We start from the raw sequence: 230,686 nt of genomic DNA, 5'->3' as shown, positions 1-230,686 counted from the left end.
GAACAGGAACTGACCCAGTTTCTCGACCGGCTCGTCTATTGCAAAGCCCGGTGCGTCGGTTGCAAATTCGAACAGCGTTCCACCCGGTTCGCGGACATAGAGCGACGTGAAATATTTGCGGTCGTGCACATTGACAGCGCTGGAATTAAGCTTCGAAAGCTCCTTCTCCGCCTTTTCCACGTCGCCAGTATCGGCAGCACGAAAAGCGACATGATCGGCAATGCCCGTGCCGGGGATGCCCGGCCAGAAGCCGCCGGCGTCACGCACATCGATGGCGTCGCCGGAATCCGACAGAAGACGATCTATCGTGCCTTCTTTCGCCGAAGGACTGAAACCGAAATAACGTTCGATGAAACCTGCCGTCTGTTCCGGCGCTTCGGACAGAATAGTCGCGGCACGCAAACGCCTGACGGCGAAAGCTGGCGGAATGCCTTCGCTTTCCCACGCATCATTGGCGGCAAGATCGCAACCGACAAGCTTGACGATCACACCGTCGGGATCGCGCAGGCGCAGAACAGGTTCGCCAAATTCCTGAACCGGTCCTTCGGAAGGCACATGAAAATGCAAGGCGCGTTCGAGCCAGAAACCGATGGCCGTGCGATCGATGGCAAGCGCGATTTCGCTGACCTGACCGTGGCCAACACGCCCCTTGGCACCATCTTCCCAGACCAGAAACGTAATCAACGATCCGGGCGTGCCCGAGCGGTCGCCATAGAACAGATGCAGCTGCTCGGCATCCTCGAACCCGCCTGTTTGCTTGACGATACGCAGCCCCAGAAAGCCGGCATAGAAATCGACATTCGCCTGCACTTTTCGGGTGATGAGGGTGATGTGGTGGATGCCGCTTGTCATGGACACTGTCTCCCCGATTCAAAACTTGAATCAGAGATAGAGCAGATGCTGCAGCTTGCCTATGGGGCTATGCAGTTACGCATTGTCAACGCACGGAGTTGAAAGCGAAGCAGGATGCAGGGGAGCTAAAAAAGAAAAAGGCCGCGCGGGAGGAGGATGCGCGGCCTGATCTTGAATACGGCTTGGGAGGAGGAGTGCCGCATTCCTTATCGAGTTCTGGGAGGAGGAGTGAACTCGATGAAGAGATATTTACCCGTCCCCCTTCCCTGCAGCAACGGTCATTAATGCATATCAGTTATGCAAAGACGTTGACGCTCAAGAAAAAGGCAGATTCGCTAATACAGAAAACGCCCGGAAACCGGGCGTTTTTAAAGAATTGTCTGTAAAACTAGGCTCTTACAAAAAGTGGGCAATCAGGGGAGCAGCAAGCACATTCACGAGACCAACAAGCACCATGACCAGCCCGGCAATCGAACCTTCTTCGCTGCCGATCTGGTGGGCCTTGGCCACACCGGCTCCGTGCGCACCCATACCGAAAAGGGCTCCGCGTGCCAGCGCGGAGCGGATCGGCAGCCAGTTGAGCATGACTTCACCGAGAGCTGCACCGAACACACCTGTCAGCACCACAAAGATCGCAGTCAGGTCAGGCGTGCCGCCAATATCGCCCGAGACGGTCATCGCAAACGGTGTGCTCATTGAACGTGGCATCAGGCTGAGGCTGATTGCTTCGTTGAGGCCCAGCAGATGCGCCAGACCCCATGCGGAAGCCATGGCAGACGAACTTCCGACGACCACACCGGCCAGAAGCACCGGCCAATAGCGGCGGATCGTTGCGCGCTGCTGGTAAATCGGGACCGCAAAAGCAACCGTTGCAGGTCCAAGCAGCGCAACCAGCCAGTGGGTAGCACCGAAATAGCCACGATAGTTCTGATTGAGCCCAATGACCAGCGCTATCAGCAACAATGGCGTAACAACGAGCGGCGTCAACCACCACATGGGAAAACGGCGATAGACGCGCTTGGCAGCTAGATAAAGCAGGATCGTCGCGGCAGACCAGAAAAGCGTCGCAACAAGCGGATTACTTAGCGACATAACGCAGGCTCCAGCGGTAGCAGAGATCAACCGTCAGTGCGGTGACACTCATGACCGTCAACGTGCCGAGCAAAATCACAGCCATGATTTTCAGACCGAGCAGACCGAGCAGTTCCTTATGCTCGAGAATTGCAAGCACTGCGGGAACGAAGAAGAGCAACATTTCTGCCAGAAACCATTCTGCGCCGCGCTTCATGCTGAACAGGCTAACACGACCGCTCAGGAGCAGCGCCAGCACCAGCGCCATACCGACAATGCCCCCCGGCAGAGGCAGACCGACGAGGCGGACGAAAAGCTCACCCGCCAGCCAGAAACCGACCAGCGTCGCAATCTGCATCAGACGGCTGTGATGCAGTGCGTAACGAAACCGGATCAAAAGGCTGTGGGCGTTCATGTGCTTTTCCAATGGGGACTGATGCATTTTCATGGGTGAATATAGGCGTTCTGGCGCTATTCTAGAAATGAATTGATTTCATTGCAGCTATTCCGTAATAGAATGGCTCATGAACTTGCGCAGCTTCCAGGCCTTTGTCGAAGTGGTGCGGCAAGGCGGTTTTTCCGCCGCCGCAAAAACCATCAATGCGACCCAGTCGACCGTCAGCAAGGCGGTCAGACAGCTTGAAGACGAATTGGGGCTGGTTCTGCTGGATCGTGAAATCTCTCCCTCCCGCCTCACGACAGCAGGTGAGATTGTCTTTCGTCGCGCGGTTGCCATGCTGGCGGAAAAAGACGACATGCTGGCCGAGCTGGGTGAGCTCCGCGGCCTCAAGCGCGGCCTGCTGAAACTCGGCCTGCCGCCCATCGGGTCCAGCGTGCTTTTCGCTCCCGTCTTTGCGGCCTATACGAAGCTTTATCCGGAGATCGACATTCAGCTGGTCGAGCACGGCAGCCGGAGGCTGGAGGAATTGCTGCTTGCCGGAGATGTGGAACTTGCGGCTTCGCTTCTGCCGGTTGAAGACAGCTTCGAGTGGCAGGATGTGCGATGCGAACCGGTTGTGGCGCTTCTCCCGACCGATCATGCGCTTGCACGCGGTGACGGCGTTTCGCTGCAGGACATTGCCAGCCTGCCGTTCATTCTTTTCGAGAGCGGCTTTGCCCTCAACCACATTATCCTTGATGCATGTCGTTCGCATGGATTCTCTCCAAACGTTGCGGTCCGCTCCAGTCAGATTGACTTCATCGTCGAGCTCGTAGCGGCAGGCATGGGCATCGGCTTTCTACCAAAAATGATCGCGGAACAGCGGCATCATCCCGGCGTGCTCATCCACAGGATCAAAGGCGCCGATGTGAACTGGAATCTGGCGCTGATCTGGCGAAAAGGCGCATTCCTGTCTCATGCCGCTCGTGCCTGGCTCGAACTGAGCAAGGCCGGAACCGGCACCGCATCATCTTGAAACGCCCGCCATATCGCCTATCTCAAATAGATATACCGACTGGATAAGTGCCCTTGGCACCTCTTCAGCCATAGGCCCGTGTGTAGAACATTGCTCTACCCACCCGTTTCAAAGCGCATGACGCCTGAAACCGCCGACGGATTTCTGCTCAGCGCTTCATCAGAAGGAGGCTATGATGGAAGGTCAGGTTATATTCTATAAGGACGACAGGATCCTCTACCGGCACCATATTGATGTGCAGGAAGACGATTATTCAAAGGGCGTCAACGACGCGCTCATTGCCTTTCAGCGCAATTATGCAGGCTTCGACCTCGCAGGCGACAACATTCACATCCGCTTCAAGAAGCCGGGTGACGTGTAGGTTTTGGAAGATTTTGCGGATCGAAACAGGCCGGTTCCCGAAACAGGGAAACGGCCTTGGTCCGCTGGTTCAAGCAAAAGCGGCTTCGCGGGCGACGCGATGAATATCGGTGCGTGAAAGGCCGAGATCGGAAAGCTCGCGATCCGTGCAGCCACTAAGTTCGCGAATATTTTCGCGATACTGCATCCAGCGATGGAAATGGGTGCGAAGATTCATGGTGGTATCCCCTTTTTTTATCTTCCTCCCGATAGTGAGCTTCCGCCTTTCTCTGTCTTTTGAGAAGTGCATATCCTGCATGGCTGCTGTGATTGCAGCGAAATCCTAGCATTTCACCCGGATTTCCCAACAACAAAGGAAATTGCCTCCTATTGTTGTAATCATTATGTAATTCTAATTTAGATATACCTACTGTTTCGACACAGGCACCGGTTCATTCTAATTAGAGTTGGAGTGCATGAAAAAGACATTGATCATCGTGGGCAATGCGCCTTTGCCGCGCGATCTTTCTGCCGAAGTGGATGCTGCCGATTTTGTGGTCCGTTTCAATGAGCCAAAAAAGTCCATCGGCATGAGCGGCACCCGGACAGATCTCCTGATGCTGGCAACCTCAAGCAAGCCGATGCAGCGGCGGCTACGCGATCCGGGCTTCGTGCAGACACCGACTTTCAAGGCGGCCAAGGAAGTGATGCTTGCCTATCATCCAAGCATCATCCGCAAATATCACCCTGGTCCGAATTTCCTCTCCCGTCTCAAGGGAAGGCGTGGCGACTGGACTATGCAGACCATCGAAGTTGTCGGCTCTGCGGGTAAGGAAATCCGGATCATGCCGCCCCAATTCTATCTGGCCGGATGCAAAGAGCTGGGTGTAACCGACGAGAATATAAGCAAAGCCTTTCCAAGCACCGGCTTTTTTGGCATCTGGTACATGCTCGGAAAATGTCCGGAGGAAAGCTGGGACGTTAAAATCTGCGGCTTCACCTGGGAAGGCTGGAAACGCCACACCTGGGGAGATGAGCGCAGTTGGGTTGAGCAGAAGGTCAAATCCGGACGCATCAGCCTCATCCAGTGACCCAGCGCCATCACTATAATTTCCGGCGGAAAACGTGGGGAACGATCACGACACAATCTCTTTAGAGGAGCCTATGAATGAGTGAACCGTTACGCATTTTCATCGGATGGGATTCTCGCGAGCCCATCGCATATGAAGTCGCCAAAGCATCCGCATTGAAGCATTCCTCTATTCCGCTGGAGATCGTGCCGATCAAGTTGCAGGACCTGGTCGATCGAGGGGTCTACACGCGGGAAGTCGATCCACTGGCATCGACAGAGTTTACCTATTCGCGGTTTTTCACGCCATGGCTTGCGGGCTACAAGGGGTGGGCGCTTTTCTGCGATTGTGACTTTCTTTTTCTGGGCGATATTGCTGGCCTCCAAGCTTACAATGACCCTTCAAAAGCCGTTTATTGCGTTCAGCACGATTATCAGCCCAAGGATAGTGTGAAGATGGATGGCAAGGTGCAGACCAGCTATCCACGCAAGAACTGGTCGTCCTGTATGCTGTTCAACTGCGAGCATCCGTCGACACGCCAGTTGACGCCGGAGCTGATCAACAGCGAAACCGGCGCTTACCTGCACCGCATGCAATGGGCTGCCGATGATGAAATTGGCGCTCTGCCGACGGATTACAACTGGCTGGAAGGCTGGAACGAGAAGCCGGAAACCGGCCTGCCGAAAGTGGTGCATTACACACGCGGCGGCCCGTGGTTCAAGGATTGGCAGAATGTCGACTACGCCGATTTGTGGCGAGCGGAAGCCGATAGTGTTGAGCCGGGCTGGAAGCCGGTCTGATCTGCAAAATACCTTGAGCTTTCTGTATGCTGCAAGGTAGATAAGGACCATGAACGAAACGCGTCCTGACATCACTGCGAATGACGGCCCCCAAAGGGCCGTCAAGGCTTTCATCATCCATCTGGAGCGCGCCACCGACCGGCGGCCGCAAGTCGAAGAACTCATTCGAAAGCTGCCGGTAGAGACGGACGTGGTGAACGCCATCGACGGGCGCACGCTCGATGCGCAAACGATCAGCCGTGTTTATCGGCGATCGGCACACAAGCCGCGCTATCCATTCCAGCTCAGCACCAACGAAATCGCGTGCTTTCTTTCGCACCGGAAGGCCTGGCAGGCGATTGTCGATCAGGAACTGGATGCAGGTCTCGTGCTGGAAGACGATGTGGAACTGACACCGGAATTTGCCGCTGCCTATTCCGCTGCGTGCCAGATTCTCAAGGCCGATAGCTTCATCCGCTTTCCGTTTCGCGAGCGTGAAAGCGGGCGCGTAGTGCTGAACACCGAAACACTGCGGATCATCGAACCTGTACCGGTCGGCCTTGGCATGGTGGCACAGCTTGTCGGGCGGGAAGCCGCGCAGCGCTTGCTCTCTGCAACCGAAGTGTTCGACCGTCCGGTCGATACCACGGCACAAATGAACTGGGTTACGGGACTCAAACCGCTATCCGTCCTTCCGGGCGGAGTGAAAGAAATCTCGGTACAGCTTGGCGGCAGCACGATCCAGAAATCGCGTTCCTTGCCCGACAAGCTGAAGCGTGAAATCTTGCGCCCGCTTTATCGCTGGAAGATAAAATCGCGCTCGCGCGCAGCTATCTGAGGTTTCCCGTGCCTGTTCCGATTTTCCTGTATCATCAGATTGACGTGCCACCGCAACACCGCACGCCCTATCGCAGTATGATCGTGCACCCGGATCGCTTTCGCCAGCAGATGGCCTGGCTGAAACGGCTGGGTTATCGCGGCCTGTCGGTGAGGGACGCAATTCCTTACATTTACGGCGGGAAACAGGGCAAAGTCGCCGTCATCACGTTTGACGACGGTTTCGAGAATGTGTTCCGTAATGCCCTGCCCGTGCTGCAGGAGTTTGGCTTCACCGCCACGAACTATTTCGTGGCCAACCAGATCGGCGGCTTCAATCTCTGGGACCAGAAGATTGGCGTTGCCCGCGCCAACTGCATGAGCGTTTCCGAATTGCGCGAATGGGCAGATCTTGGTCATGAAGTCGGTTCCCATACGCTCGACCATGTCCTCCTGCCGGAAATAAGCGAACAGGAAGCCATCACGCAAATCCAGCAATCACGCATGAAGATTGAAGACCTGCTCGGTCGTGAGGTCACGTCTTTCGCCTATCCTTACGGCGGAGAAAACGCAGTGACACGCAAGATCGTCGAAGCGGCAGGCTATACAAACGCGACGACGACGGAAAAACGCCGCGCACGGTCAAATGATGATCCGTTCGGCATTCCGCGTCTTACAATCAGGCGCAATGATATATTGCTGCAATTCCTGCGGAAAACGTTCACGCGCTAAGTCGGCTCCTCGGCTTGGCTCCACGCTCTATGTCGTGCAAATCAGCCATGAAGCCGCGCCTCACGAGACAATCCGGGCCTGTGTACTGGACCGAACCTTCATAGACGAGCGAAAGATCGTCTGAAAAACGCTCGTTCTCGACGATTGCGCGGTAGTGCTCTGCACCGCCAGCATGGCTCTTTTCGGAGGCAATACGTTTGAACTCGCCGACCGAAAGCGAAGAAAAGCGGTAATGGAGAAGAGCACCGGTTGCCGGAAGAAAATTCCGGAAACATGGACCCGGCCCATGAATGCTGCCCCGGCGATAATCCGTCTTTTCATCGACCCAAATCAGCGGAAATTTTGACAGTCGCATGCTGCGTCCGAACAAGCGCAAACGCGGTCCACCACGCACCGCTACCCCGAACTTCTCCCATGTCGCCGTGTAGCCGTCGCCGTCGAAATGCGACGAAACCTCGAACGGATATTTCGTCCCGTCATCGACGAAGACTCCTTCACGCAGCAGGCCGCCGGGATACATGTCGATCATCGGTGCCAGACACCGACGAATTCCATTCCCTTCCAGCTCCTCGATAAAAGAGCGGATATCCCGTTGCTCCATTCTCGGAAATACGAAGAACTCGTCAGCATCAACCGACAAATACCAGCGCCCGCGTCCGTAGAGATTGAACAGGGCATCGCGCCAGGCACGTCCGCGGTCAGCCTGTGCGTAGCCAACGTCCGAGGTGAACAAATCCACATCAGGAGCACTGGACAAGATTTCGGTCGTTCCGTCGTCCGATCGGTCATCTACAACGATGAAACGCGTAACACCCATCTCGCGATAATAGCGCAGAAACGACTTCATATAGGGCGCAGCATTGCGAACCACGCAAACAAGCGGCAGATCGCCTGGCCGTAAAGCCTCGAAGCTTCCGGATGCAGCAATCAGATTTGCCGATTTTTTTCGATGCGGAACCGAAAGCTGCACGTGCCTCCAACGCAAGCGCAGATATCGCATCGGTGAGGCGCGCCAATAGGCAGTCCAGTCGCCGGTCGCCGAGGCTGGATAGTTCATCACCGTTCGCGTTGGTTTCATAAAGGTGCCAGGTTTTCAATGAAGGTCACAAAAAGCTGGTATTTTGTTGCGCTTCATTCAAGCAACTCTTTGTTGAAGCCGATCACTCTGTAACAGCCTCCGACACGCTTCGTGATGAAAACTTCGTCGCCGGTATTTTGATCGTCGAGCTGATTTGCTTGATTTCAATCAATGCTGCTTCACACAAACGTGGCAAATTGCCCATCAATGCGCCATGGACGGCAAGTGCCAAAAGCGCTAGTTAGTGCACAGACTAAGGAGCGCATTATGGACTATCGCCGTTTTTTCGAAGAAGCGATCGACCAGTTGCACGCCGAGAAGCGTTACCGCGTTTTTGCCGATCTTGAACGTATTGTCGGACGTTTCCCCCGAGCTATCTGGCGCAACAATGGCACTGCCCGTGAAATCACCGTCTGGTGTTCCAATGATTATCTTGGCATGGGACACCACGCCGACGTAATCAAGGCAATGTGCGATACAGCTGGCAATGCTGGCTCAGGTTCCGGCGGCACGCGCAATATTTCCGGCAATAACCATCCGCTCGTTGAACTCGAAACCGAACTCGCCGATTTGCATGGCAAGGAAGCTGGTCTCGTTTTCACGTCGGGCTTCGTTTCCAATGAAGCTTCGATTTCCACGATTGCACGGCTGCTGCCGAACTGCCTCATCCTCTCCGACGAACTGAACCATGCCTCGATGATCGAAGGCGTGCGTCGTTCAGGCGCGGAAAAGAAGATTTTCCGTCACAATGACGTCGAGCATCTGGAACAGCTTTTGAAGGCCGCCGATCCGGCGCGCGCCAAGCTGATCGTGTTCGAATCCGTCTATTCGATGGATGGCGATATCGCGCCGATCGAGAAGATCGCCGACCTCGCCGACAAATATAATGCCATGACCTATATCGACGAAGTTCATGCTGTTGGCATGTACGGCGCGCGCGGCGGCGGCATTACCGAACGCGACGGTCTGGCACATCGCATCGATATTATCGAGGGCACGCTTGCCAAGGCTTTTGGCGCTCTCGGCGGTTATATTACCGGTTCGCGCGCGATTGTTGACGCCGTACGCTCCTATGCACCGGGCTTCATCTTTACGACCTCCTTGCCACCAGCAGTTGCCGCATCTGCGACGGCCGCCATCCGGCATTTGAAGAATTCGCAGGTGGAGCGTAACGGTCAGCAGCGTCAGGCACAGCGCGCAAAGGACGTGCTTTCGGCCGCAGGCTTCCCCGTGATGCCGTCCGAAACGCATATCGTGCCTATTCTGGTCGGCGATCCTGAACTTTGCAAAAAAGCCAGCGACCGTTTGCTGGAAGTGCACGGCATCTATATCCAGCCGATCAACTATCCGACCGTGCCACGCGGAACCGAAAGACTGCGTATCACGCCGTCGCCTCTGCATGACGACGCCCTGATCGACGGTCTCAAGGATGCCTTGCTGGAAGTCTGGAATGCACTCGGCATTCCTTATGCAGAGCCCACTGTTTCGCAGCCAGCCAGTTCCGAGCGGATCATTCCGCTGATGGTCTCCAAGGCTGGCGGCTGACAATTTCTGGAATTCTCCAATAAAAAGGCCGCTTCGAGCGGCCTTTATTTGTCAGAGCTTTTCGATCCAGCGCACGAGCCGCCGTGCGGCTTCGTCCACCTGTTCCGGATCGCGGCAGAAACAGAGACGGAAAAAACCTTCGCCGCCGAGGCCAAAAGCGCTGCCAGGTGCCAGACCGACATTGGCATTGTCCACCATATCGATGGCCGCCTTGACGGAATCCCCGACACCATCCACGCCGAAGAAAAGATAAAATGCCCCTTGAGGCGGCGTCAGGCGAACTTTGCCGGTCGATAACAGCGCTGCGCACAGGCTATCGCGCGTCGAACGCGCCCGTTCAACCTGCATCGAAATAAAGGCATCGCCTTCATCGAGAGCCGTAACGGCACCACGTTGCATGAATTGGGCAACACCCGAATTCGAATATTGGATCAGATTTTCAATGATCGGCCCCAGTGACGGGTGCACCGTCATCCAGCCGACACGCCAGCCCGTCATCGCCCAGTTCTTGGAGAACGAGTTGACGAAGATGATGCGATCATCCGGCTCCATAATATCCATGAAGGATGGAGCGCGACCGCCACCATAATAGAAATGGGTATAAATCTCGTCGGCGATGATCCAGAGACCATGCTTGCGGGCAAGATCGAGAATGAATTGCAATGTCTCACGGTCCGCTGTCCAGCCGGTGGGATTGGATGGCGTATTGATGAAGAGTGCTTTCGTGCGCGGCGTGATGGCGGCTGCGATCTTTTCTGGATCGAGCATCCAGCCATTGGCACCGAATTCCAGCTCGACCGGAACCGGAACAGCGCCTGCCAGACCAGCTGCGCCAACAAAATTTGGCCAGGCCGGGGAAAGATAAATCGCCTCTTCGCCCGCCCCAACAGTTGCTGTCAGCGCCATTTCGATGGCGTGCATACCGGAGCCGGTGACATAGAAGTTCTCCGGTTTCAGGGGCAGCGGGAAATGACGCGCGTGATAGCGAGCCAGCGCCTCCCGCAGTTCCGGGATGCCAGCCTGCCAGGTATAGAAGGTCTCGCCTTCAGAGATACCTTTTTGGGCCGCGGCGCGGATGAAATCGGGCGTCGAAAGATCTCCCTCGCCTACCCAAAGCGGGATAAGCCCCTCGCGCCCGCGTCCGTGATTGGCGACCGCCACAATCCCGCTTTCGGGTGATTGAGCTGCTTCCCGACGAAGATTGGCTATGAGCGTCATGATTTCCCCGCGTTGAACTTCGATTTTGATTTCGTGCTTATCAAGGCCCGTTAGCGAAATCACGCGGCTTTTTGTGATGGTCCGATCAAGCGTATTTATGGATCAAAAGAAAACGGGGCCACAAGGCCCCGCATTCGTTCGCCAGTTTTGGATGGGTCAGGCTTTCTGCTTTGCCAGAAGATCGCGAATTTCGGTCAGCAGGACCTCCTCGCGCGGTGCTTCCGGTTCCGGCTTTGCCTCTTCCTTCTTCTTCATGCGGTTCATCCCTTTCACCACAAGGAACAATACCCATGCGATGATCAGGAAGTTGATGAGAAGCGTGACGAAATTGCCGTAGGCAATGGTCGCACCGGCTTCACGGGCAGCTGCCAGCGTGGCCCTGGGTTCACCTGCCAGCTGTATGAACATATTCGAAAAATCGATACCGCCAGTGATCAGACCGATGATCGGCATGATGATATCGTTGACGATGGAATTGACGAGGCCGCCGAACGCCCCGCCAATAATGACACCGATGGCCAGATCGACCATATTGCCCTTCAGGGCGAATTCCTTGAATTCCTTTAGCATTACCTGTCTCCCTCACAAACGCGGACCGTTGGGGCCGTCCTGCCGCGGTGGCGTTCGCCAAATCAACCTGGGCACCAGATAAACTGGCAGTGGATGGCAGGGCCCATCTCAGAAGCGAAACTGAAAGGCGCCCTGCCATTTCAAATGCTATCCCGAAAAATGACGTGCACTTCTTCGGGATCACACTCCTAGTGTGTAGGCGAAAATTACCAAAGAAAAGATGAAACCGCTAAAACACACTGTTTTTCATCAATAATCTTGCACGAACGCACTGAAAGTGCTTGCGTCAAATCATGATCGAGGAGTGAGGGAACAGGCTGGCTATGCAGGGCTGGGGTATTATTGGCGCCGCCTTTTTGTATTTGCTGCTGCTTTTTGCAGTTGCCAGCATCGGCGACCGGCGCACGTCGCGCTGGAACAGCGCTCCGCGCCCCTATATCTATGCGCTCAGTCTGGCCGTTTACTGCACCTCCTGGACCTTCTTCGGCTCTGTCGGCTTATCGGCTCAGCGCGGCCTTGAGTTCCTTGGAATCTATATCGGCCCCATTCTCGTCTTTACGCTCGGCAACCGGCTGCTGCGGCATATCGTGCGACTGGCGAAATCCGAGCACATCACGTCAATTGCTGATTTTCTCGCTGCCCGCTACGGCAAGAGCTTCGGTGTAGCCTCTCTTGCAACCTGTATCGCAGCTGTCGGTTCAATCCCCTATATCGCACTTCAGCTCAAAGCCGTTTCCGGCAGTGTCGGTCTTGTCATGGAACATTACGGATCAGCCGTCGATCCGTCGGTATTCATATTCGGAGACATCTCCCTCCCCGTTGCCGCTGTGCTCGCTGTCTTTGCGATCCTCTTCGGCACCCGCCATACCGACGCCACGGAACATCAGAACGGCCTTATTCTGGCTGTGGCTCTGGAATCCGTCATCAAGCTTTGCGCCTTCCTGACCGTTGGCTTTGCCTGCACCTTCTTTCTGTTCGGCGCCCCATCGCAACTGATCAATCAGATATCCCAATCACCAGAAGCGCTGGAAGCGTTCCACTATCAGACATCCATCGGCACATGGATCGTACAAAGCGCACTTAGTGCCGCCGCCATCATCATGCTGCCGCGACAATTCCATGTGACCGTGGTGGAAAGCCGGAGTGAAAAGGAACTGCGAACAGCCTCCTGGCTCTTCCCGCTTTATCTGGTCCTCATCAATATCTTCGTCTTTCCCATCGCGCTGATTGGCGTGATGACGCTCGGAGGCAATGTCAGCGGAGATTTGTACGTTCTGGCTTTGCCGCTGGCGGCAGGCGCTCATTGGCTCGCACTGGTGGCTTTTCTCGGCGGATTGTCAGCGGCAACGGCGATGGTCATCGTCGCCTGCGTTGCGCTTTCGATCATGATCTCAAACCATCTGGTGTTGCCGCTCTTCATCCGGCGTCTCGCGAAGCAACATGCCGCCGAACAGCGAGACCTGACCAAAGTCATTCTGAACACACGTCGCCTCACCATTATCGGCATTCTGGCATTCGCATTCGCCTATTATCGGTTTACCTCCAACAACATCCATCTTGCTTCGATCGGCTTCGTTTCTTTTGCTGCAATTGCCCAGTTTGTTCCGGCTTTCATCGGCGGATTGTTCTGGCGCAATGCGAATGGGCGCGGTGCCATGCTGGGTCTGTCAGCGGGATTTCTAGTCTGGGCCTACACATTGCTGCTGCCAACGATGGCGCCGGAAAATGCTGCCATTCTGCGCGACGGCTTCCTTGGCTTTACGGCGCTACGTCCCGAAGCGCTTTTCGGAACCAACGCTCTCCCGCTGACCAATGGCGTGATGTGGAGCCTTGCAGCCAATACGCTCTTCTACATCCTTGGTTCCCTTTCACGAACCTCGACACCGCTCGAACGCATTCAGGCAAGCATCTTCCTGCCGCGTTATTTCATCGGCACGCCGACGCTCAAGCGCTTCCGCACAACCGTCACTGTTGCCGAACTGAAAGCCACCATGGCGCGCTATCTCGGTGCGGAACGTGTCGAGCGCGCCTTTCTGCGCTTTGAAGGAAGGGAACAGAGGCGGCTTGATCCGGGCATGACTGTCGACACACCGCTCATCCGTCATGCGGAGCAGCTGCTCGGCACAGCCGTCGGTTCTGCATCGGCGCGCCTTGTACTGTCACTGCTTTTGCAGAAGAGCGATGCATCAGGACGTGACGCGCGACAGCTCCTCGATGACGCTTCGACCGCCTTGCAGCAAAACCGCAATCTGCTGCAAACGGCCCTCGATCAGATGGAACAGGGTATTACCGTTCTCGACAAGGATCTGAGGCTGACTTTCTGGAACCGGCAGTTCCGCAAGCTTTTCGATCTTCCAGATGAAGTGATGCAGGTCGGGATACCCGTTTCGGAAATCGTGGAACAGCTGCACCGCCGCGGCGATATATCGTTCAACGCGCAGAACGGGGTCATCCGCTCGCTCGCAGCTGTGCGCCAGCCATGGCGCATCAACATGAAATCGACGGGCAAGGTGCTGGAAATTCAATCCAACCCGATGCCGGATGGCGGAATTGTCGCGACATATACCGATATCACGGCGGCAGTCGAAGCCGACGTCACGCGCCAGAAGGCAGCGGAAATGCTGGAGCAGCGCGTGGCGGATCGCACGGCAGAACTAACCCGCGTCAACCAGCAGCTCGCCAAGGCGCAGACGGCAGCAGAAGAGGCCAATCAGGGAAAGACACGCTTTCTGGCAGCAGCCGGCCACGACATTCTGCAACCTCTCAACGCAGCGCGATTGTACAGTACCGCGCTTGCCGAAAAACTCGGACGCTCCGAAACGAGCGAATTCGCACGTAATATCGATTCCTCGCTGGAGGCCGTGGAAGCCATTCTGGGTATGGTGCTGGATATTTCCCGACTGGACACCGGGTCACTCAAGCCTGACCTCTCGGTGTTTCACCTCGACAAGCTGATGAGCCAGATTGCTACCGATTTTACGCCTCTTGCAGCCGCCAAAGGGCTGAAGTTGCGCGTTGTGCCGTCGAGCATCGTTGTCAAAACGGACCGCAATATGCTTCGCCGCCTGATCCAGAACCTTGTTTCCAACTCGATCAAATATAGCCGCAAGGGTGGTATTCTGCTCGGCGTTCGGCGTCGTGGCTCCTTTGTGGAGTTGCAGGTGTTCGATACCGGCATCGGCATTCCATCGCAAAAGCTGAAACTTGTCTTCCGGGAGTTCACGCGACTGGATGAGGGGATGCGGGAAGCGGAAGGGCTTGGCCTCGGCCTTTCCATTGTCGACCGCATCGCAAGGCTGCTGTCGCTGCCGCTGTCCCTGACTTCGACGCCCGATAAGGGAACCATGTTCACCCTGCGCATTCCTGTCTCGCAGGAAAAAGTGCCCGCCGATGACGTGAAGAGCCGCCGCGGCCTGCAGAAAGCGCTGGAACTGACCGGGCTCGATGTTCTCTGCATCGATAATGACGCCAGCATCCTTTCCGGGATGGAAACGCTGCTTCGCGGGTGGGGATGCCATGTAACGACGTTGCGCAGTGGAGCAGCGTTGAAGAACTATTGTGCCGACCACTCCACGCCGCCAGATGTGATCGTCGCAGATTATCATCTTCTACACGAAAACGGCCTCGATATGATCGGCTTTGCGCGCGAGACGTTTCAGGTGGAAATACCCGCCATCCTGCTGACAGCCGATCGTTCCAAGGAAGTCCGCCAGCGCGCTGAAGACGAGAACGTCACGGTTTTGCACAAGCCACTTCGGCCCGCCGCATTGCGTTCCCTTTTATCGCATTTTTATCATGCGAGGCAGGATAATAGGTCAGCGCAGAACGCCGCTCAGTAGTTGACCGTCATTCAATCCGTGCTCAGGGCATCATTACCGATGCGTGACAGAAGAATGACCGCCTGCGTGCGGCTGTCGACCCCAAGTTTCTGCAGCACCGCCGAAACATGCGCCTTGACCGTGGCTTCCGACACGCCAAGCTCATAGGCAATCTGCTTGTTCAGAAGACCCTCGGCAAGCATGGTCAACACACGTGTCTGCTGCGGTGTCAATGTGCGCAGTCGCGCAATGAGAGCCTCAATTTCAGGGTCGTGCGGATGATCCAGCTCAATATCGGCAGGTGTCCAGATATCGCCAGCCAGAACGGCACGCACGGCCTCGCCAATGGTCTCCATGCTGGCGGATTTCGAGATGAAACCGGAAGCGCCGAGCTCGACAGCATGACGGATTGTGGCGGCATCGTCAGTCGCCGAGACGATGATAACCGGAAGCGCCGGTTGCAAGGCCTTCAACGTCACCAGACCGGAAAGCCCGGTTCCTCCCGGCATCGTCAAATCCAACAAGAGAAGATCTATATCTTCTCGTTCCCCAACCAGTTTCTTGACGGCGTCAAAATCGCCGACTTCGATGATTTCAACACTCTGCGACTGTCCCGAAAGGACCTGCCTGAGTGCGCCCCGGAAAAGCGGGTGATCGTCAGCAATGATGAAATGCATGTGCCTCGCGCGCCATTGTTTCAGGTCTCCTCCCCTCGCGGTGCAGGCCAATCAGCCAACCACTCCGTTTTATGCCGTTTTTTGGCTTGGGCAACCAAAATTCACGTTGCTAACCCGTTTTCACAATACGCATTGCCGCCATCTGGCCGCATTGTATGTTAGGCTGGTGTCGAAAATAACATAAGAGCGGCCCGACCAGCCTAATGGAAGGGAACCAAAAAGGCATTTCATGACGCGCAATACGCTTTATCCAGAAATCCAACCGTTCAAGGAAGAGATGCTTCAGGTTTCTCCGCTGCATCGAATCCATGTCGAGCAATGCGGTAACCCGGACGGCAAGCCGGTCATCATGATCCATGGCGGCCCCGGCGGCGGCATCACACCGACCATGCGCCGTCTGCACGACCCGGAGCGCTATCGCATCATCCTGTTCGACCAGCGCGGATGCGGCCGTTCGACCCCGCATGCGGAACTGCGTGAAAACACGACATGGGACCTTGTGGCGGATATGGAACATATTCGCGCGCATCTCGGCATCGAGAAGTGGCAGGTCTTCGGCGGCTCCTGGGGATCGACCCTTGGCCTTGCCTATGCGCAATCCCATCCGGATCGCGTGGCCGAGCTTGTTCTGCGCGGCATCTTCATGATCCGTCGTTTTGAAGTCGACTGGATGTATTCCAACGGCGCAAGCATTCTATTTCCGGACCATTTCGAGGCTTATCAGGAGCATATCCCGGAAGCCGAGCGCGGCGATATGATCGCCGCTTATTACAAGCGCCTGACTGATCGTGACCCGCAGGTGCAGCTTGAAGCAGCGCGACGTTGGGCGCGCTGGGAAGGCTCGGTCATTTCACTTATGCCCGACCCGGCCCGCGTCGATGCCTTCGGTGAAGACCAATACGCCATCGCTTTTGCGCGTATCGAATGCCACTATTTCCAGAACCGCGGCTTCCTCGATTCCGATGACCAGCTTCTGCGCAATGTCGATCGCATCCGGCATATTCCTGGTGTGATCGTGCATGGCCGCTATGATGTCTGCACGCCGTTTATCAATGCCTGGCAGTTGAAGAAGATGTGGCCCGAAGCTGATCTCAGAACCGTCGAGGATGCAGGGCACGCCGTCACCGAGCCCGGTATCACTCATGAACTGATCGAGGCGACAAAGCGTTTCTCTGCTTAACCTAGAGCATGTCTCCCGAAAGTGGGAACCGGTTTCGGGATAAAGACATGCATATAAACAAACAGATAGAGCATTTCCAATGATTCAATTAAAACAGGAAATGCTCTAGCGGCCCTGCAAGGGTCGCTATCATTTCAACTAAAAATCATATTGCTGCCCACATACAGGATGCATGATGAAAAAAATATTTGAGCCAAAAGAATACAAGACACACTGCATTTCATATTTAAATGTAAAATATTTATCTTTTGTATTTCTCGGCACGGCAACCGGATTTTTATATCTATACAAACCATTATTTGCAGACAAAATATCATATGAATTCATCGGAGAAATATTGATGATTAAATTATTAACTACATTTTTCTTAAAAGTATTAAGAGGCTACACAAATATGAGTAGTATATTTATTAAATACATAATCTCTAAATTGGTCGATCAAACAATAAAAAGTGCATTAACATCATCGCTATTTTTTCTTGGATTCGCCATTTTCTTATTTATTTATGACAGCGCTCCTCATGGAACACTCGCATTATATGGTTGCATCTATTTTTTTTGTTTTTCCGAAGTTCTTTCGACTCCCTTCACCGATCAAAAATCCGCAATACACTCGATATCAATGGGTGTAATCATTGCAATACCATTCAGCCCCCTTGACCGGTTGCTGTAGTAATCACTCATTCTCCTCCTCCGCCCGGCGCAGTTTCTTTGTTCGGACTTTCCGGCTCGCTGTCGAAACTTTTCGCAATATCCATGAAACGGCGCATGAAGCGTTCCATATAGCTCATGGACTGCTCGAATTCCTGTTCGGTCGGGAGGCCAGAAGCGGCGCTTCCGCCTTTTCCTTCAAGAGCGGACACCTTGTCTTCAAGCTTCTCTAGACGATCCTGCAAGTCGGCAATGTCGTTCTCATAAGCTTCGCGATCTTCGGTCGCCATCTTGCAGACGAGCTGTCCCTGCTGCTCCGTGCAGGTCGAGAGCGCCCCGGTTCGTGTGTCCAGACGGACATAACCGGTTTCCGTACCTTCCAGCCGATAACGCCCGTTTTCCTGCGCAAATGCAACACTTGGAGCAAGCGCTGAACCGAGAAGAGCAACAGCAGCCAGATTACGAACCATCAGTGTCTTTCTGTTCAACATAATGCAATTCCCTTCAGCTTCTCTTTGAGATGTCCCCATCATATGGGACGTTTACGACGAAAATCGAACATGCGGGACTTTGATTTCCGAAGAATTTCGGTCTAGAGAGCAGCCATGACCAATGAGATCATCTATAAGATCGCTCCGCGCGACCTTTGGGCACAAGCAGAACAGGCTGGTAGTTTTACCGGGGCTCCGGTTGATATTGCCGACGGCTATATCCATTTCTCTACTGCAACACAGGTGCGGGAAACGGCAGCCAAACATTTTGCAGGCCAACAGGAGTTGCTTCTGATCAGTGTGAACGCTTCCGCGCTTGGAGCAGCATTGAAATTTGAAGTTTCACGCGGCGGAGCCCTGTTTCCTCATCTTTACGGCGAGCTGCCGCTTGCAGCTGTTTTGAAGGTTGAACTCTTGCCACTGGGCGATGATGGTTTTCACATTTTTCCGGAGCTGGAAGATTAATGAGCGGGCTTTTTGAAACTCTCGGGCGACGTGCCCTCTTTGCCTTTGATGCGGAACAGGCACACGGCCTTTCCATCGCTGGCCTGAAGACAGGTCTTGTCACCTGCGGCGCGCCAAACGATCCGGCTCTTTCCGTCAAGGTTGCGGGCCTGCAGTTTCCAAATCCGCTCGGCATGGCGGCGGGTTATGACAAGAACGCCGAAGTCCCGGATGCATTGCTGAAACTGGGCTTCGGCTTCACCGAAATCGGCACCATCACACCGCGCCCTCAAAGCGGCAATCCACGCCCGCGCATTTTCCGCCTCGTTGAAGATAGAGCGGTTATCAATCGTCTTGGCTTCAACAATGAAGGCCATGATGCGGCGTTTAAACGCCTGTCGCAACGTGCAGGCAAGAGCGGTATCGTGGGCGTCAATATCGGCGCCAACAAGGATGCCGATGACCGCATCGCCGATTATGTTGCCGGTATTCGCCGCTTCTATCAGCTGGCACGTTATTTCACGGTCAACATCTCTTCGCCCAACACTCCGGGTCTGCGCAATCTTCAGGCTCGCGACAGCCTGCGTGAATTGTTGAGCCGGGTACTGGAAGCCCGAAACGAAGAAGGCAAGATGTGCACGCTGAAGCGTCCGGTTTTCCTCAAGATCGCGCCGGATCTGGCCAATGAAGAACTGGACGATATAGCCGCCGAGGCAACCGAACAGAAGCTGGACGGCATCATCATATCCAATACGACACTTTCACGCGCCGGACTTAAAAGCGCAGAAAATCGTGATGAAACAGGTGGGCTTTCCGGTGCCCCACTTTTCGACCGTTCCACCATCGTCCTTGCCCGGATGCGCGAGCGCGTCGGTCCTGACATGCCGCTGATCGGTGTCGGCGGTGTAGATAGCGCCGAGACAGCGCTGACGAAGATCAAGGCAGGCGCCGATCTCGTCCAGCTTTATACGGGCCTGATCTATCGCGGCCCGAACCTGCCTGCTGAAATCGTGCGCGGCCTATCCGCCGCTGTAAAACGTGAGGGCGTTACCAACATCGCCGCACTGCGCGACCGGGACACCAAAGACTGGGCCCGGCGCGAACTGTCTGCATGATTAAGCGATGAATTCTGTACGATAGCGTCGTGGCAAGATCGCCAGAAGCGTAACGCCGCGGATAGACAGAAACAGATTGAGAGCCAGCCAAAGCCCGTGATTGCCCATCACGGGCTTTGCCGCATAAAGAACAACCATAAAGAGTGCGAGCGACAGAAACATCATGTTGCGCATGTCGCGCGACCATGTGGCGCCGATATAGACCCCGTCCATATGGAAGGCCAGCAGCCCCGTAATGCCTGTCAGCGCCGCCCATGGCAGATATTTCAGAGCCTCGGCATGAACGTCTTCAGCCTTGGACAGAAGCCCAATGATCGCATCGCCGAACACCAGCAGGAAAAAGGCGATGATACTCGCCATGACCAGCCCCCACACGAAAGTGAGCTTGGCACCCCGCACAAAGGCCGGGCTGTAACGCGCCCCGATCGACCGGCCGACAATCTGTTCGGCAGCCGCCGCCATGCCGTCCAGAAAGAAACCGGCAACGAGAAAGAAGTTCAGCAAGACGGCATTGGCCGCAAGCGTGACCGTTCCAAGGTCGGATCCCGCCCGGGTAAAGAAGGCAAAGGCAGTCAGAAGCAGGAATGAACGGATCATGATGTCGCGATTGACCGCGAACATGCGCAAAATTCCTTGCTTCTGAAAGATGCGTGCCCGGTTCGGACGCAGGGATGCATCCTTGCGGAAATGCCTCAGCACGATGAACATGCCGACGAGAGCGGCAACCGTTTCACCAGTCACTGTCGCCCAGGCAACCCCCGTGACGCCCCAGCCCATTTCAAGACCGAGGATGATGCAGAGCACTATATTGATGCCGTTGAGCAGCACTTGAAGACCGAGACCGACAAGGCCCTGTCCGCGGCCAAGAACCAGCCCGAGGATCGAATAATTGATCAGCGCAACCGGTGCCGACAACATGCGGATCGACACATAGGTCGCCATGGCTTCCTGCGTGGCGGAGGTTGGATGCATGAAGGTGGACGAGACAGCAATGATGATCGGCAGGCACAGGATCATCAGACTGCCGGCTACCACCGCGATAATGATTGCGCGCCAGAAGATCGCCTGTTCTTCCACTGCATCTTCCGCACCCACGGCCTGCGCCACAAGTCCAGTCGTGCCGGAGCGGAGGAAGTTGAACATCGATAGCAGGAAGTCAAATACCAGCGCGCCGATCGCCAGACCGCCGATCAGCTCGGCCTGTCCCATCTGGCCGACAACGCCCATGTCCACAAGTCCGAGAAGCGGCGTCGTGATTGCAGCAAGCGTCATGGGAATGGCGATCAGCATCACCATCCGGTGCGTTACGTCGAACGGCCTTGTTACGCCACCAACACGTTGCAGCGACTGATCCATTATGTTTGTCCCGAATGCATTCCCTCTGATGAAGATCATCTACTCTGGAATCAATCGAAACTACAGATAATTCGGCCACCGCATTGTCGCAGTTCCTGACAGCGAACTGTCAGGAGAAACAACAATGTTAAAGACCCAGCATCATGGCCCAATATATGTAAGTGGGTTTGTTTTCAGGCGTAGCCCAGGCAAGGCCATAATGCTCGAATGTCGGATCGAGCATGTTCTTGCGATGGCCCGGCGATTTCATCCATGCGTCGAAGACGGCTTGGGTATCACGCTGTCCCGAGGCCACGTTTTCGGCCGCTGGTCCGCGGATACCCGCCTGGCGCAGTCGCGCGACGAAGCCATTGCCCCAACCGACGCTGTGGCCGATCTTTCCGTAACTCGCCATACGCCTTGCTTGATAAAGCGCGGCTTGCTCGAGCTTGGAATCGGTCGCCATCAAAGGCAGACCATTTGCCTTGCGAATAGCGTTGAAAATCGGGGTGGGATCATTGTCTCCGGCAGCCAGCGCCATGTTCAATGGCACGACCGACACCGCCAGCGCCCCACCGGCGAGGACCAGAAAGCCGCGCCGGTTAAGTGTTAATCCTTGTTTTTGCTGCATTGCCTGTCTGAGCTATCCAATTACCGAATTGAGTTCATTTCCGGTAGCTGAGGATACGGAGCAAAATAAAGGCAGGAATGACGACAGCCGCCCCAAGGATCAGATAATCGACAAAACCTGAGATTGCCGAAAAGCCCATATTCCACAGGCGCAGGAAGAAATCGCGAATGCCATAGAAAATATCATAAGGCGTCCAGTGAAACGCGCTCATGACCACGCCGACGACCAGCGAGATCAGCACCAGCTTGATCAGGACACGGGCGGGGGTATCGCCAAGAAAACGGTTCACACCATCCGACATGCAAATCTCCTGAGTGGTTATTGGTCAAAGCGACAGATTCATCGCGCAAGAAATAGGCTGTCCGTGCAGCCTTCGCAAGTTCCACACTCGCTTATCGCTGTTTGCGGTAATCTCGCGGAGCTTTCTGTTTTTGCCGCGAAAATGAACGGTTCATGCTGCGCGTATCGGTGAAACCGCTTGCAACAGCCACTTCCAGCAGGGACAGACCTGTTTCGGATAAAAGTTCCTTGGCCTTTTTAACCCGAAGTTCTTCGCGAACCTCGAATGCCGTTCGCTCAAGGGCAAGTTTGAAACCACGCTCCATCTGGCGGACAGAAATTCCCAATCGTCGCGCGACATCGATCATCGGCACCGGGTCTTCCAGCGTTTCCTCAAAAATACGGATCGCCTTGCGGATTATCGGCGAGCGTACACCGTTGAAACTCAGAGCGGGTTGTTCGGAACGTACAAGCTCATAAGGGATCATGAGGATGGATGCGCTCTTGCGCGCCAATTCCTCGGAAATCTCGTTCTGTATGATTGAAAGCGCCAGCGACGCCGTACCAAGCCCGCCAGCACAGGTGAAATGTCTTCCGCTGCGGTGAAACAGGCTGGTCGTATCGGCTGTATAACCGTCGAAAAGCTCCAGAAAATCGTCACGATGGAACCAGCTGACGCAGCAATTGCGGTCCGGCAGAAGATCGGCCTCCGCCAGCAGAAAGGCGGCAGTACAAAGACCAACTACGGTCTTGCCGCGCCGGTCCGCACGCTTGATGATATCGATCAGTGCCTGCTGCCTTGGCCGATACTGTGCAAGCAACCCGCCGACAACGGCAACATAATCACAATCGTCTAGTTCTCCCATGGGGGCCGTCGGCTCGATCACCATGCCGGAGCTGGAAGTTACAGGGTCTCCTGATAGCGTGCAGATTTTCCATGCGCAGCGTATCTGACGGCTCTTGTCGCGATCATCGGCAGCAAGGCGAAAAGGATCGAGGAAAAGGCTGAGCGCACTCAGCGTAAAGCCCGGTAGCGCAACAATGCCGACCGATAGCCTGCGCTGCGGGGCATCCGTTGTCGCTTGAAGCTTCCCGTCCTGATCCCGTTCGATTCCAGTTGTCACTTAGGTCGGTCTCCTCCACCCAGAACTATATCTGCTCGGAGGAGGCTAATACAGTCAACGAAAATGCTTGGAAAGCTTCAACTGCTGCGCTTGATAGTTGGAGCCGAGGTCGACACCGTAAAGCGCAGATGGGCGGTGCAGCATGTGTTCGTAAACCAGACGCCCGACGATCTGCCCGTGCTCCAGAATGAACGGAACCTCATGGCTGCGAACTTCCAGAACGGCGCGGCTGCCGGTTCCACCCGCAGCGCTGTGCCCGAAACCCGGATCGAAGAAGCCTGCATAGTGAACTCGGAATTCGCCAACCAGCGGATCAAACGGCGTCATTTCCGCCGCATAAAGCGGGGGAACATGCACGGCCTCGCGTGAGACGAGAATATAGAATTCATCCGGGTCGAGCACGAGTTCGCGCGCGCCGCGATCATAGATCGGTTCCCAAAAGTCGAGAACGTCGTGCGCCGCACGCTTGTCCACATCGACCACAGCCGTATGGTGCTTGCCGCGATAGCCGATCAGCCGATCAGGACCACCCGAAAGATCAACCGAAAGGGCGATGCCGCCGCCGGAAATATTCGGCATCTCGGCTGCAACCAGTGTTTCGGCATTATGCAGAGCAGCGAGTTCAGCTTCATCAAGCTGGGCCCGCCCCTTGCGGAAGCGTATCTGCGACAGGCGCGAACCCGTGCGCACGACGATCGGAAATGTGCGTGGGCTGACTTCCAGATAAAGCGGGCCATTATATCCCGCAGGCACCTTGTCGAATTCCTGTGCCCCGTCAGCAATGACGCGGGTAAAGATATCGAGGCGACCCGTTGAACTTTTTGGATTTGCCGATGCCGAAAGGTCTGGCGAAAGCGCCAAACCTTCAAGGAGCGGCACAATATAAACGCAACCCGTTTCCAGAACTGCTCCCGCAGTCAGGTCGATCTCGTGCAGTTTCAGTCGTTCCAGCTTATCAATAACCGGTGTGCCTGGCCCCGGCATGAAGGAGGCGCGGACACGATAGGCCTTTGCGCCAAGCCTCAGATCGAGGCTTGCAGGCTGTATCTGATCGGGATCAAGAGGGCGTGGAGACGCCAGCAAACCGCTTTCAAACAGCGCGGAAATATCCGCATCCGCCAGAATTCCAGCATCTTTCTGCATCATTACCCCGATACTCCGTAGCCTAAAGCACGTCGTGCTTTATCGTGTTCAAGCGACATGCTTTAATCTCTTGTTTTCACGCATGTCTTTATCCCGAAACCGGTTCCCACTTTCGGGAGACATGCTGTAAGCATTGCTTGACAAAGACCATTGACTGCTCGCGGCGTCAATGCCAACCCTTCCAGCAGCTAGAAACCGGGTTTTCCGCAGGAATCCAAGCATTATCACGGCATGCGGGATGCGCTTTTCCCGAAAAGGGGCGGTTTCGGCATTGACGGCTCTACTCAACAGGCATAATGAAAATGTGTTCCGTGGTGATTTGGCCGGCCGGCTTGCAGCCACGTTAAAGAATTCGCTAAAAAAGGCCGCGGTTCGTTACCGGCCTTTTGCGTGTTCGCAAGGCCGGTTTTTTATTGGCCGCCGAGGCTCGACTATCCTGCCCCGGCCGACCAGCTTTCGACAGGTTGGAAAAATGACGACTGAGAATACCCGCAAGTTTCGCCCTGCAACTGAGCTCGTGCATGCCGGATCGTTGCGTTCCGGATTTGCCGAAATGTCAGAAGCAATGTTCCTGACACAGGGCTTCCTCTATCCGAATGCCGAAGCCGCCGAAGCGCGCTTCAAGGGCGAGGATCCGGGTTTCATCTATTCGCGTTATGCCAACCCGACCACCGACATGTTCGAAAAACGCATGTGCGCGCTGGAAGGCGCCGAAGAAGCTCGTGCAACCGCATCCGGCATGGCGGCGGTCGCAGCTGCGATCCTGTGTCAGGTGCAGGCGGGCGATCACGTGATTTCTGCCCGCGCCGTTTTCGGCTCCTGTCGCTACATCGTAGAGACCATCTTGCCGAAATATGGCGTCGAAATCTCGATTATCGACGGCTCCGATATCGAAAACTGGAAAGCAGCTGTTCGCCCGAACACCAAGGTCATGTTCCTTGAAAGTCCGTCCAATCCGACGCTCGAAATCATCGACATTGCTGCCGTTGCACAGGTCGCCAATGAAGCGGGCGCCAAACTGATCGTCGACAACGTTTTTGCCACACCGCTTTTCCAGAAGCCCCTGGAGCTGGGCGCGCATATCGTCGTTTACTCTGCGACCAAGCATATCGATGGTCAGGGACGCTGCCTTGGTGGTGTAGTCCTCTCCGACCGCGAATGGATTGAGAACACCCTGCAGGATTATTTCCGTCACACCGGTCCGGGGCTCAGCCCATTCAACGCGTGGATCATGTTGAAAGGCCTTGAAACACTGGCCGTTCGCGTGCGCCAGCAGACGCTATCGGCGACTGCGGTTGCCGACTTCCTCGCAAACAAGCCGGGCGTGAAGCGCGTGATCTATCCGGGACGGGCAGACCATCCGCAGGCCGACATCATCGCCAAGCAGATGACCGGCGGCTCGACCCTCATTGCTTTGGAACTTGACGGTGGCAAGGAAGCAGCCTTCAAGTTCCAGAACGCGTTGCAGGTTTTCAGCATCTCCAACAATCTGGGTGACGCAAAAAGCCTGATTACTCACCCGGCAACCACGACGCACAAGAACCTCAGCGACGAGGCGAAAGCTGAACTCGCTATCTCGGACGGTCTCCTGCGTATCTCGGTTGGCCTCGAAGATACGGATGATCTCGTCGAGGATGTAGAAGAAGCGCTGAAGGCCGCACGCTAAGCAAACACATAGAGCTATATTGTGGCATTTAGGCTGCAAACAAAGGCTAAAACTGAGCATTTGCCGGAACATTTCGGCAAATGCCGTTCATTTGACATGCCGAATTGTTGACCTCCCCCGCAACTTTAGCGATAGGTGGGGCGAACAACGGTGCCCATGAAAAGAATCGGCAAACCGTTCAATGCAAAGCATCTTTGCGATCCGGTTTCATCTGATCCCAAGGGTGCCAAGGCCGATGTGAATGTAGGGCGGGTGCGCATGTACAGAGCGGTAACGCGGGGGATCGAAGTTTCGGTCGAACCTTTCTATTTGGAAGACCAGTCCGAGCCCGAAGAAAACCGTTATGTCTGGGGCTATCGTATAACGATTGCCAACAACTCCACGGAAACCGTACAGCTTCGTTCGCGTTACTGGCAGATTACCGATGCGAACGGGTATGTCGAGGAAGTGCGCGGGCCGGGCGTGGTCGGCGAACAACCAACACTCGAACCAGGCGACTCTTTTCAATACTCATCGGGCTGCCCGTTGACCACTACATCGGGCGTCATGGTCGGGCGCTATCAGATGCAGGGCAACGGCGGCAGTTTGTTCGAAGTCGATATACCCGCTTTCTCGCTGGATATTCCGGAACAAAGGCGAACTTTAAATTAGGTTGGTCATAAAAAATGGCTCGCCACCAGTGGTAACAAGCCATTTTCTCAGCTGTAATAAAGCCTAGGACTTTGGCGCGAATTCCGCCGGATCGAACTCATAGCGTTTCGAGCAGAACTCACAGGTCACGGAAATCTTGCCGTTGTCCGCACTCTCTGCAATTTCCTCGGCTGTAAAACCTGACAGCACACCGGAAATTTTGTCCCGCGAGCACGAACACTCGTCCAGCACAGGCACAGAGTCGAAGACGCGCACGCCGCGTTCATGGAACAGACGATAAAGCAGCCGCTCGGAGCCGACCTGCGGGTCCGTCAGTTCAGAACTTTCGATCGTTCCAACCAGCGAACGGGCTTCGTCCCATGCGTCGTCTTCGGGATGAAAGGCGACTTCGGCTTCATCCTCATCACCGCCTGGCAGGTCGGGGATGCGTGCACGCAGTTCGGATTCCGGCAGGAACTGAATGATCAGCCCGCCAGCACGCCACTGTTCCACTGGCTTACCATCGGCACCGCGTTCGACAAGCTTGGCAACGCTCAGTTTCAGATCAGTCGGAATCTGTTCCGACTGACGGAAATAGGTCGTGGCGATTTCTTCCAGCGTCGAGCCATCAAGCGCAACAATGCCCTGATAGCGCTGAGTATAAGCGCCCTGATCCACCGTGAAGGCGAGTGTGCCCCGTCCAAGCAGTTCCTCGGGCTTCGTCTTGTGGGCGGCAACCGCCTCCTTTAACCGTTCCTCGTCGAAACGTGCATAGGCGCGCACCGAACGCGGCGTGCGGAAGTCGACCACCAGCATGTCGACGGGACCGTCGGACTGCGTCTGGAAGATGAACTTGCCTTCAAATTTGAGCGACGTGCCAAGCAATACGGTCAGCACCGTCGCTTCCGCCAGCAGGCGGGCCACTTCTTCCGGATAGTTATGGCGTTTCAGAATGCCGTCGATACTCGCGCCAAGCTGAACCGCGCGACCACGCACGTCGAGTCCTTCCACCTGAAAGGGCACAACGGCGTCATCGCCTGCGAAGTCGAAATCGCCCAGATTGACCTGGATGTTCTCGACTTCGGTATGCTCATTGCTGGTCTTGTCAGCCAAATTATGCTCCCAGATCGCGGCTTTGCAGACACCAGGCCAGAATGGCTTTCTGGGCATGGAGCCTGTTTTCCGCTTCATCGAATACGACCGATTGTGGTCCATCGATCACTTCATCCGTCACTTCCTCGCCGCGATGTGCAGGCAGGCAGTGCATGAAAAGCGCCTTCGGATCAGCTTTTGCCATCAGTCGCGCATTGACCTGATAGGGCATGAAAACGTTGTGGCCGCGGGCATGATCTTCCTGCCCCATCGAAACCCACGTATCGGTCACGATGCAATCTGCGCCGTTCGCCGCTCTTTCCGGATCGATGGTAGACATGATGCTCGCGCCATTCGCTTTTGCCCAATCGACATATTGCGACTTGGGTTCACTGCCTTCCGGCGTTGCGATATTGACGTTGAAATCAAAACGCGCCGCAGCTTCAACCAGCGAGTGGAGGACGTTGTTACCGTCCCCCATCCAGGCAAAAGTCTTGCCTTTGATCGGGCCGCGATGTTCCTCATATGTAAGAACGTCAGCCATGATTTGACAAGGGTGCGTATCGTCCGTCAGTGCATTGATAACCGGAACAGTTGCATATTCGGCAAGTTCCAGCATGCGTTCATGCGATGTGGTGCGGATCATGATCGCATCAACATAGCGCGACAGAACTTTCGCCGTATCGGCGATGGTTTCACTGCGCCCGAGCTGCATTTCCGAACCGGTCAGCATGATCGTCTCGCCGCCAAGCTGGCGCATGCCGACATCGAACGACACACGCGTGCGCGTGGAAGGCTTTTCGAAGATCATCGCAAGCACCTTGCCTGCGAACGGTCGTTCGATTTCTCCCGCCTTCAGGCGCGCCTTGCGCGCCTTGGCGTCTTCCATGATAGCGCGAAGTTCCGATGCCGGAACAGCAGAGAGGTCGATAAAGTGTTTGATCCCGTTATCGCTAGCCATGATATCACGCCGTCTTGCTGATCGGATTTGCAGTTGCGAGCCGTTCGACCGCCGTTTCAATGCGCTTCAGCGCTTCACGCGCTTCTTCCGGCGTCGTAACCAGCGGCGGAAGTAGACGAACGACATTGTCGCCAGCGCCGACGCTCAGGAAATGCTCGTCACGAAGGGCCTGAATGAGACTGGTATTCGGCACAACGCACTTGATGCCGATCAGCAGGCCGCGGCCACGGATTTCGGAAACAACACTTGGGTAGCGGTCAACGATGGAAGCAAGCCCCTGTTTCATGACCAGAGCGGTTGCCTGAACACTTTCGAGGAAACCGTCAGCCAGAACAACATCGAGCACGGCATTGCCGACGGCCATGGCCAGCGGGTTGCCGCCATAGGTCGTGCCGTGAACACCAGCCGTCATGCCCTTGGCCGCTTCTGCGGTCGCGAGACAAGCACCCATCGGGAAACCGCCGCCGATGCCCTTGGCCACAGCCATGATGTCCGGCTTGATACCAGCCCACTCATGCGCAAACAGCTTGCCCGTGCGGCCAACGCCGGTCTGCACTTCGTCGAGGATCAGCAGAAGACCCTTTTCATCACAGATCTGGCGCAGCATGCGCATGAATTCTTCAGGGAAACCGCGCAAACCGCCTTCGCCCTGCACGGGTTCAAGCAGGATCCCTGCAGTCTCATCGGTGATAGCGGCACGCAATGCCGCTTCATCACCGAACGGAACCTGATCAAAACCGTCGACCTTCGGACCAAAGCCTTCGAGATATTTGGCCTGACCGCCAGCGGCAATCGTGGCCAGTGTGCGGCCATGGAAGGCGCCTTCAAAGGTCACAATGCGGTAGCGTTCCGGGTGACCGCTTACATATTGATAGCGGCGCGCGGTCTTGATCGCGCATTCAAGGGCTTCAGCGCCGGAGTTGGTGAAGAAGACCTTGTCGGCGAAAGTGCTCTCGACAAGACGCCGTCCTAGCTTCTCCTGCGCCGGAATTTCGTAGACATTCGACAGATGCCACAGCTTTTCCGCCTGGGTCTTCAGCGTTTCCACCAGATGTGGATGCGAATGGCCAAGCGAGTTCACAGCAATGCCGGCAGCAAAGTCGAGGTAACGTTCGCCGCTTTCGGTAATCAGCCAGATGCCCTCACCTCGCTCGAAGCGCAGCGCCGCACGATTATAGGTGTCGTAAAGCGGTTGCACGGTCGTAGCGTCGGTCATAGCGTCAGGCCTCCAAAGCCTTTTTTGCAGCTTGCACGGTCGCACCGGCAAAGCTGTGTTTCCCATAAACAGTCCTCAGGCACTCGAAACGGTTCCCACCTTTCGAAAAGCGCCCAATATTCCATCCCAGCTGCCGCGAAAATATAATGAGACATGAGGGAATGGCCCAGATAGCTCATGCTCCTCGCCTGAGCTTCCGGCAGAAATAAAAAACCGCCCTCAGGGCGGCATATTTATCTCGCGCGTATATTGGCGTTCACAAAAAAAATGTCAATCAAAGCAAGCAAGGTTTGCAGGCCATCTTTCGGCATGAGTTCATGCATTTTCTCGTTCTTGTAACATTCGCCGGTCGAAGGTGACTTTACGCGAGCGTCCACACTCTATAGAGAAAGGCCTCTCCTCGGCTGAGGCTGCCAGACGGCATATCCGCTTCGCAAGTTCGCGATGTTCCATCCTGAAACAATCCGGGTTTTCAGTTCAGGACCAATTGCGTGCAAAATTTCGGCGCTGGATCAAAGAAAAACCGTCTTTGGCACCCAAGTTGGGGAAAACCATAAAAATGGAATCTGCCTGACAGGGCTATCCCTTGTCATGGAGTCGTTGGATATTGTAGTTTCTTTTTAGAGATTAAAGCTACATTTCGTGCGGCGGACCTAGTCACCCGGATAGATATGGTGTTTGCGCTTGGAGCAATCCGAGAACACTGGCGGATTCCGGATAACGAAAATGATTGGAGCCCAGGGCGATGAACTGGACAGACGAACGCGTCGAACTACTGAAGAAACTGTGGAGCGAAGGCTTGAGCGCAAGCCAGATCGCAGCACAGCTTGGCGGCGTGAGCCGTAATGCAGTGATCGGCAAAGTGCACCGTTTGAAGCTTTCGGGCCGTGGCAAAACCACGACCGCTGCTCCACGCAGCAAGAAGGTCAACACGGTTGCCGCAGCGCCACGTCCTGCAGCACAACATTCAACCGGCGTGCATACGACGACGATGCGCACGGCTACGGTCACCAAGACGGTTGGCGCTACTGCACTTCAGATGGACTACGCCGTAGACGTCGTTGCGGAAAGAGTGGTCAAGCCGGCTTCAGATGTGGTGGTGCCTATTTCGCGCCGTCTCTCACTGCTGCAGCTGAGCGAACGTACCTGTAAGTGGCCGATTGGCGACCCGCTGAACGAAGACTTTCATTTCTGCGGCCATGAATCCGGTGAATCGAGCCCATATTGCAGCTATCATTCGCGTCTGGCTTTCCAGCCGACTGCGGAACGCCGTCGGGCTCGTTAAGACGAATACGAGAATGAGATTATCGGGCCCCGGAGCGAAAGCTTCCGGGGCCTTTATTTTGGTCCGCACACGCCTTGTCCCGAAAGCCACCCCACAATTTTCGGGGTGCGTTCTATTTCAAAGTGGACTTGTAAACTTCCAGCGTGCGGTCAGCGATCCCGCTCCAGCTGTAATCCCGCGCGATCCAGTCGATCATTTCTTGCGACTGCTTGCTGGTCAACGGGCTATCGATCTTCCGCCGCAGCGCATCCTTCAATGCATCGACATTGCCAAGCGGAAAGTAACTCTCCTCTGAAAGCCCCACTTCGACATTGGCAGTAATATCGCTTGCGAGTACGTTCAAGCCATACCCCATCGCCTCCAGCAGAGCGATCGGCATGCCCTCGTGGCTGGATGGCAGAACGAACAATGCCGCCTGACTGAACAAGGCTGACAGCTCTTCTCCCTGAAGTGCGCCCGTCAGCACGACACCTGGCACAGCATCAGCCCTTGCGCGGACGGCCCCAGCATATTCGGCGGTATATTCCGCCGAACCAATCAGAGCCAGTTTCAAGGAAGGATCGGAAAGTTTTGCAAAAGCCTCGATGAGATCGAGTTGACGTTTCTCTGGAACGATCCGTGCCACAAGAGCGATATACCGCTCCGGTAACAGGCCGTGCTTCTCCAACCACGTCTTGTCTCGGCAGGCTGGACGCAGCGTGACGCCGTTCGGGATAAATGTGATCGGCACGCGGTAATGCTGTTGCATGGTTTGCGCGATGTCGTTGGACACTGCAATACGTGCATTTGCAAAACGCATCCCGCACCATTCGCCAAGCTTCAGCATCGTGCGCGCGAGACGCCCCCACTTCTGACGATTATAGTCAAATCCGTGGTGCGTCACGACCGTGCGCAACCCCAGCAGACGCGCCAGCGGAACAGCCAGAGCCGGACCGATTGCGTGAATGTGCAGAACATCCGGACGTTTGAACCCTGCCCGCAGCACGCCCAGAACCGTATGGACAATCGCCTCGAATTTCATGGAAGTCGGTGCCCAGATCGGCGCTACCCGCACACCCTCCCATACATAAGGCTGTTTCTTTTCAAGGTATGGGCGACGTCCGATGACCTCGACATCCCAGCCCTTTGTCACATAGAGCCGGGCGAGCTCCTCGACATGTTTTTCCACTCCGCCTTGTACGTTTGGAACACCGCGTAGACCCAGCATCATGACGCGAGGTCGTCTGTCGTTTCGGACCATCAAAGCGCCCCTAACTCGGCATAAAGTTCCAGCGTGCGATTTCTGTATGCCTGTGGCGAGAATTCATTACCGGCCCAGACCCGGCCTACATTCCCCATCTTGCGCCGCGCCTGCAGAGATAATCCCGCAAACTCGCCAAGAACCCGGGCGAGATCATCGATATCGCCTGCACGGGAAACCATTCCGGTCTCACCTTCGATGATCATTTCGGGAATTCCACCAATGTCTGCGCCAATCACCGGCACCCCAAGCGCATAGGCTTCCAGAATACTGATCGGGGCATTTTCATACCATTCAGACGGAAGAACGAGCGCCTTTGCTTCTCCGATCAGCCTATGCAGTCGTTCACCCGAGACATAGCCTGCGAATGTGACATCGCCGCCCGCCTCAGTGGCAATCGCTTTCAGTGATTGTTCTTCAGGCCCGGTGCCTGCAATAACAAGTTTCTGCCTCGCAATCGCCGCTGCACGAATGAGGGTACCGATCCCCTTTTCCGGCGCCAGTCTTCCGACATAGGCGAAGTAATCGCTCTCATCTGCGTAAGGTTTCAGATCGTCCGTATGGGCGAAGTTGGGAATATAGACCAGCTTTTCTTCAGGCCAGCCCCATTCGGCAAGCTTGGCAATATAGAAGCGGCTCGGCACAACGATGCGGTCAAGCGTATTGCGGTAAAGACCAAGCATGCGATGAATGGCTGTTTCAACGAAAACCAGCCCGCTCAGCGCCGTGGAATCCTTGATGCATTTATGAAGCGCCACATTATAAATGCGCCCGCCCTTGCAGCGCTCGCAAATCTGGTTGTGTGACAGCATTTTATAGGCCGGACAGGCCAGCTTCAGGTCGTGGGCTGTCATGACCGTCGGGATACCCGCGTCCTTCAGAACCGGGAAAATCGACGGTGACAAATGATGATAGATATTATGTGCATGCGCGACATTCGGACGAAAACGTTCGATCAGCGCCTTGATCCGGTCGCGCGCTTCCCATGAATAGATGATCTTGCCCGCTTGCACGAACTTTGTGAGCGGGCTGCTTTCCCGGCCATACTCAATTTCCGAGACGAAATAGGAAGACCAGTCGGATGGGAAATTATCCGGATGCTGCATGGCAAAAGGTGCCGTTTGCCAGCCGATTTCAGAAAATAGTTTGATGTGGTCGAGAAAAACAGTTTCGGCGCCACCGCGCCGATAAAAGTAATTGTTGATCGCCAACAGGCGATGTTCTTTATCATTTAAATGCGTCAAGCAGCACCTCGTTGAGCACCAAGGCGCGCCAATGCTTCGCGGACAGAAAGAACAGCCGCCCCGCTTTTCACCGCATGAGATACGAGGCGCTCAAAGGTTTCAGGCTTGCACCCGAACTCGGTCGGCGTATCGCTGACATCATGCGTATAGAAGACAAGCCAGCCGGGATTTGCATTCAGATCATCGATCCAGCGAGTCTGGCGCGCAGCGTCATCGTCAGGCTGCCTGATCTCCACCGCCTGCAGAAAGGCAAGGTCGATCATGCCGCGATTGATGCGGTTGCCACCTCCGCGGCACGTAGAGAAACGATCAGCAAAGAGCCGCCGCGACATCATGGAAGATGCGCAGTAGGGATAAGCGAAATTGCGCGCCTCGACACGATCAGGCTCGAACACATCGAGATAGGCGGTGTTGCGATCTAAATCGGCCACTATGTTCTGCGCCCCGACATAAGGAACCTTGAGATGATCATAGGTATGGCAACCCAATTCATGCCCGCGCTCGACCAGTTTCCGGCAGCCTTCCTGTGTGATCAGGTTCCTTTTGGCTTCTTTCGTACCAACCAGGTTGCCTGCAATATAGAAAGTGCCATGAACCCCATGCTTGTCGAGAATGGCAGCCCCGGCGCTTTCAGCCGTATCAGGCACATCGTCAAATGTGAAAGTGATGATCCGTTCATTCTTCGGCAGGCAGAATGGGCGCAATGGAAACCGACGGCTGATGCTGTCGTTCAGCCGTATAGCATACCATTCCAGACGGCTGCGCGCCTTGTCGAGACTATCCATTTCCATCATTGCCCCAGCCCCCAAAAGCTGTTTCAGACGAGCTTTGCCTTTGCCTGCAAGCGCAATCCGAAGACAGCAACCATAATGCAGAACCACACCGCCCCACCGTTCTGAAAGAACGTGCTCTCCATACAAGACATATATAATCCGTAAAGCCAAAGGCGAATATAGAGGAGCGTTAATATAGGGTCGTTATCTGTGCTTTCCGCTTCCTTAATATACCGAAGCGGTAAGACCATTATCCAGATAAGCGTCAGAATTAAACCAATAATCCCAGCATTGATCATCATATCCAGAAAAGAATTATGTGCATTGAAGGCTGCAACGGCCCAGCTTGCGCCACCGCCACCTGCATAGACCATTTCCGGCGTTTTCCAGAATGAGTCCAGACCGTAGCCGAAAATCGGCTTTGCCGAGATTGCGGCGAATGCGAGTTTCCAGATGTCAGATCGATTTGTAAAGCTGGCGTCAACGCCCAGGCTTTGGACAAGCTCGCGCAAGGGATCGAAAACGGCCGCCCCGACAGCAATAATATTGAAAGCAGCGATCCCGCCGATAGCAATGAAAACACGTGTCCATTTCAGTCGCACAAACACCAGCGACATCACGACGATAAACGGCAACATGGCCGTCGATGTCTTGCCGCCCGTGTTAAGAACAAAGAACACGCAAAGGGCGACGATAAGCATACCCGTCTTCGGCAAGCCGGTTTTCCAGATATAGAGGCCGAAAAAGCTCATCAGCACCAGAGAGGCGGCGGCGGCATTCTTGTGTGGATAGTGGCCGCGCCATGCACCGGCCAGCATAGGTTCAATAACTTCAGTACCCTGATGAATAGCCCGTTGCGGCATAAAGATTACGCCGAAATAGGCAAACGCCAGTGTTATCAATGAACCGGCTGCCAGCAACCGTGCCATCTGGCGTTCGGATTGCGGCAACATGAGAAAGATGCTCGCATTCAACGCGGTCAGGATAGACAAGACCACTTTCTTGCTGGCGATCATCGGGTGAGCCGACAAAAGGGCCGTCATAAAGAGCCAGAAGAAAACCAGGCCAATCAGAACGCGCGGTTGCAGAATGGCACTGCGCATGGAGCTGCTCAGCGCGCAAACCAGAAAGCTGCCCGTCAGAAACAAGGTGACCAGCTGGTTGAGCGAGCTGGAATCTGCAGCTTTGGCTGTGACGCCGGTCACGGCACCAAGATCCGGATAGGGATTGGTGCCTATCCAGATGAATAAGAACATGCAGAGAAAGAGAGCGGCCCCGATAGCTGACGAGACTCGCGGTTGTATCTCCTCACGGTAATGAACCGATAGTTCAGCCAAGTCAGACCAGACCCTCACGGTTTCGACGCCATGCACCAAGATAGCCCAAACTGAGCGCGAGAACCACACCAAGGCCCATCCCGGCAATGCCACCCCCAGCACCAAGCACGACGGTCTTGGGTGGCCAGCTGCGACCAATCGGAGGAATGGCAGTCGAAATGATCCGGATATTGGTCGCATCGAGTTGCTGGCGCTGGCTCGTCTCCGATGAGCGGGTCAGGAACGTGTTGTAGATAGAGACCTTGGCGGCCATGTCGCGTTCGAGGTCCGACAGCTGGACTTGCGCGTCATTGTCGAGCGCAACAGCCGAACGTGCTGAAGCTGCCTGTGCGTTGAGAGCCGCTACAACGGCATTTGCCTGATCGAGGTCAACCTTGGCCGATTGCAGGATACGCGCCCGTTCCTGCGCCAGCTGCTGTTCCAGACCGGCAAGCTGGCGTTCCGTATTCATCAGTTCCGGATATCGCGGACCGTAGGTCATGGCGAGAGCATCGTAGCGCTGTTTCAGCGACGCATATTGTCCACGCAGATTCGTCATCGTGGGCGATTGCAAGGTGCTTGCCGGACTAACGGCGCTGCCGGTATCCTTTGTCAGCTCCTGATAGCGGGTGCTTGCATCGGCAACGCGCGCTTTGGCATCGACCAATTTAGAATTGATCTGCGTCATCGACTGGGTGCTGACGAGTTCGCCACCTGATGTTTGCAGGCCGTGCGCCCGGCGAAACGCCGAGACTTTTTCTTCCGCCTCAGTTGCCGCCTTCTGCAGAGAGGACAGACGTTCGGATAGGGCAGCGGCAGCACGTCCTGCGCCATCAGCATCTGCTTGCGCAACTTCCTCCTGGAAGGCGTTCGCCAGAGAATCTGCGACCTTTACCGATTTTTCGGGATTTTCCGTCCAGACCGCAATCGTAACCAGATAGGATCGTTCAGGACGCGTAACGTTGATCCGCTGCGACAGTGCACGTACAGCAGTCAGTGTATCATCTTTCGGACCCGCCGGTTTGCTGAGGCCAAGCATAGCCCTAACATCGAACGCTGGCGGAGGAGGCACAAACTCCTCATCCTCATTCAGCTTCAAGTCCGTCACGACCCGCCGGAGTACGTTGCCGGAAGTCAAGATGCGCATTTTGCTTTCGATGTCGAGAATCTGGCTGTCAGCCTGCAGGCTCTGGGCATAAACATCGTTGGGCAACAACTGGAGTCCAGACGGCGGAACCAGCAAATCCGTATAGGCTGTATAACGAGGCTTTGCCGTCATGCCGTAGGCGAGACCCGCCAAACCACCTATTATTGCGAGCGCTGCGATCAAAATCCACCGGGCACGCATCCAGGCGAGCGCCTCGAACAGGTCGAGTTCCGGCAGCATCAGTCCCTTGTTTGCAGGCGCAATGGTTTCAGTAACCTTTTCTTCTTCACGGACAACATACGTCTCGCGTCTGACTGCACGCAGCCGGTCATCGACGGATTCCAGATTTTCACTGGCAGTCTCTGTTACCCGTGCTTTCGAAGCGAGGTCGCGCAAGGTGTACATTAGTCGTCCCTAAGGTTCACTCAATAGCGCAAACATGGCGCTACTATTTTCCTTAGACTTAAAGATTAAAAAATTCGGTTAATGAAAGGCAATCATCTGCACGAGTGTCACCAAAATGCAAATGACGGTCATTTAGTCCTGCAGTTTGTGATAAATTTCGGTCGACATGCTTGGCACCTCATGTTCTTCGGGACTAAGAGAAAACAGTGCATATGCCTCATCATCAGAAGCTTTACGAAAAAGAAGCCTCTTCGCTGTCATAACCTTATCTTGAAGTTCCAAGCGCGCCTTTGATCCTCCAGAAGCACGCTGAGCCATAGCGGCCCGAAAACTCGGTATGAAAATTTGAAACGCCATTGGTCGACATTACTGTCCTACGCAGCTTCTAGCGGCAGCCTTTTTGCGGCAAACATCGCACAGCTTTTTACATTCGCTATTCTGGCACGCTATCTTGGCTCTCACGAGTTCGGTTTGTTCGTGACGGTGATGGCCGTTACCAGCATCGCCACCTTCATTTGCGGCCTGGGCGGAGCGGAATGCCTCGTACGTCGCGTGGCGCAGGATCGAGCGATCTATCCGGCAATGCTTGGCCACAATCTCATTTTGATCGCAGTTACAGGCGTTGTCCTCGTCGCCGCCGGAATGGTGATATTGCCGTTCTGGCTGAGTGGCTCTCCAGAATTTACAAACAACCTGTTTGGGCTTTTTCTGCTACTTGTCACCAATATTGTGTTGGTGCGCCTTATCCTGCTGGTCGAGCAAATTTACATTGCGCATACTGACTTCGTATCGGCCAATCTCTCCGTCGTCGGATTTGCCATTGCCCGCACCATTGGCGCGACAATCGCCTGCCTTGTGTTTGGCGTATCCACTGTTGTCGGATGGGCTTATTGGCAGTTCGGGGTTCATGTGCTGGTCGCCGTGGTTTATGCCTTGTTCCTGCGCAGACTCGGTCTTCCGCAATACACAATCGTGCGCGATGAACTGCGGCTCGGAGTGATGTTCGCATCACAGTTCATCTTCAAGGCGGTCCGCCAGAATGCCGACCTTCTGCTTCTCGGAACATTGGTAACTCCCAGCATTGTTGGCAGCTACGGCGTCACTCGTCGCATCATCGACAGCAGCACATTGACCGTCGAGGCGATGAACCGTCTCGTCTACCCGCATCTGGCCCGCGCCAGCGCAAACGGCATCCATCATGCGCTACCGATTACAATGCGCCTGCTCGGCGCCGCGATTGCAATCGGCATATTCACATCGCTGGCCGTCTTTATCATTGCGCCCTATCTGCCCTATCTCTTCGGCAGCGAATACGACACGCTGGTTTCCTTCTGCCGCACGCTTTGCTGGATCACGGTGTTTGTTGCTCTATGGTCGATAGCGGTGGATCTTCTGGGTGCAGCCAGCCAGCACAGCTATCGCACGGCGGTCCTGAACACAGGCAACATTCTTGGTGCACCGCTTCTGGCACTGGCCACCTGGTATGCGCCAATCACAGGAACTTTCGCAGCTATTTACGTAATCGAAATCAGTATTGTGTTGGCATCGTGGGGATGCGTTATCTACCTCGTTCGCCGGAGTCGTGACGCAGAAGAGAAAAAAGGCGGTTTCAAGCAGGCGGGGGCTTAGATGACGCGCATCTCTACACCAGCAAATGACATCAAGTCGCGACGTGTTCGCGCGATGCATATTGATGATATTCCTGCCGTCCGCACGCTGTTCCAGCGAGTTTTTCGTCCACACTCAAAGTCATGCAACAAGACTTTCGATCAGTATTTTCAGAAGTTCTTTTTTGAAAGCCCCTACTACGACCCTGCAATTGGCAGCGTGGTCCATGAGGACGAGCACGGTGAGATCGATAGCGCGATCTCGGTTCTGCCCATTCCCTATAGGGTCAATGGTCAATCGATCATGGGGCGATTGCTTTGCGCTTTCATGATGAAACCGGAAATGTCGCCACGCGGCGCCGCCGAATTGACACTCACTTTGCGTCCAAGTGAAAAGATACTCAACTTCACCGACAGTGCTGCGCCAGTAAGCCTCAAACATTCCGAAGCAATTGGGGGGATTACACTCGGCACACATGGACTCGGATGGACACGCATATTCCGGGCTGCCAGCTATGTGGCCAGTTACGTTGCAGAACGGCGTCCAATCCTCGGCGGATGGGCAACAAGCTCAGTAGGCAGAATGCTCAACCCGCTTTTTCCGATTCCTGCGATCATGAGAGCTGCCAAGCCCCGGGCGAATGTGAAGGAAATTGCGCAAGACGAAGCCATATCTCTTGTTCCAGGTTACCTGCAAAGCTATTTGGCACATCCAGCCTGGACAGAAAGCGACATCAACTGGCTGTTCCTGATGGCGTCCGACAATCAGGCTGCCGGTACCTTGCGTTTTTGTGCGATCAACGACCGCACCGGCAGTCCGAGCGGCTTTTTTTGTTACTACGTCCGCTCCAATGGCATTGCAGAAGTTCTGAACATCCTCGCCAAGGCCGGAATGGAAAAACATGCCGTCGATGCGATGCTGCTCCATCTGCAGGATGAAGGGCATGTCGCAGCGCAAGGCCGGGTCGATCCGCGTTATCTCAATGCGCTCTCACAACAGTCGATCATGTTCTTTCGTCTGAAAGCCAACGTTTGTGTAGCCACAGCAAACGCGGATATGCTGAACGCCGTTCAGCGTAATGATATCTTTATTGGCGGGCTCGCTGGCGAAAGCTGGAGCAGGCTGTCGACGGATTTCTATTGAGCTGCAAGCTTCCGTTCCAGCAAGAAGAACGTCGTCGGCCCTGCTTTGCCAGCTCCATTGTCCAGCCGGAAGGCAATGGGGCCAGACCCGACAGCTATCTTGTCATGAATCTTCCCATCAAGACCGACTGGCGAGAGTGTCCATGAAACAGTATTTCCTGCCAGTGTCACATCCACCCGGTTACGCAGCAGAGTGACTGGCAACCGTCCCCAATCCTCTATGATTTTCTCCGCCTTGTCGCGGAAGCGCATGTCGGTATTACGGGCATCACTGGCGAAAATTATCAGCAGCTTTTCACTGTCCTTCAATGGCTTCTCATCAATAGCCGAAACAGCAAACAAGCCCCTCTCCTCGGCATTGCCGAGGGATAGCTCACGCAAAGTCAGGCGGTCTTTCAGTTCAGCAAAGGCAATGGCCTCGGTCTTAGGCGTGACAACCTGCATCCGCAGCTTGTTACGGTCGAGCCGGATTTGACCAGTGGCGCTTTCAAACAGGCCTTGCGAGGGATTGGTCGCGTTGTCATCTGCAAGGAGACCCGCCGTTTTCAGACGCTGCAACACGTTATCGAGTGATACATTTCGATAATCGACCGCGACTTTTTTTTGTAGGCCTTGCGGCCAGGCCAGTTCTTTCGTGGCAAGACCGATCCCGCCAACAAGTGCCAGCGGTTTCAGTCGCGCCGATTCTCGAAACTCAAGCGATTCACCAAGGCTCGCCTCACCCTGCATCATGAACGGTAGATTGAAATCTGCAGTTTCAATGTCGCCTCGACGAAACAGGAGTGACGCCAGCGTTTCGCCCGCACGCGCGACAGGATCGACGGCAAAAGTGTAGGGAACGATACGTTGGCGGAATGGCGCGGCCTCATCAAATGCAAGCGTTAGCGGCCCCTGCCCATGGCGACAGATACCGTCCCAGCCCTGCAATGCGGCATAGGCCGGAAACACCAAACCCGCTTCATATCGATAGCGGTTCCAGAACAGATGCTCGTACTCGGTCACAAGAAAAGGCCGCCCGAGCCAGCGCCCGACAGCGATTTCACTGACATAGGAAGCAGCGTCGGCAATCGAACTCGTGTGCTTGATTTCCGTTCCTGGGCTGAGGGTTCCGATCCAGTCATGATAGGTATTGGCAACCAACGCTTTCTGGCTCTGTCTTGAAAGAGCCGTCTGGACGGTGAACCAGTTGTTATAGGGGGCGACAAGACCGCGATAGCCAAGACCGCGTAGGCCTTGTTCCATCCGTTGCGCCAGTAAACGTTCACTTTCAACGAGGAAAGCCTGAAAATCCCGAAGCCGTCTCCCGCCGCCGCTACGGCTTTCAGGCAATTGGATGGTTTGTTGCTCCAGATTTTCGTTGGGAGCCAAACCACCCCATGCTCGTGACAAGGCAGCGGTATTCGCATAGCGCTTTTTCAGAAATGCATTGAACGCGGGACGATAGCCGGGCCAAAATGTGGTCCCGTCGTCATGCTCGTGCACAAAGCTTGTGAATTCGATACCATTTTCATTGAACGGAATGATGAGGGCGAGTGCGGGGTCTTCTAGAGGTGTGAGGCCTGTATAAGGATTGATCGTGGCGTAGACTTCTTTCTGGAAGCGCAGCCAGTGATCAAATGCTGCATCGTCCACATAGGTTCGGCGTTTCAGATTGCCTTCAAGTCCCCAACGATCAGTGTCCTTCCCGCCCAAAGCGCCGCTTTCGGAGGTAAGCCCGTCGATGATCCAGTAAATGCCTTCGCGTTTGAGCGCCGCCATCAGGTAACGCATCCGGTCGAGAGCTTCCGGACGAAAATCGAAATCGCGCTCCTGTCCAAGCATCAAGTCGGCATCAACAAAATGAAGTCGAGCTATATTGTAGCCGTGCAGGCGAAGCTGTCGCACATATCGATCAATGAAGGCATGATCTACCACGCCAGATGAGGGTGGCCCCCAGGCAATCGCGGCACACTGCAGCCGCATCGTTTGGTCAGGCTTATCGGCTGTTGCGAAACGCCCGGCGGCATTTGCGATCAAACGATTTTTCTCTTCAATCGGGATGTTTGTCAGAAACCCCGAAAAATCGAGCGGGCTTCCATCGGAAATTTCGAGATTGTTTTCTGTGACCGGAAGCCATTCCTCAGCACCAGCGTTGGACATCGCGAGGCCTATAAGTGAAACGGATATGGCCAGTCGCAGGATTTTCATCAAGGCTCCCTTATAACCTTACTTTCGATCCAGTCGGTTGGTTTGCGGCGCGGCTGAAAAAAGCCAAGCGGTAGTGCAGCTGCATGAAATATCCATGCTACCACCGCGTAGACGCCAAGCTCGATACTACGCGAACGAATGGACATTGCCGCGAACGGGATCGCCGCAATCACGGCTGCCGCCAGAATTGCCAGCGGCCATCCCGGCACGAAAACGAGAGCCGCCAAGATCACCAGCCACCATAGATAAACCGCGCCCCAAAGCCGTAATTCCGGCAGTTCACGGAACAAATTCTTCTGGTGTGCCTGCCCCATTGCAGCACGCAAAACCTCGCCGGTTCCACGCAGATATTTGCTTTTCCACCGGCGAACCAGAAGCTTATAGGCATTCATGGTATAGCCAAAATGCTGCACAAAAGGGCGATCCAGACGATAGAGTTTCCAGCCTTTACTACGCAGCCGAACACCCGCATCAAACTCTTCATGGCCATGAAGATTGCGATCGGAAAAATATCCCGCCTGCTCGATCGCGCTGCGCCTGTAAAGTCCACCGCCATTCATACGGTCGATGTCACCTGTTCGCGCTTCCGGCGAATGCCGCTTCGCACGACGCTGGAACTCCAGACTTTCCAGAATCTGGTCCACGACATGGCCGGTCACGCCACCGACATCCGGGTGCTTGTCGAGATAATCAAGAGCTGCCGGCAGAAAATCTGGCTCGATTGTCATGTCGCCATCGATCAGGCAGATATAGGGCTGCGTCGAATACTGAAAGCCCAGTTGTGGACCGAGACCGCAGCTGGCCCGCGCGGGAGGCTCGATCTGCACAATCTTGATCGGATAAGACTGTGCTATCTCTATTGTGCGATCCGTGGACCCGCTATCTGCTACGATTACTTCCACTTTTCCGCCAGGCAAAGCCTTCAGAGCGCTCTCTACAGCCTCGGCGATGCGCTTTTCTTCGTTCAAAGTTTTGATGATAATCGAAACAGACATCGTTGACCTATTTGGGAGAAAGCACGCGCCTAGCAATCTATTGGCAGAACCAATCAAGCCAGCATTTCATAGTTTCCTTTGGTTTCAAATCCACTAAACACTTCAACTATAAAATGAGATTCGGCGTACTCAAATAATTGAGGTTTCCTAATTTAGGAAATCCTGAAAGACATTTATGCTGACCAAAGATTTTGACATTCGGGTCTATAGCAGCGCGGAACAGCTATCCAGCGACTGGCCAGATGCCGATGACAAAACCGGCAGCGCATTTTTTGTGTTCCAGACCAAATCTTTCGTAAGAGCATGGGACGCAACTTACGGGCGCAGACCCGGCACACAGCTATGTTTGACCGAGGTTCGCCAGCACGACGGCACCCCGCTTCTTTTTCTGCCGCTCTCAATCACACGTATTTACGGATCCCGTGTGCTGGGATTTATCGATGACGGTGTGAGCGACTACAACGTGCCTATCGTGTTTCCAGCTGCAGCGAAACTTTCTCCTGACACTACCGCACGCGTTCTCGAAGCTGTTGTCGCAGCGGTTCCCTCGCATGATGTGATTGCATTCTGCAAAATGCCGGAGCGAGTGGAAGGCTTCGCAAATCCACTGTGGCAACTGGCAAACAAGCTTTCTAACGCATCGACACATGCGATTTCTCTGATGCGCCCGATGGATGAGATAGAGCGATCCATACAGAGTATCAGCAATATCAAGAAGCGTGATCGCACGCTTCAGAAGATGGAAGGATGTCGGTTCTTTATAGCGCAAACCCAAGCGGAACGACGATCTGTTCTGCAGGTCATGCTACGCCAGAAACAGCGCCGTTTTGAAGAAACCATGGTCCCTGGCTTCGATGCGCATCCTGAAAAGCGCCGCTTCTTCGAAGAAGCAACCGAGCAGCTAGCTCAACACAATGGCCTGCATCTTTCAGCACTTGCCGTTGGGGAAACAATATTGGCCACCATGTGGAGCGTCGTTCGCAATGACCATTACTGTGCGATGATCACAACCTTCGAGGCCGGAACATGGAGCAAATTTTCACCCGGCAAAGTGATAATTCTACGCCTTTTGCACAGGCTGAAAGCAGATGGCTACGCCTGCTTCGATCTTGGCTTTGGCGACGAGGGGTGGAAAATCGGCTTGTGCGACTGGACAATACCCCTGCGCGACTATATTCGCCCCGCCACTCTTCGGGGACGCACCTCACTCATTCTTGCCCGTTCACTGGAATGGATACGTTCAACCTTGCTTTACAAAAAGCTGCGCCCGTTGAAATGGCGGGTGCTGCGCAAGTTTGGTTAGAAAGCCTACACAGTACGTTTCGGCATCCGCACCGTGAAAGTTGATCCTTCGCCCAATTGCGAGCGAACAACCAGACGACCGCGATGGCGTGCAAGGATATGTTTGACGATGGCAAGCCCAAGGCCCGTACCCTTTTGAGCCCGGCTTGTTTCGACGTCAATCCGATAGAAACGTTCCGTCAGGCGCGGCAAATGCTCCGCTGCAATGCCCGGACCAAAATCCTGAACTGATGCCACCACCTCAGCAGAACTGCCGCTATTGTCTTCGTCCAGTTTTACGATGACGCGCTTGCCTGCCTGCCCGTATTTGCAGGCATTTTCGACGAGGTTCTGAAATACCTGGATAAGCTCGTCACGCGCGCCAGTGACTGTAACGGGATGATCCGGCAGTTGACGCTCGATACTGATATCGAGACCGGCTGCCAAGGGCGTCAGTGTGTCGGCAACATGATTGAGGATGGATGTCATGTCCACACATTCATTGACCGCCAGATGTGCCCGCATTTCAAGACGAGACAAGGACAAAAGATCGTCGATCAGGCGCGACATGCGTTCGGCCTGTTTCTGCATGATATCCAGAAAGCGGTCGCGCGCAGCTGCGTCGTTTCGAGCTGGTCCCTGCAACGTCTCGATGAACCCGCGAAGCGAGGCGAGCGGCGTGCGCAGTTCGTGACTTGCATTCGCAATGAAGTCTGAACGCATACGATCAATGCGACGCGTTTCGCTCTGATCGCGGAACAGCAGGACGAAAAGTTCAGGCCTGCCATCCTTACCCGGCAAGGCCTTGACCATCGCCTTGAACCAGCGATCAATCGGGACGCGCTCAAAATATTCAATACTACGCGCTTCGCCGTCTGCAATCACGCCCTGAATGAGAGCATGCATTTCCGGCGCTCGAAACCGCAAGTAGAGCGCTGTGCCGGTTTCCAGCGACTGGAACGCCTCCAGAGCCGCAGAATTGTTGAATAGAACAGTTCCGCTATGATCGAAGACGACCATCGGATCGGTCAGAAGATCGGCCAGACGCTCGCCGGACACTCCCGCCATTTCGTTGGGTGCCGCTGTCTTCACCGGCTCTTCGTCTGGCTCGCTGCTCGCAACTTCGCTTGCGAGCCACACAGCGCCGAGTACAACAACGGCCAGGAGGCCAGCTCGAAACCAGAAGGGGAGATCAAGAGCCAGCACGCAGACCGCGAGAACCATGCTGGCAATCAAGACACCCTTGACCCGAAGAAGCGGTTCGAAAATCGACTTCTCCGCCTGTGGTTCTGGATCGGTGCGGTTGCCTGCCTCGCTCATGCTGCTTCCTTCTGCGGTTGGGGCATAGACTTTATCCGGAAATGCTCGAACGTCCTTTACGCGGCTTCCAAACAGCCCATATCATGCTTTGATATAAACGAAAGGGAATTGCCGTGGGTGACAGTTCGAAGACAGCTAACAAAAAGAAAGACAAAAAAGACGAAGCGAAGCCGACCGACAAGCCAATCAAGCTGAAAATTGACGGTGTAGCGCGTTCGTTTGACATAAATGATCCGAAACTACCGAAATGGATCGATGATAATGCGCTGCAGTCAGGTGGATATCCCTACCCATCCAAGATGAAGTCGGACGAATATGAAGAAACGCTGGAGCGGCTTCAGATCGAACTCGTCAAACTTCAATACTGGCTTCAGGATACTGGAGGCCGTGTTATCAGCGTTTTCGAAGGCCGCGACGCGGCTGGTAAAGGCGGGACAATCTTTACTATCCGTGAGTTCATGAACCCCAGAACCGCGCGGAACGTTGCTTTGCCGAAGCCCACCGAAACCGAACAGGGTCAATGGTATTTCCAGCGTTATGTCGCGCATTTTCCAACTGCCGGCGAGTTCGTTACGTTTGACCGATCATGGTACAACCGGGCTGGTGTGGAACGGGTGATGGGTTTTTGTACCCCGGCGCAGCTTGAAACCTTCCTGACTGAAACACCCGATTTCGAGCGCATGATCGTTACGGACGGTATTCATCTCTTCAAATTCTGGCTGGATATCGGTCAGGAAATGCAGCTCAAGCGCTTTCATGAACGTCGCCATAGTCCGCTCAAGAACTGGAAGTTCTCGCCGATGGATGTGGCGGGAATCTCCCGCTGGAATGATTACTCCGACGCGCTACACACCATGCTTGAACGGACCGATACAGGTTACGCACCCTGGACGATCATTCGGTCGAATGACAAGCGACGCGCCAGATTGGCTGCAATCCGGCGCATCCTTTTGACGCTGCCCTATGAAGGAAGAGACCTTCAGGCAATTGGAGCCGAGGATCAATCGATCATCGGACGCGGCTCTACATTCCTCACCTCGTCATCTGCGGAAATGTAGAACAGGCTCGGCTGGTGCGGTGTCTTTTCCCACAGATGAGGCACACGCATCAGCTGCCATAAGGCGCGCCACGCTGAGATTGAAATCAACACCCAGTATACCGGGATTGAGAACAGATAGGCATATCCTCCCAGCTCCGTTGGTTCCATTGTTCTTGCACCCAGAAGATAGAAGCTAAGATAGGCCAGCAGAATATTCGTTACATCAATCCCCAACAGCCAGACGCCATGGGTTGTCAAAGGCCCGAATAACATGCTGATCAGCAAGATCGCGAACATGGCCAACATGAGCGGATGCAGAAGCGCTGAACTGATTATACCTAGCGTGTAGATCTGATTGACGGAAAAACGGAACCAGCCAAGTTCACGCCATGTGTTGTGCGGCTGGCGTCCATGAACGAGCCATGTCTGCATCCAGCCCTTGAGCCAGCGTGTTCGCTGTTTACGCCAGATATCATAGTTCACGGGTGCGTCCTCAATCGTTCCGCGCGTGATGACGCCGATGTGATAACCGAACCGGGCGAGCCTCACCCCGAGATCGGCATCCTCCGTGACATTGTAGGCATCCCAGCCGCCAACTTCTTCCAGACAAGATCGCCGAAAATGATTGGAAGTACCTCCGAGAGGAATGACAAGACCCCGCGAAGCGAGCCACGGCAACAAACCGCGGAAAAGCGCTGCATATTCAAATGCGAACATTCGTGTCAGCAGGTTGTGGCGGAAGTTCCCGATAATCAGCGGTGCCTGCACACAGGCCAGCTTGTCGCCTTCAGCCTGAAAAGTCTGCCATGCTTCCAGCAGCTGGTCAGGGTGTGGACGGTCTTCAGCATCGAAGACCGCTACAATCTCGCCTCGCGCAAATTGCAATGCATAATTCAGCGCCTTCGGCTTCGTCTTGGGTCCGCCAGACGGCACGAGAACCAATTCGAAATTCAACGGCAGCCGTTCACGGCGTATTGCCGATACTGTATCGAAATCATCCTTCTCGCAAACAAGCTTGATATCGAGTTTGCTGGCGGGCCAATTCAGCCGTTTCAAGCTCGTAATAAGCTGACCGATCACTTCCTGCTCCCGATATAACGGGACCAGGACTGAATAGTTCGGTAAGTCACGCGGATTGCATTTCCTGATTTCGAGAAACTTCAACCGGCGTCCCGAAACAGCCGCGAACAAACGGATCATCACGCATCCGAAGAAGAATACCGACAACGCCACATGAAGCACCAGAAGCGTCATCGTCGGCCAGTTAAACACGCAGGCAAAGAACGCATAGATTGCCATGGCAATGATAAATGCCTGTGGCGTATCCAGAACGCGCGCTGCTGAAAACGACTGCGGCGTCATTTCATGAGCCCGCGCAATCAGATCCTTCTGATGTCGTTGCCGCATGATCTGTTTCAAAAGTGTCGGCGTACAGATCCGAATTCGGCTCTTCAATTGCGGTGTCGCAAGAATATGATCTCGAAGTTTTCGGATACGATTTTCGGACGGAGCAATGTAGAGATAACTACTTCCGTCTGCGCCGAGCACCATAACCTGTCCGACATCGATGAAAGCCGATGGCTTTTCCTCCCCCGATACGAAAATGCGCGACGGTAAAGCCTCGTTTGTGAATTCCAATCCCAGAAGATCAGCGATAGCTGCATAAATGGCCGATTCCGCAACATCTCCTCGCTGAATCAATTCCACACAAAAAGATGTTCCATGGTGAGTAGCCGTACTATACGCCCCCAACAACGCATCTCTAGACACGCCACATTGTTCCAATCTGGCTGATATGGCACTGCATATCTCCAGATCGAACGCAATCGATCCATTACTCATAGCACCCCCGCACTACTGAATACCTATATTTACTTATTTTATGCTTTAATAATTCAATTCTTTACTATTTTACCATTTACTTCATTAGGTATTTATTTCGGTAAAATTTGCAATCGGAAGGTAATATACTGAAAAGGAATTGCAACCTTTATTTTTATTGAACCTTCGTTGAATATTGCTCGTCACTCGATAACTCAGTTAACGCGAAATTATAGAGAAAAAGGCAAAAGCGGATCATGAAACGCTACCTTCCAAGACTGCTCGTCGCGTTGGCATTCACGTGTGGCGCCCATAGCGCCTGGGCCTCAGACGCACAGCCAGAGGCCCCATCTTTCATCAACCAGAAAGAACGCCTGCCGTTACCGTCCTTGCAGGCGCTCAATCGGTTGAGGTTCATCACAACCGTTGACTTTCCCCCGTTCAACATGCTTGGCGATCAGGGACAGCTTTCCGGCTACAATGTCGACCTAGCCAAAGCCCTTTGTCGTCAATTGGGTGTTGACGACGTCTGTCAGATTGAAGCTGTGCCGTGGAATGAGCTTGAGGAGCGACTGCTTAGCGGACAAGCAGAAGCCATCATAGCCGGATGGAAACCAACCGATGAAAATCGCGATCAATTCGCTTTCTCGCGGTCCTATATGCGATTGCCTGCGCGATTTGCGACGACCAATGCGGGTACATTTAATGACGATGCAGTTACGGCCACAAAAGGCAAAGGCGTTGGTGTGGTTGCAGGATCAGCCCACGAGCAACTGTTAAAAAGCTATTTTCCTCAGGCGATCGCCAAACCGTACCCTGATGCATCTCTCATGCTCGCTGATCTCAAGAGTGGCAAGGTCAGCGCTGTGTTCCACGACGGCATGTCACTTTCAATGTGGTTGAATAGTCCTGAAGGCCATACTTGCTGCAGCTTTACAGCCGGCGCTTACCTCGCACCGCAATATCTTGGCTCCGGTCTCAGCATTGCGGTCGCACAGAAGAACGCTCCCCTTGCCAGTGCCTTCAACAATGCTCTTCAGGCCTTGCAGCAGAAAGGCACGCTAACGGAGCTTTATCTGCGCTATTTCCCCAACAGCTTTTATTGAGCCTAACTCAAGACGGATGGAATCGATAAAACTGAGATGCCCTTTGCGTGCCATTTTGACGCAGAGAAGGGCCGTCACTAAACGAATTTTCAGATATTCTTGAAATTTCCGATATAACGATACTTACAGTAAAAAAGTAAAAATATTTCATATCAAATATATAGCTCAACAAAATCGCGTCCGAAGCGTGATAACTATACAATTTGCACCGCGAATTGCGCCGCTTATAGCAGAATAAGATCAATAAATACATGCATTTATTTTGACTTGAACAAATCACCCTCTCATCAATAATCAAGTTGAGGGAGAAGGAGGATTTATACAATGTTCGATGGCGTTCCTGCCCAATGGCACAAGACTCCGGAACAAACAAAGCGCTCGCCCAATGAGGCCGCCTATGTGTTTCTCGGCATCATGCTAGCAGCGCTCAGCGTACCAGCAACTTTTCTGGGCTGGGCAATCGTTCAGAGTATCGCATCGCTGTTTTAGAACATGCGCACCCTTTGGTTCGAGGGATATGTCGCAACGAAATGCGAGTACAGCCTGATAAGCATGAGCATTAACTGATGTAAAAAAGCCCCGCCTATCGGCGGGGCTTTTGTTTGAAGTTCGAAACGGGCTAGATATCTGTCTGCCCATTCGGGCCAGTCGTTTCATTCACATCTTCATCCTCTGGCCGCTTCGGCGGCTTGCGCGCTATCAGACTATAGAACATCGGAATGAAGAACGTTGCGATGAACGTTGCAGCCAACATACCGCCGATAACGCCCGTACCGATCGAGTGACGGCTTGCCGAACCGGCACCCGTACTGATCGCAAGCGGCACAACACCGAGAATGAAGGCCAGCGAGGTCATCACAATCGGGCGGAAGCGCAAGCGGGCCGCCGACGCTGCCGCCTCTATCGCGGACTTGCCTGTCTCTCGCTCGAGTACCGCGAATTCCACGATCAGAATCGCGTTCTTCGCCGCCAGACCTATGAGTGTCACCAGACCAATCTGGAAATACACGTCATTGGTCAACCCGCGCAGATCGGTCGCCAGCAGCGCACCGAAGATAGCAAACGGCACTGCGGTAATGACGGCGAGCGGCAGGCTCCAGCGCTCGTATTGCGCCGCAAGGATCAGGAACACCATGACGAGACCGAAGATCATCGCCTGCGTGCCTGTGCCGCTTGTGGTTACTTCCTGATAGGCCGAGCCCGTCCATGCAATCTGGTAGCCCTGCGGAAGAACCTCCGCAGCCACTTCCTGCATTGCCTTGATGGAATCGCCAGAGGTGAAACCTGGTGCCGGATTACCGGTGATCTTCGCTGCATTGAAGGCGTTGAAGCGTTCAAGCTGATCCGGGCCAACAATACGTTTGACAGTCACAAGAGCATCAAGCGGAATCATGCTGCCGGAATTGGCCCGCACGAAGACATGCTTGAGATCGCTTGGATCACGACGGAACTCAGCCTCCGACTGCAGGTTGACCTGATAGTTGCGGCCAAACAGCGTAAAGTCGTTGACATAGAGACTACCGAACGTTGCCTGCATTGCAGTGAATACAGAGTTGATCGGCACACCCATAGCCTTCGCCTTTTCGCGATCAAGCTGAATGTCATATTGCGGAACATTCGGATCGAACGTCGTGCGCACGCCCTGCAGTTCCGGTCGCTTGGCCGCAGCCTCGGTGATGAGTTTGGTTGCACGCGTCAGCGATTCGACACCACCGCCGGTACGATCCTGAACATAGAGTTCAAAGCCACCGGTCGTGCTGAGGCCCATGATCGGAGGCGGGTTGAATGCCAGCACAAGCCCGTCCTTGATGCCCGAATTCATGGCCATGATGGCACCGGGAAGATTGCGGGCATCGGTTTCAGGTGTCGTGCGTTCCTTCCAGTCCTTGAGCATGATGAACATCGTGCCCGCACTGGTTTTCAGACCGCCCGACAGAAGATCGAAGCCGGATACCGCGAAGACGCTTTCCACAGCCGGGCTTTTCCGGATATTCGCGCTCGCCTGATCAAGAACCGCCGTTGTGCGCTCCAACGAGGCCGCAGGAGGCAGGACAGCAACGCTGAACAGGTAGCCCTGATCTTCGTCAGGTAACAGCGATCCCGGAACCCGTTCAAAAAGATAGTATGTAGCACCAAGAAGGCCTGCAAAAATGATCAGACCGATTGCAGCGCGCTTCAAAAAGAAGCGAACGCCACGAGAGTAACCGTCCGTCACCCGCTCGAAGAAGCGGTTGAAGATGCGGAACGGCAGCATCGGCTCGTGATGACCCGGCTTGAGGATCAACGCGCAGAGCGCCGGTGTCAGTGTCAATGCCACAAGACCAGACAACGTCACCGAAATCGCGATAGTGACGGCGAACTGCTTGTACATTTCACCGACAAGACCGCCCATGAAGGCAACCGGAATGAACACGGCGCAAAGCACGAGAACAATCGCAACAACCGGCCCCGTCACTTCACCCATGGCCTTGATGGCGGCCTTGCGCGGCGACAGCTTATCGGTCGTCATGATACGTTCGACGTTTTCCAGAACCACGATAGCGTCGTCGACCACGATACCGATTGCCAGCACCAGACCGAACAGCGTCAGGAGGTTGATGGAGAAGCCGAGCACATACATGCCCGCAAAAGTGCCAATGATCGAGATCGGCACTGCGATGATTGGAATGAGCGTCGCGCGCCAGTTCTGCAGGAAGATGAACACCACCAGCACGACGAGAATGATCGCCTCGATGAAGGTGTGTATCACTTCCTCGATGGAGACCTTGATGAACTTCGTCGTATCGAACGGGATCGAGTAATCGATACCCGCCGGGAAGCTCGCCTTCAACTCGTTCATACGGTTCTGAATGAGTTCCATCGTGTTGAGCGCATTCGCGCCCGGCTGCAGATAGATTGCAATCGGAACTGCAGACGTACCATTAAGATTACTGTCGACGAGATAACTTTCCGTGCCTAGCTCGACGCGCGCAACGTCCTTCAGACGCAGCGTTGCGGCGTTAGAGCTGGAACGAAGGATAATGTTCTCGAATGCAGCGGCATCCGGCAGACGCCCCTGCGTGGTCGCCGTATAGGTGAACGGCCCGGCCTGCGGATCGGGCTGATCGCCGAAACGACCGGCTGCGAACTGTGCGTTCTGTTCCTGGATAGCCGTCGAGACATCGCTAGGGGTCAGATTATACTGCGCCAGCTTGTCTGGACGCAGCCAGATACGCATCGAATAGTCAATATTGCCGAGCAGCTGCACGTCGCCCACGCCCGACAGACGCTTGAGATCGTCGACCACGTTCAGCAGCGCGTAGTTACCGACGTAGGTGCGGTCATAACGATCGCTGTCGGAGAACATGGCGACCATGCCCAGAATCGTGGTGGAACGCTTGTCCACCGTGACGCCGAGACGCTGAACTTCCTGCGGAAGCGACGAGGTTGCACGCTGTACGCGGTTGTTGACGTTGATGGTGGCCTGATCGGGGTCGGTGCCCAGAGCGAAGGTCACGGTCAACTGCATCGTACCGCTACCAAGGCTCGAGGACTGCATATAGAGCATGTTCTCGACGCCATTGATCTGCTGTTCCAATGGCGCAGCAACAGTCTGCGCCACCGTTTCGGCACTTGCGCCGGGATAGGTTGCACTGACGACCACCTGTGGCGGCGTCAGTTCGGGGTACTGCGCAATCGGCAGGATCCGGATGCAGATCAGGCCAGCCAGCACGAGCACAATGGAAATGACCGCCGCGAAAACGGGGCGGTCGACGAAAAATCTATTCATTGCTTGTCTGCCGCCTGTTCTTTGCCAGCTTCAGCACCCGCCTTGTCAGGCGATGTCTGATTGCTTGCTTCAGTAGCTGCGTCGACCGGATTCACGGGCTTACCCGGGGCTGCCTTGACGAGACCTTCGCTTATAACCCGTTCGCCTGCATTGAGACCTTCGGAAACAAGCCACGCGTCACTCAGTTCACGCGACACCGTGATCGGTCGCACTTCGACAACATTGTCCTTGTTGACCACGTACACAAACTGCGTTTGCGGACCCTGGAGCAATGCGGCCTTCGGGATCGTGATTGCATCCTTGACCTGAATACCGAGGATCACCGCACGGACGAACTGACCAGGGATCAGGCGGCGATTAGGGTTCTCAACGACTGCACGGGCGCCAAGAGTGCCTGTTTCCGTATCGAGCGACGATGAGGTGAAGTCGATCGTACCTTCATGATCATAAGCCTGTCCGTCACCAAACAGGACCTTGATCTTGAGGCGATCGGCATCTTCACCCGTTGCACCGCGTTCTGCGCGCAAACGGTCGATTTCGGCAGCTTCCGTATCGGTGAAGGAGAAATTCACGTACACCGGATCGAGCTGGGTAATCGAAGTCAGAAGACTGGAGGATGCATCAGTACCGATGAGGCTGCCCTCATTGACCTGTTCCTGACTGGTAATGCCGCTGATGGGCGCGGTGACCTTGGTATAGCTCAGATTGAGTTCTGCGGTGCGAAGCTGTGCCTTGGCTGCAGCAACCGCCGCCTTGTTCAGGTCGCGCGTCGCAAAAGCGGAATCACGAACTGCCGTGCTCTGCACCTTCTGCTGGACGAGTTGTTCTGCGCGCTCGGCATCCCGAATGGATTGCTGATACTGCGCTTCGGCCTGCGCTACCTGAGCCTGAGCCTTTTCAAGCTCGGCCTCATACGGTGCAGGGTCTATTTCGAACAACACGTCGCCCGCTTTGACTTCCGTACCTTCGATGAAATTGCGGTGAAGCAATATTCCGCCCACGCGCGCTCGGACCTGAACATCGCGATAGGCGCTGATACGCGCCGCATATTCATAGGTAACAGGTACATCATGCGGCTTGACCACCGTAACGGATACCTGTGGCGGAGGCGGTGTAGCCCCCCCGGGTGCCTGCGCCAGAACGGGTTGCCCCGCAAAGACAAGAAATGCGGCCCCTGCCGCAAAAAGCCGAATGGAACGGTTCAAAGTCATGATGGGAGTGCCCTTGCTGTCGCGCGGTGCTGCCAATTTAACATACACGAGTGTTTGTAAATACGGACTACCGTGTTATAGTCAATCACCTAATATTACAGATCACGAATGAGTTATCCAGATTCAGTGGCAAACTGGGCCACTAGCCTGCATCTACCTGAGAGAAGTCATGCGAAGAACGAAAGCCGAGGCAGCCGAGACCCGGGAAGCCATTCTGGTGGCCGCCGAGCAGGTTTTCCTCGAACGTGGTGTCAACCAATCTACACTGATGGAAATCGCATGTCATGCCGGAGTAACGCGTGGTGCGATTTATTTCCACTTCCACGACAAGCTTGAAATCGCGCGCACAATCATAGGTAATGTCCGCTTCCCGCAAGAAGAAATCATGTTGCAGGCAGCGGCCGTTAATCACCCCAATCCAATGCATGTTCTGGAACAATCGATTATCCAGGCGCTGCATCTTTTTTCGAACGATGTACGCCAGCAGAACATTTTCATTATCATCAACCAGCGATGCGAATTCGTCGGCGAGATGGCCCCACTGGAAGACAGACTCAGGGAAGCGCGATCTAATGTCCTCTCATTGCTCGCAGGATTGCTCGACGTGGCGGCAAGACGCGGGGAGCTTTCAAAGGAATGGACTGCTGATACGGCAGCACTGATCCTGCTTTCCATGTTGAGCGGGCTCCTCAATGAATGGTTGCGCGGCGACCGAAACTACGATCTCGTCACCTATGGCGGCAAGGCAATCTCGATACTCATTCGATCTCTGCGAAATCAGGAATTCGAAGCTCATCAGACGCAAGATTACACATAATTGCGATATGCCCCACCCATTGGACCTGCTATTTTCTCCCGTGGTTTCTTTCAACCTATTGTGATTGCTGAACTTAAAAATTGGGGAAGACGCTCGACTCCTTTATAATTTACGCTTACGTCAATGTAACTCTTGCGAAGAGAGTAAAACTCGACCACATTTATGGTGAGGAGGCTGTCCGGGCGGGCAGCTTGGGAGACGGCGGGCGCACAGGCTGCCCAACTTAGGACGGAGCAATCCGGGGAGAAGACATGGCGAAAAAAACGACTGGGCAAAGTGCATCCGTAGTTGAATCCGTCGCAGCAGATACAGCCAAGAAAGGCGCGTTGAAGCAGGAAAAAATCTGGCTCAAATCGTATCCGGTCGGCGTTCCGCACGAAATCGATCTGAGCAATACCTCGTCTATTGGCGATATGATTCTGGCGTCCTGTCGGCAGTTCCCCGACAATCCCGCCTTTACCTGCATGGGTAAGGATCTCTCTTTCAAGAAGCTGGACGAATACTCTCGCGCCCTCGCAGCATTTCTCCAATCGCGTGGCCTCGTCAAAGGTGATCGCGTCGCAGTGATGATGCCAAACATCCTGCATTATCCAATTGCGTTTACGGCTATTCTCCGCGCCGGTTTCGTGGTGGTGAACGTCAATCCGCTTTATACGCCGCGCGAGCTGGAACACCAGCTGAACGACTCCGGCGCCAAAGCATTGATTGTTCTGGAGAACTTCGCATCGACGGTGGAGAAGACCCTTAACTCCGTCAATGTTCCCAATATCATTGTCGCTTCAATGGGCGACATGCATGGCTTCAAGGGCCACATCATCAATTTCGTCGTGCGCCGCGTGAAGAAAATGGTCCCTGTGTGGAACATCCCGGGGCATATCCGTTTCAAGGATGCATTGGCTCAAGGCCGTGCCCAATCCTTCAACCCCATTCCGGTTCAAGGTTCTGACCTTGCTTTCCTGCAATATACAGGCGGTACGACGGGCGTCTCGAAAGGCGCCATGCTCACCCATAGCAATATTCTTGCGAATGTGGAGCAGATGCATGTCTGGATGGAGGTTGCTTTCCGCAACAAAGGCAAGCCCAAGGCCCTGAATTTCGTATGCGCCCTGCCGCTTTACCATATTTTCGCGCTCACCGTGAATGCGATGATCGGCATCAAGCTTGGTGCACGAAATATCCTCATTCCCAATCCACGCGATATTTCCGGCTTTGTCAAAGAGCTGAAGAAATACCCGTTCCATATCTTCCCGGGCCTCAACACCTTGTTCAACGGCCTCATGAACAACCCTGATTTCCAGACGCTGGATTTCAAACCTCTTATTCTCACTCTCGGCGGCGGAATGGCTGTGCAACGTCCTGTTGCCGAACGCTGGCAGAAAATGACTGGTTGCCACGTCACTGAAGGGTATGGCCTTTCGGAGACCTCGCCCGTCGCATGCGCCAACGCGCTTGATGCGACCGAGTTCTCCGGCACTATCGGCCTGCCCATGCCATCGACTGATGTGGCAATCCGTGACGATGACGGAAATGACCTGGCACTCGGAGAGGTCGGGGAAATCTGCGTGCGCGGACCACAGGTGATGTCGGGTTATTGGGAACGTCCCGATGAAACCAAACGCGCGATCATGCCGGATGGTTTCTTCCGCACGGGCGACATGGGTTTCATGGACGAACGCGGTTACACCAAGATCGTCGACCGCAAGAAGGACATGATCCTGGTTTCCGGCTTCAATGTCTATCCAAACGAAATTGAAGAAGTTGCCGCCGGTCATCCCGGCATCGTGGAAACGGCAGCCGTTGGCATACCGAACGAACATTCGGGCGAAGTCGTCAAATTGTTCGTTGTCCGTAGCGACCTCAACCTGACCGAAGACGAAGTCAAAGCCTATTGTGCCGAACGTCTCACCAACTACAAGCGTCCGCGCGAAGTCGAGTTCCGCGAAAGCCTGCCAAAGAGCAATGTCGGCAAGATTTTGCGTCGCGAACTTCGCGACTGAGAACGTTGAAGTTTACAAACAAATACGGCCGGACATTTCGTCCGGCCGTATTTGTTTCAGACTGAATCATGCAGAGGGCGGCACCAGAGGCTGAACGATCTTCTGGAAAGGTGTCAGCGCTTCGCATCGAGCTGCCAGACCAGCCAATGCCGGATATTTCTGCTCATTAAAGAGGCTTGGATGCGCCTCGCGCAGAAAGCGAAGCGCACAAGCCGCCGCGATATCGGCATGTCCGATATCATCTCCAAACCAGTATGATGATTTCCGTTCCGCAAGATCACTTTCCAGAACATCCAGCACCCGCGCGATCTGTGTCTCGCAGCGTTCCACCCAAACGCTTGATTTTTCGCTTCGCAGCAAACCTTCATAGAGAAGGCTCACGGCCTTATCGGCAAGACCGGTAGAAAGCGCGCATATCTTCAAAGCCTGACGGCGCTCGATACCTTTTTGCGCCACCAACGGAGGCTTGCCGACTGCGATCTCATCGAGATAATCGAGTATAGCCGCGCTTTCGATCACGACGTCGCCATCGTCGAGGACAAGCGTCGGCACGCGGCTCAGCGGATTGAACTCCGCAATCCTGTCACGGTCACCGAATGTCGACCACGGTTCATGCTCGAATGGCAGGCCGTAAAGCCGCATGGCGATAGCGACACGCCGCACAAAAGGGGAATCATACTGGCCGATCAGGATCATGGACATAGCTCGGGAACGTTGAACGTTCCGTCATGCTACTCCACACCGATCACACCGCAAGAGCATTGAAGATGAATTGTCATGATGCTTCCATTCAACGAATTGAATGGAAGCCAGCACTCATCACTTCAATAATTCAGGCAATCCAGCAACGCTATCCAGCACCACATCGGCATGAGGCTCCAGCGCCTCACGAGGAGAGTTGCCCGATAGAACACCGACCGCAAGCCCTGCCCCGGCAGCATGGGCTGTTTCCAAATCATGCAGATTGTCGCCGACCATGGCGATCTCGTGGGGTGCCAATCCCAGCTTTTCTGCAAAATAGAGCAGCGGGTCGGGATAAGGTTTTGGGCGCGCCGCCGTGTTGTAGCCAATCACGACTTCGAAGAGCCCGTGGATACCCAGAGCTTTGGCGGTAGCGTGGGCACCAGCCTCGGAATCGTTGGTGGCGATACCAAGGCGAAGCCCCATCTCCCGCAGCGTTTCCAGCGTTTCGCGAACGGCTTCGATCGCAACCGCCGAACGCGCACCTTCGGTGACGCAGTAAGCGTCATATTCTTCGACCAGTTTGCGCACCTGCTCTGATGCGACGTCTGGATGCCAAAGCGAAACGATATCTTCGACTGTACCGGCAGCGATGACCGAATTGGCCCGGAAACGCTCGGTCAGCCAGTCATAACCTCCCGCATCGAGCAACGCGCGAGCCCGCACCTCGTCGCCTTTTGCTGCACGCTGCGCCAGTTGCCACGAGATTGAAAACCAGGTGCGGTCGAAATCGATCAGGGTGCCGTCCTTGTCGAACAGGACGGCACGGATTGATTTCATACGCTCTGCGGAAAGCTTGTCGCTCATGCTTCCAGCGCACCGGCACGCTTCTTGACGGTTGAAGGCTGTGCTCCAAGCAGCTTGAGAAGATCATCCCCACGACGCACATAACGCAGCGAACGACGGGTCAGGATGCGCCCGTCCTGCGGTGCTGTCAGCGTGATGTCGCCCTCCGGTTCACCCGGCTTCGTAACCACTGTAACCAGCTTCGTTCCCGCCTTTACTTCATCGCCCGGCGCTACATGAAAGAGCACCATACCGCCTTCCGGCGCGCGCAACATCTCAACATGTGAGAGCGGCGTGACAAGACCCTTATATTCCGTCTCTAGCTTCACATTGTCGTCGCGAACAACGCCCCGATGCACGAGGAATTTGTACAGACCTTCGGCATCGCCTTTGCCCATATCGGCATAAACATCGCTCAAGCCACGGAATTCAACCGTTGTAACAGCCCGGCGCTTCATGTTGCGCTTGTCCGCCGGCAATTGCAGGACAGGATGGGCGCAGGCTTCTTCAAAAGCTGCGTCGGCTGTCGTGTCCCATGCGAGGATTGCCGTCGAATTGAGCGCGATGGCCAGATCCTTCATGTCCTCGGCAAATTCTTCCGCGATGTAGACGTAATTTTCGCTCTCGTCGTCGCAATGCAGGTCGAGCACGATGTCGTTCGGCAGGGCCAGCTTCAAAAGCGTCGCCTTCAGGCGCTGAGCCAGTGAGATCGGCGCATCCGGCTCCGGCAGTTCAGAGGTGTCAAAATCCGGCAGTAGCGGGAAAGCGCGATTGAAATTGGTCAGCGAAAACGTCTCGAAACGACCGAGATGCTGATGTGCCAGCCACTGATTGGAGCCGATCGGGTTGGCTTGCGGAACAATGGTGATATTGCCAAGAATGCGCCCTTCCTCAGTCGCTTTCTTCAACATCGGAACCAGGAAATGAAGAGCCGCCTGCCCCGGAAGTTCGGCACCGTGAAGCGAAGATTGCAAATAGGCGGAAGGCGCATCGCTGTCCTTGCCTGCAAAGCGCAGCACGCGCAACTCGATGGCATTTCCCGGTACATCGCCGGCAAATTTTACGATCTCGGTTTTCATTTCATTTCCCATTTATTTCTCATGAAGAGAGCCGGGTTACAAACCCGGCTCTCCTTTATTTCTAGCTGTGCAGAGAATGCCGTCAAGCTTTCCTTCGCGCATGCAGATGCGCGACAAGCCCTTGTGTGGAAGCGTCGCGACCGTCGCTGCTCTCCTCACCCGAAACCACCGGCAGAAGTTCGGTGGCAAGTTCCTTGCCAAGCTCCACGCCCCATTGATCGAAAGCATTGATGCCGAAAATCTGTGCTTCGACGAACACGCGGTGTTCATACAGCGCTACCAGACGTCCGAGAGCAAACGGATCAAGCTTGTCATGAACCAGCGTCAACGACGGGCGATTGCCTGAGAAAACGCGATGCGGAGCAATGCGTTCAACTTCGCTCTCCGGCAGGTTCTTCGCCTTCAACTGCGCTCGCGCTTCATCAAGGGTACGCCCCTTCATCAAGGCCTCGGACTGTGCAAGGCAATTCGCCAGCAACATTTCATGTTGATGGTCGAGGTGCTTTTCATGGCCCTTTGCTGCAACGATGAACTCGAGCGGAATGGTGTCGGTGCCCTGATGCAGAAGCTGGAAGAAAGCGTGCTGGCCGTTCGTGCCAGGTTCACCCCAAACAACCGGGCCTGTCGGACCGGAAACCGGCTTGCCATCGACCGTGACGCTCTTGCCATTCGACTCCATGTCCAGCTGCTGCAGATAGGCTGGAAGACGGGCGAGACGCTGGTCGTATGGAATGATCGCACGGCTGCCATAACCACAGATCGCACGATGCCAGTAACCGATGAGACCCAGCCAGACGGCTAAGTTCTTTTCCAGCGGCGCATCTCGGAAATGCACATCCATTGAATGCGCACCTGCCAGAAACTTGCGGAAATCCTCCGGTCCAATCGCAATCATCACAGGCAGGCCGATGGCCGACCATACGGAATAACGTCCACCGACCCAGTCCCAGAAACCAAAGACCCGGTCTTCAGCAATGCCGAAGGCAGCAACCTTGTCCAATGCGGTTGAGACAGCCGCGAAATGGGCGCCCACAGCCGCTTCTCCAAGTGCATCTGCTACCCATTTACGCGCGGTCTGCGCGTTGGTCATTGTTTCGATGGTCGTGAACGTCTTGGAAGCGATGATGACAAGCGTCGTCGCAGGATCGAGAATGCCAAGCGTATCCGCAATATGAGCGCCGTCGATATTGGAGACGAAATGCGCACGCGGGCCATCATGATATGGGGAAAGAGCCAGAGTTGCCATGACCGGTCCGAGGTCGGACCCGCCAATGCCAATATTGACGATATCGGTGATCTTCTTTCCGGTCGCTCCCTTGATCGCGCCCGACCGAATGCCATCCGCAAATGCCGCCATACGGTCGAGCACTTCCTTTACATCCGGCAGCACATTGTGTCCGTCAACAAGCACTTCCTTCGAGGACGTGTCGCGCAGCGCGACATGGAGAACGGCACGGTCCTCCGTGTTGTTGATGTGCTCACCCGCAAACATCGCCGCACGACGACCTTCGACATCGGCAGCAATAGCGAGTTCCTTGAGGAGCCCGATCGTCTCGTCATTGACCCGGCATTTTGACCAGTCGAACAGAAGGTCATCCAGGGATAGCGAATACCGCTCGAACCGGCCCGGGTCTGATTTGAACGCCGCGCGCATATCGTGCGGGGCCGAATCTGCCCAGTGCTTTTTAAGCTTTGCGACCGTTGCTTCAAGCTTCGTCGCGTCTCTTGCCATGATGCTACTCCCGAATCAAATCGATTTAATTGCGGACATTAAGCGTTTTAGAGAGGATTTGCGGCAAATAAATTACCGAACTTCCAATTTGGACAGAGTGTCATATACACCATATTGATCAATTTAGGGTGATCCACCTCGGAGTGAAGCATGGACCTGACCGGAGAAGAGCGGATTGCGGCACCACGCCAAGCAGTCTGGGATGCGTTGAACGACATTGAAACGCTGAAATCCTGCATTCCCGGTTGCGAAGATATCGAGCGCATTTCGGAAACAGAGATACGTGCCGCCCTCAAAGTGAGTTTCGGAATCCTGAAAGTCCGCTTTCACGGCATTCTGGAATTGTCGAATATGAAACCGCCTGTCTCCTATACGATTTCCGGCCACGGGGAAGGCTCCATAGCAGGGTTTGCTCACGGTGCGACCGATGTGCGTCTGGACGAAGACGGTACCGACACGATTTTATCCTACGCCATACGTGGCGATGCCGGTGGCAAGGTGGCACAGATCGGCACGAAATTGCTCGGCTCAGTCGCACGAAAAATCGCAGACCGCTTCTTTGCCAATATCGCAGAAGCGGCGTCGAACGCCGCCGCAAAAACGACCTGATCCAGCTTCACTCTTATAAAGCTGCAACGGTGTTCCTTAACAATCCGGTATTCGATAATTCGCAATACTTCTTGAAAGCCCGCTGGCATGAAACCCAGAGACGTCGCGACCTATATTTTCCTTGCCGTAGCATGGGGACTTTCGTTCCTTGTGGTGCTGCGCGTGGTCGAAGCCTTTGGCTGGGCCGGTGCGGTTGCCTTCCGCTCTTTCATTGCCGCCGGAACACTTTTTGCAATCGCGAAACTCTCCGGACGCAATCTTGATTTTCAGGCGGGCTGGAAACCCTTCGCCGTGGTTGGTGCAACCACCGTTGCGGGCCAGCTTATTGGCCTTTCCTACGGAACGCCGCTGATTGGCACCGCTATGGCCGCGATCTGCGTCGCATCCATTCCGCTTTTCTCGATGGTTATCAGCCAGCTCTGGGGTCTCGAACGCATCACGGCGCGCGGCCTCATCGGCCTGCTCCTCGGCGTAACCGGCATTGTGCTTCTGGTCGGCTTCCCGGCTGTTGCGGTTACGCCTGAATTTATCATGGGCTGTATTGCTGTGCTTTTCTCCTGCTTCTCGGCAGCATTCGGCAGCAACTATGCAAGCCGTCGTCTTTCTACCACCGGCTCATGGGAAACCACCATCGGCGCATTCGTGTTTGGCGGCATATTAAGTTTGCCACTGATCTTGGCCGTTCCTGTGCCAGCCATGCCGGGGATGATTGATTTTGTATATCTGCTGATCTCGGCATGTGTGATGAGTGCGCTTACCTATGTGCTTTACTTCAAACTGGTTGGAAATGTCGGCCCGACCAAAGCCATCAGCGTTGAATTCGTCGTGACTGTCATCGCGGTTCTCGTCGGTGCGGTGTTCCTCAAAGAACAGCTTTCCTTGATCCAGTTTGTCGGCGCTGCTGTCATCATCAGTGGCTGTGCTCTGGTGCTAAGCTCACGCCCGGCACTACCCAAAGAATCCCAAACTTTCCCTACCTCGGAAGCGACACCGGACGGCCTCAAGTCCGATCCGCTTTGATTTCACACTCTGATCAACTGTCAAAGGCCCGCGCTTCCAAAGCCGGGCCTTTCTCTATTTCTAGTGCCTAACTCTCATAAATTGACCAGATGATAAAAAATTTGACCTTCCGTAAAAATCTGTCATCCTGTCATTAACGGGCATCACGCGACGGCAAAGATCGCAGCCCGGAACAACGTTTAAGGTGCGCAAAGGGAACCCGCGCCTGAACAAGCAAAAATGGGAGATGCGATCGATGAGATCAGCAGACAATTCGCCTATTGATGCAGTCGATAATCCGGGACATACGAACGGGCCTGATATTCACGGCTCGCGGCTTGAGAAGGCCGACTATGCGCATGTTTTTGATGATCTGCATCCGCCGCTGAACAAGCATGAAGCCCTCGTTGAATCCGACCGCTGCTATTATTGCTATGACGCACCTTGCATGAATGCATGTCCTACCAGCATCGATATTCCGCGTTTCATTCGCCAGATTAACACCGGCAATGCCATCGGTGCAGCCAAGACCATTCTCTCAGAAAATATTCTGGGCGGCATGTGCGCCCGCGTTTGCCCGACAGAAACGCTCTGCGAAGAAGTGTGTGTTCGCGAAACCTCCGAAGGCAAACCGGTCAAGATCGGTGAATTGCAGCGCTATGCCACAGATGTTCTGATGGAAACCGGCAATCATCCATTCAAGCGCGCACCCGATACTGGCAAGCACATCGCAATCGTTGGCGCGGGCCCGGCAGGTATCTCCGCAGCACATCGCCTTGCGATGTATGGGCATCAGGTGACGATTTTTGAAGCGCGACCCAAGGGCGGCGGTCTTAATGAATATGGTATTGCCGCCTATAAGACGGTCAATAATTTCGCCCAGCGCGAACTGGAATTCGTGCTGAAAATCGGCGCGATCAATATCGAATATAACCAGACGCTCGGTCAGGACATCACCATTGAAACGCTGAAGGCTGGCTATGATGCAGTTTTCCTCGGCATGGGCATGCCAGGCGTCAACGATCTGGCGCTTGTCGGCGAAGATGCGCCCAACGTGATCGATGCGGTGGATTACATCGCCAATCTGCGTCAGGCAAAAGACCTCTCATCCCTCCCCGTTGGCCGCAATGTGGTAGTGATCGGCGGCGGCATGACGGCGGTAGACGTTGCGATCCAGACCAAGAAGCTTGGCGCTGAAAACGTGACAATCGTTTATCGTCGCGGTCAGGAAAGCATGAATGCCAGCGCCTATGAGCAGGAACTGGCACAGATTCATGGCGTGGTGATCCGTCACTGGTTGCAACCGCATGCCCTTGAGCGGAACGAAGACGGCACGGTCAATGCCGTGGTCTTTGAATATACCAATGCCGATAGCGGCAAACTTTCCGGCACCGGCGAATATCTCATTCTTGAAGCCGATCAGGTGTTCAAGGCTATCGGCCAGAAGTTTGAACCAGAGCCAATTGCCGGGTCTGGCATCGGACTTTCCAAAGGGCGCATCAGCGTCGATGAAGATCGTCGCACATCCGTTGAGGGCATATGGGCAGGAGGCGACTGCGTTGCAGGTGGTCAGGATCTGACCGTTGCATCGGTGGAAGACGGCAAGGTTGCAGCAGAATCCATCCATGCGACGCTGACAAAACGTCCCGAAGCGATTGAAGGTTTTGCCGATGCGGTGTTGTCGGGCGGCGCACTTCATGCGCCCTCCCCGTCTGCTTCGCGTGACCGCAGTGTGCCATTGGGCCAGGAACAGGGCTGAGGAGAGTAAAAATGGCTGATCTTTCAACGAACTTCCTCGGCATCAAGTCTCCAAACCCGTTCTGGCTGGCTTCGGCCCCACCGACGGACAAAGCTTACAATGTCGAACGGGCTTTCAAGGCTGGCTGGGGTGGCGTGGTCTGGAAAACGCTGGGGGCTGAAGGCCCGCCGGTCGTAAACGTCAATGGTCCGCGCTATGGCGCTATCCATGGTGCTGACCGGCGCCTGCTGGGTCTCAACAATATCGAGCTGATCACCGACCGGCCACTGGAAGTGAACCTGCGCGAAATGAAAGAAGTGAAAATGCGCTGGCCCGACCGCGCATTGATCGCTTCGATCATGGTGCCATGCGAAGAAGAAGCGTGGAAAGCAATCCTGCCCCTGGTGGAAGAAACCGGTGCCGACGGCATCGAGCTGAACTTTGGCTGTCCGCACGGCATGAGCGAACGCGGCATGGGTGCGGCTGTCGGTCAGGTGCCGGAATATGTCGGGATGGTCGTGAAATGGTGCAAGCAATATAGCCGTATGCCGGTGATCACCAAGCTGACGCCGAACATCACCGATATTCGCAAGCCAGCGCGTGGCGCGAAAGAAAACGGCACCGATGCGGTATCGCTGATCAACACGATCAATTCGATTGTTTCGGTTGATTTGGACAGCATGTCGCCGGTGCCATCCATTGACGGTCGCGGCAGCCATGGCGGCTATTGCGGACCAGCGGTCAAGCCGATTGCACTGAACATGGTGGCGGAAATTGCACGCGATCCTGAAACCTATGGCCTGCCGATTTCAGGCATTGGCGGCATCACCACTTGGCGCGATGCAGCCGAATTTATCGCGCTCGGCTGCGGCACGGTTCAGGTCTGTACCGCTGCTATGACCTATGGCTTCAAGGTCGTTGAAGAAATGATCGACGGTCTTTCCGACTGGATGGATAGTAAAGGCTATCAGACGCTGGACGATTTCCGCGGCATGGCTGTGGGGCATGTCAGCGACTGGCAGTATCTCAACCTCAATTATGTCACCAAGGCACGGATCGATCAGGATTCCTGCATCAAGTGCGGCCGTTGCCATATTGCCTGCGAAGATACTTCGCATCAGGCGATTACCAGTCTCGTGAACGGTGCGCGGCACTTTGAGGTGATCGATGAGGAATGCGTTGGCTGCAATCTTTGCGTCAATGTCTGCCCGGTCGAGGATTGCATTACCATGGAGCAGATCGGTGATTTCGATCCGCGCACCAAGGCACCGATCCCGGCGCAATATGCCAACTGGACGACTCATCCGAACAATCCGATGGCGGTGAAAGAGGCTGCGGAATAAAACAAAACGCCGGGCAAAAGCCCGGCGTTTTCATTTTGATATTTGGTTTTTAGCTGCTGACGCGCATACCCTTTTCCGGCTCGAACACATGGCTCGTTGCTGGGGCAACCGCAATGGTCAGCACATCGCCGGGACGCACCGTCAGGCGCTCGCGGAACAGACAGGTAACCGGCTGATCGCCGAGCTTACCCATAACCATGATTTCCGAACCGGTCGGCTCAACGATTTCGACTGTGACCGGCACGCCGTTATCAGCAATCTTCATGTGCTCAGGGCGCATACCATAAACGGCCTTGCCCGAAAGACCTGCATAATCGCCTTCCGGAAGCGGCAGACGGAAGCCGCCATCAGCCACAAACGAACCTTCTTCGATCTTGCCGTTGACGAAGTTCATGGATGGCGAACCAATGAAGCCCGCGACAAACATATTGGCCGGACGATCATAAAGATCGAGCGGCGCACCGATCTGCTCCACCAGACCATCGCGCATGACAACGATCTTGTCCGCCATGGTCATGGCTTCGATCTGATCGTGGGTCACGTAAATCGTGGTGGTCTTGAGACGCTGATGCAGGCCCTTGATCTCGCCGCGCATCTGCACGCGCAGCTTGGCGTCAAGGTTGGAGAGCGGCTCGTCGAACAGGAAGACCTGCGGATCGCGAACAATCGCACGGCCCATGGCCACACGCTGGCGCTGACCGCCGGAAAGCTGGCGCGGAAAGCGGTCGAGCAGCTTGTTGAGGCCGAGGATTTCTGCTGCACGACTGACACGGCTGTCGCGCTCTTCCTTCGGCGCGTTTTTCAGCATGAGCGCGAAGCCCATATTGTCGGCCACCGTCATATGCGGATAGAGCGCATAGTTCTGGAACACCATGGCGATATCGCGTTCCTTGGCGCGCAGATCATTGACCACACGCGGACCAATGGCGATTTCGCCGTCACTGATTTCCTCAAGCCCTGCGATCATGCGCAGAAGCGTGGATTTTCCGCAGCCCGACGGGCCGACCAACACGACAAATTCGCCGTCCTGAATATCCACGGACACGCCGTGCAACACGCCGACATTGCCATATTTCTTGATTGCATTTCGGATGGATACAGATGCCATCTTGAACCTCAACTCTTATTTGACGGCGCCTGCTGTCAGACCTGCAACGATCTGGCGCTGTGCGAAAACGGTTAGCAACAGGACCGGCAATGTGACCACAAGGGCTGCGGCGGCAAGCGGACCCCAGCTGACCTGTTCAAAGGACAGCATGTTGTAAACTGCGACCGGCAGGGTGCGTGTCTCGCGGCTTGCAAGCACGATGCCGAAAACGAAATTGTTCCACGAGAAGATCACCGCAAGGATGAGCGACACCACAACGCCCGGCTTGGCGATTGGAAGTGCCACCTTCATGAACACCTGCCACGAGGATGCGCCATCGATAATGGCGGCTTCTTCAAGCTCCAACGGCGTTGTCTCGAAGTAGCCGATCATGATCCAGATCACGATTGGAACAGTCACAACCAGATGGATGATGATCTGCGGCCAGAGGGTGCCGAGCAGTCCGAGCGTCTGAAACAGCAGAAACAGCGGGATCAGGTAGGACAGACCCGGCGTCATACGCGCAATCATGATGACGATTGCCGACTTGTTGGCGCGCAGTCGTGCAATGCCGTAGCCTGCCGGAACCCCGACCAGCAATGCCAGCAAAGTCGCTGTTCCGGTCACGAGAATACTGTTCCAGAAATAGAGCAGAAAATCGTTGGTCTCGAAAATTCCGCTATAGTTCGACCACGCGATGCGGTCGGGGATCAGGATCGGTGGATAGGCGCCGTTGTCGATTTCATATTTCAAGGAAAGCGACAGCATCCAGACGAAGAAGAAGATTGCAGGCGACACGATGATGAAAACCATGAGTGCCGTGCCAAGCTTTGAAAGAATTGACTTGCGTGCCATGGTCGGTCCTCACGAGTTCCATTTGGTTCGCTGGCGCAGGGCCAGAAGGATCATCGACATGGCGATAATGACAATGAAGAACACCACGGCAATCGCCGATCCATAGCCAATGTCATAATAGGAAAACGCCACGTTATAGAGATAGATATTGATGGTTTCCGATGCCGTTCCGGGACCGCCCTGCGTCATCGCATAGATAATGTCGAAGCTTTTCAGCGCATCGATCGAGCGGATGATGACGGCCACCATGATAAAGGGCAGGATCATCGGAAGCGTGATATAGCGGAACTTCTGCCAGCCATTGGCACCATCGATTTCCGCACTTTCAAACGGATCGCGCGGCATGGAGGCCAAGCCGCCGAGCACAATCAGCATGACCAGCGGCGTCCACTGCCAGGTTTCAACCAGCACCAGCGACGGGATAACCGTGCTCTGATTAAATATCCACTCCTGCGGCGCAATGCCGATCAGCGAGAGAAGATAGTTCAGCACACCGAGCTGCGGGTGATACATCATCGTCCAGACAAGGGCGACGGCAACCGGCGTCGCCATCATCGGCATGACGAAAATACCGCGCAACAGCCCGCGCATTGGCAGCTTGCTGTCAAAGACCAGCGCCGCAATCGTGCCCAGAATCATCGGCGCCACGACCGAGAGAACTGTATAGACAAGCGTATGCCACATGGATTCCCAGAAGCGCATATCGGCTGCAAGACGCAGATAATTGTCGAAGCCGACAAAGCTCTGCTCCCCGCCGAGCTGCCACTGGTTTGCACTCATCCAGAGCGTAAACACCCATGGGAAGACGATCACCGCCCCGACGGTAATCAAGGCTGGAAGAACGAATGGCCAGTAACTTGGCCGCAAGCGGCTCTTGCCAGTCTTGGTGGAGGAAGCTGCATTGGCAGCAGCTTCCGTTTTTGCACCTATCGGGGCGGCAGATGTCATTTTCCTTCGCTCCGTGCGAGGACCGGACGGAATTCTTCCGTCGCGCGTTTCATTTCAGTTTCTGCGTCAGCACCATTCAGAAGATTGGTGAGGCCGACACCGATAATGTCGCGGAATTCCGTGACGGGCACGATGACCGGCAGGCAGAGCTGGCTGATCGGGGCAGACTTCGAGAGAGCTTCCACCCAGCCTTCCGGCATAGTGACGCCCTTGCGCACGGCTTCATCATCGATGACCGACTTGCGGAATGGAACGCCCGATCCCGACTGCAACAGGCGAGCGCCCATTTCCTTGGAAATGGCCCACTGGCAATAGAGATATGCAGCTTCCTTGTTCTTGGAAGCTTCGGTCACGCCGATACCGTCGCCGGTGGTTGGTGCTGCCTGCGCATTCGGGCCTGCTGGCATGACGCCATAGCCAACCTTGCCGACAACACGCGACTTGTTCGGGTCTTCGAGCGGCGGCGCAAAGCCGATACCGTCGAGCCACATGCCGACACGGCCCTGCAGGAAGTTCGACTGGCATTCAGCCCAGTTAAAGCCTGCAACACCGGGAGGTGCCGATTTGGTCATCAGGCGCTGATAGAGCTTGGCGGCTTCAATCCCTTCAGCCGAATCCGTCTGCAGATTACCGTCTGCGTCAACCGACTGCTTGCCATAGCCGAGCAGGAGGCTGGTATAGACCGGCGCATTGGCATTCTTCATGCCGCGAGCGACAAAACCATAGGTTCTGGTTGATGGATCGGTGAGCGCTTCTGCAGCGGCAACCAATTCTTCAAAAGTCTTCGGGAATTCGATGCCCTTGGCGGCAAAGAGTTCCTTGTTCCAGTAGATGATCCAGTAATCGACCGAGAAAGGCAGCGCGCCGAAGCGGCCATTGGCATCCTTGGCGAAGGTCAGACCGGCGCTTGCAAAATCATCTTCTGTGAGTGATGCATCGGTCAGCGTCGGGTCTTTCAGAAACGGATTGAGGTCGGCAAGCCAGCCACCCTTTTCAAATTGACGCTTCTGAACGTGATAGCTGATGTGAATAACGTCGAAGCTTGGACGACCGGACGTCAGCTCGATCACCGCTTTCTGGCGCTGCTGCTGTTCCGGCATCTGCTCGGAATTGACCTTGATGCCGGTGAGCTCTTCGAATTCCTTCTGATATTTCTGAAGGATTTCGCCGCGCGGGCTCTTGATAAGATTTACTTCAAGCGTGGTGCCAGCATACTTCTTCCAGTCAACTGTCGACTGCGCGAAAGATGGGCTGATGCCCGTGACACCCGAGGCGGCGATGGCCGCTGTTCCCGCCAGAAACTGACGACGTGTTGGACGTAATAGATTCATTACATGCTCCTCCCCTATGGCTTCTTGGCCTATCATTCTTCTGGCCCGGCAACTCCTCTTGCGCGGCCCTGGTTGTTAAATCTGCAAAGCCAGCTTCCGTGCATTGTTGATGTGAACGGCGATGGCATCCATGGCTGTCTGCGGATCGCGTGTTTCGATTGCAGCAAGGACAGCGAGATGCTCCTGCATGACCGGGATAACACGCCCGGTGATGCGGAAGCGCTCCTGATTGATCAGGCGCATCTTGATCGTATTGGTCTGGTAAGCACGCCAGATGATCTCATTATCGAGCGAGCCGACAATTGTGTCGTGCAGGCTCCAGTCGATATTCTGCGCCCGTTCTTCAAGCTCCGGCGTTTCACCTTCGCTCATTGCGCGATTGAGAGTGTCTTCATGCTCGGCACGCAGCGAACGCAACAGCTCGTCGGAAGCCGACTGACAGAAAATCGCAATCGACTCCTTTTCGATGAAAAGGCGGAACTGAAACGCTTCGCGGATCAGATTGAGGTCGATATGAGCGATCTGAAGCCCGCGCTGCGGCACGGTCTTGATAAGACCTTCCGCCTCAAGGCGCGGGATCAGTTCGCGGATCGCACCCAGTGGCAAGCCCGTCATGGTGACGAGCTGGCGCTGCGAAACGAACTGGCCCGGATGAAAATCACGCGCCAGCAAATGCTGGGTGAAGCTTTGATAAGCCTTATCCCGCAATTTTACTGGTTCGTTGTGATCGTCTGCCAAAGCCTGTCCCCTCTTAGTCCCGTTTGCTTATGCCGCCCTTAAGCTGCTTTTGCCATATGCAAACGGTCGAATACACTGCCGATTGCATCGAAATCCGCATCATTCAGTGAAATCAGCGGTGCGCGTACGCGACGCCACTCCTTGTCACCCGTATGACGCGCCACCATGGCCTTGACCGCAGGCGTTACCGGATAGTTCAGCAATTGCTGTACTGCGCCGACCAGTTCGGCATCGTCCTGACCGTCGTTGATCATGCGCAGCAGGCGATCCGGGAACAGATTGGCCATGCCGGAAATCGCACCCTGCCCGCCGAGACGCACACCGGCCGCAAGGTCGCGTTCATCGCCGATCAGGATCGCAATGTCTTTGTGCGCAGCAAGCAACTTTTCCGTATAGGCCCAGTTACCGGACGAATCCTTCACGCCGATGATGATTTCACCGAAAGTTGCGCGCAGGCGACCGATGAGATCGACCGACAGTTCAACTGCAGTCACCGATGGAATATTGTAGAGAATGATGCTGCGGGCATCGCTGCCCAGACCTTTGAAGACTGCCGAGAACCAGTTGAACAGACCTTCGTCGGAGAGATTCTTGAAATAGGAAGGCGGTGCCAGAAGAATAGCCTTGCAGCCGCGACGCAGCGCATCGGCCGACTGCAGGACCGCATCGGCAATCGAATTTTCCATGACGCCGACAACGATGTTCGAAGCCGGGAAACCCTGCGCAATGAAGGCGTCGAGAAGTGCTGCACGCTCAGCATCGGCAATCGATGACCCTTCGCCAGTGGTGCCAAACAAGGTTACGCTTGAGCAGCCGCTGTCGAGGCGTGCGCGTGCGTGCTTCAGCGCACGGCTGACATCGATTTTGCCATCTACATCGAATGGCGTCGTAAGCGCTGCAGAGAGCCCAAAGCGCTCCTGCCCTGAATGATTATGCGCCAAAACTGGCTCCTCCCAAATTTGAACTTTAAGCTTGCACATACTAACATGTTAGTAAAGAGTCAATTCGGGTTCAGTGTGTAATCTCATGATTTTGGAAGAACCTGGGAGAAAGTAGAATTCGGGCGCTGACCTCTCCTTCCCTCATCCTGAGGAGCTGTTGAAAACAGCGTCTCGAAGGACGAGGGATGGGACGACAGGAGACGTTCAATTTATCGGACTGGAACAACGCCGGTTTCGATGAAGGAAAGAACTTCTGTTTTGCTTGGCGAACCGGCACGTCCGCCGAAGCGTGCGCATTTGATAGCTGCAGCGGCATTGGCAAAGCGGATGATGTCGGTCATCGGCTTCCCTTCCACCAGACCATGCGCGAAAGCGCCATGGAAGACGTCGCCCGCAGCCAGCGTATCCACAGCATCGACGGTGAAACCAGCGACATGGGAAACAGGCTGATTAGCGCCTTCCGTCCAATAGCAGCCATCTGCGCCAGCCGTGACAGATGTGAAAACATCATAACGGTTGCTAAGAATACGGACGCATTCGTGCAGATCCGCCGTGCCCGTGACGCTGATTGCAGCAGGTTCTGATGCAACGATATGGGTTGCAAGCGGTAGCAGCGTTTCCAGCAATTCGACAGGCGCGGTATCGGCATCAAGTATCGCCGGAATGCCTGCATCGCGTGCCGCACGCAGCGCCGTCTCCGCAGCCCATGGCCAGCGCACATCGGTCATAACAGCCGCATAGGCTCCCGCCACAATCGGCGGCACCAGACCAGACGGGCTTGCAAGCTTGCGATCATAAAAGGGCACAATGATGCGTTCGCCATTTGCATCGACAAGGATTGAAGAGAAGGCCGTGCGTGCGCCTTCCAGCCGTCGGATATAGGAACAATCAATGCCTTCGGCTTCCAGTTCTGCGACGGCGCGGTCGCCCACCGGATCAACCCCGGCGGAAGCCCAGAGCGCCACATCACCACCAAGTCGGGCAATCGCGGCAGCGGCGCTTGAGGCCATGCCAGCAGCAATCTCGACCGCTTCGCGCGGCAGATATTTGCCTGCCTGTTCGGGAAGCGTGTCGAGGCGGAAAATAGTGTCCATTGTGAGGGCACCGACGCAGAGAATCTTGGACGTCATGATTACGAAATAAGACCGTCAGAGTGCAAGGTCTGCCAGAATTCATCCGGGATAGACTGCTCGAACCAGACCACATTTTGCCTGATCTGTTCCGGCGAACGGACACCGATCAGAATGGAGCTGACGGCCTCATGCCTCAACGGAAACTGCATGGCGGCAGCGGCAAGCGGCACATTAAACTGATCGCAAATATCATGCAGACGATTGGTGCGCGCAATGATGTCGGCAGGTGCATCGGCATAGTCGAACTTCTGTTCGCCGCCGCGCGGTGCCGCGAGAATTCCTGAATTGAACACACCGGCGATTACCAGTGCCATGCCGCGCTTTTGTGCCAGCGGCAGGAATTCTTTTTCAGAAACCTGATCGAGCAGCGAATAGCGCCCAGCCAGAAGCGAGCAATCAAGATCAGCTTCTTCCAGCGCATCGCGAATGATCTGCCATTCGTTCACACCAAGACCAAAGCCCTTGATATTACCTGCCGCGCGCAACTCGGTCAGCGCACGGAAGCCGCCCCCCTTGGTCAGCGCATTCCAGTGAAGCTCGTGTCTGTCGCCATGGGTCACACGGCCAATATCGTGGACATAAAGCAGATCGATTTCAGGAAAGCCGAGGCGCTGTTGGCTGTCATCGAAGCTGCGCATGACGCCATCATAGCTGTAATCGAAAACCTCACGGAAATTGAGGCCATTATGCCAGCCCGAATCGAGCGGATTCTTTGGCGGCGATGGTGGCAGCGTGCGACCAGCACGCTCATTGGTCATCAGACGCCCGACTTTGGTGGAAATGACGGCGCGCTCGGGTTTTTCACGCAGCATATCGCCAAGAAGGTGCTCGCATCGGCCATAGCCATACATCGGCGCACTGTCGAAATAACGGATACCGCTGCCCCAACCAGCTTCCAGCAAAGCGTCCGCATCAGCACGCGAAACCGGCGCATACAGTCCGCCCAAAGGCGCGGTTCCCAGACCAAGCGCGGTTACAGTCAAACCAGTTCGGCCAAGCGTCCGCTTTTCGGATGCCTTCAATTGCATGGGTATCTCCTCGATCGCGGCATGCAGCATGCCGCACTCCTTTTTCAGCGCGTCTTATCCAAAAACCGCTTCACACTTTTTGGGACGCGCCGCCTCTTCCAGCGATTGATAGGAGCAAGCTTGCCGAAGCGCAATCGGAAAAGCATGCGCATGCAAACAGTCTATTCACTCGCAAATAAACCGCGCTTGACAGTCTCGAATTCCTGTCGATATTACTATGATGTCAGACCAATTTAAGAACCAATAAGGGAACCGGCTCTGACCTGATTGCGCGTTGAGACTCTGGGCTGATCTCTGGGCCAATCTGTGAAATGGAGGCAGAATGAAAGATCGCAGGCTGCTGCAGATTGCACCACTACCGCCGATGGATCGCGCCCGGCAGGTAACAGACGCGCTCGCCAACTACATCGCGACAGCGCAGCTTCAGGCCGGAGATCGCCTTCCCGCCGAACGTGAATTGATGACAGCACTCGCTGTCGGCCGCTCCACCATTCGCGAAGCAATCCGTCATTTTCAGGCATTGGGTGTGATCGAAGCCCGCAAAGGCAGCGGCACCTATCTGCTCAAGCCGATTTCGGCGGCAACTATTCACATGCCGCTTTCATTCGACCCCGCACAATTGCGTGATGCTTTGCTGCAATCGCTTGAAGTGCGCCGTGGCATCGAAGCTGAGGCCAGCATGGTCGCCGCCCGCAAACGCACCGCTGAAGACCTCATCATCATCGAACGCAATCTCAATGAGATGGAACGCGTTCATATCGCGGAAGGCACGTCAGGCCCGGAAGATCTGGCGTTTCACCTCGCCATTTACGACGCGACCCATAACCCGCTTTTCAGACAATTGCTCGAACAGATGCGCGAAGCCTTCTTGCATTTCTGGGATCATCCCTTCGAGCGGGTCGATTTCGCGCGGCGGACCTTTCCGTTCCACCGCACGCTCTTTAACGCCATCGTGGCCCAGGACCCTGAAGCCGCGCGGCAGGAAACACTCAAAATCCTCGACATTGTCGAGGAAGACATCAAGGAAATGTCCAAATGACCGACGGGATGGATCCGCTGGATTTTGCAGCACTTACGGTTGCCCATGATGAAGGCAATGCCTACGACGCCGTGGTTCCACCCATCGTGCAGACCTCGCTTTTCACCTTCCCAAGCTATGACGACATGGTCGCCTCCTATCGCGGCGAAAAGGTTCGTCCGATCTACACACGCGGCCTCAACCCGACCGTACGGGCATTTGAAGAAATGCTGGCAAAACTTGAAGGCGGCGAAGACGCGCTGGGCTTTGCCAGCGGCATGGCTGCGATCTCTTCAAGTGTGCTGGCCTTCGTCAATCCGGGTGATCGCATTGTTGCCGTGCGCCATGTCTATCCAGATGCGTTCCGGCTTTTTGGCACCATTCTGAAGCGAATGCAGGTGCAGGTCGATTATGTCGACGGACGTGACGAGGAAGCGGTTGCAAAAGCCCTGCCCGGTGCAAAGCTCTTCTACATGGAAAGCCCGACGAGCTGGGTCATGGAAGCCCATGATGTCGGTGCCCTGGCAGCGATTGCCAAGCAGCATGGCGTGTTGAGCATTATCGATAACAGCTGGGCCAGCCCGATCTTCCAGCGCCCACTGTCGCTTGGCGTTGATCTCGTCGTGCATTCGGCATCGAAATATCTTGGCGGTCATAGCGATGTCGTGGCCGGTGTCGTGACCGGCTCGAAAGCCCTGATCAATACAATCCGTGCGGAAACCTATCCATATCTCGGCGGCAAGCTTTCACCGTTTGATGCGTGGCTTCTGGTGCGCGGTATGCGCACTTTGCCGACGCGCATGAAGGCGCATGAGGCTTCGGCACTGGAAATTGCGAAGCGTCTTCAGGCGCTGGATCTGGTTGAGACCGTCTGCCACCCGGCACTCGCCAATCGTCTGCCTGCGGGGCTCAAGGGCACGTCCGGCCTGTTCTCTGTCATCTTCCGGGAAGGCGTGAACATTCGCGAATTCTGCAATCATCTCGATCTGTTCAAGCTCGGCGTGAGCTGGGGTGGACATGAAAGCCTGATCGTGCCGGGCGAAGTCGTGCTGCAGCAGAAAGCACAGCCAAATTCGGCACATACGTTCGGCATCGACCCGCGCTCCGTGCGCCTGCATGTCGGACTGGAAGGAACGGAAGCGCTGTGGCGAGATATCGAAGGAGCGCTCGCAGCATCGACCGAATAGCGAAAATCTAGTGAGGAGCAATAAGGGGAACTGCAATGAAAAAACTAATAGCAGCCGCATTCGCAACCATGCTTTTGAGCGGCACGGCACTCGCCGATACCACTCTAAAGCTTGTTGAAGTCATCACCAGCCCGGAACGCACCAAGACGCTTGAATCCATCGTTGCCAAGTTTGAGGCAGCCAATCCGGGTACCAAGGTCGAAATCATCTCGCTGCCATGGGGCGAATCCTTCCAGAAATTCGCAACCATGGTTTCGGCTGGTGAAATTCCCGATGTCATGGAAATGCCGGACACCTGGGTTTCGCTCTATGCCAACAATGGCATGCTGGAAAACCTCGAGCCATATCTCGAAAAGTGGGAAACCACGCCAGACCTGACCGAGCGCGCACTTGAGCTTGGCCGCAGTGTCAACAACACAGCCTATACGCTGCCTTACGGCTTCTATCTGAACGCCATGTTCTACAACAAGAAGCTGCTGTCTGAGGCTGGTGTGTCCGAGCCGCCAAAGACGATGGACGAATTTGTCGAAGCCTCCAAAAAGATCGCAGCCCTTCCCGGCAAGTCCGGCTTCTGTATGCGTGGTGGCCCCGGTGGTCTCAATGGCTGGGTGATTTTTGCCGCATCCATGGCCGGTGACAATAAGTTCTTCAACGAAGACGGCACCTCGACCATGAACAGCGAAGGCTGGAAAAAGGGCATCACCTGGATGGTCGATCTCTACAAGAACGGCCTTGCACCGAAGGACAGCGTCAACTGGGGCTTCAACGAAACCGTCGCCGGTTTCTATAGCGGCACCTGCGCCTTCCTCAACCAAGATCCAGATGCGCTGATCGCCATTGCCGAACGCATGAAGCCGGAAGATTTCGGCGTCACCATCATGCCAAAGGGCCCGGATGGCAAAACCTTCCCGACCATCGGTTTTGCCGGCTGGTCGATGATGAGCGGTAGCCAGAACAAGGACCTCTCCTGGAAGCTGATCTCGATGCTTGAAGGTCCGGAAGGCAATATCGAATGGAACAAGCGCACCGGTGCATTGCCGGTTCTTAAATCTGCTCAGAACGATCCGTTCTATAGCGGCGAGCAGTTCAAGGGCTGGTTCGATGAACTGGCTGACAAGAACGTCGTTCCAACCGTCATGCCGACCTATCTGGAAGAATTTGCCTTCTTCAAGGATTCGCTCGTCATCAAGACCTCGCAGGAAGCGCTTCTCGGCGACATCACGCCAGATCAGCTGGCCGACCAATGGGCAGAATATCTGACCAAGGCACAGCAGAAGCACCTTTCAAAGCAATAGCACCATGAACAGCTTGCAGGCGTGGAAGACCGCGCCTGCAAAGCGAATGATGCAGCCCCGCGAAGGGAAAAATGATGAACAACACCGCTTCCATAAAGGCCCCGGTGCACAACGACGTGCCAAGACAGGATCGCCGCAGTTTTCTGCAGCGACTTGCGCACGCCTCCGAACCTTATCTCTACAGCGCCCCCGCACTGATCCTCATCGGCGCCATCATGCTGGTTCCGCTGGTCCTCGGCGTCTCCTATGCCTTTCGCGACATTCAGTTGCTTAACCCGTTTTCGGGTGGCTATGTAGGGCTTGATCATTTCCGCGAACTTGCGACGGATCAGGCTTTCTATCGTTCTTTGAAGAACACACTCTGGTGGACCGGCTGTTCGGTGCTGCTGCAATTCGTGTTCGGGCTTATTCTTGCCCTGCTGCTCGACAAGCCATTCGCCGGACGCGGCATTGCGCAGGCATTGATCTTTCTGCCATGGGCTGTACCGACATTCCTCACCGGCCTTAACTGGGCGTGGCTGTTCAATCCGGTGATCGGTCCGCTGCCGCACTGGCTACATGCAATCGGCATTCTGAGCGCACCAGACAACATCCTGTCCGACCCCAATCTGGCCATGTGGGGCATCATTACCGCCGGTGTATGGTGGGGTATTCCGTTCTTTGCCATCACCATGCTGGCCGCTTTGCAGGCCATCCCCCGCGATCTTTATGAAGCAGCAGCGATTGATGGCGCTGGCCCCGTGCAGCGTTTTCTCTCGATCACGCTTCCATATCTCGCGCCAACCATGGCTATCACCATTTTGCTGCGCACCGTCTGGATTGCCAACAGTGCCGATCTGATTGTCGTGATGACCGGTGGCGGCCCTGCCGACCGGACACAGATCGTCGCCAGCTACATCTTCACGCAGGCCTTCAAACGGCTCGATTTCGGCTATGCCTCGGCAATTGCGATGGTCCTGCTTGTCCTGCTGATGGTCTATTCAATGCTCATCGTGCTGTTGCGCCAGACGCTGCTGAACAAGGATTGAGGCCATGACAAACCGTAAACTCCTCCTTGTCGGCGCGCATCGCATTGCCATTCTGCTGTTCGTCCTGTTCGCGCTGTTTCCGATCTTCTGGCTGGTGAAGGTTTCCGTCACGCCCAATGATCTGCTTTACAGCGAAGGCGTACGGCTCTGGCCATCGCGCATGACGTTCGATCACTTCAGCCATGTTTTGAATAACAGCTCATTTCCGCTGTTCTTCCGCAACAGCCTGATCGTATCCGGCTCAACCGCCATCATCGTTACGCTACTGGCATCGCTCTCCGGCTATGCGCTGTCACGTTTCAATTTCCGTGCAAAATACTGGATTGTGGCGCTGATGCTGCTGACGCAGATGTTCCCGCTCGTGATGCTGATCGCGCCGATCTACAAGATCATGGCACCGCTCGGTCTCACCAACAGCCTGATCGGCCTCATCATCGTCTATTCGGCATTCAATGTGCCTTTTGCAACCTTCCTGATGCAATCGTTCTTCGACGGCATTCCGAAGGATCTCGAAGAAGCCGCCAAGATCGACGGCGCAACGCAGTTCATGGCTTTCCGCCAGATCATTCTGCCGCTGACCCTGCCCGGTATTGCTGCAACGCTCGGCTTTGTTTTCACCGCAGCGTGGAGCGAGCTTCTGTTCGCGCTGATGCTGATTTCCGGCAATGATTCAGCCACGTTCCCGGTCGGGCTTTTGAGCTTCGTCTCAAAGTTCTCGGTCGATTTCGGACAGATGATGGCAGCGGGCGTGCTCGCGCTGATCCCGGCCTGTCTCTTCTTCTTCCTCATTCAACGATATCTCGTGCAGGGCCTCACGGCTGGCGCGGTCAAAGGCTAGAGCATGTCTCCCAAAAGTGGGAACCGGTTTTGGGATAAAGACATGCGTTAAAACAGATAGATAGAGCATTTCTAACGATTGATCTTAGACAAGAAATGCTCTGAAAGGATCTTCCCTATGGCTTCCATCGATATTCAGTCAGTCCGCAAAAGCTATGGCGAACATGCTGTTCTGCACGGCGTTGACCTTGAGATCAAAGATGGCGAATTCATCGTGCTGGTCGGCCCGTCAGGCTGTGGCAAATCCACATTGCTGCGCATGATTGCAGGCCTTGAAGACATCACTGCCGGTCAGGTGCAGATCAGTGGCAAGCGCGTCAATGAGCTGGCACCCAAAGATCGCGATATTGCGATGGTGTTTCAGTCCTATGCGCTCTATCCGCATATGAGTGTCGCCGACAATATGAGCTACAGCATGCGACTGCGCAAAACGCCGAAAGAAAAGATCGCAAGCGCCATCAAATCGACCGCCGCCAAGCTCGGCCTTGATCCTTTGCTGGAGCGTCGTCCGAAAGCACTTTCCGGCGGCCAACGTCAGCGTGTTGCCATGGGCCGCGCCATTGTGCGTCAGCCCAAGGCCTTCCTCTTTGACGAGCCGCTTTCCAACCTCGACGCACGGCTGCGCGAGCAGATGCGTGCTGAAATCAAGAAGCTGCATGGCGAGCTGAAAGCCACGTCGATCTATGTAACGCATGACCAGATCGAAGCCATGACTCTGGCTGACCGTATTGTCGCCATGCATGGTGGCGTGGTGCAACAGGTCGGCTCTCCACTGGAGCTTTATGACCACCCGGCCAATCTCTTCGTGGCAGGTTTCATCGGCTCACCCGCCATGAACTTCCTCGATGTGACCTATCTTGAACAGGATGGTGGTCCGCGTCTGAAACTCAAGGACGGCACGCTCATCGCATTGCCGCAGCCCGTAAAACTCAAGGATGGCGCGAACGCCACACTCGGCGTTCGTCCAGAGCATGTGCATATCGAGAATTCAGCAGGCCTGACGGCTGATGTCGATCTGGTCGAGCCGACTGGCTTCGGCATTATCCTGCATCTCAGCCTGCACGGATTGCCGTTCAAGATTTTCACGCTGGATCGCGATGCGCTTCATGCGCAGGGTTCCATTCAGGTGAGCTTCCCAGCACAGCATCTCCATCTGTTCGATCGCGAAGGAAATCGCGTCGAGAGTGCTTAAACTGCATCCGAAAACCGCGCCTGAATGCTCTGTGAAAGCAGGGCAACAGGGCGGCTCTGATCACCAGCCTTGAGCCAGATCAGTTCTTCAATTTCACTGGAAGCGGCAGGAACCTGCCCTTCTTTCAGGGTGAGATGAAACAGCTCGGCTTCAACTGTGGAATCAAGTTCATTGGCTGCAGGCGCTGACATTTTTGCTGCATAGCGCAACTGGCTCTCATCAATGAGAATGCCGAGTTCTTCCTCGATCTCACGGATGAGTGCGATTTGAGGCTGCTCGCCCGCATCGATCTTGCCGCCGGGCTGGAAGAAAATCTCGCTACCCCGCTTGCGTACAAGGAGGAAACGGCCCGCTTCATCGCGGACAATGGCTGCTGCAATATGAATCGTTTTCATGATGACGAATTCTCGTTGCGTGGGCGGATGCCGTCAAGAATGATGGCGCTCACCGCTTTGGCCGTTTCATCATAGAACCCGGCCTCCTCGGAACGCTGCCCGAGAACGGCGCCGACCTGCACGGAAAAATCCGAATAATGCTGCGTTACCGCCCATATGGTGAAAATCAGATGATAAGGATCGACCGGAGCTAAGCGCTTTTCAGCAATCCATCGATGAATGACAGCCGCCTTTTCATCGACCAACTGCTTCAGGTGCCCTTTGAGAAAGTCAGAAATCGCCGGAGCGCCATGCAGAATTTCATTGGCGAAAAGGCGCGAAGCCTCCGGTTTCTTCGCCGACATTTCAAGCTTCACAGCAATGTAGCGCCGCAATTCTTCCAGCGGATCACCGTCCGGATTAATGTGTTCGAAAGGCTCCAGCCAGGTGGCAAGCGTATCTTCCAGCACGGTCACATAAATATTCTGCTTGCGCGGGAAATAATAAAGCAGGTTTGGCTTCGACATGCCTGCCTTCTCGGCGATCTGGTCGACCGTCGAACCTCGAAAGCCATAAGCGGAAAAAACCTCCAGCGCTGCATCGAGGATAAGCCTGCGATTTATACCCTGAATGCGCGTCGCGCCTTCCGACTTGTCGTTCGACATTTTCTCGTTTTCAACCGTGTCGGTCCGTGAGTCTGAAGGAGCTGTGGCCATTTGACACCTTTCAGCAGTGTAGAATTTTTCAAAAGCGCTTGACCATATTCAAACGCTCTTCTAGCCTGCAATTTGACCAACTAGTCAAGTTTTTGCCGGCAAGGCAAGAATATTGTGGCCAAAGAGCCGGGTCGTGGGAACATATATTGGCGGGTGGATACGGGCTAGAAGTATAATGGCCCGAATTTAAACGCACATACATAATGCGGAGGCAGAGCGCATGGTGCTCACCAGCAATCTTAGAGTCAATGGCGATCGTCTTTGGGACAGTCTGATGGACATGGCCCAGATCGGTCCCGGTGTGCGCGGTGGCAATAACCGCCAGACCTTGACCGATGAGGACGGCAAAGGCCGCAAACTGTTTCAGAGCTGGTGCGAAAAATCTGGGCTTTCCATGGGTGTGGACACGATGGGGAACATGTTCTTCCTCCGCCCCGGCGAAGATGCCGACGCCGATCCGGTCTATATGGGCAGCCATCTCGACACGCAGCCGACGGGCGGTAAATTCGATGGCGTGCTGGGCGTGCTCGGCGGCCTCGAAGTCATGCGCACGCTCAACGATATGAATATCAAGACAAAGCGGCCAATCGTCGTCGTCAACTGGACGAATGAGGAAGGCACGCGATTTGCCCCAGCGATGCTCTCATCCGGTGTTTTTGCCGGTGTCCACGAGCAGGACTGGGCCTATCAGCGCACCGACGCCAAAGGCAAGAAATTCGGAGACGAACTGGAGCGCATCGGCTGGAAAGGCGATGAACCGGTCGGGCAGCGCAAAATCCATGCGATGTTCGAGCTTCATATCGAACAGGGACCAATCCTTGAAGTTGAGCACAAGGATATCGGTGTTGTCACGCACGGTCAGGGGCTGTGGTGGCTGCAGGTGACCTTGACCGGCAAGGAGGCGCATACCGGCTCTACGCCTATGAAGATGCGCAAGAATGCGAGCCTTGGCCTCGGCAAGATGCTGCAACTCGTCAACGAAATCGCCATGTCCCACCAGCCGGATGCAGTTGGCGGTGTCGGCCATATCGACGTTTCACCCAATTCACGCAATGTGCTTCCGGGCCAGATCGTTTTCACTGTGGATTTCCGTTCGCCCAACCAGGATGTGCTGGATGACATGAAAACGCGGTTTGAAAAGGAAGCGCCGAAGATTGCCGCAGAACTGGACATCGGCATCGAGATTGAGGTGGCCGGACATTTCGACCCGGTGACCTTTGATGATGGTTGTGTGGTGGCGATCCGCAATGCGGCAGAGCGACTTGGCTACAGCCATCGCAACATCGTTTCCGGCGCAGGCCACGATGCCTGCTGGGTCAATCGCGTCGCACCAACGGCCATGGTCATGTGCCCATGCGTGGACGGGCTCAGCCACAATGAAGACGAGGATATTTCGAAGGAATGGGCGTCGGCGGGAACCGACGTGCTTCTGCATGCGGTATTGGAGACTGCTGAAATTGTAAGCTGATTTCACAACCATCCACTACTGCTACTGTTCGCAACAAAACCAAAAAGGGGAACGACGAACAATGGCAAAGGTCATCAAAGGCGGAACCGTCATCACGGCTGACCGCACCTTTAAAGCCGATGTTCTCATCGAAGGCGAAAAGATTGTTGCTGTCGGCGACAATCTCTCCGGCGATGAAGTCATAGATGCATCCGGCTGTTATATCATGCCGGGTGGCATCGACCCGCACACCCATCTGCAAATGCCCTTCATGGGGACCTATTCTTCCGACGATTTCGATACTGGAACAGCGGCTGCCCTTTCTGGCGGGACGACGATGGTGGTCGATTTCGTGCTGCCGGATTCCGAAGGTAACCTGCTCGACGCGCTTCAGGAGTGGTTCCAGAAGGCTGGCAAGGCGCGCACCGATTATTCGTTCCACATGGCGATTACCGGCTGGAACGAGCGCACGTTCAACGAAATGGCCGAGGTGGTGAAGCGCGGCATCAACACCTTCAAACACTTCATGGCCTATAAGGGCGCGTTGATGGTGAATGATGACGAGATGTTCGCGTCGTTCCAGCGTTGTGCTGAACTGGGCGCCATGCCGCTCGTCCATGCTGAAAACGGCGATATCGTTGCGCAGCTGCAGGCTAAACTGATGGCCGAAGGCAATGACGGACCGGAAGCCCATGCCTATTCGCGTCCGCCGGAAGTGGAGGGTGAAGCAACCAATCGCGCGATCATGATTGCCGATCAGGCAGGCGTTCCGCTCTATGTCGTGCATGTTTCCTGCGAACAGAGCCATGAAGCGATCCGCCGCGCCCGGCAAAAGGGTATGCGCGTGTTCGGCGAGCCGCTGATCCAGCATCTGACGCTGGACGAAAGCGAATATCATAACAAGGATTGGGATTATGCGGCACGCCGGGTAATGTCGCCGCCATTCCGTGACAAGGTCAATCAGGATAGTCTCTGGGCCGGTCTTGCGGCTGGAAGCCTGCAATGCGTTGCAACCGACCATTGCGCATTCACTACTGAACAGAAGCGTTACGGCATCGGCAATTTCACCAAGATTCCGAATGGAACGGGTGGTCTGGAAGAACGTATGCCAGTGTTGTGGTCGCGCGGCGTGCGCACTGGTCGCCTGACGCCAAATGAATTTGTTGCTGTCACCTCGACAAACATTGCCAAGATCTTGAACATCTATCCGCAGAAAGGCGCAGTGCTGCCGGGTGCTGACGCTGATCTTGTCATCTGGGATCCGGAGGCAACCAAGAAGGTTTCTGCAAAAACACAGCTTTCCTCGATTGATTACAACGTGTTCGAAGGTTTTGAGCTCAAGGGCCTGCCGAGGACGACGCTTTCACGCGGACGTATCGCTTTCGACAAGGGACACGTCAAGGCAGAGCCAGGCGACGGGCGCTTCGTCGAGCGCGAGCCGAACGGTGCCGTCAATCGGGCGCTGTCACAATGGAAGGAAATCGTTGCGCCGCGCAAGGTGGAACGCAGCGCCGAACATATGCCGATAGGGGTCTGAGACATGGCCATCGTCCAGCTTCGGGAACCGCGCATGAACTTGAATGACAGCATGGCCACCCGATCCAGGGATAATGGGAGGGGCGAGGCAAATGCGCAGACAGTGATCGACATCAAAGACTTGTCGCTCGTCTTCGAGACGAATGACGGACCTGTCCATGCGCTGTCCAATATTGATCTTGCCGTCAAGCGCGGCGAGTTCGTTTCCTTCATCGGACCTTCGGGATGCGGCAAGACTACCTTGATGCGCGTCGTGGCCGATCTGGAGCAACCGACATCAGGTTCTGTCACGGTCAACGGCAAAACACCGGAGCAAGCCCGTCTGGACCGGTCCTATGGTTACGTATTTCAGGCGGCCGCTCTGTTTCCGTGGCGCACCATCGAAGACAATATCAGCCTGCCGCTGGAGATTATGGGGTTCTCCAAGGCAGAAAGGCGCGAGCGGATCGAAAAGAACCTCGCGCTCGTCAATCTCTCAGGCTTTGACAAAAAATATCCCTGGCAGCTTTCCGGCGGCATGCAACAGCGCGCATCGATAGCCCGCGCATTATCATTCGATCCTGATATGCTGCTGATGGACGAGCCCTTCGGCGCTCTGGACGAAATCGTGCGCGATCATCTCAACGAACAGCTACTCAAGCTTTGGGCAGCAACCCGCAAAACAGTGATTTTCGTCACACACTCGATCCCGGAAGCGGTGTTTCTCTCAACCAAGATCGTTGTCATGAGCCCGCGCCCAGGCCGCATTCATGAAATCATCGATTGCGATCTTGGCCCGGACAGACCACTTGAAATCAGGGAGTCCGAAGCGTTCCTGAAAATTGCCCACCGCGTCCGTGAGGGTTTGCGTTTGGGGCACATCCATGAATAAGGGCACTTTTCAACGGCATCGTGCTGGAGATCGTCCATGAAAGGCTTCCTGCACGACAGATTCATCCCCGTGGCGACTATACTCGCCGTCATTATTGCGCTTTGGTACGGCCTGGCGGCGGTACTCAACGCCCCGTTTGAGCGTGATCAGGCGACACGCGCAGGGACAGAAATCACCTTCTCGACGCTTGTTGCCAATACAATGCATCAGGACCGTCCGGTCCTGCCTGCACCGCATCAGGTAGCTGAAGAAATCTGGAAAACCGTCTTCGGAGTCAAACCGAGTTCCAAGCGCAGCCTGATCTATCACGGATGGGTCACACTATCGTCCACCCTGCTCGGTTTTGTGCTTGGGTCGGCACTGGGGGTTCTTCTCGCTGTGGGAATTGTTCATTCCCGCACACTCGACAAGAGCCTGATGCCATGGATCATCACCTCACAAACGATCCCGATCCTCGCCATCGCGCCGATGATTATCGTGGTCCTGAATGCCATTGGCATATCGGGCTTGCTGCCCAAAGCTATCATCTCCACCTATCTCTCTTTCTTTCCCGTAGCGGTGGGAATGGTGAAGGGACTGAGATCGCCTGATGTGATGCATCTCGACCTCATGCGCACCTATAATGCATCAAGATCGCAGGTGTTCTGGAAACTGCGCTGGCCTGCGGCCATGCCATTCCTGTTCACATCGATGCAGATCGCCGTCGCGATCAGCCTCGTTGGCGCGATTGTCGGTGAATTGCCAACCGGTGCAGTTGCCGGTCTTGGTGCTCGGCTGCTTGCAGGCTCGTACTATGGCCAGACCGTGCAGATTTGGGCAGCACTCGTTGCCGCTGCTCTGATGGCTGCGGTGCTGGTTGCGCTGATTGGCGTCGCGGCACAGCTTGTGAACCGACGCATGGGTGTAAAGCCGGAAAGGGCAGCCACATGATGACAGGCATCCTATCCGTCATAGCGCTAATAGCTGTTTCATGGCTGGTTGTGGGTTGGGTCGCAAGTCTCAAGACCCGTAACCCTTTGGGCCAAAAGCTTCTGGATATCGCAGTGCCAGCGCTCTTTGGCATCGCGATGTTATTGCTCTGGGAAGTAACCGTCCGGCTTTTCGCTATTCCTCAGGTTCTCCTTCCAGCACCATCAGCAATCTGGGCACGCATAACGGCGTCCGTACCAATTCTCTGGGCGGATTTCCGACAGACCTTTCTGAAGGCCGTCATCATCGGCTATGTGGCGGGATGCGGTCTCGGTTTCATAACCGCCATCATCGCCGACAGGATTCCATTCCTGCGTAAAGGCCTGTTGCCGCTCGGCAATCTGGCTGCAGCACTTCCAATCGTGGGCGTCGCACCGATCATGGTGATGTGGTTTGGCTTCGACTGGCAATCGAAGGCAGCGGTGGTCATCATCATGACCTTCTTCCCTATGCTGGTGAACACGGTTGCGGGCCTTGCCAGTACCGGGGCAATGGAACGGGACATGATGGAAACCTACGGCTCAAGCTACTGGCAGACATTGTTCAAGCTGCGTCTCCCAGCGGCCATGCCGTTCATATTCAACGCTCTCAAGATCAATTCCACCCTCGCACTTATCGGAGCGATCGTGGCGGAGTTTTTTGGCACGCCGATTGTCGGCATGGGGTTCCGCATCTCTGCGGAAATCGGGCGCATGAATGTGGATATGGTTTGGGCTGAAATCTTTGTAGCTGCTCTTGCGGGATCGCTCTCTTATGGGCTGATCGCGCTGATCGAGCGCAGAATGACATTCTGGCACCCTTCATACAGGAGGGCATAAGCCTGAATAATTGGCATCTGCAAAAATAAGGCAGACCAAAGTGCATTCCGAAAAGTGGGAACCGGTTTTCGGGCAAAATGCGCGGCAATAAAAAGAACCAGAGGAGAACTGAAATGAAAAAGGCAATTTCTTTATGCCTTGGAACAGCCGGACTGGCGCTCGCGCTTATGAGCAGTTCGGCAATGGCAGCCGACAAGCTGACCTTGCAGCTCAAATGGGTGACGCAGGGGCAATTTGCCGGTTACTATGTAGCCAAGGACAAAGGCTTCTATGAGGAAGAAAATCTCGATGTCGATATCAAGCCGGGCGGACCGGACGTCGCTCCGCCGCAGGTGATTGCCGGTGGTGGCGCGGATGTTGTGGTTGACTGGATGCCGTCGGCGCTCGCGACCCGCGAAAAAGGCGTCCCGCTCGTCAACATCGCCCAGCCCTTCAAGAAGTCCGGCATGATGCTGACCTGCCGCAAGGATACTAACATCACCAAGCCGGAAGACTTCAAGGGTCGCACGCTCGGTGTCTGGTTCGGCGGCAATGAATACCCGTTCCTGTCATGGATGAGCCATCTGAAAATTCCGACCGAAGGCGGCAAGGATGGCGTGACCGTGCTCAAGCAGGGTTTCAACGTCGACCCGCTGATCCAGAAGCAGGCCGACTGCATTTCTACAATGACCTATAATGAATATTGGCAGGTGATTGATGCAGGCATTCCAGCCGATCAGCTTGTGGTCTTCCCATATGAAGAGCAAGGCGTCGCCACGCTGGAAGACGGTCTCTATGTGCTGGAAAAGAGCCTAGATGATCCGGCAATGGTCGACAAGCTCGCCCGTTTTGTCCGTGCCTCAATGAAGGGCTGGAAATACGCATCCGAGAACCCTGGAGAAGCAGCTGATATCATACTCGACAACGATGCTTCCGGTGCTCAGACCAAGGAAGTTCAGGAACGTATGGTCAAGGAAATCGGCAAGCTGGTTGACGGCTCCGATGGCACCCTTGATGTGGCGGCTGCCGACCGCACCGTGGAAACGCTTCTGGGCGGTGGCTCCGACCCCGTCATCACCAAGAAACCGGAAGGCGCGTGGACAGCCAAGATAACCGACGCCATGAAGAAGTGATCCCGTTCAAAACAGCAAAAAACCGGCCCCAAAAGGCCGGTTTCTTTTTGTTTATTCCGCCGGTTCAGCGGTGCCACCCTTTTGTGACTTCCCTTTAAGGGCGTAGTTCAGCTCTCTTTCGAGCCGTGCTTCCTCTTCGGCTTTGGGCTGCGTAAAGCGTCCCAGCAGCAGATAGGCGACCGGCGTTACATAAAGCGTAGCAATCGTTGCTAATCCAAGACCACCCACAATGACCCAGCCCAGAGCCACACGGGCTTCTGCGCCAGCGCCACTTGCCAAAACCAGCGGCACACCGCCAAGCACGGCGCAGATCATCGTCATGCAGACCGGGCGAAGACGAATGTTGGATGCTTCCTCGATTGCTTCTCGAACGCTCAAGCCCTTGTCACGCAATTGATCTGCGAATTCGACAATCAGGATACCATTCTTGGCCATGATGCCGACCAGAAGCACGAGACCGATCTGGCTGTAGACGTTCAGGCTCGTACCTGTGAGCAGCATCGCAAAAACCGCACAACCAAGCCCGAGAGGAACCGTCGCCATCACGATCAGCGCACTGACAAAGCTTTCAAACTGCGCTGCCAGCACCAGAAGAATGATGATGATGGCAAAACCGAACACCATTGCCAGGCCGCTTGATGTTTCGCTGAGCGTCGAAGCTTCCGCCAGCGGAATGATATGGCTTCCCGGAGGCAGCAAAGGTGCCGCGATTTCCTGTGCGACCTTATAGGCGTCCCCCAAAGCGAAATCGTCGCGCAGATTTGTCGTTATGGACACCGAGCGCTGGCGCGTCTCGCGATCAAGCTGCGGCGGAACCGCTTTCTCAACGACCGTAGCAATAGACGACATCGGCACATAACGACCGTCCGTCGTCTTCATGAATATGTTTTCAAGATCGGTCGGATCGTTGATCGGGTTGGTGGTGGCAACGAGTTTCACATCGAAACTGCGATCTCCGACATAAACCGATCCGATCTTGCGACCGTCGAGTACCGACTGCACAGCATTCGCAAGCCCTGTGATGTCGATACCAAGATCGGATGCTCGTTCGCGATTGATCTCGACGGAAAGCTGCGGCTGGGTCGGCTCGACGGACAGTCGCGGCTGCACGAACCGTGGATCCTTTTCCAGCGCGGCAACGACCGCCTGCGCGGCAGGCTGTAGCTTGGCATAATCGCTACCGACTATGGCAAACTGCAAACCGTTGCCCGCACCACGAATACCAAGGCTGTTCGGTTGGGTGGTGAAAATACGCACCGCCGTTATGCCTTTGATGCGCTGGGTAATGTCAGCCATGATTTCCTGCTGGCTGCGCGCGCGTTCCTTCCACGGTGCCAGCGTCAGGACAACAAAGCCGTTATTGGACGACCCGCCGGAACCTGCGATGGCATAAGTAGTAATGATTTCACCGCTATCGCGCAGAGGCTGGACGGCCTCCTCAATCTTGTCGAGCTGAGACTGGAGGAACTCCACACTGATGCCCTGCGGCCCATTGATACGCAGCAGTGCAACGGCACGATCTTCCGAGGGCGTCAGTTCCTGACGGATCAGACCGTAGCCGACAAAGGATGCGCCTGCGAAAAGCATTGCCACCAGCACAACAACGAATGGCGCCGACAGACAGATGTGCAGCGTCTTTTTATAGAAGGTCGCGAGCCCGCCGCCAATACGACGCAGGAAAAGCGGGCCATGGCCGCCGTCTTCGCCATTCCCTTCCTTGAGGAAGCGAGAGGCAAGCATGGGGCAAAGCGTCAACGCAACAACAGATGACAGAAGAACAGCAATTGCCAGCACGAAGCCGAATTCACGGAACAGACCACCCGCCTGCCCCGGCAGAAACGAAATTGGAACGAAGACTGCCGCCAAAGTCAGCGTCGTGGCAATAACGGCGAAGAAGACTTCCTGCGTGCCGAGGACTGCCGCAGCACGCGGCCCCATGCCCTGATTGCGTCGCCGGACAACGTTTTCCAACACAACAATGGCGTCATCAACCACGAGACCTGTGGCGAGTACCAGTGCGAGAAGAGTAAGAATATTGACCGAGAAACCTGCCAGATAGATGGCCGCAATCGTGCCGATCAAAGCGACAGGCATGGACAAGGCCGGGATGAGCGTTGCGCGTATATCCCAGAGGAACACGAAGATAATCGCCACAACGATGATCACTGACGCGATCAGTGCGATTTCCACCTCGTGGATAGCGCCGTTGATGAAATTCGCATCGTCACTGGTAACGGCGATATTCACGCCCGCGGGCAAGGTTTTCTGCAAATTGGCGACCGCTGCGCGAATGCCCTCCGAGATGTCTAGCGTATTCGACTGTGCCTGACGGACGATGCCGAGACCAATTGCCGTCTTGCCGTTGGACCGGACCGCCGAGCTTTCGATATCCGGCCCAAGCGTGACGGTAGCAACATCGCGGATCTGCGTGCGTCCGTTGATGTAGACGTTCTCGAAATCCTCAGGCTTTTCCAGATTGGCCGTGGCACGGACAACGATGGACTGATCGGCGCTACGCAAAGAACCGGCAGGGGCGTCCAGCCCCATGGAAGAAAGCGCCGTAGAAATATCCGCAATGGTCAGACCATAGCTCGCAAGGCGCGCCTGATTGATATCGATGCGGAATATCTTGTCGCGGTCACCGTTGATCTGGACGTCAGCCACGCCCGGAACCGCGGAGAGGATATCCTGTATCTGGTCTTCGACCAGCACCGTCATGTCATCGACAGACATGGTGTCGGACGTAACCGCCAGACGCATCACGGGATCAGCGTTGGAATCGGCCTTGATGATGCGCGACGGGTCCGCTTCTTCCGGCACGTCATTGGCGACACGGGAAATCGCATCGCGCATGTCGGCGGCGGCAACGTTGAGGTCTACACCATCGTTGAACTCCACCGTGACGCGGCTGCGTTCAAACGACGATGTTGAAGAAATAGATTTTACGCCCGAAACGCGCGCGACAGCGTTTTCCAGAACCTGTGTCAACTGACGGTCAATAGTTTCAGCGGATGCACCACTGAAATCCGTGCTTATTGTCACCACAGGCCGGTCAACGTCCGGCAGTTCGCGAATATCGACGCCTGTGAAAGCAGCAAGACCCGCGACGACAATCAGAACGTTGATAACGAAAGCAAAAACTGGACGACGGATGAAAAGCGCCGTCGATCCGCCGCTACTGGATGAGGAATTGTGACCGGTCACGCGTTTACCCTCATCCTGCAGTACGTGTTATCGAAACAGGATCAGCCAGTGCCGTACCCTGTTCGTCCTTTACACGTACCGGCGCATCATCGCGCACGGTTTGAACACCTTGCGTAACGATCATGTCGCCCTGCTTCACCGGACCATCGATGAGAATGTTGGTTGAATTGCGCTGAACGATACGCGCGACAATTCTCTTGGCGACACCGTCCTCAACACGCCACACATAGGAACCGTCAGCCCCCCATTGAATGGCCAGCGGGTCGACCGAAGGATAGCGATCACCCGGAAAGAGAACCGTGACGGAGAACGACATGCCCGCGCGCAGACGATCCTGCGTGTTCGGCACTTCTGCGCGAACATGCAGCGTACGGCTGGCTTCATCCAGCATATTGTCAACCGCGTTGATCTCGCCGCTATAGGTCTCACCCGGGAAAGCGGTCGATTCCGCTGTCAACGGCTGGCCAACCTTGATTTGCGGTGCGAAGCGTTCTGGCACCCATATATCGATCAGCACTTTCGACCGGTCATCGATACGACCGATGGAAGTCTGTGCGGTAATGTAGTTACCCACATTGACAGGAAGAATACCAACAATACCGGAGATTGGCGCACGAACCGTGCGACGGCTCAAGGCGAGCTGCGCGTCCTGCAAAGCAAGCTGCGCATTGGCGACCGCCAGCTCAGTCTCAACCACCTGAACTTCAGTTGCGGTGTTCGTCGCTCGCAATTTTGCAATGCGCTGGCGTGTCGTCTGCGCATCCTTCAACGCCGTCTCGGCCTTAGCGACAGCGATCTTTTCCGTCTCGGCGTCAAGTTCGGCAATCGAGTCGCCTTCCTTCACGCTATCGCCCGCCTTGACGTAAAGCTTCGTCATGTAACCGCTGGAGTACGGGGTTATCGACACAGTGCTGAGAGCCCGTGCCGAACCGATAGCCGTCAAACGGTTGTTGATGGTCTCTTCGCCAGCAGCCTCGACAACAACGAGTGGTGCGGATCGCCCGCCTTCGCCTTTCGGCGCTTCCTCGCCCGTTGCTGCGGCCTTCACCACATCATTCTTGTTCTTATAGGCATACCAGCCGCCAATAGCAGCCGCAGCTATGAGCAGGCACAAGGCAATCTGCTTCCAGGATTTCATTCAGCTCTCCGGCAAGGCCTACCGTCACCTGACGGCCCTCGTTTTCGAAACCAATTTGTCGGGCGCGGAAAATGCCAGCAAATAATATCAGAATGATGATTGCCTTCACATTGCGCAAATCATGCAACCCATCAGGATGCATGGATTTTTCCAACCAAGACTTTGCACGCACGATCTCAAGGCGTCGAGTTAAATTTCGGTAATACTGCTTGCAGAGATCCCGGGAGCGGGTGCGTTCTTAACCGATTGAACAAAGGCTGTTGGATTTATCGATCGGCTCCATATATAGGAGGCTACCTTTATGTATTGCGTTTCGATGGCACACAGGTTGAGGCACTGCGGCGATTAGGCCGGTTCACCTCGCGTTGGAAGCACAGGCTATGGCGGTTGTTGAAAAGACCACAGATACGGGCACGCCCTCCCCTGAAGCGGCCTCCCAAACTGCGACCACGGAACGGCTCTCGTCAACCCAGTTCACACGTTTACCCTGGCGAAACCGGCTTTCGAGCAAACTATTGCTCTTGACCGCACTTGCCGTGCTGATCACCGAAGTTCTGATCTTCGTCCCGTCTGTTGCCAATATGCGCGTGCGCTGGATGAGTTCGAGACTTGATACGGTGGGCGCGGTCAGCGAGGTTCTCGCCGCAGGCGGCGATATGGATGTGCCGCGTGACATTCAGGACAAGGTACTTCTGGCAACCGGTACGAAAGCTATAGCCATGCGTGAAGCCGGTGCTTCGCGTCTGCTCGCCATGTCGGAAGTACCCGGCAAGATTGACCAGGTCATTGATCTCAACAATATCAGCGAAGCAGCTGCCATATGGGACGCATTCGGAACCTTGTTCAACGGCGGAGACAGAACACTACGAATCTATGGTTCGGTTTCGCCATCCAGTTCTCCGGGACGTATTATTGAAATCGTGACCTCGGATGCACCCCTCCGACACGCCATGCTCGTCTATGCGCGCAACGTGACTTTTATCTCGCTCATCATTTCAGTGATTGCGGCGAGCCTGATCTACCTGATCATTCACGAAATGCTGTTGCGGCCGGTGCGCATCATGCATCGCAACATGATCGATTTCGCCTCATCCCCTGACAATCCTGCGCTGATCCTTGTGCCAGAAAACCGCAAGGACGAATTCGGCGTGGCACAGCGTCAGATATCGCATATTCAGAGCGACCTTCAGAGAACGCTCAAAGAACAGAAACATCTCGCCGATCTTGGCCTCGCCGTCTCCAAAATCAACCACGACATGCGCAATATTCTGGCCTCAGCGCAGTTGATGTCTGACCGGCTTGCCGATACCGAAGACCCAATGGTGCAGCGGTTTGCACCCAAACTTATCCGCACTCTCAGCCGCGCGATCAGCTATTCCGAAAGCGTCATGGCCTATGGTCGCTCGCAAGAAGCACCACCGCGCCCGCGTCGCGTTCTGCTGCACACAATTATCGCTGACGTTCAGGAAACCCTGAGCCCCAGGTCAGAAAGCAGCGTTGAGTTCGAGAATCTTGTCCCGGAGGATTTCGAACTCAATGTCGATTCGGAACAGTTGTTCCGTGTACTGAGCAATCTTTGCCGGAATTCGGTGCAAGCCATGGAGCGTGATCAGAGCATTGATGACGCGACCGTCAAGCGACTCACAATTTCTGCCGGAAGAATCGGGACGACAGCAATCATCGGTGTCGAGGACACCGGCCCCGGTTTGCCACAAAAAGCACGCGACAATCTTTTCACGGCTTTCAAGGGATCGACACGCAGTGACGGCACTGGTCTTGGGCTTGCCATCGCGCAAGAACTGATCCGCGCGCATGGCGGGACAATCGAGCTTCGAGAAGACCGCCCGGTTGGGGCACATTTCGAGATTCGCATCCCCGATTTGCCGATGCAACGCGGAGACCGGAGCCCCCAACGGGCAGAGGAAAGTGTTTAGGCAATCTACCGTTGTGCCAACTTTGAACGAAAAGCCCGGAAATGTGGGGCCTGACAAGAAATCTTCACAGAACCACATTTTTTTCTAAGAAGACGCTTGCATTTAGCGATCCGTCCGATTATCAACCGCCCATCGCCGCAGCGAGCGGCACACAGGCAAGCACCCGTAGCTCAGCTGGATAGAGCACCAGACTACGAATCTGGGGGTCAGAGGTTCGAATCCTTTCGGGTGCGCCATTTTTCTCGATACTATCAACTGTCACGTAATTTAGCCTTTTGACAGAAATAACCTATTGTCAATTGTCACTTAACTTGGGTTCGTTGATCACTAGCTGCCTTTAAGCTGGGGTTGCTGATTTTTCTCACGATTTCAACTGCGCGCGTCCAAAACTGTGACCAAGCGTGGGTGCTAAGGTTTCGTCAACACTCGTGTTAGCTTCCGACCTCGTTCCAGACACCAGCGCCAGTCGCTGGGAATATCCGCTTCACTGCAGGCTAGTTGGGGCCGAACGGGGACAGGAAGGCGCTACACCGTGGCTGCCCTCGAAGGGCGCTACCCGCCAGTAAGCGGCTACTTCCTCGAGGCCGTGCGAGCGTACCTTGTGAACCATAAAAGGCTCTTTCGATTCTATCGGGAGGAGAAGCTGACAGTACGGAAGCGTGGCGGTCGGAAGCGAGCGATAGGCACACGTGCACCGACCACATTCTGTTCTCGGCTGGCTGACACCTGCCAAGTTCGCTCAGACTATCGACCCGCGACGCGATGCGGTACTGCGCAGCCGAAATGGGTCCGCACCGCAACCCGCCGCTACCGCCCAAATACAGCAACCCAAAACCGCTGGAGCGAACTCAAAACTGGATAAAACCTGGGGGCAGGTCAAAGGTCACAATGAACATCTGTTCACCAGCGATCAACACGCTCGCCAAATCATCGAAGAATGGGGAAGCTACTACAACCGTAGTTGTCCGCATACGAGCCGTGGCGGCTTGCCCCTTATGAGTTTGCAACCCGGTCCACAAACGACCAAAACCTGAACAGAACTAATTTCTAATCGCGGACATCAAGGGGAGCAGGTCATCTGGGGCGCAGCATTCTCCATGTCAACGGAAATAAGCCGGTCCTTTTCCTGACGTGAGAAGATGTAGATAAACTTCCAGAAAAGCCGGGTGATTGAGCGCGGTTTCGCGTCCAAATATTTCTGGCCTGAGAAATGTTCTACTTCCGACATCTCGGCAATATCGCGCATGGATTCTGACGTAGGGACCATTATTCTCTCGTTCATGATCTTGCCATTTTTTAGGTTTCCCTAATATATAACTTGATCATCTATCTAACAACGGCACAGGCAGCTTGCTATTAAAGCTAGCCCAGCATGCTCGTTGGTTTGGGAAGGAGAAATATGTCGAATAGGAAATTGGAGACCGACAGAACGTCACCTCTAGGTGCTGAACGCGACATATCAACTGACGTCCAGGCAGAAAATGCCACACTGAACGCAACCGTCGATCTGCTTTTAAACAAGCTTTCGAAAATCGAAGCGGCCTACCGCGACGAGCTTACTCGGGCTATCGACCGGGCAGACACGCAAGAGCGACGCGCTAACCAGGCGATTGCGCGCTTGCAACAGTTTGAACTCAGCGAAGCATGGCGCATTGTGTCAGCACTGAACACTAGGTTGAACCGATTCCCGAAACTGCGCATCACACTTTTGAGGGCGGCGAAGGTAGCTCATTGGACTACAACTGGTCAGCTTCGGGCGAAATATCGACAGTACAAGCTGGTGCGTCAGTTTGAAAAGAGCACTACAGATATCGCCGAACCTGATGGGGGTAAATTAGGGTTCGCCTATCCTGTAAATCAAAGTGGATTACCCGCACCGCTCTTGGACGAAATACTCACGTTCATGAAATCGAACGGGTCTATTGACCTCCTGATGGCTATAAACTTCTATGCCGGTGGTGGTGCAGAGTCTGCCGCGCTGGAATATGCCAAAGCCTATGCCTCCAAAAATGTCGACAAGTCTGCGTTGATCGTGCTCACGGATGGTGGTCCAAAGCGGCCACTTCCAGAAATGCCGAGTAACATATTAATAGTTGATTTAAATGATTGGGATGTAATTGATGCCATCCATAGAGAAGAGTTGCTCTATCTGATATTCCGGGCAATTCCATTACACGTTTTTCATATAATAAATTCTGTGACTGCCTACAATTTTCTGAAAAAACTTCCATCAAGATTCTTGAGCGATATAGATATTATTGCCAGCGTCTTTGCATTGCAGTTTGATCCAGACGATAATACAAAAATAATAGGTTACGCTCAAGATTTTCTACCGCCAAATATAGATAAAATCGATACTGTCGTTACAGACAATTTGCGGTTTTCCATTGAGGGGCCGTTGAAAATAGGCGTAACTGAACATTCAAAAAAATTTATTACTGTTTACAACAAGTCAAAACTCGACGGCATTTTTACCGTCAAGGATTCAATAGCACTATCATCCAAACGGAAATTCAATTCATCCGGCGGTGAAAAGCTAAAAGTTATTTGGGCTGGGCGTCTAGATAAAGAAAAGCGCGTAGATTTGCTCATTGAAGTAGCAAAAATGACTGAAGAATTTTGCGATTTCTACGTGTTCGGTGGAGCTGTCGTTGACGGTGGGTATGAAGCGGAACTCAATAAACTGAAAAATTTGGTTCTGTCTGGACCATATGAGAATCCCGTTGAATGGGACCAGAAAGTTTTGGGCAATGTATTCTTGTTTACTTCCGTCTGGGAGGGGATGCCGAATACCGTAATCGAAGCTTCGTATCTTGGATATCCGATAGTAGCATCAGATGTCGGTGGCGTTTCGGAATTAATAACGCCCTCGACGGGGTGGGCAGTGGATCGGTTCGCGTCAGCAAAGTTTTACGCTGAGGCGCTAAGAGAAATATACGCTGACCATGCTGAGGTGGAGAACCGAACCAAAAGGTTGATCGATTTAGTTCATAGCCGCCACAATGAGAAAGCTTATTTGAAATCTCTTTGTCAGATACCAGGTTATACAAAATTGAACCAATGAGAGCAGAGACTGACAATTAGTTAGCCGCCCTCTGAGGCGGCTTTTTCTTTGCCCAAGGTGTGCTTTGCACCGGTCGCGCGATCCTGTGATTTTCGGAAACCGCCAGAAGCATTTGCCGAAGCCTATCACCCAGATGACGCTCGGTAATCTGATCGACGTGCAGAAAAACTGGTTAAGCAAAGCTGGGTCAAAAAGAGCTGGAGCTATTCCACCGCATCGTCGGCGACAGGCGCAGCACAGTTCATGCGGGCAACATTGCAAGATTTGTAGAGTGAACTTGGACTTCGCGACACTCAACTGTCTGATAAAAATCTACAAAATCGACTCGACTTTCACTTATTAAAGCGGCGCGGTTATGAGAACTTTGTGGCCGGAAAGATAGGTCGCTCTGAATAGCCCCGAGTTTTGTAGACCCCTCGGGCTAGATTTTCTGCTGTTTCTCCAAACCTTTCGGGTGTGCCATTCGTTTCAACAACTTAGCAGTAAGGACGTGCCTACGCATTGCTTTGCATATTTCCCAAATTGACTGCCCCCGACCTCGTGACGTTTTTGCTCGCTCCGCTATATGTGGCTCGACATATCGGCATCACATTTCTGCAGTGGAATTTTTCTCATGAAGCATCACGCACTCGTCTGGCTGCGTAACGATCTTCGAATCAACGACAACCCCGCACTGGATGCAGCCGCCGAAACAGGCGGCCATATAACAGCAGTTTACGTTCATGAGACCGTTGCCGAGATTCGGGCGCCCGGCGGCGCGGCGCGGTGGTGGCTCGATCAGAGCCTTGAAGCGATAAGAAAACAGCTGGCTGATCGTGGTATCGAACTTCTCATCGAGACCGGTGATCCGAGGGATATCCTCCCTCAGTTGATCGCGAAACTGGCCGTCACCGAACTGTTCTGGAACCGTCGCTACGCACCGGCGGAACGTGAATTCGATGCAAAACTGAAGTCACAACTCAAGGAGAGTGGAACCGGTGTAACCTCATTTCCTGGTAATCTTCTTCTTGAGCCCTGGGAGCTCAAGACGGCCAGCGATACGCCCTATCAGGTCTTCACCCCTTTCGCCAAAGCGTTGCGCCTCCACAACGTTCCCCGCCCGCTTTCGCGCAGGCAATGGGATATCAAACCAACACAGGAAACCTGCTATTCGCCCAACGTTCCTGCCTGGGCGGAAAAGTTCGATGGGCTTTGGAATATTGGAGAAGACGCGGCGCGCGACTGCCTGACACGTTTTCTGGAGAACACGCTTTCGACCTATACCGAGGATCGCGACGTTCCCGGCATCGACGGAACTTCAAGACTTTCACCTCATTTGCGGTTCGGTGAAATCAGCGCGCGTCAGGCGTGGTATGCCACACTGGCGTTTATGGACGAGCATCACTCGGCACGCGCTGGCGGTGAAAAGTTTCTGTCAGAGCTGATCTGGCGCGATTTTAATTATCACCAGCTCTATCACCGCCGCGACATCAGTCGACACGATATGCGTGACACACTGTCCGGCATCGCATGGCGCGATGATCGAGCTGCATTCGAAGCATGGCGTCGCGGACAGACGGGCTTTCCCATCATCGATGCCGGTATGCGTCAGCTTTGGGCCACCGGATGGATGCACAATCGCGTGCGAATGCTTGTGGCATCTTTTCTCACCAAGAATCTGCTCATCGACTGGCGAAAGGGTGAAGAATGGTTCTGGGATACGCTCGTGGACGGCGATATCGCCAGCAATCCGGGAAGCTGGCAGTGGGTGGCAGGCTGCGGCATGGACGCTGCGCCCTATTTCCGGGTGTTCAATCCGATCTTGCAGGGTGAAAAATTCGATGCCGAAGGACAATATGTCCGGCATTGGGTGCCAGAACTATCAGGCCTGTCCAACAAATGGCTGCACAAGCCGTTTGAGGCCCCCAAGGATGTGCTGACCAGCGCTGGAATTGCGTTGGGCAGTACCTATCCCAAACCAATCATTGATTTGCAGGCCTCACAACGGGAGGCCCGCAAACGGCTCAACAGCCAGCCGTAATCAACGCGCTTCCAGTCCGCCATTCTCAACGATAAAGTCGATGATTTCCGGCACGCCCTTGCCGCGATGGAGGTCGGTGAAACCGAATGGACGCTTGCCGCGCATGCGAGCTGCATCGCCTTGCATAATATCGAGATCGACGTGCACATGAGGAGCAAGATCGCTCTTGTTGATCACAAGAAAATCTGACCGTGTGATACCCGGACCGCCTTTGCGCGGAATTTCCTCACCCTGACAAACAGAGATGACATAAAGCGTCAGGTCCGCCAGATCCGGTGAGAAGGTAGCAGCGAGATTGTCACCACCGGATTCGATGAAGACGATCTCCAGATCGGGAAATCGCCGGTTCATTTCGGCAATTGCCTGCAGATTGATGGAGGCATCCTCGCGGATTGCCGTATGCGGGCATCCGCCCGTTTCGACGCCCATGATCCGATCTTCGGACAAAGCCTGAGAACGTGCCAGAATGAGGGCGTCTTCCTGCGTGTAGATATCGTTGGTAATCACGGCGACCGAGTATTTATCACGCAGCGCTTTGCAAAGCTTTTCGGTCAGCGTCGTCTTTCCCGATCCCACCGGGCCGCCGATGCCGATACGCAAGGGTCCGTTTTTCTGTGTCATGTGCGAAAAAGCCTCGAATGTTGGGTTTCGTGTTTCATGGCCATGATGTCGCTAATGTAAGTCGCGGAACCAAGGTCACTCAATGAAGTTTTTTCTATTCGCGCCGCTGTTTCGGCGAGAACCGGCTCCAAATCCGACATTGTTGCAGTCACGCCGTTCTGCCCCATGACCGAAAGACGGATCGATGCCTGCAAAAGATTGATACAGAAGGCTTGCAGAAAGGCGGCGAGTGTCAATCCAAGCGATACTTTGTTAGCGCCTGCTACAGCACCGACTGCCACCGGATAGGGGCAATCGGCTGGCAGGCGATCGAATACAGAACTGGGCCAGCTTCTGGTTGCAGCCAGAAACGCCTCGCCCTGCAGCATCGTCTCCATATGACGTTCACGCGAACCGGCCAGTGCTTCGGCCAATTCTGCAACTTCAACAAGATCGCCTTTGGCAACCGCACGCCGCCAGCTTTCCGCGCAAAGCACGGCATCATTCCAGCCGGAGCCACGTGTTACAAGCCAGCGCAGCCAATCGCCCATCGTGGCGGTGTCTGCGACATAGCCATCATGGACGGCCCGCTCCAGTCCATGGCTATAGCTGAACGACCCGACCGGAAAGACGGGCGACAGCCAGGCCATCAGCCGCAGCAAAGCGGTGGTGGTATCAGTCGTGGTGGTGGTGATGATGCTCATGATCGTGTTCGTGATGACCATGATGATGATCATGGTCATCATGCGAATGGCCGCCAGAATAAGCACCGCGCAGCGGGCTGAAAATTGCAGTTACATCCGTAACCGTCGCACCAAGCCCCTCAAGCATAGCTTTTATGACATGGTCGCGAAGAATGAAGATGCGATCACTCTCGATCTGAGCCGCGAGGTGACGGTTGCCGATATGCCAGGTGAGTTCGGCAATATGCAGCGGATCACGCCCGCGGATTTCGTAAAGTTCCTCGCTTGCGGCGCGGATTTCAATCTCGCGTCCGTCATCGAGGACGAGCCGGTCGCCGTGCTCGAGCACAATTGGCTCTGCAAAATCGACGAGCACCTTCTCGCCACCTTCCAGAACGATGGCCTTGCGCCGCAAATGACGTTCATCGCGTTCGAGAACGGCGTGGCCCGCAGGCACGGCATCGATCACCTTATCTGCACGAATAATGGCAGTGGCACGAAACATTTGTTTGCCTTTCAAGATCAGAACATGAAGTAGCGTTGCGCCATTGGCACGACGTCGACGGGCTCGCAGGTCAGAAGTTCGCCATCTGCGCGCACCTCATAGGTTTCCGGGTCAACTTCCATTTGCGGCATCGCATTGTTGAGGATCATGGAATGTTTGCCGATACCGTCTCTGGTATTGGCCACGGCAATCATCTGCTTGTCCACCCCAATCTTCTCTCGAAGCCCTTCATCCATTGCGGCCTGCGAAACGAAGGTAATGGACGTATTGGTGCGGGCTTTCCCGAATGAGCCGAACATCGGACGATAATGCATCGGTTGCGGCGTTGGAATTGAGCCATTCGGGTCCCCCATCGGCGCGGTTGCGATCCAGCCACCAAGCAGAACCATCTCCGGCTTGATTCCGAAGAAAGCAGGATTCCACAAAACGAGATCGGCCCGTTTGCCCACTTCCACCGAACCGATTTCATGCGCCATGCCATGGGCGATAGCAGGGTTGATGGTGTATTTCGCGATGTAGCGACGCGCCCGATAATTGTCATTTCCGGGCTTGTCGTCGGGAAGACTGCCGCGCTGCTTCTTCATCTTGTCTGCAGTCTGCCAGCAGCGAATGATCATTTCGCCGACACGGCCCATCGCCTGACTGTCGGAGGAAATGATGGAGAACGCTCCCATATCGTGGAGGATGTCTTCTGCAGCGATGGTTTCCTTGCGGATACGGCTTTCTGCAAAGGCAATATCTTCCGGGATCGCCGGAGACAGATGATGGCACACCATCAGCATGTCGAGATGCTCTGCAATCGTATTGACCGTGTAGGGCCGGGTCGGATTTGTCGAAGCCGGCAACACGTTCGGATACTGACACACGCGAATAATATCCGGAGCGTGTCCGCCACCAGCGCCCTCCGTATGGAAGGAATGGATCGTGCGCCCCTTGAAGGCGTTGAGCGTATCTTCGACGAAGCCACCTTCGTTCAGCGTATCGGTATGGATCGCAACCTGAATATCGAACCGGTCTGCGACCGAAAGGCAATTATCGATCGCAGCCGGTGTCGAGCCCCAGTCCTCATGCAGCTTCAAACCGCAGGCGCCGGCGCGGATCATTTCTTCCAATGCACCGGGCAGTGAAGCGTTTCCTTTGCCGAACACACCGATATTCATCGGCAGGCCGTCGAACGACTGGATCAGCCGGGCTATATGCCACGGCCCCGGCGTGCATGTGGTTGCAAGCGTGCCATGGGCAGGTCCGGTGCCGCCACCCACCATGCAGGTGATGCCTGCATTAAGTGCTTCATCCACCTGTTGCGGTGAGATGAAATGGATATGCGTGTCGATACCGCCCGCCGTGAGGATCTTGCCTTCACCCGCGATAATCTCCGTACCGGGGCCGATGATGATCGAAACGCCGGGCTGCGTATCCGGATTTCCGGCCTTTCCGATCACCGCGATACGCCCGTCGCGAAGCCCCACATCGGCTTTATAAATGCCGGTATGATCGAGGATCAGAGCATTGGTAATGACTGTATCCATCGCACCGTCGGCGCGCGACATCTGGCTTTGTCCCATACCGTCGCGGATAACCTTCCCTCCGCCAAACTTCACCTCTTCGCCATAGGTGGTGAGGTCCCGTTCGACTTCGATAAACAGTTCCGTATCGGCGAGACGCACCTTATCGCCAACAGTAGGGCCGAACATTTGCGCATAGGTGGCGCGACTAATTCTGGCTGGCATGAAATGTCTCCGTCACCTGTTCTAAAGCTTTCCCATGACCATCTGGCGAAATCCGTAGATCTCGCGCTTGCCGCTCACGGGAACCAATGTCACGTCGCGTTCCTGACCGGGCTCGAAGCGCACGGCAGTTCCGGCTGCAATATCCAGCCGCTGTCCGAGCGCCTTGTCGCGTTCGAAAGAAAGGGCCGCATTCACTTCGTAAAAATGAAAATGACTACCGACCTGTATGGGGCGGTCGCCGGTATTGGCGACCTTGATCGTGATGGTGGATTGCCCCTGATTGAGTTCTATATCGCCGTCCTGCGTAATAATTTCGCCGGGGATCATGTCACACCTCACCCAGCCATCAGCATCAGGCCGCCAAGTGCGGTAGCGCCACCGGCCAGACGCAAAGCAATTTTGCCATTCCTGCCCGCCATAAGCCGTCCTGCGGCAAGGCCGACACCCATGCCAGCGGCGTGTAGCAGTGCGGTCGCAAGCGCAAATCCAGCCGCATAGGAGAGGAATGTCGCGCCTCCGATTTCCCCGCCGTGTGCATGACCGTGAAAGAAGGCGAAGAAGCCGGCAATAAGTGCGCCAACAACCGGAGTGACAGGGAAGGCAAGCGCCACCATAAGACCAAGCACGACCACCGAAGCCAGAATGACCGGCTCAACGAAGGGCAGCGGCATGCCCAGAAGTGCCGCCACAAAACCAAGCAGCATCACGCCGACAAATGCCGCTGGCACGACGAAGAGTGCCCGTCCACCGAGCATGGCGGCCCAAAGTCCTACCGCAACCATCGCCAGGATATGGTCCGCGCCGGAGAGCGGATGCGTGAAGCCCGCCGCAAACGAGCCATGTTCGGCCGGATTGAGATGGGCAAAGGCAGGGCTTGCGGTGAGTGCCATTGCCACCGCGGCAAGGACCGTAGTCTTCTTCATTATCGTACCTTTCAAAAAACAGGTTCGCCTCGGCGAAACCTGAAAATCAGCGGATCGGCTCGTGAACGGTGACGAGCTTTGTGCCATCGGGAAATGTGGCTTCGACCTGAATGTCGTGGATCATTTCGGGCACACCATCCATCACCTGTTCACGGGTGATGACGTGCGCGCCTGCTTCCATAAGATCGGCAACCGTGCGCCCATCACGGGCACCTTCAACGACAAAATCGCTGATCAGTGCGATCGTTTCCGGATGATTGAGTTTTACACCGCGCTCCAGACGGCGGCGGGCAACCATGGCGGCCATGGCGATCAAAAGCTTGTCTTTTTCCCTGGGCGTCAAATTCATGACTTCGTTCCAAACTTCATACTTTCAAAGCGGTATGCATTCCGCTGGCGTTAAAAGCGGCGGGATTGCCGCGAACTCAAAATGTCCAAACTTTGGGCAGTTCTGCCTTACCGTTAAGCAGGGCAAGCAATGGCCCCAGACGTTTGCGCAAGGTGTAACTATCCGGCGCGTGAAGTCGCATCATCAGTTTGGTTGCAGGACCAACCTGCCAGAGGCTGGCACCGCCCTCCTCTCCAATGATCTGCCGGGCTGCTTCCAGATGTTTCCCGGCCTCCCCTGAAATCAGAAGCACGGTGGCCACGGCAAAAGCCCCATCGGTCACTGGACGCGCTTGCAATTCGGCCCCAACATCTGGTCCCAGCCGAAACTCTTCGGCATGCACAAGCCTCCCATCGGGCCGCCCACCCAACCGCACACGCCAACGGTCACTGAACATCGCTTCATCAACCCGCTCACCCATGGCAAGGCGCCCGAATATAGTCGCCTCCACCACCAGGATTTCCGCCTCTTCCTCCAGCTCGACATCCAGCGTTCGTGACAACACGGATTGATTGAACAGAATGGTTTCCTGCGGAAGCCAAGCAAGACGCGTGCCTTTTGCCGCCTTCAAACGCGTGGCAATGCGTGCCTCGCCGCCCCCTGAGCGATAGATACGCTCACAGGCCTGCGTGGTAATGACAGCCGAAGCGTTTTCGCCAAGCTCCACATCCCATTGCAGTCGGTCACCGCCCGTCAGCCCTCCTGATGTGTTGATCAGGATTGCTTCCAGCGGATCGCCTCCGACTTGCGGCATGCGGATCTTGGCTGCGCCTTCCTGGTAAAGCCTGGAAATGCGCGAACGCCCGTCCTTGAAATGTATCGAAAGCCCACCCAGCCCGTTGACGCGCTGCGAGGAGAGCTCCGCTAACTTATTGTTATTTATTATCATCTGCGCGAATCTCGTCTTGCTCTTCTAAAGCAGAACTGACCGCATAATAAAGGGGGGTGGGGGTGCGGCAGGACGCCGCCACATATTGGAAAGCTTGAAAATGTTTCATCAAAAGCCACGGCAATCCCACCCGAAGCAATGTTTCGGATGGGATTTATCGATCAGTTCCTCGGTCAAATACGCATTGCCGCCGGGTGCGTGACCGTCTTTCGATAGAGATGCCAGGTCGCATGCCCAAGGATGGGTATCACTACCGCCAGCCCGGCAAACATCGTGGCAAAACCGACGACCAGCATCGCAGTTACGATTGCAGCCCAGAGCAGCGATTCCATGGGGTTGCGCATGACAACACGCAACGATGTCGCAACCGCTGCCGCAGCGCCGCAATCCTGATCAAGCAGCATCGGGAAAGTCACAATCGTCGAGCACAGGACAACGATTGCAAAAAGCAAACCAATGCCACAACCGGCAAAAATCAGACTGCGTCCCTCTTCCGTTGACGACACCTGATTCATCAACATGGAGAAGCTCTCGGGCGGCATCGGCCCGAAATAGTGAACATAGAGATTTTGCGCCACCAGCAGCCAGACAATAAAGATTGCGAACAGAAAAGCACCGACAGCCACGATGGACGGCAATGCCGGGGAATGGCTCACATCGAGCGCACGTTTCCAGGATGTATCCAACCCTTCTTCACGGCGGCGGCTCATCTCATAAAGCGGCAGCGCAGCAATTGGCCCGATCAGGGCAAAGCCGGACATCAGGGGAAACAAGAGCGGTAACGCGTTTGCGTTCGTGCTCCAGTAAGTGATGAACAACCCCGCCAGCGGGTATATGAGGCAAAGGAAAACGTAATGCGATGGCTTTGCCCAGAAGTCGTTGAAGCCCAGACGCAGGGCATCAAATACATCTGCCATGCGAATGCGCTTAACTTCAGGATAAAAGGCTGATTGGTCTCGACCTGCAACAACATGAAACTGTGCCATGACGCTCCTCCTGCGGATTAAGCAGTCCTGACGGCAAGGAAACGGTCAGGACATGGCCTGCACGCAATTTCTGGCTTTCAACCGGTCACCGGACAAATCCGATTTCGTGACGCCAATTCGTCAGACCAGAGCCTGACGGTCTGGCGAACAGTATACATCGAAAAGACTGGTGGCGAAAGAAAAGCGGCTCAATGAGATTGAACCCCTGCGTGAACTGATCTCAAATCAGCAACCACACGCACTTTCCATTAGAGCGCATCCCGAAAAGTGTGAAACGGTTTTCGGAAAAGATGCGCGTAACAACAAATGATTAGAGCGCCGATTTGATCCAATCAGATCGAAACGCGCTTTAATGAAAGCACGGCAAAGCCAGTTTCTGGATTTTATTGGAAAATAATGGTGCTGCGAGAGAGGATTGAACTCTCGACCTCTCCCTTACCAAGGGAGTGCTCTACCACTGAGCTACCGCAGCAATCTCTTGAGTGCGGCGGACTTCTGCCACATCATTACGCAAATCGCAAGCAAGCAATTGCATTTCTTTTCACATAATGTGGAAATCTGCCGGACACGCATTTGAAAGCAGCTTTTCCGGCCCTTTTTCCCGTAGTAGAAGACCGCCATGAGCGAAAATACGACCAACAAAGAGAAACAAACCCAATCGGACCAGCGCAAAAAACGCCGGGCCGAGGAGTTGCGCGCGAATCTGATGCGCCGCAAAGCGCAATCCAGATCGCGTCGCGCGGGCGAAGCGGATGAACGAAACGACGGCATCACCGCCGCCAGCGACGACACAGACTGAGAATCGCACCATCAAAGCCTTCCTTGAAGATAGGGGGGCTCTGCGGTAAAAGCTCATTTCTGTTCTTCGCAGCGATGTCGTCCTATTGTGATTCGTATTTGACGTAATTTGGCCGCAAGACTCGTAATTTCATGACGCAACGCCACCGCGCCTTAAGGGCTGCCGGATTTGGTGAAAATTTATCGGGCAAGGTATCGGCCCAGAAGGTGACACAGCATGGATCGCATCAAAATCGTTGGTGGCAACAAGCTCAACGGCATCATTCCAATCTCCGGCGCAAAAAATGCCGCTCTGCCGTTGATGATCGCCTCGCTTCTGACCGACGATACGCTGACGCTCGAAAATGTGCCGCATCTGGCTGACGTCGAACAGTTGATCCGCATCCTCAGCAATCACGGCGTGGATTATTCGGTTAACGGACGTCGCGAGCATCAGGATGGAGCCTATTCACGTACGATCCATTTTACTGCCCGTAATATCGTCACCACCACTGCACCCTATGAACTCGTATCCAAGATGCGTGCGAGTTTCTGGGTTATTGCGCCGCTTCTCGCCCGCATGGGCGAAGCAAATGTTTCCCTGCCGGGCGGCTGCGCTATCGGGACACGCCCGGTCGACCTTCTCCTCGAAGCCTTATTAGCTCTTGGAGCCGACATCGAAATCGAAAACGGCTACGCCAAGGCGAAAGCCAGGAACGGTCTCGTCGGCGCACGCTATAAGTTTCCGAAGGTCTCCGTCGGCGCGACCCATGTCATGCTGATGGCAGCAGCCCTCGCCAAGGGCGAAACCGTCATCGAAAATGCCGCCCGCGAACCGGAAGTCGTCAATCTCGCCGACTGCCTTAATGCAATGGGCGCCAAGATCACCGGCGCCGGAACCAGCACTATCCATATCGATGGGGTCACCAACCTGTCGGGTGCGCGCGTTCGTGTTATTCCAGACCGTATCGAAGCCGGCACCTATGCCATGGCCGTCGCCATGACCGGCGGCGATGTGCTTCTGGAAGGTGCTCAGGAAAGCCAGCTTTCCGCCGCTCTCGAAACGCTGCGACAGGCCGGAGCTGAAATCACCGAGACCAACAGCGGCCTCCGCGTTGTCCGTAACGGTCATGGTATCCATCCCGTTGACGTTACTACCGACCCTTTCCCCGGTTTCCCGACCGACTTGCAGGCGCAGTTCATGGGCCTGATGACCAAGGCCAAGGGAACGTCGCGCATCACGGAAACCATTTTTGAAAATCGCTTCATGCACGTGCAGGAGCTGGCACGTCTTGGCGCAAAGATTTCTCTGTCCGGCCAGACTGCAACCGTCGAAGGCGTGGAACGCCTCAAAGGCGCGCAGGTAATGGCAACGGATCTTCGGGCTTCGGTTTCGCTTGTGATCGCTGGCCTTGCTGCTGAGGGCGAAACCATGGTCAACCGCGTGTATCATCTGGATCGCGGCTTTGAGCGTCTGGAAGAAAAACTGTCACGCTGCGGCGCGACAGTAGAACGTATCAGTGGCTGATCTGACCAAGCCGGAGTGACATTCATCGCTCCGGCTTTTTCTTGCGCTAGGCTAAAGATTCCAATCGAAGGGCGACAGGCTTGAAAAGCCTGTCGATTTTTTTGTTTTGACATGCCAAGTTGATAATTGGCCGAGCGGGTGATTTATTTTCTGCCTGTTGGGAGCAGTTATTAACCGACAACGGAAAGTGGTGCTGGAGTATGGAGATGTTGAAGCTTGTGGCGCTGGATGAGGAGGATTTGCAGGTCCTGTCCGCTCATCTTCAGGACGCAGTTTTGAAAGTATCCGACCTTCAGTATCTCGGGAACGAGAAGCGCTTCGTTCTCACGGCAAACCGCTTTGTCTGGGAAGAAAGCAAGCCGAAGTTCCTGCGCAAGCCGCAATATCAACGCAGGCGTACCGCTCTGCACTTCAACCGTGTGATCGCAGCCAAGGCAGTCGGCATTGACCGCCAGAAACCGGATGAAGTGCTTTCCCTGATGGCCATTCAGTTCACGGCCGGTGAAACACCTGCCGGAACAATAGAACTGACTTTCTCGGCAAATGCGGCTATCCGTCTTGAAGTGGAATGTATCGAAGCGCAAATGACGGACCTTGGCGCGGCATGGGAAACAGAATCACTTCCTCGCCATAACGTCTAATACCCAACCTTGATGAGTTGAATCATCGAGATTTGGAAAGCCCGTGTGGCGATTGAGCATTTTCAGGGCTTGGATAGCGTCAGCATCTTAGCGCCCTGGCATAAGAGAGGGTTATACAAAACCGTCTTTCGTCAGCCAGACGCCAGTCTGGCAAAGCATATTTGAAGGAACAGAAGCGTGGTCAAGACGCTCAGACAAACCGATCCCGATTTCGAGAATAATTTCGCGACATTTCTGGCCAGCAAACGCGAGGCGTCCGAGGATGTCGATCGTGCGGCCCGCGAGATCGTTGAACGGGTGCGTCGTGAAGGTGACAGTGCGCTCATCGACTATTCCCGGCGCTTTGACCGGATCGATCTCGAAAAAACCGGAATTGCGGTCACTGAAGCTGAAATCGATGCCGCATTCGACATAGCCCCGGCATCGACGATCGAAGCGCTGAAGCTTGCTCACGAGCGCATCGAGAAACACCACGCGCGGCAGTTGCCGAAAGATGATCGTTATACGGATGCGCTTGGCGTTGAGCTCGGTTCGCGCTGGACCGCTATCGAAGCTGTGGGGCTCTATGTTCCGGGCGGCACGGCAAGCTACCCAAGTTCCGTATTGATGAACGCTGTTCCAGCCAAGGTGGCAGGTGTAGAGCGCATTGTCATGGTGGTTCCAGCACCTGACGGCATTCTCAATCCATTGGTTCTGGTGGCAGCACGTCTGGCTGGCGTTTCCGAGATTTATCGTGTCGGCGGCGCACAGGCTATCGCAGCCCTCGCCTATGGCACCGAAACAATTAGTCCGGTTGCCAAGATCGTCGGCCCCGGCAACGCCTATGTTGCGGCGGCCAAACGTATCGTCTTCGGCACGGTCGGCATCGACATGATCGCCGGGCCATCGGAAGTGCTGGTCATCGCCGACAAGGACAACAATCCTGACTGGATCGCCGCTGACCTCCTTGCTCAAGCGGAGCACGATACCGCTGCGCAATCGATCCTTATGACCAATGATGAAGCTCTTGCTCTGGCTGTCGAAGAAGCTGTCGAACGACAGCTCCGCAACCTCCCGCGCGCGCAAACTGCCGCCGCGAGCTGGCGTGATTTCGGCGCGGTTATTCTGGTCGAGGATTTCGAGGCAGCCATTCCGCTTGCCAATCGCATTGCAGCCGAGCATCTGGAAATCGCTACAGCCGATCCGGAAGCGTTGCTGCCAAAAATCCGCAATGCAGGATCGATCTTCATCGGCGGCTATACGCCGGAAGTGATCGGCGATTATGTCGGCGGCTGCAACCACGTTCTGCCAACGGCGCGCTCAGCACGTTTTTCATCCGGCTTGTCGGTTCTCGACTACATGAAACGCACGTCGCTTCTCAAACTCGGCCCTGATCAACTGCGCGTGCTCGGACCTGCGGCAATCGAGATTGCCCGCGCCGAAGGCCTTGACGCACACGCGCAGTCTGTCGCTATCCGGCTGAATCTATGAGGTGACATGACCGCCGCTGTTCCAAATGCGCGCCTTGTTGACGTCGAGCTCGATGAATCCATCGGGCGCTCGACGCCTGACGTCGAGCATGAACGTGCGGTGGCCATTTTTGACCTCATCGAAGAGAATTCCTTCCACCCGATCGGAGACGACACGGGAGGGCCGTACCGTCTCAAGCTTTCGCTGATGGAATCGCGACTGATCTTCGCCATCACCCGGGAAGCCGGTGAAGACGTCGCGACCCATATTCTCTCACTCACGCCCTTACGGCGTGTCGTGCGGGATTATTTCATGATTTGTGAAAGCTATTATCAGGCGATCCGGTCGGCCACGCCAAGCAAGATCGAAGCAATCGACATGGGACGGCGCGGCCTGCACAATGAAGGATCGCAGACGCTCCAGAACAGGCTGCAGGGCAAGATCGAAGTTGATTTCAACACGGCACGGCGGCTTTTCACACTTGTCTGCGTCCTGCACTGGAGAGGCTGATCATTGATGGTCATCACCGATGCCCCTCCCGTGAATTTCAGCGCCGACGGCGACGAAGATCATAAATCGAGCCTGCCCAAGTCCCTGCTTTTTGTCTGCGGCAAGAATGCAATTCGTTCACCCATGGCGGAGTTACTTGCAAGACAGGCCCTGCCACCCAATATTTATGTAGCTTCTGCAGGTGTGAAGCGGGGCGAACGTGATCCGTTTGTCGATGCTGTACTTCAAGAGGAAGGCTTGTCGCTTGATAACCGGCAACCGCGTGGCCTCGAAGAACTTGCGGATGGCTATTTCGACCTGATTGTAACGCTGACGCCACTCGCTCATCATACTGTGTTGGAGCGAATGCGGGGTTTCTCGGTTGATGTCGAATATTGGCCAACGCCGGACCCGACCTTGGTAACCGGCAGCCGAAGTCAGATCATGGCGGCTTATCGCGATGTACGGGACCGCCTGAAGCGGCAAATCATGCAGCGTTTTGACAAGAACGGTTCCGGCTAATACGGAATCGGCGGAACCGCTCTAACTGTTTGTTTTGTCGCATTATCCGACGTAAAACGGCTTCGCACTTTTGCTGGAAATGCTCCAGCATCAAGTTCACGGAATTCCGTTGTTCACAAATGCCGCCTAATCATATAGGTTCCGCGCAAATTCCGACCTAAAGACCGCTCGAGAGCGGCATTTTATCAAAGAAAGACACAGGTATCGCATGGCGAAAGAAGAAGTCCTAGAATTTCCGGGTGTTGTTACGGAACTGCTTCCGAATGCAATGTTCCGCGTAAAGCTCGAAAACGAACACGAAATCATCGCCCATACGGCAGGCCGTATGCGCAAGAATCGCATCCGCGTTCTGGCCGGCGACAAGGTTCTGGTTGAGATGACCCCTTACGATCTGACCAAGGGCCGCATCACCTACCGCTTCAAGTAAGCAATCCGTTCCCGTTCCAGGAAATGTCTATTCGATGAGCGCGCAACACAAGCTGGTTCTTGCCTCCGGTTCTCCACGCAGGATCGAGCTTCTGGGGCAGACAGGCATCGAACCGGACCACATTCATCCGGCCGATATAGATGAAACGCCGCAGCGCGCGGAACACCCGCGCTCGCTGGCGCGGCGTCTGTCGCGGGAGAAGGCGCGCAAGGCACAAGAGCAGCTGAAGGACGATGCGAATTTCGCCGGTGCCTTCATTCTTGCTGCCGATACTGTTGTGGCCGTGGGCCGGCGCATTCTCCCCAAAACGGAGATTGCCGACGAGGCAAGAGAATGTCTGCGGCTGCTTTCCGGGCGTACGCACAAGGTTTTCACAGGAGTGAGCCTTGTCTTGCCGAACGGGAATTTGCGCCAGACACTGGTTGAAACACGATTGCGTTTTGAACGGTTATCCCGCCAGCAGATGGATGCCTATCTCTCGTCTGGTGAATGGCGAGGGAAAGCGGGCGGCTATGCAATCCAGGGGCTGGCCGGTAGTTTCGTTGTGAAGCTGGTTGGCTCCTATACAAACGTCGTGGGATTGCCGCTGCAGGAAACTATCAGCCTGCTGAACGACGTCGACTACCCGGTTTACACTAACTGGAACAGCGGGAAAGTCTGAGAGCAGGTATGAGCGACAAGAAGGACATATCGACCGCAGCAGGTGCACGAGTGACGCCATTGCGTCCGACGCGCCCCTGCCCGGAATGCGGAAAGCCTTCATCGCGCGAATCCTATCCGTTCTGTTCGCCACGCTGTAAAAGCATCGATCTCAATCGCTGGCTGTCGGGCAGCTATGTATTGCCGGGAAAGCCGATCGATGAAGAGGAAGAAGAAGGAAACTAGGCCTCTCCCAAAGCGGCTTCCTCCAATAAAATCAGTTATTTATCAAAGATGTGAGAAAAGCTGATAAAAATTGCGATACGGTGCTGGACAGCGCGAAATTTAATGCTATAACCCACCCACTTCCGGCGGGAACCAACACCGCCTCGAACGAGCTAACTGCTTGTTACGGATGCCCGGATAGCTCAGTTGGTAGAGCAGCGGATTGAAAATCCGCGTGTCGGTGGTTCGAATCCGCCTCCGGGCACCACTTTAAGCCCTTCAATAGTCGTCGCAAAAATATTTGTTCAATCAGGCCTCTGTATTCGGCGTGATCATACTCGAAATATTGACCTGACGATTATCCTCTGCAAGGACTAATCATTCCATTTGTTCCTTCCAGGTTCTTCACCAAGCGAGGAAATCTCCATGCTCTGGACGTTGTTCGGCATCCTTTCCGGTGCCTGTATTGCTATTCAGGCGCCAATCAATGCAGCCTTGGCTCGTGGATTGGGGTCGCCGGTGACGGCTGCTGCGATTTCGTTTCTTTCCGGTGCCGTCATCCTTGCCGTTATCGCCGGAATTACCGCGCGCGCGACGGGTGCAATGCCAGCGTTCAACGTGCCTGCGGGCTGGCTTTTCGTGGCTGGCGGTGCGCTTGGCTGTATCTATGTGACCGCATCGGTGTTGCTGACGCCGCGCATCGGGGCTGCTGCCGTGATGGGGCTTGCTGTTGCTGGACAATTGATGGCCGGACTGGCTGCTGACCGCATCGGCTTCATGGGCGTTGCGGTGCGTGAAATCACCGCCGGGCGCATTGTTGGTGCGGTTCTGTTGCTTTCCGGCGCATTGATGATCCGCTTTCTCTAAAAGCAAAGCCGCGCTTTTCAGCGCGGCTTTTTATTTTACGATAAGCCGAAAACTGGCTCTCAACCCTTGAACGTATATTCCGTAATCGACTGCGGCTTCATTTCAATCGAGAAGCCCGGCAGCGATGGCGGCATATAGGCCGCATCCTTGATGATGCATGGCTCGATGAAGTGTTCGTGCAGGTGATCGACATATTCGATCACACGACCGTCCATGGTGCCGGAAACGGCCACATAGTCGATCATGGAAAGGTGCTGCACATATTCACACAGGCCAACGCCGCCCGCATGTGGCCAGACCGGCTTGTTGTATTTTGCAGCGATCAGCAGCACGGCCAGAACTTCATTCAGGCCACCCATACGGCATGAATCGATCTGAACGATGTCGATAGCGCCTTCCGCGATGAACTGCTTGAACATGATGCGGTTCTGGCACATTTCACCAGTCGCAACTTTCACATCGCCAATGGCTTCGCGAATCTTGCGATGGCCTGCAACATCATCCGGGCTGGTCGGTTCTTCGATGAAGAAGGGCCTGGAGAAGGCAAGCTTGTTGACCCACTCGATTGCCTGATCGACTTCCCAGACCTGATTGGCGTCGATCATCAGATAACGATCCGGGCCGATCACTTCGCGCGCGATAGTCAGGCGGCGAATATCATCTTCGAGATCGCGGCCAACCTTCATCTTCACATGATTGAAGCCTTCATCAATCGCTTCCTGGCAAAGACGACGCAGCTTGTCGTCATCATAGCCGAGCCAGCCAGCCGAGGTCGTGTAGCAAGGATAACCCTTGGCTTCGAGCTTCGCGATACGCTCGGCCTTGCCGGCTTCCGCTTTACGCAGAATTTCGACAGCTTCGTCGCGGGTCAGCGCATCGGTGAGGTAGCGATAATCGACGATATCGGCGATCTCTTCCGGCGACATGTCGGCGACAAGCCGCCATACCGGCTTGCCAGCCTGCTTTGCAGCCAAATCCCAGAAGGCGTTGACGACAGCGCCGGTGGCAAGGTGCATCGCGCCCTTGTCCGGGCCGATCCAGCGCAGCTGGCTGTCACCGGTCAGGTAGCGCCAGAACTTGCCGGGGGCCGCGAGGAAATCATCCATCGAGGCACCCACGACCAGATGACGCATGGCGAGAATCGCCTGACAGCAAATGTCGTTGCCGCGTCCAATGGTGAAGGTCAGGCCATGGCCCTTCAGCGCCTCGTCATCCGTATCGAGGATGACATAGGCTGCCGAATAGTCCGGGTCCGGGTTCATCGCGTCAGAGCCGTCCAGACTTTGCGAAGTCGGGAAGCGGAGATCGAAGACGCGCAGATCAGTGATTTTCGTCATGATTTATCCGTGATCAGAGCATGCTCAAAAAAGTTAAACGTCAGCGCGCACGTTCTGCTTCTGCGTGCCGAGACCTTCGATGCCGAGTTCGACAACGTCGCCAGCCTTGAGATAGCGCGGTGGCTTCATGCCCATGCCAACGCCAGGAGGCGTGCCGGTGGAGATGATATCGCCCGGCTGCAAAGACATGAACTGCGAGAGATAGGAAACCAGGTGGCGTACGCCATAGACCATGGTCTTGGTCGAGCCGTCCTGCATGGTTTCGCCATTGACCTTGAGCCACATGCCAAGGTTCTGCGGATCGGCAACCTCGTCCTTCGTCACCAGCCATGGGCCGGTCGGGCCGAACGTGTCGCAGGATTTGCCCTTGGTCCACTGACCGGCGCGCTCGATCTGGAAAGCGCGTTCCGAGACGTCGTGCAGCGTGCAGTAGCCCGCGACATAATCAAGCGCATCATCTTCCGAAACATATTTCGCGGTCTTGCCGATAACGATGCCGAGTTCGACTTCCCAGTCGGTCTTTTCCGAACCGCGCGGGATGAGCAGATCGTCGTTCGGGCCAACGATGGCCGAGGTGGCCTTCATGAAGATAACGGGTTCTGGCGGAACGGCCATGCCGGATTCGGCTGCGTGATCAGCATAGTTGAGGCCGATGCAGATGAACTTGCCGGTGCCTGCAACGCATGGACCGAGGCGCGGGTTGCCTTCGACCTTCGGCAACGAATTGATATCGATCGCACCGAGCTTGGCCAGTGCATCCGGGGCCAGAGCCGCGCCGGAAAGATCGCTGACATGGGCGGAAAGATCACGGATATTGCCGTCCGCATCGAGAAGGCCCGGCTTTTCCTGACCGGTTTCGCCATAGCGAAGAAATTTCATGAGTTTACTCCTTGAGGGGATAAAATTGGGGGCGGTGGAGATGCCTAGAGCTGTCGAAATTCAGGTTATGGCGTGCCGAAAATGGTGTTTTTCGAGAACCGGAGCGGAATGTACTTAAAGGTACATGAGCACCGGAAGCGCAGAAGAATACCGTTTGCAGGCCGCCAGAGCCTGAATAGCGATAGCTCTAGATCGTCCAGCCACCATCGATGTTATAAGCCTGACCGGTGGTGTACGTGGCACCTGCGAGATAGACCGCGAGATCGGCGATTTCTTCCGGCTGACCGATACGGCCAATTGGCTGACGCGCGATGAAGGCTGCGCGCTGTTCTTCATAATCGCCCTGCGCACGCAGACGGTCCTGAAGCGACGGGCTTTCAACCGTACCGGGGCAGATGGCGTTGCAGCGGATGCCTTTGGCAACATAGTCGGCAGCGACAGCCTTGGTGAGGCCTATGACCGCTGCCTTGGTGACGCCATAGGCAAAGCGGTTCGGCACGCCCTTCACGCTCGAAGCGACCGACGCCATGTTGACGATAGCGCCGTCCTTGCGTTCCAGCATTCCCGGCAGCACGGCGCGAATGGTGCGGATCATGGCCTTGACGTTGAGATTGACGGCAAAGTCGAGATCTTCGTCCTTCATCTCAAGGATTGAGCCGCCATGGACGACGCCCGCGCAGTTGAACAGGATATCGACCTGACCGATCTCGGCGACCGCTGCCTTCACTTCCGCCTCGTCAAGCACGTTGAGCTTGCGGGTGATAATGCCCGAAACGCCTTCGATTTCCTTGAGTGCGGCCTCGTTGATGTCGGTCGCATAGACCTTGGCGCCAGCTTCCGCAAAAGCCAGCGCACTTGCACGGCCAATGCCCTGAGCGGCGGCTGTCACCAGTGCGGTTTTTCCATCAAATCGTATCGTCATTTTCAAGCCTTCCGTTCGACAAGCAGGATGTGGTCGCAAGCCAGCACCACTTCATCCCGCTGATTAAGCACTTCGCACCGCTCGGTAACGCGGCCCATATTGGCCCTCTTCGGGTCATCTTCCTTGGCGCTGATTGTCACGCGCGTGCGGATCGTATCTCCGATATGAACCGGACGAATAAAGCGCAGACGATCATAACCATAGGAAAATGCAACCGGATTGATCAGCGTTGCGGTCAATCCGACACCAATTGCAAAGATCATTGTGCCGTGGGCAATGCGCTGACCGCCCGGCAGGGTCTTGGCGAATTCCGCATCCATATGATGCGGAAAGAAATCGCCCGTATGCCCGGCGTGAACCACGAAATCCGTTTCGGTGATGGTGCGGCCCGTGGTGAGGCGCACATGGTTCATTTCATAGTCTTCGTAGTAGATTTTCTGTTCGGCCATGATCAGAACTCCGGTTTTGCGGCAAGCGGCGTGGCAGGCGCAGCGCTCGACTGATAGGCGGCCTCGACCAGCGCCATGGTGTGCCACGCATCTTCGACCGAGCCGACAAGTTCAGCGTCTTCGCCAGTCGCGAAGCGCTGCAACTGCGCCATGCGGTTTAAGAAAGCATCAGGGAACCACGCGCCTTCAAGCGGCACGGAAACCCAGTCGTCCCCGCCCTTTGGCTTGATCCAGAGCTCGTCCGGTTCTCCACGCGGATAATCGAGATTGACGCCGAGTTTCACATAGGCAGCACCTTCGGTGCCGCAGATGCGGAACTCGCAAGCCTGAAACTTGCGGCCGAAATCATGGTCGTGATTGACCGACAGCGCGCAGCGGACCCGGTCGCCATAATCAAGAATCGCGGCGGTTCGGGTCTGAGCCACATCGTGGTTTGGATGCCCGATGGTCTTGGCGTGAACACCTTGCGGATTGCCGAGCAGACCGCGCACGAAATCGAGATAATGGATCGAATGCATGGCAATCTCGATGCGTGGCAGACCTTTCAGGAACGGCCAAAGGCCCCAAGGCGTGGCAAGCGCGAGCCATGCGTCGAAATCCACGACTTCACCGAGCAAGCCCTTATCGACGGCATCGTAAAGTGCCAACATCATTGGCGCAAAGCGTAGCTGGAAATTGACCGCAGCTTTGAGATTGCGCGCACGGCAAACTTTCAGAATTTCCGTTGCCGCGGCTAGATCGCTGCCCATCGGCTTTTGGATCAGAACAGCCGCACCTTCCGGCAATTGCGCGAGGATCGAAGCATGAGCAGAAGGCGGCGTTGCCAGATCGAAGATCGCGCCTTCAACCGCAAGCGCCTCTTCAAGACTTCCAAAAACCTTCACGCCCCATTGGTCGGCAAGTGCCGATGCCTTGTCCAGATTGGGATCGAAAATACCAGCAACCGCAAAGCCGCCCTTTTGATAAGCGGGCAGATGCGCGTCACAGACGATACTGCCTGCACCGAAAATCACGATAGGCTTTGGCTGTGTGGGTTTGGCCCACCACTGACGCAGGGTTTTCGGATCAAAGGCCTCAGTCATGATGGAAAACCTCCTCCATCATGGCCCACCACTCACCCTCTTTACGGGTTTCAAGCGGTTTCTGGCATGGCATACAGACGGACCACCATTCCTGATTTTTCGGGTTATCGGCCATCTTCTTCATGTCGGCTTCAAAGTCGGCGCCTACATAGTCCCATGTGCCAAAAAGCAGGTTTTCCGGCTCTTTGAGAAAGATCGTATAATTGGTGATGTTGCACTGCGAAATGAGTGCCAGAATTTCCGGCCACACGCTCGCGTGCAGCTTTTTATATTCTGCGATCTTTTCAGGCTTCAGCCCGATCACCATGCCCATTCTCTGAACCATTACGATCTCACGATCTCGCGGGTGAATTCGGAAACGGAGCGCGCGCGCACGGCATCCCAATCCCACGAAATACCAATGCCGGGTTCTGATGGTGCAATGGCGTGGCCATCACGAATTTCCATGCCCTTGGTGGTCAGGTCATCAAGCTGCGGGATATATTCGACATAGCGCCCGTTCTGAACGGCACAGGTGAGGCTGACATGCAGTTCCATCAAGAAGTGCGGGCAGACGGGAATATCAAAAGCTTCTGCGGCATGTGCCACTTTCAGCCATGGCGTGATGCCGCCGATACGCGCCACATCCACCTGCACGATGGAGCAAGCGCCCTTCTGCATATATTCGCGGAAATGGCGGATCGAATAGATCGATTCACCCACTGCAATCGGCGTCGGGGTGGAACGGGTCAGGCGGATATGGCCATCAAGATCATCCGCCGGAAGCGGCTCTTCAATCCAAGCGAGATCAAGTTCTTTCAGGCGTTCGGCGCGGCGAATGGCTTCGTCCACCGTAAAGCCCTGATTGCAGTCGGTCATGATCTCAAAGCCGTCTCCCACCGCTGCGCGAACAGCCGAAAGACGCGCATAATCTTCCGAACCATGCGGCTTGCCGATCTTGACCTTGGAGCCGGAGAACCCCTTGGCTTTGGCGGCTAGAGCATCCTCGACCAGAGCTTCTTTCTCGATATGCAGCCAGCCACCTTCGGTCGTGTAAAGCGGGCAGCTTTCCTTGGCGCCGCCTGCCAGCTTCCACAGCGGCAGGTTCTGCTTCTTCGCACGCAAATCCCAGAGTGCCGTATCAATCGCAGCAAGCGCCAAAGCGGTAATCGGACCGATAGTTGTGGCGTGGGTTGCAAATTCGAGCTTACGCCAGATCGCCTCGATGCAATCCGCATCCTCACCGATGATCAGCGGCACCAGATGATCGCTCAACAGGCGCATGACGGACGAGCCGCCGGTGCCGATGGTGTAGCTGTAGCCCGTACCCACCGCACCATCACTGTCGGTGATGGTGACGATTGGCGTTTCCTGACTGACAAAGCTCTGGATCGCATCGGTGCGCTTGACCTTCGGTGGAAGGTCGACCATGCGCAGTTCGACTTTTTCAATCCGTGCCATAACTACACCGCCAAGCTCTTGCCACTTGCTGCATCAAACAGATGCGCCTGCGACAGATCAAAATGCATGGAGATCGCTTCACCGGAATTGAGGTGACGTGGGTTCAGCATACGCGCCACCCATTCCTTGCCAGCAAATTCGACAAAGACCAGCGTTTCATTGCCAAGTGGCTCGGTGATCGAAACGCGCAATTCGCCCTCATGAACGGCGTCTCCCGATGAAAGCCCATGGCCTTTCGGAAACAGATCATCCGGGCGCAGGCCGAACGTGACCTTGGAGCCATCCGTGACCTTGGCCTTGAACTGTGCAGGCACTGGCAGACGGTCACCACTGGCAAAAACCAGTTCCGAACCCTGCACGGTTGCCTCGGCCATATTCATGGGCGGCGAGCCGATAAAGCCTGCAACAAACTGCGTTGCAGGACGCTTGAACACTTCATCCGGTGTGCCAACCTGCTCGATATGGCCATCGCGCATGATGACGATACGGTCAGCCAGCGTCATGGCTTCGACCTGATCGTGCGTTACGTAAACGACGGTGGACTGCACTTTGGCATGAAGCTTTTTGATCTCTGTGCGCATCTGTGTGCGCAGTTTCGCATCAAGATTGGAAAGCGGTTCGTCGAACAGAAACACTTCCGGATTGCGCACAATGGCGCGGCCCATGGCAACGCGCTGGCGCTGACCGCCTGAAAGCTGTGCCGGACGGCGCTCCATCAAGGCTTCAAGGCCAAGAATGGCTGACGCTTCATTGACGCGTCGGTCGATTTCCGCCTGTGGCTGCTTGGCGATCTTGAGCGAGAAGCCCATGTTCTCGCGCACCGACATATGCGGATAAAGCGCATAGGACTGGAACACCATCGAGATATTGCGATCACGCGGCGGCAGATCGTTGACCACCTTGCCGCCGATTTCGAGCGCACCGTCGGAAATGCTTTCAAGACCTGCGATCATGCGCAGCGTCGTGGACTTGCCACAGCCGGACGGACCGACCAGCGCTACAAATTCCTTGTCGGCGATTTCGAGATTGATACCATGCACCACGCCGACATTGCCGTAACGCTTGACGAGATTTTTGATGGAAAGCTGAGCCATTTTATATCAACCTTTAACCGCGCCGAACGTCAGACCAGCAACAAGATGCTTCTGGACGATGAATGTGAGGGTCAGCGCCGGAATAATCATCACGACCGCCAGCGCACACATGCCGCGCCAGTCGATGGTGAATTCAGCGGTGTAATCAAGAAGACCAACAGGAAGGGTCTTGGAATTGACCGAGCGGGTGAGCTGGGAAGCCAGCGCATATTCGTTCCATGAAGTGAGGAAGGCAAAGATGCCTGCGGTCGCAATGCCGGGACCAGCGAGTGGAAACTCCACCTGCCAGAAGGCCTGCCAGCGTGTGCAGCCGTCAATCTGGGCTGCTTCCGCCAGATCCTTCGGCACCTGACGGAAAAAACCGTCGATCAGCCAGATCGTGAATGGCACATTGAGCGCCACATAGGTGACGATGAGACCAAAATGCGTGTCGATGATGCCGATGCGCGAATAGAGCATGAAGAGCGGCAGCGACAGGGCAATGCCCGGCACCGAGCGCGTCAGCATGAGGCCGAGGAAGGTTGTCGACTTGCCCCAGAAGCGAAAGCGCGCGAAGGCATAGCCACCCGAAACGCCGACAATCAGTGCGATGATGGTGGATGTGACCGAGATAATCAGCGAGTTGCGGAAATAATCCCAGACAGGAATACCGCCGCCGCCTGCGCCTGAGAACATGGCGCGATAGGCTTCCAGCGTGATTTCCTGCGGAATCCAGACCGGCGGCTTTGCCATGATTTCAACCGGCGGACGCAGCGAGGACAGCACGATCCACAGACCGGGCAGGCAAATGATCGCCATCGCGAGAAACAGGCCGATAAGATAGGCGACTTTCTTGACGCGACGCAGCAGACGATGCTGGTTATTGGAGAGCGTTGTTGATGCCATGATTACCACTCCGCTCCAATTTGCGCGCGTGCGGCTGCAAGCTTGCGGAAGAACATTACGGTGAAGAGGATCGAGAGCAGGATCGCGACATAGGCCATGGCATTGGCCAAGCCCATCTGCGCATCCGAATAGGCGGTGCGTCCAACCAGCGTCCAGATCAGCTCGGTTCGGCGTGCCGGGCCACCATCGGTCATGATTTTCACGATGTCATAGGCACGGGCCACATCCAGCGAACGGATAGTCATTGCGATGAAAGCAAACGGCATCAGATAAGGCCAGATGACATAGCGGAATGTCTGCCATGGCGTGCAGCCATCGACGCGCGCGGCTTCGACCGGGTCCTGCGGCATGGACAGAAGACCGCCCAGAATAAGGATCGCGAACACCGAGGTCGACATCCAGACTTCTGCCAGCAAAATCGCAAACAGCGCCAGATTGCCGTCGATCAGCCATGGAATAGCCTGGCTGGTGATGCCCAGAGATTGCAGCGCATTGTTCACGAGACCGATATTGTCGTTGAACATGAACTTGAACTGGAAGCCGACGAGAACCGGCGAAAACATCATCGGGAACATCATCAGCGTGCGCAAAACACGCTGACCGTGGGTGGCCTTATTGATGAGCAGCGCCAAGCCAAGGCCGAGCAGCATTTCCAGATTGAGCGCGATGGTGAGGAAAATCACCGTGCGGATGAATGCAGCCCAGAACACCCAATCACTCATGATGCGCTGATAGTTGCGCAAGCCGATGAAGTTGAACAGGCTGTCAGGGCGCGTCAGCCGGAATGGCGTGAAGCTTGAATAAAGCGAAAGCGCGAGGGGAAACAGAACCACCGCTGCGAGGATGATAATGGCCGGAAGCAAAAGCAGAACCGGCGGGGAAATTCGTTTAAACATTGTTCTTCCGAAGCGGTGGATCAGCCAGAAAACCTGTCAAAACGGCCCGCCAATTGGTTTCCCAAAGGCGGGCCATGAAGTCACAAAGCGAGACTAGAGTTCGCCAGCATCCTCAAGGATCTGCGTTGCCTTCTTGGCTGCATCGTCAAGCGCCTGCTGTGAGGTCTTGTCGCCAAGGATCGCCGCCTGAAGCTCAGGATAAACAGCGTTGGAAATCTCGATCCAGGAAGGGGTCTGCGGAACCGGGAAAGCGGTCTTTGCCGTTTCCTGGAACACGGAGAGCACTTCCTTCTTGTATGGATCGGAAGCAGCCTGTTCGATGACATAATCCCAGACAGCCGTACGGGTTGGCAGCGTGCCAGCAGCCGATTCCTGCTTCTGCGAATCTTCGTTGGTCAGGAACCAGACGAGCGAAGCAGCAGCTTCCTTGGTGGCGCAGGATTCGGTGACCGAGAAGCCGTGATGGCCCGACCAGCCGGTGCGTTTGCCGGAAGAACCTGTCGGAGGCGGAACGATACCGACATTGCCTGCGACCTTCGACGACTTTGGATCGTTGAGATAGGTCGCCCAGCCCGGCCAATCCAGATTGATTGCGATGGTACCGGATGCAAAGCCTGCGCCGAGTTCATCCCACAGATAGTTGGTGGTGCCTGCAGGAACGGCCTTGGCCTTGTAGAGATTAACGAACCAGTCGAGCGCACGGACACCGGCTTCAGAATTGAAAGCTGGCTTGCCGTCCTTGAGATATTCGCCGCCTTCTGCGACCAGCATTTCATAGAAGCGGCCATTAATGGCTTCTTCCTTGCCCGCAAACTGCGTGCCGTAGAAATTCGGTGGATCGGCAAAGAACACAGCCTGATCGGAAACTTCTTTCCAGGTCTTTGGCGGTGCCAGATCGTAGCCGTATTTTTCCTTGAACGCGGTCTTCTTGGCGTCGTCTTCGTAAAGGCTCTTCTGATAGTAGAGCGCCGAGACGTCGAACTGCGCGCGCGGCAGCATGACCAGCTTGTCGTTAAGCGTCGAAGCCTTGATCACCGATGGCACGAAACCTTCGATTTCGCCCGATGGAAGCAAACCATTCAGGTCGGCATAGAGATCAGGATATTGCGGCGCAAAGGACGAATGGTTGGAGCCGACGCACCAGTTGATCGAACCAGAAGCGATGTCCGACTTGATTTCCTTGTCCAGTTCGAAGTGGTTCTTCTTGGACAGGATGTTGACCTTGGCACCGGTCGCTTTTTCCCATTCGGCAATGCGCGAATACAGCGCTTCATACTGCTGACCGCCGATCAGCTTGGCGTTTACCGTCACGCCTTCAAATTTACCCGGCAAATCGGCCGCACCAGCGGAACCCACTGCCAATGCCAATAGAGCCGTTCCCGCCAGGCAGGACATTTTGAAACTCATCATGCTTCTCCTCCTCACGACGGACTTTTCCCCGGTCCGCCCCCAATTGTGAATTTGGTATTTATATGCAAACATATTATTCAAAACCGGTCAAGGCGAGTTTCCGCACATTTGCGACTTTCGCATTCCGGGTTGTTCGTATATGAAGAGGGATATTCATGAGGGGAGCTAACTTGGAAACACACGATCGCTACCGCGCGCCCGCGCTGGACAAGGGACTGGATATTCTGGAACTGCTTGCGAGCGTGGATGGTGGGCTGACACAGGCAGAAATTGCCAAACACCTCGACCGCAGCCCCAACGAGTTTTACCGGATGCTGGATCGCCTGGTGAAGCGCGGTTACGTGACCAAGCTCGAGGGCGACCGCTATTCACTGACGCTCAAGCTGTTCGGTCTTGCACACCTTCATGCACCGGTGCGCAGACTTGCTTCCTTTGCCACGCCTTTCATGCGTGAACTTGCCGACCGCTCAAAGCAGGCCAACCAGCTTGCCGTGTTTGACCGGGGATCTGTCGTTGTCATTGCACAGCAGGAGGCTCCGGATTACTGGGGCATCTCAATCCGCGTCGGTTCGCATATCAGCCTGTTCGATACCGGTTCCGGCCATGTGCTTCTCGCCTTCCGGTCACCGGAAGAACGCAAGATGATGATTGCCGAATATGCGAAAGACGGTGAAAGCGTGAAGCTCGATGAGAGTTTCTACGAGCGCCTCGACCAGATTCGCGAACGTGGCTATGAAATGATGCCCAGCGCTCAGGTGGCAGGCGTCTACAATCTCTCGGCCCCGATTCTCGGCCCGGATGGTACTTGCATTGCCTCACTGACCTGTCCCTATGTGACACTCGTCAATTCGGCTTCAGCACCCGACATTACGCAGACCATCAGCCTGCTCCAAAAGACCGTCAAAGACCTGTCGAAACTGGTCGGCTCCGACATAGGGACAGCCGACTAAGCAATGCCGGTAATTCTTATTTGAAAACTCTCTTCTTTTTTGAAAGTATGTCAATGGAGGAGAGTTTTCATGATTATCGATACCCATCTGCATCTGATAGACAAAAGCGCACTGACTTACCCATGGCTGGGGGATGTCCCGGCGCTCAACCACGACTTTCTGTTCGAGACCTATCGGAAGCAGGCTGAGCGCTGCGGCATTACAGCAGCACTGCATATGGAAGTGGATGTGGCAGCCGATGCCATTCAGGCTGAAACGGACCACGTTCAGGAGATTTCCAGAAGATCGGGCGGTTTCATCAAGGGTGCAATCGCCTCGTGCCGCCCGGAAGAGCCGGGATTTGCGGAATATCTCGAATTGCAGCTTGGCAATCCTTTCGTCAAAGGCTTTCGTCGTGTGCTGCATGTCGTACCTGATGACGTTTCCGAGGGTGTTCTTTTCCGCGAGAATATCAAGCGGCTGGAAGGCACTGGCCTGACCTTCGATCTCTGCACACTCCCACATCAGATCGACAAGGTACTTGCGCTGGCCGATCTTGCCCCGGACGTGCAATTCGTGCTCGATCACTGCGGCGTTCCGGACATCAAGTCAGGTGCGCTGGACGGCTGGAAAAAGGGCATTACCGAGGTTGCGCAGCGCGACAATGTGACGGCAAAGATTTCCGGCGTAGTGGCCTATGCCGAGCAGACAAGCTGGACCGTCGACACGGTACGTCCCTATGTGGAGCATGTCATTGAGGCCTTCGGCTGGGAGCGGATTGTGTGGGGCAGCGACTGGCCTGTCTGCACACTGGCAAGCAATGTCGATGCCGGACTTTCGACATGGGTGGCCACAACCCATGCGCTTCTTGAAGGATGCAGCGAAGACGAAAAAGCGCTGCTTCTCTCCGAGAATGCAACGCGCCTCTGGAAACTATAAAACCAATCAGGCTGGCGGCAAGCCGCCAGCCTTTCCATATAAATCAGAAGCTTTCGCGGAAAAGCCGGTTGAGATCGGCGATGACGACCTCCGCCTTCTCATTGTCCAGCAAGCCTTTGTTGATGCGTTCCGACGCCGCTTCCTGAAACGGCATATAGCCATCGTGACGCGGACGTACCCATGCGCCTTCCAGTGTCGCGCGCGTGTCGCGATAAAAGTCAGACGTCGCCGCATTCACAGTGTCGTCTTCCCATGCTTCCGCATGTCCCGGCTGACCATTGGAGGCCGCATAAAGCCCCTTCTGTACGTCACCGCTTGCAATCCAATAGGCAAAATCGATAGCAGCCTCCGGATGCTTGCTGAAGGCTGAAACGGCAATGCCCGTACCGCCCAGAGCCGAACCTGCAACACCTGCCGCGCCCGCTGGAATATCGGCAAAACGGATCAGACGCTCGCGGAAGCCCCGCATGGCATAATTCACATAGCCGTAGATCAGCGGTGAGCACGCGATTTCGGATTCCGGCTCTGCCATTTCCTCAAACACGGTAATCGGGTCCATGCCGAAGCATTCCGGCTTTACCAGCGAAGCGATCTCGCGCAGTTGCTCGAAAGCTTTGACACCATCCTCAACAGAGATCAGTTCGCCTTCGACCGCGCAAGGCGTTCCGGCATTGGCAACGAGTGTATAAAAGCACATCAGCGAATGCGGCGAGCGCAGTGGCAGCAGAACTTTCCCGGCGCGCGCCAGACGCAGCACCTCACCCCATGAGGTGGCTGGCTTGTCCATCAGGTCCGGACGCCATGCCTGAACCTGTGTGGCGGCATCAAGCGGAAATGCCCATTGCCGCCCTTGCCAGTTATAGCTTGGGAAGGACTGGCCCACAGAACCATCGGCAAGCGCCTTCAGTTCCGCCTCGCGACCCGCCACATCAAGCGGCACAAGGCAGCCTTCCTTGGTGATCTGGCCCACATGTGGATGGTCGATTACGATCATATCGAAATTGAGTGCCAGTTCCTCAACCGGAAAGGTCTCGAAATCCTGTAGCGACCGCTTTTCCCACTCGATTTCGACGCCCTTGTCAGCAAGCCATTGTTCGGCGCCTGCAACCATCGGATCATAGCCGCGCGGGTGGCTCCAGGTCATGCTTTTCAGCTTGATCGTACTCATAGACCGAACTCCTCGCGAATTTCTTTGCTGTTTTCGCCAATGCGCGGTGCAGCACGTGCCACCTTTGGGCGTTGTCCGTTGATACGCAGCGGCGAACGTGTCGTGGTGATGGAAACATCATCTTCACGCGTGACGGTCTGAAGCATGTCGAGAGTTGAAAAGCCTTCGCTTGCAAGCAGTTCTTCCCAGTTGAGAACGCGGGCGCACCAGATATCAGCTGGTTCCAGAATGGCGAGCCATTCATCTACCGTCTTCGTGGTAACACAATCAGCGATCAGCCGCTTGATTTCATCGCGCTTGGCAAAAGCCAGTTTGGCATCCTCAATGAAAGGCGCAAGCGTATCTGTTTCAAGCAGTGGTGCGAGTTTCGCAATCGGCATCATGGCAATTGCGAGATAACCGTCCGCTGCTGGATAGACACCGTAAGGTGCTGCAAGATAGGCATGCGCGCTGCGGAAATCGGAACGTTTTGGCAGGCGACGACCATCGTTAAGGTGGGTGGTCAGCACTTCAAACTGGAAATCAACCAGCGCTTCGAGAAGGCTGGTTTCGACATGCGAGCCTTTATTGGTGATGCCGCGCCGTACCAGCGCTGCGAGAATTCCCTGTGCCGCAGCAGCCCCAGCCAGCATATCGGCAACCGCCAGACCGAATGGCACCGGTCCTTGGCCCTCATCACCATTGAGCCACATGAGGCCCGAGCGCGCCTGCGCCAGCAAATCCTGCCCGGGCCGCCCGACCCATGGCCCTTCTTCGCCATAGCCGCTGATCGATGCATAGACGAGACGCGGATTAATTTCTTTGACTGCCTCGTAATCAAGGCCAAGACGCTTGATGACACCGGGGCGGAAGTTCTGGATCAGCACATCGGCCTGTGTGAGAAGCTTTTTCAATGCTGCCAGATCGTCAGGATTTTTGAGGTCGATCGCAAGGCTGTCCTTGCCGCGATTGATCGCATGAAAAATCGTGGAATCACCGCCGATCTCCGTGTCGCTCAGATAAAGCCTGCGCGAGAGATCGCCGCCATCGGGCCGTTCAATCTTGATGACGCGTGCGCCCAAATCCATCAGACGCAACGAGCAATAAGGCCCCGACAGAAACTGGCTCATATCGACAACGACAAGCCCGCTTAGCGGCAGTTCGCTTTCCGACATCGGGAAATTCCCTCCTCATGAATTTCTTATGTAAATATAGTCTTCACATATGGATTTATAGAAGGCAAGGCGGAAATTGGGGTAACAATGCAAAAACGCCGCCCGGTTGGGCGGCGTTTTCAGTCCCGATTTGATGAATTGGACTGCGTGTTAAACCTCGTTGCTGGCCAGTTCCAGCAAGGTCCAGACGTGATCCGCGAATGAGTTCCACACTTCGATCCGGTAATGATCGGCATCCCACTTCAACAGAATGATCTGGGCGTGATCGAAGATCGTGCGGGCAGCACCCGGAAAGCTCATCTGCGAAAGCTCAAGTGGGGAAGCGGCATTCAACAGCCATTCGGCTTTGGGTCCGGAAATATCGATGCCGGTTTCCCGATGGCTTACTTCCGTCAGGCTGTGCGGCTCTGTTTCATAAAGCTTGGCGAAAGCCTGTGTGATGGCTGCGCCCTTGGCTTCCTCGGCCCAGATATACCATTCATCCGGTCCGAGACAGGCGACCGCAATATCGTTTGTGCGGATCAAACCGCCGATCTTGGTCGGGATTTTTGCACCCAGCGCCTTTTCGGCCAAGGCCAGCTTTGCCGGGGCAATGCGCAGGATGAAACGGGCGGCATCTTCTGCCGCGTGGATTTCCAGACGACCGGGAATGACGACCTTGCGGTTCGAATAAGGTTTTGTCTCAACAAGCATGGTTCAATCCTTATCACTACAGTTGCAAATTCGTCAGGCCGTGGCGAAAAGAGTGATTTTCGAGTACCGGAGCGGAGCGTACTTAAAGGTACGCGAGCACCGGAACGCAGACAAATTGCTCTTTGCAGCCCGGCATCACGAAGAATGCAGCTGTAGTGTTATCCGTTCAGTTTCTTTCCTTCGGGGTCATAGAAGACCATGCCCGAAACTACAGCCTCATGCACTGTGCCATCCGGCATCGGCATATAAAGCGTTTCACCCATCCGATCCTTGCCGCCTGATACCACGGCCATGGCGATAGACCGGCCAAGCGTCTCGCTCCAATAGGACGAGGTGACATGGCCAAGCATGGTCATTGGCAGCGCCTGCTTTGGATCGGCGACAATCTGCGCACCTTCTTCCAGCACCAGCTTTGGATCGTTGGTGAGCAGGCCCACGAGATGCTTGCGATCTGATTTCAGCATATCCGGACGCGCCAGCGAACGCTTGCCGACGAAATCCGGCTTCTGCTTGCCAATCGCCCAGCCAAGGCTTGCATCATCCGGCGTAATTGTGCCGTCAGTATCCTGACCGACAATGATATAGCCCTTTTCAGCGCGCAGAACGTGCATGGTTTCGGTGCCGTAAGGCGTGATGTCGTATTGCTGGCCGGCCTCATAAAGCGCCTTCCAGAGTGACAGGCCGTAACGGGCAGGCACGTTGATTTCATAGCCCAGCTCGCCGGTGAAGCTCATGCGGAACAGACGCGCTGACACGCCAAGGAATGTGCATTCCGCCACCGACATATGCGGGAAGGCTTCGTCCGAAATATCCAGACCTTCAACCATTGGCTCAATGAGCTTGCGCGCATTCGGACCATTGATTGCCACCACTGCCCACTGTTCGGTGGTCGAGGTCAATGAGACTTTCAGGTCAGGCCATTCAGTCTGGAGATAGTCTTCCATCATGTTGAGAACACGCGCGGCACCGCCGGTTGTGGTCGTCACATGGAAGCGATCCTGCGTCAGGCGACCGACAACACCGTCATCGCGGATGAAGCCGTCTTCGCCAAGCAGCAGACCATAACGGCAGCGCCCAATGCCAAGCTTCGTCCATGGGTTGGTGTACATGCGGTTCATGAATTCCGCGGCATCCGGGCCAACCACTTCGATCTTGCCAAGGGTGGAAGCGTCGAACATGCCGAGCGACTGGCGGGTCGCCTTGCATTCACGCGCCACGGCCTGATGCATGTCTTCGCCGGTTTTCGGGAAGTACCATGCGCGACGCCACAGTGAGACCGGCTCAAAAGCTGCGCCATGCTGTTCAGCCCAGCTATCGATCGGTGTCTTGCGCGTGACATCGAACAGCTTGCCGCGATTGTAACCGCAGAAAGCGCCAAAGGTCGTCGGCGTGTAAGGCGGGCGGAAGGTTGTAAGACCTACCTGCGGCGTTGGGCGCTTGAGCGCATCGGCTGCAACCGCCAGACCGTTAATGTTCGAGGTCTTGCCCTGATCGGTCGCCATGCCGTTGGTGGTATAGCGCTTGACGTGCTCGATGGAATGGAAACCCTCGCGCACGGCCAGACGAATATCCTTGGCAGTCACATCGTTCTGGAAATCGATGAAAGCTTTGGCCTTGCCCGGATCCCGATCCGTCGGCAGTTCACGACAGCTTACGCCGTCGCAGACAAAATCACCGGCGACCGCATATTCAGACGCCTTGGCTTTGTGTCCGGAATCATTGGCAGCAGCGGCACCCGCTTCCGCACCCTCGTGCAATGCAGCCTGCAGGTCGAAATTGCCATTGCCTGCACCGGCACAGCGGCTTTCCTCGGTGCGTTCGCCCGGCAGATAAATCTGGCGTGCCTCATCCCAGACGAGAGAGCCTTTCGTGTGCGAGAACAGATGCACGCTCGGATTCCAGCCGCCAGACATCAGCAGCACATCGCAGGCAATCGTGCGCGCAGCACCGACCGAGCCATTGGAAACCGGATTAGCCCGCACAGACGACACGCGATGGCGTCCGCCGGTATCCGTCACAGTCCAGCCGGTCAGTGTTTCAATGCCAAGCATTTTGGCGCGGTTGACGAGGCTGTCGGCAACGCTTGAACGCACATCGATGATGGCCGGAACCTTCACACCTGCGACCGCGAGATCGAAAGCCGCAAGCCATGCGCTGTCATGCGAGGTGACGACGACTGCCTGATTGCCGACCTTGACGCCATAGCGATTGAGATAGGTGCGTGCGCTCGATGCCAGCATCACGCCGGGGCGGTCATTGCCTGCAAAGACCAGCGGCTTTTCAATCGCGCCCTGCGCCAGCACCACCTGTTTTGCGCGCACACGCCACATACGCTCACGCGGCGCATTGGAGGCAGGCTTGGCCTGATGATCAGTCAGGCGTTCGCAAAGACCAACCATGTTCTGATGGTAATAGCCGATGGCCGTCGTGCGCGGCAAAAGCGTGACATTCGGATTGGCTTTAAGGGCCGCTATGGTTTCGTTCAGCCAGTCCCAGCTTGCGCGGCCATTGATGACCGGCTCCGGTTCCGACAGAAGCGAGCCGCCAAATTCAGCCTGCTCGTCGACGAGGATGACCTTCGCGCCACTCTTTGCGGCTTCAAGGGCGGCGGCCAGACCGGCAGGTCCACCACCGGCAACCAGCACATCGCAGAAAGCATAGCGGCTGGCATAGGTGTCCGGATCGGGCTCGGACGGCGATTTGCCAAGACCGGCAGCGCCACGGATGAAAGGCTCATAGACCTTGTTCCAGAAGCTTTTCGGCCACATGAAGGTCTTGTAGTAAAAGCCTGCCGAGAAGAACATGTAGAACGCATCATTGATCGCGCCGACATCGTGCTTCAGCGACGGCCAGTGGTTCTGGGTTTCGGCCTTGAGACCATCATAGAGTTCCAGCACCGTTGCGCGGGTGTTTGGCTCAAACCGGCCGGGTCCTCTTGAGACACCCATCAGCGCATTCGGCTCTTCGGAACCGGCAGAAAGAATGCCGCGCGGGCGGTGATATTTGAACGAGCGACCGGCCAGATGCTCGCCATTGGCAAGCATGGCGGATGCCAGCGTATCACCTTCAAAGCCGGAATAGGTCTTGCCATTGAGGGTGAACCGAACGGACTTGGCCTTGTTGACACGGCCTTTGTTATGAATGCGCATATCGGTCATTATTTCGTCTCCGCAGCCGGAGTTTCTGCCAAAGCAGGACGTGGTTCGCCTGCCTTGTAGGTCACCGCAAACTTGTCGCTCACCGTATCGCGCACCGCATTGAAAAAGCGGCCGCAGCCATTGATATGCCGCCAGCGTTCATAATGGGTGCCGCGTGGGTTGGAGCGCGTGAACAGGAAGTCGCGCCATTCATCATCGGTCAGTGTCGATGGGTCGGCTGGACGCGCGATATGCGCTTCGCCCGCATAGGCGAATTCCAGCTCTGGGCGTTCCATCTCGCAATAAGGGCAACGGATAAGAAGCATTAGTGTTTCCCCTATTTCCTTAGTGAGCCACGGCGGCAGCAGCCGCTTCATCGATCAGGCGACCGGTGGTGAAGCGTTCAAGCGTGAAGGGTGCGTTGATCCAGTGTGGTTCGTCGCGGGCAATTGTATGCGCAAAGACGTGCGCCGAACCTGGCGTCGCCTTGAAACCGCCCGTGCCCCAGCCGCAATTCACGAAGAGGCCCGGCACCGGCGTCTTGCCGATAATCGGCGAACGATCCGGCGTGACATCAACAATACCGCCCCATTTGCGCAGCATCCGCATACGGGTGAAGATCGGGAAGACTTCGCAGATGGCCGCAAGCGTATGCTCGATCAGCGGCAGGCCGCCGCGCTGGCTGTAGGACACATATTGGTCAGTGCCGGAACCGATCACCAGCTCGCCCTTGTCGGACTGGCTGATATAGGCATGAACCGTGTTGGACATGACCACACATGGGAAGATCGGCTTGACCGGCTCGGACACGAGCGCCTGTAGCGGGAAGCTTTCAAGCGGCATACGCACGCCTGCCGTATCCATGACAATGGAAGTGCTGCCAGCAGCGGAGACCGCCACTTTCTTGGCCTTGATGAAACCGCGTGGCGTATCAACGCCGGTCACACGGCCCGATGCATCGCGACGGATGGCCGTAACCGGGCAGTTCTGGATGATATCAACGCCGCGCTCCGTCGCACCACGCGCATAGCCCCATGCAACCGCATCGTGACGGGCCACGCCGCCGCGCCGCTGCAAGGTGGCACCGACGACCGGATAGCGCGCATTGGCTGAAATATCGAGCGGCGGACAATATTCCTTCGCCTGCTCCTTGGTCAGCCATTCATTGTCGATGCCGTTGAGACGATTGGCATGGATGTGACGCTTGAAGCTCTGCACATCATGCACCGTATGGGCCAGCATCATCACGCCGCGCTGCGAGAACATGACGTTGTAGTTGAGGTCCTGGCTCAAGCCTTCCCACAGCTTCATCGCATGTTCGTAAAGATGCGCGCTCTCATCATAGAGATAGTTGGAGCGGATAATCGTGGTGTTGCGCCCGGTATTGCCGCCACCAAGCCAGCCTTTTTCGATGACCGCGACATTGGTGATGCCATGTTCCTTGGCCAGATAATAGGCCGCACCCAGACCATGCCCGCCAGCGCCGACGATGATCACGTCATATTCGGCCTTGGGTTCGGCATTCGGCCATTGCGGCTTCCAGTTCTTGTTGCCGGAAAGCGCATTTTTAATAATAGAAGCTGCAGAAAAACGGGACATAGACAACCACCAGTTTCGCGACCGCAAGCGCCCTGTCGGCACAAGCGAAGCCTTTGATGATATTTCTATTGTTTCCGTTTCAAACCCGACAGCAGGCTTGCGTCAAAAGACGCCACAAATACGACATGCCTACCATTTCGCGACATCTGGTCCACCTCATACAAGTGGGCCCGCGTCTGCAACCTGACGGCAAAGCAGTTTCAAAAATCGCCCCTGTAAAATAGGACAACATTATTGTCCTTTTCTCTTTTCTTTTATTGCGCAAAGGACTACGCATTCTTTCGTAAAATCGCGTCCAAAATAAAAGAAACGCAAGAAAGGTGATTCCGTGACTAAGGAGAATCTACTCGAAAGTGCACTTGTCCGTCTGGACGAGGCTGCAGGCCACATCAACATCGATGCGGACGTCATCGAGAAGCTGAAATATGCACGTGAGACCATGAAAGTGCGACTGATGATCCGCATGGATGATGGTTCGCGCAAATCCTTTCTTGCATGGCGCTGCCGCTACGACGACACGCGCGGACCGACGAAGGGCGGCATCCGCTATCATCCGGAATCGACCGCGGAAGAGGTTGAAACGCTGGCCTTCTGGATGACTTTCAAATGCGCCGTCATGAACCTGCCTTATGGCGGCGGAAAGGGTGCAATTCAGGTCGATCCACGTCAACTTTCAAAGGCTGAGCTGGAGCGTCTTTCGCGCGCCTATATCCAGGCTTTCTCCGGCATTATCGGGCCGGATCGCGACATTCCGGCACCGGATGTCTATACCAATTCCATGATCATGGGCTGGATGGCAGACGAATATTCCCAGATCGTCGGACAATCCTCGCCTGCCGTCATCACCGGCAAGCCGCTGGCACTTGGCGGTTCGCTTGGACGCAATGATGCCACGGCGCGCGGCGGCTTCTATCTCGTGCGCCATCTGTCGCACGATCTGGGCCTTGCTGCGCAGCTTCGCGTCACGGTTCAGGGCTTCGGCAATGCCGGTCAGTTCATCGTCAAGCTGATGGCAAGCGATGGTCACAAGATCGTTGCCGTATCGGATTCGTCCGGTGCTGTTTATTGCGCCAACGGCCTTGATCTCGATGCTCTTCTGGAAGCGAAAGCACAGAACAAGTCGGTTGTCTCGACAGCTGGCAAGAACGGCCATGAAGCCATCACTCCCGATGAGTTGCTTGCAGCCGACTGCGATGTTCTGGTGCCGAGCGCCATGGAAAACATGATCCATGCCGACAACGCAGCTTCCATCAAGGCCAAGCTTATTGTCGAGCTTGCAAATGGTCCAGTGACACCGGAAGCAGACGAAATCCTTGCGAAAAATGGCGTCATCGTTCTGCCGGATATTCTGGCCAATGCCGGTGGCGTGACGGTTTCCTATTTCGAATGGGTGCAGAACCGTCAGGGCTATTACTGGACGCTTGAAGAAATCCATGAGCGCCTGAAAACCATCATGGAACGTGAAGGCCGCGCCATCTGGAACCATGCCAAGCAGCACAATGTGACGGTTCGCTCGGCAGCTTATGTCCATGCGCTGCAGCGTCTTGCACAGGCTATTGAAGCACACGGCACGCAAAACGATTTTGCTGCCTGACCCAGCCTTTTGACATTACCCCTCCTGCCAGCCTGCTGTCAGGAGGGGTGTCGAACGGCGGTTTCCTTTTCCCGTTGGCGCTATAGTTTACCTTCACAAGGAAAAACCAGCGCGATGGGATGATGAGCATGTCGTACAGAAACCTATTCAAGGGAAGTGCCATCGCACTTGCCCTCTTTGCAGGCGCAGTTCAGTTTTCCAGCCTCGCGCAGGCACAGGTGGTCGTGTCTTCCAAGATCGACACTGAGGGCGGCGTCCTTGGCAACATCATTCTGGCCATTCTCAATGCAAATGGTATCCAGACCACTGATCGTATCCAGCTCGGCGCCACGCCGGTCGTCCGCAAGGCGATCACCGCTGGCGAAATCGACATCTATCCCGAATATACGGGCAATGCCGCCTTCTTCTTCAACAAGGCTGACGATCCGCTCTGGAAAGACCCAGCCAAAGCTTATGGGACTGCAAAGCAGCTCGATTACGATGCCAACAAGATCGTCTGGCTGGCGCCCTCACCGGCAAACAACACCTGGGGCATTGCGGTGCGCAAGGATGTCGCCGACGAAAACAAGCTTACGAACCTGAGCGAATTCGGAAAGTACATTTCAGGCGGCGGAAAGGTCATTCTGGCCGCATCCTCGGAATTCGTGAACTCGGCAGCAGCCCTGCCCGCTTTCCAGACCGCCTATAGCTTCACCCTGAAACCCGACCAGCTCATCACACTTTCCGGCGGAGACACGGCTGCAACCATTGCTGCTGCTGCCAACCAGACCAGCGGCGCCAACGCGGCCATGGTCTACGGCACCGATGGGGGTATCGCGCCTTCCGGACTTGTCGTTCTTGAAGACGACAAGCATGTGCAGCCGGTTTACCAGCCCGCCCCGATCATCCGTGAGGAAGTCTTGAAGAAAAATCCGAAGATCGAGGAACTTCTGAAACCCGTCTTCGAGAAACTCGACCTGACCACCCTTCAGGAACTCAACGGTCGCGTGCAACTGGGTGGCGAACCGGCAAAGGCGGTTGCCGAGGATTTTCTTAAAGCCAACGGATTTCTCAAGTAGAGAGCGCGATAACGGATAATTGCCGGGCATGAGTGCAACACACCAGACGATCCAGGCAAATGGCACGAGGGGCTTGTTTGCATATATCGACAAGCTCGGACTGGTCATTGCGGCAATCGCCTTATCGGGATTGCTTCTGCCATTCGCAAACTTTCGGGCAAACCGCATTGTTCAAGGCGAGCCTCGTTATCTTTTGGATGCCCTGCCACCCTCATTGGCGCTGCTGTTCGCCGCTGTCGTAGCGGCAGGACTGCTGATCGGCTTTGTCCGCAGCAACAATTTGTTGCGACTGTTCGCGGCTCTGTTCTGCCTCGCATCCGTCATGGTGGCAATCGGCCTGGCCGCGTCATATCTGTCGCCCGAAGGAAACAGATATGCGCGCGTTTCTCCGGCTTCCGGCTTTTGGCTGTTGTTTTTTGCGAGCGCACTTTATGTCGCGGATGGGCTGGTCCGGCTGCGTGCCGGTCCGTTTTTACGGGTCGGACTGCTGGTCATTGCAGGATTACTTCTGGCCGCGCTGCTTTCCTCAGGCCTCTGGGACAGCATCTCATTCATGAAGGAATATCAAAGCCGCGCGGACAGCTTCTGGAACGAAGCGGAGCGGCATATATCGTTGGCATTGGGATCGCTTGCAGCGGCGACCGCAGTGGGTATTCCGCTGGGGCTTGTCTGCCATCGCTTGGCCGGGTTGCGGGCTTTCGTTCTTAACAGCCTCAATATCGTGCAGACCATTCCGTCAATGGCCCTGTTCGGTATTTTGATTGCGCCACTCGGCTGGGTCGCCACGCAGTTTCCCTGGGCGGGTGCTATCGGTATTCGTGGTATCGGCGCTGCACCGGCATTCGTTGCGCTTTTCCTCTATTCGCTGCTGCCTATCGTGGCGAATACCGTCGCAGGGCTGGCACAGGTGCCGGAGCCGGTAACGGACGCAGCCCGCGGCATGGGCATGACGCGCCTGCAACGCCTCTTCAAAACGGAATTTCCGCTCGCTTTTCCCGTTATTCTCACCGGCATACGTATCGTCATGGTGCAGAATATCGGCCTGACGACCATCGCGGCATTGATTGGTGGCGGCGGCTTCGGAACATTCGTCTTTCAGGGCATTGGGCAAACGGCCATGGATCTTGTTCTGCTGGGTGCCTTGCCTACCGTTCTCCTCGCCTTTGCGGCTGCTGTCATTCTCGATGCAGCGATAGAAATCACCGGGAAAGGCAGCTCCCAATGATCGAATTCGACCATATCACGAAGCGCTATAACGGACGCGCAGCGGTGGACGCGGTGAGCTTCACCATCGAACCCCACAGTATTGCTGCCATTGTCGGGACGTCAGGTTCCGGCAAGACGACCCTCCTGCGGATGGTCAATCGTCTGGTCGAGCCGACCGACGGAGAAATCCGCATCGATGGCCGCAGCATCATGGACGAACCCGGTCATGTTCTGCGGCGGCGGATCGGTTACGTCATCCAGCAGAACGGACTGTTTCCGCATCGCACTGTCGCAGAAAACATAGCGACGGTTCCCCTTCTGCTTGGATGGCAGAAACAGCGCATCGATGCTCGCGTGGATGAACTGCTTGACCTCTTCCAGCTTGAACCGGCAGACTATCGCGACCGCTACCCGCATGAACTTTCCGGCGGGCAACAGCAACGCGTCGGTGTGGCACGCGCACTCGCTGCCGGGCCGAACATCCTTCTCATGGACGAGCCATTCGGGGCACTCGATCCGGTAATCCGAGCCAAGGCGCAGGAAGATCTGAAGGCGATCCAGAAGCGGCTCGGCACGACCATAATCCTTGTCACGCACGACATGGAGGAAGCCATATCGCTGGGTGATCGTATCGCCGTCATGGATGACGGAAAATTGCTGCAATATGGTCCACCGGCAGAAATTCTTGCCCGTCCGGCAACCGATTTCGTCGAACGTCTTGTCGGTACGGGCGAACGGCCTTTCCGCCTCCTCTCTCTCATGGACCTTAAAACCGTGCTCCAGCCCGGTGATGCAAGCGGTGCAACAATGCCGGTAACAGCGTCGCAACGCGATGCCCTTGCCGAGCTTCTGTGGTCAGGGCGCAAAGCCCTTCCCGTTCTTGACCATGATGGAAGGCCACTTGGACAAGTCACGCTCGACAGGCTTCTGCATCAGGCAGAGCGTCCGGCATGAAATTGTTCCTGTCCCTTGTTCCGCGTGCGCTGCTTCTGGGCGTTCTGCTGCTGTTTCTGTGGCGGCCCCATCTTTTCGAGCCGTTGTTTCGACCGCTTGTCGATGAGGGCGTCCCGGTCATTTATGATCGTGCAAACTTCGTGACACTGACTTTGCAGCATCTCGGCCTGGTCGCTCTGGCCGCACTTGCATCCACGATTGTAGCCGTCTCGATGGCAATCTTTGTTACCAGAAAGCAGGGCGCGGAGTTTCTGCCACTCTCACGCAGCCTTGTGAATATCGGCCAGACCTTTCCTCCAGTTGCAGTGCTGGCACTTGCAGTGCCGGTCTTCGGTTTCGGAGACAAGCCGACCCTGATTGCACTCTTCCTCTATGGTCTGCTTCCGATTTTTGAAAATACGCTGACAGGACTAACGACTCTGCCGCCTCCGGTTGTCGAAGCTGCACGCGGCATGGGGATGACCAGCGCGCAACGGCTTGTCAAAGTCGAGGTTCCCCTTGCCATGCCGGTTATTCTAGCGGGTATCAGACTTTCCGTTGTGATCGGCCTTGCAACGGCTACCATTGGCTCGACTGTCGCTGCCAGAACACTTGGAGAAGTCATCATCGCCGGGCTCATTTCCAACAATCTTGCTTTTGTTTTGCAAGGAGGGCTCGTCGTGGCCGCACTTGCCATACTCATCTTTGATGGGTTTCAGGCAATTGAACATTACCTCATGAAACGTTCCGGACGAGCCATCTGACAGCATAAGCCTCTTTGAAAGACGTCTCTGCATTCCTATATCCTTGCAAATAACCACAGCGAGGAACGGGATGAATATAGGGCAGGCAGCTGCAGCATCTGGCATATCGGCGAAGATGATCCGCCATTATGAAACAATCGGACTCATTGAAGCTGCCGAGAGAACCGGTTCGGGCTATCGCGTCTATACGCAGAAAGACGTTGAGACGCTGCGCTTCATCCGCCGCAGCCGCGATCTCGGTTTTCAGGTTGAACAGATCAAGGAACTGCTGACGCTCTGGCGCGATCGCAACCGCGCATCGGCTGACGTCAAGAAGGTAGCGCTTGGCCATGTCGAGGAGCTGGAAGCCAAGATGCGTCAGTTGCAGGAAATGGCTGATACGCTGCGCTACCTCGCGAAAAACTGCCACGGGGACAACCGCCCCGATTGCCCGATCATTCACCAGCTCGCAGAAAACAGCGTGGAAAGCCGCAAGCGCCCGGCTCCGCGAAAAGGTGAGTTGCTGCACGGCAAAATCTGAGATTTTCAAATGAAAGCGCCGGGATCACTCCCGGCGTTTTCGTTTCACATCACCAGCTCAGCCTTTCGGCAGAGTATAGGCGATCACGTAATCGCCGGGCTTGGTGCCAACAGAACCATGCCCGCCGGCAACCATCAGAACGAATTGCTGATCGCCGACCGTATAGCTCATTGGCGTCGACTGCCCGCCAGCAGGAAGCCGTGCTTCCCAGAGCTGCTTGCCCGAAGTCAGGTCATAGGCGCGCAGATAATCATCCACGGCTGCACCAAGGAAGGCAACGCCGCCTGCGGTGATCATCGGTCCGCCAATGCCCGGGACGCCGACCTTCAGCGGAAGTGGAACCGGTGACATATCGCGGATCGTTCCATTCCGATGTTTGTAGGCAATCTTACCGGTTCGCAAGTCAACACCAGCGACATAACCCCATGGCGGCGTCTGGCAGGGAATACCGAGCGGACCCAGGAATGGTCCCATGAAGACGCCATAAGGCGCGCCGTCGTTGCGGTTCAAGCCCTGCTCGCTTCCCTTTTCATCCTGTCCTTTCGGCGGAATGTCCGCGCGTGGAACGAGGCGCGAGGTGAAGGCGAGATAGGTCGGCATACCGAACATGACTTGCCGCACCGGATCGACGGCCACGCTGCCCCAGTTGAACACACCGAAATTGCCCGGATAGACAATCGTTCCGCGCAGCGAAGGCGGGGTATATCGGCCTTCATAGAACAGCTCGTGGAACTTGATACGACAAGCGAGCTGATCGAACATCGTCACACCCCACATGTCGCTTTCGCGCAAGGGTGGCGGACTGAAAGTAAGATCGGAGATCGGCTGCGTCGGCGCAGTATGGTCCTCGGGTATCGCGCCTGTCGGAGCTGGAATTTCCCTGACTGGAATGATCGGCTCGCCAGTGCGTCGATCCAGAACATAGAGATCGCCCTGCTTCGTCGGTCCGACCAGTGCCGGAACCCCGTTGATTTCCAGCAGGACCGGCTGGGCTGGAACGTCCATATCCCATAGATCATGGTGAACAGTCTGGCGCACCCAGCGAAGCTGTCCAGTGTTCACATCGAGAGCGACGATGGACGAGGAAAACTTCTCCACATTCTCGCTGCGGTCCATACCAAGCTGGTCGGGCACCTTGTTGCCGAGCGGAACAAAGATCAGCCCGAGCTTCTCATCGACGCTTGAAACGGACCAGCTATTGGGTGAGTTGGTCGTGTAGTGCTCGCCCTCCGGCAGCGGCGTGGTGACATCCGGATTGCCCGAATCCCAGTTCCACAGCAGTTGGCCAGTGCGGATATCGAATGCGCGAATGACGCCGGACTGTTCTTCCGTCGAATAATTATCGTTGACGGCACCGCCAACGATGATCTTGTCGCCGACGACCGCAGGGGGCGAAGTGGAGTAGTAATACCCTGCCGGATTGTATTTCATGCCGTGGCTCAGATCGAGAGTTCCACCATTGGCGAAATCCGTGCAGATTTCTCCGGTGGCCGTATCCAGTGCAATCAATCGTGCATCAGATGTCGGTAGATAGACACGCTCGGCGCATTTCGCTCCAGCTGTTGCGGTCGCATCTTTCCAGTAGCTCACACCACGGCAGGTCTGGTGCTGGCGGTCTGTATTGAAACCGACCTTGGGATCGAATTTCCACTTTTCCTTGCCGGTCGCCGCATCCAGCGCAATAGCCCAGTTATGCGGCGTGCAGAGATAAAGGGAATCGCCGATCTTGAGCGGCGTGACCTGATAGGTCGTTTCGCCCACATCCTGCGGCTGCTTCACATCGCCGGTCTGATACTGCCAGGCAACCTGAAGCTTGGAGACATTCTCCGGCGTTATCTGCGCCAGTGGCGAATAGCGCTGACCGTAAGGCGTTCGACCATATTGATGCCATTCACCATCGGGCATGTTGCCGCCAAGATCGGGCGTTGCAGCGACCTTCTCCGTCGGCAGGTCTCCGGCAATATTGTAGGTATCCTGTGTTATCGCATAGCCTGCGACCACGACTGCGATCACCGAGGCTGCGGCCAGCGGCAGACCACTATCGCCTGCTCCGTTATTCAATGGTTTCCTGATCCAGGGCGTCAGCATCCAGAAGCCGAGCAGCACGATGATGCCGCCGCGTGCGCCAAGCTGCCACCAATCGAAGCCGACTTCATAAACGGCCCAGCCGAGCGATCCAAGAATGACAAGCGCATAGACCCATAATGCTGAAGCGCTGCGCCGGGAAAGCAAAACGGCGGTCAGCAGAAAGCCGATCGCTGCGAGTATGTAATACCAGCTACCGCCGAGTGCGGCGAGCCAGATGCCTCCCGCGCCGAGCGCAAGCCCGATCAGGAAAAGAACAATAGAAGTTAACCAGATAAGCAAGACATTACCCCCTTCTAGCACAACCGGCATCCCGTCATATGGGCAGGGAAGCCGGGCGGATTAACCGCTCACCAATTTCGAGGCATTCCAGATATGGCCAGATATGGTCAGATATAGGTTGCAAGTCTTGCAGCAATCCGTGTGCCGCACAACTCCCTGCTGCCTACATATCCACATAGGCGAGCATGGAAAAAATCTAGGGAGCGGCAGAGTAATTCTTTCGCCGGAAAGGTCGGGAGGGACTGGTTTCAGTCCAAACGGCATCCTTAATTAAGGCAGAGTGCCGAAAAGAAGCTTTGAGCCGTCAGAAGACGCGAAACGTTGCGCGAATAGGCGTATTTTCGCCCATCAATTGCGGCGAACGCATGGCAAAACTGTGTATATTCCGGCTTTCAGGAGGCTTTTCGGTGACATCACGCAGAGCCGCGCATGATGAGGTGGCTATCGAGACGGCGAATTTCCTTCTCGACGGCTGCCCCGCTTTCCTGCGCATTGATCCGCGAGAAAAGCATATCGAGACCCAGTTGCGCGATTTGCCGATAATCCTGCGCAACCGTCGTCAGCGGCGGACAGGTGAAGCGGCTGAGAGGATGGTCGTCATGACCGGCGACACGAAGATCGCAGCCCTCCTCGCGCCCGACATGGCGCCGACGCTCGAATGCCGCGGAAATAACGCCAAAAGCCAGACGATCATTGGCACACAGAACCGTGCGCGTCGGAAACCCGCCGCGATCAAAAATCCGGCCTGCCTCCTGATAGCCCAGTTCCTCGAAATTCCAGTTCTTTGCTTCTATGGGAAGGACGATCGGTTCAACGCCAAGCCTTTCCATGGTTTCGATATAGGCCGAACGCCGTTCCAGCGCATTCTGGTTTACGGCCGGCATTTCGAGGAAGCAGGGGTGTTCCCCCGTTCGATAGAGATACTCAGTGATATTCCCGATGCTCTGACGATTATCCGTGCCGACGAACGGCTGATCGTCGCTGATACGGCTGTCCAGGAAAACTGCAGGCGTCGAGTTCGACAGACTGGAAAGAAGCTTCTCATCCGTATCGAAACCGAGCGGAGCCATCAGAACACCCGCAATCTTGAGAGACATCAAGGTGCGCATCGCCCGCGCTTCGAGTTTTCTCTCACCATGAGATGACAGCACGATGGTCCAGTAGCCCTCCGCCAGACAGCGCATCTCGATCTGGCGAATGATTTCCGCGTAGAATGGATCGGATATATGCGGGACGATAACGCCGATGTTCTTCGGCTTCTTGCGATTGAGGCTGACTGCAAAAATGTTGGGCTGATAATTATAGTCTTTCAACGCCTTTTCGATACGAGCCCGCGTGGAAGGCTTTACGCTTTCAGGATTGTCGAAATATTTCGAGACCGTAGGACGAGACAATCCGCTTGCCGCCGCGAACTCTTCCATCGTCCTGATCTTCTGTTCGGTCATGCCCTGCTTTTCCCATTGGGGTATCGAAGCGATTTTTCGGCGCCACCCACTTTTCTTTTCATGCGTAAATTTATTTCCGCCCAGAAGCAACAAATTTCAACACAACAGTGCTCAGTAGTCCACGCCTTCACGTGCTTGATGCAGTTCACGCCTATGTAACCTGCCCAAATTCAATCGTTATAATTTTTACACGTGAAAAATTTTATATTGACACACTGAACAAGCTCTAGCATGTCTAGGGGAGCTCAATCACGAGCTGAAGGCCCTGCCCTTCGGGAGGTTTGAAGTTGGCGACAACTGACGGACCAGCAGGAAAACCGTTGTTCATGTCCCATAGAAGGACGCCCCGGCGAGCGCCGGTCATTCGGAGGAAATCATGTTTCGCAAATCGCTCAGCCGTATTCTCTTTTCCGGCGTAGCTCTGGCCATGATGGCAGGTGCTGCATCTGCCGAAGGCATCGGCGCATCGCTTCTGACCCAGCAGCATCCGTTCTACATCGCGCTCGCAGATGCGATGAAGAAGGAAGCGCAGGCAGAAAATGTACCGCTGGAAGTCTCCATCGCCAATCAGGACCTGAGCAAGCAGCTCGCCGATGTGGAAGATTTCATCACCAAGGGCGTTGACGTCATCATCATCTCGCCGGTTGACAGCAAGGGCGTTCGCTCGGCCATCAACAAGGCTGAAAAGGCTGGCATCAAGGTCATTACCGTCGACGTACCGGCCAACAATGTTGATGTGACCTCCTTTGTGGGCACGGACAACTTCGCAGGCGGCGAAAAGGCTGCCGAACTGATGGCCAAAACCATTGGTGAAAAGGGCAATGTCGCCGTGATCGATTACCCGACGGTTCAGTCGGTCGTGGACCGTATTGAAGGCTTCAAGAAGGGCATTGCCAAATATCCCGACATCAAGATCGTGGCGATCCAGCCGGGCATCACCCGTCCGGAAGCTCTTTCGGCTGCCCAGAACATCCTTCAGGCCAATCCGGATATTGTCGGCATCTTCGGTTTCGGTGACGATGCTGCGCTGGCTGCTGCCTCGGCAGTAAAGTCGGCCAAGCTTGAAAACCAGGTCAAGGTGATCGGCTTCGATGGCATGGAAGAAGCCCGCAATGCCGTCAAAAACGACCCGGTCATGGTCGGCGTTATCGCCCAGTACCCGGACCAGATGGGCAAGGTTGCAGTTGAAACCGCTGCCAAGGTCATCAAGGGCGAGGAAGTTCCAGCCAAGCAGCCAATCGTTCCGGGCGTCGTCACCAAGGACGGCGAAACCAAGTAACACCGCGTGAAACAGCGGCACTCCTCCCAGTCGCTGTTTCCTATCTGCGTGCGGCGGCCCGGCGAACACCACACGCCTTGCCGCCGCCGCAACCCTTTTGAATTGCAGACTTCGCTCGGGATCGATCTTAAAATCCACTGCGAAACTGAATAACGGAGAGTGGAGGCCCCCAAAGTGACAGATACCGAGACAGCCACCAGATCCGAACGAAACGCCCTGCCGGATACGGTGCTTGAAATTCGCGATGTGGCGAAATCCTTCGGCCCGGTCATCGCGCTCAAGCGCATGAACCTGACCGTGCGTCGCGGCCGCGTGCATACACTTCTTGGCGAAAACGGCGCCGGAAAATCCACCCTAATGAAGATTCTGGCTGGCGTTTTCAAGCCAACCTCCGGCACCATTTTGCTCAAGGGCGCGGCCTATACGCCGAAAGACCCGCGCGATGCCCGTGCAAATGGCATCGCCATCGTCTTTCAGGAATTGAGCCTGTCGCGCAATCTCAGCGTGGCCGAAAACATCTTCGCCAATCATGAGCCAAGCCGCTTCGGTTTTGTGCGGGAGCGCGAACTGAACGCCGCTGCCGACAAGCTCATCGATGAGCTTGGTCTGCCTGTCGATGCACGCGCAAAGGTTGGCGACCTGTCGATTGCCCAGCGCCAGCTCGTCGAAATCGCCAAGGGCCTGAGCCAGCCTGCTGACGTCGTCATTCTGGATGAGCCGACCTCATCGCTCTCCGACAGCGAAGCGGAAATCCTGTTTTCGATTATCGAGCGCCTGAAAGCCAGGGGCACAGCCGTTATTTATATTTCGCATCGCATGGAAGAAATCATGCGGCTTTCCGACGACATTACGGTCGTTCGCGATGGCGAATATGTAACGACCACCGAGAAGAGTGAGACCACGATCGAGCGACTGATCGCCCTGATGGTCGGCCGTGAGATGAACGACATCTATCCGCCGCGCGAAGCGCCGAGACCATCGGCAAGCGTGCCGCCCATACTTGAAACGAAGAACCTCTCGGTTGCGGGCAAATTCAACGATGTTTCCATCGACGTGAAACCCGGCGAAGTTCTGGGGCTTTTCGGACTGGTCGGTTCTGGCCGTTCGGACGTGATGAAGGCATTGTTCGGTATGCTGCGGCCCACGGGCGAAATCAGGCTCGACGGCAAAGCCATCACCCTCTCCTCACCGACCGACGCCATCCGCAACGGCATTGCTTTCGTGACCGAGAACCGCAAGGAAGAAGGTCTCGTTCTTCCGCATAGCGTTGAGCGCAACATCAACATGGTTGGGCTCGGACAGCTTGCAGGGCCTTTCGGCCTGATGCGTTCCAGAGCAGAGCGCTCCGCCGCCAAGGCGGAAGTTCTGCGTCTTGCCATCAAGACCGCATCCATCGACACGGTTGCCGGGTCGCTCAGCGGCGGCAACCAGCAGAAGATCGTGCTGGCAAAGTGGCTGCAGACAAAGCCGCGCATCCTCATTCTCGATGAGCCGACACGCGGCGTCGATGTCGGCGCGAAATTCGAAATCTATCGCATCATCCGTGAACTTGCCGCCAATGGCGCGGCGATCCTGATGGTTTCCTCCGAACTGCCGGAAGTGCTGGGCCTGAGCGACCGCGTGGCCGTCATGCATAACAAGCATGTCGCCGCCATTGTCGATGCCGATGGCCTCACGCCAGAAACCGTCATGAGCTACGCAGCAGGAATGCACCTATGAGCAACGCACAAAATATTCAGAAGAAAGCCGTGGACGCGGAAGTCCGCCGTTCGCTTTTCAGCTCCCCGCTGGTTCGCCAGTATGGCGGTATCATCATCTCGCTGGCCGTGCTCTGCGTGGTCTTTGCGGTGCTGAACCCGCGCTTTCTCGCCTTCAACAACTTCATGAACATCATGCAGCAGGTGGCGGTGATTGCCGTTGCCGCCTATGGCATGACCTATGTGATCCTGCTTGGTGAAATCGACCTGTCCATCGGTTCGATCATCGCAGTTTCCGGCATGGTGGCAGCGCAAGCCTTCGCCATGGGCTTCGGCTTCGTGCCGACCGTCGTTTTCACCCTTGCGGCGGGCGCCATCATGGGCGGGCTGAACGGTGTGCTTTCGGCAAAGCTGATGCTGCCATCCTTCATCGTGACCGTTGCGACAATGGGCATCTATCGCGGCATGGTCAGTCTGCCGACCAATGGCGCGCCTGAAATCATCGAAAACGATACCTGGCTTGCCATCGGCTCGGAAAACTGGCTCGGCCTGCCGATCATCATCTGGATCGTCGGCATCCTGTTCATCTTCAATTATATCCTGCTGTCGAAGACCGTTTTCGGCCGCCGCATCTATCTGTCGGGCGGCAACAAGGAAGCAGCGATCTATTCGGGCATCCGCGTCGACCGCATCAAGATCATCGTCTTCATGCTCTCCGGCGTCATGGCAGCCATCAGCGGCATTCTCCTCTCCTCGCGCCTGTCCTCAGCACAGACCAATGCAGGCATGGGCTATGAACTCGACGCCATTGCGGCGGTCGTGCTTGGGGGCACCTCGCTTGCCGGCGGCGTCGGCACCATGGTCGGCACCATTCTGGGCGCGCTCATCATCGGTGTCATCAACAACGGCATGAACATGCTGTCGGTGCCCTATTTCTATCAGCTCATCGTCAAGGGCGTGGTCATTCTGGTTGCCGTCTGGCTGGACGTGCGCTCGAAATCCATGCGTACGTAATCGCGGTGCACCTTATGAAAAAGATCATCACCATCGGCGAGATCGTCGTCGAAATCATGGCCGTGGAAACCGGCAACGGTTTCAAGACCGCCATCCCATTGATCGGGCCGTTCGCCTCCGGCGCGCCCGCAATCTTCATCGATCAGGCCGCCAAGATGGGCCAGTCTTGCGGCATGGTCAGCGCGGTCGGCAATGATGACTTCGGCGCGCTCAATATCGAGCGCTTGCAGAAGGACGGCGTGGATATTTCGGCCATCGGCGTACATCCGACAGCCGCCACCGGCAGCGCTTTCGTGCGTTATCGCCCGGATGGCAATCGCGATTTCATCTTCAACATCAAGCACAGCGCATGCAGCGCCATCGGCCTGACGCCGGAAGCTGAAATGCTGATCGAGACCGCCGATCACCTGCATATCATGGGCTCCGCCCTGTTCTCCGAAGGCATTGTTTCTGCAATCCACGAGGCGACGATCCGTATCAAGGCGAAGGGTGGCACCGTGTCCTTCGACCCGAATATCCGCAAGGAAATGCTGGAATTGCCGGGCATGCGCCAGGCACTGGCCCATGCGCTGGAAAACACCGACCTGTTCATGCCGAGCGGCCCGGAAATTTTCCTCTTCACCAAGGCGACCGAGGAAAAGGCAGCCGTGGAAGAACTGCTGGCGCGGGGCGTGAAGGCCGTCGTGGTCAAGCGCGGCGCGGAAGGCGCAAGCTATTTCGATCAGTCCGGCGAAGTTTTCGCGCCTGCTTTCAAGGTCGATGAGATCGACCCGACCGGAGCGGGCGATAGTTTTGGCGCGGCATTCGTCACCTGCTGGCTGCGCGACATGGCACCGAAAGAAGCCCTCGTCATCGCCAACGCCACCGGCGCACGCGCCGTCGGCGTCAAGGGACCGATGGAAGGCACCTCGACCATGGCCGAAATTGAAGCCTTCCTTCAGAAAAACGGAGTTCCAGCATGAGCAGCACGAAGGTTCTGAGCGCACTTCCCGCCCGTTACGCCAGCGGCATTCGCGGCGGCATTACGTCGATCTGCTCTGCGCATCCGCTGGTGATTGAAGCAGCCCTTCTTGAAGGCATCGCGACCGAGACCGACGTGCTGATCGAGGCCACCTGCAATCAGGTCAATCAGGACGGCGGCTATACAGGCATGACGCCCGCCGACTTCCGCCGTTTTGTGGAAGACATCGCCGCCCGTGTCGGCTTCGACACCAAGCGGCTTATTCTGGGCGGCGACCATCTCGGCCCCAACCCGTGGAAGCATCTGCCCGCCGAAGAAGCCCTTGCGAAGTCGGATGTGATGATCGACGCCTTCGTGCGCGCAGGCTTCACCAAAATCCATCTCGATACGTCGATGGGTTGCGCTGGCGAACCGGTCGCGCTGCCTGATGCCGTGACCGCCGGGCGCGCTGCGCGTCTGGCCAAGGTTTCGGAAGCAGCGGCCCGTGAAGCCGGATACGACCTGCCTGTCTATATCATCGGAACGGAAGTCCCGATTCCTGGCGGCGCGATGGAAGAAATCGAAGAGCTGGAGCTGACCAAGCCGGGTGCGGCGGTCGAAACCGTCGCCATTCACCGCAAGGCTTTTGCAGCACTCGGACTGGAAGACGCTTTTGCCCGCGCCATCGGTGTCGTGGTGCAGCCGGGCGTCGAGTTCGGCAACGAAAATGTCGTCTTTTATAACAGCGAGAAGGCGACAGCTCTCAGCGGCGTTCTCAGCGAAATGGCGCAATTCGTCTTTGAAGCCCACTCCACCGACTATCAGCCGGTGGAAGCGCTTTCCGATCTGGTTGATGACGGTTTCACCATTCTGAAAGTCGGCCCCGGCCTGACTTTTGCACTGCGCGAAGCACTCTATGGCCTCGACCAGATTGCAGCTTTCCTCGACAAACTGCCGGAAGAAGAAACCCTGCGCGGCAAGATGGAAGCGCTGCTTCTCGCAGAGCCGAAGAACTGGGAAAAATATTACCACGGTGATGCGGAAGAACTGCGCCTGCAACGCCATTTCTCCTATAGCGACCGCATTCGCTATTACTGGCCGCATCCGGTCGCAACTGCTGCCGTCGATGCGCTTTTGAACCGTCTGGAAGGGCGCAAGATACCGGAAACGCTGATCAGTCAGTATCTGGGCACGCTTTATCCAGCAGTCGCCTCGGGTGAGATTGAAGCGACGCCCCACGCCTTGATGGTGGAGGCCGTCCGCAATGTGGTCCGGACATACGGCAAGGCTGTCGGAACCCACTGAAATCGAAAGGCGCGGTCAACACCGCGCCTTTCTTTTGCTCAGGCCTCTATCGGGCTTTTAAAAGCCTTGAGCCGCAAGGCATTGCTCAGCACGAAGATGCTGGAGAAAGCCATGGCGCCTGCCGCCAGAACCGGTGACAACAACGTGCCAGTGAACGGATAGAGGACACCCGCCGCGACAGGGATCAGCGCGACGTTATAGGCAAAGGCCCAGAACAGGTTTTCGCTGATATTACGGATCGTCGCCTTCGATATGGCAATGGCATTGACCACGCCGCGAAGATCGCCCGACATCAACACCACATCTGCGCTTTCGATCGCAATATCCGTGCCGGTTCCAATCGCAATACCGACATCGGCAGCAGCCAGTGCAGGCGCATCGTTGATACCGTCCCCGACAAAAGCAATCCGCTTGCCACCTGCCGAAAGCCGCTTCAACGCTTCAACCTTGCCGTCCGGCAGCACTTCTGCAACGACTTCATCGATGCCGAGACGTTTTGCGATGGCTTCCGCCGTGCGGCGGTTATCGCCGGTGATCATGGCGACCTTCAGCCCCTGCTCGTGCAGGGCAGCAATCGCCGCTGGCGTGGTTTCCTTCATCGGGTCGGCAACAGTCAGGATTGCTGCCAGCTTACCATCGACAGCTGCATAGAGCGGAGACTGCCCCTCATCGCCGAGACGCTTCGCGTCATTGGCAAAGACAGCAACGTCATGACCAAGCTTTGCCATGTAACGATCAGCGCCGATGGCAATCTCATGGCCGGACACATGAGCCTTCAGTCCAAATCCAGGAACGGCTTCGAAAGCCGATACATCCGCAAGCTTCAATCCCTTCTCTTTCGCTGCTTCCACAATCGCGTCGGCAATCGGGTGTTCGGAACGTGCCTCCACAGCCGCGACAAGCGCCAGAAGTTCGTCCTTCTCAAAGCCTTCGACGGTCGCGAAATGAGCCAAAGCGGGCTTTCCCTGTGTCAGTGTCCCCGTTTTGTCCACGGCAATAACGGAAGCATCGCGCAAGGTCTGCAATGCGTCACCGCGGCGAAACAGGACGCCGAACTCGGCTGCACGACCGGTACCGACCATGATGGACGTTGGTGTGGCCAGGCCCATGGCACACGGGCAGGCGATGATGAGAACCGCAATGGCGTTCACCAGCGCGTAACCCAGCATGCCCGTGCCGCCGATCACAAGCCACAATGCAAAAGTCAAAGCGGCAGCCGCCATCACAGCGGGTACGAACCAGCCGGTCACCTTGTCGACCTTTGCCTGAATTGGCAGCTTGTCGGCCTGAGCGTCCTCGACCATGCGGATGATCTGCGAGATCACCATATCGCGGCCAACCTTGGTGGCACGGAAGGTGAAAGCACCGGTTTTGTTGATCGTACCGCCGACCACTTCCGCGCCTTTTTCCTTGGCAACAGGCACAGGCTCGCCGGTAATCATCGATTCATCCACATAGGACGAACCTTCGATCACCTCGCCGTCGACCGGCACTTTCTCGCCGGGGCGGACTTGCACGACGTCACCAGCGCGAACATCTTCCAGCGGCACATCGATCGTCTCGCCATTACGCACCACACGCGCCGATTTCGCCTGCAGGCCAACCAGCCGGCTGATAGCCGCACTGGTGCGTCCCTTGGCACGCGCCTCCAGATAACGCCCGATCAGGATCAATGTGACGATGACGGCGGCAGCCTCGAAATAAACATTCACCGTGCCTTCCGGCAGCACGCCGGGAAGGAAAGTCGCGACCACCGAATAGCCCCATGCGGCAAGCGTGCCAACCACAACCAGCGAATTCATGTCAGGCGTGCCGCGCAACAGCGCCGGAATGCCTTTCTTGAAAAAGCGCAATCCCGGACCGAACAGAACCAGCGTGGTGAGCACAAGCTGCAGATACCAGCTGTTCTGCATGCCGATCCTGTCCATGACGAACATATGAACCGCAGGGATCAGATGCGAACCCATTTCCATAACGAAAACAGGCAAGGTCAAAACGGCAGAGAGAATGACGCTTTTCTTCAGTTCTGCCGCTTCAGCATCCCGCTTCTCGGACTGGGTTTCCTGCTTGACGTCGCTCTGCGCGTCACCCAGCGAACGCGCCTCATAACCTGCCTGTTCAACCGCCTTGATGAGTTCGGAGGGCTGTACCGGCCCGGCCAGTTCCACATGGGCACGTTCAGTTGCGAGATTAACACTGGCGCGTGTTACGCCCGGCACAGCATTCAGCGCCTTCTCAACCTTGCTAACGCAGGAAGCGCAAGTCATGCCTTCAATAGCGAGATCAATGTTCCCTGCCGGGACATCATAACCCGCCTTGCGAATGGCATCGATCACCGACGGCAAATCCGGTTCGCCCTTGAAAGTCACGTCGGCGCGTTCCGTTGCAAGATTGACGGAAACCTTGTCGACGCCCGGAACTTTGGACACGGCTTTTTCAACGGATGACACGCAAGACGCGCAACTCATCCCTTCGACGGGCACTGGAAAACTGATGGTTTCGTGATTAACAGGCTTGTTCATGGCAATCCCTTTCATCGCCCGGAAAGGGCATAATTCGAGAGTTGCTCCTTAGATAGGCCTTCCCACCGTTGGAAGGTCAAGCCCTTTTTAAGGCGAGGTTCGATTTGGACTTTTCGTTTGGTGTTATGGCTTTTCGAGCGCCGCTCAATAACAAGTGGGCGATGCCCTAAATCGGCAATCTGTTGTGTGCCGCAGGCATTTCCAGACCGACATTGCTGCGATTCTGGATAAAGGAATGCACGTCTCCGGCAGGCATTGGCCGCCCGGTCAGGAAACCCTGCACCTCACCAAAACGCTCGGTCTTCAAACGTTCCAGCTGTTGTGCGGTTTCCACGCCCTCGGCCGTCGTGACAATATTGAAGCCCGCACCGAGCGTTGCCACAGCCTGAATGATGGCCAGATCGCGCGTATCGACTTCGATCCCGGAAACGAAACTGCGATCAATCTTGATCTTATCAAATGGGAATGATCGCAAATAGCTCAAAGAGGAATAGCCGGTCCCGAAATCATCCATCGCGATACGAACACCCAATCGGCGAAGTTCGAACAGCAACTCGATATTGTTCTTGCTGTTCGACAGGAAGACCGACTCCGTGATTTCAAGCTCGAGCCTGTCGGGTGAAAGACGCGCTGCTTCCAACGCATCCGTGACGGAATTCAAGAGCGTGGTTTGACTGAACTGGACCGGTGAAAGATTGACCGAGACTTTTATGTCCTCCGGCCAGAGCACAGCTTCCCGACATGCAGTCCTTAGAACCCAGTCGCCGATCGGTCCGATGAGCCCGGTTTCTTCTGCCAGTGGAATGAATTCCGCCGGTGAAACCATACCGCGATCAGGATGACGCCAGCGGATCAGCGCTTCAAAGCCGGAAATCTTGCCGCTCTCAAGATTGAAAATCGGTTGATAATGCAGTTCAAACTGTTCATCCAGCAGAGCCTGACGAAGTTCGCCGGTCATGACATAACGCTTCTCCGCCGCCAGACGCAGGGAGTGCTGATAGAACCGGAATGTACGGCGTCCACCTGATTTTGAAGCATAAAGCGCGAGATCGGCATTGCGCATCAGCACGTCGGGGTTGTCTCCATGCAATGGCGCCTGGGCGATGCCCATGCTGCAGGCGACGAATTCTGAATTGCGCACCAGTTCGAACGGATCCTGAAAAGCAGAAAGGATACGGTCAGCGAACATTGCAATTTGTGCCAGCGTCCCGCTCCGGTAGACAATGGCAAATTCGTCGCCTCCCAGCCGGGCAATGAATTCGTCCGAAGTCGTGATCTGCTTCAGTCGACGCGCCACTTCCTGCAAAAGCTGGTCGCCAGCCTGATGCCCTATATTGTCGTTGATGTTCTTGAAATGATCGATATCAAGGTAGAACAAGGCAAAAGGCTCGGAATCCCCGCCCTTTTTCAACAAACTCTCTACATGGTGAGCAAAATAGGCGCGGTTCGGCAAGCCTGTCAGACTGTCATGCATGGCAATATGTGCCATACGTTCCTCAATCTCACGCCGTTCGGTTATATCCTCAACGAGCCCGATCAAATAGCGGGGCTCGTTGCCCTCGACCGGTGGGATCGAACATTTTATGATCCGCATCGTTCGCGACGTTCCGTCCTTGCGCTCGATCTTGCGTTCGACGTTCAACACGCCCCGACGCCGCATCGCTGTGCGATCTTGCTGGATGATGACGGTTGCCTCGCGTTCAGGGAAAAGATCGAGGTCGGTCGAGCCGATGGCTTCGTCTACCGGCTGTCCGCTCGCCGCTGATGCGGCCTGATTGTAGAGCACATACCGACCGTCATCGTGCATATCCTTGACGAAGACACCAAGCGGCAGATTGTTGACGAGGCTGTCCAGCAGGGTTTGGGCGTGGTTTGCCTGACGATTGGCTTCTGCCAACTCTGTCCTGTCCTGAACAATGGCGAGAATCGCTTCCTTGCCGTCGAAAAGAACCTGGCGTCCATAAGTCAGAACATCAATAATTTCACCATTCGCGCGCAGATGCTGCCAGCGCTCCGGTCGTTCAAGGTCGCTGCGATCACGAATGGCAGCCAGCATTCGATCCCGTTCTGTCTGGGGTCGAATATCGAGCACTGTCATGCCCGGAATTTCATCAGCAGTGTATCCATAGAGCCGATAGGCAGCGTCATTCATCACGATGAAATGCAGCGTCTCCGGGTCATAAACCCACATCGGTGTCGGATGGGTTGTGAAAAGGATGCGGAAGTCCTGCTCGGACGTGCGCGCCATCGTGCCTTCCGTCGAAGCTGAAGCGCCCCTCCGCTTCCTCATCGTAAATCCCTCATCCAACTGATCCTACTGGATAATCTCGATCCACCCTACAAGTGGACCGTCAAGTTTCATGGCACCATGAGTAACACGCGGAAGATGCACCCCGAACATAGATTAAAGCCGAGAATTTTAATAAACCATATACAAATTGAGGGTCGATTTAAGGATTTTCTTTAAAACTGCATTTTTCCATCGCTTGACCGGCTTCAACTTCCAGCCTATGCCTAAAGACGCAAAATTCGTTGGGGTGCCTTCGAAGCAATATCAGGAAAAGTGCCAAGCGGTTTTCCGTCCGATATTGCGACACAAAAGGCTGAGAGACGCTGATCGCGTTAACCCATTGAACCTGATCCGGGTAATACCTGCGTAGGGAACGGAGTTTGACGCGTCGCAGCCGAGGGGTTCCCTCATCGGAGTTCAAGCTCCAAACAGGTTCATGACGTCTCATTTTTCCGTTCGGAATGAGAGACGTGATGATGGACCAAAAAAACAGTTTCTCCCGAACCACATCAAACGGCAGTGCGGCATTCGTGCCCATATGCGTGACTATTGCCGGTTCCGATAGTGGTGGCGGAGCTGGCATTCAGGCCGACCTCAAGACATTCTCGGCGCTCGGCGTCTATGGTGCGAGCGTCATTGCCGCTGTGACCGTGCAGAACACCTGCACGGTGAGCGCGGTGCACGATATCCCGCCCGCCATCGTCGCAGGGCAGATCGATGCCGTCTTCAGCGATCTCGATGTAGCGGCGGTGAAGATCGGCATGGTTTCCGTGCCCGAAACCATCGAGGCCATAGCGCGGGGCCTTGCGCATTTCTCCGGCCCTGTCGTACTCGACCCGGTGATGGTTGCAAAATCCGGCGACCGGCTTTTGAGCGAAAACGCCATTGCGCTTTTGCGCCAGAAACTGGTTCCGCTGGCCACGCTGCTGACGCCCAACCGGCCTGAAGCGGCCTGCCTGCTCGACAGCGATCTGGCTCGCGACGATGTAGACGCCGAAGAACAGGGGCGTGCCTTGCTCGAACTCGGCGCGAAAGCTGTTTTGATGAAGGGCGGCCATGCGGAAGGCGAAATCTGCGTCGACCTGCTGGTTCGCCGCGATCAGCCCACGTTGCGTGTTGAGGCACCGCGTATCCGGACCGCCAACACCCATGGCACGGGCTGCACGCTCTCCTCAGCCATTGCTGCAGAGCTTGCCAAGAACCTGCCGCTCGAAAAAGCAGTCATCGCAGCCCATGCCTATCTGCAAGGGGCAATCCGCGCCGCCGATGCGTTGAAGATCGGACACGGCCATGGGCCTGTTCATCACTTCCATAATCTCTGGAAAGTTCCCTCAGAGGAGGCCGTGTGATGCGCGTCACCATCATCGGAGCAGGTGTCGCCGGTCTAGTGTGCGCGGCAGAATTTCACGATCAGGGACATGCAGTCACTGTCATTGCCAAAAGCACTGAGATCGGTTCCGACAGCTGCTCATGGTTTGCAGGCGGAATGCTGGCACCATGGTGCGAAGGCGAGAGCGCGGAAGAGCCGGTCGTTCGTTTGGGACAGGAAGCGATCGGCTGGTGGGAGCGGCACGTTTCGACAGTCCATCGCAAGGGTACGCTTGTGCTCTCGCACACACGCGATGCGACCGAACTGCGCCGCTTTGCCCGCCGGACGGAAGCATTTGACACCATTGATCAAGACCAGATCGATGCGCTGGAACCAGACCTTGCCGGCCGTTTTCGGCAGGGACTTTTCTTCGCGGCAGAAGGCCATCTCAACCCGCGCCAGACACTGATCGAGCTCGCCGAAAAACTGCAGAAGAAAGGCGTCGTCTTTCATCTGGGGCAAGATGCGAAAGACGTCAAAGTCGAGGCCGACATTACCGTCGATGCACGTGGTCTTGCAGCGCGTGATCAGTTGCAGGACCTGCGCGGCGTCAAGGGTGAAATGCTGGTTGTGCGCTCGCGCGATATTAATCTCAAGCGACCCATACGCCTCCTGCATCCGCGGATTCCGCTCTACATCGTGCCACGCGGCGACGGCGTGCACATGATCGGCGCAACCATGATCGAAAGCGATGAGCGGGGTGGCATCAGCGTGCGCTCGACGCTGGAACTCTTGAGCGCCGCTTATGCCTTGCATCCGGCCTTCGGCGAGGCGGAAATCCTCGAAACCGGCGTCGATGCGCGTCCGGCCTTTCCCGACAATCTGCCCCGCGTCCGACGGCGCGGCAAAACCGTCTATGTCAACGGGCTTTACCGCCACGGCTTCCTGCTCTCGCCGGCGATAGCGCGCATGGCGGTTGCGAGCGCGACCATGCCGGAGGATGCGCCAGAGCCCAAACCAGAATTTGTGGAGGACTATGCATGACGATCGTGCTGAACGGTGAGGTCATCACCACGGCAGCCGCCAATCTGGCGGCGCTGCTCGCCGAAATCGAACTGGATGAAGCGGTTGTTGCAACCGCGCTGAACGGCGAATTCGTGGCCAGCGACGAGCGCGCAGCCGCGACCCTGTCGGCTGGCGACCGCATCGAAGTTCTGGCCCCGATGCAGGGAGGCTGAGATGCTGGAATTCTACGGACAAAAATTTGAAAGCCGCCTGCTGCTCGGCACGGCGCAATATCCATCGCCTGCCATATTAGCCGATGCGGTGCGCGCTTCGCAAAGCGATATCGTCACCGTCTCGCTGCGTCGTGAGAGTGGCGAGGCTCGCGCCGGACAGGATTTCTGGGCGCTTATCCGGGAGCTGGGCGTAGCCGTTCTGCCCAACACGGCAGGCTGCCACACACCGCGCGAAGCGGTGACCACGGCAAAAATGGCGCGCGAAATCTTCGGCACCAACTGGATCAAGCTGGAAGTGATCGGTGATACCGACACATTGCAGCCAGACCCGTTCGGACTGGTCGAGGCAGCGCGCGCACTCTGCGACGACGGCTTCGAGGTCTTTCCCTATATGAATGACGATCTGGTCGTCGCGGAAAGGCTCATTGAAGCCGGTTGCAAGGTGCTGATGCCCTGGGGGGCGCCCATCGGCTCAGGCCGTGGCCTCAACAACCCTTATGCGCTGAAAACTATGCGGGCGCATTTCCCCGATATTCCATTGGTCGTCGATGCAGGCATCGGGGTGCCGTCCCATGCGGCGGCGGCGATGGAGTTGGGCTATGACGCCGTACTCATCAACACCGCCGTCGCCAAGGCTGGTGATCCCGTCGCCATGGCACGCGGTTTCGCGCTTGCAGTCGAAGCCGGGCGGCTTGCCTTTGAAGCCGACGCCATCGAGGCGCGTGACATGGCCGCGCCATCCACCCCTCTTCTCGGAAAGGCATTTTTGTGATGGCCCTCGATCCGTTCTACCCGATCTTCGACAGCGCAAAATGGCTGGAGCGCATGGTGCCGCTCGGCGTCAAGCTGGTGCAACTGCGCGTCAAGGATAAGAGCGAGCCGGAGCTGCGCAGTGAAATCCGCGTCGCACGGGAAATCTGCCTTGCACATGGCTGCCAATTGATCGTCAACGACTATTGGAAGCTCGCGCTGGAGGAAGGCTGCGACTTCATCCATCTCGGGCAGGAAGACCTCGACGATGCCGATCTCAGTGCCATTCGCGACGGTGGCTTGAAACTGGGTGTTTCAAGCCATGACGAGGCCGAACTGGACCGTGCCTTGTCGGTGAAGCCTGACTATATCGCACTCGGCCCCATCTATCCGACCATTTTGAAAAAGATGAAGTGGCACGAGCAGGGCCTGCCGCGCCTTGGACAATGGAAAGCGCGCATCGGCGACATTCCGCTGGTGGGCATCGGTGGCATGAGCGTTGAACGCGCGCCCGGTGTTTTCGAAGCAGGCGCCGATATCGTTTCCGTCGTCACCGACATCACCCTCAATGCCGACCCCGAAAGCCGCCTGCGCCAATGGATCGAAACCACGCGCGCTTATGCAGGCCATGCTCTGGAGCAGACCACATGAAAAAGACCGCCTTCGCCGCCCTGTTCGGCCTCGCCCTCACGGCTGCCACTTCGGCTCACGCTGACGACAAGCTGAAGCTCATTCTCGACTGGTATGTGAACCCCGATCACGGCCCCATCATCGTCGCCGACAAGCTCGGCTATTTCAAGGATGCAGGGCTGGACGTGGATATCGTCGCACCTGCTGACGCCTCGACGCCCACCAAGATGGTGGCGGCAGGACAGGCGGATCTCGCCATTTCCTATCAGCAGCAGGTGCATCTTCAGGTGCATGAAGGCCTGCCGCTTATCCGCGTCGGCACGTTGATCGACTCGCCGCTCAACTGCCTGATGACCAGAGACGATGGATCGGTGAATTCCATCGCCGATCTCAAGGGCAAGAAGATCGGCTATTCGGTCGCCGGAACCGAGGAAACATTGCTCGGCACCATTCTCGGCCAGCACGGCGTCAAACTCTCGGATGTCGAGCTCATCAATGTGAATTTCTCGCTCGCGCCATCGCTGATGTCGAAGCAGGTCGATGCGGTAATGGGTGCCTATCGCAATGTCGAACTGAACCAGATGGCTGTCGAAGGCGTGCCCGGAAAATGCTTCTTCGTCGAGGAAGAAGGCGTGCCGGTTTATGACGAGCTCGTCTATGTCGCAGCTTCCGACAAATTGGACGCGGCGGAAAAGGACAAGATCGCACGCTTCCTCTCGGCTACCGAGAAGGCCGCGCAGTATATCGTCAATCACCCGGAGAAGAGCTACGACGTCTTCGCATCCTATAGTTCCGAACTCAAGGACGAGCTGAACCAGCGCGCCTGGAAAGACACGGTCGCCCGTTTCTCCCGCTCGCCTGCAAGTCTCGATTACGGACGCTGGAGCCGCTACGAAACCTATCTCAAGGAAAACGGTCTCGTGCCTTCGGTCCTTCCGGTCGAAAAATTCGCCATCGACGTCAACGCGGAAGGGAGCAAGTCATGAGCCAGCCGCAACCGCATTATTCATCCGAACTGTTCACGCGCCTGCGCGCCGCGACGCTTGATGACTGGAAGCCCTACATCGATCATGAATTCGTGCGCGGATTGGGTGACGGCACGTTACCCAAGGCGGCCTTCCTGCATTATCTCCGTCAGGATTATGTCTATCTGCACCACTATGCCCGCGCCTTTGCGCTCGGCGTCGTCAAGGCCAACACACTGCAGGAAACACGGCTCTGCGCCCAAATCATGCATGGTCTGGCCGTCACGGAACTGCCGCTCCATGTCGGCATTTGTGCCCGCGAAGGGATCAGCGAGGACGAGCTTTACGCCACGCGGGAGGAGCCGGAAAACCTCGCTTATACGCGCTATGTGCTCGACTGCGGACAGGCGGGCGATTTCCTCGACCTGCTGACGGCGCTCGTGCCCTGCGCACACGGCTACGGCGAGATCGGCCTCAACCTTGCCGTGACCGCCCTGCCCGGTACGCCTTATCAAGAATGGATCGACACCTATGCGGGGCCTGACTATCAGGACATGTGCCACACGGTCGGCAAGCTGTTCGATCAAGCCGCAAAGGACCGCATCGGCGACGACTTTGAGAAAAGCCCGCGCTGGCCAAGGCTCTGCCAGATTTTCGCGACGGCAAGCAGGCTCGAAGCCGATTTCTGGTCTATGGGCTTGAAGGCCGGATAGTGAACGAAGCACTCCCGAACCGAAGTCGAAAAAAGCGTGCTGCCGACGGTTTACTGTCGGCAGCCATAGCGCTTGCCATCTGGCAGGCGGTGGTGAGCATCGGCCAGATGCCGCGCTTCATCCTGCCCGGCCCGCTGGATGTGGTGCGGTCACTGATCGGCAATGCCGGGCTGATTGCCGAAAACGCTGCCGCCACTATCGGCGAAGTTCTGGGCGGTCTGGCGCTCGGCTGCGCGGTTGGGATCGCAACCGCCATTTGCCTGATGATGTCACCGCTAGCACAGCGGCTCGTCATGCCCGCCATGGTGTTCAGTCAGGCGATCCCAATCTTCGCGCTCGCCCCCATTTTGACTTTGTGGCTTGGCTACGGTCCCGCATCGAAGATTGCAGTCACAGTGCTGATGATCTTCTTTCCCGTCGTGTCGACATTCTTCGACGGCATGCGGCGGACCGACAGCAGCCTTATCGACGCAGCGGAAATTCTCGGTGCCGGACGCATGGCGATCCTGTTTCGCATCCGCATCCCATCCGCCTTTCCTTCGCTGGCGTCGGGTCTGAGCCTCGCCGCAGTCTATGCGCCCATCGGCGCTGTAGTCGGCGAATGGGTGGGCGCATCGAAAGGTCTCGGCTATCTGATGCTGCTCGCCAATGGACGCGCCAAGGTGGATCTGATGTTCGCCTGCCTGTTCGTGCTGGCGGCATTCACCATGCTGCTGCACGGCACCGTGTCGCATTTCGCCCGCAAGCTTGCTGCCTGGCCTAAAAAAGCCGCATAAAAAACCGGCGGTTTCCCGCCGGTTTTTGCATCCACTCACATTGCTATCAGGCCAGCGTATAGGCTGTCTTGACCGTCGTGTAGAACTCGGCGGCATAGCGGCCCTGCTCGCGCGGACCGTAGCTCGAACCCTTGCGCCCGCCGAATGGCACGTGGAAATCGACACCGGCGGTCGGCAGATTGACCATCACCATGCCCGCTTCCGAATTGCGTTTGAAATGCGTGGCGTATTTCAGGCTCGTCGTGCAGATGCCAGACGACAGGCCGAAGCTCGTATCGTTGGCGGTAGCAAGCGCTTCTTCATAATTCTTGACGCGGATGACCGAAGCGACCGGGCCAAAGATTTCCTCGCGGCTGATCCGCATCTGGTTGGTGGCTTCAGTGAAAAGCGCAGGCTGGAGGTAGAAGCCCGGCGTTTCGCGGTTCAGACGTTCGCCGCCAAAAGCAAGCTTTGCGCCTTCCTTGCGGCCGATCTCGATATAATCCATGTCCTGCTGAAGCTGGCTTTCATCAACAACCGGGCCGATATGCGTGCCCTGCTTCAGGGCATTGTCGACCACAACGCTTTTCAGCTTTTCGATTGCAGCAGCGACAAACTTGTCATGGATACCTTCCGTCACGATGATACGCGACGACGCCGTGCAGCGCTGGCCGGTCGAGAAGAAGGACGAATTGACCACGGACTCGACAGCGACATCGAGATCGGCGTCATCCAGGACGACAACCGGGTTCTTACCGCCCATTTCGAGCTGGAAGCGGCGGTTGTGCTCGATGGATGCCGCCGCAACGCGCTTGCCCGTACCGGTCGAGCCGGTGAAGGTGACGGCCTGAACGTCCGCACTGTCCAGAATGGTCTGACCGACAACCGAACCCTTGCCCATGACGAGATTGAGAACGCCCTTTGGCAATCCCGCACGGTGCAGGATATCGACAATCGCCCACGAGCAGCCCGGCACGAGATCAGCCGGTTTGAACACAATCGTGTTGCCGTAGCAAAGTGCCGGCGCAATCTTCCAGGCCGGAATCGCGATCGGGAAATTCCATGGGGTAATGATGCCCACGACACCGATCGGCTCACGGGTGATTTCCACACCGATACCCGGACGTGCAGAAGGCAGAACTTCGCCAGCCAAACGCAGGGCTTCGCCTGCGAAGAAATCAAAAATCTGGCTGGCGCGAATGGTTTCGCCGATGCCTTCAGCCAGCGTCTTGCCTTCTTCGCGCGACAGGAGACGGCCAAGCTCGTCCTTGCGCGCCAGAATTTCATCGGCAGTTTTGCGCAGGATGGCGTGGCGTTCCAGAATGCCGGAACGCGACCAGGCCGGGAAAGCGGCTTTCGCGGCGGCAATGGCTGCCTTGGTGTCTTCGGCAGTTGCCCGCGCATAGGTCCCAACGACATCATTCGTATCCGAAGGATTGATGTTGGCGATCCCGTCACCGCCGACCCATTCGCCCGCGATCAGATTTTGATGGACTGTCATGAACTCTCCCTGTGCGCCGCACGGCTCTGATATATCTCAGGACGACCCTTCACCCATGAGCGGCAGAATTGCAAGGCCGGAGCCGTCCTGTAACGGAAAAAGTGAAAATATCCGTTCAGCAAAGGGCTGAAAGCTGGATCAGCACTCCTTAAAACAAGGCTTGCAAATTTGTCACAGTCAAATGGTTGGATAGAAAATTCGTCATTTTGCGCCTTGGCAAAAATTTTTGCTCATTTATTGTGCACCCATCTGCAACACTGGCAAGAGGTATGAGATGCGTGTCTATTACCCATTCCCCATGGTGCCCAGTGTTTGCGCGGGCGCTTCCAAGCTTTAAGTCTTTGGCCCGCATTGCAGGCTGAGGCCTGAACGCCCTCCCTAAAAGGGCAGATTCCAAAACTTCCAAATTTGCCGCAGCCCTCACCGGCTGCTTGTTTTGTCTTCTTTAAAGGAACCAGAATCCGTTTAAACACGGCCTGGTATTATAGATATGACTCGGTTTCGCATAGATTTCCGGGGACCTGCCTTCCGCAATGTCCTCGGCTACACTTTCGGCCATTGGCGAAGTCAGCCCTTGCGGCTGACGCTGATGATAATCGGCATGCTGCTTGCAACAGCCGCAGATGTTCTGACACCACTCTATTCCGGTCGGTTGGTCGACGCATTGTCGCTTGGCGGCGACAGTGGATGGGATGCTGCCATCCACGCCCTGATCGTCCTGCTTGCGCTGGGTGCGCTGGCGCTGATTACGCGTCAGTTGACCTTCTATGTCATCACGGACTTCACCTTGAAGATCATGAGCGATATGGCAGCAAGCTCGTTCCGTAAGCTGCAGCGGTTTTCGACAGACTGGCACGCCAATGCCTTTGCCGGATCGACGGTGCGTAAGGTATCGCGCGCCATGTGGGCGCTCGACCTGCTCAACGATACGCTGATCGTGGCACTGTTGCCGTCAATCCTGATGCTGGTTGGTTCGGTGGTACTTCTATCGTGGTACTGGCCGCTGATGGGGTTGCTGGTTGCAATCGGTTCGGTGCTGTTCATCGTCTGCACGATCGTGATTTCGCTTGGCTTTGTTGCGCCTGCGGCAACGCTTGCCAATAGCTGGGACACGCGCATGGGCGGCGCTTTGGCCGATGCCATTTCGTGCAACGCCGTTGTCAAGGCATTTGGCGCGGAAAGCCGTGAAGATGCGCGTCTTGCAAAGGTCGTTTCCAAGTGGCGCGGTCGCACACGCCGCACATGGCTGATCGGTACGCTGAATGGCTTCATTCAGGGCGCGAACCTGCTGGTGATGCGCGGCGTGGTCATCGCCTTTGCGCTCTATCTGTGGAGCCAGGGCAAGGCAACGGCGGGTGATATCACCTTCGTCCTGACAGCCTTCTTCATGCTGCAAGGTTATCTGCGCGATGTAGGAATGCATATCCGCAACCTGCAGCGTTCTGTCAACGACATGGAAGAACTGGTCGACATCGAGGCACAGCCTTACGGCATTGCCGACAAGCCAGGTGCACCGGCGATCAAGATTGGAAATGGCGAGATCACCTTCGATCACGTCACTTTCCACTATGGCAACCACGAAGCAGCCCTCTATCGCGACTTTTCAGTCAAGATCGAGGCAGGCGAGCGGGTTGGTCTGGTCGGTCATTCGGGCTCGGGCAAGACGACATTCGTCAAGCTGATCCAGCGTCTCTACGATGTCAGTGGCGGCGCCATCAAGATTGACGGACAGAACATTGCCGAAGTCACACAGGCATCGCTCAGATCGCAGATCGCCATCGTGCAGCAGGAGCCAATCCTGTTTCACCGGACGCTGGCCGAGAACATCGCCTATGCCCGCCCCGGTGCGACACAGCCGGAAATCGAAGAGGCTGCACGCCTCGCAAGCGCGCATGACTTCATCAGCCGCCTGCCGAAAGGCTATGCAACGCTTGTCGGTGAACGGGGTGTGAAGCTTTCGGGCGGCGAGCGTCAGCGTGTGGCGATTGCCCGTGCCTTTCTGGCAGATGCACCAGTCCTTATTCTGGATGAGGCCACATCGAGCCTCGATTCAGAATCGGAAGTGCTGATCCAGCAGGCAATGGAACGGCTGATGGTCGGTCGTACGACGCTTGTCATTGCGCACCGGCTTTCGACGGTTCGTGCGCTTGACCGGTTGCTGGTTTTCGACAAGGGCAAGATCCTTGAAGAAGGCGATCATGATGCGCTTATCCGCAAGCCGGGCGGTATCTATCGTCGCCTGTTCGAGCGGCAGGCGCTGGAACTGACCAAGGGACTGGAAGACGTCTTTTCGTAATCCAATCCGCTATAATGCCATGGACAGGGCCGGATTAGTTCCGGCCCCGTTTTCATTTTAGAGCATTCCCTGCTCTGATTGAATCATTAGAAATGCTCTATCTGTTTGTTTTCAGGCATGTCTTTATCCCGAAACCGGTTCCCGCTTTCGGGAGACATGCTCCATTCATCATCCATTCAGATCACGGTGCGTATCACTCGCGGCCCAAGCGTGCCTTGACATTTCCATGACAGAAATGTGACAGGCTTTTTGTAGAAATGCGGGAGTTAGCGAGTAAAACATGCCGGGTGTGATGGAAAATACCGCTGCGCGTCGCTGGAGCGATGCCGCGATTTTCGGGCCTGCCCGTGTTGCCTGGCCGCTGCGCCTCGCCGCAATTGCGCTCGCTTCCATTGTACTTTCAACGCTGCTGGTTTTCGCTGTCGAATGGATCGTGCGCGGCTCGTTCACCGACACCATGCAGTTCTTCCGCACACCGCATAAGCCTGCATGGACGACCGTTGCGCTCTTCGTCGTGGTCCTGACAGCAAGCGACGCTATTTTCGGACGCATTCACTATGGCTTCTTTGTTGTTGGCCCGCTGGCACTGATTGCGGCCACAACTGCACGCGAAAAGAGCCTTTATCTCGGTGACCCGCTTTATCCGAGCGATTTTCTCTATGCCCGCCAGATCGTCGATCTTCTGCCGCTTCTGGTGCGTGACCGCCCGTGGAGTGCGGTCGGCATAACCCTGCTTCTCATCGCTTCGGCAGCGGTGATGATCACCGTGACGCTGTTCTGGTGGCGGCGCTTTGATCCGATCCCATGGAAGGGCCGGATGCTGCGTATTGCCTTCGCGCTGCCCTTGCTCGCCTGGTTCGCAGTGATTTCCGACTATGCCAGTTTTTCGCTGGCGCGCGACCGTCTGCGCATCCTGCCGATCATGTGGGACCAGAAGGAAAACTACGCCCATAACGGCTTTACCATGGCCTTCATCCTGAATGTGCCAATGGCTACCGTCTTCGCTCCGGAAGGCTATTCTTCCGAAGCAATTGCCGCCATCGAACCGCCGGCGCAGTTGATCCCTGCTGCATTCGATACCAGCAAGCCTGACGTCATTATGGTGATGAGCGAATCCTTCTGGGATCCGACCCGCCTTCCGGGCGTGGCTTTCAGCGCCGACCCGATTCCGACAGTCCGGGCGGAACAATCCGGCCATGTCTTCTCGCCAGAATTCGGTGGCATGACTGCCAATGTCGAGTTCGAGGCTCTGACCGGTTTTTCCAAAGCCTTCCTGCCCTCCGGCAGTATCCCTTATCAGCAATATATCCGTCGCCCGCTTCCCTCGCTTGCAAGCTTTTTCAAGGATCAGGGTTATGCGACGCGCGCCATCCACCCCTATCGCCAATGGTTCTGGAACCGCGGCCCCGTCTATGAAAGCATGGGCTTTGACAAGTTCATGTCAGAAGAAAACATGCCACCGCTGGAAAAGCGCGGCTCATTGGCCTCCGACGCTGCTTTGACCGACGAAATCATCCGCGAAGCAGATTCCATGGATGCCCCGTTCTTCTTCTTTGCCGTCTCGCTTCAGGGACATGGCCCCTACGAAGCCAATCGTTACCCGGATTCCAAACTTGAGGTGCAGACTGACGCCAGCGAGCATACGCGCCAGTCGATCCGTTCCTATTCGCAAGGCGCCATGGATGCCGATGCGAGCCTTGCACGGTTGATGGAGTGGGCGTCGAAGCGCGACCGCGAAACCATTCTCGTCTTCTTCGGTGACCATCTGCCACCACTCGGCCCCGTCTATGTCGAGACAGGGTTCATGGCAAACCGGGTCGCCAGCCGCACAGCGCCTGCCGCCGATATGATGCTGCAACACGAAACACCGCTTGTTCTCTGGTCGAATAAACGTGGCGCCGAGCGGGGAACCGGTACGATCAGCCCTGCCTTCCTGCCCCTGCACATTCTGGATATGGCAGGGATGCAGCATCCCTATTACACAGGCTTCCTGCGTCAGTTGCATGAGCGCTACCAGGTCGTTGACAATCATGCGGTTTTCGACCGCTCGGAGAAAGTCGAGGAAGGCTGGCAACAGAGGCCGCCATTTCCTCCTCTCCTGCGTGACTATCAGATGCTGCAATATGACATGATCTTCGGCAGCAATTTCGCCCGCGAGCGGTTCTTCCCCTCGCGTCCAGCACAGAGCTAGACAGGCCTATACCGGCGCTTTTCCCGATGACTGGCGGATGATGAGTTTATACTCAATCCGCCGGGAGGCCGACAGGTGACCGGTTTCGATCTGGTTGAGAAGCATGTCCGCCGCATCGCGGGTCATCTCGAAAATCGGCTGGCGGACGGTGGTGATCTGCGGCGAAACCATGCTGGCAATCGCGCTGTCATCGAAGCCAACCACCGTTAGCTGATCAGGTATCGCAATGTTGCGGTCATAGGCGACCTGCATGACGGCGGCGGCCATATCGTCGTTTGACGCAAACACTGCGGTGGGTGGTTCCTCAAGCGAAAGCAGCTTCTTTCCGGCGGCGAGACCGCTCGCAAAACTGAAGCCACCCTGCACCTCATAATCGGGATTGCGCTTGATCCCTGCCTTTTCCAGTGCGCGGCGATAGCCTGCGAGGCGCAGCTCTGCCGAGCGATGGGTTGGATCGCCAATGACGATCGCAATCCGGCGATGACCGAGTTTCAGAAGATACTCCATCAGATCGACGCCAGCCGCTTCGTCATCGATCGTGACGCTATCGGTCGGGTGAACATTCGCGTCGCCTGCGACACGGGCAAATGGCATTGCGGAAGCCGTCAGTTCGGCCAGAATTTCAGGATCGTCCGACATGGGGGGCGTCACGATGATGCCGTCGAGACCGGAAGCGTGGGCTGTTTCGATCAGCGCACCACGGATGTCTTCGCGATTTTCGACGGGGAAGATCAGCAGCCGGTATCGCGTGTCGCGCAGCCGCTCCAGTGCGCCCATCTGCAGTTCGGTGACATAGCTGGCGCTGGGGTTCTCGAAGAAAAGTCCGATCAGGTGAGAACGCCGTTCAACAAGGTTGCGTGCTGCAGCATTGGGACGGTAACGGAGCTCACCCCCCGCCTGTCTGACTTTTTCGCGAATGGCTTCGCGCACATTCGGTTCGTCATTGTAGACGCGTGAAACTGTCTTGATCGACACACCGGCAAGGCGTGCCACATCATGAATGGTTGCTCGTTTTCCTGCTGCGGCCATGTTGGATCGTCTCCCTCCCTCTCCGATCTAACTAACCGCTTCGCCACAAAACGAAAAGAGAAATCAGGGAACCGAACAGACCCGCGAACGCGTCAGAAACCGAACTTCGCGCCCATTGTCGAGGGAGAACATGCCTCCGCGCCCCGGAACGACATCGATGATGAGTTCGGTATGCTTCCAGACCTCATATTGCGGGCCGCTGATATAGACCGGAGCGTCACCGATTTCGCCCAGTTTTACATCCGTATCGCCGACAATAAATTCTCCTTGCGGATAGCACATCGGTGATGACCCGTCACAACAACCGCCCGACTGGTGGAACATGATCGGCCCATATTCGGCCTGCAATTCACGGATGAGGTCAAGCGCTGCCGCCGTGGCGCTAACCTGACCTCTGCCCTCATGCGGGATTTTCTCCTCCACATTCTCCTCCCAAGAAAATGAGCGGGCGCTCATAGGATGCCCGCTTCGATTATATGTTGTAGCACACATCTTGTCCGAAAGCCGTTTCACACTTTTCGGGATGCGCTGCTCTAGCGTCTGGACATTACTGAGTCAGGTCCACGACTACGCGACCTTCAATATTGCCTTGGCGCATATCATCGAAGATGGAATTGATATCTTCGAGCTTTTCGGTTCGGATAGTGGCGCGCACCTTGCCATCACCGGCAAAATCCAGCGACTCCTGCAGATCGAGCCGCGTACCGACGATTGAGCCGCGCACGGTGACGCCGTTCAGCACCATGTTGAATATTGAAAGCGGGAAATCGCCCGGCGGCAATCCGTTCAGCGATACAGTCCCACCACGCGATACCATGCCCAAGGCCTGTTCGAAGGCAATCGGCGAAACCGCCGTAACCAGCACGCCTTGCGCGCCGCCATCGGTTTCCTTTTTGATATAGGCCGCCGGATCGTTATGCGTCTTGGCATTGACGGTAACCGTCGCGCCAAGCTTCCGCGCGAGATCAAGCTTTCTGTCGTCGATGTCGACAGCGGCAACGTTAAGCCCCATTGCCTTGGCATATTGCACCGCCATATGGCCGAGACCACCGACACCGGAGATCACAACCCAGTCACCGGGCTTGGTGTCGGTTACCTTGAGGCCCTTGTAAACCGTAACACCCGCACAGAGAACCGGCGCGATTTCGTTAAAATCGATATTCTTCGGCAAATGTCCAACAAAATTCGGGTCGGCCACGACATATTCGGCAAAGCCGCCATTGACCGAATAGCCTGTATTAAGCTGTTCCTCGCAGAGCGTTTCCCATCCGCCCAGGCAATGACGGCAGTGGCCACATGCGGTATAAAGCCATGGAACGCCGACGCGGTCGCCTTCCTTAACGTGTTTGACACCGCTACCGACAGCCGAAACATAACCGACGCCTTCATGCCCCGGAATGAATGGCGGGTTGGGCTTTACCGGCCAGTCGCCTTCGGCTGCATGCAGATCGGTATGGCAAACGCCGGACGCATGGATGGCAACCTGTATCTGTCCCGGTCCGGGCTCGGGTATTGGCACTTCGTCGATTGTCAGTGGCTTTCCGAATGCGCGCACCACAGCGGCTTTCATTGTCTTTGCCATGAAGTTTCTCCTTCGTTGTCGAACTGAGCTGGCTTCCTGGGGGAGGGAAGAAATGAATGTCGAAAACTGAATGCTTTCCGGAGGCACTAGAAGAAGGTCGCCCGGGCGTTTCCGCCCAGGCCCCCTTGGGAGGGGTATTGAAAACCGTTATGCTCGACGCAATACTGGCATGAGGAACGGTTCCATCCCTTGATTGAGCGCAATACGAAGATGTTTTCTCCGTATTGCAGTTCCGGGGTCAGCTTCGGCTGGAGCGGCTTCGTTCAAAACGGAGTCTTTGAAACCGCTCTAGCCTTTTGTTTTATGCATGTCTTGATCCCAAAACCGGTTCCCACTTTTGGGAGACATGCTCTAGAAGAAACCCAGTTTCTTCGGGCTGTAGCTCACCAGCATATTCTTGGTGTTCTGATAGTGGTCCAGCATTTTCAGATGGTTTTCGCGACCGATACCCGATTGCTTGTAACCGCCAAATGCTGCATGCGCCGGATAGGCATGGTAGCAATTGGTCCACACACGACCGGCCTGAATGGCACGTCCGAAGCGATAGGCACGCGTGCCATCACGCGTCCATATACCGGCGCCCAGACCGTAAAGCGTATCGTTGGCAATCGACAGCGCCTCCGCATCGTCCTTGAAGGTAGCAACAGACACGACCGGCCCGAAGATTTCCTCCTGGAAAACACGCATCTTGTTGGTGCCCTTGAATACGGTCGGCTTGACGTAATAACCGCCAGCCAGATCGCCCGGCAGAATATTGCGCTCGCCACCTGCCAGCACTTCAGCACCTTCTTGGCGGCCAATATCGAGATAGCTCAGGATTTTTTCCAGCTGCTCACTGGAAGCCTGTGCACCGATCATCGTGGCAGGATCGAGGGGATCGCCCTGCACGATTGCATTCACGCGCTTGAGCGCCTTTTCCATGAACTTGTCGTAAATCGATTCATGGATGAGCGCGCGACTTGGGCACGTGCAGACTTCGCCCTGATTGAGTGCGAACATCACAAAGCCTTCGATGGCCTTGTCGAGGAAATCGTCGTCTTCCGCTGCGACATCCTTGAAGAAGATGTTCGGCGACTTGCCGCCGAGTTCCAGTGTAACCGGGATAAGGTTCTGGCTGGCATATTGCATGATCAATCGACCCGTCGTCGTTTCGCCGGTGAAGGCGATCTTGGCGATACGCGGGCTCGACGCGAGCGGTTTGCCTGCCTCAAGACCAAAACCATTGACGACATTGATCACACCGGGGGGCAAAAGATCGCCGATCAAATCCATGAGCACGAGGATCGATGCCGGTGTCTGTTCAGCCGGTTTCAGTACGACGCAGTTGCCCGCCGCAAGGGCCGGAGCGAGCTTCCACGTCGCCATGAGAAGCGGGAAATTCCACGGAATGATCTGACCGACAACACCGAGTGGTTCATGGAAATGATAAGCGACCGTGTCGTGGTCGATTTCGGAAATGCTGCCTTCCTGGGCGCGGATCACACCGGCGAAATAGCGGAAATGGTCGATGGCCAGAGGAAGATCGGCAGCGGTAGTTTCGCGGATTGGCTTGCCGTTGTCCCAGGTTTCGGCGGCAGCGAGCGCAGGCAGGTTTTCCTCAATCCGGTCAGCAATGCGATTGAGGATGAGCGCGCGTTCAGCCGCGCTCGTCTTGCCCCAGGCATCCTTGGCGGCATGCGCTGCATCAAGAGCCGCTTCGACATCGGCGGCATCCGAGCGGGCTACTTCGCAAAGCACCTGACCATTGACCGGCGAAGTGTTTTCGAAATAGCGACCCGATTTGGGCTCGACCCATTTGCCCCCGATGAAGTTTCCGTAGCGTTTTGCGAAAGCCGGCTTCACGGTCCGGCTGAATTCAACCTTGTTCATGACATTCCTCCCAAAACCACGCTGCTCCTACAGCGTTTCATGAGTGAGGATCGCGCGGCAGCACGAAAGAGTCATCCCGCGCATTCAAGCTCGCAAGGTTATGTGTCGCAATATTGAGACAGTTGCGCCCGCTTATTGGTGATTAGTGCGGACGAATGATCTTCAGGCGGTTGAGCTTGCGATGAAGCGTGGCGCGACTGATGCCCAAAAGGCCAGCTGCGGCCGAAATATTCCCTTCTGCACGCGCAAGAGCGCGCAGAATAACGCTGCGCTCTGACTCTGCCATATCTTCACGAGGGTCAGCATGCCAGCCGAGAAGATCGGCTGCAGGCAACGGAACTGCAATAGCGGCATCGTCAAGCCCCATTGCCAGACGCGCCGCACGTGTAGCGCCGATGACCAGATCATCCTTGTCGACCGCGATCAGTGCTCCGCCGGTTCTGTCGGGGCTTGGCGCCAGCATGATACGAGCCTCGGGAAAAGCCTGACGGAAATTTTCAGCCTCGATGCGCCGTGCAGCATCGATCACAGCGACAGATATAAGCTGCGCAAAAGCCTCCGTCAGATCGGCGCGGCACGAGGAAACATCAAGCGCTGCCATCAAACGCCCTTGATGATCATGGATCGGGGCGACCGTACAGGAAAGCCCGATATTACGGGTATGAAAATGCTGGTCGCGATGAATTGTCAGCGGGCGCTGTTCAACAATGCAGGTGCCGATCCCGTTCGTGCCTTCGCTCTGTTCGCTCCAGACAGCACCGGTCCAAAGCCCCCAGCGATAGAATGTATCATCATCGCCCGGCGCACCACGACGTTCAACGGGAACGCCCTCGCTGTCAGCCAGAAGCACGCAACAACTCACACCACCGACGGCCAGATAAAGGCGATCCATACTGGCTTGCGCTATGCTGACAAGACGTTCGATACGTTGATGAGCGGTTCTGAATTCACCATCGGAAAGGGTGCGCACAGACCCCAGTTCGGCAGGATCAAGCCCGTGCAGTTCCGACGAGCGTCGCCATGAGGCGACCAGAGCAGATCGCGCTGCCCCTCCCGCTGTCATGATCGCGGATTGAATCAGATCGGCATGTGTTCGGTCTTGCGGTGTGCCCATCTTTTCCTCCCAGGAAGGCTGGAACCCGCTGTCTGGGAGGATAATGACCGCTCAAAACACAACTGGCAAGTGCGGCTACAGATTGAGAGGGCTTAGGCGACGCGAGCAGGCTTCAGATATTCCTCAAGCGAGGAAACATCCGCCGCATTCAGGCGAAGACCAAGTTTCGTACGCCGCCACAAAATATCCTCGGCGCTCACCGCCCATTCATTCTCAAGCAGATACCGCACTTCGGCTTCATAAAGATCGGCACCGAAATGCTGTCCAAGGTCGGCAAGTGAAGTGGCTTCCCCAAGCAGAACACGAATACGCGTTCCATATTGCCGGAACAGGCGCCGCGCATGAGCAGGCGTCAGGAAAGGATATGCAACTTTCACCTTCTGCAGCTCACGCTCGAACTCGACATCCACGAAATCGCCACCTGGTAACGGAGCAGCATGGGTCCACGGCGCACCTTTTTGTCCCAGCCTATGCTCGATCTTCTCCAGCATATGTTCGGCAAGTCGCCGCGCAGTGGTCAGCTTGCCGCCAAAAACGTTGATCAGAGGTGCAAGCCCATCGGGTGCATCTTCTTTCAGGACATAATCGCGCGTTGCTTCCTGTGCCTTGCTTGCACCGTCATCATAAAGCGGGCGCACACCGGAATAGGTCCAGACGATATCCGCGCGTCTGACCGGCTCCTTGAAATATTCGCTGGCTGCCGCGCAGAGATAGTCGGTCTCACCATCGGTGATCGCAACCTTGGCCGGGTCCCCCTGATAGTCCTGATCGGTTGTGCCAATCAGGGTGAACTCATCCTCGTAGGGGATGGCGAATATGATACGCCCGTCATTGTTCTGGAAGAAATAGGAACGGGGATCGGAGAACTTCTTGCGCACCACAATATGGCTGCCCTGAACAAGCCGGACATTGTGAAGCTGTCGATCTCCTTCGACACCCTGCAGAACCTTGTCGGCCCAGGGACCAGCAGCATTGACCAGCAGACGAGCCCGAACTTCCTCGCGCTCATGTGTACCGGTATCTTCGAGCGTGATGGTCCAGTATTCCCTGTCACGGCGCGCCGCCACGACCTTGGTTCGGGTTTGGATTATCGCTCCGCGATCCGCTGCATCACGGGCAGTTAAGGCAACGAAACGCGCGTCATCCACCCAACAGTCCGAATATTCGAATGCCTTGGCAAAAAGCGGTTTCAAGGGCTGCGCAGCCGGGTCGGAGCGCATATCAAGCGTACGCGTGGCGGGGAGCTTTTTACGCCCGCCCAGATGGTCGTAGAGGAACAGCCCGAGCCTCAACAGCCATGCAGGGCGCATTCCGCCCTTATGATAAGGCAGCACAAAGCGCATCGGATGAATGATGTGCGGTGCATTGGCCCACAACACCTCGCGCTCCATCAGCGCCTCGCGCACCAGACGAAATTCATAGTGCTCCAGATAGCGCAAACCACCATGAATGAGTTTAGTTGCCCGCGATGAGGTGCCACTTGCCAGATCGTTCATCTCGGCAAGGCCAACTGAAAATCCCCGACCAACCGCATCACGTGCGATACCGCAGCCGTTGATGCCACCGCCGATTACAAAAATATCAAATAGTTTCTCTTGCGCCATGGCGAACCCCGAAGACCACTCTCCGAAAACCAAAGCGAATATAAATCATTTCATACGAAAGCAAATCGAAAATAAACGAAACTATGCTTGTTTTTCTGCCGCCCGGCTTTCTCCAAGGGTTTCAATCAGCTCTACCTCACTTTCGTGGCACAGCTCCCGCAACTGGTTCGACGGACAATGGTCGGTAATGAAGGTATTGATCTGCGATATGTGGCCGATACGCACCGGAGCTGTCCGCTCCAGCTTTGTGGCGTCAGTCACAAGGATTACGTGCCGGGCATTGGCGATGATGGCCTGCGCCACCTTCACTTCGCGGAAATCGAAATCGAGCAAAGCACCGTCTTCGTCCATAGCCGAAGCGCCGATGATTGCGTAATCGACCTTGAACTGGCGGATGAAATCAACGGCGGCCTCGCCAACAATCCCTCCATCAGACGGGCGCACGACGCCACCTGCCACCACCACCTCTATAGAGGGGTGAACACGCAACGTATTGGCAACATTGATATTATTGGTGATGACCATCAGATTGTTGTGGTCGACCAGCGCTTGACTGACGGCTTCGGTTGTGGTGCCGATATTGATGAACAAGGAAGCACCGTCCGGAATGATTTCTGCGGCAGCGCGCCCGATCGATTCCTTTTCATGCGCGGCGATGCGGCGTCGTGCTTCATACTCCATGTTCTCGACGCCGGATGGATAGAGCGCACCCCCATGGATGCGGCGCAACATCCGGGCGCGGCAAAGATCATTCAAATCCTTGCGGACCGTCTGCGGCGTCACCTCGAAAGCCGCAGCCAGATCATCCACCAGAACCTGCCCTTGCTTGCGAGCGAGCTCAAGAATTGCATTGTGACGGGGAGTGAGCTGCATTTTTATCCCGGATCTGGCATTATTCTGATTACGTTCGGGTAATTTCGCGTTTTTTCAATAGAAAGCAACCATTTCAGTTCGAATGGCTTCGAATAGCATTCGCTTTTCAGCAATTTTCGATATTTGTCGCTTTCGCTCAATGGCCAACAAAAACAGCATAAATTCAAGTATAAACATTCGTTTACATTTCAAACGAAACGCATATTTCGCCGATCAATGTCTAAAGCTCGACCGCCCCTTCGAACGGCCCGATGCAACTCTCATAAACCTAATCGCTAATAGAGAATCCAATATCTATATTCACTGAAAATCGAACAGTTGTATTCTTTCAGTTATCTCTTGCACACGAAAGACTGAAGCAAAGCAAGAGTTACCGGTATGGTAAAAACTTCGCATAGCGCATTTATCCCGGTTCGATGTAACTAAAAAACAAAACCATCGAGCCGTTTAATGATGTTGTTTAGCTTTGGTCGAAGAATGTGGGGAATGAGTAGCGTTATAGCGTAGCAGATCGAACATGTAATCGGGCTCTGGAAGGCTGGTATTTCAGGGGAGACTGGACTGAGAGCCCAACAAAAGAACATCCATCCTTATTATGGAGGAGCGGATCACCAGTTCGCCCCTCCATATTTTGTGGGCAACAGGCGCTGAGCCAGACCAACGAAAATCGAAATAGTCAGTCGAAATCGAACTTCTCGCCGTACATTCTGTGCAGTTTGCACGCTACTTCCGTGCGGTTCGCGGCACCGATCTTCTTCATGATGTTATGCACGTGTGCCTTTACCGTGCCTTCGCTCATACCGAGTTCGAACGCGATGATCTTGTTCGATTTGCCAATTCGGATGGCATGGACGACCTCGATCTCTCGTGCTGTGAGCAACTCACCCAGAACATCGTCGTCGATATCGGTCGGCGCGGTTTGGAAAACCATGGAGGCCGGAACATACATACCGCCAGCGGTGGCAAGATGGATGGCTTCAACACAGACTTTGATATCGACTGAAGTGGGAATGTAGCCACGAGCACCGATTTCCATGGCGCGCACAACCTGGGACCACTCCTCGCGTTCGGCGAGAAAAACGACCGGAACCGGACGCCAGAGTTCGATCACAGCCTGCAACTTCTCCGAAAAAAACGGATCGGCCAAACGCTTCGAACCAATATTGATCAGAACAACAGCAATATCGTCCGTTGGATCTGCGAGTTCAACCGCCGCTTGTGTTTCCACGGGAAGCTTGAGTCCGTTCAGCACAAGCCCGTTATAAAGGCACTGCCGCTCAAGATTGCTCTTGCATACGAGCAACAAACGCCGACCACGTGCTGCCTCAATGCTTGCGGCGTTTCCCCTGTCGCCCATGCTTTCCGAAGCAGCCCAAAGGCTATCCCCTCTTGTTTCCAACATGTGATACTCCCGGCGCTACTCAAGTTGCTCTATGTTTATGCATCCAACTATTACTTTCGTCAGAGACGAGTGATTTCCGGTGCTTGTCTGGATAGACCTGTAGCCTTGACTGGGGTAAATATTGCTATCGGGAAATAATCGTGTCATTAACTTATGTTAGCAATGCAGAAAATTTATGACCGTCCATAAGAACGACTTGGAGAGAGGTAGGATATAGCCTCTATATCTTTCGTTTAGTTGGTTTTCGATTTTACTGAATTCGTCAGCGCAAAGGGGGCAATTGCGCGTTCCAAAGCTCAGGGGCACTCAGACTTCCAACTGAAATGTTCAACTGGTTGTTTATTCGATTTCCGCGCAAAACCGCCATGCGGTATGGTGGAAGTGCTTTAAATTGCATATCGATTTGATTGAATCGAACGAGCGCCCTAACTGTTCATGTTAACGCGCATCTTTTCCGAAAGGCTGTTTCACAAATTTCGGGATACGCTCTAGTGGGTTAGAAATGCATAGTGGCAAGCAGATCACAGACCCATCGATTGAAGCGCTTATTGGTTTATTGGAGGCACCTCCAATTCTTGCCAAGCTGGAAGCGCGGGAAACAGATGCGCTTTCTTCTCTCACTGTTATCGAAAACGATTATGCGGCCGATGCCACCATCATTGAACAGGGGGCACGTGTCAGAAGCATCCATCTCGTGCGGTCCGGTTGGGGGTGCGTATATCGCGATCTTTCAAGCGGCGAGCGGCAGATCATCGACTTTCCCATGCGAAGCGATTTTCTCGGACTCCGAACCGCCGATGGCTACAGCTACAACACAATCGCGGCAATTACGCCTATGTCGGCTTTCGAGATTCCGCTTGCCTCACTTGAAGCTTCTATCGAACGCGCGCCACGTCTCAGTCTGATCCTTATCGAACTTCTGGCGCGGCAGCGGTCGATGTTGATCGAACATCTCACCAATATCGGATGCCGCGCGGCGTTCGTCCGAACTGCGCATCTGTTTCTGGAGCTTTCCGACCGCGTGAAATCGTGCGGAATGGGCGATCCGAATTCGTTCTACTGCCCGCTGACGCAATATCAGCTTGCCGATGCTCTTGGGCTGACACCGATACATCTCAATCGGATGCTGCGTGACCTGCGCGAGGAAGGGCTGATCCTGTTTCGCTCAAACCGAGTGGAGATACTGGATCGCAAACGCGTGGTCGCCCTCGCCCAATATGATGGGGAGTTCATGCGCATGTCGGTTTTCGGGAAAACGGACTAAGTGAGCGCAACAACGTTCAATCATGACCCATTGAGGATGATAGAAGGCCCGAAAACGGGCCTCCTTTTTATGTCAGGACGTGACTGCCGTAAGCAGCGACTGCCAACCAGTCTCTTGACCCGGTTCTCCCGGATTTATCGAGATCATGACACCGGTTTTGAGGCGTCGTCGCAGCATGTCGTTTTCATCCGGTACAATCCGAATTACACCTCCATCGCTAAGTGCCTGAAGGCGAGCACGAGATAATTTAAGCTCAGCTGCAAGCAGACGATCAAGGCGAATGCTGACCGGCAGGGCAATTTGCAATTCGATCTCGATTGCCTTGCAGCTGGCAGCCCCACACACGATACGTTTAGCAACATCGTACTCCGGGAACTCATCGACGCGCTGCGATTTCCGTTTCAGTGCCTGCATATTAAACGCCTCGACCCAAATCCATTGCGGATCGTTGGAATGAAGTGCCTCCAGTATCCTGGGATTGATCTCGCGGATATTCTGTCGTTCGAAGATCGTCCGGTTCCATGTCTTGTCGCATGTCAGGCATTTATAGATCAGCCACGCATCAAGCTTGCGACCGTTGGCATTCAACCGAACCTTTCCACTTGATTGAAAAGGCTTCAGCTTGCCGCATCCGCTGCACGCGATCCAAGGCTGGGGGGCAATATTCGGTGTGATCATCCACCGCACCCGAAGAGTATCGCTCATAATATCTCGGTCTTCCATTTTGGAAGTTCACCAAGATGGCGAATGAGGTGCCCAATCCGGGCGCGGCATGGCGATATTTCAAGGGGCTGAAGAGCAGAGACAGCGCAAGCTGTTCCGGCACATTTGACAATGCCAAACCGGTCTCTAGCCGCCACCCAATGAACAAGTTCACACGCCCGACAGCTCTCTGCTGTCAGGTCGCGTAGGTGAAACTGGGTTGAGACCGGTATTAGTTAGGCAAAGTCTACCTCAATGCGCCAATGCTCTTCGAAAAGGCACTTACCACAGTATCCGTTTAGGAGGTAGCCAATACTGATGTTCTGAAGGAAAAAAGCATCGCCTGACACACGAGCAATTGCCCATCATCGGCGATGATATACTCTGTCTGATACTAAAAATCGGATGAAAGAGGAGCCTTCGCTCTCAGGAAAATGGTCGGAGTGAGAGGATTCGAACCTCCGACCCCCTCGTCCCGAACGAGGTGCGCTACCAGGCTGCGCTACACTCCGTGACCACGTGGTCTTGACCATTGAGGCGGCTTATAACGCCCCCAATTTCAAGCTGCAAGAGCATCCTGTCGTTTTTTTAATGCCTAACCCCAAAAGTTGGAAATGGTTTCAGACGAGTTGCATATGAGAGCAGGACGGCGCTATCCGTTTGCTTCCAAAATCTATTAAAGCATAGCAAAAACAGGCTTCGTACCACCGCCAAAAGCCACGAAATTGGGGTTTGCAAAACCCGCAACACCTTCATTGGCGCGTTGACCATAAGAGAGCGGCGTTCCCTCGAAAGTCGTGGTGAGGCCACCAGCGGCGCGTAACACGGCATCGCCCGCCGCCGTATCCCATTCCATCGTCGGGCCGAAACGTGGATAAATATCGGCCTCTCCACTGGCAATCAGGCAGAATTTCAGCGACGAACCGATGGAAACACAGCTGTTGATCCTGTTGTCGTTCAGGAACTTTTCCGTTTCCGGGTTCTTGTGTGACCGGCTGCAGACGGCCACCCGCTCTGACCCGTGAACACGCGCCGCTATCCCGCGCCTTGTTCCGATTGCATGATCTTTGGTCGTCGTTATTTCTTCAGCACCATTGCTGTTGCCAATAAACAAGCGATTGCGAACTGGTGCATAAACAATGCCGAGAACCGGAGCGCCGTCCTCGATCAGGCCGATATTCACCGTGAAGTCGCCGTTTCGCAGCAGAAACTCACGGGTGCCATCGAGAGGATCGACCAATAAAAATCGCCGCCCCAAATGTGAAGGCAAACGTCCCGCTGCCACTTCTTCTTCAGCCACAACCGGAATATCCGGAACAACGGAAGCGAGTGCCGCAAGAATGATGGCTTCCGCGTCACGATCTGCTTCCGTGACCGGGGAAGAATCTTTCTTGCTCTGAACCGCGCAACCATTGGCATAGTGCTTCATGATAACGCGCCCCGCCTCAAGTGCAGCTTCCTGCAGGACGGCCAGTATTGCTTCGTCGTTCGGATCGGCTTTCGGGGAGGCTGAAATCTTCATTGCTCAGATTGACCAGGAATCGCTGCCATAACTGCCGATGATACCACGTTCGGCAAGATACTTTTCTACTTCTGCGACGAGTTCGTCAACGTCACGACCTGTCGTGCTAAGGCGTAATTCCGGTGAAACTGGCGCCTCATACGGAGAATCGATCCCGGTGAAAGCCTTGATCTCGCCACGCAAAGCCTGCGCATAGAGTCCCTTCGGGTCACGCGCAATGCATTCCTCAATCGGTGTATCCACGAATATCTCGACAAACTCACCTTCAGGCAGGCGAGCGCGAATACGATCACGCTCAGCTTGAAATGGCGAGATGAAGGAAACCAGCACAACCAGCCCCGCATCGGTCATCAACCGGGCGACTTCGCCGACACGGCGGATATTCTCCGCCCTATCCTCATCGGAGAAGCCCAGATCGCTGTTGAGGCCATGACGGACATTATCACCGTCCAGCAGGTAGGTGTGCTTGCCAAGCGCGTGGAGCCGCTGTTCGAGCCGGTTTGCGATGGTGGATTTGCCGGAGCCTGACAGCCCCGTAAACCAGAGCACAGCCGGTTTCTGGAATTTCTGCGCTGCGCGTGTCTGCTTGTCGAGGTCGAAGGACTGCAGATGCACATTCGTCGCCTGACGAAGAGCACTATCGATCATCCCAGCGCCCACAGTCGCGTTGGTAAGCCGGTCGATCAAGACGAACGCGCCGGTTACACGATTATCCGCGTAAGGATCGAACGCAATCTGATCCACCGTCTGGAGATGGCAAAGTCCAATTTCGTTGAGGTCGAGGCGGGATGCTTCCTGACGGGTGAAACTGTCAATATCGGTTCTGTATACGATCTCGTTGATCGTTACCGGCGTCTGATCGGTCTCGGTACGCAGGATATAGGAACGGCCGGGATGCAATGCCTCCTCGCCGAACCAGACTATATTGGCTGAAAGCCGATCAGCAACTTCGGGCCGGGCCTCCGTCCCGACCAGCATATTGCCGCGCGAAACCTCGATCTCGTCCTCCAGCACCAGTGTGACAGCCTGTCCTTCGGAAGCACGTGGCAGATCACCGTCATAGGTGGCGATGCGTTTTACGCGGGAGGTTTTGCCTGATTTGGCAACCACCACGGCATCACCAGCGCTGATCGAACCGGATGCCACAGTGCCGGAGAAGCCGCGAAAATCGAGATTGGGCCGGTTCACATATTGCACCGGAAAACGAAACGGCTTGGCCGTTGCCTCCGTGTCGATGCGCACGGTCTCCAGATGTTCGAGCAGATGCGGCCCTTCATACCAGTCCATGCGTGGCGACGGCAGGGTGACATTGTCGCCGAAACGCGCCGAAAGCGGGATCGGCTGGATGCTGACAAAGCCTAATTCATTGGCGAAACTCATATAATCGGCAACGATGCGCTCGAAAGCCTCTTGCGAAAAATCGACCAGATCGATCTTGTTCACGGCCAGAACGATGTGACGAATACCAAGTGCAGCGGCAATAAAGGAATGGCGTCGTGTCTGGGTCAGTACACCCTGACGAGCATCGATGAGCACGATAGCAAGATCGGCTGTCGAGGCACCAGTCGCCATGTTGCGCGTATATTGCGCATGACCGGGTGTATCAGCGACAATGAATTTGCGACGTGGTGTCGAAAAGAAGCGATAGGCGACATCAATGGTGATGCCCTGTTCCCGCTCCGCCTCCAGACCGTCAACCAGCAATGCGAAATCGAAGTCGTCATCCGTGGTACCGAACTTGCGGCTATCGTTCTTCAACGATGCGAGCTGGTCCTCGAAGATCAGTTTCGTGTCATAGAGCAGGCGTCCGATGAGCGTTGACTTGCCGTCATCCACCGATCCGCAAGTAAGGAAGCGCAAGAGTGTCTTACGCTCCTGATCGGCCAGGAAGTCGCTGACTGCAGCATTGGTCGCAACAGGCTTGATTATCGCATTCATCAGAAATAGCCCTCGCGCTTCTTTTTTTCCATCGATCCGGCTTCGTCACGGTCAATGGCGCGGCCCTGCCGCTCGGATGTACGGGCAATCAGCATTTCTTCGACAATATCGGAGAGGTCAGCCGCACTGGATTCAATAGCGCCGGTCAACGGATAGCAGCCAAGCGTGCGGAACCGCACCAGTCGGTTTTCCACCGTTTCGCCCGGACGCAACTTCATGCGGTCGTCGTCGAGCATGATCAGCATGCCGTCACGTTCGACCACCGGACGATGCGCTGCAAAATAAAGCGGGACGATGGGGATATTCTCCTGCAGGATATATTGCCAGATATCGAGCTCAGTCCAGTTCGACAGCGGAAAGACGCGGATCGACTCCCCTGCGGAAACCCGCGTATTGTAGATCTTCCACATTTCCGGACGCTGGTTCTTGGGGTCCCAACCATGCTGCGCGTTACGGAAGGAAAAGATGCGCTCCTTGGCGCGCGATTTCTCCTCGTCGCGACGGGCGCCACCAAAAGCAGCATCGAACTTGTACTTGTCGAGCGCTTGCCGCAAGGCGACCGTCTTCATCACATGAGTGTGGACATTCGATCCATGGCTAAAGGGGCCAACCCCCTCGCGCACACCATCCTCATTGATATGCACGAGCAGCTCAAAACCCTTTTCACGCGCCTGCGCATCGCGAAACTCAATCATCTCCCGAAACTTCCATGTCGTATCAACATGCAGAAAGGGAAAAGGCGGCGGAGCGGGATAGAATGCCTTCATCGCCAGATGCAGCATCACCGACGAATCCTTACCGACCGAATAAAGCATTACCGGGTTGGAAAAACTTGCCGCAACCTCGCGAAAAATATGGATAGCTTCCGCCTCAAGGCGCTGAAGATGCGTCAGGTTCTTGGTCAGGGATGCATGATGCACGACTACTTACTCCCGGCAACCGGATGGGGACTCGATACTGGCGGGAGGGATGGCGAATGCCTTCATCCGGCGCAGGTGTGGCAAAAGCCACGATGCGCGCATTGTCGTGAAATGATGCGGAAAAGTGAAAGAAACCTATCGCGTATTGCAACTCGCTTGCGCGAAAAACTTACCGTATTTGCGCGCGGGGCCGGAACAAACTTGCGCGCGCTGGGAAAAGCCGCTTTTTGGCCAAGTCACGGAAAATCATACAATTTTTGTGATATTTAACGGGGTTATGCTCTGAAGCTGCCCGTTATTCGGACAGCTCCAGAGCAAATTATTACCTGGTGAGGCTTGCCTGAACATCGTTCAGCGTCGCCTCGAGCGCGGACACCATCGTATCAACCTGCTGATCGTTGATGATGAGCGGCGGGCAGAAGGCAAGCGTATCGCCCATTGCGCGGGAAATGACGCCGCGCTCCTGAAGAACGGCGTTTGCCTTTGCGCCCAGAGCGCCGGTTGGTTCAAGGCCCGTCTTGGCCTGCTTGTCGGTGACAAGCTCGACACCGGCTATGAGACCAACGCCACGCACTTCGCCAACCAGAGGATGATCCTGCAACTCACGCAGGCGCTTCTGCATATAGGTGCCGCGGTCGCGCGCATTGGCGACCAGATCACGCTCTTCAATAATGGCGAGGTTTTCCAGCGCTACCGCTGCCGCCACCGGATGGCCAGATGCCGTGAAGCCCGTGCCAAGCGTGCCGATCTTGTGGCTTTCTTCGGCAATTGGCGCGTACACACGCTCATTGATGAGAAAGGCCGAAATCGGCAGATAGGATGACGAAAGCTGCTTCGACATAACCAGAATGTCCGGTTTCATATCGAAAGTCTGGCTGCCGAACAGATTACCTGTCCGTCCGAAGCCGCAAATAACCTCGTCGGCGATCAGCAGAATACCGTAGCGCTTGAGAACAGCCTGCACTTTTTCCCAATAGGTTTTGGGCGGCACGACTACGCCGCCAGCCCCCATCACCGGCTCGCCAATGAAAGCAGCGATGGTGTGAGGACCTTCCGCGATGATCAACTGTTCCAGCTCATCCGCCAGCCGCGTTGCGAATTGTTCCTCACTCTCGCCAGCCTGTCCTTCGCGATAAAAATGCGGGCAGCCCGTATGCAGGATACGATCGATCGGCAGATCGAAAGAACGGTGATTGTTGGGCAAGCCGGTCAGGCTGGCAGAGGCAATCGTCACACCGTGATAGCCGCGCTTGCGTGAGATGATTTTCTTGCGCTCCGGTTCACCCAGCGCATTGGAGCGATACCAGATCAACTTGACGACCGTATCGTTGGCTTCGGAACCTGAATTGGTGAAGTAGGCCTTGCTCATCGGAACAGGAGCCATTGAGACAAGCTTTTCTGCCAGATCAATGACAGGACCATGCGAACGGTAGGAGAATGTATGGTAGAAAGGCAGCTTCTTCATCTGTCGTGCAGCTGCTTCGGCCAGACGCGGTTCGGAAAAGCCCACGCCAACACTCCACAGTCCTGACATCGCTTCGATATAGCGCTTGCCCGATACATCTTCGACGTAAATGCCATCGCCACGCTCGATGACGAGCGGACCTTCCGCTTCGAGGCGGACAGCATCGGTATAAGAATGGAGATGATAACGGATATCGCGAGCTTCAAGAGAGTTTGGCTGAGCAGTCATTCATTGATCCTCCGGGAAAGATAATGAATTTGTAGCCCGTTTCAGAAAAAGCGCAAACCGGAAAGCCGCTGAAAAATGCCCTTCGGATCAAACCGCCGAGGGACTTGGAAGATATTTACAGAAGACCGAAAGTGCGGGCCTTGGCGACGGCCTGAACCTTATTCACCGCAACAAGCTTTGTGAGCACGTTGCTGATATGGAAATTCACCGTGCGCGTCGAAATATTGAGGATCGTGCCGATGATCTCGGCAGTCTTTCCCTCACTCGTCCAGCGCAGGATTTCCCGCTCGCGCATTGTCAGGTTCACTTCAGAAACGCAGTTCATCGTCGGAACATCAAGATGTTCATACATGGACAAATGCAGCAGATTGGCTGCGATCTGCATCTGGCGCCGCAACATTGAAATCTCGCCGGAAGATAATGCCGGGCCAGTTCTCAGGAAAGACAGCATTCCGAACACGCCTTGAGCAGCCCAACACGGCTGGGAAATCCCGACCTTGAGGCCGAAGCGCTGTGCATCCGCCCATATCTGTGGTGCTTCCGCAAAGAGCTTCGACGACCAGACCAATGGCTCTATGCTGTTCAGTGCCTTGCGAACCAATGGGTCAACATCCGCATATTTTCGGGCTGTATAGTGATCGGTCCATTCCTGCGGCAACGACCCAAAGCTGAGCCATTTGACCACGCCGTTCAACAAGGGAACGCGCATGACATAAGCCGTATGTGCAAATCCGCACTGCCTGGCATAGGTGCCTATATATTCAAGGAGCTGTCCGGCATCGTCAGCAGATTGCATGGATTCATAAATTTGTTCCCATTTCATTGCAGACTTCCCAACGAAAAATATAACTATTGATGATTATTGAAATTCGAAGCATTTAAATAAAACGCCAACAAATCAGTAACACATCTATGTACTTTTCTCTATATACTAATCAGAAATGCATACATCTCCACCGGTTAAATATTACAGTGATCTAAATTATAAATTACTTTAATAAATACTTAGCTATTACATGAGGCAGAGCCAGCTCTAAAACGCCAAATAAATCAACGGTTCTGGAACATGGAATGCCGAGCCGACGCAGCTACGTCTGCCGGTTTGTAGTCAACAAGCAACTACAAACCAGTCAAACGCACCCAATACATCTGTCAGAAATACGAGTATATGAGATTAAGCTAATCGAGTTGCGGCATTTGTCACGCCGCAGCCTCTTCGGGAGCTGCACCTGGGGTATAATTAAGGATCGGTGCGAGCCAGCGCTCGACTTCCTCTATCGTCATTCCCTTGCGGCTCGCGTAATCCTCGACCTGATCCCGTTCGACTTTGGCCACGCCGAAATAATAGCTTTCCGGATGGCCGATATAGAGACCCGATACGGAAGAGCCGGGCCACATGGCGTAGCTTTCGGTCAGTTCCACGCCCGTATTCGCGGTCGCGTCCAGAAGGCGGAAAAGGGTCGTCTTTTCAGTGTGATCGGGCTGTGCCGGATAGCCAGGAGCCGGACGAATACCCTGATAGGGTTCACCGATCAGTTCTTCCGGCGAATAGGTCTCATTCGCCGCATAGGCCCAGAATTCCTTGCGCACGCGCTCATGCATCAGTTCCGCAAAGGCTTCGGCAAAACGGTCGGCCAGCGCCTTCACAAGAATAGCGGAATAGTCGTCATTGGCGCGCTCGAAACGCTCGGCAATCGCCACTTCGCCAATGCCTGCCGTGACGACGAAGCCGCCGACATAATCCTGCTTTCCGCTCTCGGCGGGTGCGACGAAGTCGGACATCGCCACATTCGGACGACCATCGCGCTTGCTCAATTGCTGGCGCAGCGTGAAGAAAGTGGCAAGTTCCTCGTTCCGGCTTTCATCGGTGAAAAGACGAATATCGTCGCCGACCGCATTGGCGGGCCAGAAACCGACGACAGCTTTCGGCGTGAACCACTTTTCGTCGATGATCTTTTTCAACATCGCCTGAGCGTCGTCCCAGAGTTGCCGGGCGGCTTCGCCCTGCTTCTCGTCTTCAAGAATTGCCGGATAGCGGCCCTTCAACTCCCAGGTCTGGAAGAACGGCGTCCAGTCGATATAGCGGGCGATTTCGGCCAGATCGTAATCGTCGAAGGTCTTCGTGCCGGTGAATGTCGGCTTTGCCGGAACAAAATTATCCCAGTCGAGCTTATGCGCATTGGCGCGGGCACGAGCGATCGGCAGGCGCTGCTTTTCCGCTTCATTGCGCGCGTGAGCGGCTGCCACCTTGGCATATTCCCCGCGCAGACCGTCAACATAGGCCTGCTTGCCTTCCGGTGACAGCAGGCTCGAAACCACACCGACGGCACGGCTTGCATCGATGACGTAGACTGCCTGTCCGCGTTCATAGCGCGGATGAATCTTCACCGCCGTATGGACACGGCTCGTGGTCGCGCCGCCGATCAGAAGCGGAATATCGAAACCTTCGCGCTCCATTTCTGCTGCCACATGCGCCATCTCATCCAGCGAAGGCGTGATGAGGCCGGAAAGGCCAATGATATCCACCTTTTCGTCGCGCGCCACCTGCAAAATCTTCTGCGATGGCACCATGACGCCGAGATCGATGATCTCGTAATTGTTGCAGGCCAGCACAACGCCAACGATATTCTTGCCAATATCATGCACGTCGCCCTTCACGGTCGCCATCAGCACCTTGCCGGCGCTCTGACGTTCACCACCGCCAATGCCTTTTTCAGCATTGAGGCGCTTTTCTTCTTCCATATATGGCAGGAGAACGGCCACGGCCTGCTTCATCACACGGGCCGACTTGACCACCTGTGGCAGGAACATCTTGCCGGCACCGAACAGGTCGCCAACCACGTTCATACCGGCCATCAGCGGGCCTTCGATGACGTGCAACGGACGTTCGGCGGACTGTCGCGCCTCTTCCGTATCGGCTTCGATATATTCGGTAATGCCGTTGACCAGCGCATGTTCGAGGCGCTTTGCCACCGGCCATTCGCGCCAGGTCAGATCCTGCACCTTGGCTTCTTTCGAGCCGGAGTCGCGGAAACGTTCGGCGATTTCCAGCAAACGTTCGGTCGCATCGGAGCGGCGGTTCAACACCACATCCTCGCAGGCCTCGCGCAGTTCCGGATCGATGGCATCGTAAACCGCCAGCTGACCGGCATTGACGATGCCCATATCCATACCCGCCTGAATGGCGTGGTAGAGAAACACGGCATGCATCGCCTCGCGCACCGGCTCATTACCGCGGAACGAGAAGGAAAGGTTCGACACGCCACCCGAGACATGGACATGCGGCAAGGTCGCCATGATCTTGCGTGTCGCTTCAATGAAATCGACGCCGTAATTATTGTGCTCGTCGATACCGGTCGCCACCGCAAAAATGTTCGGGTCGAAGATGATGTCTTCCGGTGCGAAACCGACCTGTTCGGTCAGGATCTTGTAGGCCCGGGTACAGATTTCGATCTTGCGCGCCTCGGTATCGGCCTGCCCGGTTTCATCGAAAGCCATGACGACAACCGCCGCGCCATAAGCACGGACGAGCTTGGCGTGATGGATAAAGGCTTCCTCGCCTTCCTTCATCGAGATGGAATTGACCACCGCCTTGCCCTGAACGCATTTCAGGCCAGCCTCGATCACTTCCCATTTGGAGCTGTCAATCATGATCGGCACGCGAGCGATATCCGGCTCGGCAGCAATCAGATTGAGGAATTCGACCATGGCCTTTTCGGAATCGATCAGGCCTTCATCCATGTTGATATCGATGATCTGGGCGCCGTTGACAACCTGATCGCGCGCGACGTCGAGTGCAGCAGCAAAATCGCCAGCCTTGATCAGCTTGCGGAAGCGTGCCGAGCCGGTCACGTTGGTGCGTTCGCCGACATTGACGAAAGGAATATCTTCGGTCAGCGTGAAGGGCTCGAGGCCCGACAAGCGCATTAGCGGCGCGACCTTGGCAGGCTTGCGCGGAGGATGTTTTGCGACGGCCTCGGCAATGGCGCGGATGTGTTCGGGCGTGGAACCGCAACAGCCGCCGACCACATTGACCATACCGTCGCGGGCAAAGCCTTCGATCTGGGCAGCCATCGCTTCCGGCGTTTCGTCATACTGGCCAAACTCGTTCGGCAGACCGGCATTCGGATAGGCGCAGATGAAGGTGTCGGCAATGGTCGACAATTCGTCGAGATGCGCACGCATAGCGTTGGCGCCGAGCGCGCAATTGAGGCCGATGGTAAATGGTTTGGCGTGACGCAACGAATGCCAGAATGCCGTTGGCGTCTGGCCGGACAGGGTGCGGCCGGAAAGATCGGTGATCGTGCCGGAAATCATCACCGGCAGGAAGATGCCCTTTTCCTCGAACACTTGTTCCGAGGCGAAGACGGCAGCCTTGGCGTTGAGCGTATCGAAGATGGTTTCAATCAGGATGATGTCGGAACCGCCGTCGATCAACCCCCGGATCTGCTCGGCATAGGCGATGCGCAGATCGTCGAAGGTAACAGCGCGGTAGCCGGGATTGTTGACATCAGGCGACAGCGATGCGGTGCGGTTTGTCGGTCCAAGAGCGCCCGCAACGAAACGGCGGCGGCCGTCCTTCTGCTCGGCGCGCAAGGCTGCACGACGGGCCAGACGCGCACCGTCGCGGTTCAATTCATAGACCTGCTCTTCCATGCCGTAATCGGCCTGGGCAATTGTCGTGGACGAAAACGTATTGGTTTCGAGAATATCCGCGCCCGCAATGGCGTAGGCATAATGGATTTCCTCGATAGCCTTGGGCTGCGTCAGGGTCAGAAGGTCGTTATTGCCCTGAAGCTGGCAGTCGCAGGCGCCGAAGCGCTCGCCGCGGAAATGCTCTTCATGAAAACCAAGTCCCTGAATCTGGGTTCCCATCGCGCCGTCGAGGATCAGGATGCGCTCACGCGCTGCCTTGGTGAGAGCTGCGAGCACTTCTGAGCCATCCGGCTGCGCAGCCGTTGCACCAAAAAGACCATCGAGGGAAGAGGCCATAAAACACCGCCTATATTCAATCTGTTACCAGGCAGCAGGTCTGTTCGGACACATAAACCTGAATCGCCCTTTATACGCACATCACGGAAGTCGCTTAATGACATAAACATATCTTTATGTCAATTCGGGGAGACTAATTCCTACCCCAAAATCAGAGCATCACCCATCTGTTGCCGCAACGAAGAAATCGTGACTGCGCAGGGCCACTGCTCCGCCACAATGTCCGGCCTAAAATAACGGCAGGGACGATATGTGTTGTTTATTTTTACGCGCATCTTATCCGAAAGCCGTTTCACATTTTTCGGTATGCGCTGTGAGGAGAGACCGATGAAAAGGTTTGCTTATTCCCTGTTTGCCGCATGTTTGTCACTCGGCATGGGACTATCCGCTGCTGCCGGAACTGCGAATGCGGCGCAGCCGTCTTTGATGGCGACACCGTCCGCCCAGGCTCCAGCACCGAATGTTCAGAACGTTCAGTATTACGACTATCGTGGTGACCGCCGCTATTGGCGGGAGCATCGTCGACACTGGCGGCATGATCGTCCGCGTTACCGCCCATACTATCGCTATGATCGCCGTTACTGGGGACCGCCGCCTGCTTATCGCTACCGTCCGGCACCGGTCTATCGCGGCGGCAACCCGCATGTGCGGTGGTGCTACAACCGTTATCGTTCCTACCGAGCCTACGATAATACGTTCCAGCCCAATTATGGGCCACGGCGCCAGTGCTACTCGCCATATCTCTAAAACGAAAAAGCCCCGGAAAACCGGGGCTTTTTTCTTAATCATACGGTTCAAAAATCAGGTTACATAAGCACCAATTGAAGCCGCGACCAGACCGATCGCAACCGCAATCATCACGCCATAAACGCGTGGCTTGTCAAACAGGACGGCAAAGGCCGCGAACCAGCTGACAACCGCAGCGCCCAGCGCGAATAAAAAGCCCGGCTTGTCGCCGTGGTACAGGTTAGCCGCCATGAGGCCGCCGATAATCAGCGCGCCAAAAACGATCATCAACCCTGTGGCATATCGCTCGTAATCGTCCATTTAAATTCCTTGGTTCCGCTCCCGCCGTGACAGGTGCCGGAAACTCTCGTCAATCCGTTTGGCCATTTAAGGGCATTGGCCGGTCGCCATCACACAATCATTATTCGTGTCGTTCTTCAACCATTTCGCTGCGCCATTTTTCGCAATTGTTGCGACTTTTCACGTGAACGTTCCTATCGTTGCCCGATAACCGGCATTTGTCCCGTTCAAAACCATGTTAATATGACTTCCATGGAATCGTCAGGCGTCACCATTTTCGAAACAGAGATCGGACCGTGCGGCATTGCCTGGCGCGGCCAGAAGATTGTGGGCGTCGAGATCGGGGATGCTGACGAGAAGGAAACCCGTTATCGGCTCGGTGAGCGGTTCCCCGGTGCCGAAGAAGTCGACATGCCCTCCTTCGTCAGCAATGCAATCCAGGGTGTGCGCGCGCTTCTGGCAGGCGACAATGTCGATTTTTCAACTACACCGCTGGCGCTGGATGACCAACCCGATCTCAACCGGCAGGTCTATGAAATCATTCTTGAGCTGAAACCGGGTGAGACAACGACCTATGGCGCGATTGCCCGAAGGATCGGCGATGTGAGTCTCTCACAGGCTGTCGGCTATGCACTGGGCAAGAACCCGTTTCCGATCATTGTGCCCTGTCACCGGGTGCTCGGCGCCAATGGCAAGGTCGGCGGCTTTTCGGCGGCAGGTGGCACGGCGACGAAACTGAAGCTTCTCAATATCGAGCGAGCAAAAACGTCCAGCGAGCCTGATCTTTTCGGCGGCCTGCCGCTACAGGAAAGACCACAGGCCGACTGGTAGTTATTTTACGCGTTTCCGCACGCAAGACCGCTTCGCGCTTTTGCTGGAAATGCTTTAGCGCTTGTCTGTCACAACATCGGCTGAAAAGCGCAATTCGCGCATAGGACGCACCAGTTGCGTCGTCGCGTCATAGGTCGGATGCTTCTTGAAAGCAAAAAGCGCTTCCTCATCTTTGAACTCGGCATAGACCACGAGATCAATGCGGTCGCACATCGGATCGACCCTGGAATTTGGCAGAACTTCAAAAAGGTCAGCATGGGGAATGGTGCCAAGTTGCTCCAATCCCTTTTTGACAGTCTCTATATCCTGACCTTCTTTGACACTGAAGAAAACAATATGCCGGATCACGCCGCGACTCCCTGAATTTGCTGAGGCGTATCTAGCGCATCAAGGCGTGCAGAAAAATGGCAAATTTGAGCGATGTGCCTAACTTGCCTTGACACGACGCCAGGCAAACCCGGCCTCCTCCGGTACTGATCCACGTCCCGGCTGATAATAGCCGGGCGTATCGACCAGACGATTTTCGCCAAGACGGCTCTGGGCAACCTTGTTCGTCACCTGCAGACTGTCGAAGCCGGTCCGCAGCATCAGGGCGGCCTGATCGATCAGCACATCGCCGACAGCGCGCAATTCACCCGCAAAACCTTCGCGACGCAAAATCTCCGCCTTGGAATAGGAACGCCCGTCATTAAAGGCCGGAAACTGCAAGGCGATCAGCGGCACGCTGCCCAGATCATCCCGAAGCGGATCAATGGCTTCGCCCGGCGCCACCGAAACGCCGATCCGGCGATTGGAGGCGCGGCGGCGCTCCTCATCCAGTCCGAGCCAGACGGCCAGCGGAATGATGATCGCGGGCGTATCGCCTGCCGCCTCAAGATCGTCGACAAAGACATAATCGTCTTCGCGAAAGCCATCGGCAGACCAGAGTTTGGTTTCGTTGATATTGCTCATTTCCGGTCACCTGCTCCCAAATTCTTCAAGCTGTCGGACAGGCCCGACAGGTGGATGCCGCATTCTGTCTTTTCCGACCCCGCCCAGCGCCCGGCACGCTGATCTTCACCGTCGTTCACGGGCCGCGTGCAAGGCATGCAGCCGATGGAACGATAGCCCTGCGCGATCAGCGGATGCGGCGGCAGGTCGTGTTTTTCGGCATAGGCCTTGAGATCGGCTGCCTGCAAACGCGCCAGCGGATTGATACGAATGCGCGAACCGACCGATTCGAATACCGGCAGGCTTTCGCGGGTCGATGCCTGAAACTGCTTGCGGCCCGTCATCCAGGCCCGATAAGGGGCCACGGCGCGCGCCATCGGCTCGACCTTGCGGATGAAGCAGCAGCGATCCTTATCGGTCATCGACAAAGCGCCAAACGGGTCTTCCGTCCTGACACTGTCTTCCAGCGGCAGAATATCCTGCACATCGGTCAATCCCAGCCGGTCCACCAGATCATGACGATAATCAAGTGTCGCACGAAAATGCTTTCCCGTATCGAGAAACAGAACTGGCGTCGCCGGGTCGATTTCCGAGATCATATGCAAAAGCACAGCCGATTCCGCGCCGAAGGACGACACGACCGCGATCTGCCCCTCATAGAGTTCACGCGTGACGAGCGCGATCACATCCTGCGGGGAAGACGCGCCGTGGCTTGCCTCCAAAAGGCGGGCTTCGGCGGCAGCGCTTTCTTCAGCATCAAGCTGCACGGCTTATTTCTCCATAAAGCGCGCGTTTGAACGGCTCCATGCCAACCCGGCGATAGGCGGCGAGGAAGTTTTCCTCCGGACTTTCGCGCAAGCCCAGATAGGTATCCACGACCGTTTCGATGGCATCCACCACTTCTTCCGACGAGAAGCCGCGACCGGTGATGTCACCGATGGTCGAATGCTCGTCCGCCGAACCGCCAAGCGTGATCTGATAAAGCTCTTCGCCCTTCTTCTCGACGCCCAGAATGCCGATATGGCCGACATGGTGATGGCCGCAGGCATTGATGCAGCCGGAAATCTTGATCTTGAGATCGCCGATCTCAAGCTGGCGCCTCTGGTCGCCGAAGCGCTCCGAAATGCGCTGCGCCACCGGAATGGAGCGTGCATTGGCAAGGGCGCAATAATCGAGACCGGGGCAGGCGATGATATCGGTGATGAGACCGGCATTCGGCGTCACCAGACCGTCCGATTGCAGCAGATCGTAAACGGCTGCGAGATCGGCCTTGGCCACATGCGGCAGAACCAGATTCTGCTCGTGGCTGACGCGGATTTCATCAAAGGAATAGGTCTCGGCAATATCCGCCACCAGTTCCATCTGCTCGGCGCTCGCATCGCCCGGAATGCCACCAATGGGCTTGAGCGAAATGGTGACGACGGCATAATCCGGGTTCTTGTGCGGCGTGACATTGCGCGCCACCCAGCTTGCAAATTCCGCATCGGCCTTCTGCGTGACGGCCAGCACTTCCCAGCCTTCCGGCCGTTGCGGCAGGTTCGGCATGCGGAAATAGCTTTCGATGGCGTCGATATCGCGCTGCGGCAGCTTCAATTCGCCATTGCGGATTTCGTCCCACTCGGCATCGATCTCGCGGGTAAGCTCTTCAACGCCCGTTTCATGGACGAGAATCTTGATGCGCGCCTTGTATTTGTTGTCGCGACGGCCATGCAGATTATAAACGCGCACGATGGCCGTCACATAGGTCAGCATGTCCTCGATGGGCAGGAAGTCGCGGATTTTCTTGGCCACCATCGGCGTGCGGCCCTGACCGCCGCCAATATAGACAGCCAGCCCCAGATCGCCCGCCTCGTTCTTCTTCAACTGCAAGCCGATGTCATGCACCTGAATGGCGGCGCGGTCATGGTCCGAGCCGACGATGGCAATCTTGAACTTGCGCGGCAGATAGGAAAATTCCGGATGCAGCGACGACCACTGGCGCAAAATTTCGGCAAACGGACGCGGATCGGCCACTTCGTCGGCGGCAGCGCCTGCGAAATGATCAGCCGTCACATTGCGAATGCAATTGCCGGAGGTCTGGATGGCATGCATCTCGACTTCCGCCAGCTCTTCCAGAATGCGCGGCACGTCCTTCAGGGCGGGCCAGTTATACTGGATATTCTGGCGCGTGGTGAAATGGCCGAAGCCACGGTCATAGACGCGGGCAATGTGGCCTAGCTTGCGAAGCTGGCGGCTCGAAAGCGTACCATAGGGAATTGCCACGCGCAGCATATAGGCGTGCAGTTGCAGATAGAGACCGTTCATCAGACGCAGCGGCTTGAACTGATCTTCCGTCAGCTCCCCGGTCAGACGGCGCTCGACCTGATCCTTGAACTGGGCAACACGGGCCGCAACAAAATCGCGGTCGAATTCATCGTAACGATACATAGGCTAGGTCCAAATCCACAATCAGGAGGCGCGCTTCAATTCAGGCTTTTCGAGGGGCAAATCGCCAAAGGTCACGATGGTCGGGCCGGAAAGACGGATGCGCTCGCGCAGACGGATGGGGTAAAGTCCCTCCTCGCGCTCCTCGACATCGATCACGTTCACATCGACAACCAGATTAGCTTTTGCAGCAACCTTGCCCGCGTCTTCAAGCGCTTCAACGGCCTCTACGTGACGAGCGACCAGCGCGCCGTCGATGGTTTCCTGCCAGGAGCCGTCGGCACCGAGCCACACAGCCTGCCCGTCGATCAGCCGGTTTGCAGTGAGAACTTTTACAACCATTTCCAAACTCCAAACTTTTGTTAACCGCGCATCCTGCGCTCTAACTTTTTGTTTTTGAGCGCATCTTGTCCGAAAACCGCTGCACACTTTTCGGGATGCGCTCTTAGGCTGCGACGGAAACCGGCCTGAGGGCCAGCGCTTCGGCTTTGTCGATGGCGGCACCGGCGACCGCATCGCCAATGATCACCATGACCGGACCGGAAAGTTCCTTGCGGCTTTCCAGATCCGGCAAATCTTTCAGCGTGCCGTGGAACAGGCGCTTGTCCTGCCGGCTCGCATTTTCCACCACCGCCACGGCGGTATCTTCGTGCAGGCCCGCACCAATCAGCCGCGCGGCAACCGATGCCGCGACGGTCGAGCCCATATAGACGGCAATGGTTGCGCCGGAGACGGCGAGCTTCGCCCAGCCCGGCAGCACGTCGCCGGTCATGTCATGGCCGGTGGTGAACACCAGCGACGAGGCGACACCGCGCAGCGTCAGCGGCAGTTCCATGTCGGCTGCGGCGGCAAAGGCAGAAGTGATGCCGGGCACGATTTCGAACCCGATACCGGCGGCACGCAGTGCGGCCATTTCTTCACCTGCGCGTCCGAACACCAGCGGATCGCCGGATTTCAGCCGCACAACGCGCTTGCCTTCGCGCCCGAGCGTTACCAGCAGGCGGTTGATCTCTTCCTGGCTCTTGGAATGGCAGCCTTTGCGCTTGCCGACGGCAAGACGCTCGGCATCGCGGCGACCCATGGCGATGACACCTTCCGGCACCAGCGCATCATGCACAATCACATCGGCTTCCATCAAGGCGCGATGGGCGCGCAGGGTCAGCAGGTCTTCGGCACCCGGACCGGCACCGACCAGCCAGACATAACCGGCGGCATTGTCGCGCTGCTTGATCAGGTCGCTCGCGGCTTTCTGTGCTTCCTCCCGGTCGCCATTCTCGATGGCATGGGCGACGCGGCCCGAAAAGAACCCGCGCCAGAAGCTGCGGCGCGCCAGCCCCTTCGGCAAGGCGCGCTCGACCAGCGGACGCCAGCTTTCGGCAAAATGCGCAAGCTCACCCAGACGCGGCAAGAACGCGGCATCGATACGCGCGCGCACCATCTGCGCCAGAACCGGGGCCGTCCCTTCCGAACCAATCGCAATCGTCAGCGGCGCACGATTGACAATGGCGGGTGTCAGGAAATCGCAAAGTGCAGGACGGTCGACGACATTGACCGGAACCCTCTCGGCCTTGACCACGGCAGCAATGGCGCGATCCTGCGCCTCATCGCCGGTCGCCACGAAAACAAGCTTTGCGCCTTCAACATGTTCGGGCGCAAAAGGTGCCGCAACATGCTCTGCACCATGGCTTGCAATGAAATCGACCAGATGATGCTCAGTTTCTTCGGCAACGATGCGAAGTCGCGCCGAAGTCTGCGCCACAAGGCGCGCCTTGTTCAAAGCTTCCTCGCCGCCGCCAACGACGACAACCACCTCTTCCGACACCCGGAAGAAGGCAGGAAAATCAGCCAGTAAACGCTTTTGCGGTAGAGACACGGTGCGATCCTTGGGAGCATTTCCAGAGAAAGCCGATACCGGTTTCAGTTACAGAAATGCGTCTGGTAAAAAGATGGCGCCATTATCCATGGAGAGCGGGAGATTTATAAGAAACGGGCTTGCGCGTGAAAATCACGGCGAGCATCACTTTTCCTCAAAACAGAGGAATACGGGATTTTAATTTCCCGTAATGCCGGAAATATACCCCACAATTTTTATAGGATTTACATAGACTTATCAGTAGTTGCCGCTCGTGAAGAATGCCGGAATATGTTTGGGCCACCGTCGCGGCAGCACGGCAATCAGATCGAAACGCAGCGACAGGCGGGCATGGTCGGGCTGGCGTTGCAGCCAGAGATCGGCTGCGGCTTCGATGCGGCGCATGGCCTGCGGCGTGACAGCGAGGTGCGCTGCTTCCAGACTGCTCCGCGCCTTGACCTCAACGATCAAAATCAGATTGCCACGCCGGGCGATCAGATCGATTTCGCCGAGCCGTGTTCGATAGCGCCGGGCGACGATCCGAAAACCTTTCAGAAGAAGAAGCACGGAAGCAAAACGTTCGGCACTGTGTCCGCGAAAGAAAGCAGTTCGCTTCTTCTCGCGGAGGTCTGTCATCGCTGATCCGATTTCAATTGCATGAGACGCTGATAGAGAACCGATTTCTGTCCGCCGGTCATACGTGCTGCCTCGCCTGCGGCCTTGGATGGCGGCAACTCTGCGACAAGCGACAGCAGCAGCTTGTCGATGTCTTCCTCGCTTTGCGGAACGGCGTTGCCCGTTGGCGGCCCCACCAGCAGAACAACTTCACCGCGAATGCGATCTTCGCCGTCAAACTCGGCTGCAAGCTCGCCCAGCGGCGCAGTGCGAATGGTCTCGTAGGCCTTGGTCAGTTCACGGCAGAGCGCGCCCAGACGATCCGGCCCGAACACTTCGGCCATTTCCGCCAGCGTTGCCGCTGTCCGGTTTGGCGATTCATAGAACACCAGCGTTGCGTCGATCCCCTTGAGGCTTTCAAGCTTCGACTGTTTTTGCCCATGCTTGGAGGGCAGGAAGCCGCAGAACATGAAGGCGTCGGTCGGCAGGCCCGAAGCGGCAAGTGCGGCCAGAACGGCGGAAGCACCCGGAATAGGTACGACACGAATGCCCGCCTCGCGCGCTTCGCCCACCAGACGGAAACCGGGATCGGAGACGAGCGGCGTTCCGGCATCGGACACCAGCGCAACGCTTTTGCCCGCTGACAGAGCCGCTATCAGCTTTTCACCGGCTTCGGCGGCATTGTGTTCGTGATAGCTGATGGGGCGGCGCGCTATACCATAGCGGTCGAGCAGAACGCGGGTTACGCGCGTATCTTCGCAAGCCAGAATATCGACGGACGCCAGCGTTTCGATACCGCGCAGCGTCATATCGCCGAGATTTCCGATGGGGGTCGAGACGATATAAAGAGCAGGTTCCAGTGGCCGGGCGCGCATTGTCGTGCCGCCAACCACATATTCCCGTCGCCCATCGCCAATATTGTGGGCGCCTGCTTCGTCCGTCATTATAAGTTCCTTATGCGGCCAGATCGGCAACCAGCGCGTCGAGCACCAGCGCGCCATCCGGCGTTGCGCGAATGATGCTGCCGCTCATCGGTTCGATCATGCCTTCCGCGATCAGTTTCGCAAGTCGCTTTTCATCAACCGCATGGCCAGAAAGTCGCTCATAGCGGGCAAGATCGATGCCTTCGCGTAAACGCAAGCCCATCATCAGGAATTCGTCGCCTTCCTGTCCGCCATCGAGATATTCTTCTTCGATAATGCCGTGGCCATTGCGCTCGACCTTATCCAGCCAGGTTTCCGGATGTTTTTCGGTCATGGTGACGGTACGAATATCATTTTCCACGAAACGCCCATGCGCGCCGGGACCAATGCCGACATATTGCCCGTAACGCCAATAGACGAGATTGTGCTGTGACTCGCGCCCCGGCACCGCGTGGTTGGAGATTTCATAGGCAGGAAGGCCGTGCTCTGCCGTGACCCTTTGCGTTTCCTCATAAAGGGCTGCAGCGTGATCCGGCTCGGGCGTCGTCAGCTTGCCAGCCTTCCAGAGATTATAGAACTGCGTGCCTTCCTCGATCGTCAGCTGATAGAGCGACAGATGATCGGCAGCCAGTCCGATGGCCTCTTTCAGTTCCTCCCGCCAGGCCTCGATTGTCTGGTTCGGGCGTGCATAGATCAGATCGAAGGACAGGCGCGGGAAAATCTCACGTGCCAACCGAATGGCCGCCTTGGCTTCCTCGACCGAATGCATGCGGCCAAGACGACGCAGATCAGGATCATTGAGCGCCTGAATGCCAAGCGACACGCGGTTAACGCCTGCCGCGCGATAGCCGCGAAAACGGTCTGCCTCCACGCTGGTCGGATTGGCCTCCAGCGTCACCTCAATGTCCGGTGCCACCGACCAATGGGACGCGATCCCATCGAGAAGCGCGCCCACGGTTTCCGGCTGCATCAGCGACGGCGTGCCGCCGCCCAGGAATATGCTGGTGATCGTGCGTGGGCCGGTGCGCTCACGCAAGGTTTCCATCTCGCGAAGAAATGCTTCCGAAAAACGCGCCTGATCGACCGGCTTGTGACGAACATGGCTGTTGAAGTCACAATAAGGGCATTTGGCCAGACAGAATGGCCAATGCAGGTAAACGCCAAACGCATTTTCCCCATTTGCACGCGCGATTGGGATCGACCCGGCGGCATTTGCGCGAGCAGCATCTATTGCCTGCAAAGGGGGAAACAGCTTGTTCATTTTGCGGATGCCGGCTCCACATTAAGCGCTTTTTCGGCGAAAAGCTTGAAGGCACGAGCACGATGCGACAAGGCCGAAGCATCACCAGGCTTCCAGCCGTGCTTCTCATCGGCAGTCATTTCGCCGAAAGTCTTTTCATAGCCATCGGGCAGGAAAATCGGGTCGAAACCGAACCCCGTATTGCCACGCGGCGGCCAGACAATCGCGCCCTCGACTTCGCCACGGTAATATTCAGCCTCCCCATCGGGCCAGGCAAGGCAGATGACCGATACGAAACGCGCCTTGCGCTGCTGTGGCGCAACGGCAGCCTTTTCTTGCAGCAGGTTCTCGACCTTCTGCATCGCCATGTCGAAATCGCGTGTGCCGTCTTCCGTCTCGGCCCAGTTTGCCGTGTAGACTCCCGGATCGCCATCGAGCGCATCGACCATCATGCCGGAATCATCCGAAAGTGCTGGCAGCCCCGTTGCTTCAGCTGCCGCAAGCGCTTTGATATAGGCGTTTTCCTCAAACGTGGTACCGGTTTCATCCGGCTCCGGCAGGCCAAGAGCGGCAACCGAACTGACCTCAAAGCCGAACGGGCCGATCAGACCGTCGAACTCCTTCAGCTTGCCCGCATTGTGCGAAGCGACGATCAGCTTGCCCTGTTCCAGTTTTCTCATTTTCAGTTCCACAGTTTGGGTTCGGCAATCTCCAATGAATTGCCGGATGGATCACGGAAGTAGATCGAATGCGCACCATTCGGCCAGTCGAACTCGGCCTCGATTGCTATGCCATGTTTTGCCAGATGGTTGCGCCAGCTTTCCATCTCCTCCCGGCTTGCGGCAAAACATACATGGCCGGGGCCGCTTGTGCCATGTGACGGCACGGGCAAGTGCTCTGGCAATGGCGGCTTCAACGTCTCTTCGGCCTTGAAGAGAAGCAATATGCCGTCGCCGCACCGGAAAAATGCGTTGCGCTCGCTGACTTTCCCGACCGGCTCCAGCCCCAAAGTGCCGTGATAGAACTCTATAGCCTCCGCGACATCGCGGACATAGAGTGCGGTTTCAAGGATGCGTGCTGCGCGCATGGAAGAGGTCTCCTCAATATATCGAGCAGACCTCGTTCCTATCAGGCCACGGCCATCTTCTGCAAGGACACAAGGCGATCAATGCCGCCGCGAGCGAGCTTCATCAGATTGGCAAACTCTTCTTCCGAGAAAGGTGCACCTTCCGCCGTTCCCTGAATTTCGACAATTCCGCCCTTGCCGGTCATCACGAAATTGCTGTCGGTCTCGGCGACAGAGTCTTCGGCATAGTCGAGATCAAGCACCGGCTCGCCCTCATAGATGCCGCAGGAAATCGCCGCAATATGATCTTTCAGAACCTTCTCGACGCGCACCATCTGGCGCGCTTCCATCCAGCGCAGGCATTCATGAAGCGCTACCCAGCCGCCGGTGATGGCTGCCGTCCGCGTGCCGCCATCGGCCTGAATGACATCGCAATCTACCGTGATCTGTACTTCGCCAAGTGCCTGCATGTCCACGACGGCGCGCAAGGAGCGTCCGATCAGACGCTGGATTTCCTGCGTGCGTCCGCCCTGCTTACCGGCAGCGGCTTCGCGGCGCATGCGGTCGCCGGTCGAACGCGGCAGCATGCCGTATTCCGCCGTGACCCAGCCCTTGCCCGTATTGCGCATCCAGCCCGGCACCTTTTCCTCAAGGCTTGCGGTGCACAACACATGCGTATCGCCAAACTTGACGAGGCAGGAGCCCTCGGCATGTTTGGAGATGCCGCGTTCGAAAGAAACGGCACGCATTTCGTCAGCCGCACGCTTGGATGGACGCATAGAAATTTCCTCGATTCATTTTTCCGGTGCGGCTTTTTAGGCTTCCCGGTCGCAAATAGAAAGCCATTCTGCCCGAAAAACCGTCAGAGATGTTGAGAGGCCTGTCACTATAGCCTAAAGGCTTTGACGCTTTGACTTGCGACCTTATATTTGGCGTATGCTATTTCCAGTGTGGCGAATCCGAAATTCGCATCATCTGGGAACAGCGCTGTGAACGAATTTCGGATTCAAAGCCACACTAGGGTTCGCGACCATATTATGATGAAAACGCCGGAACACCAGCTTTTGAGTTCGCTCGACCAGCGTTCGCGCGATATTTTCCGGCTGATTGTGGAAACCTATCTGAACGATGGCGATCCGCTTGGCTCGCGCAATCTCTCACGACTGCTGCCACACACGCTTTCACCTGCCACGATCCGCAATGTGATGAGCGATCTCGAGCATCTGGGCCTCATCTACGCACCGCATGTCTCAGCCGGACGCCTGCCGACCCAGATCGGGCTACGCTTCTTTGTCGATGCGTTTCTCGAAGTGGGCGATCTGCCGCCGGAGGAACGCTCCTCCATTGAGGCGCAGGTTCGTTCCGCCGGAATGAACAATTCGGTCGAAAGCGTTCTTACCGAGGCAAGCCAAGTTCTTTCAGGTCTGTCGCGCGGCGCGGGCCTCGTGCTTGCCACCAAAGCGGAAGGGGCACTCAAGCACATCGAATTCGTTCGTCTCGAACCGACACGGGCACTGGCTGTTCTTGTCATGCAGAACGGCGATGTCGAAAACCGCGTCGTCAATCTGCCCGTCGGCATCAGCAATTCGCAGCTGGTCGAGGCATCGAACTTTCTCAACGCACACATCCATGGCCACACGCTTTCCGAAGCCAAAGCCGAATTGAAAAAGCTGACGGAAGAAACACGGCAGGAACTCGATCAGCTATCGCAGGAACTTGTTGCCCAAGGGCTGGCGGTCTGGAGCGGGGCTGGAACGGATCAACCGGCGCGGCTGATCGTTCGCGGTCGCGCCAATCTTCTGGAAAACATCCATGCGCAGGAAGACATCGAGCGCCTGCGCCATCTGTTCGATGATCTTGAGACCAAGGACGGCATGGTCCAGCTTCTCGATCTCGCCGAAGCCGGTTCGGGTGTCCGCATCTTCATTGGTTCGGAGAACAAGCTTTTCTCCCTTTCCGGCTCATCGCTGGTGGTCGCCCCCTATCGCGACAGCGAGCAAAGGGTTATTGGTGCTCTGGGAGTCATTGGGCCCACACGGCTCAACTATGCGCGGATCGTTCCCATGGTGGACTACACCGCTCAGATCGTTTCCCGGCTCCTGCGGTAACTGTGAGATTTGCCGGGACAAACCAAGTCCCTGAAAATAGACCTTGATTTTACTGGCATGAAACTCGATATCCGCCCCAGAAGATATTCAAGACGGAAGTAGCATTATGGCTGACGAAAAAAACAAATCCCAGAACCCCGATCTTGAGCAGCGCGACATCAACAATCCCCGGGATCGTGAGGCGCTGAACCGAGCTGCCGACGATTTTCTGAAAGCGCGCAAGGCTGAAGCTCGTGCGGAAGTTGCCGAGGATGAAGCTGAGGCGGCGGTAGATGAAACCGCAAACCGGATCGCGATGCTCGAAGCTGACAATGGCGAGCTGAAGGATCAGCTCCTGCGTGCTGCAGCCGAGATGGAAAACCTTCGCAAGCGCACCCAGCGCGATGTGCAAGATGCGCGCACCTATGCCGTGACCAACTTCGCTCGCGACATGCTGTCGGTCTCTGACAATCTCCGCCGCGCGCTCGACGCTATTCCTGCTGATGCTCTGGCGACCGATGCCAGCCTGAAGTCGCTCGCAGACGGCGTCGAAATGACCGAACGCGCCATGCTGCAGGCTCTGGAGCGTCACGGCGTCAAGAAACTTGAACCGGAAGGCGAGAAGTTCGATCCGAACTTCCATCAGGCCATGTTCGAAGTGCCTAATCCGGATTTGCCGAACAACACCGTCGTGCAGGTCGTGCAAGATGGTTACGCCATCGGCGACCGTGTTCTGCGCCCGGCCATGGTCGGTGTGTCCAAAGGCGGCCCGAAGGCGACTGCCGACAACGGCGCTTCCGAAGGCAATGGCTGATTATATCAGCAATAACGGATGAGTATTGGAGCGGCGGCTTTGTCTGCCGCTCTTTTCATATCTGCAGTCCAGTTTGCGATAGAGCGCATTTCGATCTGACTGGATCGGATCAGCGGTCTAACCTATTCTATTTTAATCATAATCTTATCGATCCTCGTTTCACTCCGGTCGGATTATGCTCTAAGGTGCATATTGCTATTGGCGCGAACCGGTGAAAAATTGTCACTGGAAGTGTGGAGGAGAGCTGCAGCGTGACGATTCCTGAGTTTTTGAACTTCGCAGGCGTTTTCGTTTTCGCTGCGACCGGCGCTCTTGCAGCATCGCGACGCCAGCTCGATATCATCGGTTTTCTGTTCCTTGCCAATATCACCGGTATTGGCGGCGGAACGTTCCGCGATCTCGTCCTCGGTGCACCGGTTTTCTGGGTTGTCGAGCCGACTTATCTGCTGGCGGGTACGCTGGCGGCTATCTTTGTCTATTTCACCGCACACATGGTCGAGTCGCGCTATCGAGTCCTGCTCTGGCTCGATGCCATTGGTATGGCCGCCTATACCGTAATAGGTGCAGCCAAGGGACTGGCGCTCGGTTTCGGACCATCCGTCGCCATTGTGACCGGCATTTCAACAGCCACTCTGGGCGGCATATTGCGCGATATGGTGGCGGGCGAGCCTTCCGTGCTAATGCGTCGCGAAATCTATGTCACGGCTTCGCTTGCCGGTGCGTGTCTCTATGTCCTGCTTGCCTGGTTGCAGGTCGAGCCAGCTATATGTGCGATTGCAGCGGCTCTGACCGCGTTTCTCATTCGCGGCGGCGCACTTTATTTCGGCTGGACATTGCCCGTCTATAAAAGCCGCCCCGGACGCACTGAAGAAGAGCTTCAGCGCGACCGGATCATCAGGCCGGAATAAATCTTAAACAAGGCCAGCCTGGCCTGCAGCGGCCTGCAGGCTGAGCTGCGGACGCGGCCCCATCTGCTGGATAATAAGCCCCGCCGCCAATGAACCAAGACGGGCGCAATCTTCCAGTGAACGCTCGTTCGTATAACCGTAAAGGAAACCAGCTGCGTAGAGATCGCCTGCGCCGGTCGTATCGACCAGCGCGTCGATTTCAATAGCTGGGACGGTCAAGGTCTGGTCAGGTGTGACGACGACCGCACCTTTTTCCGAACGGGTGATGATCGAAAGCGCGCAGTCCATACGCATGGAGGCAATCGCCGTTTCAAGCGACTTCGTCTTATAGAGCGACTTGGCCTCATCCTCATTGGCGAAAACGATATCGACAGTGCGCGAGCGCATGAGTTCCAGAAACTCTTCGCGATACCGGTCGACACAAAACGGATCGGAAAGCGTCATCGCCATCTGGCGCTTCTTTTCGTGGGCGATCTTCGATGCCATGACTATGGCTTCCTTCGCGCGCGGCGGGTCCCACAGATAGCCTTCGAAATAGGTCACCTTCGCATCGGACACCTTGGAGGTTTCGACATCTTCCGGTCCGAGTTCCACGCACGCACCGAGATAGGTGTTCATCGAGCGTTCGCCATCCGGCGTCACGAAAATCATGGAGCGAGCAGTCGGCGATCCCTTTTCCAGCGGGCGGGTGTCGAATGCAACGCCTTGCGCGCGGATATCATGCGCGAAAACACGGCCCAGGTGATCGGTCGCAACCTTGCCGAAATAGGCCGAGCGTCCGCCAAGGCTCGCGACGCCGGCTGCCGTATTTCCGGCACTGCCACCCGACATTTCTGTTGCCGGACCTGCAATCCGGCCATAGAGCAATTCAGCACGCTCTGCATCGATCAGGTTCATCGCGCCTTTGACGATTCCATTCGTTTCCAGAAAAGCGTCATCGGTGCGCGAAAGAATATCGACAATGGCATTGCCGATGCAAAGAACGTCGAATGTGGCCATGAGCGCGAGAAGCTCCCCTTTTGATTAGTCTCCTATCCGGCAAAAGCAGATCGTCATCGGAAAAGTCGCTATGCACTTTTCCGCGACATGCGTTGGGCCGGATATGCGGCAGTCATGTGGGTGCCGGTTTAGCGGTTTGAAACCCCTTTGGCTACCCTGCAAGCCTCCCGCATTGTGGGTAGTGCAGCTTGCGCCAAGATGAAGGCATACCTATTTCCATCTTCGTCTACAGTCGGAATTGGGTCGAAAATGATCTTAGATGCTGCATTGAAAGCTCTGAAACGCCTGACCACGCCAGAATTGCGTGCAGTTTTCTGGAAAACTCTCGGTTTGACGCTGTTGCTGCTGATCGGTCTTTGGGCGGCAGTTCGTCAAATCTTTTTTACTTTTGCCTGGCCGTGGATGGAGCAGATTCTGCCCGGCATGCCGGAATGGGCTGGCTGGCTCGGCATTGTTGCAGCCATTGTCGCAGGCCTTGGTCTGGCGCTTGTTCTCGCATTGATGATCGCACCTGTCACTGCACTTGTGGCAGGTCTCTTTCTCGATGACGTCGCCGAAGTGGTCGAGCGTGAAGACTATCCGAACGATCCACCCGGTACGCCTTTGCCGACCGGCCGCTCTATCGTTGTTTCGCTGAAATTCCTCAGTATCGTCATCCTCGGCAACATCGTCGCCCTGTTCATGCTGTTCATACCCGGCGTCAATCTGATCGCCTTCTTCGTCATCAATGCCTATCTGCTCGGGCGGGAATTCTTCGAGTTTGCCGCTATGCGTTATCATTCCGAAGCCGAGGCCAAGGCGCTACGGTCGCATTATAGCGTAACCGTCTTCCTGGCCGGGCTGCTGATTGCAGGCTTCATGGCTATCCCCATCGTCAATCTGCTGACACCGCTTTTTGCGGCAACGATGATGGTCCATCTGCACAAGGCTGTCTCGCAACGCGAAGCCCGGCTCACGCCTGCGGCGGCAAGGGGATAAGCGGCGCAGGAATGTCGCAGGTTTTCGCCGGATATTTGCAGATATCGGCAATCACACATTTCTCGCATTCCGGCTTGCGCGCCTTGCACACGTAACGCCCATGCAAGATCAGCCAGTGATGCGCATGAAGCATGTATTCTGCGGGGATGACCCGGACGAGGATGGCTTCCACGGCCTCTGGCGTTTTTCCCGGAGCAAGACCAATCCGATTGCCGATGCGCAGGATATGCGTGTCCACCGCCATTGTCGGCTGGCCGAAAGCCATATTCAGCACCACATTGGCCGTCTTGCGGCCAACACCCGGCAGCTTTACCAGTTCGTCCCGGTCCCCCGGCACTTCTCCGTCATGATCGCGGATCAAGGCTTCGGACAGGAGAATGACGTTCTTTGCCTTGTTCCGCCAAAGACCAATGGTGCGAATGTGGTCGCCGACTTTCTCTTCGCCCAGCGCCAGCATTTTCTGCGGCGTATCGGCAATTGCGAAGAGCCCGCGCGTCGCCTTGTTGACCCCGGCATCGGTGGCCTGTGCCGACAAAACCACGGCGACAAGAAGCGTAAAGGCATTCACATGCTCAAGCTCGCCCTTCGGCTCCGGTCTCTGAATGGAGAAACGGCGAAATATCTCATGGATTTCATCGGCCGTATAAAGCGTACCACGCACCCGACGTTGAGGGCGGGTGGCGGCAGAAACGTTCACAGGCGATTTGATTTTGGCCTTTTCCATTCCGTCTCTATAATAGTTTCTTGATCGACAAAACAATCAGCAGCTTGCCGCAGGCCAGTATAGGCCGGGACAATCTGCCAGACGACCTGAATGCTATGCATCACCCAGACGGCGCAGAACCTGATCGGTTCGACAAACCCATTTTCGAAGCTCTCCTCACCCCCTATCGTTCGCTGGGACGTACGGGCTTCACCATATTGATGAGCGCTCTGATCGGCTGCTGGATGTTCGTCGGTATTCTTTTCTGGTCCATCGGCGCATGGCCGATCTTCGGATTTTTCGGTCTCGATGTACTGCTGATCTATCTGGCTTTTCGCTGGAATTACCGGTCTGCTCGCGCGCGTGAGGAAATCTCCGTGTCCCGCTCTGCCCTGCATATTCGCAAATATGCAGCGTCCGGAAAGATGACTGCGCACCGTTTCAATCCATTCTGGACGCGATTCAAGGTTGCCCGAAAGCCGGATATCGGAATTACCGGTATGAGCATCGAAAGCCGTGAAGCGAGTGTCGTGATCGGAAACTTCCTCTCCCCGGATGATCGCGAAAGCTTTGCGACAGCTTTCGGCGCAGCGCTTTCAGAAGCACGCCGATAGCAACACCCTGGGGTCAGGACCTATTAATTTGGTGAAAATGGTGTGAGGCCATCCATTCGGATACGAGGAGAAAAGGCGAAGGAAATGTGGTTCATTTTCGAGCTTTTTCGACAAAGTAGCCGGGTGGATGGACCACATCCTCTGGACACCGAAATGACTGGCGATCTGCTGCGTCGAACCGCTTGACCGGGGAAACCACCCCGTTCTTCGCGTCTCTCCTAGCAGCCCTTGTCATTTCAGGTGCCATTTCCATCAAATTAATCGGTCCTGACCCTAATATTGCCGGGTATCCTGAACTTCTCCTTCGTTTTAAGTTGAAACGAAGGAATCCGGATTGGCCCTTGAAGTCAGGCTTTTCACAAGCCATATCAGTTAGCGAGGAGATACGCCGTAAGGGTTCTCTTCATAACGGTCGCTTCTCATCAAGGACTGATGCAATGACAAGAATGACACCGTTTTCGAGCCCTTTGCTGCTCGGATTCGACACGATGGAAAAAACGCTGGAACGGATCGCAAAATCCGGCGACGGTTATCCGCCCTACAATATTGAACGCCTGCGCGGCGAGACGGGTTCCGAACGTCTGCGCATCACTTTGGCGGTGGCCGGTTTTGCCAGCGAAGACCTCGAAGTCATGACGGAAGACAATCAGCTCGTCATCCGCGGACGCCAGACCGACGATACCGAACGGGAATTTCTGCATCGTGGCATCGCTGCCCGACAGTTCCAGCGCGTTTTCGTCCTGGCAGACGGTATGCGGGTTCTCGGTTGCGACCTGAAAAACGGCCTTTTGGCCATCGATCTCGACCGCCCCGAACCCGAACGGCTGGTTAAACGAATCAGCATAGCGGTGAAAGACTGAGCTTGTTCAGTTTTTGTTCAGCACAATATCGCTATATTGAAAATGTGAAGCTCTGATGCGGCATGGTCGCAAATGACATGCCGACGAAATGGAGGCTAAGACCATGAACAGACATATATTCACCGAAAATGAATTCGCCCATCTCGGCGAAGGTGAAGTTGCCTATGTGCGCAAGATCCGTTCAGATGACCTTGCCCGCAGCTTCCCTGCCCTCCCACCGATAGAGCCGGGTCTTGAACTCTGGGCGCTTTTTGGCGCCAGCGGCGAGCCAATCGTGCTCTCCGATGTCCGCGCCACCGCGCTACAAGGCGCGCAAGACCATGAACTGCGCACGGTAATGCTGCACTAAGGATAGACGCGATACCGGCCATCGCCGGTATCGCGCTTCCGTATGAAATCAAGTACGGAAGATCGTGGCGTATACAAATGCCGCAAGTCGTCTTGAGGCAGAAGAAATATGCTTCTGCTCGGACTGTTTTTTCCTTCCCTGCCAATTCGTTTCTGCGAGCAAACAAACAAAACCGCCGTTCAAGCCGAACGGCGGTTTTGTCTACGAGAAACTATTTGAACTCAGGCGGCGTTGGAAGCAGGCTGAGCTGTCAGGAATGAATAGAGCGCCTGCGCGTCATGTGTGCCGCGCAATTTAGCAACCGTATCGGCATCGCGCAGCATACGGGCGATACGCGAGAGTGCCTTCAGGTGATCCGCGCCGGCGTTCTCCGGCGCGAGAAGCAGAAAAACAAGATCGACGGGTTGATCGTCCAGCGCCTCGAAATCGACCGGGGTTTCCAGACGAGCGAAGATTCCGGCTATTTTGTTGATGTTCGCCAGCTTGCCGTGCGGAATGGCAACGCCATTGCCCACCCCGGTAGAACCGAGGCGCTCACGCTGGAGAATTGTTTCGAAAACTTCACGCTCAGGGAGACCGGTCAGTTCCGCAGCCTTTTCAGACAGAATCTGCAAAAGCTGTTTTTTGGAGCTGGCTTTCAGCGCCGGGATAATCGCCCCAGGCTGAATCAGATCACTAAGATCCATTCTCTCCGTTCCTTCTTCAATCAGGCCTTTGCGGCCCGGTTTTGGGAAGCGCACGCGGCCGCCTAATCGCGATCTGCTGCGTGCGCTTCAGGTTTGCCGTCAGGCGCGTGGCGCGGCCTGGCGGGTGACCATCGATGGATCGACCCAGCCGATATTGCCGTCCGCGCGACGGTAGACGATGTTAACTTCATCATTGCCGGCATTGCGGAATACCAGAACCGGGTTCTCGATCAGATCCAGTTCCACGACCGCCGACGCCACCGACATGGTGCGCAGGGCGACGGACGATTCCGCAACAATTGTCGGCGCGTAATCCGCCGGAAGATCCTCCTCTTCCTCCGACAGCGGTGCCATAACACGATATGCAACGTCATCATAGATCGCATCTGGCTGCGTAGCCGGGCGCGATTTCAGACGACGCTTATAGCGGCGAAGGCGGGTTTCGATCTTGTCCGCGGCCGCTTCAAAAGCCAGCTGCGGATCCTGCGCGTCGCCAGTGCTTTGCAGAGTTGCACCACTATCGAGGTGCAAGGTGCAATCCGCACTGTAACGCGAACCGGACTTGGTGACCGTAACCTGTCCGGAAAAGCCATGATCGAAATATTTGCCGACTGCTTCATTCACCCGATCAATGATCCGGGTTGTGAAAGCTTCACCGACGTCCATATGCTTTCCAGATACACGCAGAGTCATTTGGCACACCTCATTTGCGTTACACCACAGGACTCAGTCTAATCACAAGGCGAGCGAAGCGCAAAGTGAACCAGCATCAAAGATGCTTTTCGTCCTGTGCGTTTTCCAACTAAATTCATGGTGCATGCACGCTTGCCAGGCGCACTTTCCGATGAGGCGTTGAAACACCTTCCGAAAAGCCGTCGAAGTCGTGACTGCTCCAATCAATAGCCCCTTTACGGGATGGTTGCCGCACATTGCTCTTTTAAGTAACGCCCCAGTAGCTGGTCCGTTGCCCGGATTTTTCCGGCCCGGTTTTCCTGGCCTGGTTTTCCTGGCCCGATTTTCCCGGAACGCCACATTGCCCTTCCTTCAAACATATGGACAACCGCAATTTCTTCCAGAAATTACAGCGATATTATCGGACGTTGTCTGCAAAACGCATTCGGCGGAAACGTCCAACCCATGTCTTCATCCCCAAACCGGTTCTACTTTGAGGAGACATGCTTCAATTCTGCTTTGGCGTATTTTCGATCGTAGAAACACAAGTGCTTCTGCTGATATCTCGCCAATTCACGCTGACGATTTATCAGGAAGCCCTGGAAATGAGGGCGTCCAGATACGTGCCGCAACGCGAGCCGGGCTTCTATTGGGTGAAATGGCGCTTGTCAATTGGTCCTCCTGCCAGTTGGTCCTCTTGCAATGCTGATCTTTCCACAAATCGAGATCGAATTTTTCTGAAAGAGCAGCGCTACAGATCCAAAATTTTAGAGCATTCTCCCCTATTCGAATACGGGAATAAGGCCCTAGAGGTACAATCGGTAATTTAAAACGGTCCCTTCCCAGCGCAATCTGTGGAACCATTTTGGCTAGAGCGAAATGCGCTCACATTCGTTCGCGCTTCCGCTCTATCTGTCTGTATTACCGCATTTATGCAACGTCAGGTGATGCCACCTGACTGCAAAATGCTCTACGCAATCAGGAAGCTGACAATCTTGCCTTCTTTTCACGCCTGCGCTGAACCGATGAAGCAATATTCATCGATTCCCGATATTTTGCGACCGTTCTTCGCGCGATATCCACACCGTCCTTCTTCAGAGCATCCACGATGGCGTCATCGGACAGCACGTCGTCGGGCTTTTCGGCGTCGATCATCTGCCGAATACGATGGCGCACGCTCTCCGACGAATGAGCGTCGCCGCCTTCGGATGAGGCAATGGAGGCCGTAAAGAAATAGCGCAGTTCAAACACGCCACGCGGCGTGGCCATGAATTTGTTCGCCGTCACGCGGCTGATGGTCGATTCATGCATACCGACCGCGTCGGCAACCGTGCGCAGGTTGAGCGGCTTCAAGTGGGTCACGCCGTGGCGCAGAAAGCCGTCCTGCTGCCGGACGATTTCCTGCGTTACCTTGAGAATGGTGCGCGCGCGCTGATCGAGACTGCGTACGAGCCAGTTCGCGGTCTGCATGCAATCCGAGAGAAATGCTTTTTCTTCGGCTTTGACCGAGGTGCTCACCTCTGCATAATATTCATTGTTGACGATAAGACGTGGCATTGCGGCTGCGTTGAGTTCAATAGTCCAGCCACCGTCACGCGACGGTGTAACCAGTGCGTCCGGCACGATGGCATCGGCCACGGAGATTTCGAACAAAGCACCCGGCTTCGGATCGAGCATGCGGATTTCGGTCAGCATATCGAGAATATCGGCCTGATCGACACCGCACAGCTTCTTGAGCGTCGCAAAATCCCGCCGTGCAAGAAGATCGAGATTGTCGATCAACACCTCCATGGCCGGATCGAACCGATCCTTGAGACGCAACTGTATCGCCAGACACTCCCGCAGATCACGGGCAAAAAGGCCTGCCGGATCAAAGCCTTGCATCACTCCAAGAACGCGCTCGATCTCGACGGTTTCCACGCCAAGATTCTGGGCCAGACCGACAATATCGACACGCAGATAGCCGCTCTCGTCCAGTGCATCGGCGAGCGCCGTCGCAATGAACCGGTCTGCCGCTTTGGAAAAAGTCAGCGTGATCTGTTCCGCCACGTGCTCGCTCAATGAAATCCGGCTGGCCGTAACCTGATCGATGTCGTAACTGCCACCTGAAACATATCCGTCACCGACGGACGATTTCCATTGCGCGGCAAGATCGGGACCGATCTCGTCGAAGCGACCCGGATCATCCGGAAAGATATTTTCAAGTGAGCTGTCGAAGGTGGATGAGAGATTTTCGGCATTATCCGAAGCGCCTGTTTTGAACCAGTCGCCATCCGACAAGTCATCCGACGCCGCATCCTCTCCGCCGGTTTCAGCACCGTCTCGTGCTGATTCAGCGCCCGAAAAATCATCATTCGCTGCCTCAATTCGATCCAGCAGCGGATTTTTTTCGATTTCAATGTCGAGAAATTGCTCCAGCTCCATATGCGTCATCTGCAGCAGCTTGATCGACTGCATCAGCTGGGGGGTCATCACCAGCGATTGCGATTGACGGAAATCGAGCTTGGGCGACAGAGCCATGCGACGCGTTATTCTCCCCCGTTAAACCCTGTCAATAACCGCGGAACACTGGTCAACGCGCGAGATATCCTTGACAGCAATCTGGCCTTCAGACGGCACTCATCGACATGGGACCTGAGTCCATACAGAGGAATAAGCCGTGCGCTCGCAGCCGTTTCAGGCTGAAAGCGCATTTGAATGAAAACTGGTATGAACCTTGCTTGTCAATTCAGAATGTGCGGTTTGGGGACAAAAGGGGAAATAGTCGCGGTTCAGCGGCACTTTCTGTAACTTTGTACAGAACATAACAGGCTCAAACCGATGGCTGGTCAGAATGAAGGCATTTCCATAGGAGCCTGAGATGATATGAAAATGCCGAATATTAAAGTGTGAATTGGTCGCCGAGATAAAGCCGGCGTACGTCGGGATTGGCGACGATTTCGGCAGGACGACCATGTGTCAGCACCTGACCGGCGTGAATGATGTAGGCGCGGTCGATAAGGCCGAGCGTCTCACGCACATTATGGTCGGTAATCAGAACACCGATGCCGCGGCTTGTCAGATGGCGAACGAGTTGCTGGATATCCGAAACGGCAATCGGATCGACACCAGCAAAAGGCTCATCGAGCAGCATGAAGTTTGGGCGTGATGCCAGCGCACGCGCAATTTCGAGACGACGGCGCTCGCCGCCGGACAGCGAAATGGCAGGCGCCTTGCGCAGATGAGCGATGTGAAATTCTTCCAACAACGCATCCAGCTCGGAAGCGCGTTTGGAGCGATCTTTCTCCACAACTTCCAGCACAGCCTTGATGTTGTTTTCCACCGAAAGGCCACGGAAAATGGACGCTTCCTGCGGCAGATAGCCTATGCCAAGACGGGAACGGCGATACATCGGCATAGACGTGACGTCGAAACCGTCGATCTCGATGGAACCGGCATCAGCCGGAACGAGGCCTGTCACCATATAGAAGCAAGTGGTCTTGCCTGCGCCGTTCGGCCCCAGAATACCGACAGCTTCGCCAGCACGCACACCGAACGACACGCCATTGACGACCTGCCGGCCGCGATAGCTCTTGCAGAGACCGCGTGCCACCAGCGTCCCTTTGAGACGCGTCGACTTACCCGGCTGGCCGGGCATAGCGCCCGCGACATCGGATGGTGCGTTCACATTTTGCGATGCGTCTTGCGGCCCGTCGGCCTTCTTGTTCCAGAACAATCCCACGCCTGCTCCGGTCAGTTCTGCTTGGGCGCAGCACCGCCCTGCTGTTGATCTTTCGGGGCCATGATAATCGATACGCGACCCTTGGTCTGGCCCTTGCAGCTTTCGACATTGGCGCGGCCCGTATCGAGATGCGCCGTCAGCTTGCAACCGGTCACGACATTGTCGCCATCGGTCAGAACCACTTTCTGCCCCTGAAGAACCATAACCTGGTTTTTCGCATCATAACGCCCGGTATCACCAGTTGCGACCTGCGTCCCGGACTTGAGATAGACTTTCCCCGAAATGTCGATGTGATCGATGCTCGATGAATCGAGGCCGCCCACGCCAGCACTTGTCGGTTCCGGGGCCGGTGCTTCGCCGTCTTTCTTGGCCTTGTTGTAATAGACTGTCATCTGGCCTGCCTTCAACAGGGCGTCGCCCTGCGAAACGGCAACATTACCGGTGAATATGGCAATGCCTTCCTTGTCGCGCATTTCCAGCTTGTCAGCGTCGATCTTGACGGGCGCCTTGCTGTTGGAAAGCTTCAGCCCGTTCACGGCTGCGCCTTCCTGCGCCAGTGAAACTGTCGGAGCCGCGACAATGCCGAGCGCCAGAACTGCAAATCCCATCCGCAAAGTGCGGGCCATCGTACCCTTGTTCATCTTGCCCGTCTCGCGTTCCATATAATTTCAGCTCCCCGAAGCATTCGACCATCCCTGGGTCGACATGCGGTCAGACGCAACATTAAGCACTTTGCGGCCAAATGGGAACATTCAGCATCGCAAAATGCGATCAAAAAAGCGGCTTAGAGCCTGTACCATTCCGATTGCATCAGAATCACGCTCTAACAATCTGTTTTCGAGCACATTTCGATCCGAGGACCGGTTTCAGAATGTACTCAACCGCGCCGCACAGATATGAATCGGTCCGAACGCTTCCCCTATCCTCAAATCAGGCGCCCTTTTCAGGGAGCCTTGTTGGGCGAAACAACGCTGCCGTCAACAGTCATTCGAACCTTGTTCTCGAAAATCAGAACCTTGCCGTTGTCCTTGACCTGCATGCTGTCGGCCAGAATATGCGTGCTGCCGCTGCGGATATCCACGGGCTTGTCAGTGGTGATCTGCCCGCTCTTGAGATTTACGTCCGCAGAGCGCAGCACCGCACGTAAACCGTCGTCTGTCGTAACAGTAAAGTCCTTATCAAGTTGCAAACGCCCATTGGCATTGTCGTAAACACCGGACGTTGCCTCGACCTTGGCCGTGCCCTTGTCACCAACCGGCAGCTCAGCGGAAATGCCTTCAAGCGAAATCGCACCGCTGTTCTTTGCATCCTGCGTCGCCTTGGAAGCGGTCATCGAATAGGGGCGGTTATCCTTGGTATATCCATTCAGGTGCGGGCTCGTCATGACAAGCTTTCCGCTTTCGCCGCCATTGTTCACTTCGACCTTAACGGGCGCGTTCGGCGTCGCAAGAAACGTATACCAAGAGAATACCGCTCCCACGATGATTGCGGCGACAGGGAGGGCTGTCTTCAGAACGCGAACGCGGATCGAATGGCGCTGTGCAGCATGAAAAAGCGTCTCGGCCTTCTCCGACGCACCAAAACGCATGCCACCCGTGCCGCGACCTTGAGCGGTCGCGTTCTGCGGCGCATGGCTATCTGTGGTGTCGGCGGTCATGTGGCGTTCAATTCCTCAACGGCTTTCGTAAAACTCGATAATCAGCGCGTGTGTGTCGCGCTTTTTCATTTCAATAAGGTTTATTTGGGGTGAAATAATCGGTCGCTCAATAGCATTATACCGCGCAAAATACCGCACCCGCCTCGCAAACAGCAAGCAGGAACGGCCTATGCCTTTGATAATTCAGCCCAATTGACACCCCACCGAATTAAGCAGGATGCTATTCAACTCTTTGATACCACAAAACTCGGTCAAATTACAGCTGTGCGTAATGCAACCGCCAAAGCTGATCTGACAACCAACATAAGAATCTCGGGCAGCTTCATTACAATATGTATTTCAGGCACTATCTCTAACCAGACCTATTTTTCGAAGATACTTGCCGCGTGCCCTCATTCGGGGCACAAGGTGAACTGCCGAGCGCAAGCCGCGCGATTTGAACGAACGGATGGACGGGAATGGCTCAAGACGCCGAAGCAATTATCGAACGCCGGAAATTGCGCAGAAAGCTGACGATCTGGCGCGGGGCCTTCCTGCTTCTGATCGCCGCCCTGATTGCCGTCTTCGCTTCATGGTCCATGCGCGGCACCAACTTCAACCAGCCGCACATTGCCAAGGTTCGTATCGAAGGCACCATCTTCGAGAATGAGGAATTGCTGAAGCGTCTCGACAAGATCGCCAAGGATGACGCCGTCAAAGGCGTGATTCTGGTTCTCGATTCGCCCGGTGGAACGACGGTGGGCGGCGAAGCGATTTTCGAAGCCGTGCGCAAGATTGCCGAGAAAAAGCCGGTCGTCACGCAGGTAGGAACCCTTGCAGCTTCCGCCGGTTACATGATTGCCAGCGCTTCGGACCACATCGTGGCACGACAGACATCCATCGTCGGCTCGATTGGTGTCCTGTTCCAGTATCCAGATGTTTCAAAGCTTCTCGATACGATCGGTGTGAAGGTCGAAACCATCAAATCCTCGCCACTCAAGGCGGAACCCAATTATTTCAGCCCGGCCAGCGAAGAAGCCAAGGGCATGATCCGCAATATGATCATGGATTCCTATGCGTGGTTCGTGGACATTGTCGAAAAACGCCGTTCGTTCACACATGAACAGGCGCTGGCCCTCGCCAATGGCGCGGTTTTTACAGGGCGACAGGCACTCGATAAAAAATTGATCGACGGATTGGGCGGTGAAGAGGAAGCGGTCGCCTGGCTTGCGAGCAAGGGGCTTTCCAAAGATTTGCCGCGTCTGGAATGGAAGCCGGTCAGCAGTGAAACGGGTTTCTCGCTGCGCGATCTTATCATTCATGCCGGTGCACGCCTTCTTGGCGTGCCGCAGGAAGCAGACGGCATGTTGAAGCAGATCGCCAAGGAACGCATCTTTCTTGACGGACTTCTTTCGGTTTGGCACGTTGACGGTACGCCTGAAGCGAATTGACGCCAGCCAGGTAAACTTACACAATATCCGGTAGATACCGGATGAAACAAACAGAAGAACAGGGGTTTAAAGCCGTGATCAAATCGGAACTCGTTCAGATTATCGCCAGCCGTAATCCGCATCTCTTTCAGCGCGATGTCGAAAACATCGTGGGCGCGGTATTCGACGAGATCACAAACGCTCTTGCCGAAGGCAATCGTGTTGAGCTGCGCGGCTTTGGCGCCTTTTCGGTGAAGAACCGCCCTGCCCGCAGCGGTCGCAATCCGCGCACCGGCGAAACGGTGGATGTGGAAGAAAAGTGGGTTCCCTTCTTCAAGACCGGCAAGGAACTGCGCGACCGTCTCAACGGCGCAGTCTGATAGAAATCATGGCGGCAAAACGCATCATCGCCATCATCGTTCTCGTGCCGCTTGCAGTGGCTCTGATTGCGTTGTCGGTTGCCAATCGCGCATCGGTGCAGTTTACGATCGATCCGTTCAATCCGGGCAATCCCGCTCTGTCCTATAATGCGCCTCTGTTTCTGTGGCTGTTCGGCGCGCTTCTTCTCGGCGTTGTCATCGGCTCACTGGTGACGTGGCTCACACAAGGCAAGCACCGCCGCAAGGAGCGCATGTACAAGCAGGAAGCTGCGCGCCTGCTTGAACGGAGCACCGCCGCCGAAAAGCGCAATATGCCGGTCGTGAACTCCTGAAACACCTGCTATTCTCAAACCCGGAGGCAAAACTTCCGGGTTTTCATGGTCGAAGCGCGATTGAACGTCGTTTTCCCCTTTCACACCGGCCCTGTTTATCCTACCTAGACCCCAATCATGATGATTGGAGTTTCGGGTGAAAGCGCCAAAGGGAAAAGGCAAAAAGCCGTCGGGCGGCAAACAGGACCGTGGTTTCGAGCGCGCAAGACATGATGCGCCGCGTTCAGAAAGCAAATTTGAAGGCCGATCTGATGGCAAGTCTGACAATAAAGGCTCGTCTTTCAAAAAGCCGCGTCCCCAATTCGCCAAGGCCGCACCCAAGCCCGTAGACGACAAGCCCGCTACTCCGCTTCGCGAAATCAAGCCTTATGCCGGTGCACGCCCGGGAGAACGACTGCCGCTCATTCTCGAAACGGAACCCTCGCCCGATTATGCGCTTCTCGACAGCGGCAACGGGTTGAAACTCGAGCAATATGGTCCCTATCGGATCGTCCGCCCGGAAGGTCAGGCAATCTGGTTGCCGAGCCTGCCGCAGAAGGAATGGGACCAGGCCGATGCCGTCTTCACCGGCAACACCGACGAGGAAGGCATGGGACGCTGGGCCTTTCCGAAAGTGCCGCTCGGCGAAACATGGCCAATGCAGCACGATGGCATTTCCTTTCATGGCCGTTTCACCTCGTTCCGCCATGTCGGCGTGTTCCCAGAGCAGGCCGCGCATTGGTCTTATATGGATGGGCTTATCCGAGATGGGATAAAGTCCGGACGCAGCGTTAAGGTGCTCAATCTTTTCGGCTATACGGGCGTCGCCTCGCTGGTAGCGGCACGTGCAGGTGCGGAAGTGACCCATGTAGATGCCTCCAAGAAGGCCATTCTCTGGGCGCGTGAAAATCAGGAAATGGCCGGGCTTTCGGACAAGCCAATCCGATGGATCTGTGAAGACGCGATGAAATTCGTTCAGCGTGAGGAACGGCGCGGCAGTTTCTATGACATCATCCTGCTTGATCCGCCTGCCTATGGGCGCGGACCGAGCGGCGAGGTTTGGCAGTTGTTCGAGCATCTGCCCGCAATGGTCGATACATGCCGGTCCATCCTGACGCCAAAACCGCTCGCCGTCATCCTGACTGCCTATTCGATCCGCGCATCCTTCTTCGCCATTCACGAACTGATGCGCGACCGTTTCACCGGCCTTGGTGGTACAGTCGAATCGGGCGAACTTATTCTGCGCGAACGTTCCGCCGATCAGTCGGGAGGACGCGCGCTTTCCACATCCATGTTCAGCCGCTGGGTAGCAAAATGAGCCGTGACGACGATTTTTCCAAAGGCGGCTCTCGTGCCGAATATTCCAAGGTAGGTCAGGTGAAGGAAGTCACCAGCCTCACCAACCCTATCGTGAAAGATCTCCGCTCGCTGGCGCTGAAAAAATTCCGCGACCAGCAGGGCGTGTTTCTGGCCGAAGGGCTGAAGCTCGTCATCGACGCGCTCGAACAGGACTGGCGCATCAAGACGCTGGTCTTCGCCAAGTCCGGCAAGGGCAACAAGATGGTCGAGCAGGTTGCCGCCCGCACCTTCGCCAAGGGCGGGCTGGTGCTGGAAGTGACTGAAAAGATCATGGCTGCCATTACCCGCCGCGACAACCCGCAAATGGTGGTCGGTGTTTTCGAACAGCAATATCGCCCGCTCGCAAACCTCAAGCCGAAGAACAACGATGTTTATATCGCGCTCGACCGCGTGCGCGATCCCGGCAATCTGGGCACTGTCATCCGTACCGCCGATGCGGTCGGCGCCAAGGGCATCATTTTGATCGGCGACACCACCGACCCCTATTCGCTGGAAACCGTGCGCGCCACGATGGGCTCGGTCTTTTCCATGCCGCTCTATAAAGTGACGGAAGCCGACTTCCTCAACTGGCGCAAGGGCATTTCAGGCCTTGTCGTCGGCACCCATCTGAAAGGTGCGGTCGACTATCGCACCATTCCCTATGCCAACAAGCCGGTCGTGCTGATGATGGGCAACGAACAGCAGGGCCTGCCGGACAGTCTGGCCGATACTTGCGACAAGCTTGCTCGCATTCCGCAGGCAGGCCGTGCAGATTCCCTCAATCTTGCAATTGCCACCGGCGTCATGCTCTACGAAATTCGTCGCGATGCACTCACGCTCGATGAAAGGGTTTCCGGATGAAGCGACACGCAGTCTGGTCCTCACTGTTCGTCGTTGTTCTCACCATACTGATCGATCAGGGTGTCAAACATCTGGTGGAAACACGGATGGGCTACGGCCAGCAGATCGACCTGCTACCGTTCCTTGCCTTGTTTCGTACGCACAATGAGGGCATCGCCTTTTCCATGCTGGCATGGCTGCATGATTGGGGACTGGTCGCAATCACCGCAGCAGTTATTTTGTTCGTACTTTACCTGTGGTGGACCAACGCGCCGGACCGCATCTTCGCACGCTACGGTTTTGCACTTGTCGTCGGCGGCGCCATCGGCAATCTTATCGACCGCGTGATGCACGGTTACGTCGTAGATTATATTCTGTTTCACCTGCCAACCTGGTCATTCGCAGTTTTCAACCTCGCCGACACCTTCATTACAATCGGTGCAGGTCTCATAATTCTGGAGGAATTCCTCGGCTGGCGGCGCGAACGGGCTGCCCGCTAACCCGCCGGGTTGAACAGTCCCTGCCTTTCGCATAATTTGATCTCTTAAAATTAAAAGCTTTTTGAAGAGGATAAGGTCCAGTCATCCGAATTGACACATTGGTGACATGCTTCTGTCATCGTCGCGTAGCACTGAATCTGTACTGCTTCGGTCGAACTGGACACCCTGTCCATGCAAGCGGCTGAACAAGGATTGGAATTGGCTAGCTCTCGCCGAAATATCCGTGGGAAAGCCGTTCAGGAATACGTGAATAGACAAATCAGGAGCCATCATCATGACAGTACTGCTTGGAATGGACCAGCAAATCATTGATGATACGGTCATGTCAGGCTTAGAAGCACAACAGGCGCTGTTCGCGTCCAACGGCGATCCCATCGTTCTGGGACGCATCGGATCGCTGGAAGTACGGCTTGCAAATTCACGCGAGGCGGTAGAAGCCGCGCAGGAATTGCGTTTCCGCGTCTTCTTCGACGAAATGGGCGCGCGCAGGGAAAGCATCGAAGCCGTGGAGCTTCGAGACGCTGACCGTTTCGACGCTATTTGCGATCATCTGCTCGTTTATGACACCGCCCTGCCCGTGCCGGAGCATCAGCAGATTGTCGGCACCTATCGTCTGATGCGTAACGATCAGGCGGAACAGGCGCTCGGCTTTTTTTCTGCCGATGAATATGACGTGCAGCGTCTGGCCCTTTCACGCCCGAACCTCCGCCTGCTTGAACTGGGTCGCTCCTGCGTGAAGGCGGAATACCGCTCCAAGCGCACTGTCGAGCTTCTTTGGCAAGGTGCCTGGGCCTATTGCCGCCGCCATTCCATCGATGTGATGTTCGGCTGTGCTTCATTCCACGGCGCGGTGCCTGCAGCGCACGCGCTCGGCCTGTCGTTCCTCCATCACAACTGCCGTGCCACCGATGACTGGGACGTTCGTGCCCTGCCCAATCGTTATCAGGCCATGGACCTGATGCCGAAGGAAGCCATCAACAACAAGGTTGCGCTGTTCTCAATGCCGCCACTGGTCAAGGGTTATCTGCGTCTCGGCGCAATGATCGGCGACGGCGCAGTGATCGACGAGGCATTCGGCACAACCGATGTCTTCATCATCCTGCCGATTGAGCGCATTTCCAGCCGCTACATCACTTACTACGGCGCGGAAGCGAACCGCTTCGTGTAGTCTGTAGATATTCCGGTTCTGACGGCCTGCAAACGGCGCTGTTTTGCGCTTCCGGTGCTCATGTACCCAAAAGTACATTCCGTTCCGGGTCGCAAACATCACCATTTTCGGCTCGTCATAACCAGAATCTCAAACAGACTGGGGCACCCTACCTGGCCAGAACCCATCACGCCCTGCCTGCCAGTTCCTTCAACTTGTAGATCAGATCCAGCGCTTCTCGCGGAGTCAGTTCGTCTGGACTGATTGCAGAGACAGCCTTGGTCAGTTCACTATCTTTCCCCTGAACCTGCAGCTTCGGCTTTTCCTGCTGCAAGACGACAGAGAACAGCGGCAGATCATCGATCAGCTTGTCCGCCTTGCCCGAGGTTTCGCCCGCTTCAAGCTGGTGCAGCACATCGCGCGCGCGATTGACAACCGCTTCGGGCAGCCCCGCCAGACGCGCGACCTGCACGCCATAGGAACGATCGGCAGCCCCTTTCGCCACCTCATGCAGGAAGACGACATCATTGTCCCATTCCTTGACCCGCATGGTGACGTTGGAAAGCCGCTCAAGCTTTTCTGAAAGTGCGGTCATTTCATGGAAATGCGTGGCAAACAAAGCCCGGCAACGGTTCTTTTCATGCAGATATTCAACCGCTGCCCAGGCAATGGACAATCCGTCGAAAGTGGCTGTACCGCGCCCGATCTCATCGAGGATCACCAGCGAGCGTTCGCCTGCCTGATTGAGGATCGCAGCCGTTTCCACCATTTCAACCATAAAGGTTGAACGCCCGCGTGCCAGATCGTCGGAAGCACCGACACGACTGAACAGCCTGTCCACGACACCGATCTTTGCAGAACCCGCAGGCACGAAGGAGCCCATCTGTGCCATGATCGCAATCAGCGCATTCTGGCGCAGGAAGGTTGACTTACCGCCCATGTTCGGGCCGGTCAGAAGCCAGATCGCGCCATTGCCGCCGTCTGCTTGCGGCGAGAGATCGCAATCATTGGCGACGAACGGATTGGCCGCTTGACGCCGGAGGGCTTGCTCTACGACCGGATGACGACCCGCGACAATGTTAAAGGACAGGCTGTCATCGACCTGTGGACGGCAATAACCCTGCTCTTCCGCCAGCACGGCAAGCGCTGCCGAGACGTCGAAAACAGCGAGCGCCGATGCGGCGGCACGGATACTATCAGCATGGGAGACCGCTTCCGCCGTCAATTCCTCAAACACGGCAAGCTCGATTGACAATGCGCGGTCGGCAGCATTGGCGATCTTGCTTTCCAGTTCCGCCAGTTCGGTCGTGGTAAAGCGCATGGCATTGGCCATGGTCTGGCGATGGATGAAACGGCTCTTGGCTTCATCCGTATCCGTCATCGCCCCGGCATTGTTGGCAGTCACCTCGATAAAATAGCCAAGCACATTGTTATGCTTGATCTTCAGCGACTTGATACCGGTTTCTTCGATATAATTTGCCTGCAGACCGGCGATCACCCGGCGTGACTGGTCACGCAAAGCCCGCATTTCATCGAGTTCGGAATTATAGCCTCCGCGCACAAAACCGCCATCGCGTTTCAGAAGCGGCAATTCGTCGGCCAAGGCCCGGTCGAGATGGGCGGTAAAGATGGCGGGCATGGCACTGACGGCATCGCGGGCATGTGCCAGTTCGTCGGGCAGCAAAGCGCTTTCCAGCAGGCTCGCAATGACATGCGCAGCCTCGAAGCCTCGGGCAAGGCTACCCAGATCACGCGGGCCACCGCGCCCGACGGCAAGGCGCGAAAGACCGCGCGGCATATCCGGCACGCCCTTCAGTTCCGCGCGCATGGCTTCACAGAGCGACTGCTCGCTCAGGAACCAGGAAACGGAATCGAGCCGCAGCGCGATTTCCTTCGGATTGGTCAGCGGCGCGGTCAGGCGTTCGGCAAGGAGTCGCGCACCGCCGCCCGTCACCGTGCGATCAACCGCCTTCAGCAAACTGCCGTCTCGATTGCCCGACATGGTGCGGGCAAGTTCCAGACTGGCGCGTGTGGCCGGGTCGATAAAAAGCGTGCCGCCCTCATGTTCGCGTTCGGGTCGCATCAAGGGTGGGCGCTCGGAAATCTGCGTCTTCTCGATATAGGCGATTGCACCGGAAATAGCTGAAAGTTCAGGACGGCTGAACTGGCCGAAACCATCAAGCGTTGCCACATTGAAATAGCGTTGGATGCGCGTTTCCGCAGCCGCGCTGTCAAAGAGGGTCGCCGGTTGCGGCGTTACCGCCTTGCCGACCAGATCGAAGACCGGGCGTAGCTCCTCATCGTGGAAGGCGCTGTCAGCCACGACCAGTTCGCGCGGGTCGACCCGCATCACATCGGCGAAAAGCCGGTCCGGCGTGGTTTCCGCCACACGGAAAGTTCCGGTTGAAATGTCGATCCAGGCGAGCGCCAGCGCACCATCGCCGCGCGTGCGCCCCATCGCCATCAGGAAATTGGCTTCGGACGGATCCAGCAGCTTTTCTTCGGTCAGCGTGCCCGGTGTGACGAGACGGATCACATCGCGCTTCACCACCGATTTGGAGCCGCGCTTCTTCGCCTCTGCCGGGTCTTCCACCTGTTCGCAAACCGCGACGCGATAGCCCTTGGCGATCAGCTTCTGCAGATAATCGTCGGCGGCATGGACCGGCACGCCGCACATGGGAATATCCTCGCCCAGATGCTTGCCGCGCTTGGTGAGCGTGATGCCGAGTGCCGCAGAGGCTTCCACTGCATCATCGAAGAACAGCTCGTAAAAATCGCCCATGCGATAGAAGAGCAACGAATCGACATTCGCCGCCTTGATCTCAATATATTGTTCCATCATGGGCGTCAGGCGAACGGGCGCTGCCTCGGCGGTGTTTTCTTCCGCTTCCGAGCCGTGTTCGTTAGCCGTCGTTTCCATCTAAAAACCTTCATTTATTGCTTAGCCGGCGAGGCTAAAGTTATAAAATTTCGTATTCCATCGTTTTTGGATGAATATCTATTCCTCGAAGCACTGTTTACACGATGCGTGACTGGCGCTATCGAGGTTCTCCCGCAGATGAAACCGGAGGGAACATGCCAGCCTCGACGCCGAAGGGCAACACATCAGAACGCGCACCCACAGCCAGTGAGAAGGAAGCGCTAGACTTTCACGCGCAGGGTCGCCCGGGCAAGCTGGAGATCAACCCCACCAAGCCCATGACCACGCAGCGCGATCTGTCGCTCGCCTATTCTCCGGGCGTTGCCGTGCCGGTGAAGGCAATCGCCGAAGACGCAGCCCGCGCCTATGACTATACGGCCAAGGGCAATCTCGTCGCCGTTATCTCGAATGGTACCGCCATTCTCGGCCTCGGCAATCTGGGTGCGCTCGCATCCAAGCCGGTGATGGAAGGCAAGGCCGTGCTGTTCAAGCGCTTCGCCGATGTCGATTCCATCGATCTTGAGGTCGATACGACCGATATCGATGCCTTCATCAATGCGGTGCGCTATCTCGGACCGTCGTTCGGCGGCATCAATCTGGAAGATATCAAGGCGCCCGACTGCTTCATCATCGAGCAGCGCCTGCGCGAACTGATGGACATTCCGGTTTTCCATGACGACCAGCATGGAACGGCTATCATCGCCGCTGCCGGCCTGATCAATGCGCTGCATCTGACCGGCCGCGACATGAAGACGACGAAGCTCGTCTGCAATGGCGCGGGTTCGGCGGGTATTGCCTGTATCGAGCTTATCAAGGCGATGGGTTTTGCCTCGGAAAACGTCATCCTGTGCGACACCAAGGGCGTCGTCTATCAGGGCCGCGAAGAGGGCATGAACCAGTGGAAGTCCGCCCATGCGGTGAAGACCGACAAGCGGTCCCTCGCAGATGCCATGAACGGCGCGGATGTCGTGTTCGGCCTTTCGGCCAAAGGCGCGTTCACCGAAGACATGGTCCGTTCCATGGCGCCGAACCCGATCATCTTCGCGATGGCCAATCCTGATCCGGAAGTAACGCCCGAAGAAGTGGCGCGCATCCGTGATGACGCCATCGTTGCCACCGGTCGTTCGGATTATCCGAACCAGGTCAACAATGTCCTTGGTTTTCCTTACATCTTCCGTGGCGCACTCGACGTACGTGCAACCACCATCAACGATGCGATGAAAATCGCAGCCGTCAATGCATTGGCCGAACTTGCCCGCGAGGACGTGCCGGACGATGTGGTTGCCGCCTATCAGGGCAGCCGTCCGCGTTTCGGCTCAAGTTACATCATTCCGGTGCCGTTTGATCCGCGTCTGCTTGCATCCGTCTCGGCTGCCGTCGCCAAGGCAGCGATGGAAACCGGCGTTGCCGGGCGTGCCATTGCCGACATCGAAGGCTACAAGCGCGAACTGTCGGCACGTCGCGATCCGATTGCCTCGACGCTGCGCGGCATCTATGAGCGCGTGCGTCGTCAGCCGAAGCGCATCGTCTTTGCCGAAGGTGAAGAAGAACAGGTGATGCGTGCCGCCGTTTCCTACGTCAATCAGGGTCTCGGCACCGCTATTCTGGTTGGCCGCGAGGAACGGGTGAGGGATACGGCCAAGGCTGCTGGTCTTGATCTCGACCGTCCCGGCATCGAAATCATCAATGCGCGCCTTTCGAGCCGCAATGCGGCCTATGCCGACTATCTCTACGAGAAACTGCAGCGCAAGGGCTATCTGACACGCGATTGCCACCGGCTCATCAACAATGACCGCAATCATTTTGCGGCCTGCATGGTGGCGCTCGGCGATGCCGACGGTATGGTAACGGGCGTGACCCGCAATTACGCGACGGGTCTGGACGACGTGCGCCGCGTGATCGATTCCAAGCCCGGCCACCGCATGGTTGGCGTCTCCATCGCACTTTGCCGTGGACGCACGGTGTTCATCGCCGATACCGCCGTTCATGAAATGCCGACCGCAGCCGAGCTTGCCGATATTGCGGTTGAAGCTGCGGGCATGGCGCGCCGCATGGGTTATGTACCACGTGTTGCACTGACCGCCTTCTCGACCTTCGGTCATATGGGCGGTGAACGCTCCGCGCGCATTCAGGAAGCCGTCCGCATTCTCGCAACGCGTCATGTCGATTTCGAATTCGACGGCGAAATGAGTGCCGATGTGGCGCTGAACCCGAAGCTGATGGAACAATATCCGTTCATCCGCCTGTCGGGCCCGGCCAATGTGATCGTCACACCGGACAATCATTCGGCCTCGATTGCCGCCGACATGCTGCAGGAACTGGGTGGCGCAACGATTATCGGCCCGTTGCTCGTCGGTCTCGACAAGCCAGCGCAGATCGTCACCATCGGAGCGAAGGATTCCGACATCGTCAATATGGCGGCAATTACCGCCTATAACGCGACGAACTGAAAGATCAGCGAAGAGCAATACAAAGGCCGGGTTTTCCCGGCCTTTGCTTTTGGATATTCATCATCCATAAAAGCGGCTATAGGATAGCCATCGTCCACTATCCTTTTCTCCGCAAACCGGATCTACATGCCGCATGAGCGCACACGACCTTAAGCTGGAAGAGATCGTCAATCCCGAGACGCTACGCCGCAAGCTCAACGAACTGGCGGATTCCACGGACGAAAACTACACCAGTCCTACCGTGCGAAAAGTGGTGCTTCAGGCTCTGAAGGACGCTTTGGTGCGCGGTCGCGCCAATGCCGAAGGCATGCTGATGAAGGATGGTGGCGGCACGCTCTGCGCCAAACGCCTGTCCTTTCTCATGGATACGCTGATCGAGGCGCTGTTCGAATTCGCCACCACCAAAGCCTATCCGATGGTCAACCCGTCGAAGGCCGAGAACATGGCTATCGTCGCGGTCGGCGGTTACGGGCGCGGCGGGCTGGCGCCGGGGTCAGATATCGATCTTCTGTTTCTGCTGCCCTACAAGCAGACCCCCTGGGGCGAGCAGGTTGTCGAATACATACTCTACATGCTGTGGGACATGGGACTGAAAGTCGGCCATTCCACGCGCAACATCGATGAGTGCATCCGGCTTTCGCGCGAAGACATGACGATCCGCACGGCAATTCTCGATGCGCGGTTTCTGACCGGCAATCGCGAGCTCTTCAAAACGCTTGTTACCCGTTTCGACGAGGAAATCGTCAAGGATACCGGCCCGGAATTCATCCAGGCCAAGCTTGCCGAGCGCGACCAGCGCCACCGCAAGGCAGGCGAAACCCGCTATCTGGTTGAGCCGAACGTGAAGGAAGGCAAGGGCGGCCAGCGCGACCTGCATACGCTGTTCTGGATCACCAAATATTTTTACCGTGTCAAAACGAAAGAAGAGCTGGTCAAGCTCGGCGTTCTGTCACGAGCCGAGCTGAAGCTGTTCAACAAGGCGGAAGATTTTCTTTGGGCGGTGCGGTGCCACATGCATTTCGCGACGTTGAAGGCAGAAGAACGCCTTTCCTTCGACATCCAGCCGGAAATCGCCCAACGCCTTGGCTATACGGCGCATCCCGGCCAGAACTATGTCGAACGTTTCATGAAGCATTACTTCCTCGTGGCCAAGGACGTGGGCGATCTCACCCGCATCATCAGCGCAGCGCTGGAGGAGCAGCAGGCCAAGCATGTACCGGGCTTCAACCGCATTTTCCTTACGTTCTCGCGACGCAAGCGCAAGCTTTCCGCCGACGGCGACTTCGTTTCGGAAAATCACCGCATCAACATCGCACGGCCAGAGGTTTTCAAGGAAGACCCGGTCAATATCATTCGTCTCTTCCATCTGGCCGACAAACACGGGCTGGAATTTCACCCCGAAGCGATGCAGAGCCTCACCCGCTCGCTGAAACTCATCAATTCCGATCTGCGTGAAAATCCTGAAGCCAACAAGCTTTTCCTTGAAATTCTGACTTCGCCGCGCAATCCCGAACTCATCCTTCGCCGTATGAACGAATCCGGAGTGCTTGGAAAATTCATTCCTGACTTCGGCAAGATCGTCGCCATGATGCAGTTCAACATGTACCACCATTATACGGTGGACGAGCATTTGTTGCGTTGCATCGCCGTGCTGTCGGAAATCGAGCATGGTGAGCTTGAAAACGAGCACCCGCTTTCAAACCACCTCATCACGACAGTCAAGCGCGACCGCAACCTGCTTTATGTGGCGCTGCTCTTGCACGACATCGCCAAGGGGCGCCCGGAAGATCATTCCGTTGCTGGGGCGCGCATCGCCCGCAGGCTGGGACCACGGCTGGGTCTTACCCCTACCGAAACGGAAACCGTTGAATGGCTTGTGCGCGAACATCTGACCATGAGCATGGTGGCGCAGTCACGTGATCTCAACGATCGCAAGACCATCATCGACTTCGCCGACACCGTGCAGACCATGGAGCGGTTGAAGCTCCTCCTGATCCTGACCGTCTGCGATATCAAGGCGGTTGGTCCCGGCGTGTGGAATGGCTGGAAGGGCCAGCTTCTGCGTACGCTCTTCTACGAAACCGAACTGGTCCTGACCGGTGGCTTTTCGGAATTGTCCCGCGCCGACCGCGACCATCAGGCGCGAGAGGCGCTGGCGGACCGGCTCTCTGATTGGCCGAAGGACAAGCGCGATGCCTATCTGGCGCTTCATTACACCAACTATTTCCTGACTGTCAGCCTCGAGGATCAGGTCCGGCACGCCCATTTCATTCGCGAAGCCGACCGCAACGAGCGAGCGCTGGCCACCATGGCCAAGCCGCATACTTTCGAGGCGGTTACGGAAATCACGGTACTGGCGCCTGACCATCCACGCCTGTTGTCGATCATCACCGGTGCCTGCGCAGCGGCTGGCGCCAACATTGTCGACGCGCAGATTTTCACCACTGGCGACGGGCGCGCACTGGATACCATTCTCATCAGCCGCGAGTTCGACACTGATGACGACGAGCGCCGCCGTGCCGAACGCGTCGGCAAGGTCATCGAGGATGTTTTGTCCGGCAAGGCCCATCTGCCCGACGTGCTGGCCAAGCGCACCAAGCCGAAGAGGGCCGCCAAGGCGTTCAAGGTGGAACCGCGGGTCGAGATCAACAACACGCTTTCGAACAAGTTTACCGTCATTGAAGTGGAAGGTCTGGACCGGCCCGGTTTGCTTTCAGAACTGACTGGCCTTATTTCCGACCTTTCGCTGGATATTGCATCGGCTCATATCACCACCTTCGGCGAGAAAGTGATCGACAGTTTTTATGTGACTGACCTTGTGGGCCACAAGATTTCAAACGCCACCCGTCAGGGCAATATCAGGCGCAAGCTGCTTGGTGT

At 55.8% G+C, this 230,686-nt stretch carries 206 protein-coding genes, 4 tRNA genes, 2 pseudogenes and 2 riboswitches (2 of these 214 cut by a window edge); of the genes and pseudogenes, 97 read left to right on the top strand and 115 right to left on the bottom strand.

Going from position 1 to position 230,686, the window contains the following annotated elements:
• From OHI65_RS11395 to OHI65_RS11385, 3 genes are all read right to left on the bottom strand, one after another.
• Nucleotides 1-852 carry the 5' portion of a VOC family protein gene (locus OHI65_RS11395; RefSeq protein WP_264358872.1) on the bottom strand. The gene continues 702 nt to the left of window position 1, outside the view, so the window shows 852 of its 1,554 coding nt (coding positions 1-852); it begins with the start codon at nt 850-852; its stop codon lies off the left edge, out of view.
• A 396-nt stretch (nt 853-1,248) separates the two neighbouring features.
• Nucleotides 1,249-1,944 (bottom strand): LrgB family protein, encoded by a 696-nt coding sequence (locus tag OHI65_RS11390; protein WP_010658243.1) that lies wholly within the window; start codon nt 1,942-1,944, stop codon nt 1,249-1,251.
• Entirely contained in the window at nt 1,931-2,338 is a 408-nt protein-coding gene (locus OHI65_RS11385) for a CidA/LrgA family protein (RefSeq protein ID WP_010658242.1), read from the bottom strand. The genes OHI65_RS11390 and OHI65_RS11385 overlap by 14 nt, the downstream gene beginning before the upstream one ends.
• Nucleotides 2,339-2,447: 109 nt before the next feature.
• On the opposite strand from OHI65_RS11385, the gene OHI65_RS11380 reads away from it, so the two are divergent.
• Together OHI65_RS11380 and OHI65_RS11375 are read left to right on the top strand one after the other, a co-directional pair.
• Nucleotides 2,448-3,338, top strand: a complete 891-nt coding sequence (locus tag OHI65_RS11380) for a LysR family transcriptional regulator (RefSeq protein ID WP_094514788.1) — start codon at nt 2,448-2,450, stop codon at nt 3,336-3,338.
• A gap of 175 nt (nt 3,339-3,513) precedes the next feature.
• On the top strand, nt 3,514-3,699 hold the full coding sequence (locus OHI65_RS11375) for a hypothetical protein (RefSeq protein WP_010658240.1): 186 nt from the start codon (nt 3,514-3,516) through the stop codon (nt 3,697-3,699).
• Nucleotides 3,700-3,768: 69 nt separating this feature from the next.
• On the opposite strand, the gene OHI65_RS11370 is transcribed toward OHI65_RS11375, so the two are convergent.
• Nucleotides 3,769-3,915: a DUF1127 domain-containing protein gene (locus OHI65_RS11370; protein ID WP_010658239.1), complete on the bottom strand. Its 147-nt coding sequence runs from the start codon at nt 3,913-3,915 to the stop codon at nt 3,769-3,771.
• Nucleotides 3,916-4,153: 238 nt separating this feature from the next.
• On the opposite strand from OHI65_RS11370, the gene OHI65_RS11365 reads away from it, so the two are divergent.
• From OHI65_RS11365 to OHI65_RS11350, 4 genes are all read left to right on the top strand, one after another.
• A complete protein-coding gene (locus OHI65_RS11365) occupies nt 4,154-4,768 on the top strand; it encodes a glycosyltransferase family 29 protein (RefSeq protein WP_010658238.1) in 615 nt (204 codons plus the stop codon).
• Nucleotides 4,769-4,845: 77 nt separating this feature from the next.
• Nucleotides 4,846-5,547 (top strand): hypothetical protein, encoded by a 702-nt coding sequence (locus OHI65_RS11360; RefSeq protein WP_010658237.1) that lies wholly within the window; start codon nt 4,846-4,848, stop codon nt 5,545-5,547.
• Between the two features lie 49 nt (nt 5,548-5,596).
• On the top strand, nt 5,597-6,364 hold the full coding sequence (locus OHI65_RS11355) for a glycosyltransferase family 25 protein (RefSeq protein WP_094514787.1): 768 nt from the start codon (nt 5,597-5,599) through the stop codon (nt 6,362-6,364).
• An 8-nt stretch (nt 6,365-6,372) separates the two neighbouring features.
• The gene (locus OHI65_RS11350; protein WP_010658235.1) at nt 6,373-7,074 is read left to right on the top strand and encodes a polysaccharide deacetylase family protein; all 702 of its coding nucleotides are present in this window, start codon (nt 6,373-6,375) and stop codon (nt 7,072-7,074) included.
• On the opposite strand, the gene OHI65_RS11345 is transcribed toward OHI65_RS11350, so the two are convergent.
• Nucleotides 7,064-8,131 carry a glycosyltransferase family 2 protein gene (locus OHI65_RS11345; protein WP_264358871.1) on the bottom strand — a complete coding sequence of 356 codons (1,068 nt, stop codon included), beginning with the start codon at nt 8,129-8,131 and terminating at the stop codon, nt 7,064-7,066. The two genes, OHI65_RS11350 and OHI65_RS11345, sit on opposite strands and share 11 nt — an antisense overlap.
• 288 nt (nt 8,132-8,419) lie before the next feature.
• Between OHI65_RS11345 and hemA the strand changes: the two genes are divergently transcribed.
• On the top strand, nt 8,420-9,697 hold the full coding sequence (hemA, locus tag OHI65_RS11340; protein ID WP_012090709.1) for a 5-aminolevulinate synthase: 1,278 nt from the start codon (nt 8,420-8,422) through the stop codon (nt 9,695-9,697).
• Between the two features lie 51 nt (nt 9,698-9,748).
• Here hemA and OHI65_RS11335 read toward each other — a convergent pair whose 3' ends face one another.
• The gene (locus OHI65_RS11335; RefSeq protein WP_010658232.1) at nt 9,749-10,915 is read right to left on the bottom strand and encodes a pyridoxal phosphate-dependent aminotransferase; all 1,167 of its coding nucleotides are present in this window, start codon (nt 10,913-10,915) and stop codon (nt 9,749-9,751) included.
• Between the two features lie 156 nt (nt 10,916-11,071).
• Complete coding sequence (mscL, locus tag OHI65_RS11330) at nt 11,072-11,485, bottom strand: large conductance mechanosensitive channel protein MscL (protein WP_010658231.1); 414 nt, start codon at nt 11,483-11,485, stop codon at nt 11,072-11,074.
• Between the two features lie 323 nt (nt 11,486-11,808).
• On the opposite strand from mscL, the gene OHI65_RS11325 reads away from it, so the two are divergent.
• A complete protein-coding gene (locus OHI65_RS11325; protein WP_264358870.1) occupies nt 11,809-15,324 on the top strand; it encodes a PAS domain-containing hybrid sensor histidine kinase/response regulator in 3,516 nt (1,171 codons plus the stop codon).
• 11 nt (nt 15,325-15,335) lie between these two features.
• Here OHI65_RS11325 and OHI65_RS11320 read toward each other — a convergent pair whose 3' ends face one another.
• On the bottom strand, nt 15,336-15,980 hold the full coding sequence (locus OHI65_RS11320) for a response regulator transcription factor (protein WP_010658229.1): 645 nt from the start codon (nt 15,978-15,980) through the stop codon (nt 15,336-15,338).
• Between the two features lie 229 nt (nt 15,981-16,209).
• Between OHI65_RS11320 and pip the strand changes: the two genes are divergently transcribed.
• A complete protein-coding gene (gene pip, locus OHI65_RS11315) occupies nt 16,210-17,160 on the top strand; it encodes a prolyl aminopeptidase (RefSeq protein WP_264358869.1) in 951 nt (316 codons plus the stop codon).
• 680 nt (nt 17,161-17,840) lie between these two features.
• Here pip and OHI65_RS11310 read toward each other — a convergent pair.
• Entirely contained in the window at nt 17,841-18,302 is a 462-nt protein-coding gene (locus tag OHI65_RS11310; protein ID WP_231771315.1) for a hypothetical protein, read from the bottom strand.
• Nucleotides 18,303-18,416: 114 nt separating this feature from the next.
• Here OHI65_RS11310 and OHI65_RS11305 point away from each other — a divergent pair, with 114 nt between their 5' ends.
• Nucleotides 18,417-18,767, top strand: coding sequence for a DUF952 domain-containing protein (locus tag OHI65_RS11305; RefSeq protein WP_231771314.1), 351 nt, complete (start codon nt 18,417-18,419; stop codon nt 18,765-18,767).
• Nucleotides 18,767-19,861 carry a quinone-dependent dihydroorotate dehydrogenase gene (locus OHI65_RS11300; RefSeq protein WP_151688928.1) on the top strand — a complete coding sequence of 365 codons (1,095 nt, stop codon included), beginning with the start codon at nt 18,767-18,769 and terminating at the stop codon, nt 19,859-19,861. Before OHI65_RS11305 ends, OHI65_RS11300 begins: the two co-directional genes overlap by 1 nt.
• On the opposite strand, the gene OHI65_RS11295 is transcribed toward OHI65_RS11300, so the two are convergent.
• From OHI65_RS11295 to OHI65_RS11275, 5 genes are all read right to left on the bottom strand, one after another.
• Nucleotides 19,862-21,217: an MATE family efflux transporter gene (locus OHI65_RS11295; protein ID WP_010658224.1), complete on the bottom strand. Its 1,356-nt coding sequence runs from the start codon at nt 21,215-21,217 to the stop codon at nt 19,862-19,864. It abuts the gene before it with no gap.
• Nucleotides 21,218-21,344: 127 nt separating this feature from the next.
• On the bottom strand, nt 21,345-21,827 hold the full coding sequence (locus tag OHI65_RS11290; protein WP_010658223.1) for a CAP domain-containing protein: 483 nt from the start codon (nt 21,825-21,827) through the stop codon (nt 21,345-21,347).
• A 34-nt stretch (nt 21,828-21,861) separates the two neighbouring features.
• Nucleotides 21,862-22,128: a DUF6460 domain-containing protein gene (locus OHI65_RS11285; protein WP_010658222.1), complete on the bottom strand. Its 267-nt coding sequence runs from the start codon at nt 22,126-22,128 to the stop codon at nt 21,862-21,864.
• Nucleotides 22,129-22,219: 91 nt separating this feature from the next.
• Nucleotides 22,220-23,230: a GlxA family transcriptional regulator gene (locus OHI65_RS11280; protein WP_264358868.1), complete on the bottom strand. Its 1,011-nt coding sequence runs from the start codon at nt 23,228-23,230 to the stop codon at nt 22,220-22,222.
• A gap of 54 nt (nt 23,231-23,284) precedes the next feature.
• Nucleotides 23,285-24,376: a 2'-deoxycytidine 5'-triphosphate deaminase gene (locus OHI65_RS11275; protein WP_264358867.1), complete on the bottom strand. Its 1,092-nt coding sequence runs from the start codon at nt 24,374-24,376 to the stop codon at nt 23,285-23,287.
• A 298-nt stretch (nt 24,377-24,674) separates the two neighbouring features.
• Nucleotides 24,675-24,754, top strand: a riboswitch (SAM riboswitch).
• Between the two features lie 91 nt (nt 24,755-24,845).
• Here OHI65_RS11275 and OHI65_RS11270 point away from each other — a divergent pair.
• Nucleotides 24,846-26,039 (top strand): O-succinylhomoserine sulfhydrylase, encoded by a 1,194-nt coding sequence (locus OHI65_RS11270; RefSeq protein ID WP_010658219.1) that lies wholly within the window; start codon nt 24,846-24,848, stop codon nt 26,037-26,039.
• A 258-nt stretch (nt 26,040-26,297) separates the two neighbouring features.
• A complete protein-coding gene (gene apaG / locus OHI65_RS11265) occupies nt 26,298-26,690 on the top strand; it encodes a Co2+/Mg2+ efflux protein ApaG (RefSeq protein WP_010658218.1) in 393 nt (130 codons plus the stop codon).
• A gap of 63 nt (nt 26,691-26,753) precedes the next feature.
• On the opposite strand, the gene OHI65_RS11260 is transcribed toward apaG, so the two are convergent.
• The 3 genes from OHI65_RS11260 to OHI65_RS11250 are packed head-to-tail and all read right to left on the bottom strand — an operon-like array spanning nt 26,754 to nt 29,938.
• Nucleotides 26,754-27,782: an Hsp33 family molecular chaperone gene (locus OHI65_RS11260; protein ID WP_010658217.1), complete on the bottom strand. Its 1,029-nt coding sequence runs from the start codon at nt 27,780-27,782 to the stop codon at nt 26,754-26,756.
• A 1-nt stretch (nt 27,783) separates the two neighbouring features.
• A complete protein-coding gene (argF, locus tag OHI65_RS11255; RefSeq protein ID WP_010658216.1) occupies nt 27,784-28,722 on the bottom strand; it encodes an ornithine carbamoyltransferase in 939 nt (312 codons plus the stop codon).
• A 4-nt stretch (nt 28,723-28,726) separates the two neighbouring features.
• Nucleotides 28,727-29,938, bottom strand: a complete 1,212-nt coding sequence (locus OHI65_RS11250; RefSeq protein WP_264358866.1) for an aspartate aminotransferase family protein — start codon at nt 29,936-29,938, stop codon at nt 28,727-28,729.
• 745 nt (nt 29,939-30,683) lie between these two features.
• On the opposite strand from OHI65_RS11250, the gene OHI65_RS11245 reads away from it, so the two are divergent.
• The gene (locus OHI65_RS11245; protein ID WP_010658214.1) at nt 30,684-31,223 is read left to right on the top strand and encodes a GcrA family cell cycle regulator; all 540 of its coding nucleotides are present in this window, start codon (nt 30,684-30,686) and stop codon (nt 31,221-31,223) included.
• A 112-nt stretch (nt 31,224-31,335) separates the two neighbouring features.
• Here OHI65_RS11245 and OHI65_RS11240 read toward each other — a convergent pair whose 3' ends face one another.
• Genes OHI65_RS11240 through OHI65_RS11220 form a run of 5 tightly spaced genes read right to left on the bottom strand, consistent with a single transcriptional unit; the run spans nt 31,336 to nt 37,348 of the window.
• On the bottom strand, nt 31,336-32,463 hold the full coding sequence (locus OHI65_RS11240; protein WP_264358865.1) for a glycosyltransferase family 4 protein: 1,128 nt from the start codon (nt 32,461-32,463) through the stop codon (nt 31,336-31,338).
• Nucleotides 32,463-33,707: a glycosyltransferase gene (locus OHI65_RS11235; protein WP_264358864.1), complete on the bottom strand. Its 1,245-nt coding sequence runs from the start codon at nt 33,705-33,707 to the stop codon at nt 32,463-32,465. Before OHI65_RS11235 ends, OHI65_RS11240 begins: the two co-directional genes overlap by 1 nt.
• On the bottom strand, nt 33,704-34,501 hold the full coding sequence (locus OHI65_RS11230; RefSeq protein WP_010658211.1) for a polysaccharide deacetylase family protein: 798 nt from the start codon (nt 34,499-34,501) through the stop codon (nt 33,704-33,706). Before OHI65_RS11230 ends, OHI65_RS11235 begins: the two co-directional genes overlap by 4 nt.
• A gap of 23 nt (nt 34,502-34,524) precedes the next feature.
• Nucleotides 34,525-35,886 (bottom strand): O-antigen ligase family protein, encoded by a 1,362-nt coding sequence (locus tag OHI65_RS11225; protein WP_231771312.1) that lies wholly within the window; start codon nt 35,884-35,886, stop codon nt 34,525-34,527.
• A complete protein-coding gene (locus OHI65_RS11220; RefSeq protein ID WP_264358863.1) occupies nt 35,819-37,348 on the bottom strand; it encodes a GumC family protein in 1,530 nt (509 codons plus the stop codon). The genes OHI65_RS11225 and OHI65_RS11220 overlap by 68 nt, the downstream gene beginning before the upstream one ends.
• A gap of 345 nt (nt 37,349-37,693) precedes the next feature.
• On the opposite strand from OHI65_RS11220, the gene OHI65_RS11215 reads away from it, so the two are divergent.
• A complete protein-coding gene (locus OHI65_RS11215; protein ID WP_010658208.1) occupies nt 37,694-38,977 on the top strand; it encodes a lipopolysaccharide biosynthesis protein in 1,284 nt (427 codons plus the stop codon).
• On the top strand, nt 38,978-40,099 hold the full coding sequence (locus OHI65_RS11210) for a hypothetical protein (RefSeq protein WP_010658207.1): 1,122 nt from the start codon (nt 38,978-38,980) through the stop codon (nt 40,097-40,099).
• Here OHI65_RS11210 and OHI65_RS11205 read toward each other — a convergent pair.
• Both OHI65_RS11205 and OHI65_RS11200 read right to left on the bottom strand, forming a co-directional pair.
• Nucleotides 40,093-42,285 carry a glycoside hydrolase gene (locus OHI65_RS11205; protein WP_264358862.1) on the bottom strand — a complete coding sequence of 731 codons (2,193 nt, stop codon included), beginning with the start codon at nt 42,283-42,285 and terminating at the stop codon, nt 40,093-40,095. The genes OHI65_RS11210 and OHI65_RS11205 overlap by 7 nt on opposite strands.
• Nucleotides 42,285-43,280 carry a glycosyltransferase gene (locus OHI65_RS11200; RefSeq protein WP_012090696.1) on the bottom strand — a complete coding sequence of 332 codons (996 nt, stop codon included), beginning with the start codon at nt 43,278-43,280 and terminating at the stop codon, nt 42,285-42,287. The genes OHI65_RS11205 and OHI65_RS11200 overlap by 1 nt, the downstream gene beginning before the upstream one ends.
• 175 nt (nt 43,281-43,455) lie before the next feature.
• On the opposite strand from OHI65_RS11200, the gene OHI65_RS11195 reads away from it, so the two are divergent.
• Nucleotides 43,456-44,583, top strand: coding sequence for a GNAT family N-acetyltransferase (locus OHI65_RS11195; RefSeq protein ID WP_264358861.1), 1,128 nt, complete (start codon nt 43,456-43,458; stop codon nt 44,581-44,583).
• A gap of 5 nt (nt 44,584-44,588) precedes the next feature.
• On the opposite strand, the gene OHI65_RS11190 is transcribed toward OHI65_RS11195, so the two are convergent.
• Nucleotides 44,589-45,881: an ATP-binding protein gene (locus OHI65_RS11190; RefSeq protein WP_040129932.1), complete on the bottom strand. Its 1,293-nt coding sequence runs from the start codon at nt 45,879-45,881 to the stop codon at nt 44,589-44,591.
• Nucleotides 45,882-45,994: 113 nt separating this feature from the next.
• Between OHI65_RS11190 and ppk2 the strand changes: the two genes are divergently transcribed.
• Nucleotides 45,995-46,939 (top strand): polyphosphate kinase 2, encoded by a 945-nt coding sequence (gene ppk2, locus OHI65_RS11185; protein WP_094514776.1) that lies wholly within the window; start codon nt 45,995-45,997, stop codon nt 46,937-46,939.
• Here ppk2 and OHI65_RS11180 read toward each other — a convergent pair.
• Nucleotides 46,882-48,762, bottom strand: a complete 1,881-nt coding sequence (locus OHI65_RS11180; RefSeq protein ID WP_181834076.1) for a glycosyltransferase family 2 protein — start codon at nt 48,760-48,762, stop codon at nt 46,882-46,884. The genes ppk2 and OHI65_RS11180 overlap by 58 nt on opposite strands.
• 236 nt (nt 48,763-48,998) lie before the next feature.
• On the opposite strand from OHI65_RS11180, the gene OHI65_RS11175 reads away from it, so the two are divergent.
• Nucleotides 48,999-49,847: a transporter substrate-binding domain-containing protein gene (locus OHI65_RS11175; protein WP_264358860.1), complete on the top strand. Its 849-nt coding sequence runs from the start codon at nt 48,999-49,001 to the stop codon at nt 49,845-49,847.
• 324 nt (nt 49,848-50,171) lie between these two features.
• Nucleotides 50,172-50,336 carry a hypothetical protein gene (locus OHI65_RS11170; protein ID WP_006466025.1) on the top strand — a complete coding sequence of 55 codons (165 nt, stop codon included), beginning with the start codon at nt 50,172-50,174 and terminating at the stop codon, nt 50,334-50,336.
• A 130-nt stretch (nt 50,337-50,466) separates the two neighbouring features.
• On the opposite strand, the gene bepE is transcribed toward OHI65_RS11170, so the two are convergent.
• Nucleotides 50,467-53,616 carry a multidrug efflux RND transporter permease subunit BepE gene (bepE, locus tag OHI65_RS11165; protein WP_010658199.1) on the bottom strand — a complete coding sequence of 1,050 codons (3,150 nt, stop codon included), beginning with the start codon at nt 53,614-53,616 and terminating at the stop codon, nt 50,467-50,469.
• Nucleotides 53,613-54,827 carry an efflux RND transporter periplasmic adaptor subunit gene (locus tag OHI65_RS11160; RefSeq protein ID WP_010658198.1) on the bottom strand — a complete coding sequence of 405 codons (1,215 nt, stop codon included), beginning with the start codon at nt 54,825-54,827 and terminating at the stop codon, nt 53,613-53,615. The genes bepE and OHI65_RS11160 overlap by 4 nt, the downstream gene beginning before the upstream one ends.
• Before the next feature lie 169 nt (nt 54,828-54,996).
• Here OHI65_RS11160 and OHI65_RS11155 point away from each other — a divergent pair, with 169 nt between their 5' ends.
• The gene (locus tag OHI65_RS11155; protein WP_010658197.1) at nt 54,997-55,644 is read left to right on the top strand and encodes a TetR family transcriptional regulator; all 648 of its coding nucleotides are present in this window, start codon (nt 54,997-54,999) and stop codon (nt 55,642-55,644) included.
• Between the two features lie 251 nt (nt 55,645-55,895).
• A complete protein-coding gene (locus OHI65_RS11150) occupies nt 55,896-57,641 on the top strand; it encodes a long-chain fatty acid--CoA ligase (RefSeq protein WP_010658196.1) in 1,746 nt (581 codons plus the stop codon).
• 66 nt (nt 57,642-57,707) lie between these two features.
• Here the strand turns inward: OHI65_RS11150 and OHI65_RS11145 are convergent, their stop codons facing one another.
• The 4 genes from OHI65_RS11145 to pgi all read right to left on the bottom strand — a co-directional run bounded on the left by OHI65_RS11145 (nt 57,708) and on the right by pgi (nt 61,979).
• Complete coding sequence (locus tag OHI65_RS11145) at nt 57,708-58,337, bottom strand: glutathione S-transferase family protein (RefSeq protein WP_264358859.1); 630 nt, start codon at nt 58,335-58,337, stop codon at nt 57,708-57,710.
• Nucleotides 58,338-58,460: 123 nt separating this feature from the next.
• Nucleotides 58,461-59,189, bottom strand: coding sequence for an HAD family hydrolase (locus OHI65_RS11140; protein ID WP_010658194.1), 729 nt, complete (start codon nt 59,187-59,189; stop codon nt 58,461-58,463).
• Complete coding sequence (locus OHI65_RS11135; protein ID WP_264358858.1) at nt 59,186-60,247, bottom strand: succinylglutamate desuccinylase/aspartoacylase family protein; 1,062 nt, start codon at nt 60,245-60,247, stop codon at nt 59,186-59,188. Before OHI65_RS11135 ends, OHI65_RS11140 begins: the two co-directional genes overlap by 4 nt.
• A gap of 82 nt (nt 60,248-60,329) precedes the next feature.
• Nucleotides 60,330-61,979: a glucose-6-phosphate isomerase gene (pgi, locus tag OHI65_RS11130; protein WP_029925762.1), complete on the bottom strand. Its 1,650-nt coding sequence runs from the start codon at nt 61,977-61,979 to the stop codon at nt 60,330-60,332.
• Between the two features lie 150 nt (nt 61,980-62,129).
• On the opposite strand from pgi, the gene OHI65_RS11125 reads away from it, so the two are divergent.
• The 4 genes from OHI65_RS11125 to preA all read left to right on the top strand — a co-directional run bounded on the left by OHI65_RS11125 (nt 62,130) and on the right by preA (nt 66,668).
• Nucleotides 62,130-62,588 (top strand): SRPBCC family protein, encoded by a 459-nt coding sequence (locus OHI65_RS11125; protein WP_010658191.1) that lies wholly within the window; start codon nt 62,130-62,132, stop codon nt 62,586-62,588.
• A gap of 87 nt (nt 62,589-62,675) precedes the next feature.
• Nucleotides 62,676-63,608: a DMT family transporter gene (locus tag OHI65_RS11120; protein WP_264358857.1), complete on the top strand. Its 933-nt coding sequence runs from the start codon at nt 62,676-62,678 to the stop codon at nt 63,606-63,608.
• 226 nt (nt 63,609-63,834) lie between these two features.
• Nucleotides 63,835-65,346 carry an NAD(P)-dependent oxidoreductase gene (locus tag OHI65_RS11115; RefSeq protein ID WP_029375879.1) on the top strand — a complete coding sequence of 504 codons (1,512 nt, stop codon included), beginning with the start codon at nt 63,835-63,837 and terminating at the stop codon, nt 65,344-65,346.
• Nucleotides 65,347-65,357: 11 nt separating this feature from the next.
• Nucleotides 65,358-66,668 carry an NAD-dependent dihydropyrimidine dehydrogenase subunit PreA gene (preA, locus tag OHI65_RS11110; protein ID WP_010658188.1) on the top strand — a complete coding sequence of 437 codons (1,311 nt, stop codon included), beginning with the start codon at nt 65,358-65,360 and terminating at the stop codon, nt 66,666-66,668.
• A 49-nt stretch (nt 66,669-66,717) separates the two neighbouring features.
• On the opposite strand, the gene OHI65_RS11105 is transcribed toward preA, so the two are convergent.
• From OHI65_RS11105 to OHI65_RS11070, 8 genes are all read right to left on the bottom strand, one after another.
• On the bottom strand, nt 66,718-67,776 hold the full coding sequence (locus OHI65_RS11105) for an ABC transporter ATP-binding protein (protein ID WP_264358856.1): 1,059 nt from the start codon (nt 67,774-67,776) through the stop codon (nt 66,718-66,720).
• A gap of 15 nt (nt 67,777-67,791) precedes the next feature.
• Nucleotides 67,792-68,610, bottom strand: a complete 819-nt coding sequence (locus OHI65_RS11100) for a carbohydrate ABC transporter permease (protein ID WP_010658186.1) — start codon at nt 68,608-68,610, stop codon at nt 67,792-67,794.
• Nucleotides 68,611-68,619: 9 nt separating this feature from the next.
• Nucleotides 68,620-69,558, bottom strand: coding sequence for a carbohydrate ABC transporter permease (locus OHI65_RS11095; protein WP_010658185.1), 939 nt, complete (start codon nt 69,556-69,558; stop codon nt 68,620-68,622).
• Nucleotides 69,555-70,889 carry an ABC transporter substrate-binding protein gene (locus tag OHI65_RS11090; RefSeq protein ID WP_264358855.1) on the bottom strand — a complete coding sequence of 445 codons (1,335 nt, stop codon included), beginning with the start codon at nt 70,887-70,889 and terminating at the stop codon, nt 69,555-69,557. The genes OHI65_RS11095 and OHI65_RS11090 overlap by 4 nt, the downstream gene beginning before the upstream one ends.
• A 75-nt stretch (nt 70,890-70,964) precedes the next feature.
• Nucleotides 70,965-71,627, bottom strand: coding sequence for a GntR family transcriptional regulator (locus OHI65_RS11085; protein ID WP_012090686.1), 663 nt, complete (start codon nt 71,625-71,627; stop codon nt 70,965-70,967).
• Between the two features lie 38 nt (nt 71,628-71,665).
• Entirely contained in the window at nt 71,666-72,568 is a 903-nt protein-coding gene (locus tag OHI65_RS11080) for a dihydrodipicolinate synthase family protein (RefSeq protein ID WP_264358854.1), read from the bottom strand.
• 209 nt (nt 72,569-72,777) lie between these two features.
• Nucleotides 72,778-73,698 (bottom strand): PfkB family carbohydrate kinase, encoded by a 921-nt coding sequence (locus OHI65_RS11075; RefSeq protein WP_094514771.1) that lies wholly within the window; start codon nt 73,696-73,698, stop codon nt 72,778-72,780.
• Nucleotides 73,699-73,700: 2 nt separating this feature from the next.
• Nucleotides 73,701-74,729 carry an aldo/keto reductase gene (locus OHI65_RS11070; protein ID WP_125333816.1) on the bottom strand — a complete coding sequence of 343 codons (1,029 nt, stop codon included), beginning with the start codon at nt 74,727-74,729 and terminating at the stop codon, nt 73,701-73,703.
• 322 nt (nt 74,730-75,051) lie between these two features.
• Here OHI65_RS11070 and OHI65_RS11065 point away from each other — a divergent pair, with 322 nt between their 5' ends.
• From OHI65_RS11065 to OHI65_RS11040, 6 genes are all read left to right on the top strand, one after another.
• Nucleotides 75,052-75,768 (top strand): FadR/GntR family transcriptional regulator, encoded by a 717-nt coding sequence (locus OHI65_RS11065; RefSeq protein ID WP_024897838.1) that lies wholly within the window; start codon nt 75,052-75,054, stop codon nt 75,766-75,768.
• Nucleotides 75,765-76,934 (top strand): PLP-dependent transferase, encoded by a 1,170-nt coding sequence (locus tag OHI65_RS11060; protein WP_264358853.1) that lies wholly within the window; start codon nt 75,765-75,767, stop codon nt 76,932-76,934. Before OHI65_RS11065 ends, OHI65_RS11060 begins: the two co-directional genes overlap by 4 nt.
• A 35-nt stretch (nt 76,935-76,969) precedes the next feature.
• Nucleotides 76,970-78,229 carry an ABC transporter substrate-binding protein gene (locus OHI65_RS11055; RefSeq protein WP_010658177.1) on the top strand — a complete coding sequence of 420 codons (1,260 nt, stop codon included), beginning with the start codon at nt 76,970-76,972 and terminating at the stop codon, nt 78,227-78,229.
• A 74-nt stretch (nt 78,230-78,303) separates the two neighbouring features.
• Complete coding sequence (locus tag OHI65_RS11050) at nt 78,304-79,257, top strand: carbohydrate ABC transporter permease (protein WP_264359154.1); 954 nt, start codon at nt 78,304-78,306, stop codon at nt 79,255-79,257.
• A gap of 4 nt (nt 79,258-79,261) precedes the next feature.
• A complete protein-coding gene (locus tag OHI65_RS11045) occupies nt 79,262-80,095 on the top strand; it encodes a carbohydrate ABC transporter permease (protein WP_010658175.1) in 834 nt (277 codons plus the stop codon).
• 117 nt (nt 80,096-80,212) lie between these two features.
• Complete coding sequence (locus OHI65_RS11040) at nt 80,213-81,286, top strand: ABC transporter ATP-binding protein (RefSeq protein WP_264358852.1); 1,074 nt, start codon at nt 80,213-80,215, stop codon at nt 81,284-81,286.
• Here OHI65_RS11040 and OHI65_RS11035 read toward each other — a convergent pair.
• Both OHI65_RS11035 and rutR read right to left on the bottom strand, forming a co-directional pair.
• Nucleotides 81,283-81,681, bottom strand: a complete 399-nt coding sequence (locus OHI65_RS11035) for an NUDIX hydrolase (RefSeq protein WP_264358851.1) — start codon at nt 81,679-81,681, stop codon at nt 81,283-81,285. The genes OHI65_RS11040 and OHI65_RS11035 overlap by 4 nt on opposite strands.
• Nucleotides 81,678-82,376, bottom strand: coding sequence for an HTH-type transcriptional regulator RutR (rutR, locus tag OHI65_RS11030; RefSeq protein ID WP_264358850.1), 699 nt, complete (start codon nt 82,374-82,376; stop codon nt 81,678-81,680). The genes OHI65_RS11035 and rutR overlap by 4 nt, the downstream gene beginning before the upstream one ends.
• A gap of 220 nt (nt 82,377-82,596) precedes the next feature.
• On the opposite strand from rutR, the gene OHI65_RS11025 reads away from it, so the two are divergent.
• The 6 genes from OHI65_RS11025 (at nt 82,597) to OHI65_RS11000 (ending at nt 89,129) form a co-directional block, all read left to right on the top strand.
• Nucleotides 82,597-83,844, top strand: a complete 1,248-nt coding sequence (locus tag OHI65_RS11025) for a Zn-dependent hydrolase (protein WP_264358849.1) — start codon at nt 82,597-82,599, stop codon at nt 83,842-83,844.
• A gap of 61 nt (nt 83,845-83,905) precedes the next feature.
• Nucleotides 83,906-85,360 carry a dihydropyrimidinase gene (hydA, locus tag OHI65_RS11020; protein WP_166943173.1) on the top strand — a complete coding sequence of 485 codons (1,455 nt, stop codon included), beginning with the start codon at nt 83,906-83,908 and terminating at the stop codon, nt 85,358-85,360.
• Nucleotides 85,361-85,393: 33 nt separating this feature from the next.
• Nucleotides 85,394-86,230: an ABC transporter ATP-binding protein gene (locus OHI65_RS11015; protein ID WP_012090677.1), complete on the top strand. Its 837-nt coding sequence runs from the start codon at nt 85,394-85,396 to the stop codon at nt 86,228-86,230.
• A gap of 36 nt (nt 86,231-86,266) precedes the next feature.
• Nucleotides 86,267-87,160 carry an ABC transporter permease gene (locus tag OHI65_RS11010; protein WP_010658168.1) on the top strand — a complete coding sequence of 298 codons (894 nt, stop codon included), beginning with the start codon at nt 86,267-86,269 and terminating at the stop codon, nt 87,158-87,160.
• Nucleotides 87,157-88,017: an ABC transporter permease gene (locus OHI65_RS11005; protein ID WP_010658167.1), complete on the top strand. Its 861-nt coding sequence runs from the start codon at nt 87,157-87,159 to the stop codon at nt 88,015-88,017. The genes OHI65_RS11010 and OHI65_RS11005 overlap by 4 nt, the downstream gene beginning before the upstream one ends.
• Before the next feature lie 113 nt (nt 88,018-88,130).
• The gene (locus tag OHI65_RS11000; protein ID WP_010658166.1) at nt 88,131-89,129 is read left to right on the top strand and encodes an ABC transporter substrate-binding protein; all 999 of its coding nucleotides are present in this window, start codon (nt 88,131-88,133) and stop codon (nt 89,127-89,129) included.
• 51 nt (nt 89,130-89,180) lie between these two features.
• On the opposite strand, the gene OHI65_RS10995 is transcribed toward OHI65_RS11000, so the two are convergent.
• Together OHI65_RS10995 and OHI65_RS10990 are read right to left on the bottom strand one after the other, a co-directional pair.
• The gene (locus OHI65_RS10995; RefSeq protein ID WP_010658165.1) at nt 89,181-92,333 is read right to left on the bottom strand and encodes an efflux RND transporter permease subunit; all 3,153 of its coding nucleotides are present in this window, start codon (nt 92,331-92,333) and stop codon (nt 89,181-89,183) included.
• A gap of 10 nt (nt 92,334-92,343) precedes the next feature.
• Nucleotides 92,344-93,471: an efflux RND transporter periplasmic adaptor subunit gene (locus tag OHI65_RS10990; protein ID WP_264358848.1), complete on the bottom strand. Its 1,128-nt coding sequence runs from the start codon at nt 93,469-93,471 to the stop codon at nt 92,344-92,346.
• 380 nt (nt 93,472-93,851) lie between these two features.
• On the opposite strand from OHI65_RS10990, the gene OHI65_RS10985 reads away from it, so the two are divergent.
• The 4 genes and pseudogenes from OHI65_RS10985 to OHI65_RS23050 all read left to right on the top strand — a co-directional run bounded on the left by OHI65_RS10985 (nt 93,852) and on the right by OHI65_RS23050 (nt 96,456).
• Nucleotides 93,852-95,405: a sensor histidine kinase gene (locus OHI65_RS10985; protein ID WP_071631916.1), complete on the top strand. Its 1,554-nt coding sequence runs from the start codon at nt 93,852-93,854 to the stop codon at nt 95,403-95,405.
• A 159-nt stretch (nt 95,406-95,564) separates the two neighbouring features.
• Nucleotides 95,565-95,641: transfer RNA gene (locus tag OHI65_RS10980), tRNA-Arg, on the top strand.
• A gap of 459 nt (nt 95,642-96,100) precedes the next feature.
• Nucleotides 96,101-96,267 (top strand): annotated as a pseudogene (locus tag OHI65_RS23055) (IS3 family transposase); the annotation flags it as partial.
• A pseudogene (locus OHI65_RS23050) lies at nt 96,224-96,456 on the top strand (integrase core domain-containing protein). The pseudogenes OHI65_RS23055 and OHI65_RS23050, both read left to right, overlap by 44 nt.
• A gap of 9 nt (nt 96,457-96,465) precedes the next feature.
• On the opposite strand, the gene OHI65_RS10975 reads toward OHI65_RS23050, so the two are convergent.
• The gene (locus OHI65_RS10975) at nt 96,466-96,672 is read right to left on the bottom strand and encodes a hypothetical protein (protein WP_166942838.1); all 207 of its coding nucleotides are present in this window, start codon (nt 96,670-96,672) and stop codon (nt 96,466-96,468) included.
• 132 nt (nt 96,673-96,804) lie between these two features.
• On the opposite strand from OHI65_RS10975, the gene OHI65_RS10970 reads away from it, so the two are divergent.
• Both OHI65_RS10970 and OHI65_RS10965 read left to right on the top strand, forming a co-directional pair.
• Nucleotides 96,805-98,469 (top strand): glycosyltransferase family 4 protein, encoded by a 1,665-nt coding sequence (locus OHI65_RS10970; RefSeq protein ID WP_264358847.1) that lies wholly within the window; start codon nt 96,805-96,807, stop codon nt 98,467-98,469.
• A gap of 613 nt (nt 98,470-99,082) precedes the next feature.
• Nucleotides 99,083-100,489 (top strand): cryptochrome/photolyase family protein, encoded by a 1,407-nt coding sequence (locus tag OHI65_RS10965; protein WP_264358846.1) that lies wholly within the window; start codon nt 99,083-99,085, stop codon nt 100,487-100,489.
• Here OHI65_RS10965 and ureG read toward each other — a convergent pair whose 3' ends face one another.
• The 10 genes from ureG to OHI65_RS10915 all read right to left on the bottom strand — a co-directional run bounded on the left by ureG (nt 100,490) and on the right by OHI65_RS10915 (nt 107,665).
• Nucleotides 100,490-101,110 (bottom strand): urease accessory protein UreG, encoded by a 621-nt coding sequence (gene ureG, locus OHI65_RS10960; protein WP_010658108.1) that lies wholly within the window; start codon nt 101,108-101,110, stop codon nt 100,490-100,492.
• Complete coding sequence (locus OHI65_RS10955) at nt 101,107-101,793, bottom strand: urease accessory protein UreF (RefSeq protein WP_151689037.1); 687 nt, start codon at nt 101,791-101,793, stop codon at nt 101,107-101,109. Before OHI65_RS10955 ends, ureG begins: the two co-directional genes overlap by 4 nt.
• Nucleotides 101,765-102,277, bottom strand: coding sequence for an urease accessory protein UreE (ureE, locus tag OHI65_RS10950; protein WP_011982506.1), 513 nt, complete (start codon nt 102,275-102,277; stop codon nt 101,765-101,767). The genes OHI65_RS10955 and ureE overlap by 29 nt, the downstream gene beginning before the upstream one ends.
• A gap of 17 nt (nt 102,278-102,294) precedes the next feature.
• The gene (gene ureC / locus OHI65_RS10945; protein ID WP_011982505.1) at nt 102,295-104,007 is read right to left on the bottom strand and encodes an urease subunit alpha; all 1,713 of its coding nucleotides are present in this window, start codon (nt 104,005-104,007) and stop codon (nt 102,295-102,297) included.
• Between the two features lie 21 nt (nt 104,008-104,028).
• Nucleotides 104,029-104,334 (bottom strand): urease subunit beta, encoded by a 306-nt coding sequence (locus tag OHI65_RS10940; RefSeq protein ID WP_011982504.1) that lies wholly within the window; start codon nt 104,332-104,334, stop codon nt 104,029-104,031.
• Between the two features lie 8 nt (nt 104,335-104,342).
• The gene (locus OHI65_RS10935) at nt 104,343-104,930 is read right to left on the bottom strand and encodes a HupE/UreJ family protein (RefSeq protein WP_010658103.1); all 588 of its coding nucleotides are present in this window, start codon (nt 104,928-104,930) and stop codon (nt 104,343-104,345) included.
• A gap of 46 nt (nt 104,931-104,976) precedes the next feature.
• Entirely contained in the window at nt 104,977-105,279 is a 303-nt protein-coding gene (locus OHI65_RS10930) for an urease subunit gamma (RefSeq protein ID WP_010658102.1), read from the bottom strand.
• Nucleotides 105,280-105,355: 76 nt separating this feature from the next.
• Nucleotides 105,356-106,207 (bottom strand): urease accessory protein UreD, encoded by an 852-nt coding sequence (locus OHI65_RS10925; protein ID WP_264358845.1) that lies wholly within the window; start codon nt 106,205-106,207, stop codon nt 105,356-105,358.
• Nucleotides 106,208-106,380: 173 nt separating this feature from the next.
• Nucleotides 106,381-107,193, bottom strand: a complete 813-nt coding sequence (locus OHI65_RS10920; protein WP_010658100.1) for a DUF2189 domain-containing protein — start codon at nt 107,191-107,193, stop codon at nt 106,381-106,383.
• Nucleotides 107,194-107,590: 397 nt separating this feature from the next.
• Nucleotides 107,591-107,665 (bottom strand) — tRNA-Thr (locus tag OHI65_RS10915).
• A gap of 147 nt (nt 107,666-107,812) precedes the next feature.
• Between OHI65_RS10915 and OHI65_RS10910 the strand changes: the two genes are divergently transcribed.
• The 11 genes from OHI65_RS10910 (at nt 107,813) to OHI65_RS10860 (ending at nt 114,757) form a co-directional block, all read left to right on the top strand.
• Entirely contained in the window at nt 107,813-107,992 is a 180-nt protein-coding gene (locus tag OHI65_RS10910) for a hypothetical protein (protein ID WP_010658099.1), read from the top strand.
• Nucleotides 107,993-108,208: 216 nt separating this feature from the next.
• Nucleotides 108,209-109,498 carry a UDP-N-acetylglucosamine 1-carboxyvinyltransferase gene (gene murA, locus OHI65_RS10905; protein WP_010658098.1) on the top strand — a complete coding sequence of 430 codons (1,290 nt, stop codon included), beginning with the start codon at nt 108,209-108,211 and terminating at the stop codon, nt 109,496-109,498.
• 200 nt (nt 109,499-109,698) lie between these two features.
• A complete protein-coding gene (locus OHI65_RS10900) occupies nt 109,699-110,139 on the top strand; it encodes a DUF2948 family protein (protein ID WP_010658097.1) in 441 nt (146 codons plus the stop codon).
• Nucleotides 110,140-110,316: 177 nt separating this feature from the next.
• Complete coding sequence (gene hisD, locus OHI65_RS10895) at nt 110,317-111,609, top strand: histidinol dehydrogenase (protein ID WP_011982501.1); 1,293 nt, start codon at nt 110,317-110,319, stop codon at nt 111,607-111,609.
• A gap of 6 nt (nt 111,610-111,615) precedes the next feature.
• On the top strand, nt 111,616-112,098 hold the full coding sequence (locus OHI65_RS10890; RefSeq protein ID WP_010658095.1) for a UPF0262 family protein: 483 nt from the start codon (nt 111,616-111,618) through the stop codon (nt 112,096-112,098).
• A 6-nt stretch (nt 112,099-112,104) separates the two neighbouring features.
• Complete coding sequence (locus OHI65_RS10885; RefSeq protein WP_043062393.1) at nt 112,105-112,599, top strand: low molecular weight phosphatase family protein; 495 nt, start codon at nt 112,105-112,107, stop codon at nt 112,597-112,599.
• 208 nt (nt 112,600-112,807) lie between these two features.
• Complete coding sequence (gene infA, locus OHI65_RS10880; protein ID WP_002965531.1) at nt 112,808-113,026, top strand: translation initiation factor IF-1; 219 nt, start codon at nt 112,808-112,810, stop codon at nt 113,024-113,026.
• Nucleotides 113,027-113,060: 34 nt separating this feature from the next.
• Complete coding sequence (locus OHI65_RS10875) at nt 113,061-113,687, top strand: Maf-like protein (RefSeq protein WP_264358843.1); 627 nt, start codon at nt 113,061-113,063, stop codon at nt 113,685-113,687.
• A gap of 8 nt (nt 113,688-113,695) precedes the next feature.
• Nucleotides 113,696-113,911 carry a DNA gyrase inhibitor YacG gene (gene yacG / locus OHI65_RS10870; protein ID WP_010658092.1) on the top strand — a complete coding sequence of 72 codons (216 nt, stop codon included), beginning with the start codon at nt 113,696-113,698 and terminating at the stop codon, nt 113,909-113,911.
• A gap of 171 nt (nt 113,912-114,082) precedes the next feature.
• Nucleotides 114,083-114,158: transfer RNA gene (locus OHI65_RS10865), tRNA-Phe, on the top strand.
• Nucleotides 114,159-114,316: 158 nt separating this feature from the next.
• A complete protein-coding gene (locus OHI65_RS10860; protein WP_010658091.1) occupies nt 114,317-114,757 on the top strand; it encodes a DMT family transporter in 441 nt (146 codons plus the stop codon).
• A 59-nt stretch (nt 114,758-114,816) separates the two neighbouring features.
• Here OHI65_RS10860 and OHI65_RS10855 read toward each other — a convergent pair whose 3' ends face one another.
• The 11 genes from OHI65_RS10855 to OHI65_RS10805 all read right to left on the bottom strand — a co-directional run bounded on the left by OHI65_RS10855 (nt 114,817) and on the right by OHI65_RS10805 (nt 125,148).
• Entirely contained in the window at nt 114,817-116,094 is a 1,278-nt protein-coding gene (locus OHI65_RS10855) for an L-fuconate dehydratase (protein WP_264358842.1), read from the bottom strand.
• 33 nt (nt 116,095-116,127) lie between these two features.
• Nucleotides 116,128-116,973, bottom strand: coding sequence for a fumarylacetoacetate hydrolase family protein (locus OHI65_RS10850; RefSeq protein WP_264358841.1), 846 nt, complete (start codon nt 116,971-116,973; stop codon nt 116,128-116,130).
• Between the two features lie 187 nt (nt 116,974-117,160).
• A complete protein-coding gene (locus tag OHI65_RS10845; protein WP_264358840.1) occupies nt 117,161-117,895 on the bottom strand; it encodes an SDR family oxidoreductase in 735 nt (244 codons plus the stop codon).
• Nucleotides 117,896-117,897: 2 nt separating this feature from the next.
• Complete coding sequence (locus OHI65_RS10840) at nt 117,898-118,344, bottom strand: MaoC/PaaZ C-terminal domain-containing protein (RefSeq protein WP_010658087.1); 447 nt, start codon at nt 118,342-118,344, stop codon at nt 117,898-117,900.
• Nucleotides 118,345-118,346: 2 nt separating this feature from the next.
• On the bottom strand, nt 118,347-119,426 hold the full coding sequence (locus OHI65_RS10835) for a Gfo/Idh/MocA family protein (protein ID WP_264358839.1): 1,080 nt from the start codon (nt 119,424-119,426) through the stop codon (nt 118,347-118,349).
• A complete protein-coding gene (locus OHI65_RS10830) occupies nt 119,419-119,751 on the bottom strand; it encodes an L-rhamnose mutarotase (RefSeq protein WP_011982494.1) in 333 nt (110 codons plus the stop codon). The genes OHI65_RS10835 and OHI65_RS10830 overlap by 8 nt, the downstream gene beginning before the upstream one ends.
• Nucleotides 119,751-120,866 carry a mandelate racemase/muconate lactonizing enzyme family protein gene (locus OHI65_RS10825; protein WP_264358838.1) on the bottom strand — a complete coding sequence of 372 codons (1,116 nt, stop codon included), beginning with the start codon at nt 120,864-120,866 and terminating at the stop codon, nt 119,751-119,753. Before OHI65_RS10825 ends, OHI65_RS10830 begins: the two co-directional genes overlap by 1 nt.
• A 2-nt stretch (nt 120,867-120,868) precedes the next feature.
• Nucleotides 120,869-121,960, bottom strand: coding sequence for an ABC transporter ATP-binding protein (locus OHI65_RS10820; protein WP_010658083.1), 1,092 nt, complete (start codon nt 121,958-121,960; stop codon nt 120,869-120,871).
• 6 nt (nt 121,961-121,966) lie between these two features.
• Nucleotides 121,967-122,845: a carbohydrate ABC transporter permease gene (locus OHI65_RS10815; RefSeq protein WP_264358837.1), complete on the bottom strand. Its 879-nt coding sequence runs from the start codon at nt 122,843-122,845 to the stop codon at nt 121,967-121,969.
• 2 nt (nt 122,846-122,847) lie between these two features.
• The gene (locus tag OHI65_RS10810; RefSeq protein WP_010658081.1) at nt 122,848-123,741 is read right to left on the bottom strand and encodes a carbohydrate ABC transporter permease; all 894 of its coding nucleotides are present in this window, start codon (nt 123,739-123,741) and stop codon (nt 122,848-122,850) included.
• Between the two features lie 93 nt (nt 123,742-123,834).
• The gene (locus OHI65_RS10805; RefSeq protein WP_413541931.1) at nt 123,835-125,148 is read right to left on the bottom strand and encodes an ABC transporter substrate-binding protein; all 1,314 of its coding nucleotides are present in this window, start codon (nt 125,146-125,148) and stop codon (nt 123,835-123,837) included.
• A 158-nt stretch (nt 125,149-125,306) separates the two neighbouring features.
• On the opposite strand from OHI65_RS10805, the gene OHI65_RS10800 reads away from it, so the two are divergent.
• Together OHI65_RS10800 and OHI65_RS10795 are read left to right on the top strand one after the other, a co-directional pair.
• Nucleotides 125,307-126,101 carry an IclR family transcriptional regulator gene (locus OHI65_RS10800; RefSeq protein WP_264358835.1) on the top strand — a complete coding sequence of 265 codons (795 nt, stop codon included), beginning with the start codon at nt 125,307-125,309 and terminating at the stop codon, nt 126,099-126,101.
• Nucleotides 126,102-126,170: 69 nt separating this feature from the next.
• Nucleotides 126,171-127,019, top strand: a complete 849-nt coding sequence (locus OHI65_RS10795) for an amidohydrolase family protein (protein WP_011982488.1) — start codon at nt 126,171-126,173, stop codon at nt 127,017-127,019.
• Between the two features lie 43 nt (nt 127,020-127,062).
• On the opposite strand, the gene OHI65_RS10790 is transcribed toward OHI65_RS10795, so the two are convergent.
• From OHI65_RS10790 to OHI65_RS10765, 6 genes are all read right to left on the bottom strand, one after another.
• Entirely contained in the window at nt 127,063-128,187 is a 1,125-nt protein-coding gene (locus OHI65_RS10790) for an extracellular solute-binding protein (RefSeq protein WP_264358834.1), read from the bottom strand.
• Nucleotides 128,184-129,341 (bottom strand): CaiB/BaiF CoA transferase family protein, encoded by a 1,158-nt coding sequence (locus tag OHI65_RS10785; protein ID WP_264358833.1) that lies wholly within the window; start codon nt 129,339-129,341, stop codon nt 128,184-128,186. The genes OHI65_RS10790 and OHI65_RS10785 overlap by 4 nt, the downstream gene beginning before the upstream one ends.
• Before the next feature lie 150 nt (nt 129,342-129,491).
• Nucleotides 129,492-130,034: a sarcosine oxidase subunit gamma gene (locus OHI65_RS10780; protein ID WP_264358832.1), complete on the bottom strand. Its 543-nt coding sequence runs from the start codon at nt 130,032-130,034 to the stop codon at nt 129,492-129,494.
• Nucleotides 130,035-130,192: 158 nt separating this feature from the next.
• Nucleotides 130,193-133,192, bottom strand: coding sequence for a sarcosine oxidase subunit alpha (locus tag OHI65_RS10775; protein WP_264358831.1), 3,000 nt, complete (start codon nt 133,190-133,192; stop codon nt 130,193-130,195).
• Entirely contained in the window at nt 133,192-133,497 is a 306-nt protein-coding gene (locus OHI65_RS10770; protein ID WP_061344903.1) for a sarcosine oxidase subunit delta, read from the bottom strand. The genes OHI65_RS10775 and OHI65_RS10770 overlap by 1 nt, the downstream gene beginning before the upstream one ends.
• 19 nt (nt 133,498-133,516) lie before the next feature.
• Nucleotides 133,517-134,770, bottom strand: a complete 1,254-nt coding sequence (locus OHI65_RS10765; RefSeq protein WP_010658072.1) for a sarcosine oxidase subunit beta family protein — start codon at nt 134,768-134,770, stop codon at nt 133,517-133,519.
• A 328-nt stretch (nt 134,771-135,098) separates the two neighbouring features.
• Here OHI65_RS10765 and OHI65_RS10760 point away from each other — a divergent pair, with 328 nt between their 5' ends.
• From OHI65_RS10760 to cueR, 6 genes are all read left to right on the top strand, one after another.
• Complete coding sequence (locus OHI65_RS10760; RefSeq protein ID WP_264358830.1) at nt 135,099-136,364, top strand: Glu/Leu/Phe/Val family dehydrogenase; 1,266 nt, start codon at nt 135,099-135,101, stop codon at nt 136,362-136,364.
• A 128-nt stretch (nt 136,365-136,492) separates the two neighbouring features.
• Nucleotides 136,493-137,422, top strand: coding sequence for an ABC transporter substrate-binding protein (locus tag OHI65_RS10755; RefSeq protein WP_264358829.1), 930 nt, complete (start codon nt 136,493-136,495; stop codon nt 137,420-137,422).
• Between the two features lie 19 nt (nt 137,423-137,441).
• Nucleotides 137,442-138,647 (top strand): ABC transporter permease, encoded by a 1,206-nt coding sequence (locus OHI65_RS10750; protein WP_413541926.1) that lies wholly within the window; start codon nt 137,442-137,444, stop codon nt 138,645-138,647.
• A complete protein-coding gene (locus OHI65_RS10745) occupies nt 138,644-139,582 on the top strand; it encodes an ABC transporter ATP-binding protein (RefSeq protein ID WP_094514728.1) in 939 nt (312 codons plus the stop codon). Before OHI65_RS10750 ends, OHI65_RS10745 begins: the two co-directional genes overlap by 4 nt.
• The gene (locus OHI65_RS10740) at nt 139,579-140,325 is read left to right on the top strand and encodes an ABC transporter permease (protein WP_040128950.1); all 747 of its coding nucleotides are present in this window, start codon (nt 139,579-139,581) and stop codon (nt 140,323-140,325) included. Before OHI65_RS10745 ends, OHI65_RS10740 begins: the two co-directional genes overlap by 4 nt.
• Nucleotides 140,326-140,395: 70 nt before the next feature.
• Complete coding sequence (cueR, locus tag OHI65_RS10735; RefSeq protein WP_010658066.1) at nt 140,396-140,845, top strand: Cu(I)-responsive transcriptional regulator; 450 nt, start codon at nt 140,396-140,398, stop codon at nt 140,843-140,845.
• A 57-nt stretch (nt 140,846-140,902) separates the two neighbouring features.
• On the opposite strand, the gene OHI65_RS10730 is transcribed toward cueR, so the two are convergent.
• Together OHI65_RS10730 and OHI65_RS10725 are read right to left on the bottom strand one after the other, a co-directional pair.
• Entirely contained in the window at nt 140,903-143,212 is a 2,310-nt protein-coding gene (locus OHI65_RS10730) for a glucose/quinate/shikimate family membrane-bound PQQ-dependent dehydrogenase (RefSeq protein ID WP_094514754.1), read from the bottom strand.
• Between the two features lie 413 nt (nt 143,213-143,625).
• Nucleotides 143,626-144,657 carry a LacI family DNA-binding transcriptional regulator gene (locus OHI65_RS10725; RefSeq protein WP_040128952.1) on the bottom strand — a complete coding sequence of 344 codons (1,032 nt, stop codon included), beginning with the start codon at nt 144,655-144,657 and terminating at the stop codon, nt 143,626-143,628.
• A 376-nt stretch (nt 144,658-145,033) separates the two neighbouring features.
• On the opposite strand from OHI65_RS10725, the gene OHI65_RS10720 reads away from it, so the two are divergent.
• The 5 genes from OHI65_RS10720 (at nt 145,034) to OHI65_RS10700 (ending at nt 150,892) form a co-directional block, all read left to right on the top strand.
• The gene (locus OHI65_RS10720; RefSeq protein ID WP_011982477.1) at nt 145,034-145,936 is read left to right on the top strand and encodes a substrate-binding domain-containing protein; all 903 of its coding nucleotides are present in this window, start codon (nt 145,034-145,036) and stop codon (nt 145,934-145,936) included.
• A gap of 174 nt (nt 145,937-146,110) precedes the next feature.
• Nucleotides 146,111-147,655 (top strand): sugar ABC transporter ATP-binding protein, encoded by a 1,545-nt coding sequence (locus tag OHI65_RS10715; protein ID WP_264358827.1) that lies wholly within the window; start codon nt 146,111-146,113, stop codon nt 147,653-147,655.
• On the top strand, nt 147,652-148,647 hold the full coding sequence (locus tag OHI65_RS10710) for an ABC transporter permease (RefSeq protein WP_029925857.1): 996 nt from the start codon (nt 147,652-147,654) through the stop codon (nt 148,645-148,647). The genes OHI65_RS10715 and OHI65_RS10710 overlap by 4 nt, the downstream gene beginning before the upstream one ends.
• Nucleotides 148,648-148,661: 14 nt before the next feature.
• On the top strand, nt 148,662-149,609 hold the full coding sequence (locus tag OHI65_RS10705) for a sugar kinase (RefSeq protein ID WP_011982474.1): 948 nt from the start codon (nt 148,662-148,664) through the stop codon (nt 149,607-149,609).
• A complete protein-coding gene (locus tag OHI65_RS10700; RefSeq protein WP_264358826.1) occupies nt 149,606-150,892 on the top strand; it encodes a D-tagatose-bisphosphate aldolase, class II, non-catalytic subunit in 1,287 nt (428 codons plus the stop codon). The genes OHI65_RS10705 and OHI65_RS10700 overlap by 4 nt, the downstream gene beginning before the upstream one ends.
• A 38-nt stretch (nt 150,893-150,930) precedes the next feature.
• Here OHI65_RS10700 and OHI65_RS10695 read toward each other — a convergent pair whose 3' ends face one another.
• Together OHI65_RS10695 and OHI65_RS10690 are read right to left on the bottom strand one after the other, a co-directional pair.
• Nucleotides 150,931-153,414, bottom strand: coding sequence for a heavy metal translocating P-type ATPase (locus OHI65_RS10695; protein WP_029375860.1), 2,484 nt, complete (start codon nt 153,412-153,414; stop codon nt 150,931-150,933).
• Between the two features lie 166 nt (nt 153,415-153,580).
• The gene (locus OHI65_RS10690; protein ID WP_029375859.1) at nt 153,581-155,704 is read right to left on the bottom strand and encodes a putative bifunctional diguanylate cyclase/phosphodiesterase; all 2,124 of its coding nucleotides are present in this window, start codon (nt 155,702-155,704) and stop codon (nt 153,581-153,583) included.
• A 233-nt stretch (nt 155,705-155,937) separates the two neighbouring features.
• A riboswitch (TPP riboswitch) is annotated at nt 155,938-156,094 on the top strand.
• A gap of 86 nt (nt 156,095-156,180) precedes the next feature.
• Between OHI65_RS10690 and thiD the strand changes: the two genes are divergently transcribed.
• Genes thiD through OHI65_RS10650 form a run of 8 tightly spaced genes read left to right on the top strand, consistent with a single transcriptional unit; the run spans nt 156,181 to nt 162,085 of the window.
• Nucleotides 156,181-157,053 (top strand): bifunctional hydroxymethylpyrimidine kinase/phosphomethylpyrimidine kinase, encoded by an 873-nt coding sequence (gene thiD, locus OHI65_RS10685; protein WP_264359153.1) that lies wholly within the window; start codon nt 156,181-156,183, stop codon nt 157,051-157,053.
• The gene (thiO, locus tag OHI65_RS10680) at nt 157,053-158,057 is read left to right on the top strand and encodes a glycine oxidase ThiO (protein WP_264358825.1); all 1,005 of its coding nucleotides are present in this window, start codon (nt 157,053-157,055) and stop codon (nt 158,055-158,057) included. Before thiD ends, thiO begins: the two co-directional genes overlap by 1 nt.
• Nucleotides 158,054-158,251, top strand: coding sequence for a sulfur carrier protein ThiS (gene thiS, locus OHI65_RS10675; protein ID WP_010658054.1), 198 nt, complete (start codon nt 158,054-158,056; stop codon nt 158,249-158,251). Before thiO ends, thiS begins: the two co-directional genes overlap by 4 nt.
• 1 nt (nt 158,252) lies before the next feature.
• Nucleotides 158,253-159,023, top strand: coding sequence for a thiazole synthase (locus OHI65_RS10670; protein ID WP_011982468.1), 771 nt, complete (start codon nt 158,253-158,255; stop codon nt 159,021-159,023).
• Nucleotides 159,020-159,652 (top strand): thiamine phosphate synthase, encoded by a 633-nt coding sequence (locus tag OHI65_RS10665; RefSeq protein ID WP_192798903.1) that lies wholly within the window; start codon nt 159,020-159,022, stop codon nt 159,650-159,652. Before OHI65_RS10670 ends, OHI65_RS10665 begins: the two co-directional genes overlap by 4 nt.
• On the top strand, nt 159,649-160,617 hold the full coding sequence (locus OHI65_RS10660; protein ID WP_011982466.1) for an ABC transporter substrate-binding protein: 969 nt from the start codon (nt 159,649-159,651) through the stop codon (nt 160,615-160,617). The genes OHI65_RS10665 and OHI65_RS10660 overlap by 4 nt, the downstream gene beginning before the upstream one ends.
• Entirely contained in the window at nt 160,614-161,309 is a 696-nt protein-coding gene (gene tenA / locus OHI65_RS10655) for a thiaminase II (protein WP_011982465.1), read from the top strand. The genes OHI65_RS10660 and tenA overlap by 4 nt, the downstream gene beginning before the upstream one ends.
• The gene (locus tag OHI65_RS10650; protein WP_011982464.1) at nt 161,309-162,085 is read left to right on the top strand and encodes an ABC transporter permease; all 777 of its coding nucleotides are present in this window, start codon (nt 161,309-161,311) and stop codon (nt 162,083-162,085) included. Before tenA ends, OHI65_RS10650 begins: the two co-directional genes overlap by 1 nt.
• Before the next feature lie 46 nt (nt 162,086-162,131).
• Here OHI65_RS10650 and OHI65_RS10645 read toward each other — a convergent pair whose 3' ends face one another.
• The gene (locus OHI65_RS10645) at nt 162,132-163,565 is read right to left on the bottom strand and encodes an aldehyde dehydrogenase family protein (RefSeq protein ID WP_010658048.1); all 1,434 of its coding nucleotides are present in this window, start codon (nt 163,563-163,565) and stop codon (nt 162,132-162,134) included.
• 490 nt (nt 163,566-164,055) lie between these two features.
• Here OHI65_RS10645 and OHI65_RS10640 point away from each other — a divergent pair, with 490 nt between their 5' ends.
• Together OHI65_RS10640 and OHI65_RS10635 are read left to right on the top strand one after the other, a co-directional pair.
• A complete protein-coding gene (locus OHI65_RS10640) occupies nt 164,056-165,861 on the top strand; it encodes an ABC transporter ATP-binding protein (RefSeq protein ID WP_264358824.1) in 1,806 nt (601 codons plus the stop codon).
• 280 nt (nt 165,862-166,141) lie between these two features.
• A complete protein-coding gene (locus OHI65_RS10635; protein ID WP_413541925.1) occupies nt 166,142-168,052 on the top strand; it encodes an LTA synthase family protein in 1,911 nt (636 codons plus the stop codon).
• A 6-nt stretch (nt 168,053-168,058) separates the two neighbouring features.
• Here OHI65_RS10635 and OHI65_RS10630 read toward each other — a convergent pair whose 3' ends face one another.
• The 8 genes from OHI65_RS10630 to OHI65_RS10595 all read right to left on the bottom strand — a co-directional run bounded on the left by OHI65_RS10630 (nt 168,059) and on the right by OHI65_RS10595 (nt 177,525).
• A complete protein-coding gene (locus tag OHI65_RS10630; protein WP_264358822.1) occupies nt 168,059-169,081 on the bottom strand; it encodes a LacI family DNA-binding transcriptional regulator in 1,023 nt (340 codons plus the stop codon).
• A gap of 63 nt (nt 169,082-169,144) precedes the next feature.
• Nucleotides 169,145-169,504 (bottom strand): DUF779 domain-containing protein, encoded by a 360-nt coding sequence (locus tag OHI65_RS10625; protein WP_373418734.1) that lies wholly within the window; start codon nt 169,502-169,504, stop codon nt 169,145-169,147.
• Between the two features lie 124 nt (nt 169,505-169,628).
• Nucleotides 169,629-170,663: an alcohol dehydrogenase AdhP gene (gene adhP / locus OHI65_RS10620; RefSeq protein ID WP_010658043.1), complete on the bottom strand. Its 1,035-nt coding sequence runs from the start codon at nt 170,661-170,663 to the stop codon at nt 169,629-169,631.
• A 351-nt stretch (nt 170,664-171,014) separates the two neighbouring features.
• Entirely contained in the window at nt 171,015-172,532 is a 1,518-nt protein-coding gene (adh, locus tag OHI65_RS10615) for an aldehyde dehydrogenase (protein ID WP_040128982.1), read from the bottom strand.
• Between the two features lie 142 nt (nt 172,533-172,674).
• On the bottom strand, nt 172,675-173,646 hold the full coding sequence (locus OHI65_RS10610) for a GAF domain-containing protein (protein ID WP_264358821.1): 972 nt from the start codon (nt 173,644-173,646) through the stop codon (nt 172,675-172,677).
• A 92-nt stretch (nt 173,647-173,738) separates the two neighbouring features.
• The gene (gene glpD / locus OHI65_RS10605; RefSeq protein ID WP_264358820.1) at nt 173,739-175,250 is read right to left on the bottom strand and encodes a glycerol-3-phosphate dehydrogenase; all 1,512 of its coding nucleotides are present in this window, start codon (nt 175,248-175,250) and stop codon (nt 173,739-173,741) included.
• Nucleotides 175,251-175,331: 81 nt separating this feature from the next.
• The gene (locus tag OHI65_RS10600) at nt 175,332-176,123 is read right to left on the bottom strand and encodes a DeoR/GlpR family DNA-binding transcription regulator (RefSeq protein WP_010658039.1); all 792 of its coding nucleotides are present in this window, start codon (nt 176,121-176,123) and stop codon (nt 175,332-175,334) included.
• A gap of 676 nt (nt 176,124-176,799) precedes the next feature.
• Nucleotides 176,800-177,525, bottom strand: a complete 726-nt coding sequence (locus tag OHI65_RS10595) for a response regulator transcription factor (protein WP_010658038.1) — start codon at nt 177,523-177,525, stop codon at nt 176,800-176,802.
• A 502-nt stretch (nt 177,526-178,027) separates the two neighbouring features.
• Here OHI65_RS10595 and OHI65_RS10590 point away from each other — a divergent pair.
• Nucleotides 178,028-178,789 carry a Crp/Fnr family transcriptional regulator gene (locus tag OHI65_RS10590; RefSeq protein WP_011982456.1) on the top strand — a complete coding sequence of 254 codons (762 nt, stop codon included), beginning with the start codon at nt 178,028-178,030 and terminating at the stop codon, nt 178,787-178,789.
• 72 nt (nt 178,790-178,861) lie between these two features.
• On the opposite strand, the gene OHI65_RS10585 is transcribed toward OHI65_RS10590, so the two are convergent.
• The 8 genes from OHI65_RS10585 to metH all read right to left on the bottom strand — a co-directional run bounded on the left by OHI65_RS10585 (nt 178,862) and on the right by metH (nt 190,556).
• Complete coding sequence (locus OHI65_RS10585) at nt 178,862-179,494, bottom strand: DUF1062 domain-containing protein (protein WP_040128988.1); 633 nt, start codon at nt 179,492-179,494, stop codon at nt 178,862-178,864.
• A gap of 432 nt (nt 179,495-179,926) precedes the next feature.
• Nucleotides 179,927-180,003: transfer RNA gene (locus OHI65_RS10580), tRNA-Pro, on the bottom strand.
• Between the two features lie 164 nt (nt 180,004-180,167).
• On the bottom strand, nt 180,168-181,013 hold the full coding sequence (gene cysQ, locus OHI65_RS10575) for a 3'(2'),5'-bisphosphate nucleotidase CysQ (RefSeq protein ID WP_125300563.1): 846 nt from the start codon (nt 181,011-181,013) through the stop codon (nt 180,168-180,170).
• Nucleotides 181,014-181,016: 3 nt separating this feature from the next.
• Nucleotides 181,017-182,951 carry a sulfate adenylyltransferase subunit CysN gene (cysN, locus tag OHI65_RS10570; protein WP_264358819.1) on the bottom strand — a complete coding sequence of 645 codons (1,935 nt, stop codon included), beginning with the start codon at nt 182,949-182,951 and terminating at the stop codon, nt 181,017-181,019.
• Nucleotides 182,951-183,871, bottom strand: a complete 921-nt coding sequence (cysD, locus tag OHI65_RS10565) for a sulfate adenylyltransferase subunit CysD (RefSeq protein WP_071633182.1) — start codon at nt 183,869-183,871, stop codon at nt 182,951-182,953. The genes cysN and cysD overlap by 1 nt, the downstream gene beginning before the upstream one ends.
• Before the next feature lie 322 nt (nt 183,872-184,193).
• The gene (locus tag OHI65_RS10560; RefSeq protein WP_125300561.1) at nt 184,194-185,564 is read right to left on the bottom strand and encodes an aspartate aminotransferase family protein; all 1,371 of its coding nucleotides are present in this window, start codon (nt 185,562-185,564) and stop codon (nt 184,194-184,196) included.
• A 115-nt stretch (nt 185,565-185,679) separates the two neighbouring features.
• On the bottom strand, nt 185,680-186,387 hold the full coding sequence (locus OHI65_RS10555) for a LuxR family transcriptional regulator (protein WP_010658031.1): 708 nt from the start codon (nt 186,385-186,387) through the stop codon (nt 185,680-185,682).
• Nucleotides 186,388-186,764: 377 nt separating this feature from the next.
• Nucleotides 186,765-190,556: a methionine synthase gene (gene metH / locus OHI65_RS10550; RefSeq protein WP_094514701.1), complete on the bottom strand. Its 3,792-nt coding sequence runs from the start codon at nt 190,554-190,556 to the stop codon at nt 186,765-186,767.
• Nucleotides 190,557-190,883: 327 nt separating this feature from the next.
• Here metH and OHI65_RS10545 point away from each other — a divergent pair, with 327 nt between their 5' ends.
• Entirely contained in the window at nt 190,884-191,303 is a 420-nt protein-coding gene (locus tag OHI65_RS10545; protein ID WP_010658029.1) for a BA14K family protein, read from the top strand.
• Nucleotides 191,304-191,357: 54 nt separating this feature from the next.
• Here the strand turns inward: OHI65_RS10545 and OHI65_RS10540 are convergent, their stop codons facing one another.
• On the bottom strand, nt 191,358-191,603 hold the full coding sequence (locus OHI65_RS10540) for a hypothetical protein (RefSeq protein ID WP_010658028.1): 246 nt from the start codon (nt 191,601-191,603) through the stop codon (nt 191,358-191,360).
• A 231-nt stretch (nt 191,604-191,834) separates the two neighbouring features.
• Here OHI65_RS10540 and OHI65_RS10535 point away from each other — a divergent pair, with 231 nt between their 5' ends.
• Nucleotides 191,835-192,413, top strand: coding sequence for a methylated-DNA--[protein]-cysteine S-methyltransferase (locus OHI65_RS10535; RefSeq protein WP_264359152.1), 579 nt, complete (start codon nt 191,835-191,837; stop codon nt 192,411-192,413).
• Nucleotides 192,414-192,467: 54 nt separating this feature from the next.
• Here the strand turns inward: OHI65_RS10535 and OHI65_RS10530 are convergent, their stop codons facing one another.
• From OHI65_RS10530 to rph, 12 genes are all read right to left on the bottom strand, one after another.
• Nucleotides 192,468-192,761, bottom strand: a complete 294-nt coding sequence (locus tag OHI65_RS10530; protein ID WP_125300560.1) for a Dabb family protein — start codon at nt 192,759-192,761, stop codon at nt 192,468-192,470.
• Between the two features lie 78 nt (nt 192,762-192,839).
• A complete protein-coding gene (locus OHI65_RS10525) occupies nt 192,840-193,364 on the bottom strand; it encodes a DUF934 domain-containing protein (protein WP_125300559.1) in 525 nt (174 codons plus the stop codon).
• Nucleotides 193,361-194,110 carry a phosphoadenylyl-sulfate reductase gene (locus OHI65_RS10520; protein ID WP_125300558.1) on the bottom strand — a complete coding sequence of 250 codons (750 nt, stop codon included), beginning with the start codon at nt 194,108-194,110 and terminating at the stop codon, nt 193,361-193,363. Before OHI65_RS10520 ends, OHI65_RS10525 begins: the two co-directional genes overlap by 4 nt.
• A complete protein-coding gene (locus tag OHI65_RS10515) occupies nt 194,100-195,770 on the bottom strand; it encodes a nitrite/sulfite reductase (protein ID WP_125300557.1) in 1,671 nt (556 codons plus the stop codon). The genes OHI65_RS10520 and OHI65_RS10515 overlap by 11 nt, the downstream gene beginning before the upstream one ends.
• A 21-nt stretch (nt 195,771-195,791) precedes the next feature.
• On the bottom strand, nt 195,792-196,109 hold the full coding sequence (locus OHI65_RS10510; RefSeq protein ID WP_011982381.1) for a DUF2849 domain-containing protein: 318 nt from the start codon (nt 196,107-196,109) through the stop codon (nt 195,792-195,794).
• Between the two features lie 103 nt (nt 196,110-196,212).
• A complete protein-coding gene (gene cysG / locus OHI65_RS10505; RefSeq protein ID WP_125300556.1) occupies nt 196,213-197,640 on the bottom strand; it encodes a siroheme synthase CysG in 1,428 nt (475 codons plus the stop codon).
• A gap of 237 nt (nt 197,641-197,877) precedes the next feature.
• Entirely contained in the window at nt 197,878-198,255 is a 378-nt protein-coding gene (locus OHI65_RS10500) for a YraN family protein (RefSeq protein WP_010658020.1), read from the bottom strand.
• Nucleotides 198,252-199,178, bottom strand: coding sequence for a 16S rRNA (cytidine(1402)-2'-O)-methyltransferase (gene rsmI / locus OHI65_RS10495; protein ID WP_125300555.1), 927 nt, complete (start codon nt 199,176-199,178; stop codon nt 198,252-198,254). Before rsmI ends, OHI65_RS10500 begins: the two co-directional genes overlap by 4 nt.
• 10 nt (nt 199,179-199,188) lie before the next feature.
• A complete protein-coding gene (gene hemW / locus OHI65_RS10490) occupies nt 199,189-200,418 on the bottom strand; it encodes a radical SAM family heme chaperone HemW (RefSeq protein ID WP_125300554.1) in 1,230 nt (409 codons plus the stop codon).
• A complete protein-coding gene (gene rdgB, locus OHI65_RS10485; RefSeq protein ID WP_125300553.1) occupies nt 200,415-201,077 on the bottom strand; it encodes an RdgB/HAM1 family non-canonical purine NTP pyrophosphatase in 663 nt (220 codons plus the stop codon). The genes hemW and rdgB overlap by 4 nt, the downstream gene beginning before the upstream one ends.
• A gap of 2 nt (nt 201,078-201,079) precedes the next feature.
• A complete protein-coding gene (locus tag OHI65_RS10480; protein ID WP_125300552.1) occupies nt 201,080-201,484 on the bottom strand; it encodes a VOC family protein in 405 nt (134 codons plus the stop codon).
• Nucleotides 201,485-201,525: 41 nt separating this feature from the next.
• Nucleotides 201,526-202,242 (bottom strand): ribonuclease PH, encoded by a 717-nt coding sequence (gene rph, locus OHI65_RS10475; RefSeq protein ID WP_010658015.1) that lies wholly within the window; start codon nt 202,240-202,242, stop codon nt 201,526-201,528.
• Nucleotides 202,243-202,500: 258 nt separating this feature from the next.
• Here rph and hrcA point away from each other — a divergent pair, with 258 nt between their 5' ends.
• From hrcA to OHI65_RS10460, 3 genes are all read left to right on the top strand, one after another.
• The gene (hrcA, locus tag OHI65_RS10470; protein WP_010658014.1) at nt 202,501-203,571 is read left to right on the top strand and encodes a heat-inducible transcriptional repressor HrcA; all 1,071 of its coding nucleotides are present in this window, start codon (nt 202,501-202,503) and stop codon (nt 203,569-203,571) included.
• A 106-nt stretch (nt 203,572-203,677) separates the two neighbouring features.
• Complete coding sequence (gene grpE, locus OHI65_RS10465) at nt 203,678-204,364, top strand: nucleotide exchange factor GrpE (RefSeq protein WP_010658013.1); 687 nt, start codon at nt 203,678-203,680, stop codon at nt 204,362-204,364.
• Nucleotides 204,365-204,615: 251 nt separating this feature from the next.
• Nucleotides 204,616-205,272: a trimeric intracellular cation channel family protein gene (locus OHI65_RS10460; protein WP_010658012.1), complete on the top strand. Its 657-nt coding sequence runs from the start codon at nt 204,616-204,618 to the stop codon at nt 205,270-205,272.
• Between the two features lie 3 nt (nt 205,273-205,275).
• On the opposite strand, the gene OHI65_RS10455 is transcribed toward OHI65_RS10460, so the two are convergent.
• Nucleotides 205,276-206,271 carry an adenosine kinase gene (locus OHI65_RS10455; protein WP_125300551.1) on the bottom strand — a complete coding sequence of 332 codons (996 nt, stop codon included), beginning with the start codon at nt 206,269-206,271 and terminating at the stop codon, nt 205,276-205,278.
• A gap of 249 nt (nt 206,272-206,520) precedes the next feature.
• Between OHI65_RS10455 and OHI65_RS10450 the strand changes: the two genes are divergently transcribed.
• The gene (locus OHI65_RS10450) at nt 206,521-207,249 is read left to right on the top strand and encodes a sulfate transporter family protein (protein WP_125300550.1); all 729 of its coding nucleotides are present in this window, start codon (nt 206,521-206,523) and stop codon (nt 207,247-207,249) included.
• On the opposite strand, the gene nth is transcribed toward OHI65_RS10450, so the two are convergent.
• The gene (nth, locus tag OHI65_RS10445) at nt 207,224-207,973 is read right to left on the bottom strand and encodes an endonuclease III (protein WP_094514689.1); all 750 of its coding nucleotides are present in this window, start codon (nt 207,971-207,973) and stop codon (nt 207,224-207,226) included. The genes OHI65_RS10450 and nth overlap by 26 nt on opposite strands.
• A gap of 95 nt (nt 207,974-208,068) precedes the next feature.
• Between nth and OHI65_RS10440 the strand changes: the two genes are divergently transcribed.
• The 3 genes from OHI65_RS10440 (at nt 208,069) to OHI65_RS10430 (ending at nt 209,775) form a co-directional block, all read left to right on the top strand.
• Nucleotides 208,069-208,566, top strand: a complete 498-nt coding sequence (locus tag OHI65_RS10440; RefSeq protein ID WP_125300588.1) for a DUF2244 domain-containing protein — start codon at nt 208,069-208,071, stop codon at nt 208,564-208,566.
• A 437-nt stretch (nt 208,567-209,003) separates the two neighbouring features.
• On the top strand, nt 209,004-209,426 hold the full coding sequence (locus tag OHI65_RS10435; protein WP_010658007.1) for an Hsp20 family protein: 423 nt from the start codon (nt 209,004-209,006) through the stop codon (nt 209,424-209,426).
• Nucleotides 209,427-209,529: 103 nt separating this feature from the next.
• Nucleotides 209,530-209,775, top strand: coding sequence for a DUF1150 family protein (locus OHI65_RS10430; protein WP_010658006.1), 246 nt, complete (start codon nt 209,530-209,532; stop codon nt 209,773-209,775).
• A gap of 221 nt (nt 209,776-209,996) precedes the next feature.
• On the opposite strand, the gene ptsN is transcribed toward OHI65_RS10430, so the two are convergent.
• The 6 genes from ptsN to lptC form a co-directional block, all read right to left on the bottom strand.
• Complete coding sequence (gene ptsN, locus OHI65_RS10425; protein ID WP_006465889.1) at nt 209,997-210,461, bottom strand: PTS IIA-like nitrogen regulatory protein PtsN; 465 nt, start codon at nt 210,459-210,461, stop codon at nt 209,997-209,999.
• A gap of 99 nt (nt 210,462-210,560) precedes the next feature.
• Nucleotides 210,561-211,154, bottom strand: coding sequence for a ribosome hibernation-promoting factor, HPF/YfiA family (gene hpf / locus OHI65_RS10420; RefSeq protein WP_010658005.1), 594 nt, complete (start codon nt 211,152-211,154; stop codon nt 210,561-210,563).
• A gap of 957 nt (nt 211,155-212,111) precedes the next feature.
• On the bottom strand, nt 212,112-213,653 hold the full coding sequence (gene rpoN / locus OHI65_RS10415) for an RNA polymerase factor sigma-54 (protein WP_125300549.1): 1,542 nt from the start codon (nt 213,651-213,653) through the stop codon (nt 212,112-212,114).
• Nucleotides 213,654-214,014: 361 nt separating this feature from the next.
• Complete coding sequence (gene lptB, locus OHI65_RS10410; protein WP_010658003.1) at nt 214,015-214,854, bottom strand: LPS export ABC transporter ATP-binding protein; 840 nt, start codon at nt 214,852-214,854, stop codon at nt 214,015-214,017.
• A gap of 11 nt (nt 214,855-214,865) precedes the next feature.
• Entirely contained in the window at nt 214,866-215,516 is a 651-nt protein-coding gene (locus OHI65_RS10405; protein WP_011982370.1) for an LptA/OstA family protein, read from the bottom strand.
• Nucleotides 215,517-215,797: 281 nt separating this feature from the next.
• Entirely contained in the window at nt 215,798-216,511 is a 714-nt protein-coding gene (gene lptC, locus OHI65_RS10400) for an LPS export ABC transporter periplasmic protein LptC (RefSeq protein WP_011982369.1), read from the bottom strand.
• 458 nt (nt 216,512-216,969) lie between these two features.
• Here lptC and sppA point away from each other — a divergent pair, with 458 nt between their 5' ends.
• The 7 genes from sppA (at nt 216,970) to OHI65_RS10365 (ending at nt 222,457) form a co-directional block, all read left to right on the top strand.
• A complete protein-coding gene (gene sppA / locus OHI65_RS10395; RefSeq protein ID WP_010658000.1) occupies nt 216,970-217,941 on the top strand; it encodes a signal peptide peptidase SppA in 972 nt (323 codons plus the stop codon).
• A gap of 74 nt (nt 217,942-218,015) precedes the next feature.
• Complete coding sequence (locus OHI65_RS10390) at nt 218,016-218,300, top strand: integration host factor subunit beta (protein WP_004687882.1); 285 nt, start codon at nt 218,016-218,018, stop codon at nt 218,298-218,300.
• A gap of 8 nt (nt 218,301-218,308) precedes the next feature.
• A complete protein-coding gene (locus OHI65_RS10385) occupies nt 218,309-218,632 on the top strand; it encodes a lipopolysaccharide assembly protein LapA domain-containing protein (protein WP_010657999.1) in 324 nt (107 codons plus the stop codon).
• Between the two features lie 136 nt (nt 218,633-218,768).
• Nucleotides 218,769-219,929 carry a class I SAM-dependent rRNA methyltransferase gene (locus OHI65_RS10380; RefSeq protein ID WP_125300548.1) on the top strand — a complete coding sequence of 387 codons (1,161 nt, stop codon included), beginning with the start codon at nt 218,769-218,771 and terminating at the stop codon, nt 219,927-219,929.
• On the top strand, nt 219,926-220,810 hold the full coding sequence (locus OHI65_RS10375; RefSeq protein ID WP_094514682.1) for a TrmH family RNA methyltransferase: 885 nt from the start codon (nt 219,926-219,928) through the stop codon (nt 220,808-220,810). Before OHI65_RS10380 ends, OHI65_RS10375 begins: the two co-directional genes overlap by 4 nt.
• On the top strand, nt 220,807-221,289 hold the full coding sequence (gene lspA, locus OHI65_RS10370; protein ID WP_010657996.1) for a signal peptidase II: 483 nt from the start codon (nt 220,807-220,809) through the stop codon (nt 221,287-221,289). The genes OHI65_RS10375 and lspA overlap by 4 nt, the downstream gene beginning before the upstream one ends.
• 274 nt (nt 221,290-221,563) lie before the next feature.
• Nucleotides 221,564-222,457 carry a GNAT family N-acetyltransferase gene (locus tag OHI65_RS10365; protein WP_264358818.1) on the top strand — a complete coding sequence of 298 codons (894 nt, stop codon included), beginning with the start codon at nt 221,564-221,566 and terminating at the stop codon, nt 222,455-222,457.
• Between the two features lie 166 nt (nt 222,458-222,623).
• Here OHI65_RS10365 and mutS read toward each other — a convergent pair whose 3' ends face one another.
• Nucleotides 222,624-225,356 carry a DNA mismatch repair protein MutS gene (gene mutS, locus OHI65_RS10360; protein WP_125300547.1) on the bottom strand — a complete coding sequence of 911 codons (2,733 nt, stop codon included), beginning with the start codon at nt 225,354-225,356 and terminating at the stop codon, nt 222,624-222,626.
• 155 nt (nt 225,357-225,511) lie between these two features.
• Between mutS and OHI65_RS10355 the strand changes: the two genes are divergently transcribed.
• Both OHI65_RS10355 and OHI65_RS10350 read left to right on the top strand, forming a co-directional pair.
• Nucleotides 225,512-227,806: an NADP-dependent malic enzyme gene (locus OHI65_RS10355; RefSeq protein ID WP_029925933.1), complete on the top strand. Its 2,295-nt coding sequence runs from the start codon at nt 225,512-225,514 to the stop codon at nt 227,804-227,806.
• Nucleotides 227,807-227,939: 133 nt separating this feature from the next.
• Nucleotides 227,940-230,686, top strand: partial view of a [protein-PII] uridylyltransferase gene (locus OHI65_RS10350; protein WP_125300546.1) — the 5' portion only. The gene runs 58 nt beyond the window's last position; the window shows 2,747 of its 2,805 coding nt (coding positions 1-2,747); its start codon is at nt 227,940-227,942; the stop codon falls past the right edge of the window.

The sequence above is a fragment of the Brucella sp. MAB-22 genome, assembly GCF_025908475.1.
GTDB lineage: Bacteria > Pseudomonadota > Alphaproteobacteria > Rhizobiales > Rhizobiaceae > Brucella > Brucella anthropi.
This window is presented reverse-complemented; position numbering and strand designations above follow the sequence as displayed.

What these genes read in the sequence shown, in the direction of transcription:
- OHI65_RS11390 (WP_010658243.1), bottom strand. Translation starts at nt 1,944, where the DNA reads ATGTCGCTAAGTAATCCGCTTGTTGCGACGCTTTTCTGGTCTGCCGCG.
- OHI65_RS11385 (WP_010658242.1), bottom strand. Translation starts at nt 2,338, where the DNA reads ATGAACGCCCACAGCCTTTTGATCCGGTTTCGTTACGCACTGCATCAC.
- OHI65_RS11380 (WP_094514788.1), top strand. Translation starts at nt 2,448, where the DNA reads ATGAACTTGCGCAGCTTCCAGGCCTTTGTCGAAGTGGTGCGGCAAGGC.
- OHI65_RS11375 (WP_010658240.1), top strand. Translation starts at nt 3,514, where the DNA reads ATGGAAGGTCAGGTTATATTCTATAAGGACGACAGGATCCTCTACCGG.
- OHI65_RS11370 (WP_010658239.1), bottom strand. Translation starts at nt 3,915, where the DNA reads ATGAATCTTCGCACCCATTTCCATCGCTGGATGCAGTATCGCGAAAAT.
- OHI65_RS11365 (WP_010658238.1), top strand. Translation starts at nt 4,154, where the DNA reads ATGAAAAAGACATTGATCATCGTGGGCAATGCGCCTTTGCCGCGCGAT.
- OHI65_RS11360 (WP_010658237.1), top strand. Translation starts at nt 4,846, where the DNA reads ATGAGTGAACCGTTACGCATTTTCATCGGATGGGATTCTCGCGAGCCC.
- OHI65_RS11355 (WP_094514787.1), top strand. Translation starts at nt 5,597, where the DNA reads ATGAACGAAACGCGTCCTGACATCACTGCGAATGACGGCCCCCAAAGG.
- OHI65_RS11345 (WP_264358871.1), bottom strand. Translation starts at nt 8,131, where the DNA reads ATGAACTATCCAGCCTCGGCGACCGGCGACTGGACTGCCTATTGGCGC.
- hemA (WP_012090709.1), top strand. Translation starts at nt 8,420, where the DNA reads ATGGACTATCGCCGTTTTTTCGAAGAAGCGATCGACCAGTTGCACGCC.
- OHI65_RS11335 (WP_010658232.1), bottom strand. Translation starts at nt 10,915, where the DNA reads ATGACGCTCATAGCCAATCTTCGTCGGGAAGCAGCTCAATCACCCGAA.
- mscL (WP_010658231.1), bottom strand. Translation starts at nt 11,485, where the DNA reads ATGCTAAAGGAATTCAAGGAATTCGCCCTGAAGGGCAATATGGTCGAT.
- OHI65_RS11325 (WP_264358870.1), top strand. Translation starts at nt 11,809, where the DNA reads ATGCAGGGCTGGGGTATTATTGGCGCCGCCTTTTTGTATTTGCTGCTG.
- OHI65_RS11320 (WP_010658229.1), bottom strand. Translation starts at nt 15,980, where the DNA reads ATGCATTTCATCATTGCTGACGATCACCCGCTTTTCCGGGGCGCACTC.
- pip (WP_264358869.1), top strand. Translation starts at nt 16,210, where the DNA reads ATGACGCGCAATACGCTTTATCCAGAAATCCAACCGTTCAAGGAAGAG.
- OHI65_RS11310 (WP_231771315.1), bottom strand. Translation starts at nt 18,302, where the DNA reads ATGTTGAACAGAAAGACACTGATGGTTCGTAATCTGGCTGCTGTTGCT.
- OHI65_RS11305 (WP_231771314.1), top strand. Translation starts at nt 18,417, where the DNA reads ATGACCAATGAGATCATCTATAAGATCGCTCCGCGCGACCTTTGGGCA.
- OHI65_RS11300 (WP_151688928.1), top strand. Translation starts at nt 18,767, where the DNA reads ATGAGCGGGCTTTTTGAAACTCTCGGGCGACGTGCCCTCTTTGCCTTT.
- OHI65_RS11295 (WP_010658224.1), bottom strand. Translation starts at nt 21,217, where the DNA reads ATGGATCAGTCGCTGCAACGTGTTGGTGGCGTAACAAGGCCGTTCGAC.
- OHI65_RS11290 (WP_010658223.1), bottom strand. Translation starts at nt 21,827, where the DNA reads ATGCAGCAAAAACAAGGATTAACACTTAACCGGCGCGGCTTTCTGGTC.
- OHI65_RS11285 (WP_010658222.1), bottom strand. Translation starts at nt 22,128, where the DNA reads ATGTCGGATGGTGTGAACCGTTTTCTTGGCGATACCCCCGCCCGTGTC.
- OHI65_RS11275 (WP_264358867.1), bottom strand. Translation starts at nt 24,376, where the DNA reads ATGATGCAGAAAGATGCTGGAATTCTGGCGGATGCGGATATTTCCGCG.
- OHI65_RS11270 (WP_010658219.1), top strand. Translation starts at nt 24,846, where the DNA reads ATGACGACTGAGAATACCCGCAAGTTTCGCCCTGCAACTGAGCTCGTG.
- apaG (WP_010658218.1), top strand. Translation starts at nt 26,298, where the DNA reads ATGTACAGAGCGGTAACGCGGGGGATCGAAGTTTCGGTCGAACCTTTC.
- argF (WP_010658216.1), bottom strand. Translation starts at nt 28,722, where the DNA reads ATGGCTAGCGATAACGGGATCAAACACTTTATCGACCTCTCTGCTGTT.
- OHI65_RS11250 (WP_264358866.1), bottom strand. Translation starts at nt 29,938, where the DNA reads ATGACCGACGCTACGACCGTGCAACCGCTTTACGACACCTATAATCGT.
- OHI65_RS11245 (WP_010658214.1), top strand. Translation starts at nt 30,684, where the DNA reads ATGAACTGGACAGACGAACGCGTCGAACTACTGAAGAAACTGTGGAGC.
- OHI65_RS11240 (WP_264358865.1), bottom strand. Translation starts at nt 32,463, where the DNA reads ATGGTCCGAAACGACAGACGACCTCGCGTCATGATGCTGGGTCTACGC.
- OHI65_RS11230 (WP_010658211.1), bottom strand. Translation starts at nt 34,501, where the DNA reads ATGATGGAAATGGATAGTCTCGACAAGGCGCGCAGCCGTCTGGAATGG.
- OHI65_RS11220 (WP_264358863.1), bottom strand. Translation starts at nt 37,348, where the DNA reads ATGTACACCTTGCGCGACCTCGCTTCGAAAGCACGGGTAACAGAGACT.
- OHI65_RS11210 (WP_010658207.1), top strand. Translation starts at nt 38,978, where the DNA reads ATGACGCGCATCTCTACACCAGCAAATGACATCAAGTCGCGACGTGTT.
- OHI65_RS11205 (WP_264358862.1), bottom strand. Translation starts at nt 42,285, where the DNA reads ATGAAAATCCTGCGACTGGCCATATCCGTTTCACTTATAGGCCTCGCG.
- OHI65_RS11200 (WP_012090696.1), bottom strand. Translation starts at nt 43,280, where the DNA reads ATGTCTGTTTCGATTATCATCAAAACTTTGAACGAAGAAAAGCGCATC.
- OHI65_RS11195 (WP_264358861.1), top strand. Translation starts at nt 43,456, where the DNA reads ATGCTGACCAAAGATTTTGACATTCGGGTCTATAGCAGCGCGGAACAG.
- OHI65_RS11190 (WP_040129932.1), bottom strand. Translation starts at nt 45,881, where the DNA reads ATGAGCGAGGCAGGCAACCGCACCGATCCAGAACCACAGGCGGAGAAG.
- OHI65_RS11180 (WP_181834076.1), bottom strand. Translation starts at nt 48,762, where the DNA reads ATGAGTAATGGATCGATTGCGTTCGATCTGGAGATATGCAGTGCCATA.
- OHI65_RS11175 (WP_264358860.1), top strand. Translation starts at nt 48,999, where the DNA reads ATGAAACGCTACCTTCCAAGACTGCTCGTCGCGTTGGCATTCACGTGT.
- OHI65_RS11170 (WP_006466025.1), top strand. Translation starts at nt 50,172, where the DNA reads ATGTTCGATGGCGTTCCTGCCCAATGGCACAAGACTCCGGAACAAACA.
- bepE (WP_010658199.1), bottom strand. Translation starts at nt 53,616, where the DNA reads ATGAATAGATTTTTCGTCGACCGCCCCGTTTTCGCGGCGGTCATTTCC.
- OHI65_RS11160 (WP_010658198.1), bottom strand. Translation starts at nt 54,827, where the DNA reads ATGACTTTGAACCGTTCCATTCGGCTTTTTGCGGCAGGGGCCGCATTT.
- OHI65_RS11155 (WP_010658197.1), top strand. Translation starts at nt 54,997, where the DNA reads ATGCGAAGAACGAAAGCCGAGGCAGCCGAGACCCGGGAAGCCATTCTG.
- OHI65_RS11150 (WP_010658196.1), top strand. Translation starts at nt 55,896, where the DNA reads ATGGCGAAAAAAACGACTGGGCAAAGTGCATCCGTAGTTGAATCCGTC.
- OHI65_RS11145 (WP_264358859.1), bottom strand. Translation starts at nt 58,337, where the DNA reads ATGATCCTGATCGGCCAGTATGATTCCCCTTTTGTGCGGCGTGTCGCT.
- OHI65_RS11140 (WP_010658194.1), bottom strand. Translation starts at nt 59,189, where the DNA reads ATGAGCGACAAGCTTTCCGCAGAGCGTATGAAATCAATCCGTGCCGTC.
- OHI65_RS11135 (WP_264358858.1), bottom strand. Translation starts at nt 60,247, where the DNA reads ATGAAAACCGAGATCGTAAAATTTGCCGGCGATGTACCGGGAAATGCC.
- pgi (WP_029925762.1), bottom strand. Translation starts at nt 61,979, where the DNA reads ATGGCAAGAGACGCGACGAAGCTTGAAGCAACGGTCGCAAAGCTTAAA.
- OHI65_RS11125 (WP_010658191.1), top strand. Translation starts at nt 62,130, where the DNA reads ATGGACCTGACCGGAGAAGAGCGGATTGCGGCACCACGCCAAGCAGTC.
- OHI65_RS11120 (WP_264358857.1), top strand. Translation starts at nt 62,676, where the DNA reads ATGAAACCCAGAGACGTCGCGACCTATATTTTCCTTGCCGTAGCATGG.
- OHI65_RS11115 (WP_029375879.1), top strand. Translation starts at nt 63,835, where the DNA reads ATGCGATCGATGAGATCAGCAGACAATTCGCCTATTGATGCAGTCGAT.
- preA (WP_010658188.1), top strand. Translation starts at nt 65,358, where the DNA reads ATGGCTGATCTTTCAACGAACTTCCTCGGCATCAAGTCTCCAAACCCG.
- OHI65_RS11105 (WP_264358856.1), bottom strand. Translation starts at nt 67,776, where the DNA reads ATGGCATCTGTATCCATCCGAAATGCAATCAAGAAATATGGCAATGTC.
- OHI65_RS11100 (WP_010658186.1), bottom strand. Translation starts at nt 68,610, where the DNA reads ATGGCACGCAAGTCAATTCTTTCAAAGCTTGGCACGGCACTCATGGTT.
- OHI65_RS11095 (WP_010658185.1), bottom strand. Translation starts at nt 69,558, where the DNA reads ATGACATCTGCCGCCCCGATAGGTGCAAAAACGGAAGCTGCTGCCAAT.
- OHI65_RS11090 (WP_264358855.1), bottom strand. Translation starts at nt 70,889, where the DNA reads ATGAATCTATTACGTCCAACACGTCGTCAGTTTCTGGCGGGAACAGCG.
- OHI65_RS11075 (WP_094514771.1), bottom strand. Translation starts at nt 73,698, where the DNA reads ATGACGTCCAAGATTCTCTGCGTCGGTGCCCTCACAATGGACACTATT.
- OHI65_RS11070 (WP_125333816.1), bottom strand. Translation starts at nt 74,729, where the DNA reads ATGCAATTGAAGGCATCCGAAAAGCGGACGCTTGGCCGAACTGGTTTG.
- OHI65_RS11065 (WP_024897838.1), top strand. Translation starts at nt 75,052, where the DNA reads ATGAAAGATCGCAGGCTGCTGCAGATTGCACCACTACCGCCGATGGAT.
- OHI65_RS11060 (WP_264358853.1), top strand. Translation starts at nt 75,765, where the DNA reads ATGACCGACGGGATGGATCCGCTGGATTTTGCAGCACTTACGGTTGCC.
- OHI65_RS11055 (WP_010658177.1), top strand. Translation starts at nt 76,970, where the DNA reads ATGAAAAAACTAATAGCAGCCGCATTCGCAACCATGCTTTTGAGCGGC.
- OHI65_RS11050 (WP_264359154.1), top strand. Translation starts at nt 78,304, where the DNA reads ATGAACAACACCGCTTCCATAAAGGCCCCGGTGCACAACGACGTGCCA.
- OHI65_RS11045 (WP_010658175.1), top strand. Translation starts at nt 79,262, where the DNA reads ATGACAAACCGTAAACTCCTCCTTGTCGGCGCGCATCGCATTGCCATT.
- OHI65_RS11040 (WP_264358852.1), top strand. Translation starts at nt 80,213, where the DNA reads ATGGCTTCCATCGATATTCAGTCAGTCCGCAAAAGCTATGGCGAACAT.
- OHI65_RS11035 (WP_264358851.1), bottom strand. Translation starts at nt 81,681, where the DNA reads ATGAAAACGATTCATATTGCAGCAGCCATTGTCCGCGATGAAGCGGGC.
- rutR (WP_264358850.1), bottom strand. Translation starts at nt 82,376, where the DNA reads ATGGCCACAGCTCCTTCAGACTCACGGACCGACACGGTTGAAAACGAG.
- OHI65_RS11025 (WP_264358849.1), top strand. Translation starts at nt 82,597, where the DNA reads ATGGTGCTCACCAGCAATCTTAGAGTCAATGGCGATCGTCTTTGGGAC.
- hydA (WP_166943173.1), top strand. Translation starts at nt 83,906, where the DNA reads ATGGCAAAGGTCATCAAAGGCGGAACCGTCATCACGGCTGACCGCACC.
- OHI65_RS11015 (WP_012090677.1), top strand. Translation starts at nt 85,394, where the DNA reads ATGAACTTGAATGACAGCATGGCCACCCGATCCAGGGATAATGGGAGG.
- OHI65_RS11010 (WP_010658168.1), top strand. Translation starts at nt 86,267, where the DNA reads ATGAAAGGCTTCCTGCACGACAGATTCATCCCCGTGGCGACTATACTC.
- OHI65_RS11005 (WP_010658167.1), top strand. Translation starts at nt 87,157, where the DNA reads ATGATGACAGGCATCCTATCCGTCATAGCGCTAATAGCTGTTTCATGG.
- OHI65_RS11000 (WP_010658166.1), top strand. Translation starts at nt 88,131, where the DNA reads ATGAAAAAGGCAATTTCTTTATGCCTTGGAACAGCCGGACTGGCGCTC.
- OHI65_RS10990 (WP_264358848.1), bottom strand. Translation starts at nt 93,471, where the DNA reads ATGAAATCCTGGAAGCAGATTGCCTTGTGCCTGCTCATAGCTGCGGCT.
- OHI65_RS10985 (WP_071631916.1), top strand. Translation starts at nt 93,852, where the DNA reads ATGGCGGTTGTTGAAAAGACCACAGATACGGGCACGCCCTCCCCTGAA.
- OHI65_RS10975 (WP_166942838.1), bottom strand. Translation starts at nt 96,672, where the DNA reads ATGGTCCCTACGTCAGAATCCATGCGCGATATTGCCGAGATGTCGGAA.
- OHI65_RS10970 (WP_264358847.1), top strand. Translation starts at nt 96,805, where the DNA reads ATGTCGAATAGGAAATTGGAGACCGACAGAACGTCACCTCTAGGTGCT.
- OHI65_RS10965 (WP_264358846.1), top strand. Translation starts at nt 99,083, where the DNA reads ATGAAGCATCACGCACTCGTCTGGCTGCGTAACGATCTTCGAATCAAC.
- ureG (WP_010658108.1), bottom strand. Translation starts at nt 101,110, where the DNA reads ATGACACAGAAAAACGGACCCTTGCGTATCGGCATCGGCGGCCCGGTG.
- OHI65_RS10955 (WP_151689037.1), bottom strand. Translation starts at nt 101,793, where the DNA reads ATGAGCATCATCACCACCACCACGACTGATACCACCACCGCTTTGCTG.
- ureE (WP_011982506.1), bottom strand. Translation starts at nt 102,277, where the DNA reads ATGTTTCGTGCCACTGCCATTATTCGTGCAGATAAGGTGATCGATGCC.
- ureC (WP_011982505.1), bottom strand. Translation starts at nt 104,007, where the DNA reads ATGCCAGCCAGAATTAGTCGCGCCACCTATGCGCAAATGTTCGGCCCT.
- OHI65_RS10940 (WP_011982504.1), bottom strand. Translation starts at nt 104,334, where the DNA reads ATGATCCCCGGCGAAATTATTACGCAGGACGGCGATATAGAACTCAAT.
- OHI65_RS10935 (WP_010658103.1), bottom strand. Translation starts at nt 104,930, where the DNA reads ATGAAGAAGACTACGGTCCTTGCCGCGGTGGCAATGGCACTCACCGCA.
- OHI65_RS10930 (WP_010658102.1), bottom strand. Translation starts at nt 105,279, where the DNA reads ATGAATTTGACGCCCAGGGAAAAAGACAAGCTTTTGATCGCCATGGCC.
- OHI65_RS10925 (WP_264358845.1), bottom strand. Translation starts at nt 106,207, where the DNA reads ATGATAATAAATAACAATAAGTTAGCGGAGCTCTCCTCGCAGCGCGTC.
- OHI65_RS10920 (WP_010658100.1), bottom strand. Translation starts at nt 107,193, where the DNA reads ATGGCACAGTTTCATGTTGTTGCAGGTCGAGACCAATCAGCCTTTTAT.
- OHI65_RS10910 (WP_010658099.1), top strand. Translation starts at nt 107,813, where the DNA reads ATGAGCGAAAATACGACCAACAAAGAGAAACAAACCCAATCGGACCAG.
- murA (WP_010658098.1), top strand. Translation starts at nt 108,209, where the DNA reads ATGGATCGCATCAAAATCGTTGGTGGCAACAAGCTCAACGGCATCATT.
- OHI65_RS10900 (WP_010658097.1), top strand. Translation starts at nt 109,699, where the DNA reads ATGGAGATGTTGAAGCTTGTGGCGCTGGATGAGGAGGATTTGCAGGTC.
- OHI65_RS10890 (WP_010658095.1), top strand. Translation starts at nt 111,616, where the DNA reads ATGACCGCCGCTGTTCCAAATGCGCGCCTTGTTGACGTCGAGCTCGAT.
- OHI65_RS10885 (WP_043062393.1), top strand. Translation starts at nt 112,105, where the DNA reads ATGGTCATCACCGATGCCCCTCCCGTGAATTTCAGCGCCGACGGCGAC.
- infA (WP_002965531.1), top strand. Translation starts at nt 112,808, where the DNA reads ATGGCGAAAGAAGAAGTCCTAGAATTTCCGGGTGTTGTTACGGAACTG.
- OHI65_RS10875 (WP_264358843.1), top strand. Translation starts at nt 113,061, where the DNA reads ATGAGCGCGCAACACAAGCTGGTTCTTGCCTCCGGTTCTCCACGCAGG.
- yacG (WP_010658092.1), top strand. Translation starts at nt 113,696, where the DNA reads ATGAGCGACAAGAAGGACATATCGACCGCAGCAGGTGCACGAGTGACG.
- OHI65_RS10860 (WP_010658091.1), top strand. Translation starts at nt 114,317, where the DNA reads ATGCTCTGGACGTTGTTCGGCATCCTTTCCGGTGCCTGTATTGCTATT.
- OHI65_RS10855 (WP_264358842.1), bottom strand. Translation starts at nt 116,094, where the DNA reads ATGACGAAAATCACTGATCTGCGCGTCTTCGATCTCCGCTTCCCGACT.
- OHI65_RS10850 (WP_264358841.1), bottom strand. Translation starts at nt 116,973, where the DNA reads ATGAAATTTCTTCGCTATGGCGAAACCGGTCAGGAAAAGCCGGGCCTT.
- OHI65_RS10845 (WP_264358840.1), bottom strand. Translation starts at nt 117,895, where the DNA reads ATGACGATACGATTTGATGGAAAAACCGCACTGGTGACAGCCGCCGCT.
- OHI65_RS10840 (WP_010658087.1), bottom strand. Translation starts at nt 118,344, where the DNA reads ATGGCCGAACAGAAAATCTACTACGAAGACTATGAAATGAACCATGTG.
- OHI65_RS10835 (WP_264358839.1), bottom strand. Translation starts at nt 119,426, where the DNA reads ATGACTGAGGCCTTTGATCCGAAAACCCTGCGTCAGTGGTGGGCCAAA.
- OHI65_RS10830 (WP_011982494.1), bottom strand. Translation starts at nt 119,751, where the DNA reads ATGGTTCAGAGAATGGGCATGGTGATCGGGCTGAAGCCTGAAAAGATC.
- OHI65_RS10825 (WP_264358838.1), bottom strand. Translation starts at nt 120,866, where the DNA reads ATGGCACGGATTGAAAAAGTCGAACTGCGCATGGTCGACCTTCCACCG.
- OHI65_RS10820 (WP_010658083.1), bottom strand. Translation starts at nt 121,960, where the DNA reads ATGGCTCAGCTTTCCATCAAAAATCTCGTCAAGCGTTACGGCAATGTC.
- OHI65_RS10815 (WP_264358837.1), bottom strand. Translation starts at nt 122,845, where the DNA reads ATGGCATCAACAACGCTCTCCAATAACCAGCATCGTCTGCTGCGTCGC.
- OHI65_RS10810 (WP_010658081.1), bottom strand. Translation starts at nt 123,741, where the DNA reads ATGTTTAAACGAATTTCCCCGCCGGTTCTGCTTTTGCTTCCGGCCATT.
- OHI65_RS10805 (WP_413541931.1), bottom strand. Translation starts at nt 125,148, where the DNA reads ATGAGTTTCAAAATGTCCTGCCTGGCGGGAACGGCTCTATTGGCATTG.
- OHI65_RS10800 (WP_264358835.1), top strand. Translation starts at nt 125,307, where the DNA reads ATGAGGGGAGCTAACTTGGAAACACACGATCGCTACCGCGCGCCCGCG.
- OHI65_RS10795 (WP_011982488.1), top strand. Translation starts at nt 126,171, where the DNA reads ATGATTATCGATACCCATCTGCATCTGATAGACAAAAGCGCACTGACT.
- OHI65_RS10790 (WP_264358834.1), bottom strand. Translation starts at nt 128,187, where the DNA reads ATGAGTACGATCAAGCTGAAAAGCATGACCTGGAGCCACCCGCGCGGC.
- OHI65_RS10785 (WP_264358833.1), bottom strand. Translation starts at nt 129,341, where the DNA reads ATGTCGGAAAGCGAACTGCCGCTAAGCGGGCTTGTCGTTGTCGATATG.
- OHI65_RS10780 (WP_264358832.1), bottom strand. Translation starts at nt 130,034, where the DNA reads ATGCTTGTTGAGACAAAACCTTATTCGAACCGCAAGGTCGTCATTCCC.
- OHI65_RS10775 (WP_264358831.1), bottom strand. Translation starts at nt 133,192, where the DNA reads ATGACCGATATGCGCATTCATAACAAAGGCCGTGTCAACAAGGCCAAG.
- OHI65_RS10770 (WP_061344903.1), bottom strand. Translation starts at nt 133,497, where the DNA reads ATGCTTCTTATCCGTTGCCCTTATTGCGAGATGGAACGCCCAGAGCTG.
- OHI65_RS10765 (WP_010658072.1), bottom strand. Translation starts at nt 134,770, where the DNA reads ATGTCCCGTTTTTCTGCAGCTTCTATTATTAAAAATGCGCTTTCCGGC.
- OHI65_RS10755 (WP_264358829.1), top strand. Translation starts at nt 136,493, where the DNA reads ATGTCGTACAGAAACCTATTCAAGGGAAGTGCCATCGCACTTGCCCTC.
- OHI65_RS10745 (WP_094514728.1), top strand. Translation starts at nt 138,644, where the DNA reads ATGATCGAATTCGACCATATCACGAAGCGCTATAACGGACGCGCAGCG.
- OHI65_RS10740 (WP_040128950.1), top strand. Translation starts at nt 139,579, where the DNA reads ATGAAATTGTTCCTGTCCCTTGTTCCGCGTGCGCTGCTTCTGGGCGTT.
- cueR (WP_010658066.1), top strand. Translation starts at nt 140,396, where the DNA reads ATGAATATAGGGCAGGCAGCTGCAGCATCTGGCATATCGGCGAAGATG.
- OHI65_RS10725 (WP_040128952.1), bottom strand. Translation starts at nt 144,657, where the DNA reads ATGACCGAACAGAAGATCAGGACGATGGAAGAGTTCGCGGCGGCAAGC.
- OHI65_RS10720 (WP_011982477.1), top strand. Translation starts at nt 145,034, where the DNA reads ATGTTTCGCAAATCGCTCAGCCGTATTCTCTTTTCCGGCGTAGCTCTG.
- OHI65_RS10710 (WP_029925857.1), top strand. Translation starts at nt 147,652, where the DNA reads ATGAGCAACGCACAAAATATTCAGAAGAAAGCCGTGGACGCGGAAGTC.
- OHI65_RS10705 (WP_011982474.1), top strand. Translation starts at nt 148,662, where the DNA reads ATGAAAAAGATCATCACCATCGGCGAGATCGTCGTCGAAATCATGGCC.
- OHI65_RS10700 (WP_264358826.1), top strand. Translation starts at nt 149,606, where the DNA reads ATGAGCAGCACGAAGGTTCTGAGCGCACTTCCCGCCCGTTACGCCAGC.
- OHI65_RS10695 (WP_029375860.1), bottom strand. Translation starts at nt 153,414, where the DNA reads ATGAACAAGCCTGTTAATCACGAAACCATCAGTTTTCCAGTGCCCGTC.
- OHI65_RS10690 (WP_029375859.1), bottom strand. Translation starts at nt 155,704, where the DNA reads ATGAGGAAGCGGAGGGGCGCTTCAGCTTCGACGGAAGGCACGATGGCG.
- thiD (WP_264359153.1), top strand. Translation starts at nt 156,181, where the DNA reads ATGGACCAAAAAAACAGTTTCTCCCGAACCACATCAAACGGCAGTGCG.
- thiO (WP_264358825.1), top strand. Translation starts at nt 157,053, where the DNA reads ATGCGCGTCACCATCATCGGAGCAGGTGTCGCCGGTCTAGTGTGCGCG.
- thiS (WP_010658054.1), top strand. Translation starts at nt 158,054, where the DNA reads ATGACGATCGTGCTGAACGGTGAGGTCATCACCACGGCAGCCGCCAAT.
- OHI65_RS10670 (WP_011982468.1), top strand. Translation starts at nt 158,253, where the DNA reads ATGCTGGAATTCTACGGACAAAAATTTGAAAGCCGCCTGCTGCTCGGC.
- OHI65_RS10660 (WP_011982466.1), top strand. Translation starts at nt 159,649, where the DNA reads ATGAAAAAGACCGCCTTCGCCGCCCTGTTCGGCCTCGCCCTCACGGCT.
- tenA (WP_011982465.1), top strand. Translation starts at nt 160,614, where the DNA reads ATGAGCCAGCCGCAACCGCATTATTCATCCGAACTGTTCACGCGCCTG.
- OHI65_RS10645 (WP_010658048.1), bottom strand. Translation starts at nt 163,565, where the DNA reads ATGACAGTCCATCAAAATCTGATCGCGGGCGAATGGGTCGGCGGTGAC.
- OHI65_RS10640 (WP_264358824.1), top strand. Translation starts at nt 164,056, where the DNA reads ATGACTCGGTTTCGCATAGATTTCCGGGGACCTGCCTTCCGCAATGTC.
- OHI65_RS10635 (WP_413541925.1), top strand. Translation starts at nt 166,142, where the DNA reads ATGCCGGGTGTGATGGAAAATACCGCTGCGCGTCGCTGGAGCGATGCC.
- OHI65_RS10630 (WP_264358822.1), bottom strand. Translation starts at nt 169,081, where the DNA reads ATGGCCGCAGCAGGAAAACGAGCAACCATTCATGATGTGGCACGCCTT.
- adhP (WP_010658043.1), bottom strand. Translation starts at nt 170,663, where the DNA reads ATGGCAAAGACAATGAAAGCCGCTGTGGTGCGCGCATTCGGAAAGCCA.
- adh (WP_040128982.1), bottom strand. Translation starts at nt 172,532, where the DNA reads ATGAACAAGGTTGAATTCAGCCGGACCGTGAAGCCGGCTTTCGCAAAA.
- OHI65_RS10610 (WP_264358821.1), bottom strand. Translation starts at nt 173,646, where the DNA reads ATGGGCACACCGCAAGACCGAACACATGCCGATCTGATTCAATCCGCG.
- glpD (WP_264358820.1), bottom strand. Translation starts at nt 175,250, where the DNA reads ATGGCGCAAGAGAAACTATTTGATATTTTTGTAATCGGCGGTGGCATC.
- OHI65_RS10600 (WP_010658039.1), bottom strand. Translation starts at nt 176,123, where the DNA reads ATGCAGCTCACTCCCCGTCACAATGCAATTCTTGAGCTCGCTCGCAAG.
- OHI65_RS10595 (WP_010658038.1), bottom strand. Translation starts at nt 177,525, where the DNA reads ATGTTGGAAACAAGAGGGGATAGCCTTTGGGCTGCTTCGGAAAGCATG.
- OHI65_RS10590 (WP_011982456.1), top strand. Translation starts at nt 178,028, where the DNA reads ATGCATAGTGGCAAGCAGATCACAGACCCATCGATTGAAGCGCTTATT.
- OHI65_RS10585 (WP_040128988.1), bottom strand. Translation starts at nt 179,494, where the DNA reads ATGAGCGATACTCTTCGGGTGCGGTGGATGATCACACCGAATATTGCC.
- cysQ (WP_125300563.1), bottom strand. Translation starts at nt 181,013, where the DNA reads ATGAAGATTTCAGCCTCCCCGAAAGCCGATCCGAACGACGAAGCAATA.
- cysN (WP_264358819.1), bottom strand. Translation starts at nt 182,951, where the DNA reads ATGAATGCGATAATCAAGCCTGTTGCGACCAATGCTGCAGTCAGCGAC.
- OHI65_RS10560 (WP_125300561.1), bottom strand. Translation starts at nt 185,564, where the DNA reads ATGACTGCTCAGCCAAACTCTCTTGAAGCTCGCGATATCCGTTATCAT.
- OHI65_RS10555 (WP_010658031.1), bottom strand. Translation starts at nt 186,387, where the DNA reads ATGAAATGGGAACAAATTTATGAATCCATGCAATCTGCTGACGATGCC.
- metH (WP_094514701.1), bottom strand. Translation starts at nt 190,556, where the DNA reads ATGGCCTCTTCCCTCGATGGTCTTTTTGGTGCAACGGCTGCGCAGCCG.
- OHI65_RS10545 (WP_010658029.1), top strand. Translation starts at nt 190,884, where the DNA reads ATGAAAAGGTTTGCTTATTCCCTGTTTGCCGCATGTTTGTCACTCGGC.
- OHI65_RS10540 (WP_010658028.1), bottom strand. Translation starts at nt 191,603, where the DNA reads ATGGACGATTACGAGCGATATGCCACAGGGTTGATGATCGTTTTTGGC.
- OHI65_RS10535 (WP_264359152.1), top strand. Translation starts at nt 191,835, where the DNA reads ATGGAATCGTCAGGCGTCACCATTTTCGAAACAGAGATCGGACCGTGC.
- OHI65_RS10525 (WP_125300559.1), bottom strand. Translation starts at nt 193,364, where the DNA reads ATGAGCAATATCAACGAAACCAAACTCTGGTCTGCCGATGGCTTTCGC.
- OHI65_RS10515 (WP_125300557.1), bottom strand. Translation starts at nt 195,770, where the DNA reads ATGTATCGTTACGATGAATTCGACCGCGATTTTGTTGCGGCCCGTGTT.
- OHI65_RS10510 (WP_011982381.1), bottom strand. Translation starts at nt 196,109, where the DNA reads ATGGTTGTAAAAGTTCTCACTGCAAACCGGCTGATCGACGGGCAGGCT.
- OHI65_RS10500 (WP_010658020.1), bottom strand. Translation starts at nt 198,255, where the DNA reads ATGACAGACCTCCGCGAGAAGAAGCGAACTGCTTTCTTTCGCGGACAC.
- rsmI (WP_125300555.1), bottom strand. Translation starts at nt 199,178, where the DNA reads ATGACGGACGAAGCAGGCGCCCACAATATTGGCGATGGGCGACGGGAA.
- hemW (WP_125300554.1), bottom strand. Translation starts at nt 200,418, where the DNA reads ATGAACAAGCTGTTTCCCCCTTTGCAGGCAATAGATGCTGCTCGCGCA.
- rdgB (WP_125300553.1), bottom strand. Translation starts at nt 201,077, where the DNA reads ATGAGAAAACTGGAACAGGGCAAGCTGATCGTCGCTTCGCACAATGCG.
- OHI65_RS10480 (WP_125300552.1), bottom strand. Translation starts at nt 201,484, where the DNA reads ATGCGCGCAGCACGCATCCTTGAAACCGCACTCTATGTCCGCGATGTC.
- rph (WP_010658015.1), bottom strand. Translation starts at nt 202,242, where the DNA reads ATGCGTCCATCCAAGCGTGCGGCTGACGAAATGCGTGCCGTTTCTTTC.
- hrcA (WP_010658014.1), top strand. Translation starts at nt 202,501, where the DNA reads ATGATGAAAACGCCGGAACACCAGCTTTTGAGTTCGCTCGACCAGCGT.
- grpE (WP_010658013.1), top strand. Translation starts at nt 203,678, where the DNA reads ATGGCTGACGAAAAAAACAAATCCCAGAACCCCGATCTTGAGCAGCGC.
- OHI65_RS10455 (WP_125300551.1), bottom strand. Translation starts at nt 206,271, where the DNA reads ATGGCCACATTCGACGTTCTTTGCATCGGCAATGCCATTGTCGATATT.
- OHI65_RS10450 (WP_125300550.1), top strand. Translation starts at nt 206,521, where the DNA reads ATGATCTTAGATGCTGCATTGAAAGCTCTGAAACGCCTGACCACGCCA.
- nth (WP_094514689.1), bottom strand. Translation starts at nt 207,973, where the DNA reads ATGGAAAAGGCCAAAATCAAATCGCCTGTGAACGTTTCTGCCGCCACC.
- OHI65_RS10440 (WP_125300588.1), top strand. Translation starts at nt 208,069, where the DNA reads ATGCATCACCCAGACGGCGCAGAACCTGATCGGTTCGACAAACCCATT.
- OHI65_RS10435 (WP_010658007.1), top strand. Translation starts at nt 209,004, where the DNA reads ATGACAAGAATGACACCGTTTTCGAGCCCTTTGCTGCTCGGATTCGAC.
- OHI65_RS10430 (WP_010658006.1), top strand. Translation starts at nt 209,530, where the DNA reads ATGAACAGACATATATTCACCGAAAATGAATTCGCCCATCTCGGCGAA.
- ptsN (WP_006465889.1), bottom strand. Translation starts at nt 210,461, where the DNA reads ATGGATCTTAGTGATCTGATTCAGCCTGGGGCGATTATCCCGGCGCTG.
- hpf (WP_010658005.1), bottom strand. Translation starts at nt 211,154, where the DNA reads ATGACTCTGCGTGTATCTGGAAAGCATATGGACGTCGGTGAAGCTTTC.
- rpoN (WP_125300549.1), bottom strand. Translation starts at nt 213,653, where the DNA reads ATGGCTCTGTCGCCCAAGCTCGATTTCCGTCAATCGCAATCGCTGGTG.
- OHI65_RS10405 (WP_011982370.1), bottom strand. Translation starts at nt 215,516, where the DNA reads ATGGAACGCGAGACGGGCAAGATGAACAAGGGTACGATGGCCCGCACT.
- lptC (WP_011982369.1), bottom strand. Translation starts at nt 216,511, where the DNA reads ATGACCGCCGACACCACAGATAGCCATGCGCCGCAGAACGCGACCGCT.
- sppA (WP_010658000.1), top strand. Translation starts at nt 216,970, where the DNA reads ATGGCTCAAGACGCCGAAGCAATTATCGAACGCCGGAAATTGCGCAGA.
- OHI65_RS10385 (WP_010657999.1), top strand. Translation starts at nt 218,309, where the DNA reads ATGGCGGCAAAACGCATCATCGCCATCATCGTTCTCGTGCCGCTTGCA.
- OHI65_RS10375 (WP_094514682.1), top strand. Translation starts at nt 219,926, where the DNA reads ATGAGCCGTGACGACGATTTTTCCAAAGGCGGCTCTCGTGCCGAATAT.
- lspA (WP_010657996.1), top strand. Translation starts at nt 220,807, where the DNA reads ATGAAGCGACACGCAGTCTGGTCCTCACTGTTCGTCGTTGTTCTCACC.
- OHI65_RS10365 (WP_264358818.1), top strand. Translation starts at nt 221,564, where the DNA reads ATGACAGTACTGCTTGGAATGGACCAGCAAATCATTGATGATACGGTC.
- mutS (WP_125300547.1), bottom strand. Translation starts at nt 225,356, where the DNA reads ATGGAAACGACGGCTAACGAACACGGCTCGGAAGCGGAAGAAAACACC.
- OHI65_RS10355 (WP_029925933.1), top strand. Translation starts at nt 225,512, where the DNA reads ATGCCAGCCTCGACGCCGAAGGGCAACACATCAGAACGCGCACCCACA.